Genomic DNA, 227,741 nt, shown 5'->3' with positions numbered 1-227,741 from the left:
TCGCGGCGCTGGCCAGTAGCGCCTGCTCGAGTTCGCCATTGCACAGCACTGTCTCGGCACCACTGAGCAGGTCGGTGGTGACGATATGCAGGGGCAGTTTCGCATCCTCGATGCGATGGATCGGCAGCGCCTTGCCAAGCAATCGGTGCAAGGCCGCTGGCTGCAGAAGGAAACCACGCCGTTTGAGCAGGCCTCGGCAGGTATCGAGCCAGGACAAGGGGAAGATGTCGGTTCTGCTCAGGCCTCGCCAGAATTCGGCGAGTGTCTCGACACCCTGAGCATTGGGCCTTGCTGCAAAGTAGGCACCGTTGATGGCGCCTACCGAGGCGCCAACCACCATGTCGAACTGGACTTCGGCTTCGACCAGGGCCCGCAGCATCCCCACCTGAACCGCACCCAGACTGCCGCCGCCAGCGAACACGATTGCGGTTTGCGTAGGCATGATTACTGTCTCTGCGCAGACGTGTGTCGACTGAGTGTAGTTGGCCAGGTGCCGGCGGGGTTGGTTGCGGCGGCTGCTGTGCACGTCTCATTTCTTGCCCGGCAATACCGAACCGAGAACTTGCCTGGCCGTCTGCACGATGACCCCAGCCTGGTCCGGGTCGCCCTTGAGCAGGCTGCTGGCGAACTTCTTCGCCTGTTCAAGCTTGATGTGCGGCGGCAAGGGAGGTACGTCCGGATCGGTCTTGAACTCGATCAACACCGGCCGGTCAGCCGCCAGGGCTCGCTCCCAGGCGTCGGCAATGTCTTCTTCGCGTTCCACATAGATGCCTTGCAAACCGATGGAGATGGCGAACAGATGGTAGGGCACATCAGGAATCGCCTGTGAGGCCTCGAACTTGGGGTCGCCCTCCATTACCCGTTGTTCCCAGGTCACCTGGTTGAGGTCTTCGTTGTTGAACACCGCGCAGATCCACTGTGGGTTTTCCCACAGGCGCCAGTACTTGGCGACGGTGATCAGCTCGGCCAGATTGTTCATCTGCATCGCCCCGTCACCCACCAATGCCACCACGCTGCGCTGCGGATGGGCGAACTTGGCGGCGATGGCATAGGGTACCGCCGCGCCCATGCTGGCCAGGCCTCCGGACAACGAGCACTGCATGCCCTGGCGTATCTGCAGGTCGCGGGCAAACCAGTTGGCGCAGGACCCGGAGTCGCTGGTGACGATGGCGTGGTCGGGCAGGCGAGGGGAGAGTTCGTGCACCACGCGCTGGGGGTTGATCGGGTCAGCCTTGAGCAAGGCGCGTTTCTGCAGGGTCTTGTCCCAGTCTGCGCGCCAGCCTTCGACCTTGTCGCGCCAACGGCGCTCGGTCTTGTGTTCGAGCAATGGCAGCAGTGCCCGCAGCGTTTCGCTGGCGTCGCCGACCAGGTTGACCTCCATGGGGTAGCGCAGGCTGAGCATGTCTGGCTGCAAATCGATCTGCACGCCACGGGCCTGGCCTTCCTCAGGCAGGAATTCGGCGTAGGGGAAACCAGAGCCGATCATCAGCAAGGTGTCGCATTCGTTCATCAACCGATAACTCGGTTCGGTACCTAGCAGCCCGATGGCGCCGGTGACCCATGGCAGGTCGTCTGGCACTACGGCCTTGCCCAGCAGCGCCTTGGCCACGCCTGCACCAAGCGTTTCAGCTACCGCGATCACCTGCTCGGTGGCTTGCAGTGCACCGGCACCGACCAGGATCGCCACTTTTCGTCCGGCGTTGAGTACCTCGGCGGCACGTTGCAGGTCCTGCTCGAAAGGCACCACCTTGGGCCTGCTGTAGCCGATGCCGGAATGCACCGTGCCATGGGCTTTCGGTGGTTCGTGGTAGGGCAGGTCCTGCAGGTCGTTGGGCAGGATGATTGCGGTGACCCGGCGTTCGCCGACGGCGGTACGTACAGCGCGATCGAGCAAGTGGCGCACCTGTTCCGGAGTCGAAGCCTGCTGGACGAAGGCACCTGCGACGTCCTTGAACATCGACAGCAGGTCCAGCTCCTGCTGGTAATGCCCGCCAAGCGCTGCTCGCGCCTGCTGACCGACGATGGCCAGCACTGGCTGGTGATCCATGCGCGCGTCATACAGGCCGGTAAGCAGATGTGAAGCGCCGGGGCCGGAGGTGGCAATGCACACGCCCAATTCGCCGGTGAACTTGGCATGGGCGCTGGCCATGAAGGCCGCCATTTCCTCGTGGCGTGCCTGGATGAACTGGATCTTGCCCTCGGCCCGGCTCAACGCCCCGAATACCCCGTTGATGCCGTCGCCGGGGTAGCCGAAGATGCGCCGCACCCCCCATTGATACAAGCGCTCCACCAGAAAGTCGCCTACCGTGCTGGTCATTGCCTTCTCCCGTCCTGTGACCGATAGGGGTCTGGACTTGGCTCGGATCGGGAAAGTTTCAAGCGTGTGCGCACTGGTCTACCGACTGGAACCTTGCATGAGCCATCGGGTTCGCAAGTGAACGGACAACAGGATCAGGATGCTCGACATGAATGCGACAGACACTGCGGGTGCCACCGTGCAGACCTTGTATTTCAAGGACGACGGTGCAACGCCGAACAGCCGTTTTCCGGTATTGCTGTACCGCTTGCAACTCAACCCGTCGCAAGACTGCGCCAGTGCCTTCGAGGCGCTGTTCACCGCACACCAGTGGGTGCCGCTGTGGCGCGGTGGGATCTTCGATTACCATCACTTCCACCCCAATGCTCATGAAGTTCTTGGCGTCGCATGCGGCAGGGCGCGGGTGACGCTGGGCGGCGAAGCGGGGCAGACCATAAGCGTGAAGTGCGGCGACGTACTGGTACTGCCGGCAGGAACTGGCCATCGCTGCGTCGAGAGCAGCGACGATTTTCTGGTGGTCGGCGCCTATCCCAAGGGGCAGGAAAACTACGATATCCAGCGCCCAGAAAGCGCAGCGCACCAGCAGGCGCTGGCGCGAATCGCTTCCGTGCCCGACCCCGCACAAGACCCGGTCAACGGCACGCGTGGCGCCCTGATGACGGCCTGGCGCTGAGTTCCTGAGCCGGTCGTCGTCGCTGCTGAACGGCTGCATTCAAGCCAGGATCAATCGAGCTGAGTCGCCTGATTTCACTCAGCCAGCAGGAGTTACAGCGATGGCCAAGTACCTGTACCTGATCAGCTACATCCTCGACAACCAACCCGGCACCTGCGAGTTGCGCAGCGACCAGGAGGACCTGAGCCGCGAAGCGGCGCGCGATTACCTGCAAGGCATGCACCGCAACGAAGCGTCATCTTTCACTGACGTGCAGGTGCAGCGTCTGGAGCACGACCATGAGCCAGGCACATCGCCGGGGCATTATCAGCAGCCATGAAAAGGTGAGGGCTGGCAGATGAAACGAAGAGGTGAAACCTACAGACGGTGGTGCGACCCGATCCTGCACCATCAGACCCATGAGGAAACGCTCGGCACCGGCACCTGCCTGGAGGTGCAGACGCGCTTGTCACGCACAGGCGCCACGCAGTTGTTCATCGGGGTCTATCGCACCGACGGTTCGGTGCTATACGAACGGATCTACGACCAGCGCGCAGGGGAAACCATGAGGCGGGCGCTGCTGTGGGGTGTTGGGTATGCCCGGCGCGTCGCGGGTGAGTGCGAGGCGTTGCGTAGCGAACCAGCAGGTAGTTGAATGATTCATCTGGGTTGCGCTGGCTGGAGCCTGTCGAGCCGTTACGCCGAGGCATTTGCGCAGCCCGGTAGCCACCTGCAACGCTACGCCAGCCGCTTCAATGCGGTGGAAATCAACAGTTCCTTCTACCGACCCCATCGCCCCGAAACCTACGCCCGTTGGGCTGCGTCCGTGCCTGAGCATTTCCGCTTTGCGGTGAAGGTGCCCAAGGCCATCAGCCATGAGCAGCGGCTCTGCGGGTGCGAGGATGCGCTGGACAGGTTTCTTGCTCAATGCGGGCAGTTGGGCGACCGCCTGGGTTGCCTGCTGGTACAACTGCCGCCATCGCTTGGCCATGACCCCGAGCATGCGCGACGTTTCTTCGAAAGCCTGCGGCAACGGTATGACGGGCCGGTAGCGCTGGAGCCCAGGCACGCCAGCTGGCAATCGGCGCAGCCGATGCTGGTCGATTTGCGCATCGCCCAGGTTGCCGCGAGCCCGTCGCGTTTCGTTACCGATGCGCAACCGGCTGGTTGGCCAGGGCTGGTCTACTGGCGCCTGCATGGCGAACCGAGGATCTACCACAGCGAGTATCCCGACGAATATCTGCAGCGTCTGGCTGAACGCTTGCAGCACAGCCTTGCCGCTGGAGTGCCCACCTGGTGCATTTTCGACAACACCGCCTCCGGTGCTGCGATAGCCGATGCACTGGCTCTGGAGCGGCATTTGCACTGAGGACGTGATGGAAACATGGCGATGGAAAAGACCGATGACCAACCAGTCAAAATTAATGAATCTTTTTACACGTTGCTCGCTCCATTAGTCTGAATTGGTGGAGGAGAGTGCAATGGCTGGACAGCAGTTGTATGTGATCGAGTACGAGCTTCATGGGGAATTTCGCACCTTCATCATCCGGCTTGAGCGTATGGACAACGCCGAAGCCTGGCACTGGGCAAGTTGCGATGCTGGCGTGGGTATCATTCCACGGTTCGGCCAGCACAAGATCAAGAAGGTCAGCCGGCCGATGGCTGAGCGCTACGGCATCAACAATGTGCGCTGGCGGGTATCGGGCGACGGGCCGGAGTTCGTCGCACCGACCATTGATGTAAAGAAATTCTCCAATAGCGGTACCGGCGGTACCTGAAGCTTGTCGTGACCAGGACCTGCCTGAAATCTTCAGGCAGGCCTTCATTCATGGGTTCACTTCTCAAGTTTCGAGGCACCATCATTCTCATTTTCAGGAGCCAGTACGTGCCGCAAATCATCACTCCAGGCACCCCTGAACACGAGATCAGCGAGCGGAACGCCCGTATGTTCGGTTCGCCAAAAGAGCGCCTTGATTTCTACCGCCGTGAAATCCAGTACGAGACCAGCATCCTCGCCAACCGCACTGACGCCTATCTTGCCGCACAGTCGTTTCTGGTGATCGCCTTCGTATCGTCGATGGGTAACCTCAACCAGAGCTGGGGCGAGATGTTCACGCTGGTGGTTCCGCCGTTTCTCGCATTGCTGGGGGTGTTGAGTTCACTCAATGCCTGGCCGGGCATTCGCGCGGCCTACAAGATCATCGAGCACTGGCAATTGAAACAGAGCCACCTTCTGCGCAGCGAGCCACTGATGGGTCTGGCATATGACGAATCGCCACTGTTCAGCGAGGCGGAAACCTCCCTGGCCGGGCACCGCAAGTCGTTGTTGTTTTCGCTGCGTACACCTTGGATATTCCTGGTCTTCTGGATGATTCTCGGTATTTACGCGGTCTTCATCCAGCTGGCCTGAGCAGCTCGGCTGCCCCCGAGACAACGCGGTGCTCCAATCGTTGTCGACGCTGATTACCGCCACCTTCAAAGCCTTTGCTCCGGTACCAATAACCAGGGTTGATTGCGCCATTTTCTCTGGGTCTCCAAGCAAATGTCATAGATCACAAACGCTGAACTCCTGCCGCCTCACCTGCGTCCCTCGAATGAATGCCTCAGTAAAGACGGCATCCACCCAACAATCAGCTTCGAGGGCGAAACGATGGACAAGACCAATCAAAGCTCGACCTCTCCACCCGGCAGCACCCAGGAACATGCCTTGATCGATGACGCCGGTGCGCTGCTTGGCGAGGCCAGGCACAGAGGCAGCGAGCAGTTCGAACACTACCGCGATAACGCAGCCGATCAGCTTGATTCGCTTGAGGAGGGGGCGCGCTCGGCTGCTGCTGCGCTGCAAGGCAACGACAGTCTCGGGCTGTCGCAGTACCTGAACCAGGCAGCAGAGTGCGTGGGTGAGTTTGCCGAGCAGGTACGCCATGAAAGTGCCGAAAGCCTGCTGCAGCGTGGTGCTCAGTTGGCCAGGAGCAACCCGGCGCTCTTCCTGGCCGGTAGCGTCGCCATCGGGTTTGCCGTATCGCGTTTCATGCGAGCCAGCACCAGCCATGAGTCCACTACCCCTGCGTCGTCCGCTGATTGGCGCCAGTCCCGCCCCGCGCAGCCCGTGCCTGATCGTGGTAGCGACGTATCCAACCGTGAACCTTTCACCCCCGTCGACCCAGTCGGCCCTGGTGCAGGCACGCCGGTCAGTGGCAGCCCGTTCGAGCGCGATCCACTCAAAGGAGGTGAATGATGAACAAAGACCCCTTGCATACCACCCCAGGCTTGCACACGGTGGAAGACGACGCCGTCGGTGTTGGCGGTTTGTTGCGCCAGCTGATGCGGGAAGTACCGGACCTGTTTACCAAAGAGCTGGCGCTGGCCAAGGCAGAGCTTCAGCAGAACCTCACCGCCCTCAAGGCCGGTACGGCTGCGGTGGCGGCGGGCGCGATCGTGATGCTGGCGGGCTTCGTCATCCTGTTGCTGGCGGCAGTCTACGCCCTGGCGATGGTGGTCGAGCCTTGGCTGGCAGCCTTGATCGTGGGCGCGGTCACCTTGGTGATCGGGTTCATCATGTTGCAGTCGGGCAAGAAACAGTTCGAACCCACGCACCTGGCCCCTGACCGCACCTTGCATGCCATGCAGCAGGACAAGGACACGCTGAAGAGGAAACTGCCATGACCACTTCCTTCGAACATGAAGCGCACAAAGACCCTGACTTGCTCGAGCAGGAAATCAACGCCAAGCGCGAGCACATCAGCGATCTGGTGGACGCCCTCGAACAGCGCCTGAGCCCGGGCCAGATAGTCGACCGAGTCCTGGCCTATGCCAAAGGCAATGGCGGCGAGTTCTTCCAGAACCTGGGCACCACCCTCAAGAACAACCCCGTACCCGCTACCCTGACGGTACTGGGCCTGGCTTGGCTGGGCCTGAACCAGAACCGCCCCTTCAACCCCGGGCCTGCGCACCAGGGCCCGGGGTTGGGCGAAAAGCTCGGCGACGCGGTGGACACGGTGAAGGGCGCTTTCGCGCAGGCGGGGGAGGCCGTGCACGACGCCAGCCAGAAGGTGCGCATGAAAGCCCATGACATGCGCGATCGGGCCAGCGAGCTTGGCAGCGGCGCCCGCGACTCCGTGGGGGCTTCTGCAGATACCCTGCGCCATTCGGCACACAAGGCCGCAGACCAGGCCACGGCTCTGAAAGGCCAGTTCGATCATCTGCTTCAGGAGCAACCGCTGGTATTGGCCGCTTTGGGGATAGCACTGGGTGCGGCATTGGGGGCGGCGCTACCCAGTACCCGCAAGGAAGACCAGCTGATGGGCGCCAGCAGCGATCGCTTGACCGACACACTCAAGGCCAAGGGTCGCGAGGTGAAGGCGTCGGTCGAAGAGTCGCTCGATCAGGCGGGTGGTAAAGCGTCGACACAGGCAGAGCGCAGGCCTGGAGACGCCGACCTTTCCTCGGGGTTGGGCTTCAATTCCTGATCCTGCGGCATCTTCGTCGTCGGCCCAACTGCCCCGGCAGAGGGCCGGCGGCTATCTGTGTGCAGGACAATCGCTTGCAGCTTGAATAAGGGAGGCTCTGCTGTGAAGATCGACGCGTTGTTGACCGAACTCCTCAATGCCCGTGGCCCCGGAGGGCAAGAGGATGAGGTGCGGGCTATTTGCCTTCGAGAGCTCGGCAGTTATTGCGATGACACGCACACCGATGCCGCCGGCAACGTGGTGGGGGTCATTCGCGCCGGGCTTGCATGCAATCCACAGACAGCCATACGTGTAATGGCCCATCTCGATGAGATCGCGATGATCGTCAAGAATGTCCACGAGAACGGCACCCTGGAGGTGCTGGCCCTCGGGGGAGCGCAACCGATCAGCTTTGGTGTCTGCCCCGTCGATATCTTGGGTGATGAGCAAATCCTGCCTGGCGTGCTGTCCATTGGCTCGATGCACAGTAGCGGTCGGACTGCCAACGGAAGAGATGTGCTGGCGGGAAACGTTCAGTGGAAGGACGTCCACGTGGTCACACGCAAGACCCGGCAGGACCTCCAGGAATTGGGGGTTCGGCCGGGTACCCGGGTCGTGCTCAGCCAGCACTGGCGTCAGCCATTCAAAGTACAGGACTGTATTGCTGCCCACTTTCTCGATGACCGTGCTCCCATCAGTGCTGTCATCCTCTGTGCGAAGCTGCTGAGTGAAAGGCGGGAGGCGTTGCAGCGGGATGTCTGGTTCGTGCTCACCACGCTGGAGGAGGAATCGAATGCCGGTGCCATGTACGCCGCGTCCCGGTTGCCCGGCGATACCACCATTGCCGTCGAGGTCGGCCCGGTGCTTGATGAGTATGGTACGGAGCTATCAGTCAACCCGATCATCAATACCGGTGACCAGAAGGGCTACTACAGTCGCACCGTGGTGCAAGGCCTGATCGCAGCTGGCCGCAAGGCAGGTTATGAGCCGCAGGCGGCATTGCTCGTCGACTTCGCGTCAGATGCGAGTACGGTATTGAGCGCGGGGATCGATGCCCGGGCGGGCTGTATCGCGATCCCGACAGAGAATACCCATGGCTTTGAGATGGTGCTCCTGGACGGCATTTCAGCCTGTGCTGAAACCTTGGCTGAACTTCTGCTGGGCTGCCAGGACGAACAGCACGCAACGAACGACCATAATTGACCTCTAGCGCTGCAGGTTGTCCCGAGCGGCATCGTTTGCCTGCTGCTCGCGAGGCGACTGTGGGGCCGTTTCGCAGTTTCGGCCCATCGCCTGATACTCCTTGCGAAGTTGATGGATCTCTCGGTTGTCGAGAGATTCGAGACCTAGTACCGATTGCTCTGCGGACTTTGTAGCGCGGATCAGTTCGTCGAGCTTCACGTGGATGATGTCGTTGTCACGGTTCTGGGTGTTCTGAATCAGAAACACCATCAGGAAAGTGATGATGGTCGTCGATGTGTTGACGATCAGTTGCCAGGTGTCGTTGTAGTGAAACCAGGGCCCGGACGCAGCCCACAGGGTGATGAGCACCACGGCGATGAGGAAGGTACTTGGTTTACCAGCGTGCTTGGCGAGCCATTGGCAGAACAGCGCGAATTTCATGGTGTTATCTCCACTGCTATCTACAGCGCAAGCTTGCCCTGTGGGCGTACGCTTGCGTGCAAGCTGGTGCCGGAACACTTTCCGCGTTTCGCTGATAATCGGGTACCCCTACACAGGGAGCAGGTGCTCTCGTTCAAGCAGCTGGATGTTGGACGGCTTGACCTGCACTTCGTGAAGTTCAGGCGCTGTAAACCAGCGACACTCCACGATCTCGTGATCTGCGGTAGGTTTTGCGCCAGGCTCGACAGGCAGCTGATAGAGGTAGTGTTCCTCGCCTGCGAGCACGTAATGGTTGAGGAATCGAGCACCATTGAAGGGTAGGCAAGTCTCCTCCATCAGCTCGCGCTGCGCGGCGTCCAGATGATGCTCGCCTGGATCTATTTTCCCGCCTGGCAACGACCATTCAGCGCTTTGCTTGCGCACGAAAAGGATGCGTCCTGCTTGCAGGCAAATGACCGTCGAATGTCGTTCTCTGGAGTTGTTCATCAGGAGCCTCCTGTACGATGGAGGTGGCATCAGGGCAGATATCACCCTGATGCCCGCCGCTGCTGATCAGCGATCTTTATCCCACTGCGGATCATCTGCCTGGTTTTGCTGGCCGCCCATGCGGTCCTTGTCTGTCAGGTTCTGGTTCTGCTTGTCGGTCGTACGTTGGCCGCCTTGGCTCCCTGTGTCACGGGAACGTTCCCAGTCCTTGTTCATCTTGTCCTCAGGTTTCTGGCCGGACTGGCTGCCACCTTGCTGCTGTTGGCCGGGCATCCGGCCGCCCGAACCCTGGCCGCCTTGCTGGCCGGTGCCGGCAGTGTTGTTACCCATGCCGGTGTCAGCATTGCCTTGGTTGCCACCCTTGTCTTGATTGTTTGCCATGATCGCTTACCTCAGGTCAGACACAGGAAGGTCTGTGTGTACTGTTATGACCGAAGCCCGTTCCCGCGGTGTGCAAGGAATATTTGGCAAGCTGACTAAACGCATTAATTTCAAGGGTGCGAAATTTTGGTGTGTGGCCAGGCACCTACCTGAAGGGCAAAGCGCGATAGGCGAATCCCTGTTCGGGGCGATCGGTGATCGCCCCTTTGCTGTTCAGGGTCGGTCCTTGAGGGTTTCGAAGGCTTTGATGCTTTTGATCAGGCTTTTGTTGCTGGCGGAACCGGCACTGTTGAACAGGAAGGAGAAGTCCGAGGCCAACGAAGGGCTGCCGGCAATCGTCGCGTACTGATGGCACTGGTTGCAGTCGTCACCCTGCACGTAGGTCTCCATGGTGGTGTTGGCCACCGGCACATTGCCCTGGCTGATGAACGGCCCGTACGACAGCGGCACCTGCGCGTTGGCGCCCGGTTCCGGGCTGGGCGGATTGGGGGCGAGGGTCCACAGTACGTTGACCAGCTTGTAGTACTGGAACACCGACTTGCCTTGGCTGTGCTGCGCGAAGTTGGCTTGCACCGCGCTGTTGAGGGCTTGCAGGTCGCCGGGCACGGGGTGTTCGCGGGTGGTCTGTACCGGCTGGTCGCGTGGGAAGAGATCGGTGCAGTCCTTGTCGGGATGCGTTTGCTTGCACTGGATACGGGCTTGGTTTGGTGTGCACTCGGGGCCGTTGCCACAGTCAGGGTTGTTGAAGGCAAACCCGTTTGGCGGGGTTTGTTGCGGCGGGACCTGGGCCGGTTCGGGCACGTTGTCCACCTGCTCGAAGGTGGTCCAGATGAAGTTGGGCGAAGCCTGGGTCTTGTTGATGATATGCAGGCCCACCAGCCCCACCACCTCCTGGGTACACTCCAGCGTGTCGGGGCGTTTGAGCCAGGCGACGGTAGTCAGGTAGCGCCCGAACAGCTCGGGTTTTCCGGTCAGCACCCGCCAGGCGGCCTTGAGCTCGATCGCGCCCAGTTGCTCCTGTGGCACTGGGGAGGTCGGCAGTGAGCGCATCGGTTCGCCGATTGGCAGCGACAGGCCCTCCGGTGTCTGGCCGTCGAGGTTTTGCGCGACCTTCAACTGGTTGGCGGCGTCGTAGAGCCCCTTGTCGACGATGTAGTCGAACTCGGCCTTGCCCACCTTGCGTTCAAAAAACACCAGTTTGCCCGCCTGGTCCGTCAGCCAGCCGCCGGACGCTTCCATGACCGGGTCGGGAATGGACGCAAGTGTCCCGGTCGACAGGTGGAAACCGTGCAAGGCATTGATCGCGCCTTCGGAGGTGGCGTTCATGAACTTGCGTGCGCCGACCTTGAGTGCCTTGAGGCTACCCTGGGTACTGCAGCCGGACGGTACCAGGGTTTGCACGCCCCAACCGGTGGGCGTGGGGGCACCGGGCAGGAAGATGTCGTTGGCGTCCTTGTAGCTGGCCCATACCGGGGCCACGCTCATGGGCTGACCCGGTGCGGAGGGGACCCCGAACTGCGCCAGCGTGCTTTGCATGTCGGGTTCGCCCGCCAGGCTGGCGGTGGCCGGCCAACCGGGGTTCACCGGCCAGTTCAAGGCAATGAACAGCTGCCAGCCAAAGCAGTTCATGAACGCCTGGCTGGTGGCATTGAAGTTGTTGACCGGCAGGAATCCCCCGCTGGCCGGGTTGAATACCAATTGCTGCTGCACACAGGTATCGGCGTCCGACAGCGTGGCCGCCGTGGCGGGTTGCAGCGTCGACAGGCACAGCAGAATGCCGCACAGCAGCGACAGAAGACTCAAGCGTGACCTGGACATCATTGCGCTCCTTGCAAGCTGTGAAGCCGCACCCGAAGGTGCGGCGGTAGAGGGGCGTAAGTGGCGTGACTGGCGTGGCTCAGGCGCCAGGCACCAGCGCCAGGCCGGACTCCCAAGGGTGGTCTGTCGCGCTCACGTTCACGTCTTCACCCGGGTTGAGGGCACGCACTGTCACCAGGCCGGGTGCTGCGGAGGGGCTGACCGTGATGGTCAGAATGTAGGCCTGGGTGCCGCCCGAGTTGGTCTGGCCGGGAATGGCCGACGCGTCGGGCAGGTACTGGGTGACCTGCGCCGTCACCCCAGGGTTGGAGAATTGCACCCTTGCATTCTGCGCCGTGGTAGTCGGGTCGGCGCCTTGCACCACCAGCACGAACTGGTTGCTGCTACCCGGTGCAAGCCAGGCGGGCAGGTCGGTTGGGGATTGCCCGTAGAACAGGTCCAGCGGCAGCAGTTGCACTGGCCAGGGTTGCAGGCCGGCCACCCGGTCCTGCACGCATGGGAATGCTTGAGGCGTGGCGCTGAGCGGCTTGACGGTGACGCTCAGGCCGACCAGCAGTTGTTGGGCGATGACCCACACATAGTTGACCTTCTGGTTGTTGATGGTGATGTCATTGATCGAGAAGCCGGCGCTTTCCGGCACTTCGAACACCGCCTGCAGGATCTGGTCGGAACCATTGGCAGCCGACTTGGCCGTACCGCGCGTGATGCGCCAGTACTGGCTCACGTCCTGGCCTTGCGGGCCCTTCCAGGCGCTGAAATCGGTGGGCTGTTGCAAGTACAGGCCAATGGGGTTGGTCAGCGACAGTCGGTTGTTCACCGCCGTGGTATTGGCCATGAAACCGATGTGCGGATCAGAGTTGCGATAGTTCTGCCCGTACTGCGCGCAGCAGATCAACGACTGGGCGTTCTGGCTGCTGCTCACCGGGCGCAGGATGGTGGCGGCGGCGGCCAGGTACACCTCGGCGCTGAGGGTATTGGGGCCGGAGGTCAGGTGCATCGCACCGCCGAACTGGCCGGGCACACAGGCCGTTCCGGCGTTCCATTTGTTGACGGTGTCGTAGGCCGGCTTGCCGGTGGTGGGGTCGATGACCGGGTCGCCGGCCTTGCCGGTCGGGCCGTCGGTGGTGTAGCGCAGGTACAGGTCTTCGAGTTGCACGTTCGGGTCGACGTAGTCGCGGTACAGGCCCAGTACTGCGTTCGGGTCGATACGCCACATGGTCAGGAAGTACGCGGGGTTTTCGCAGGTGAAGGTGATCTTGCGCATGTTGCCGTTGGCATCGCGCACGATCGACCACTCGCAGTACTCGTCGAGCCAGCCCCGTGGGCCGGAAGGCGAGAACGCCGTGTACTTGCCGTTCCAGTCGATGCTCGGGCAGCGCTTGGCCGGCAGTTGCAGCACGGTACCTTGTTTGTTGGGGTCGTAGAGCATGTAGAGGGTGTTGTCGAGGGTGATCTGGCCGTGGTCGGTCAACTCCATCACTTGGTCCAGGGTCATGGCCTTGCCACCCAACTGGGGAATGACCGCCGCACCGTTGTTGTAGAAGAAGGTCCAGAGCCGGTTGGGGAAGGGCGCCCAGGTGATCGCCGGGGCGGTCACGTCGCCGAAGCCTTCCACCAGCGGGTTGTAGTAACCCGAGCGGGGGGCGTCGTTCAGGCCCGACCAGGGGTTGCCGATGATGGACGATTCGGTCCAGCCGGTGAGGTTGTTGTTCCAGTCGGTTTCAAACTGCGGCAACTGGTCTTCCAGGCCCAGCTTGTTGTAGTCCTTGGGGGCTTGGCCGGCGGGAGAGGTGAACTGCTTGAAGGGCGTGCTCATGTCGGTTCTCCTGATGTGCGTGAGGTGGAAGCAGAGCAGCAGCCGGCGACCGGGGGCGGGCCGGCGAGGGTCTGGCGCGGGTCGTCCCACACCAGTTGGGCGATGAAACCGGGCAGGGTCGTGTATTCGTCAGGCGTCAGCACGCGGCCGCTGTCGAGGTGAGTCACCACCAGCGACAACTGCACCGCATCGCCGCGGGCAAGGCCCAGCGCAGCGGCGTTGCGGGCCGCATTCAGTGCGCGGGACACGCCGTGGGTGATGCACCGGCCCTTGTCGTCCACCAGCCCCATGCCGATACGGCTGAAGCGCCCCACGTAATGGGGGTTGTCGGCGCTGACGTGCTGCGTGGCAGCGTCGGGCTGGTCGAGAAAGACATCGATCAGATAGGTGTCATGGGTGCAGCGCACATGATCGAACACCACCCACGGCCCGGGCCCTGCGGCGTTGCCCGCGGCAGGCCCGGCTTTCGCGCTGTGCTTGCAGCAGGCGCCGGTGGCCGCCTTGGGCGCGCCGAACTGTGGGGCCACCGGCACGCCGTAGTCGTAGCCGATGTGCCGGCTGTCCTGGGCCATGTCGCCGATGGTGGTGTAGCGCCAGGCGTCGGCGCTGGTGAAGGTGAGCTGCGTGGCGTCGTGGCCGGAGAACGGCTGGAGAAGGCACTGCGTGGTGTATTGCGCCCCGGGGTTGGCCCTGATCCAGACCTCGAGCATGCGGTCGATGTTGGCGTGGTAGGAGCAGAACACCGGGTCGAAGGCGGTGTAGGCGTTGTCGGCCATGTCGCCGCCGATCCAGCCGTGATAGTTGTCGTGGGGTTGCTCGTACAGGCCGTCGAAGTTGAGGGCACGATTGGGGTACAGGCTGTCCTTCTGGGGCGGGTCGAACACCGGGATGTTGGCCCACGGATAACCGGGCACACCCTGTGGTTGGCTGAAGGTGGTGAACTTCAGGGCATCCACCACCTGTTGCTGGAAAATCCGGCTCATGCCGTACAAACGGGCGCGATCCGAGCGCGAGTCGTCACCGTGGGTGTAGAACAACCGGTCGCGTTGCACATACCGGCAGTCCACCCCCTTGGCCGCGCCGCTGGCGCACACCTTGGAACAACCGTCCTTGGCGGCCGCGTAGCGCAGGGGATTGGGCCGGGTTTCGCCGGTGTGCGGGTGCACATAGGTTTCATCGAGAAACGCCTGGGGCAGGCCGGCCTGCGGGCTGCCGTCGACGCTGGCATCTTCGGCCATCCAGTCCCAGTAGGGAATGGCACAGTCGATCAGTTGTTCCAGGTACAACAGGTAGGCCCGGTGCCAGAGGGCAAACGCCTCCTGGTAATGCAGGCACCAGTTGGTGTGGATGTAGGCGTAACGTTGCCAAGGCGAGCCACTGTCGGGGTCGCCCACCTGCATCACGTCGTCCAGGCGGGCGCGGTACAGGTTCAGTTCCTCAAGGCTCAGGGCGCGGATGTCCTTTCTCACCCGCCTGACCGATTGGGGCAGGTCTGGTGGCGGGATGCGTTCGGCCAGATCGAAGGGAGAATCGGCGTCCAGGCGCCAGCCCTGGTTGACCCACAACCTGAAGGTTTCCAGGGCATCGATCGGCCAGAACTGTTGCTGGTCGAGGGTCAGCGGCATGTTGCGCGAGGCCAGGTGCTGGTAGATGGTTTCTGACCAGGTTTTGACCGAGTCCGGGTCGTCCAGGTAGACGAAATAGGCGTTCATGCACCCGGTCCAGGAGGCTGCCACGGCCGCGCGCTGCGCAGCGGGGATCCAGTAGGGAGCGGTAAAAAGGCCGTGGATGTCCGCGGTCCATGTCGGTTTCGCGATGATCATAAGGTCCTTCTCATGCGCCCCGCAGGCGGGCTGCTAAGCTCAGTTGATGGTAAAGAGCTGGCGCGCAGGGAATCGTGCAAATTGGCGCGTCCTTGCGGCGGATTCATTGCAGTTTTTCAAGGAAGACACGTGAAAAATGACAGACGCCATGGATCTGAAGATTCTGGGAAAGCTGCAAAAGGATTGCAGCCAGAATCTGGAGTTGCTGAGCGACAGCGTCGGGCTGTCTTCCACCAGTTGCTACCGGCGTATCAGGCGCCTGGAGAGCGCAGGCATCATCAAGGCCAAGGTCGCGATACTGGACGAACGCAAGCTTGGCATTCAGGTGACGGCCTTCTTTCTGGTGAAGCTGGACCGCGACAGCAACGACATTGACCGCAAGATGCAGCACATCCTGGCCAGCCACCCGGAAATTCAGGACTGCTACCTGATGACGGGCGAGTTCGACTTCGTGATGGTTGCCAAGTTTCGCGATGCCACCGAGTACACCGACTATATCTACCGGTTTCTCGACACTTACCGGGATATTCCGATTCGCACTTATTCCTCGACGTTGGTGGTGCGTACGGTGAAGAAATCGTATGAATTGCCGCTGGGAGGAGGGCTGCAGCAGGCTGTCGATGCCTGACAGAAAGCCATGGCAGCGCAACGCGGTCAGCTGTTGTAGGAGCGGCCTTGTGTCGCGAAAGGGCTGCAAGGCAGCCCCGGCAATTTGTGCATCTGCGCTGAAACCCTGGGGGCTGCTTCGCAGCCCTTTCGCGACACAAGGCCGCTCCTACAAGGACCCGTGCAGGCCAGAAGATTGTTGCAAGACATGCGCGGTCTCTGTGGGAGCGGGCATGCCCGCGAAGAAGCCAACGCGCTGTGTATCCCAAGGCACCAGACGGTCGCTATTTCGTAGTCAAAGGCCAAGGAAGGCAGTCGCCCTGTTCCATTCTTTCTGCACCCAGGCGTAACTCCGAGATATCGCGTTTCGGCGGCGTACCGAACTGCCGCCCATATTCGCGACTGAACTGCGAAGGGCTTTCATAGCCGACCTTGAAGGCTGCCGTGGCAGCATCCAGGTGTTCATTGAGCATCAGCCGTTTTGCCTCGTTCAACCTCAACCACTTCTGATACTGCAGCGGGCTCATCGCGGTGAGCTGGCGGAAGTGCTGATGGAAGGTTGAAAGCCCCATCTGCACCCGAGAGGCCAATTCATCTACCCGCAACGGCGCGGCGTAGTTCAGCTTCAGCCAGTCGATGGCCTTGGCGATTCGATGCCCCTTGCTGCCGACCGAGGCGATGTAGCGGAGCAGGGGGGCCTGGTCGCTCTGTAGCAACCGGTAGTGGATTTCTCGCTGAATCAGCGGCCAGAGCACGGGTATCGCATCAGGCTCTTCCAAAAGCCCGATCAGTCGGCTGAAGCTCTCCAGCAGCTTCGGGCTTAGCAAACCCACGCCGGCGCTTGCGTGAACAGACTGGCTGCCCGCCGGCAGGCGGCCATCTTGCGCGATCAACTCTGCCAGTGTACGCAGGTCGAGCTTGAACACCAGGCCCAGGCAAGGTGCGCCTTCGCTGGCCATCGTCACTGCCGAATGGGCGGGGATGTTCAGCGAGGTGACCAGGAACCGGGTCGAGTCATAAGGGAACACGTCGCCGCCGATGACCATTTCCTTGGCGCCCTGCACGACCAGCACGATGCTTGGCTCGACGATACAGGTGACCGGTGGGGCCGGTGCGTTGCGTCGGTAGACGCTGAGGTCCGCGATGCGTGTCGCGAAATCGCCAGCCGTTGGCGCGTGGGCGCCGATGACCTTGCACAGCGTGGCCATCGGGTGCGCGTGTGAGGTCGGTTGTGTGGTGGCGGACATAGGAAGCCTCAGGTCATCTCTTGGAAAGACACTACTCGCGCGTCACTTCCGCTGTCCATGCCCCGTCGACAGGGTCTGGAGAATCAGGCAAGAAAACTGGTCGTTTGATCTACTGATACGCCGTTTTTCGCGAGGAAGATGGGCGGCAGGCAATGTTGCCAAAGTGCTCGAGTAACGCGAGGGCACCCGCTTTTCATAACCTGCTGCACGAGAACCACCATGACCAGCTCAGCGATCCCCCTTCAACATTCCAGCAGACAGGTCTGGGGCGCCGTGCTGGCAATGTCACTCTGCGCCTTTGCCCTGGTAGCGTCCGAATTTCTGCCGGTGAGCCTGCTTACACCACTTGCCACTGATTTGTCGCTTACCGAAGGCCAGGCCGGCCAAGCCATTTCGATCTCGGGTTTCTTCGCCGTAGTCACCAGTTTGTTGCTGTCCACCCTGACGCAGGGTATTGATCGAAAACCTGTCCTGTTGGCCACCACGGCGCTAATGCTGGTTTCCGGTGCAATGGTGGCGTTTGCCCCGAACTACCCGACCTTGATGTTGGGGCGGGCCGTGCTTGGGATCGCCATTGGTGGATATTGGTCGATGTCCACCGCAGTGATGATGCGTATCGCGCCTGAAGCCCTCGTTCCCAAGGCCATTGCCGTGATGCAGGGCGGTACTGCGCTGGCTACGGCAATCGCGGCCCCGGTCGGTAGTTACCTGGGCGGCCTGATCGGCTGGAGAGGGGCCTTCTTCTGCGTCGTACCTTTGGCCGCCATTGCGTTGATCTGGCAGGCCTTCACGCTGCCGGCGATGCCTGGCGAGCGCGGTACGGCTTCGGCGACCGCATCCCTGCGTTTGCTGCTAGACAGCAAGGTTGCGCTTGGCATGGCTGCAGTTGCATTGCTCTTCATGGGGCAGTTCACGCTGTTCACCTACCTTCGCCCGTTCCTGGAAACCGTGACACAGGTGGACGTGCCCACGTTGTCGCTGCTTCTGCTGATCATCGGCGTCGCGGGGCTGGTGGGAACGATGATGGTAGGTTCGCTCGTAGGCCGGCATCTGTTCAGAGTGCTGCCCGGTATTCCACTGCTCATGGCCGTCATCGCATTCGCTGTGATTTCGACAGGTTCCTGGGTCGTCCCGACGGCGGTGCTGCTTGGTGGCTGGGGCTTGATTGCCACTTGTGCGCCAGTGGGCTGGTTCACCTGGCTGGCCAGGATGCTGCCCGAGGACGCCGAGGCCGGGGGAGGCCTGATGGTCGCGGTGATACAACTGGCGATCACCGTAGGTGCGACCTTAGGTGGGGTGCTTTATGACGGCGTTGGGTACCAGGCGACCTTCATCGCCAGTGGGATGATGCTCTTGGTAGCGACTGCCTTGACCATGAGGGTAGGGCGGCATCGATAGAGTACAAATGTGCTCCCTAATTGAGCAAAGGCTCAGCCAGCATAGACGCCTGTCGCTGCCAAGCCTGCGGCGACATCCCCTCGGCCTTCACGAATGTGCGACAAAAGTGGGACTGATCGCAGAAACCGCACTCCAGTGCGATCTCAGCGAGCATCATTCCCGAGCCCCCCAGTAGTTCCTTGCTTTTGCGCAACCGTTGTTCACGCATCCACTGCTGCGGGGGCACATGCAGGGTATCCCTGAACATTCGTGTGAAATGGCTACGCGACAGCGAGCAGGCTTGGGCGAGTTCCGTAACAGTTATGCCGGTGTCCAGGTTCTCCAGCATCAACCTCTTGGCAGTCGTGACCTGCCAGGGCTTGAGGAGCCCGGTCGTTTTCAGTGCGACAGTCGCCAGCACAGTGCAGTGATCGCTGTTCATACAAATCCATTAATCAATGAAGTGGGCACGCACGTTTCGAGTGGGCAGAGCAGGCCACTGCAGCCTCGGGCGGGCTACAGACGATAACGCTCGATTCGATGGCCTGGCTCAGCCAGCCGGCGTACCCATCAGCGGGTCAATGAACAGCCCCTGGAGGCAGGGGCTGGCAATGGTCAGACAGCGGCAGCAACCGGGGCCAGGGTTGGGCCGTGCTGAACGCGCTCTGGTGCTTTGTGCACCATGGTGTAGGCATAGTCGACACCCATGCCGTAGGCGCCGGAGTGTTCTTTCACCAGTTCCATGACGGCATCGTAGGTGTCGCGGTTTTTCCAGTCGCGCTGCCACTCCAGCAGCACTTGTTGCCAGGTCACCGGAATCACGCCTGCCTGAATCATGCGCTGCATGGCGTAGTCGTGGGCTTCCTTGGTGGTGCCACCGGAGGCGTCGGCAACCATGTAGATTTCATAGCCGGCATCGTTCATCGCCGACAGTGCGAAGGTGGTGTTGCACACCTCCGTCCACAGGCCGGAAACGATGATCTTGTTGCGCCCGTTTTTCTTGAGCGCGTCACGCACCTTCTGGTCATCCCAGGAGTTCATGGAGGTTCGCTCCAGCAGCGGAGCGTCGGGGAAGACGGCGAGCAGCTCGGGGTAGGTGTGCCCAGAGAAGCTTTCAGTCTCGACCGTCGTGATGGTGGTGGGCACATTGAAGATCCTGGCTGCCTTGGCCAGGCCTACGGTGTTGTTTTTCAGGGTCTGGCGGTCGATGCTCTGAACGCCGAAGGCCATCTGTGGCTGCTGATCGATGAAGATCAGTTGGCTGTTGAATGGGGTCAGTACTTCAGTTTTCGGATTGTTCATTTGTGTTCCCTGTCAGCTGGATGATGGTCATCGCACAAGTCACGGCGCCTGCTTTGTGCAGACTGTGCTGAGGCACTGGATGACCTCCTCAGTGATGCCCGTTGCTTGAGTCCGAGCACAAGATAGCGAATCGCAGAGCGAAGCGGTGGCGCACTTTTGCGCTCTCAGGAGCGCATCAATGCGCCATTTGCTTGCTCATCCTGCTGCTAGGATTCGCACGCAAACGCGGATCTACCTGATCCGGTTTACGCCAGGAGAAAGCGATGGCAGCTTCACAACCACTCAACAAACAAACCGCCTATTGGGGCGTTCCGTGGGAGAATTCTTACGGGTATCCGCAGGCACGGCGGGTAGGGAACGAGATCTACGTATCGGGCCAGTTCAATCATGACGAAGAAGGCAACCTGGTCGCGCCGGCACCCCTGGATCGTGACGGCAGGCCCTGTGATTTCTCTTCGATGGGGGATCAGATGCGCGCCGCCTACGACAATATCGCCAAGCTGCTCGCGCTGTATGGCGCGACGCTTGAAGATGTCGTGGAAGAGACGCTCTACGTACTGGACATGGACGCGGCCTTTGCCGTGGTCGGCAAGGTGCGCAAGGCCGCCTACGGCACGGAACGGCCTCAATGCGCCAGCAACATCATCGGCGTCTCGAGGCTTGCCCAGCGCCCACAGCTGATCGAAATCGCCTGCAAAGCGGTACTTGGCTCACACGCTGAGTGACCCGCACTCCCGGTTTCGCTCTACGTGACCGGGAGTACCAGTTGGCCCTCGATCAACGGCTTCTGGTTGGCAACGGCAGCTGCACAGAACGTCATGAATGCTTTGACCCGCCACGATTTGCGGATGTCCTGGTGCGTCAGCAGCCACAGCTCATCCTGCAGCTCCGGCACCACAGGGCCGACGCGTTCAAGCCCAGGCGTGATATCACCCAGCATGCAGGGCAAGAAACCCACCCCCAGGCCCGCCGCGATTGCAGCACTTGCCGCCGCAACCGAATCGGTGCGGTACGAGATGCACTCGGCAGCGACCCTGTTTTCGACATAGCTCGTTGCCTTGAGCCCGCGTAGCGCCGCGGAATAGGAAACCCATGCCTGGCCTTCCGTGAACAGAGGAGTAGGCGACGTGTGGTTGCTGCGGCCGTAGGGAGCCCAGGCGATTGTGGCCAGTTTGCGGCCCACCAGGCTTTCGGCGGGTTTCCTGGTCGCCCGAACCGCAATATCCGACTCGTCTCGCGCAAGGCTCAGTGATTCGTTGCCCACCAGCACCTCAATCGTGATTCCTTCATTGAGGGCCTTGAAGTCCGCGATGATGGGGGTGAGGAAGTAAAGCAGCAGTGAGTCGCTGGTGGTGATACGAAGCTTTCCGAGTGGCCCCTGGCCGGCACGTGAGACACGCCGCGTCACGCTGACAATGTCCAGCTCCACGCGCTCGGCGAGGGCACGCAATTCCGCGCCCTCGATGGTGAGCAGATAGCCTGATTTGCGGTGATCGAACAAGGCTACGCCAAGTGTTTTTTCAACCTGGGAGACCCTGCGGGAGACGGTGGACACGTTGATGCCGAGCTTCTTGGCTGTGGCAGCGCGACTGCCACACTCACTGAGCGTTTTGATGATCCGCAGGTCGTCCCAAGAGAGCTGGTTGGCAGCCTCGCCCACCTCCCATTTCACGTCCTTGGGGGCAACCGGGGTAATTGGGACATTTCCAGGTAACGACTTCACGAAATCCGTTCCAGATCAGATTGCGACGATCATACGAGAAGGGGCTGCGTGAACCAAGTATCAGCATGAAGGCGAAGGAGGGGGCTTCGGTCGTCCCTTCATGCGCACATCGACACTTGTCGGCGTTATCCTGAATAGTGAGCCCAGGAGCCTTTGGGGAACTACCCATGCGCAAGTTGACACTGTTGTTCGCGATCGCTGCATTTGCGGGTTGCCAGGCGCCGATGCCCACTGCCAACCCACAGATGGCTTGGGTCGATCTCTCGACGCCATTCCCGAATGACCGTGTGCTGTTGGCCGAACGCCTGGATAAACAACGCCTGCGCGACGGGCGCTTCTTTGAGGTCAGCCCCGGCAGCCATGAATTGGTCGTCAGGTTCGACTACGAAGTAAATGGTGGCGGTGGCATCAGCCTGATGGGAGGTACCACGGTAAGGCAATGCTACCTGACCCTCGACTACGAGCATTTCAAGGCTGGGCAGCGCTACGTGCTCGAGGCCCGCTCCATGGCCATGACGCCAGAGGCGAGGCTTTATGACGCGAAGGGAGAGATTGTGGCAGAGGTTAGGGAATTCTATTGCCTGATGTGATGATGAATCGTTCGTTGTTCATTGATTACAACTAGCCTCGAAAAATCAGATTTTTTCGCTTTCTTGTAGGGCATTTCCCAAAGATACTGTTGCCGCCTATTTTCCGTTGCGGGTGCCCTGGCAGGGCTCTAGTCTGGGCCTGTCGCTGCTCATCAGTGACACGGCTTTGACAGGCCGTAACGGTTTAAGCATTCGGCTTTCTTTATGGTGGCTGTGCGTGGGGCACGCTTGCGTGCGCCGGAACTTGCTTATTCCGCCGGTCTGTCAACCTACGTACAGCTGCCACCCTTCTGTTTGACAGCAGTCAGGTGGCGCACTCATAAAGGTAATAAGCAACTGACTACTGACGAATCGAACGAGAAAACCACCGTAGGCAAGACCACGTTCTACCAAGGTGAAAACCAGACCCATCCGTTGTTTCGCATCGAAGCCGGCATTCCTTGCAAGAGCGCTCGGGAGCAGTCTTCGGAATTGATGGGGTACGTGCGGGAACTGACGATTGTCGGGTTGATGGATGAAAAGCCGATGATGATCTGGGCTGCGCATTACCTGAGCGCATTGGCCAAGGCGCTTATGGATGATGCCGAACTGGGTATGATGCGCTGAGTTCACTCCACCCGTGGCGGTCCGCGAAACGCGGCCGCCTTCACATCAGTGTATGTCTTACGTCCGCCCCGGATGTAGGCATACGCTCAAACGGCGATGAGCTTCCGGTTCGGATCTTGCTGCATGAAGAGCAGGATGTCGAAGACCCGACCAGGCTCGAATTGAAGGGCAGGGTGATCGCTCTTCAAAACGGCTTCAGTCAATAGCTCCTTGTTTTGCTCCCAGCATTGACCAAGCGTGAAGGGCAGCCTGCAGAGCTTTTGTCCGGCAGCTTTTTGGGTGTCGCTGGGGAGCAGGTAGCGAGAACTGCTGAATCCTTGAAAACCCGCGTGCTGCAATCCTTTTCTTACCTGGCTATCCAATGCTGGCATGAATCCCGTTATCAGCAGTAATGCTTTCATGGGGTAAGTGACATTGGTGTTATTAACGAACAGAGCCTCGGCCAGCATCTTCAAGACCCCGAGCAGATCTGCATCAAAATGAGCCGCTGACGGATAAAGCGCCTCGGTGGTGAAGATCCGTTCATCTGCGGATGACAGCGCGAATCCACGCAGTTGGTGACTGTCAAAACGGACAAGCTTGGCGTGTAGGTTCGGGTCGCAAAGCCTTGCTGCGGCTTGAGAAGGCAGGTGCAGCATCGGGGCCTTTCTCGCGCCTGCGCCCTAGTTCATCAAAGCACTTCGAAGCGCGTCGGCCAGCGCTGTGGCGTTTTGCGTCGTGAGTGCAGTCAGGTAGGCTGCTGAAATTTTCCTCACCCGAGAAAAGTCTTCATGGTAAGAGGAATTGAATCTGTTGATCGCGGAACGGATGTCTATCTCTTCACCAACCACTCTAAGCATGTTCGATCCATTGGGTAAGGCTAGGCACCCCGGAAGTGAGTATGACCAGCGGCGCCAGAACGTATTAGCGGCCAGAATACCATCAAATGGCCATCTTTGAGCCTCGGTCTCTCGGATCGAACAGACTTCCCGGATTGCTTGGCGAACCTGGATAATGGAGGGGAATCACAAGGGCCATGCCATGCTGACCATCTCTAATAACGTGCATCTGCCAGATGCCGACATCGAACTGACATACATCCGCGCGCAAGGCGCAGGTGGGCAGAATGTCAACAAGGTGTCCAGCGCCGTGCACCTGCGCTTCGACATTCACGCCTCGTCGCTGCCCGAGTTTTACAAGGAGCGGCTGTTGGCGCTGCGTGACAGTCGCATCACCGGCGACGGCGTGTTGATCATCAAGGCACAACAATACCGCACACAAGAGCAGAACCGTGTTGACGCACTGGCGCGTCTTGCCGAGTTGATCATCAATGCAGGCAAGACCGAGAAGAAACGCCGTCCCACCAAGCCGACCCTCGGCTCGAAGACCCGCCGCCTCGAAGGAAAAGCCAGGCGCAGCACTGTCAAGGCGGGTCGGGGCAAGGTGGAGTTCTAGGCTCTGTACCAAAAGAGATGTCGCAAACACCGGAGCGAAGAAGCCGAGCTCAATCAGGATCTGCTTCGATGTAACCTTGTGGCTACAGCCGTCGCGACTCCTGGTCGGCAAGGTCAGCATGATTCAACCGTGGGCACATACAGCCCGTGCCAGGTGGGCGTAACGCGAGCTGTTAGTCCTTCTTGACCGGCCCATTCAAGTAGACCTCGTCGGACACAGGTTCCAACCAGTCGACAGGTTTGCCGTCAAGGTACTCGTTGATAGCCACGTGCTGCATCGCGGTGGTATCGGTGGCTCCGTGCCAGTGACGGCGTCCACAGTTGCACCAAATCAGATCGCCAGCGCGAATCTCAGTCTTGGGCCCGTTCTCACACTGCGTCCAACCCACACCATCTGTCACGAGCAGGGCTTGACCCAGCGGGTGGGTGTGCCAGTTGGTGCGAGCACCTGGTTCAAAATTGACGACCGCTATGCCAACGCGTGCTGGGGCTGGAGCAGTGAAAACGCGGTCAATACGTACGCGACCGGTGAACCAGCCTGCCGGCCCTTCGATTGCTTTGCTGGAGCCTGCGCGATGAATCTGCATGTCTGCGTTGGCGGTGTCGATATCAGTCATGACGCTTACCTCAATGTATGGTTGAGTCAACTGTACCTACTGCGTTTTAATTCGAGTATCAGCAAAATTCAGAAATCGGTTTGAAGCGGAGCTTAATAATGCGGGCGGATAATCTCAGCGATCTGGCGGTCTTCGTCGCTGTTGCGCGCGAAAGCAATTTCACCCGAGCGGCGGCCCACCTGGCGGTTTCACCTTCAGCCGTCAGCCAGACAATACGTCTGCTTGAAGAGCGGCTTGGGGTGCGACTGCTTACCCGTACTACTCGAAGCGTCACACGAACGGAAGCAGGGGAGCGGCTCTTTCAAGAGATAGCGCCGCTTCTGGACAAGATCGAGGAGCACCTTGGCTCTCTGTCGGAATTCGGCCAGCGACCCTCTGGCCTGGTGCGCATCACTGCAGATGAATTCGCAGTGCGCCAGGTTCTTTGGCCGAAGCTGCAGTCGGTGATCGAAAATTACCCTGATGTGACTTTAGAGTTGATGACGGACTACGGCCTGACTGACATCGTCGCTGAGCGGTTTGATGCGGGGGTGCGTCTCGGAGGGATCATTGATGCTGACATGGTTGCCGTACCAATAGGGCCACCTATGCGAATGGTGACCGTGGCTTCACCGGCTTACCTCAAACAGTATGGTGCTCCGAAGCAACCTGAGGACTTGATGACTCACCGCTGCATCAACCTTAGACTGCCGACACATGGCGGCCTCTATTCATGGGAATTTACCAGCGACGGCGCCGAGTTTCGTGTCCGTGTGCAGGGGCCACTGATCATGAATAGCGTGGTTCAGATCCTGGATGCCTGCCTGGCAGGCGTAGGGTTGGCGCAGTTGCCCGATGCCCATGTGCAGGAACACATCACCAGCGGCGCGCTCAAGGAAGTGCTTGGTAAATGGTCAGAGCCGTTCCCAGGCTATCACCTCTATTACCCTACACGCCGGCAGCAAACGGCTGCCTTCAGGGTGGTACTGGAAGCGCTCCGGAGCGATCAGCTCCAGACCTGCCTCAAGCAAGCACGCCGCCGCTTCATTGGCCGGAAAATTTAATGCGTACCTTGTGGATTCCTAACATCTGAGCCAGGCCATCGGGATTATCAATCCTCCCAATTGGCGTGTAGGAGCAGGGTGTCTGGAACGTCTTGTAGAAGACCACCAGTGGTTGATTTACCTAAAACCCTTCATCATTAGTCCCTGCATGACGAAAGTGCTGATGGAGAAGTTCATGACCCGCCTCGAGCCTTCGCGCGACTACGCCGAAACAACCCTGTCAGGCTTGGCCGCTCTGATTGCCAAACATGTTCCTGGTACGGGTGACTTAGTGACTCGTTTGCCCGCGCTGAGCCTGCATCGCAGGGCCTCGCCGACTGACCCCATGCCCTGCATCTATGGCTTGGGCCTTGGCGTTGTTGCGCAGGGGAGCAAGCAGGTCATGCAGCAGGAAGCGGTGCTGCATTACCAAGCGGGTCAGGGCATGTTGACCAGTATCGACCAACCGGTGGTGTCCCACGTTTCAGTGGCTTCAGTCGCAAAACCGTTTCTGGGCTTGATGCTGACGCTTGACCCCAACCAGGTCATGCGAACTGTCTCTGACCTGCAACTGCCGCCACCGCCAAAGGAAAGCACGCACCAAGCGATCGTCATCGCCGAGCTCGACAGTGATGTAGTGCGAGCACTTGAGCGCCTGTTGAAACTGCTGGATGAACCCGTACTGTTTGATCATCTTGCTCCGTTGGTCCTACAGGAAATCATCGTCCGATTGCTCGTCGGTCAGCACGGCATAGCGCTGCGGCACCTGGTCGCCGCAGGCTCTCCAATGCAGCAGATTTCCAAAGTCGTTGCCTGGTTGAAGCAGAATCTGGCGGAACCCATGCGAATCGACGACCTGGCTGAACGTGTGCATATGAGTCCGTCGACCTTCCGTCAACATTTCCGCACGCTGACCGGCGTAAGTCCTTTGCAATTTCACAAGCAACTGCGGCTGCAGGAGGCCAGGCAACTGATGCTGAACCAGCATCTGGATGCAGGGCAGGCGGCTGGAATGGTTGGCTACGAAAGCGCCTCACAGTTCAGTCGCGAATACAGCAGGGCGTTTGGTGCTCCCCCGCAACGAGACGTTCGACGTATGCGCAGCATGACTTGAGTTCAGTGCAATAGGCAATCACTGCACTGCCGTTCATTAACCCAAACATCGCTGTCGCTGAGCTTTTGGCCAGCAATAGCATGCGTTCAGCCTGAATCATGCATTTTCACACGACTGTGCAATCTCCTTGGAACGTGCAAGCAAGCCGACCGATTAGGCAAAAATCCGAGTCTGCCCGTTCCTATACTTGTCTCCAACGAAGGGCAGAAGCGCTGCCCACTTGGAGGCAACACCATGCAAGACATCCAGTTCAACAACCGCAACATCGTGATGGCAGGCAACCTCTACCTGCCGCCAGCATTCTCTGAAAGCCAAAAATATCCCGCGATCATCACCGTTCACCCGGGCGGCGGTGTAAAGGAGCAAACCGCAGGCACCTATGCACGCTTGCTGGCCGAGCAAGGTTTCGTAACCCTGGCGTTCGATGCCTCCTACCAAGGAGCGAGCGGCGGCGAACCGCACTTCCTGGACGAGCCGATGAATCGCGTCGCTGATGTCTACAGCGCTGTTGATTACCTGGCCACCCTTGGCTTCGTCGATGCCCAGCGCATCGGTGTGCTGGGCATTTGTGCCGGTGGTGGTTTTGCCGCCAAGGCGGCCTCGGTCGATCGCCGCATCAAAGCGCTGGCTACCGCCAGTGCGGTCAACGTAGGTACGGCCACGCGCAAAGGCTGGGAGGGCAAAGGGTCCATCAACGACTTGTTGCCGGTGCTCGACGCACTGGCAGGTCAGCGCTCGGCCGAAGCAGCTGGCGCAGAACCGGTGTATGCACCTTATGTTCCGCAATTAGGTGATACCAGTGCCCCGCGTGACCTGCAGGAAGCGGCCGACTACTACCTGACGCCCCGCGCCCAGCATCCCAATGCACAGAACAAGATGCTGATGAACGGCCTCGGCGCCTGGGTCGCCTTCGATGCGTTCGACCTGATCGACCAATTGCTGACCCAGCCCACGCTGGTTATTGCGGGCAGCGAAGCCGGCTCCCTATGGCACAGCCAGGAGCTGCATGCCAAGGCGCTGGGGCAAAAGGAACTGGTGGTGCTTGACGGTCTGGCGCACATGGACCTGTACGACGGCCCAGGGGTCGATACGGCCATGACGCACCTGACGCCGTTCTTCCAGGCCAACCTCTGATTGTGCCGGGCGGCGCCGGACCAGGCGCCGCCAACTACCCCATACAGATTTCAGGATCGACAGATGACAAACGTACTGGTAATCGGTGCCTCCGGGCAGATTGCGCGCTGGGTCGTTGCCATGCTGGCCGGGCGCGAGGACGTAAAGCTAACCCTCTATGTGCGTGACGCCAGCAAACTGCAAGATCCCATTGCGGCCAATGCCTCCGTCATTGAAGGTGACGCGCTGGACTCACGCGCCCTGGTTCGCGCCATGGTTGGGCAAGACATCGTCTACGCCAACCTTGCTGGTGAAATCGATGAGCAGACCGATCGCATCATTGCCGCCATGCACGCGGCAGGCCCCAGCCGTCTGGTCTTTGTCAACTCTCTGGGCATCTATGACGAGATTCCCGGCAAGTTCGGCGAGTGGAACCATCGTGAGATCGGCCAATACCTTGGCCCATACCGGCGATCTGCCGATCTGATCGAGGCCAGCGATCTGGACTACACCATTCTACGTGCCGCCTGGCTCACCGAACACGATGAAGTGGATTACGAGACCACTGGCCGACATGAGCCTTTCCAGGGCACCGAGGTGTCGCGCAAGAGTGTCGCGGCGCTGATCGTACGGATCATCGAGACGCCCAACTGGCTGTCGCGTGACAACGTGGGCGTCAACAAACCCGGCAGTGACGGCGACAAGCCGGCGTTCATGTAACCCACTGCTCCCTGTGTATACGACCTAATTGGAGAATCCCATGAGCGATATCACTGTCAAGCACGTCAAATACCAGAACCTGGGCTGGGAAACTGCAGCGGATCTGTATCTGCCGCCAGGCTTCGATCCCTCCAAGCAATACCCGGCGATTATCAGCACCCACCCGATCGGGAGCTGCAAGGAACAGACCGCCGGCAACGTTTACGGCGCTGGCCTGGCACGAGAGGGCTTCGTGGTCGTCGTATTTGATGCCAGCTTCCAGGGTGCCAGCGGTGGCGAGCCTCGCTTCATGGAGGATCCGTCGATTCGCGTGTCCGACATCCGCTATGCCATCGACTACCTGGTGACGTTGCCCTACGTCGATCCGGCGCGCATTGGTGCCCTTGGCATCTGTGGCGGTGGCGCCTACACGGTGCATGCCGCCATAACTGACCACCGCATCAAAGCGCTGGTATCGATCACCGGGGTCAACTTCGGCCGCCTGATTCGTGAGGGCTTCAGTAACTTCCAGCCGGTAGCAGCGCTGCAGGCCATGGCCGCTCAACGGACGGCTGAAGCTCAAGGTGGCGCTCGGCATGTGATCAACTACCTTCCAGGATCAGTGGAGGAGGGTCGTTCAGCCGGGATTACCGATATCGATGTGCTTGAGGCGACCGACTATTACAAGACTGCACGTGGGCAACAGCCCAATGGCGCCACCAGCGGTCTGTTCTCGTTCAACAGCGCAGCGTTTGGTTGGGATGCTTTCCTGCATGCCGAATCGCTGTTGACCCAGCCATTGCTGGTGGTCATTGGTGACAAGCCAGGCGGTTTCGGGGCCTACCGCGATGGTTGGGAAATCTATGGGCGGGCCGCGTCTTCCGATAAGCAGATTTATGTCGCTGAAGGCTGGTCGCATTACGACCTGTACGACAAACCGGAGCCCGTGGCGCTGGCTATGGCTCAGGCGGTCTCCTTCTTGCGCAAACATCTGTAACAGTGCTGGTGGGCCAGTGTGTCATGCACTGGCCCGCTCAAGCCGAATCTGCCGATTTAGGCAAAATTTTTCATCCCCGCCTTTAGCACGACTTCAAAGCATCCTAGACAAGCCTGGATTTTGAAGGGATAGCTTGCCAAAAATTCAAACAGATCGAGCAAGTCTACCGTTGGAATAGGCAAAGTCGGCTTGACCTTCGTCCTTATACTGGCTTCAACATTTTCAACGTCTGGCAGTTACCGCCAGAGGAGCAAACCACGATGAACGATCAACGCCTACAACGTCGTGTGGTGCTATTCAACACTTACAACAGTCATTTCGCCCCCGAGTACATCGCGGCGTTTCGTGATCGCGTCATGGCACAAGGCGCCAGCAGTTTCGAGCACCGTTCGGTGCTACGCGGGCGCATGACTCGGCAGCTCACTCGCGAACAGATGTTGCGACGCATCGATCAGGACTGGTTGCCCGCGAACGCGACGCCAACCCCCACCCACTGACCTGCCAACGTTTACCGAGGTAGCCCATGAACGCGCCTTTCGAACCCTCGCGGCCGTCTGTTACTAACAGTCGCGCCCTGGCCGCGGCAATTGCCCGCATCGCGCCATCCGACGGCGACTACGAGACGGCCATCCCCGGCCTGACCTTGCACCGGCGCCGCGCGGTGACCCAGCCGATGCACTGTATCTATGGCCTGGGGCTGGGGATTACTGCCCAGGGCGAGAAGCAGGTGGTGTTGGGTGACCAGGTCCTGCATTTCGGGCCGGGGCAATCGTTGCTGACGGCCGTCGATCTGCCGGTGGTATCCACTGTGGTCCAAGGCAGCCACGCAGAGCCGTTCCTCGGCCTGATGTTGCACCTGGCCCCCCAGGACATCCTGCAACTGGCTACCGAACTGCGTCTGCCGTCACCCACCCGCGATTGTGGCTTCTGCTCGATGGCGGTGGAGCCATTGACCGATGGGCTGCTGGATGCAGTGCTGCGCCTGGTGCAGTTGCTGTCGGACCCTGTGCTGTTTCCCTACCTGGCGCCATTGATTCAGCGTGAGATCGCTTACCGTCTGCTGACCGGCCCCCATGGTGCCCAGCTGCGCCACCTGATCAACCAGGGTGCGCCCAGCCAGCAGATCGCCGGTGCCATCAACTGGCTGAAGCGCCATTTCGCCGAACCGCTGAAGATCGAGCAACTGGCCGCCAGTTGCCACATGAGCGCTTCGACTTTCCGCCAGCACTTTCGCACGATAACCGGCTTGAGCCCGCTGCAGTACCAGAAGCAATTACGCCTGCAGGAGGCCCGCCAATTGATGCTCACGCAGAACCTGGATGCAAGCGTGACTGCCGCGCGGGTCGGCTATGAAAGTGCATCGCAGTTCAGCCGTGAGTATGCCCGGCTGTTCGGCGAACCGCCCCAGCGCGACATCCGTCGATTGCGCCTGAACTGAAGTCCCCCGTTGTCATTTGCTGGCACCGCCACGCCAACTCTTTCTGGAACGCACCATGAAACCGAACTACCCCGGCGTCTTTCGTCCTCTGCATTTCGCCAATGGCCTGAGCGTCGACAATCGCCTGGCCATGGCACCCATGACCACTTGGTCCGCCAATCCCGACGCGAGCACCTCCGAACAGGAACTGGCTTACTATCGCCGCCGCGTGCAAGGCGTGGGCCTGGTAATCACTGGCTGCACCCATGTGAGCGTCGAGGGCATCGGCTTCGATAATGAGTTCGCCGCATGGGACGATCATTTTTTGCCTAGCTTGCGGCGCCTTGCCCAGGCCGCGAAAAGTGGCGGGGCGCCCGCAGTGCTGCAAATCTTCCACCCGGGCAGCAAGGCCATAGCGGAACAAGCGCCAGATGGCGAAATCGTCAGTGCCAGTGCTGTCAGGGCGCCCGCGGGGCCGTTCAACAGCGGTGATGTAACACCGCGGGCGCTGACGCAAGCGCAGATCCTCGGTTTGGTAGAGGCGTTTGCCCAAACTACCCGGCGCGCCATAGAGGCAGGTTTCGATGGTGTGGATTTGCATGGAGCACACGGCTTTCTGATTCAGAACTTCTTGTCGCCGGCCTTGAACCAACTAAACGACCAGTGGGGAGGCTCGCTCGATACCCGTACCGAGCTGAGCTTGTCGAAGCTGAGCTTGCCGTCCGGTTTCGGGTACTCGATTTTCTGCGAGTCGGCCGCCAGCTTCAGGCAGGCGTAGTCTGGCTTGGTGTCGTGCAGGGTGAACGGCAGCTTGCCGCCGAACCAGTTCTGGTCCACATAGTTGAACGCGCCACCGAGCAACTGCCCCATCAATGCAGCCTTGAAACAATCCTCGGCTGTAGCGCCTTCAGGCAGTGCATCCATGCAGCGGTTGATATGCCGTACCGCACGTGGCCATCCTGACCACACGGGCCGAGTTGGGTCCATACGCGGCGGTGGATTGTGGTGGCTTCATCAGCGCCTTCCTGCTTGCAGCCCAGGCCCACGGTGTGGCCACCGCGCCACAAGCGGCATTGGCACGGCATGCCCGGTTCATTCGTGACTACTTTGGGACAGCCGAGGATTGTCCCATGGTCTGCGGCATCTCTTTCGGCTACGCCGATAGCGAGCACCCCGTGAACAGCTTCCGCACCAGCCGCGCTGCACTGAGCGAAGTGCTGCGGATCGTCTGAGTGGTAACGGGCGGGCATGATCGTTAACTGGCCAGTGGAATGAAAACCTGATCCGGCGCTTCACTCGCCAGCTGAATGCCCAGTTGGGCAAGCTCCAAATGCAGTGCCTCGCCATGGGCGCGCACATCCCACTGGGTGTCTGGCGCCTGCGAGCTGCTCTGGTGGGCTATCGCTAGGCGCAGCTGTTCGTTGGTTGGAAAGAACACCGTGAATCCATTGCCTTTCCAGGCCGTGGTGGTGAAACCAAGGTGGCGGCAGATATTGACCTTGGCCAGCGCATCTTCGCGGTCGGCCTGCCGCGAGGCGTCGATCAACTGAAGCAAGGCGGGTGGTGGCAGCCCATCCGAAGCGATCAAGGGCTCCCCATCCATCTGTGACCATGCCGTTGTCGGGCACTCCTTGGTTGCCGGGTTCAGTACGATGAACGGATTGACCTCCATCGGATAGATTCGGCATACCAGTGGTCGCTCGGTGTAGATCCCGCATCGGGTATCGGCGAGTTGGTTGGGGCAGCCCTGCAGATTGGCCGCCGCGAACACCGCAATGACCTGAATGTCCGCCGAACCGGAGCGCGCCGCCGCTGAGCGAGCGTGGTTATGCCGGTATTCTGGAGATTGCTCGTTGGCACCCAGGGTGGAAAATGCCTCCAGGAGCACGACCACATCATCGCCACGGGCCAGCCAGGCTTCGGTTTCCGCGAGGGTCAGGGGTACGAAGCGTCCCTTGCAGCAAGCGCCGCAGCCGGCAATGCAGTCGAAATGTACAGGGGAGTTCATGGCGCGTTTTCCGAGGCAGTTGGACAACTGCATGCTACGAAGCCGGCCATGGCTTTCCTTGCCCGATTCCACGAGCTTCTTGCACAAATGAAACGAGTGCGATAGTGGGCAGCAGGATCAGGCATGCAGCTCGTTGAATTGGGCAAACCCGTTTGAGTGACCGTTTTTATACTGTCTGCTCAACCACTGCGCCCGCACGAGGTCTGCAACTTGAAACGCCCTTCACTGATGCGCACACCGATTCTCGAATACGGCGACTCTCCCCAATCTCGCGAGGGGCGCTTTCACAATCTGTCACCGCGCCCTGCAGACATGCCTGAACCCGACGCCAGGACGATCTGGAACGCGCTGTTCAACAAGCCAACGTTCACGGTGCCGCGTGCGCCGGTGCCGGTGCTGCAGTTGACCCGTGCACAGCTCGATGCTGCGCCGCACGCCAGCTTGTTCCGCCTGGGGCATTCCACGGTCCTGTTCAAGCTGGGCGAGGGCTGGTGGCTGACGGACCCGGTGTTTTCCAAACGTGCCTCGCCATTCACGTTTGCGGGCCCGAAGCGGTTCCATGCACCTCCTTTGTCCCTGGATGAGCTGCCACCGATTCGAGGCGTTATCCTTTCCCACGACCACTACGATCACCTGGACCGGGCGACGATCAAGGCACTGGCGCCCAAGGTGGAGTGCTTTCTCACGCCGCTGGGTGTTGGCGACCGGCTGCTGGCCTGGGGTGTGCCGGCAGCCAAGATTCATCAGTTCGACTGGTGGCAAGGCATCGAGGTGGGTGGCTTGCGCCTGACGGCGACACCCGCGCAGCATTTCTCCGGCAGGGGGCTGCGAGATGGCAACCGCACGCTGTGGTGCTCGTGGGTGATCCAGGCAGCGGAGTTGCAGATGTTCTTCAGTGGCGACACTGGCTATTTCGATGGCTTTGCCGAAATAGGGCGGCGTTTCGGGCCGTTCGATGTGACGCTCATGGAAACGGGCGCCTACGATGAGCACTGGCCCTATGTGCACATGCATCCTCGGCAGACCGTACAGGCCCACCTGGACCTAGATGGAGGCTGGTTGCTGCCGATCCACAACGGCACGTTCGACCTTGCACTGCATGCTTGGTACGAACCCTTTGAGCAAGTGCTGGAGTGGGCAGGGCAGCAAGGCGTTCCTGTGGCTACCCCCAGAATGGGTGAGCGGGTCGACCTGCGCTCGCCGCGTGCGGCTGAGCGCTGGTGGCGCGAAGTGGTGAATAAAGAGGAGCAGCCCAAGGCACGCGGATGCCGAATGCGCTGGGCGAACCAATACGGCTGCTGACTAGGCGAGGGCCCTGCGGGCGCGGGGAACCTGCCCCCGCAAAGCCTAGGCACGTGCTTAGGGGACCAACGGGTCGATCAGCACAGGCACCACATTATCGAAACGCTCGAGTTGCAGTATGTCGTGAGTCATCCTATCCACCACCGCATCGGGCAATGGCAGCACAGAGTAGGGGACGCACAAGCGGAACTTGTCGATGAAGTCTTGCTCGCTGAAGGGGTTGAGTGGATGGCCCTTCAAATAGGTATAGGCATTTTCCAGCACTCTCCCGTCCCTAAGAAAAGTCGTCAAGTGGGCCCCCACTACTTGGATGCCAAGGTGCGCACCTGGCTGGATTTCCTCAAGGAGCAACTACCGTTGTTGTTTGCCGAGCACCAGCGGGTGGTGGATGATCACCGGTATTGGCGTTGAGGATAATTGCCTGAACAGGTTAGGTGCCTGACTTGATCTTGGTCCAGAGACGGGTCCGCACGCGTTCGAGCCGCAGAGGCAAGGTCTCCAAAGGGTACAAGGTATCCATGACCGCCTTGGTCGGGTACAACGTCGGATTATCACGCAATTTGGCATCGATCAGGGTATTGGAGTCTTTGCTGCCATTCGGGTAACCGACATAGTTGGAATTCCGGGCGGTGATCTGCGGCTCCAGGATATAGTTCATCAGCACGTATCCTTGTTGCGGGTGTGGCGCGTCCTTGAGCAACACCATATTGTTCATCCATATCGGTGCGCCTTCCCGCGGTATGTTTTAGGCGATCTTGATACCATTTCCTGCCCGCTCGGCCGTCTGTACTGCGCTGTACACTGAACCACTCCAACCAATCACCGCGCAGATTTCGCCGTTGGCCAGGTCGGTGGGGAACTTCGAAGAATCGAAGTAGCGAACATAGGGCCGGACTTCACGTAGTAACGCTTCGGCCTTGTCGTAATCGGCCGGGTTCTTGCTGTTGGGCGAAAGACCCAGGTAGTGCAAGGCAATGGGGATGATTTCCACTGGTGCATCGAGCATTGCCACGCCACATTGGCTGAGCTTACTGATATTTTCCTTTTTGAAGAGCAGATCCCAGGAGTCCACGGGGGCATTCACGCCCAGGGCCTTGGACACCTTGTCCACGTTGTAACCGATACCTGTGGTACCCCACATATAGGGGACGGCATAACGATTGCCAGGGTCGTTCACTTGCAGCTTTTGCAGAACTTCGGGTGCCAGGTGTGACCAGTTGGGTAATTGCGAGCGGTCCAGCGGTTGTAGCACACCTGCCTTGACGAAGTTTGGCAGGAGGTCGTCCGGCACCATGACCACGTCATAGCCGCTACGCCCGGCCATCAGCTTGCTTTCCATCACCTCTGCGTTGTCGAAGACATCTTGAACCAGGCGGGTACCGGTGGTTGTTTCGAGTTCATTGGCCGTTTCAGGCGCAAGGAAATCCGACCAGTTGTACAAGTGCACGGTGGCAGGCTCTGCCCAGGCGACAAGAGCCTGGATATTCAGTAATGAGACTGTGCCAAATTTGATGAGGCGTGAAAGTAGCATAAGGGGCTCCAGGCTGATCATTGCGTCTGGTGGCACAGGGCCGATTCGAGAAGCCCCATTGGTGCGTACTGACACCAGAACATTATGTTTTTATTGCACAACGCGCAGTCAGTATGCGTTTTGCCTGGCAATTTCCTATCCCATCGAAGGGGTAACCCTGGGGGTAGTTACGAATGAAAGACTCGCGTTTCCAGTGCCGTTCACCCGAGGTGAAAGGAGGGCAGCCAGGCGCCCCTGGCTGCGACGCCGATCAGATATCCGTCGCGCAGCAACTGGCGACTGGCACCCGCAGGCAGTCGCCCAGATCGTCATGAAGTAGTAACTGAAGTAACTCGCTGATCAGCGTGGTGGTTGGCCAGCTATTACGCGGATGTGGGTGTGCTCTAACGGGTACTTCAAGACTCAACCTCCACCAGTCCCGGTGTTGGTTTGCAAAAACCCGCTGTCAGCCATGTGAGGTACAACCCACCGCACACCAACCAGGCCACCCCGGCCAATATCACCATTGTGCTCAACAGTGACAGCAGATAGAGGTTAACCCCAATAGCCAGCACCGGAAGCACCACAAACCCTACACTGCTCAGTCGCTGCCTGTGCCGTTCACGCAGGTAATAGGTGATCACACAGGTATTCACCGCTGCGAACGCGAGAAAAGCACCGAAATTAATCAATGATGCGCCTGAACTCACATCCGCGCAGATTCCTATCAGCCCTAGCCCGGCGATCAACAGCAGGTTGAACACTGGTGTGCGCGCCTTGCCTTGCAGTCGAGCGAAGTAGCGTGCAGGTAGCACACCTTCGCGCCCCATGAAATACAGCAACCGGCTGGCGCTGACTTGCACCGCCAGGCAGGAGGCGAACCCGCCGACAATGCCGCCGAGGTTGATGAAGTCAGCGAAAAATTGGCCTCCGACTTCAAGCGACAGTGCATAAGTCGCTGTCTCAGGGTCGGCGAACTGTCCGCCGGGGTGGCTCAGTTGCATCAGGTAAGCCACCGCCGTGAACAACAGCCCGCCCAGACAGATCACTAACAGCACCGCCCGGGGAATATCGCGCTTGGGCTGCTCTGCCTCCTCGGCCAAGGTGGTCACGGCGTCGAAGCCGAGAAATGAATAAGCCGCGATCGCGGCAGCGGCGGTGAGGCCAGTCAGTGTGCTGTGATCGTTCCACGCAGCGTGGGTGAAGCCGATTTGAGGCAGGCCGGCTACATAGCGCAGGCAGTAACCGATAAACAGCAGTACCAAGGCCACGCTCAGGGATGTCAGCAGTTTGTTCAGGCGGTCGGTCAAGGCCATGCCGCTGACGGTCACTGCCGTGGTCAGGCCAATGTTAATCAGCAGCCAAGCCCAGGTGGGGATTTGTGGAAACTGGGCATTGAGGAACACTGACTGTAACAGCCACGCGACCATGGGCATGAACAGATAAGCCAGCAGCACCGCCCAGCCGACCACGAAGCCACAGCCTGGGCCGAGCAGGCGTTTTGCGTAGTAGTAAGCTGAACCGGACACTGGAAACAGGCGTGACAGCTTGGCGTAACTCAGGGCCGACAGCAGCATGGCTCCGGTGGCCAGCAAGAAGGCGCTCGGGGCGATACCGCCGCTACGGTCGGAGATGACGCCGAAGATGACCATGGCCAGGCTTGGGCACATGTAGGCCAGGCCGAAGGCCGTCAGGGATGTCAGAGAAAGTTTAGTGGGCGTAGCATCAGGCATGGGCGACCTCTTGCTGCGCAGTGGTTATGCCACGGACCGGGCTTTGAACGAAATGAGCCATGCTTCATCCTCTTTTGTGTTTTTTCTAGGAGGCTGAATTGGAACTCCAAGGCCAGGAGCCGGGGAGTGGTGGGGGCAGGTGAGCGCTTGTGAGCTACTGCCGGTCTAGTATGCGGGGACCGGCAAGTATTTCTATAACGACGAATGATTAACCCGGGGTAATGGCTCGCGGTGGCTGGGGCGCAGGGTTCAGGTTGGCCAAGTCATCACCGGCGAGGAACAGCAGCGAGAACAGCTCGCTTTGGGAGTTCACATTCAGCTTGCGATAGACGTTGCGCCGATGGACCTTCACCGTCTCGGCGGACAACTTAAGCTTGTTCGCCGTCTCCTTGTTGGAGTGCCCCGAAAGAATCAGCCTTACCACATCCAGTTCCCGAGCCGTGAGGGCCGACTCTAGCTTGCGGCATGCATCGTCCTGCCTTTGGGCGAGGCGAGGCCCGGGTTTTGCCGGTGTGCGTTCGGGCAACTGCTCGAAGTGCAGGCGCTGGCGAAGCAGGCCGATAAGCCAGGGGCGCACCAACTCCAGTTGAGCGATGGCCTGGGTGTCGAAGCGTGAGCGCCCACCCAGTGACAGGCACAGCGTGCGTCCATCGCCGAGTGCCAGGTTGAACTGGACTTCGTCGGCGACCACGTTGTGAGTGAAGTACAAGCGGTAATAGTCGGTCTGTTGAAACTGCTCCGGCGCAACGTCGGCTAGGCGCACAAGGCCAGTCAATGCTTGCTCACGGCTGTTGATATAGAAAGGGTCAAGCAGGTACAGGCGATTGGCGTATTCACTCACCAGTGGGTCGATACCCTCGTGTTTGTAGGGGCTTTGGGCAAAGATCTGCGGCTTGTCGTGGCTGAATAGCAGCGCCACCCAGGTGTCCACCTCTACGAAGTCGGCGAGCACTGTGGCCAAGGTGTGCCAGAAGCTCGGCCGGTCCAGGTGCTCGACGCATTGGCCCACGCCTTGGTGCCACGAAAGATCCTGCAAGTTGAAGCTCATGCCTACCCCCGGGTTAACCCGTCGAAGTGATTGTTTTGTGGGCGATTATTTTCATACTTGCATCACCCTTCGCGAATGTCACCTAGCCCGCGGAAGGGTCGGGCGCAGCGAGATGGACTACCCATGAAGATCGAAGTGGTACAGACGAAAACCCGCGACGGCGACACCGCCCACAATCTCAAAGGCATTCTCAAGGCCATGGCCCGGTGTGAGTCGGACACCGATATTCTGATGTTTCCCGAATCGCATCTGACCGGATTCCTTACCGCAGATGATGTGGATTCGCTGTCCGAAGCCATTGACGGCGACGCGGTGCAGGCCGTAGTCGTTGAGGCACGCCAGCGCAATGTAGCGGTAGTGTTGGGCCTGTATGAGAATGCCAATGGCACCTTCTACAACACGACTCTTTTCATTGCCCCTGAAGGCATCTTGCTTACCTACCGTAAGACTCACCTGTGGGTGCCGGAACACGGCATCGTGGTACCGGGCGACCGCTTTGCCACCGTTGAATGGCGCGGTGTGCGTCTGGGACTGTTGATCTGTTATGACAGCGAGTTCCCCGAAACCGCGCGCGGATTGAAGGCCCTCGGGGCACAGTTGATGTTGATCACCGACGGCCTGGCAGAGCCTGAGGATCATGTGCATCGCGTGTCGGTAATGGCCCGGGCGATGGAGAACCAGGTATTCGCAGTGGCAGCCAACCGGGTCGGTGACGGGCAGGATGGCAGTGTGTTCGTGGGGGCTAGTCTAGCGGTAGATCCGTATGGCCGAACGCTGTTCGAGGCTGGGCGCGGCGAGTCGCGGCACGGCGTGACCTTGGACTTGTCATTGATCGACAAGGCGAGGGCGTTTCATGACTATGGCGTCAATCAGCGCATGGTTATGTTGGGGGAGCAGATCGAGCATGCCAATGGCGTACGTGAGTTGATCATTGGCAATACAGTCAACCGCTGGCCTTGATCGGGATTGCCAGCAAGAAGGGGACCATCAAATCCCCATCTGTGGAGGGGCTGGCATCAGGACATCAGTTGTCGGTCAGCTACTTTCCGAATCAATCCTAAGCAGCACCGCCGAGCTGGCCTAGTGCACGCGGATGCAGTTGCCTTCAATGCGAAAATGCATTCGTATTTGCGAGGGAGAAGATGGCGCCTAGGTTAACTGTCGAAACCTTTGGGCGGCGGACAACGACTGAGGCATGGAGCGCTGGCAACTGGCTGGGCAAGGTAGAGCGCCTCGGCGCTCCTAAGCCTCTGCACCTCGGGCACGATATTTGAACCTTGTATCGCAACACCCGGCCCGCAGCTTTTCCATCAATTGAGCAATCTACTCGGCTACTCGCCAGCAGCCCCGCCCTGCATCGTCAAACCAGCCCACAAGCGGCGCGCGCATAGGTTGTCGGAGCGGCGAAGCATGAACCTGCAAGCAACCCTTCATATAGCAAGCGCCACTCAGCTCAAGTGGGCCGCTTTTCCACTACTTACAGTCCATTACCTACAACCCGAGCCAGAAACTCGGTCATCGGTTGAAGTTGGCTGACGACGTTTCCAACGTTCTTCAATCTGACGCGGCCGCTAGTCGCTCAGCACAAGATATGGAGATGCCGTGCCCAGTGCTGCGACGGTTTATCGTTGACACCCTCGCCCTCTAGACTAAGCGTCTTCTGACGGGCTCACTCGCGAGCCGGCTACGTCGTTACCGATGACCGTTAAGCGTTCGTTCAGACCTGCCCCGTCTCGTCTACAAACACGCCCTCGCAGCTTCTTCCCACCGTTCTGCCCGGCCCTGCGCCGTCGGCAAGAAGACTTCGACGCGGATCCCCGGTGTCTGTTCATGGATCACGGCCAATGCAATGGGGCCGATATGCAAAGCGGACACTTCCAGTGTGTAGCCGGTAGGCGTCTTGGTTTTCGAAAGCGAGGTGGCCGGTGCTTGCCACTTGGGCTCCAGGCACTGCACGTACGCCTGTGCGGTCTTTTCACTGTCGCCAGTGAAACCTGTGGAGTGGGATTCCAAAAATCCCCTTGAGCAACCTACTAGTGCCATGGCTGCGAGGAGGGCTGCGAGTGTTTTCATGGTGTGCGTCCTGTCGGGAAAAGGTTACATGTTGGGATAGTTGGGGCCGCCGGTGCCTTCTGGGGCGACCCAGGTGATGTTCTGGGCGGGGTCCTTGATATCGCAGGTTTTGCAGTGCAGGCAGTTCTGCGCATTGATCTGCAGGCGTTTGTCGCCACCTTCGGCCGCGACTATTTCATAGACGCCCGCAGGGCAATAACGTTGGGCAGGCTCATCGAAAAGGGGCAGGTTGTTGCTGATAGGCAGGTTCGGATCGGCAAGCCTGAGGTGAACCGGCTGGTCTTCCTCGTGGTTGGTGCTGGAAAGAAACACCGAGGAGAGCTTGTCGAAACTCAGCTTGCCATCAGGTTTTGGATACTCGATCCGCGGTGCGTCGCTGGCCGGCTTGAGGCAACTGTGGTCAGGGCGGGTATCGCGAAGGGTGAACGGGAGTTTGCCGCCGAACAGATTCTGGTCGATGAAATTGAAGGCGCCGCCTGCGATCGCCCCAAACTTGTGAAGGGCGGCGCCGAAGTTACGACTGCGCAGTAATTCGTCATGCAGCCAACTGGCCTTGAACCCTTCGACATACTCGAACAGTTCGTCTCCGCTACGTCCTGCCTGTAGTGCTTGCACGAGGGCCTCTGCCGCAAGCATGCCCGACTTCATCGCGGTATGGCTGCCCTTGATCTTGGCGAAGTTCAAGGTACCCAGGTCACAGCCGATCAGCGCGCCGCCGGGGAACACCATCTTGGGCAATGCGTTCAGACCGCCCTTGCAGATTGCCCGGGCGCCATAACTGACCCGCTTGCCGCCTTCCAGGTACTGGCTGATCACCGGGTGGTGCTTGTAGCGCTGGAACTCGTCAAACGGTGACAGGTGCGGGTTGCTGTAGGACAGGTCGACGATCAGTCCGACCACCACCTGGTTGTTTTCCAGGTGGTAGAGGAACGAGCCGCCGGGGTTCTCGTCATTCAGCGGCCAGCCTGCGGTGTGCACCACCAGGCCAGGCTCGTGTCGCGCCGGGTCGATGTCCCAGATTTCCTTGATGCCAAGGCCGTAGTGCTGCGCATCGGCCTCACTGTCGAGGTCGAAGTGCTTGATCAGTTGCTTGCCGATATGCCCACGGCAACCCTCCGCGAACAGCGTGTATTTGCCGCGCAGTTCCATGCCGGGAGTGTAATAGCCGGCCTTGGGTTGGCCTTCACGGTCCACGCCCAGATCGCCTGTGACGATGCCGCAAACCCGGCCATCTTCATCGAGCAGCGCTTCTTGAGCGGAGAACCCAGGGTAGATTTCCACACCCAAGGCTTCAGCCTGTTGTGCCAGCCAGCGGCACAGGTTACCCAGCGAAATGATGAAGTTGCCTTCGTTGTGCATGGTACGAGGAACGAAGAAACCAGGGACTCTGCTGGCCCGTTCAGCGTCCCGGAGAAAGTAGATATCGTCGCGTTTCACCGGTGTGATCAACGGGGCGCCGAGTGCTTGCCAATCCGGGAAAAGCTCGTCCAATGCACGGGGCTCGAAGATGGCACCGGACAGGATATGGGCGCCGACTTCCGAGCCTTTCTCGACCACGCAGACACTGATCTGCTGGCCCGTTTCCAACGCCTTCTGCTTCAGTCGGCAAGCCGCGGCCAGGCCCGATGGGCCGGCTCCGACGATGACGACATCGAACTCCATTGATTCCCGTTCCACTGCTCGACCTCTCTGTAGCGATGTAGCGATTCGATATCCACCCAGGCATGCCCAGGCACGGCTTATTGAGTTGAATGATTCGGCAGGCAATACGGGAATTCAATTTATGAAACGCCAAGTGGCACTTCCGATTCGTTGAACAGAATCAATGCCGATGCCAGGTCAACAGCGGGCTATGCGTGGCCCTGACGATCGATGAATTGCAATGCGGTTTCACCGAGGAGGCACTTTCGAATTCGTAAATTGAATTGGAAGTTCGCTTGCTGAAACATCCCCTCAAGTCATGAACAGCGACAAGAACAAGGGGATGGCACCATGCCCATCGAGATTGAAAAGCTGCTTGATTATCCGATCCCTGTGGTCCGCCAAACCCTGACCCGACAACAGACGGCGTTCTATGCACTGTCCGTCGGGATGGGTTGCGACCCGTTGGATGATCGGCAGTTGGGCTATGTCGACTTCCGCCGCGACCTGCACGCCATGCCTTCGATGGCACTGGTACTCGGGCACCCTGGCTTCTGGCTGGGCGACCCGCGCTCGGGGGTGGACCCCAAGTGTGTGGTGCATGGCGAGCAGGAAATTACCCTGCATGCCCCGCTTCCTGTGGAAGGGGAAGTGATCGGCGCGACCAGGATCCTTGGCGTGGCTGATAAGGGGGCGGGACAGGGAGCCTTGCTCTACACGCAAAAAGAAGTGCGTAACGCGCAGAGTGGGCAGTTGCTGGCGAGCACGTTGAGCACGACCTTTCTGCGTGGTGGCGGAGGCTTTGGGGGTGACAGCACGCCACTGCGTGGCAGCCACCAGGTGCCGGACACCGAGCCCGACTTCTGCGTGGACCTGCCCACCCGCCCGGAGCAGGCCCTTTACTACCGAATCAATGGTGACGACAACCCGTTGCACGCAGACCCGGCCGTGGCCCGTGCGGCGGGCTTCAGCCGGCCGATCCTACACGGTCTGTGCACCTTTGGCGTGGTCTGCCACGCCCTACTCAAGACCCTTGGCGACTATGACGCCGGCGCCCTGCGCAGCATGGCGCTGCGTTTTTCCGCACCGGTGCTGCCGGGGGAAACCATTCGCAGCGAGATCTGGCGCGACGGCTCCTTCCGTGCGCGTGTCCTGGAACGTGACGCCCTGGTGGTGAGCAACGGCCTGGCGACATTTGCCCCGACCTCCACCCAGAACTGAATTCATTACCAGGCTATCAGGAGACCGAGATGCATTCGTCTGAAGAACGTTTGGAAAACATCCGCATGATCCGCGACAGCGCAGTGGCGTTCGCCCCGGCCAGTGAGCTGGCTCGGGTGCGCGGCCTGCGCTACCAGGTGCCGGGGTTCGACGGTGCGGTATGGCGCGAGATGGCCGATAACGGCTGGCTGGGCCTGTCGTTACCCGAGGCCCAGGGCGGTATTGGCCTGGGCATGGCTGAGTACTGCGCCTTGCTGGAAGTGTTCGGCGCCGCCTTGCTGCCCGAGCCCTTCGTGCCGGCGGTGCTGGCGGCGCGCCTGCTCGATGGCGAGCAACGGGCTGCGCAGCTGAGCGGCGAGCGCCTGCTGCTGCCGGCCTTGCAAGAGCAGGTCGACAACCTGGAGGCTACCGAAGGCGGCACCCGCCTGCACAACGGCAAGGTCCGGGGGCGCAAGCTGTGCATTCCCATGGCCGCTGGTGCCGACGGCTTCCTGGTCAGCACCCCCGATGGCCTGGCCCTGGTGGACGCCAAGGCGCCCGGTGTGGAGCTGGAAATCATCACCACCCAGGACGGTGGCCATTTCGGCCACCTGCACCTGAACAACGCCCCCGCTGAAACCCTGCCCCTGCAGGCCCAGGCCTTGTCCGACGCCCTGGACGAAGCCGCCCTGGGCACTGCCGCCTACCTGCTGGGCGCTGCCGAACAGGCGTTCACTCTGACCTTGGACTACCTGCGCACCCGCAAGCAGTTCGGCCAGACCATCGGCAACTTCCAGGCCCTGCAGCACCGCGCCGTGGACCTCAAGCTGCAACTGGCTTTGTGGCGGGCCAGCCTGGAAGCGGCGGCAGCGACCTGCGATGCCGGCGCACCCGCCACCCAACGTCGTGCGGCCGTTTCCCGAGCCAAGGCCCGTGCCGCCGACGCCGCGTTGCTGGTCACCCGCCAGGCGGTGCAGCTGCATGGCGCCATTGGTTACACCGACGAATGCGACGTCGGCCTGTACCTGCGCAAGGCCATGACCCTGGCCAACCTGTATGGCTCATCCGACCAGCACCGCCGCCGTTACGACGCCTGCATGCCACGCCTGGCCAGCGCCTGAGGACACGATCATGAGCGAACAAGTAACACTGCCCGACTTCAACGCCCTGAGCGACAGCGCATTCCGTGAGACGGTCCGCGAATTCCTGCATGCGCACTTCCCGGATGAATTGCGCGACCTGCCCAAGCGCCTGCACTGGGAGGAAGTCAAGGACTGGTACATGACCCTTTCCGCGCACGGTTGGCTGTGCCCGGGCTGGCCCCGCGAATTCGGCGGCATGGGCCTGTCGGCGGCCAAGCAGCTGATCTACACCGAGGAGTTCGAGAACTACGGCGTGGCCCGTACCCCGGACCACGGCATCATGCTGCTCGGCCCGCTGCTGATCCGCTACGGCTCGCCCGAACAGCAGCAGTATTTCCTGCCGCGCATCCTGAGTGGCGAGCATATCTGGTGCCAGGGCTACAGCGAGCCGAACGCCGGCTCCGACCTGGCCAGCCTGCGTACCGAGGCGGTACTCGACGGCGACGAATGGGTGATCAATGGCCAGAAGATCTGGACCACGCTGGCCACCGACGCCGATTGGATCTTCATGCTGGTACGCACCGACAAGACGGCGAAGAAACAGGAGGGCATCAGTTTCGTGCTGGTGCCGATGGACAGCCCCGGGGTGACCGTGCGGCCAATCCTGAACCTCGACCTGCACGACGAGCTGTGCGAGGTGTTCTTCGATGACGTGCGCGTGCCCAAGGCCAACCTGGTCGGCGAAATGAACGCCGGCTGGACCATGGCCAAAGCGCTGCTGGGCTTCGAGCGGATCTTCCTCGGCTCGCCCAAGCAGTCGGCCAATGCCCTGACCCGCCTGGAAGTCCTCGGTGAGCACCTGGGCCTTCACGACGAGCCGGGTTTCCGCGACCGCCTGACCCGCCTGCGCCTGGACCTGGACGACCACAAGCTGCTGTTCGAGACCTTCGCCGAGCGCCTGCGCCGTGGCGAGAATCTGGGTGCCGACGTGTCGTTGCTCAAGGTGCACCAGACCGAGCTGTTCCAGCGCATCACCGACTACATGCTGGAGATCAGCGGCGAGTACGCGGCGTACCTGGAGCCAATCGAAGGCAACGGCAACCTCAATCCTACCGGCCTGTTCCTTCAGGCGCGTCCCGCGACCATCTACGGCGGCAGCTCGGAGATCCAGCGCAACATCCTGGCCAAGGCGATGCTCGGCCTGTAACCGAACGACGGAGAGAACGACATGCTCGACAACAAAGTAGTGGTAGTCACTGGTGCCGGTGGCGGCATCGGCCGGGCCATCGCCGTGGAGATGGCACGTGCCGGCGCCTCGGTGGTGATCAATGACGTGGGCGTGTCGCTGGGCGGCGAGGGCGGCTCATCCACCCCGGCCCAGGAAACGCTGAAACTTATCGAAGGCTTCGGTGGCCGCGCAGTGATCAACACCGACAGCGTCGCCGACTGGAGCGGCGCGCAGAACATCATCACCTGCGCCATGGACAGCTTCGGCCGCATCGATGGCGTGGTGAACAACGCCGGGATCATTCGTGACGTGATCTTCCACAAGATGAGCGTGGAGGACTGGCAGTCGGTGATCAACGTGCACCTGAACGGCAGCTTCTACGTCAGCCGTGCTGCCGCCGAACGCTTCCGTGCACAGAACAGCGGCGCCTTCGTGCACATGGTCAGCACCTCGGCGCTGATCGGCAACGTCGGCCAGGCCAACTACTCGGCGGCCAAGCTGGGGATGGTGGCGCTGAGCAAGTCCATCGCCCTGGACATGCAGCGTTTCAACGTGCGCTCCAATTGCCTGGCGCCATTCGCCTGGAGCCGGATGACCAGCGCGATCCCCGACAGCACCCCGGAAGAAAAGGCCCGGGTCGAGCGCCTGAAGCAGATGACCCCGGAAAAGAACGCCCCGCTGGCGGTGTACCTGCTGTCGGACCAGGCCAAGGACGTGAACGGCCAGGTGTTCACCGTACGTCGCAACGAAATCTTCCTGATGAGCCAGAACCGCCCGGTGCGCTCGGTGCAGCAGGGGGAAGGCTGGACCGCCCAGGCCATCGCCGAGCACGGTATGCCGGCATTGTCAGGCTCTTTCACTCCGCTGCAGGTCAGCGCTGACGTGTTCTGCTGGGATCCGGTTTAACGAATTTCATGAGGTCGAGTTTTATGAATGCCACACACGCCCAAGAGCGCTACCAGGACATTCGAGAGGGTGTTCGTGCCCTGTGCGCGGAATACCCAACTGAATACTGGCGCAAGATCGACGAGGAAAAAGGCTTCCCGGAGGCGTTCGTCAAGGCCATGACCGAGGCGGGCTGGTTGTCCGCGATGATCCCGGAGGAATACGGCGGCTCGGGCCTTGGCCTGGCCGAAGCCTCGGTGATTCTGGAGGAGGTCAACCACTGCGGTGGCAACTCCGGCACCATCCATGGACAGATGTACAACATGTTCACCCTGCTGCGTAACGGCAGCGAGGAGCAGAAGCGCTATTACCTGCCCAAGCTGGCCAGCGGCGAACTGCGTTTGCAATCGATGGGCGTGACCGAGCCAACCACCGGTACCGACACCACCAAGATCAAGACCACCGCTGTGCGGCAGGGCGACAAGTACGTCATCAATGGGCAGAAGGTGTGGATCTCCCGGGTGCAGCATTCGGACCTGATGATCTTGCTGGCCCGTACCACGCCGTTGGCGGAGGTCAAGAAGAAGGTCGATGGCATGTCGATCTTCTTGGTCGACCTGCGTGAGGCCATTGGCAATGGCTTGACCGTGCAGCCCATCGCCAACCTGGTCAATCATGAAACCAACGAGCTGTTCTTCGACAATCTGGAGATACCTGCCAGCAGCCTGATCGGCGAAGAGGACAAGGGCTTCCGCTACATCCTCGACGGCTTGAATGCCGAGCGCACGCTGATCGCCGCCGAATGCATCGGTGACGGTCGCTGGTTCGTCGAGAAGGCCAGCCAGTATGCTCGCGACCGTGTGGTGTTCGGTCGTCCCATCGGCCAGAACCAGGGCGTGCAGTTCCCGATTGCCGAGGCCCATATCGAAATCGAGGCGGCCGACCTGATGCGTTGGCGTGCCTGCGAAGAGTATGACAGCGGCCGCAATGCCGGCGCCGCCGCCAACATGGCCAAGTACCTGGCGGCCAAGGCCAGCTGGGAAGCCGCCAACGCCTGCCTGCAAACCCATGGTGGTTTTGGTTTCGCCAACGAATACGACGTGGAGCGCAAGTTCCGCGAAACCCGCCTCTATCAGGTGGCGCCGATCTCTACCAACCTGATTCTCAGCTACGTCGCCGAGCACTTGCTGGGCATGCCGCGTTCCTATTGAGGCCATGATCATGAGCGATAACGATCTGGGCCAACTCCAGGACTGGCTGGGGCGTCAGGAGCGCTGCGAGGCGATCATCACGCCGCAGATGCTCGACGCCTATCGGGCTACGTTGGCACCGCACTTGTGGGAGTCCGAGGGTGCTGCACCGCCAGGCTTGCACTGGTGCCTGGCGCCGAGCCCGGCAACAGCGAGCATGGCGGAGCTGGGTGAAGATGGTCATCCACGCCGTGGTGGCTTCCTGCCCCCTATATTGCTGCCACGGCGTATGTGGGCCGGTGGTGAGGTGGAAACCTTGGCGCCATTGCCCATCGGCAAGCCGATCCAGCGGCTGTCGACCATTCGCGACATCCGTTTCAAGGAGGGCCGCAGCGGCAAACTGTGCTTCGTCACCGTCGAGCATGAATTGTCCTGCGAAGGCGTGCTGGCCATCCGCGAGCGGCAGGACATCGTCTACCGTGCGCCGGCCGAGCCGGGCGCCGCGCCTGCGGGCGGACCAGAGCGCGTGGGCGAACTGGAGCACTGGGTCGAGACCCCGCCGACTTTGCTGATGCGCTACTCGGCACTGACTTTCAATGCCCACCGCATCCATTACGACTTGCCCTACGCCACCGAAGTGGAGGGCTATCAGGGCTTGGTGGTGCACGGGCCATTGCAGGCCAGCCTGTTGTTCAACCTGGCAGCCCGGCACGCAGGCCGAGTGCCTGCCCGCTTTGCCTATCGCGGGCAGGTACCGCTGATCGCCGGGAAGGTATTCCGCGCGGCGGTGTCCTGGAAAGAGCAGGGCGATAGCCTGCAGGCCTGGACCCAAGATGCTGATGCCAACCTGAATATGGAGGCAAGCGCATCATGTTGAGTGAATACAGAGCCCCGATAGCCCCATTGTTCGTCCCGGGCGACCGTCCTGAACGTTTTGCAAAGGCGGCTAACAGCGGCGCTGATGCAGTGATCCTGGACCTGGAAGATGCCGTCGCGCCACAGTCCCGAGAACTGGCTCGAGAGGCTGTAGCCAACCATGGCATTGACAATGTACCGGTCATCATCCGGATCAACGCAACAGCCAGCGCACATTTCAAGGCCGACGTGGCCGCGCTTCGCGACACACATTTCGATGCACTGATGTTGGCCAAGGCTGAAACCCCAGCAGATGTCCGTCTGGTGCATGCGTTGTTTGGTCGTCAGGTGCCGGTAATTGCGCTTGTAGAAACTGCCGCAGCCTATGAACACCTGACTTGGCTGATGCTTGAGCCTGGCGTTGTGCAAGCGGCCTTCGGTTCACTAGACCTGGCCCTCGATCTGGGTTGCCAGCCAAGCCGTGAAGCATTGGCGTATTTCCGTGGTGCATTGCTGCTGAAATCTTGCCTTGCTGGTTTGCCTTCGCCGATTGATGGAGTCACTACTGGTTTTGACGATCCAGCGTTGGTTCACCAAGAAGCTCAGATCGCTGCCGACTTGGGTTTTGGCGGCAAGTTGGCAATCCACCCCCGGCAAGTAGCACCGATTCTGGAAGCCTTTCAACCGAATGCCCAGGCAATCAACTGGGCATGTCGAGTGCTTGAGGCCGCCGAAAATGGCGGCGCCGTTCAAGTCGACGGTGCGATGGTTGATCGCCCTCTGCTCGAACGCGCCCGTCGAATCCTTTCCCGTTCCAGCCCTGTTGGAGAATCCCAAGCATGAAAGTCCTCGTTGCAGTCAAGCGCGTGGTCGATTTCAACGTCAAGGTCCGCGTCAAGGCAGACCAGTCCGGCGTTGAACTGGCCAGCGTGAAAATGGCCCTGAACCCCTTCTGCGAAATTGCTGTGGAAGAGGCGGTAAGGCTGAAGGAACAGGGCATCGCAACAGAAGTGGTGGTGGTGACAGTAGGGTCGAACGCGGCGCAGGAACAACTGCGCACCGCCCTGGCTCTTGGAGCCGATCGCGCCATTCTGGTCGAGGCGACTGATGATTTGAGCTCGCTGACGATCGCCAAGGCCCTCAAGGCTGTGGTCGACAAGGAACAGCCGCGGTTGGTGATTCTTGGCAAGCAGGCCATCGATAGCGACAACAACCAGACTGGCCAGATGCTGGCCGCGCTGAGCGGTTATGCCCAAGGCACCTTCGCCTCCAAGGTCGAAGTGGTGGGTGACAAGCTGAATGTCACGCGTGAAATCGACGGCGGTTTGCAATCCCTTGAGCTCAGCCTGCCAGCGATCGTCACCACCGACCTGCGCCTTAACGAGCCGCGTTATGCATCGCTGCCGAACATCATGAAAGCCAAGAAGAAACCCCTCGAGACGCTGACTCCATCGGCACTCGGCGTCGCTACGACTTCGACGATCAAAACTCTGAAAGTCGAGGCCCCCGCAGTGCGCAGCGCCGGTATCAAGGTGAAAACCGTGGCCGAATTGATCGAAAAACTGAAGAACGAAGCGAAGGTGATCTGATGGCTGTCCTGGTAATCGCTGAACACAGCAATGGCGTCCTGGGCGCCGCTACATTGAACACCGTGGCCGCAGCCCGGAAAATCGACGACAGCATTGCCGTACTGGTGGCGGGTCAACAGGTCGACCAAGTCGCTCAGACGGCGGCGCGCATCGATGGGGTCACCAAAGTGTTGGTCGCCGATAACACGGCCTATGCAAATCTGCTGGCAGAGAATGTGGCGCCGTTGGTGGCGTCGCTGGGTAAAGGCTTCAGCCATGTGCTGGCGCCGGCCACCACCAATGGCAAGAACTACCTGCCACGGGTTGCTGCCTTGCTCGATGTGGACCAGATCTCCGAGATCATCGAGGTGGTCAGTCCGGATACTTTCAAGCGGCCAATTTATGCTGGCAACGCCATCGCCACCGTGCAGTCCTCTGCTGCAGTCAAGGTGATCAGCGTACGCGCCACCGGCTTCGACCCAGTGTCAGCCGAAGGCGGCAACGCAATCATCGAAGTGATTGACGCCACATTCCAGCAAGGCCGGTCCCGATTCGTGGGCGAGCAACTGGCCAAGTCGGATCGCCCAGAGTTGACAGGCGCCAAGATCGTGGTGTCCGGTGGCCGCGGCATGCAAAGCGGCGACAACTTCAGTCTGCTGTACAACCTGGCGGACAAACTAGGGGCAGCAGTGGGCGCCTCGCGCGCCGCGGTCGATGCCGGTTATGCCCCTAACGACATGCAGGTCGGTCAGACCGGCAAGATCGTCGCCCCGCAGTTGTACATAGCGGTCGGTATCTCCGGCGCCATCCAGCACCTGGCGGGCATGAAAGATTCCAAGGTGATCGTGGCGATCAACAAGGACGAAGAAGCACCGATTTTCCAGGTGGCCGACTATGGCCTGGTGGGCGACCTGTTCGAGTTGGTTCCGCAATTGCAAGACGCGCTCTGAGGAGAGACGACGATGAGAAGAGCAGCGATCGTGGCACCGCGCCGAACCCCGGTAGGGGCATTCGGCGGCAGCCTGCGCGGCATACCGGTGGAGCGCCTGGGTGCCGAGGTGGTCAAGGCCATCCTGGCGCAAACCAAGCTGGACCCTGAGCGTATCGATGATGTGGTGTTCGCCCAGTCCTATGCCAACTCCGAAACCCCCTGCGTGGGCCGCTGGATAGCCCTGGAGGCGGGGCTGCCGGTGAGCGTGCCGGGCATGCAACTGGACCGCCGTTGCGGCGGCGGCCTGCAGGCTCTGGTCAATGCGGCGATGATGGTGCAGACCGGCGCTGCCGACGTGGTGCTGGCCGGTGGCGTGGAGAGCATGAGCAACATCGAGTACTACAGCACCGACATGCGCTGGGGCTCCAAGGCCGGGTCCGTGACTCTGCACGACCGCCTGGACCGGGGCCGTGAGCGCTCGCAGCCGGAGCACCGCTTCGGCCGTATCTCGGGGATGATCGAGACCGCCGAGAACCTGGCCCGCGAATACGGTATCAGCCGTGAAGCCTCTGATGCCTTCGCCGCGCGCAGCCAACAGCGCGCCGCTGCAGCCTGGGAGGCCGGGCGCTTCGATGACGAGATCGTACCGATCAGTGTGCCGCAGAAGCGTGGTGAGCCGCTGTTGGTGACCCGTGATGAGGGCGTGCGTGGCGACACCACGCTGGAAAAGCTGGCCGGCCTGCGCACGCTGAGCAAGGGCGGCACGGTCACCGCCGGCAACGCCTCACAGCAGAACGATGCCGCGGCAGCCTGCCTGGTGGTGGCCGAGGATAAGCTGGACGAGCTGGGCCTGGAGCCGATCGGCTACCTGCACAGCTGGGCGGCGGCCGGCTGCGAGCCGGCGACCATGGGCATCGGCCCGGTGCCGGCGGTGAACAAGCTGTTCGACCGCACCGGCCTTGGCTTCGAGCAGATGGACTTGGTGGAGGTCAACGAGGCCTTTGCCTGCCAGGTACTGGCGGTGCTCAAGGGCTGGGGCTGGAACGACCCAGACCGACTTAACGTAAACGGTTCGGGCATCTCCCTGGGCCATCCGGTGGGCGCCACGGGCATGCGCATCATGACCTCGGTGTTGCATGAGTTGCAGCGTCGCCAGGGGCGTTATGCCCTGGAGACCATGTGTATCGGCGGTGGCCAGGGCTTGGCCGCTATCTTCGAGCGCGTGGAGCGATAGGCCGAGCACCTGTCGCGATTCACGAAGAACGGTTTGCCACGTGGATGGGCCGATCCTCTGGTCGATACCCATCGAACAACAAAAACAATTACCTGAAATGTCGGGCCCGGTCCTCCTTGTCCTGTGCGGTCAAGGTCGGCCGTGCCTGGCCGGAGGCAAGCGCAATGAGGCAAGAAAAGGCTTCACCCCGTAGTGGGCTGTTCGTGGTCATCTTGTGTTTTCTGACGATCGTGGCGGACGGCTACGACCTGATCATTTACGGGGCGACTGTCCCTAGCCTGATGGAAGAACCCGGCTGGAACATGACACCGGCGGTAGCAGGGATGATCGGAGGCTGGACGCTGGCCGGTCTGATGGTGGGCTTTCTCTTGACGGGGTGGCTGACCGACCGGCTCGGCCGTCGCAACCTGCTCATGATTGGTGTGCTCTGGTTCTCGGTGGGCTCGGCCTTGTGCGCCACCGCGCAGTCGCCGCAGATGCTGGGCGTCTTCCGTTTTTTGTGTGGCATTGGCCTTGGCGGTGTGGTGCCGTGCGCGGTGGCCTTGACGATCGAATACGCCCCACGGCAACGGCGCCAGTTGTACAACGGCATCATGCTGAGCGGTTACGCGGTGGGCGGCATCGTTTCGGCGCTGGCCGCACTCGCCCTGTTACCGGAGCACAGTTGGCGCACGTTGTATGCCTTGGGTGGTTTGTACATCGTGATTCTGCCGGTGATGTACTTCTTGCTGCCTGAGTCGGTGAACTTCCTGGTTGGCCGAGGTCGTCTCGATGAGGCGAAAGAGCTGGCACACCGTTACGGGATGGATTTCGACCAGGTGCTGCAGGAGCAGGCTTTCCAGCGCAAGGTACAACCCGCCTCTGAGGGAAAAATTGGCTACAGGTTGCTATTTTCCAGCGGCTTTCGTGGTGTTGCCGTGCTGTTCATCTGCGGGATGTTCTGCACCCAACTGATCATTTACGGGCTCAATACCTGGTTGCCGCACCTGATGCGTGCTGCGGGCTATGCACTTGGGTCGTCGTTGCAGTTTCTGCTGGTGCTGCAACTGGGTGCGGTCGTCGGCAACCTGGCTGGCGCCATGTTCGCCGACCGCGTCGGCTCGAAGAAAGTCGTGGTGCCGTACTACCTGATTGGCGCGCTATCGCTATTGGCGTTGAGCCAGAAGCTCGATGCGTTCTGGCTGATGTGCGCGGTGTTTGGCGCAGGCCTTGGCACCATCGGCTCGACCACCTTGCTGTATGGGTTCCTCGGGGCCTATTTCCCGACCTCATGTCGCGGTGCGGCGGTGGGGGCTGTATTGGGCATCGGGCGAGCGGGGGCGATCCTGGGACCGATGATCGGTGGCTGGATCGTGGGCGCCAACCTTGACCATCAATGGAATTTCTATGCCTTCGCGTTGCCAGCAGTGATTGCGGCGGTAGTCGTGTCCTTTATTCCTAACCCGGTTTCCAGGTTTGAAACGGCAGACGCAGCGGGCAAGGACTGCCAGGAAGCCTGACCGCTTTCTGCAACGCCCAATACGTTGTCCCGAGGATTTATAGTTCTTCGCGGAACCGGGGATGGCAATCGAGCGCCGCCCGCGCTGCGCTCGATTGCCAGTGCATTGGCCGAACCCTGCTCGTCCTGGACAAGGTTGTAGTGAGTGCACTCAGGACCCGGCTTGCGGGCCAAACCATTGCTCATCAATGGCCTGCAGCATCTGCTCGGACGTGAGTTGCTGCGTCATGCGCCCGCGCAGCACACGCTTATGCTCGAAAGACCGGGCGCCACGCTTCATCACCTTTGCCTTGAGCTTGACGATGTAGTCATCACCGATGTGGCTGTTGAAGGTGTTGAAAAGCACCACGCGTTGGCCGTCGAAGCGGTTGTGCTCGACAAACGCCCAGATCGGCGGTGCGGGGCTATAGAGCCAAACGGGCGAGCCAAGCCAGACCGTATCGAACGGTTTCAGGTCGATGGTGCGCGGGGTGATGTCCGGCAGTACCTCGGGCTTCGATCTGCGTGTGTTCGCGTCCATGACGGCATGCGCCAAGCCACCCATACCTAACCGGTAGTCGGGCGCATCCAGAGGAAACAGTGTCGCATTGAGTCGTTGGGTTACATGGCGCGCGACCAATGCAGTGTTCCCCGAGCGCGAGAAATACACCACCGCCGTTCGTGAGGTGGGCGCGATGTCCGCGGTGACCGATGCGTTGGAGTGCTTGCTTTCCAATTGCCGAGCCTGGCGGCTTTCGATCCAGGTCACAGCATAGAGGTAGGCGAACACCGACAGCAGCGCGAGCGCCAGCGCGCTAAGAATCCAGTGCAGTACAGACATGGGCTTTCTCATGCAGTGATAATTGATGAATAGATCCACCGATGGCCCGATTTGCTGGCTCGGGCTAATGCCCGAGCCGAAGCAGTCGCGTGGTCGATCGCGTCGAGAAGAACGGCTCGCTTACACGAAGGCGGGCTTGTCGCCGTCTGTGTTGGGCTTGTTCACGCCCACGTTGGCACGCACCAGTAGGCCGGGGCTCATCACCAACTTGGTCACTAGTGCGGCCACACTCTTGCGCGATACTTCGGTGCCCTTGAAGGGTTCATCGCGGCTGGTGATCTCGTAGTTCACTTCGTCCTCGTCCTGCAGCCAAGCGGCGCGCAGGATGGTGTAGTCAGTGTCCGAGGCCTCGATCAGATCCGCGGATGCACGGTACGGCGGCAGGTATTGTCCAATCTCATTGCGGTTCCATTCGCCAAACTTGCCAGGCACTTCGTCGTAGATGCCCAGCGAGTTAACGAAGATCAAACGTTTGACGCCCTTGGCCTTCATCACCGCCAGGATGTGCGCGGTCTGCTGGTCCACATCGCCCGCCAGGTTGGCATAAACCACGTCCTGCCCCTCCATGAGCTGGGGCAGCAGCTTGTTGTCCATCACATCGCCGATCGCGATCGTGGCATTTGCGGGTTCGGTACTAGTCAGCTTCTTGGGATCGCGCACGAGCAGCGTCTGCTTGACATTCTGGTGCTCGCCCAGCATCTGCACAGCATGGCGGGCAATCTGGCCGCTGGCGCCCAGGATCAATACTTTGGTCATTTCAGTCACTCCTTCATTCATGGGCGTGTCGTTCACTTGTCGATTGTCCTTGCCAGTTGATCGACATAAGCCTGCCTGCCCAGCTTCTGATATTCGGCAAAATGCCGGTTCACATCTTCACCGGCGATGTATCGGAGTTGATTTTTCCCATCCGTGGCTGCCTCATACACGACATCGGCAATCATTTCCGGAGTGGAGAAGTAACTCTGGAAATCAAAATGCGCCATTGATCGTTCAAAGGCTTGCTTGTACTCATCCGCGACAGACCAAATCGCGTTCTCTCCAAACTGCGATTGGATGATGCCGGGCGCAACGGTTTTGATCCTGATGCCAAACAGCCCAAGTTCCTGCACCATGCCTTCCGTCCAACCCTCAATGGCGAACTTTGAAGCGTTGTAGATCGTGTTGAAGGGAACCGCCATCAATCCCGCCATCGAGGTGGTGGAGATGAATAGCCCTTGCCCGCGCTGCTTGAAATGAGGGATGAATGCCTTGGTGACCCGAATCGTCCCCATCATGTTCGTATCGAACAGGCGCACGATTTGCGCGTCCGTCAGATTTTCCAGCGGACCGCCCAGGCCATAGCCGGCATTGTTGAACACGACATCTACCGGGCCGATCTCCAACGCACTGGCAACGGCTTTTTCGATCTGTGCCGGATCGGTGACATCCAGTGGCAGTACGGATACGTTGTCCAGTTTTGCCAGATCGGCGCCTTTTTCGACATCGCGCATCGTGGCGATGACTCTCCAGCCTCGGCGTTGAAATAAAAGGGCGGTGGCCTTGCCCAAGCCGGTGGAGGCGCCGGTGATAAAGATGGTTTTCATCCTGCTGCTCTCGCTTAGAGGTTTTGCTGATAGAACGGGATCAGCTTGGCCAGTGCTTGGCCGACAGGGGCCGGCTGATCATACAAGTCGTAGTGCGAAGTATCCTCGACGACGACCAGTTCCTTGACCTTCGACGCAGCGCGCGCGTAAATCTCCAGCCCGTCGCGATAGGCGCCGAAACCGCCCGGCTTGTCGCCGACCACCACCATCATCGGTGTCGTCAGCAGCGTCTCGGCCAGATGGAAGGCATCCCAGCCGGCGGAGGCAGCGCGGCGCGAGAACAGCCCGCGCGTGCCGGCGTTGTCGTTGACGCAGCGGTTGCGGTAGTAGTCCGTGGCACCGAGAACATCGATGTCCGTGATACCCGCCTGGGCGACCGCATCCATGGAGGGCGGAACGAACAGGTCAACCTTGAGCGCCTCGCCCCGGGCTTCGGCGGTGCGTTGCTGGGCCACCGCTTCCATCTGGCCAATCGGGTCGAAGCCGCTGAAGCCTTCGCGGCACAGGCGGCCGTAGTTGACACCGGTGATGCTGACCAGGGCCTTGATGCGCCGCTCGATCATGGTTGCATTGATGGCATAGCCACCGCCGCCACAGATGCCCAGCACGCCAATGCGGTCGGCATCCACGTACGGCAAGGTGACCAGGTAGTCCATGACCCGGCTGAAGTCTTCCACGGCCATGGCCGGGTCTTCAGTGTAGCGGGGCTCGCCGCCGCTCTGGCCTTGCGTGCTGCGGTCGAAGGCGATGACGACAAACCCGGCTTCTGCCAGTGCCTTGCCATAAACGTTTCCAGCGGTCTGCTCCTTGCAACTGCCGATGGGGTGGGCGCTGATGATCGCTGGGTGTTTCTTCTTCTCGTCGAAGTTAGGCGGAAAATGCAGGTCTGCTGCGATGTCCCAGTAGGTGGTCTTGATCTTGACGCTTTGCATGATGGACTCCTTGTAGCCGTTGATAGGCCGTTGAGTGGAAATTGCCGGGTCGCGTTCTTCAAAATGGCGTGCGGCCAAGCAGCGGTGGAGCCACTTTAGGCTGGATGATTGATTCGTCATAGCCATCAATCTGTACTACAGTTGTATTTTCAAATTTACAATGAGTGCCGCATGGATCCGTCATTACTTCCTTCCTTGGCCTGGTTCGCGCACGTCGCCCACCACCGTAGCTTCACCAAGGCCGCGGCGGAAATGGGCGTCTCGCGGGCCAATCTGTCGCAGAACGTGAAGGCGCTGGAGCGGCGCCTGAACGTCAAGCTGCTGTACCGCACGACGCGGGACATGTCGCTGACCGAGGAAGGCCAACGGCTCTATGACGTGTGGTATCCGGCGCTGATTGCGGTGGAGCGCACAGTGCGCACCATGCATGACGCACGTGATGAGCCTTCGGGCCTGGTGCGGGTGAATACCTCCCGCGTGGCGGCCAAAACCCTGCTGGAGCCGCATCTGGAGGAATTCTGCTCCCGCTACCCCAAACTCCAACTGGAGCTGGTTGCCGACGATGCGCTAGCCAACATCGTGGCCGACGGCTGCGATGCGGGCATCCGCGTGGGCGAGAGCCTGGCCGAGCACATGGTGGCCGTGCCGATCACGCCGGCGCTGGAGATGGCGGTGGTGGGCACACCCGCCTATTTCATGCGCCATGGACAACCGTCCACCCCCGCCGATCTTGCGCAGCACAACTGCCTGCGGTTTCGGACCCCGGGTGGGGCGATCCTGCCATGGGAGTTCACTGCGCCGGGAGAAGACGGGCACGCCTTCACAGTAGAGCCGCAGGGCAGTGTCATCACGAACGACGATGACGGCATGATCTGCGCCGCATTGCAGAACGTGGGCCTTATCCAGCACATCGACATTGCCGTGCAGCGACATTTGGAATCGGGCGCGCTGGTACGTGTGCTGCAGCCCTGGTGCAAGCCCTTCGCGGGTTTCTACATCTATGCGCCGACCCGCGCGCAGATGCCCGCCAAGGTGCGTGCCTTGATTGACTTTCTGGTCGAGAAGCGCGAGGGCATGGCAGCCCTGCGACAGCCGCTTTCCAAGAAGAAACGGGTGCGCTGAGCGGCGTTCTTGCGCCTCATTGTCAATCTGGACTGAATACTGTTGTGTAGATTGGAAATCTTGGCATGCGGCCGCTTTAGCCTCAAATTGGAGTTCTTGTGACTTTCTCTTAGGGCGCCTGCGTTGCGCCAAGGTTTCTAAATGACTTCTGAACTCACCACCCTGTTCCAACCTTTCGCCCTCCATAGCGGCTTGACGCTGCGCAACCGTGTAGTGATGGCGCCCATGACCACTTGGTCTGCCAACCCTGATGGCACCCTCTCGGATGCGGAGGTGGACTACTACCGCCGCCGCGCCCAAGGCGTGGGCATGGTCATCACGGGGTGCACGCATGTGACGGAAAACGGCATCGGTTTCACCGACGAGTTCGCCGCCTACGACGACCGCTTCATTCCCAGCTTGCAACGGCTGGCAGAGGCCGCGAAGAGTGGCGGCGCTGCGGCGGTCCTGCAAATCTTCCATGCGGGCAACAAGGCAGTGGTAGAGGCAGTACCAGGAGGTGAACTGGTGAGTGCCAGTGCCGTCAATGCACTGGCCGGCCCCTTCAACCGGGGCGATGTGACCCCCCGAGCTTTATCACGTGACGAGATTTTTGAGATGGTGCATGCCTTCGGCGAAGCTACCCGCCGGGCCATCGAAGCCGGGTTCGATGGGATAGAGCTGCATGGTGCGCATGGTTTCTTGCTGCAGAACTTCTTCTCGCCACGCTATAACCTGCGCGATGACGAATGGGGTGGCTCACCGGAAAATCGCATGCGCTTCGCGCTGGCTGTGGTGCGAGAGGCGAAGCGGGTGATTGCCGCGCACGCCAAGGGGCCGTTTGTATTGGGCTACCGCATCTCACCCGAGGAACGCGAGGATGGTGGCTATCGAGTGCCGGACATCTGCGCGCTGGTGGATGGGCTGATTGCCGAAGGCATCGACTATTTGCATGTCTCGCTCAATGACGTTCTGGGCGCGCGCCCGCTGGGAGCGGACTCCCGCCTCACCGTGGAGCAGGTCATTGCTCACGTCGACAAGCGCGTGCCGATACTTGCGGCAGGCATGCTGCGCACACCCAAGCAGGCCCAGGCCGCGCTTGACCTGGGGCTGTCGCTTGCAGGTGTAGGCAAGGGGCTGGTAATGAACGCTGACTGGGTGGGATTGGCACAGTCGGGCTGCGGTGCGCAAATCTGCCAGGAACTGGATCTGGAAAAGCGCGCGGTGTTATCTATTCCCGCTGGCTTGTTGCGAGCTGTGGAGGCGGCGCCAGGGTGGATTCCAGTGCGTAAGAAGGTTGAGACCGTTGCTTGATCGGCGTTGTCGTTCGCGCCTTCGCCATGCAGATAGGCGTATGGCGTCATACCTCTGAAGCAGGAACGATGGCGTTACGTTCTCGAATCAGTTGAGTTGGCAGCCCCTCGCGGGTAAACCCGCTCCTGCAGTGGCGGCGTATGTCGTGGCTAACACCTGGCCTGCAGGAGCGGGTTTACCCGCGAAGGGCCGCACGGCGGCCCAGGTAGGTTTGACTAGAGCACGGCGCCTGCCGTGCGTAGGCACTGTTGCTCCTGCGCCGAGAAGCCCCAGTCGGCCAGCACTGCGTCTGCATCCTGGCCAGGGTGTGGTGGTGGGTTCTGGATAGCGCCGGGGGTACGGCTAAAGCGTGGTGCCGGTGCAGGCTGGAGCACACCATCAACTTCCACGAAGCTGCCGCGTTGCTGTACGTGGGTGTGCTGCGGGGCTTCGGCCAGTGACAGCACCGGCACGATGCAGGACTGGGTACCCGCGGCCAGCGCCGTCCATTCATCACGCGTACGGGTCTTGAATACCTCGGCGAAGCGCTGCTTCATCAGCGGCCAGCCGGCCTGGTCGTGCTGCGCTGGCAGATCCTGTTCCTTCAGGCCCAGCACGCCCAGGGCTTCGCGGTAGAAGCGCCCTTCGTTGGCGGCGATGCTGACGTGCTTGCCATCCTGGGTTTCATAGACGTTGTACCAGGGGGCGCCGGAGTCGAGCCGGTTGGTGCCTCGCTCATCCTTCCAGTACCCCGCGGCATGGAAGCCATAGACCAGGGTCATCAACGAAGCGGCGCCATCAACCATGGCCGCATCCACCACCTGGCCCTGGCCTGAGGTCCGCGCCTCGAGCAGAGCACTGAGGATGCCCAATGCAAGGTAGAGCGAGCCACCGCCGAAGTCGCCCACCAGGTTCAGCGGAATCGCCGGCGCCTCGCCAGCGCGACCCATGGCGTGCAGGGCACCGGTCAGCGAGATGTAGTTGACGTCATGCCCCGGCGCCTGGGCCAGCGGGCCGTCCTGGCCCCAGCCGGTCATGCGGCCGTAGACCAGGCGAGGGTTGGCACTCAGGCAGACCTCGGGGCCCAGCCCCAGGCGCTCCATCACACCAGGGCGAAAGCCTTCGACCAGCACGTCGGCCTGTTCCACCATGCGCAGCACCGCGGCCACTGCCTCGGGCTGCTTGAGGTTCATCTGCACGCTGCGCCGGCTACGATTGAGTAGGTCGAAACGGGCATCGATAGGGGCGCCGCCATCATGGCCCGCAGGCCGGTCGATGCGCACTACCTCCGCGCCCAGGTCGGCCAGCAGCATGCAGCAGAACGGGGCCGGGCCGATGCCACCTACTTCGACGATCTTGACACCCTTCAACGGGCCTTGAGCTTGCTTGTTCATGAATCTATCCAATGAGGAATGAAGGTGCACGGGTGCCCGCGTTGATCAGGCATCTTGCAGCAACTGGTGGAGGCGTGCGTTGTCCTGGCCGATTTCGGGGGCCGAGGCCAGGGCGGGTGGACGCTGACGGTCGAACGAAAGGGGCACGCCCACCAACTCGATCTCGTCCTCGCTCGTTCTGCCCAGGATACCCAAGGCACGGGTTTGCTCATGAGCGTAGAGTTCTTCGGTGGTTTGCACCGACGCGCAGGGCAGACCGAGGGCATCGAAGTGTTTCTGCCAGTGATCGCGAGTGTGCTGTTTCATGCGCTCGCCGATCAGCCCGTCGATCGCGTTGCGGTTGGCGATGCGCCCAGCATTGGTGGCGAACCTGGGGTCGGTGGCCCATTCGGGATGACCCAGGGCATCGCACAGGCGGGCAAACAGCGTGTCGTTGGCCGCACTGATGATGGCATGGCCGTCTGCCGCCTCGTAGGCACGGTGCGGCACGATGAAGGCCACGCCCGAACCATGTCGGCCACCGGGGTTGCCATCGGCGGCGTAGTTGGCGATGCCAATGGACATCCAGGCGATCGCGGTTTCCAGCAGCGAACTGTTGACGGTCGCGCCGATCTGCTTGCGCTCACGACGCACAAGGGCTGCGGCGATACCGATCACGGCCCACATGCCGGTGCCGAAATCGCAGATGGAGACACCGGCGCGCACAGGCGCCTGGCCGTCCTCGCCGGTGAGCGTCATGATGCCGGAAAACGCTTGCATCAACGGGTCGTACCCGGGCAGCTTGCTCAAAGGGCCCAGATGCCCGTAGGCACCGACTTCGCACACCACCAGTTCAGGCTTGCGCTGGCGCAGGTTCGCGGGGTCTAGGTGGTACTGCTCGGCGCTGCCTGGGCGCAGGTTGTGCAGGAAGACATCGGCATGGCCCTCGATGAGGTCATGCAGCGTGGCCAGTTGCACCGGATCCTTTATGTCCAGGCAGATGGAACGCTTGCCGCGGTTGATGGCGTGGAACGCGGCGCCGCTGCCTTTCCATTGGCTGGGGCCCCAACCCCGAGAGGAATCGCCGGCCGGGCGCTCCACCTTCCAGACCTGCGCGCCCAAGCCAGCAAGGATGTGGCCGGCGAATGGAGCAGAAGCGCTGTCACCCAGTTCGACCACGGTAATGCCAGCCAGGGGCAGGTCTGCTCGGGAATCATTTTGCATGGGAGGCTCCTTGCTCACGCGCTGGCCGTGTCGATGGAGGCTTGCACGGCACCACCGGACAGCACCACTTGCTGGGCCTGTTCTGTCGTCAGGCCATACTCGGTCAGCAATTGCACCGTGTGCTCGCCCAGGCGCGGAGCGGGGTAGCGCTGCTCGGGTTGGCTCTCGCTCCACTGTTGAGGGATACCCAGCATACGCAACATGCCTTCGCTCGGATGTTGTTGCACCTGGAAGAAGTTGACGGCTTCCATGTGCGGGTCATGCAGCAGTGTTTCGGGGGTGTTCATCTCGATAACGGGAATGTCGGCTTCAGTCAGGATGCTCAGCCACTGGGCCGTTGTCTTGGTTTCGAAGGTGTCGGCGAGGAATTTGTAGAGATAGCCGATGTTCTCGGTGCGGCCGAAGATCGTGCCGTAGCGAGGGTCGTCAGCCATGTCGGGGCGACCGACGGCGAGGAAGAAGCGCTGCCAGTGGCGGTCGGTGTAGATGTTCACGCCCAGGTAGCCGTCCTGCGTCTGATAAGGACGCCGTTCGGCGCTCATCATGCGGGCGTAGCCCCAGTCGCCAATCGGCGGCTCAAAGGTATGGCCGTACAGATGGTCGCCCATCACGAAGTGCGCGAAGGTTTCGAACATCGGCACTTCCACCGATTGCCCATGCCCGGTCTTTTCGCGGTAATACAGCGCCATCGCCACCGCGTTGCAGGTTGCCATGCCGACGATTCGGTCAGCGATGGCGGTGGCGACGTAGGAGGGGGGGCCAGCTTTGCGTGCTTGAAGTACGGGCATGCCCACGGCTGCCTGGATAAGGTCGTCGTAGGCAGGGCGGTCAGCATATGGGCCATTCTGTCCAAAGCCAAAGGCGCCACAGTAAATGATGCGTGGGTTGATCTTCCTGACATCGTCGTAGGTCAGCCCGAGTTTGGCCATGGCCTTGGGACGCAGGCTGTGTAACACCACGTCGGCCGATGCCAGCATCTGCTGGAGTGCCTGCGCCGCCTGCGGGTGCTTGAGGTCCAGCACAGCACTGCGCTTGTTGCGGTTCAGGTGCAGGAAGATCGCGCTCATGCCCGAGTTGCGGCAGGGCCCGACGCCTCGCGTAGGATCACCACCGGGCGCCTCAATCTTGCAGATGTCCGCGCCCATGTCTGCCATTAGCAGCGAGGCATAGGGGCCCATGAAGTTCGAGGTCAGGTCAAGTACCCGTACCCCGGCAAGTGGTCCTGCCATGTCGCTTACTCCGATTGTTGTTATTGGATATCAAAGCGTTAGCCGTAGCCCTGAGACCGGGCGCGACCCGATGGCCGGGCCCGGTCGGGCATCGTCAGGTACGCCGGTACATCGTCACTACGCAGGCGCCACCCAGACCGATGTTGTGCTGCAGGGCGATGCGAGCGTTCTCCACTTGACGGCTACCTGCCTGGCCACGCAGGTGCCAGACCAGTTCGGTGCATTGGGCCAAGCCCGTCGCGCCGAGTGGGTGGCCCTTGGACATCAAGCCGCCGGACGGGTTGATGACGTACTTGCCGCCATAGGTGTTGTCGCCATCGACGATGAACCGCTCAGCGCCGCCCTCCGGGCACAAGCCCAGCCCTTCGTAGCTGATGACCTCATTGGGCGTAAAGCAGTCGTGCAACTCCACGACGTTGACGTCCTCTGGCCCGATACCGGCTGACTCGTAAACTTGTTGGGCAGCTCGGCGGGTCATGTCAGCCCCCACCAGGTTCAGCAGGTCAAGTTTGGTGGCCTCGGTATCGGTGGTCATCGATTGCGCCACGATCTCGACAGCGTTGGTTATGCCATGCCTGGCCGCGAACGCTTCGCTGCATACGATGGCTGCCGCGGCACCACAGGTCGGTGGGCAGGCCATCAGGCGGGTCATATAAGGATACATCGGTGTCGCTTCCATCACCTCCTCGACGGTCAACGGCTTGTTGAACAGCGAGTAGGGGTTGTTGATCGCATGGTTACGCGATTTCACGGCCACCTTGGCAAAGATGTCCGGATTGGCTCCAAAGCGATTGATGTATTCCCACCCGGCCGCGCCGAAGGCCTTGATGGCGCGAGGTGGCTCTTCTGGCAGTTGCGGCGCCAATTGTTCCCGACGCTCATGGATCCAGCCTACGGGGGATGTGCGATCAGTGAAGGCGCTGCCCAGCGCACCGGGCTTCATCTCTTCGAAACCGAAGGCCAGCGCGCAGTCGACAATGCCGGCCTCAACCGCTTGTCGCGCCAGGAACAGCGCCGAGGAACCCGAGGCGCAGTAGTTGTTCAGGTTGAACACTGGGATGCCGGTCATGCCCACGCCGTAGGCCACACGCTGGCCGCAGGTGCTGTCGCCATAGACGTAGCCGGCGAAGGCCTGCTGCACCTGATCGTAGCGGATGCCGGCGTCTTCCAGTGCGCCCTGAATGGCCTTGGCGCCCATGATCTCGTAGGGCTCATGCGCCCCAGGCTTGGCGAACTTGACCATGTTCACGCCAATGATTCTGGCTTTATTGCCCATGTCGGTTCTCCTTCAGTGCATCAGGTGCAGGTCGCTTTCATCGACATCCAGGACGATGCGCAGGATAGCCTGGCACATGGTCTTGCCGGTGAAGTCGATGCGCAGACTGCGCGTGGCGCCGCCGCCGAGCGAATTGCGCAGCACGAAGTTCATCGCGTGCAGGGTGCGCACTTCATAGCGCTCCACGGGGCCCTTGGACATTTCACCGAAGAAGGCCTTGACCCGTTCTGCAGTGAGGTGCTTTTGCAGCAAGGGGTAGAAGCGCGGCTCCTTGGCGATGACGGCGATGTTGCTGATGTCGCCCTTGTCGCCGGAGCGGGCATATACCAGATCTTTCAGTTGCAACTTGGCCATGTCAAAGCTCCCGAATCTCGACGTTCTGCACGACTTGTTCGCGTGCGATCAGCGTGGGCCAAAGGGCGAACACCTCGCGCGGGGCGGGCGTGTTCAGCTGGCCGGTGGAACCGATAGGGCCAGTGCCCATCAGCATCACGCACTCACGGGCGACTTTGCTGGCTTCGGCGCGGTTGGCGCACTTGGCAGCCACGCGGATGCGCACTTCGTTGATGTCCTCATCAGGCTCAGGAGAGGCCGACCAGTGGCAGGAGTCGACGCCGATCATGTCGAAGCGCACTTCCTCGGCCTTGAGGTCGACCATCTCGAAGCGCTTCTTGATGATCTCGAACGAGCGCCGTGCCTTGGCCACGGCGTCGGGCCAGGTCACGGAAGACTCCACCTCGCCGATGTAGCCGTCGGTGTAGGCAATACCCGCCTTGAGCGTGGCCGGCGCAGGCTTGCCGCGGGCGCCCCAGACCTTCACGCGGTCCTTGGCGACTTCTTCCATCTGCACGTTGGTGAAGTCGGTGACGACTTCGGGCATCAGGTAGTTGCCTGGGTCGTGCACTTCGTAGAGCAGGTGCTCGGTGAGCGTGACCTTGTTGACCAGGCCGCCGGTACCGTCCACCTTGGTGATGAACAACTCGCCTTCTTCGTTGACCTCGGCGATGGGGTAGCCGATGTTCCAAGGCTCGGGCACTTCTTTCCAGAGGCTGGTGATACCACCAGAGCAGGCTGCGCCGCACTCGATCAGGTGGCCGGCAGTGATGCCGATGGCCAGCCTGTCCCAGTCGTCCCATTTCCAGCCGAACTCGTGGACCAACGGCGCCAGGATGGCGGCATCATCCGTCGCACGGTCGGAGATGATGATGTCGCAACCTGCTTGCAGCGCTTCCACGTAGCCATAGGCTCCGGAGTACACGTACGAGCCGACGATGCGTTCGCGAACCTGGCCCAAGTCATTGTCGCCCGTATCCAGGTTGGTGAAGCGCACGCCCTTGTCGAGCAGTTCCTCAACCTTGTGCTGGATGTCGTTGGTGGTAACGATACCCACTTTGAGTCGGGTGATGCCCACCTCTCTGGCTGCGGCCAGGATGGTGTCGGCGCAGGCCTGGGGGTTGGCCGCGCCGGCATTGGTGAGGATTTTGATGCCTTTGTCCAGGCAGATCGGCAGCACACCGCGCACAACGGCGCGGATGGCCGGCACGAAGCCGTGTTCCGGGTTCTTCTGGCGCATCTTCTGCAGCAGCGGAATGGTCGGCTCGCCGAGGAAATCGTAGGCCAGGTACTGCACGTTACCGTGCTTGGCGATCTCGATCGCGGGGTCGAGGTTGTCACCCCAGAACCCGCTTCCGGAGCCGATACGAATGGTCTTCATGGCAATCAGCCCTTCGGTGCTGGCAGAGTGGAGGCGACCAGTGCGTCGAGGTCTTCGCGTTTGCGCAACATCAGCAGGCTCCATTCGCCCTGTTGGACGACATCGCCGTCCTGGTTCAGCACCTGCATCAGGAATTTGATCACACCGTACTTGTCATCCTTGACCTTCTTGCCGATCACGGTGGCGCGAGCGTAGACGGTGTCATCGATCAGCACTGGCTTGAGGAAGCGCATGTTGTCGATGCCGTAGTTGGCCTGGAAGCCCAGGCCGAACTGCACCAGGCCGGTGGCGATGGAATAGGTGAGGGCACCTTGCACCAGGCGCTTGCCGAAACGGGTCTTGGACGAATAGACGGTGTTGGAATGGATCGCGATCCAGTTGCCGGTCAGTGCACAGTAGTTCACCACATCGGTTTCGGTGATGGTGCGGCCACCGGAGGCGAACACCTGGCCTTCTTCCAGTTCGTCGAAGGTCTGGTTGATCTGGTTGTTGATCAGACTCATGGCTGTTTCCTTGGTTGGTGACTGACTACGGCGTTAGTTCAGGCGCATGGACTTGGCGATGATGGTTCGCTGGATCTGCGAGGTGCCGCCACCGATGGTGCATTGCACGCTTTCGCGCAGGTAGCGCTCCATGTCCGCTTCGGGCAGGTTGGCGAAACCGCCGAGAATCTGCATGCCGTCGAGTGCGCACTGCTTGAGGGTTTCGGAGGCGTACAGCTTGGCCATGGAGGTCTCTTTCGGCGCGGGCAGGCCCTCGGACTTGAGCGCAGCAGCGCGGTAGACCAGCAGGCGGGCCGCATCGACGCGGGTCTGGTTCTCGGCCAGCATGTGCTTGAGCACCTGGAAGTTGAAGATCGGCTGGCCGAACTGGGTGCGCTGGTGTGCGTAGCGGTTGGCGTTGTTCACCGCTTCCTGCGCGTTGCCGGTGTAGGCGCCGGCAACGGCACACCGCTCAAGCTCCAGGTGATTGAGGATGATCTCGTGTCCCTGGCCTTCGACACCCAGAATCGCATCCCCGGGGACGATGACGTCATCGAGGAAAATCTCGGTAGTGCCGGTCGCATGGCGAGACAGGGTAGGCAGCTTGTTGATAACCATGCCTGGGGTGTCGTTCGGGATGAGCAGCATGGTCAGGCCGCCGTGTTTGTCTTTCATGTCAGTGCGCACGAGCATTGCGATGACGGTGTTGTCGGCCTGTGCACCGGAGCAGAACATCTTCGCGCCGTTGATGACCCAGTCGCCGTTGTCGTTACGGCGCGCGTGGGTCTTGGTGGCGAACACGTCCGAACCTGCGTCGGGCTCGGTCATCGACACCGAGAAGCGGATCTTGCCTTCGATGAAGGGCTGGATGTATTTGTCTCGCTGCGCCTGGGTGCCATATTTGGCGATGTTCATCGCGGTGAAAGTCGGTACCAGGATGGCGGCGGCGAAGTCGAAGCCGTATTTACCGAGACCTTCGGACATCAGCACGTAGTCGAAGATGCTGCCGCCAGCGCCGCCTTCCTCTTCGGAGAACAGCAGACCCAGCCAGCCCTGCTGGGCAATCTTCTCGTAGGCCTCATAAGGGTAGTCGCGGTTCTGGTCGCATTTGCGGATGTATTCGACGGTGATTTCGTTGTCCATGAAACGGTTCACGCTGTCGAGCCACATCTGTTGCGATTGGTCGAGGAAGTTGGCCATGGCCGGGGTCCTTTTATGTTGTTGAGTAGACACCCCGTAAGCTAGGCCGCAGGGCCTGGCAAACCAAGTTGCGAATTTTGAAGTCGGATTTCGAGAAGATTGAAGTGGCGCTCGCCATGCAAAGCGAAGAGTGGCCTGTCGCCCCGTGGGCGGGGCGAAAGAGCCTGTACGGAGGGAGTCAAGACGCAGGTTGGTCGAGCACCACGGCCTTGGATTCCAGGAACGCTTCGAGCCCGCGTTCACCGCCTTCGCGGCCTAGGCCCGACTGCTTGAAACCGCCGAAACCGATCGCGAAGTCATAACGTGATGCATTGTGGCCGACCGTACCCGCGCGCAGCTGCCGTGCCACGCGCATGGCCCGCTCAGAATCTTGAGTGAACACCGTGGCATTTAGGCCGAAGATGGTGTCGTTGGCCATGTCGATTGCGTGCTGCTCGTTGTCGGCTGCAATGACCGACAGAACCGGCCCGAAGAATTCATGTCGGGCCGCGAAGGAGCGATTATCGACATGAGCGAACACTGTGGGCTCGAAAAAAAATCCACGTCGCAGATGCTTCGGTCTGATGCCGCCGGTCGCCAGTTTGGCTCCGTCGGCAATGCTCTGGGCCACCATGCGCTCCACGCTGTTGCGCTGGCGCGAAGAGGCCAAGGGCCCCATGGTGGTACCAGCGTCGAACGGATCGCCTGGCACGGCTTCACGCGCGGCGGTCACGAGCGCTTCAACCATCGCGTCGTGCTTGCTGCGTGGCACGATGATCCGAGTCAGACTCGCGCACACCTGTCCTGTCAGGTAGCTGAAATACGGCGTACCCAGTGCCTTGGCGGCTGTCTCGATGTCGTAGTCGTCAAGCACCAGGGCGGGCGATTTACCGCCCAGTTCCAGAGTGACCCGCGCCACGCGCTCGGATGCTACCGCGCCGATGCGCCGGCCAGCAGCGGTGGAGCCTGTGAAGGTGATCTTGTCCACGCCGGGATTGCTGACCAGTGTCTCCGACACGTCACGGTCGGCCGTCACCATATTTACCACTCCAGGTGGTAGGCCGACTTCCTGACAAACCTGCGCGAACAAGTAGCCGGAGCAGGGGGCCTCAGGGGAATTCTTGATGATGACCGTGCAACCGGCCAGCAACGCGGGCGCAACCTTGTAAGCGATCAGCCCCGCCGGGCCGTTCCACGGCACGATGGCCAGCGCTACCCCCACGGGCTCCTGCACGGCATAACCCCGGTGACCGCTGGTGGAGGTGATTGGCTTGATGAACGGGTAGGTGTCGGCCATTGCCGCATACTGACGGAAAGCACCACTGAGGTATTGGCCTACGCGAGGTTGGGCGATGCGGTAGAGGATGCCGGACTCGACCGTCCAAATACGTGCGAACTCGTCATTTAGTGTCTCCAGGCGCTGGGCGATCTTTTCCAGGTAGCCGGCACGTTCGGCGGGGCTCATGCGCGGCCAGGGGCCGTGGTCGAATGCCTGGCGGGCAGCCTGCACGGCGGCGGCTACGTCGGCCTCCTGGGCCTTGGCCACATGGGCGACGGTTTCTTCGGTGGCGCAGTTGAGCACAGCGAAGGTGTCCACTGTGGCGGGTTTGACCCATTGCCCTCCGATGAACAGGCAATCGGCATGGGGGATGTTAAGGGTCTGACCTGGGTTCGTCATGGCGAGGGGTCCTTGAAGTGTCAGGCTGCCAAAGTACGGGCGGTGAGCGCGTCGGCGCGGATCATGTCCGCACCCTTTTCGCCGATCATGATGCAGGGGGCATTGTGTTTCCCGTGGGAATGACCGGCATGATCGAGGCATCGATCACCCGTAGCCGGCGAAGGCCGTTCACCCGTAGCTGGGCGTCGACCACGGCATCGCTGTCGTTGCCCATCTTGCAGGTGCCTACCGGGTGCCAGCCTGTGCCGCCGAAGCGTTTGAGGTAGTCGAAAAGTGCATCGTCGCTCGTGCAATGCGAGCCGGGTTTTGTCTCCTCGACCACACGTTGTGCCAGCGGAGGCGTCTGCAGGATCTCGCGCAGCTGCCGCAGCCCGGCGATGTGCCGGCGTATGTCGCTTTCGTCGCTGAAGTAGTTGGGGTGAAGAAGGGGAGCGTCCAACGGGTTGGCGCTCGCCAGTTCGAGATAGCCGCGTGACCGAGGTGAGAGCAGCACCACCGAGGCGGACAGGCCTGGATAGCGGTCGGCAGCGACTTCGCCCGACGCGGTAGCCGAGAAGCTCATGGGATTGAGAGAAAGCTGCAGGTCCACCCGGGCGCCGGGCTCGCTTCTGGCATACGCCGTCACGGGGGCGGCGCCCAGGGCAAGGTAGCCACTGTGTGTGAGCACGTAGCGCGCGCCCTCCAGGTACTTGCGCAGGCCGCTCAGACGGTGATTGACCGAACTGCCAGGCGTGCAGCGCCAGGCAAGCGAGGCATACCAATGGTCCTGGAGATTACGTCCCACTCCCGGCAGGTGCCGTCGCACAGCGATTCCGTGGCGCTGTAACTGCGCCGCGTCACCGATCCCCGAGAGCATGAGCAATTGGGGGGAGGCGAGGGCGCCGGCGCACAGGATCACCTCGCGCGTAGCCCCGATGGCTCGACGTTGAGTGTCAAGCACGACTTCAACACCCGAGGCCTCGTCGCCGTCGAACAGCACCTGGGTGACCAGCGCGTTGGTCAGGGTTTCGAGGTTGGGGCGATGGAGCACGGGTTCGAGAAAAGCCTTGTATGCCGAGTGGCGTTGACCTTTTCTGATCGTGTACTGGCGAACCCCGACGGCAGGGTATGGCGGGGCGTTCAGGTCGTTGGAGCGTTGGATGCCTGTATTGACGCAGGCGGTGATGAAGTCGTGCGCCGCTGGGTGAATCTCGACCGGGTCTGTCACGCACAATGGACCTTGGTCGCCATGAAAGGCGTTGGCGCCGCGTACGTTGTTTTCCGAGCGCTTGAAGTAGGGCAGCACATCGTCCCAGCCCCAGCCCTGATTGCCCAGTTGCGCCCAATGATCGTAGTCCTCGGGCTGGCCGCGCATGTAGATCATGCCGTTGATGGCGCTGCTGCCACCTAGGCCTTTGCCCCGATCCCATTGCACCTGGCGCCCGTCGAGGGTGGGCACGGGTGCGGTCTTGAAGCGCCAGTTGAAACGCTCGCTGCCAAAGAGCTTGGCCATGCCCGCAGGTGTATTGACCCAGAAGTCGTCCATGCTGCCACCCGCTTCTATCAATAGAACGCGGGCGTGCGGGTCCTCGCTGAGACGGCTCGCCACCACGCAACCCGAGGAGCCGGCACCGACGACGATATAGTCATAGTTTTCCATCGCACGCCTCTGTCTGCGGGGCGGTCAGATGGACATGCAATTTCGCGAACGGAATCATGTCCCCTCCGTGGTTTTTGTTGTGCTTATTGAATCTGCACCCTATCAAACCTGGTTCAGGCGTCGTAAGCGGCTGGGCTTGACGAATCCTGAAGTGGCGCTTCGAAAATCATGACTTGGAGGTGCCTGGTGGAGTCCTGAAGATGACGGTTCATCGCGATACTGAAGACCGCGACGGGCGTGGGCGCGCGCAAGGTCGCTTGTTGTCGGCAGTACCGTCCACCTGGCGCCTTGTCTTGGTACTTCCTACATGAATCCACGCACCTCGCTTCCCGGTACGCCCCTCCCAATGCACACCTGGACCGGCGCTCATGGCAATCGTCTGTGCGGCGATAGCTGGGGCGACCCTTTGGCACGGCCTGTGGTGCTATTGCACGGGGGCGGGCAGACCAGGCATTCGTGGCGGCACACTGCCCGCAGCTTGGCACGAGCGGGTTTTCATGCGGTGGCCTACGACGCTCGCGGCCATGGCGACTCGAGTTGGGTGGCAGATGGTGATTATGGCGAGGTGGCCATGGCTCAGGATCTTGCCAGCGTGATCCGCACTCTTGCCGGGCGTCCCGTGTTGATCGGCGCCTCGATGGGCGGCATGACCAGCCTGCAGGCTGTAGGCGGTGGTGTGGTGGATGCGGCAGCATTGATATTGGCCGATGTCGCGCATCTTTCGTCCGGAGGTGGTGTTGGGCGGGTGCGTGATTTCATGACGCGCCATGCCGAGGGTTTCGTCTCGCTCGAGGAGGCAGCTGACGCTATCGCGCAATACCGCGGGGACGTGCGGCGTCAGGGCAGCACAGCCGGGTTGGGCAAGAACTTGCGCCGCGCCGCCGATGGCCGCCTCTATTGGCACTGGGATCCGCGTTTTCTCGATGCCCGTGGCAACTTGGCCGAGCGGGCTGCACGGCTTGGCCAATGCGCGCGTCGCCTCGATGTGCCGACGCTGGTGGTGCGTGGCGAGCATTCCGATGTGTTGACGCGTGAGGCGGTCAGCGAATTTCTGGCGCTGTGCCCTCAAGCCCGGAATATTGAAGTGGCTGGCGCGGGGCATATGCTGACGGGTGACGACAACGATGCCTTTGGCCAAGTAGCGATCGATTTCATCTGCCAGATCGAGCGCTGAGCTGATTGGGTTGACACCCTCTCGGTGGGAGCGGCCTTGTGTCGCGAAAGGGCTGCGCAGCAGCCCAAGCAATGGTCATGCCGACCTCAAGACTTAGGGCTGCTGTGCGGCCCTTTCGCGAAGCACGGAATTCAGAACAACGACAAGGTGTAGGTTACCAGCAATCGATTCTGGTCCTGGTTCGGCACCGCCTCGCTGTGCAGCAGAGCATTGAGCCAGACGAATCCCAGTCCTTTGAGCGGGCCGCTCTGGATGATGTAACCCAGTGACAAGTCACGTTCCCACTCCCGCTGGTTACTGCCGCTGGCCGTCTTGATGGAGTCGGAGTCCAGGTACATGATCGACGCGTTCAGGCCAGGCACACCGGCAGCGGCAAAATCATAGGCGTACTGCACGTATCGTGTGGCCTGACCTGCGCGGGTGAAGTTGGAGGCGAGTCGGTCGGTGTAGAGGTAGGTGCTGGAGCCAGCTGCCTCGACGCCATTGCTCAGGCTGGCCTGGTTCGGTTGGACGAAGGCACTGTTGTCTGAGACCTTCTGGTAGCCGGCCAGTAAGCTGTGCCCGTTGACGGTATAGGTGAAGGTAGCGCTCCAGGTATCGTTGTCGATTTCGCCATCGCCGCCTTGGGTGAAGCCCGCCATCTGATAGCCCGCATCACCCGAGGCGTTAGCTCCTTGCGCCCGACTGCGGAAATACCGGAGATCGGTCTTGAGCTTCTGCGTTTCGCCAATGGGTAGCGTATGCACCGCCCCCAGGAAATCCTGGCGGTAATAGTCCTTCAGCGAGGCATGGTAATACTGCAGCAGAAGGTTGCTCCCCAGCGTGTAGTCGGCCCCCGCGAAAGTGAAACTGTCGCTCTGCTCACGTCCGCCGCCAACGGCCAGCCCGGTACGATCGCTCGAGCCGCGCCCCGTTACCTTGTTCAACTTGCCAGCGACCAGGGTTAGCCCATCGAATTCGTTCGAGGTGACCATCGCGCCCTGAAAGAGCTGTTGCAGCAAGCGACCGTCGTTGGCGACCAGGATGGGCAGCTTGGGGTACAGCGAACCGGCCAGCAACTCCGTCTTGGATGCCCTGGCCTTGAAGGTCAGGCCAAGCCTGCTCCATTCGTCCGCCGGGTGATCGCCGTCCGAAGGAATCATGGAACTGCCCTGGTGGCGCCCTCTACCGCTGTCGAGCGTCACACCCAGCAGACCGAGGGCATTGACGCCCACACCAATCGGGCCATCTGTATAGCCGGACTGGTAGTCGAGCTTGAAGCCTTGTGCCAATTCAGCGGTCTTGGATGGGCCACTGGTGTTATCGCGAAAATCATTATTGTAATAGAGCGTTCGAAAGCCCAGGTTCAGCCTGCTGTCAGCCACGAAGTCGGCACGGGCGGTCATCGGGACGATTGGGCTCAACGCCATGATCAGGACGAGCGGATACAACTTTGATTCGGCCACACTACAACCCTCTTCTTATTTTTTTAGGTGAACGCGTACCCGCGTCGGCAATGACTTTGCCGACGACGATCAGCGGGCTTCTCGAATAACGGACATGGCGCTCTTGGCCAGGCGCATGCACGCCGGGGCCGGTCCGTGGAGTAACTATTGAAGGGCTGGGATGGTCGCTCAAGTGACCATTCCTGAAGCGCTGATTCAGCGTGGCTGAAGCGGTCTAAAAGCCGCGTGGTCAGGGGCTTGGCGAAGGAAGGGGCGGGTTTGCATGGAGCAGTAATAGGCAAGCGATATAACGAGCGAAGGGGTATAGTCAGTCGTAGCGTGAAGCAGTGCAGGAGGACGGCTGGACGACAGGTTCCAGCCGTCGCCGATCAATAAAGACAAGACGACACAGACACCTTCAGAGCGCCTATGACTTTCAACAAGATGCACCTCATCCGCCAGGTAGATCTGTTTACCTTGAAGCTGTTCCTGTCTGCTGTCGAAGAGCAGCAGATCGGGCTTGCGGCGATTCGCGAGAACATCGCGGCCTCGACCGCGACCAAACGCATCCAAGACCTTGAGGAGATCGCTGGCGTAAAGCTTCTGGAGCGCAACCCCAAGGGCGTGCAGCCAAGCCCGGCCGGGGCGGTGCTGGTACGCTACCTGCGCTCGATCTTCGGCCAGTTGGACGACATGCGAGCGGAGATTTCCTCCTTCACCGAAGGGGTTCGTGGCGAGGTCCATGTCGCTTCGGCTCGTTCGATCATTGCGCCATTCCTGGCGCGTGAGCTAGGCAACTATGCCCACGACTATCCCCTGATCGAGCTGCAGCTGAGTGAGGTGGAAAATGCGGAGATCGTGCGTACGGTGGCGCACGGTGAGGCTGATGTGGGCGTCTTTGCAATGGCCCACGAAATCGACCTGAGTGGTGTCGACGTCACCCCTTATCGCAAGGACCGGATGGTAGCCATCGTGCCTCGGGAGCACCCGCTCGCGGGCCGGCAGAGTGTGACCTTCGAAGATCTGGCGCCGGAAAACATCGTCGCGGTGAAAGCCATGATGCCGGCGTTCCGGGTAGCGGCAAAACGGTTGGGCCAGGAGTTCCAGCCCCGTTTCAATGTGCGCAGCACCGGGGTTGCGATCAGCCTGGTGCAGGCGGGGTTTGGCGTGACGGTACAGCCAGAGTGTCATGTCAGCCGGGACATGCTCGATACCATCGCGGTGCTCGACCTCGCTGAGCCCTGGGCCAAGCGCATCATCTCGATTGCGACGCCTCACGGGCGTTTGCCGAGCCCAGCCGCTCGTACGCTGTTGGAGTACCTGGCAGGTACTTCAGGGGCTGTAGAAGGTTGACCTGTCTGGCCGTGGACATTGCTGTCCACGGTCAGTCCTCGTGATTGCTAGCTTAGATTTCCAGCATGTACTTGGCGTTCGAGTGCTTCGCGGTGTTCCGGCGCCGCCACTGCGATGAGCCTGGCTGCCCGCTGGGCGAGTGAGAGTCCACGCAGGTCGGCGACGCCATGCTCGGTGATGATGACGCAGCCATCGCTACGAGGCACCGTGACAGGCCCCGACAGCGCAGTGACGATTCGGCTCTGGCTACCTGCCGTGGAGGGTAGGGCGATGATCGGCACGCCGCCGCGGCTTGACTGGGCTGCGCGAATAAAATCGACGATGCCGCCAACCCCGCCCAGGTACCGACCTCCAGCCACTTCCGAGTTCACCTGGCCGCTGAGGTCGACCTCGATGGCCGAATTGATCGCCACAAACCGGTCGATCTTCCCCAGCACCTGTGGGTTGTGCGTGTAGTCCGTGCCGCGCAGCTCCAACGCACGGTTCAAATGGGCGTAGCGGCGCACCAACTCGCCGCCGATCAGTACACCACCAATGGACACATCGACATCGATGCTCTTGCAACCATTGGTGATAATGCCCGCCATCGCCAACCCAGCGATGCCGTCGCCAATCGCGCCGGAATGCACGCCAAGCTCTCGCCGGTCGTGCAATTGCGCCAGCACAGCATCGGGAATATTGCCTATACCGGTCTGCAAGGTCGCACCGTCTTCGACGAAGCTCGCGACGTGGCGACCGATCGCGACCTCGATGGGGCCAGGGGAGGAGGCTGAGGGGGTGAGTGACTGGACTGCGCAGGGGACCAACAAGTCAAAGTCGTCTTCCTGCAGGTAGGGACCGCCATATGTCCAGGGGATGGACGGGTTGACCTCTGCCAGAACCACTCGCGCCGATTTGAGTGCCGGAACCAGATACTCCCGTGCCATGCCCAGGCTGTAACGGCCCAGCGCATCGGGGGGCGGTACCTGAAGCATCAGGACATCGATCCGCAGTGCCTTCTGTTCGATCAGGCGTGGGAATTGAGAATAGTGGGCGGGGAGAATATCCAACAGACCCGCTTGGGCCAGCTTGCGGTTGGAGCCTGTAGCGCAGTAGGCCAGAAAGTCGATGGCGTCGGCATGCCCAGGTTCGAGCAGGCTGTTCTGCCCGATACCGAGGAATACGCGTACGCGGCCTATCGCGTGGCGCTGATTCACCAACGCCTGGATCAAGGTCAGGGGCTCCGCGTTGGCTTGTCCCCACATGATGGTGTCGCCGGACCGGATCAATGAAGTCAGGTCGGGTGCCTGGGCGTCGAGCGGTGCAAGGTGTGGTGTATTCATAGGGGCGTCGGAATGTCTGGACCTGTCGTCAGCCTGATGTTTGGTCTTGCTGGGGCGTGGAACAAATGAATATTTCGCAAGCGCAGCTTCACCGCCGACGAATTGAACATCGTATCGGCGCAAGAAGGATGGCCTTGGCAGTAGTTCGATCTGATCGAACTGGCGCTTTGAAATTCACGTATTGAATAAAGTGATGGCTACCTCCAGCATCGAGCTCGCCTCCCTCTCCATAAATTGCCTTGCGCACTGGGCTCTCCAGACCAAGGTGGTTTTCACATCGATGTTCAACGGTATGCCCATGCAGTTCCCCAACCCCCCTATTAATGCAGCAGTGCGCAGGTCTTTGCATGACCACGCGGGAGGGGGGTGTTGATGCGCACGATAGACAACGAGCAGTCACCTCTGTTTGAACAGGCCAAGTCGTCCAGGCTTGCAGGGACGTTCCTGGTTTCTGGTTTCATCATGGCGGCGTTGGGGTCGTCCCGCCTGCTCATTCCGCTGATCGCCTTATCATTGGGGGCCAGTAGCCTCTTGATCGGGGTGGCTGCAGCATTGTTCACCGCGGCGCCGATGTTGCTGAGTGTGCCGTTCGGGCGGTGGATGGATCGTACTGGAACCCTGCCGGCTGTCATGCTTTCGGCCACGATGATTGTCCTGGCCGCCTTGCTGTATGGCGTCATGCCAAGCCACTACAGCTTGTTGGCCGTTGCCGGGTTGATCGGGACTGCCGGTGTATTCACGCACATGGCTGCGACACGCGCAGTCGGGCTTGGGGTCGAACATACCGAGCGTGCGAAGTCTCTGGGTTATTTAGTACTCAGCTATTCGCTGTTCAATTTCTTCGGACCCGTGCTCACGACGCACGCCTTCGAGCATTACGGCGCTACCCTGGCCATTGGCGTGCTGGGGCTGTTCGCAGTCCTTTCGATCGTTGGTATCCGTAAGCTGCCTCATTTCTACACGCGCGAAAGGCAAGGTGCCGCCAATGCCAGCGGCTCTCGCAAAACCTACGACCTGCTGGGGATCGGTGACCTGCGCCTGTGGATCGTCATCAGCAGTGTCTTCACCGCGAACCAGACGCTGTTTCCCTTCATCCTTTCTATGCATGCCGCGCAAATCGGTCTCCCCGCTTCGCAGGCAGGCTGGATGCTGGGCGCATTCGCCTTTGGCACCTTGACTTCGAGGTTCTTCACACCGCTGCTGATCAAACGCGTCAGCCCAAATACGATATTGATCCTGGCGTTGATCGCAGCAGCAGGGGTCTATGCCGTCATACCGTTAGCGCATCACACGACTTCCCTGATCACGCTAAGTGGAGTCTTGGGGTTACCCTTGGGCGTTGGCGCACCTGTGTCACTGGCTCTGATCTACGAGGTGGCGCCGGCGAGTAGGGTGAACGAAGCGCTTGGGATCTCGATGTCCGTCAACAACCTCCTGCAGACCGTTTTCCCCATGATCATCGGTGTGGCGGCAATTGGCCTGGGCGTGGCTTCCATGGTGTGGGTATGGGCCTTGATTATCATGGCGAGTGCTGTCTGGATCATGATCGGCTCCATCAGGGATGGCGAATCATGATGCTTCGCTTGCCGAGCCGAGAGGATCTGTGGTTTTCCCTGCGTACGTTCATTGCCTCGATGCTGGCGTTGTACATTGCGCTCGATCTGTCATTGGCCAATCCGATCTGGGCCATGGGTACCGTCTACATCGTCTCGCAACCGCTGCTCGGCGCGATGCGCTCGAAGACGCTCTATCGTATCGGCGGGACCTTGACCGGGGCGGCTGGAGCCCTACTGCTGGTCCCGCCTCTGAGCGCCCAACCGGTGTTGTTGATCTTCGCTGTAGCGCTATGGTCGGGGATGTTCCTGTTCTTTTCGATGCTCGATCGCAGCCCTCGCACGTATCTGTTTCGCCTACCGGCCTATACCTTGCCGCTGATCGTCTTTCCCTCCGTGCATGCACCCCAGTTGGTGTTCGACATCGCGCTGGCCAGGACCGAGGAAATCCTGGTTGGTATCTTTTGCGCCAACCTGGTTGCTGGTGTTGCCCTGGTGCAGCGAGCCAGTCCGGTAATCCGCAATCGTCTTGCGCAGTGGTTCGACCACGTGGCCATGTGGGCACAAGAACTGATGACAGGGCAGGTGGGCTCGGGCAGCCGACATCAGTTGGTAGTGGAGCTGTCGACGCTGGAGCAATTGACTACCCATCTGGCTTTCGATACCCCTCACCGGCACGCTGTACCGCTGATGTTGCAGCTGCGCGCGCGAATGCGTCGCCTACTGCCACTGCTGTCATCGCTGGCGGCGATGCGCCAGGCGCTGCAGCGAGAGGGCGGCCTCGATCCGCTATTGCAGGTGCAGTTCAGCCAAGTGGCTGCGCAATTGACTGGCGCCGCAACCGCAGAGGCTGTCGTCGAGCTTTCCGATGACCCTCCAGGGCAGAGTTGGCCTGGGATCCTGGCGTGGGTAACGCGCCGACGCTTGGCCCACTTCCATGCACTCAACGATGACTGTCAGCAGTTGCGTGACCGTCTGGCCGATGTGAGCCTGGAAGGCAGACCCTTGCTGTATCCCCATGACCGTTTGGCTGGGAGCGCTCATCACCTGGACCATGGCCTGGTGCTGTTCTATGCCAGTTCGGTCGCCCTGGGCATTGTCCTCTGTGGCCTGCTCTGGCTGATCTCTGGCTGGACGGCAGGGGCCAATGCCATGGTGCTGGGTATCGTGGCTTGTGCACTGTTCTGCGCACTGGACGAACCTGCCCCGAGAATGTTGCGTTTTCTCGCCGTGAACTTGGCCAGCAGTGTGCTGGGTGGTCTGCTGTTGTTCGTGGTGTTGCCTCAGGTGGAGACGTTCGAGGCTCTGGTGGCGTGCTTCCTGCTGCCCTGCCTGGCATTCGGGGTACTGATCCTGCGTCCGCAGTTCAGCACCGAAGCGATGCTGATGATTGTCTTTACTGGCAGCACGCTCGGGCTGCACGGCGCATATCAGGCTGATTTCGCTGGGTTCCTGGAGGGGTGCCTGGCCAGTATCGGGGGTGCCCTGGTGGCCTTGTTGTGGACGATGCTGATTCGGCCTTTCGGTCGTGAAATAACCTTGGCACGGCTGCGCCAGTCCACCTTCAGGGCGCTGGCCCAACTGGCACTGCGTGGTGGCTACGACTACCCACGCCTCACCGCGCGCCTGCATGATCGCCAGGAACTGACCTGGCCCCGTCAACCGGGCATCGACGGCATTGCCGAAGTGCGCCTGGGGCTGGCCTTGTTGCACCTGCGCAGCCAACTGCCCTCGATCGACGTCACTGCTCGCAGGGTCGTCGAGGAACTGCTGGACGGACTTGGACGATTTTTCCTTATCTGCGCCGGGAATGGGGAGCTGAGCCCCTTCGACAGTCGCCTGCTGATGCTCATCGATCGGGCCTTGGGCCAAGTGCTGGCGGGCACCGCCATTACGACTCAAGACGCCAGCAGCGCACTGGTGGAACTGCGCCTCATCTGCTATCCCGATGCACCCGCGCCGGATTTCTCAGGAGCGCTCGTCCATGTTAGGTGAGGTCGATCTGTACGGTGTCTATCTGCCCAGCCTGTTGCCAATGCTGGCGATTGCCTATGTCGTGAGTACGTTGTTGCGAGTGGCCTTGGCCCGGTTGGGGCTTTATCGACGACTGTGGCATCCCTTTCTCTTCAACCTGGCCTTGTACGTGATCGTTCTTGGCTTTGCCACTTTCCTGGTATCGGATTGGCCCGTATGACCCGCAAGCTCCGTAAACTGCTTCCCTTCATCCCGTCGTTGCTGCTGGCGGCCATCGCCATCCCGGTGGCGGTCCATTTATGGGACTACTACAGCAACTCACCCTGGACACGCGACGGTCGCGTGCGAGCCGAGGTGGTGCAGGTGGCGCCGGACGTTGCCGGTCTGATCACCCAGGTGGCGGTCGAAGACAACCAATTGGTCAAGCGCGGGCAGTTGCTGTTTAGGATCGATCGCAGCCGTTACGAGGCCCTGGTGAAACAGGCGCAGGCAAACCTGATGCAGGCACGAGCGAACTTGGGCCAGGCTCAACGGCAGGCGCGACGCAACCATGTGGTGTCCGACTTGGTGGCGCGTCAGCAACTGGAAGAGGGCGATACCCGGGTCGAGCGGGCCCAGGCCGCGTTGGCCGCAGCCGAAGCGGTATTGACCCTGGCACAGGTGGACCTGGTCCGCACCGAAGTGCGTAGCCCGGTGGATGGTTATGTCAATGATCAAGTTCCGCGTAGCGGTGACTACATCACCACCGGGCGCCCGGTGCTTTCGATTGTCGATGAACACTCGCTGCATGTGGTTGGCTACTTCGAAGAAACCAAGCTGGAGCGTTTACATATCGGCCAGCCAGTGGAAATACGCCTGATGGGCAGCAATGGTTTGCTGCACGGCCACGTACAGAGCGTGGCTGCTGGTATCGATGACCGTGACCGTAGTTCGGGCGAGGCGCTCTTGCCTAATGTGAACCCGGCTTTCAACTGGGTGCGTTTGGCCCAGCGTGTGCCGGTGCGGGTAGCGCTGGATGACGTACCTGGAGATCTGCGCATGGTGGCCGGGCGCACCGCTACCGTGTCTGTGCGACAGGAGCTGGCCCGATGAAGCCTGAGATCCTTGCCATTGTCGTCGCTGTGGCTCTGGGCGGTTGTAGTCTTGTAGGGCCAGATTACAGGGTGCCCGATACTGCTTTGGTACGCACAGAGGCAGCCAACGGGCCATTCCAGGCGCCAGGGACGCGAGATCAAGCGGTGCCGGAGCATTGGCGGCTTTACGATGATCCCGAAGTCGAGCAGCTGGTGCGCGAGGTATTGGCAGCCAATACCGACCTTCGGGTCGCCACTGCCCATTTGCGCAAAGCCCTGGCGGTGGAAGCCTCGGTGGCTGCTGACAGCCATCCACGCGCCAGCGTCGAAGCCGATGCACGTCGTCACCAGGATGCACTCGAGTCCTCACCGCTTGGCGTGCGCCCAGGTGTGGTGAACGACGCGGGTGTGGGTTTGACGATCAGTTACGACCTGGACCTGTTTGGCAAGCTGGCGCGTGCCGAGCAGGCGGCCCGTGCCGACAGCGACAGTGCCTTGGCGGCGCTGGAGCTGGCGCGCACTGCAGTTGTGGCGCAGACTCTGAGTGCCTATGTTCAGGGCTGCTCGGCGACGCATCAGCTGGCCGTGGCACGGCAGCAGTTGGCGCTGCAGGCGCGTAGTGTGGATGTGGTTGAACGCTTGGCGGCGGTGGGCAGTGGTAGCAAGAGCGATGTTGACCGGGCGCGTACCCAGCTGGCCAGCCTGCGTGCAAACCTGCCGCCGTTCGAGGCAGCCCGTGATGGGGCCGCGTACCGCCTTGCTGCGCTGCAGGGCAAGACCTCAGCACAATTCTCCAATCAGCGGCCAACCTGCTCGCGAGAGCCACGTCTGGCCCAGACTATTCCCGCGGGGGATGGTGCGTCGCTGCTTCGCCGGCGCCCGGATGTTCGCCAGGCCGAGCGCCAGCTGGCTGCCGCTACCGCGCGTATCGGCGTGGCCATGGCAGATTTGTATCCGGACATCCGACTTGGAGCATCGGCGGGGCTGGCCGGGCGATTCGGCGACCTTGCCGAACAGTCGGCATCGCATTTCGCTTTCGGCCCGCTGCTGAGCTGGACGATACCCGACAGTGGCGCTCGTGCCCGCGTCAAGGCCGCTGAAGCTGACAGCGAAGCGGCGCTGGCGAATTTTGACGGTGTGGTGCTGGGTGCATTGCGTGAAACCGAAACAGCGTTGACCAATTACTCGAGGGCGCTGGTTCGCAACGCTGACCTGCAGGATGCGCGCGACCATGCCAAAGGCGCGGCCGTGGACGAAGACCGTCTGTACCGGGCGGGGCAGTCGCCGTACCTGTCCAGTCTCGATGCCAATCGCACGCTGGCGACAGCCGAGGCAGAGCTGGCGGCATCCGATGCACAGGTGGCGCTTGATCAAGTGGATTTGTTCCGAGCCCTGGGTGGGGGATGGCGCGCTGCAGTGTCGGCTTATCCCTCGTCCGTTACTGCGTCTTCGCCGACAGCCGCTCGCGCTTCTCTACGAAAAAATTCAACAACACCCTGATTTTGACAGGCATTTGTGAGCGTAAAGAGAGACGGCACTCTGTGGTGCCGTCTCTCTTTACGCTGATCTGGCTGCCGCGGGCTTGCTGAGTCCGGCACGTGCCTTGCCGATCGCCTCAGGACAAGTGCTCTTTAAAGAAAGGCACCAGCTTGGCCAAGGCTTGGCGCACAGGCTCGGGCTTGTCATAGAGATCGTAGTGCGACCAGCCTGCGACCACCACCAGTTCCTTGGTCTTCGAAGCCGCACGACCGATGATCTCGCAGCCGTCGCGGTAGGCACCGAATGCACCGACCTTGTCACCCACCACCACCATCAGCGGCTGGGTCAGCAACACTTCGGCAAGGTGGAAAGCATCCCAGCCCACTGCATTGCCCTGATGCGAGAGCAGTGAACGGTTCAAACCATTGGGCTTCTGCCCGCGTGGGGTGCGGTAGTACTCGGTGGCTTCGTATACGTCGATTTCAGTCGCGCCCACGCGTTTGGCTTCTTCTGGAGAAGGCGGCAGCAGGTCATCCACCCGGCGTTCGGCGCCACGGGCTTCTGCAGTGCGCTGCTGGGCGATGGATTCGAGTAGGGCGATGGGGTTGAAGCCACTGAATCCTTCACGCATCAGACGGCCATAGTTCACACCGGTGACAGTGGCCACGGCCTTGATGCGCCGTTCGGTCATCGCAGCATTGATCGAGTAGCCGCCTCCGCCACAGAGGCCGAGTACGCCAATGCGTTGCTCGTCCACATAGGTCAGGGTTGTCAGGTAGTCGGCTACCACCCGGAAATCTTCGACACGGTGGCTTGGGTCTTCGATGAAGCGCGGCTCACCGCCGCTGGCGCCCTGGAAGCTGGCGTCGAAGGCAATGACCACGAACCCTTCCTTGGCGAGCGCTGTGCCATAGACGTTGCCGGACGTTTGCTCCTTGCAACTGCCGATGGGGTGGGCACTGATGATGGCGGGATACTTCTTCTTGGCATCGAAGTCAGGCGGGAAGTGGAGGTCGGCGACGATGTTCCAGTTTAGGTTGGGGATTTGCACAGTTTCCATGGTCATTCACCTCGTAGCGTGTGATCAGTGAATACGGCATGAGCTTTCAGTCGGCAGCTGCCAGTGCCCCGCCTGACTCCAATACGGCTGCCACTTCCTCCTGGGCGAAGCCATATTCGTGCAGCAGTTCGGTGGTGTGTTCGCCCAGGCGCGGTGCGGGAAAACGCAGCGCTCCGGGAGTGGCACTCCATTCGTGAGCCAGGCCAATGGTGCGAATGCGTCCTTCGCTTGGATGGTCCTGCTCTTCGAAGAAGTTCACGGCCTTCATGTGCTCATCGTCGAGCAGCGATTCAGGCGTGTTCATCTGCATCACACAGATATCCGCTTCGATCAGCAGTTTTACCCACTCGGCACTAGTTCGGGTCTCGAAGGTGTGCGAAAGGAACTCGTACAGTTCACTCATGTGCAGCGCCCGGCTGTGGACGTCACGATAACGCGCATCCTGGGCCATTTCCGGGCGGCCCACGGCTTCGAACAGCCGTTGCCAGTGGCGATCAGTATAGATCTCCACACTCAGGTAGCCATCCAAGGTGGGGAAGGGGCGCCGCTCGGGGCTGGTCATGCGTGCATAGCCCCAGTCGCCCAGCGCAGGCACGAAAGTATGGCCATACATGTGGTCGCCCATCACGAAGTGGGCGAAGGTTTCGAACATGGGTACCGACACCGACTGGCCCTGGCCCGTTTGCCCTCGGTGGTGCAGGGCCGCCAGGATGGCATTGCTGGTGGCCATGCCAACGATGCGATCCGCGATTGCCGTACCCACATAACTGGGTGGGCCATCGGTCTTGCGGCTTTGTACCATCGGCACGCCAACGGCGGCCTGGATCAGGTTGTCATAGGCCGGACGCTCGGCATAGGGGCCGCGCTGTCCAAAACCGAAGGCACCGCAGTAGATGATCCGCGGGTTGATGGCCTGGACTTGTTCGTAGGAGAGCCCGAGCCGTGCCATCGCATTGGGGCGCAGGCTGAAGAGCAGGACATCCGCCGTGGCGATCATGCGCTTGAGCGCTGCGAGGCCGCTGGGTCTCTTGAGGTTCAGCACCAGGCTGCGCTTGTTGCGGTTCAGGTGCAGGAAGATCGCCGCCATGCCCTTGTTGCGACTGGGGCCGACGTTGCGCGTGGTATCGCCTTCAGGCGCCTCGATCTTGCAGATATCCGCGCCCATATCCCCCAGTAGCAGGGATGCATACGGCCCCATGAAGTTCGAGGTGAGGTCCAGTACCCGTAAACCGCTCAAAGGGCCGACCAGCTTGGTGTGATCGGTCAGGGGGTGATCAGTGACACATTGATTCGACATACCGCATTGCTCCTGTTCTTGTAATTGCGTCAGTCCGCTGCCGGGTGAGCCAGGCGGCTCAATGAATGGTCAGGCCTCCGGTGGGGCTGACCGTGGCACCTGTGAGGTAGGCGGCATCGTCGGAGGCCAGGAAGGCCACGACGCCCCCGATGTCACCAGGTGCCGCGACGCCGAATGGGCTGCTGGCCACGATCTTTTCGTACTGCTTGCGGTGATGTTCGGAAACACCGCCTTCCTGGCCCCAGGCGGCGTCCCACGACGGGGTGTCACGCACCACGGTAACGCACACGCAGTTGACCCGGATCTTGTCCCGGGCGAGCTCTTTTGACAGCACTTTGCTGGCCATGATCAGGCCGCCGGAGAACGTGGAGATGGCGGTCTGCCCAGGGGTAGGCGACCTGCCGCCTTCGGAAGTGACGAATACAATGCTGCCGCCGCCGCGCTGGCGCAGGTAAGGCACCGCGGCCTGCACCACGAGCAGCTTCGCCGCCACGGCTTGCGCCACGAACTGGGTCACCCGTTCGAGGTCGATGTCGGCAAAGGGGCCACGTACTTGTGGTTGCCGGGCCTCATCGTCGTTGCCCCCGGCGTTAGGCACCACGATGTCTATTCCCCCGAAGCGGCGCGCCGCCTCAGCAGCCACGGCCTGCATGTCGCTTTTCGAGCGCACGTCGCCTGCAACGAAGCAGCCTTCGCCGCCCAGGGCGCGGATTTGCTCGAGCACGGCCTGGGCCTTCTTTTCGTCCCGGCCATTGATAACCACTCGGGCACCACGGGCGGCGAGTTGCAACGCCACACCTTTACCAATACCACCCGTGCCACCGGTAACGATGGCGACCTTACCTTCGAGATTGTTCATTGCTCCAAAGCTCCTGACTGCATGGTCGAAACTGGCGGTGCCACGCACCACGCAGGTTTGATGAATATCAAACCCAAGGGTAGGCGCCGACACGGCCCGATCCAACTTGTGCTTTACGAAGCCCTGATTCGGTCGTATTGAAGTTGCGCCTTGGGGTGAAACAGGTGCGGCGAAAGCCTTTCGCCGCACCTGAGCGCTTACATGTTTTGCGGTAGCCAGAGCGTCAGCTGAGGGAAGGCCAGTAGAATCGCGATGGCGACCAACTGGGTGATCACATAAGGGAACGACCCTCTGAATATCTGCGATACCGGTGTCTTCGAGTACTTGGACACGATGAAGCAGTTCAGGCCCACCGGCGGGGTGACCATGCCGATTTCGGCGACGACGATCATGATGATGCCGAACCAGACCAGGTCAAAGCCCAGCGAGGACACCAACGGCGCGACGATGGGCACGGTGAGCACCAGGATGGCCATCTGGTCCATGAAAAAGCCCAGCACCAGGTACAGGAGCACCAGCCCGAGCATGATGGTCCAGGGGGACACGTCCAGTGCGCCCACCCAGGCAATCAGGTCCTGGGTGACGTGGGTTAGTGCGAACACCATGGCGAACAGCTTCGCGCCCAGGATGATGATGGCGAACATGCAGGACGTTCGCGCCGCCCGTCCGACCAGCCCTTGCAGATCGGGCAGGGACGCGCGACCACGGGCGACATACAGCACGCCTGCGAGCAATGCGCCAAGCGCGGAGGCTTCGGTGGGTGTTGCGATGCCGGTGTAGATGACCCCAGTGATCGCGGCGAACAGAAGCAACACTGGCAGGACGCTCTTGAGCAGGCGCAGTTTCTCGGTCAGGGCGACCGGTTCCGACAACGGTGCGCGCGAGGGGTCGAGCTTGACCAGGCTATAGACCGTGATGACGATCGTCAGGGTCACCAGGATGCCGGGCACTACCCCTGCCATCAGCAGCCTACCGATGTTCACGTCGGCAATCAGGCCATAGACCACCATCGCGATGCTGGGAGGGATCAGCATCGCCAGGGTCCCGGAAATCGCCACGCAGCCACCAGCCAGGCGCGGCTCATAGCCGTGCTTGAGCATTGCTGGCAGGGACGTGGCCGACAGGGTCGCCGCAGCCGCGGAAGAAGAGCCGCAGATCGCTCCGAAACCTGCCCCGGAAAAGGCCGTTGCAATACCGAGCCCGCCGGGAATGCGACCGAACCAGGCTGCGCCGACCTTGAACAGGTCGTCGGTCACGCCGGAGCGGAGCACGAACTCAGCCATCAGTAGGAACATGGGTATGGTCACGAACTCGTAGACTACTGCCGATTCGCGTGGCATCGAGCCGAGCATGATGACCAACGCATCCGTACCCCCGGCCCACAGAAGCCCAAGGCCACCCACGATCGCCATGGCAAAGCCGATGGGGGAACCCAGGGAGATCAGCAGCAACAAGGCAATGAAAAAAGCAGCGGCAATCATCTCAGGCTTCCTCGGGTTGTTCGAGAGACGCATCCTGGCCACTGCTCAATAGCAGCGAGCAGTGATGGATCAGGCGCAAAGACAGCAGGGCGCTGCCTGCACTGATGGGCAAGTAGCTCAGCCAGACCGGCCAGTTGACATACCCGGTGAGAAACTCGTCTGCCTGAAACGACTCGATCATGCTGAGGGTGCTGCCAATGGCGATAACCACGAACACGCAGGCCGCCAAGAGCGAGCACGCGGTATCTGAAATCAGCTTTGTGCGCGGGCTCATGCGGTTAAGGAACAGGTCCAGTTGGATATGGTCGCCATGCCGGAATGTATCGGAGATCGCCAGGTAGGAAATAACCACCATGAGGTAATAGCTGATGACGTCCATCGTCCAGGGAATGGGCGAATGGAACATGTAGCGGGCAACCGCGTCGGCGCTGATGAGGAACATGGTGATTAGCAGGCAGATACCCGCGAGCAGCGTGCTGGACTTCTCTAGTACTTGAATTATCGATTTCATGGAAAGGCTCTCAGGTAAGCGGCAGGTTATCGTTCTGAAGCCACGAACAGCTGGTGGTACTCCTCAAGCAGTGCACTGCCGTCGTGATGGGCCGCATCCATGACCTGCGCCCAGCTCTTCTTGACCTGCTGCATGGCAAGCGTCAGCTTGGCCAGATCCTCGGCGGGCAACTGCGTCACTATATGGCCGTTGTCCCTGACGATCAGGTTCTTGATCCTGACGTTTTCCTCGTCCAGCCATTGGCACATCGAGGCCTGGGTGGACTGCGCCGCTTGGTTCATGATGGTTTTCACTTCCGCGGGCAGCGCATTCCACCTTTTGCTGCTGATCGCATACACCACGGCCGTTCCACCCAGGCTTACACCGTCGACGGAGTACTTGAGCTGGTCTTCGAGGGCGTAGGGCGTCAGCGCGTTGTAGGGGTAGACGGCGCCGTCGATGGTGCCGCGCGACAGCGCCTCGTACACCTCCGAAGCGGAGATTTGCACAGGCACCGCGTCCAGAGCCTGTACCGTCTTGGTCATGGCCGCCCCGGCCCCGCGGATCTTCAACCCCTCCATCGCCTCCAGGCTGGCGGTAGGTTGCTTCGAGGTCATGAAGGTATAGGGCGGCATCAGGGTCACGAACAGCACGTGAAGCCCGTGGCGGTTGTACTCGGATTTGCCGATGGTGCCTGTGTCACTGACCATGGTCGCCAGCGTGCGGGTGCCCTGGCATATATTGCTGTACATGTTCGGCAGTTCAGCGACCGTGGACATCGGAAGTTTGTCCGACTCATACGCAGGAATGAAAACAGCTATATCGGCCAACCCCGAGCGGAGCAGGCTGAAATAGTCTTTTCCCAATTGTGCGGCGGGGTAGGTTTCAAACGTCACCCTGCCGTTTGAGGCCTTCTCCACCGCCTGGGTGAATACGCCACCGCCGTGGGTCCAGGCATAGTGTTTCGATGAGAAGCGGTGAGTGAACTTCAGGTTGATCTGGTCTTCTGCCACGGCGGGGAACGCACTGCACAAACCGGCAAGGGTCAGTACCGTCGCGCACTGAAGTACCGAAGGGCGCTGGAGCGCGGGGCGCGACTGAATGGCGGGTGGCCGTGCAGGCGCACGGGTTTTTGACTGTGTCTTCGAACGGAACAACATGGCTGTACCTCTGAAACTGGAATGATCTTGTTGTTGTTTCTATTCCTGTTTGGGTGTCGTCGAGTTGATCGGGCCTGTCAGGTCACTGGGTCACTCCTCTGCGTTGAATCACCGTGTACGCAACGTCCCGGGGCAGTGGTTGTGCGCGGGTGCGATAGCGGGATAACGATGAAGCAGAGCAGCCAATTGCGCCTGCTGTTTCGGCTGAAGAATTCGCAAGCCCCGATTCGCTCCTGGCGAACCCTGAAACTGCTTCGCCCAGAACGAATTGACGCTTCGATTTATCGCGTTTGCCCCACGCCCGAGATGCTCTTAGCCTCAAGCCAGAGGGATATTGCCTGTCCCGGTGCTGGCCATATGCGCGGCGTGTTTCGTTCCCTGGCAACTGCACAGGGATATTCGAGCGCAACGACAGCACCTGACCACCAACAACAATCAAGCAGATGCTGAGGGCGTTGAATGCGAGGCATGATTTTCAAGGGGCAGTGCGAAGTCCAGGTCAAGGACTTCCCGGACCCCACCCCAGGACCGGGCGAGGCCATCATCGAGATGAAGGCCTCCGGCATGTGCGGTACCGACCTGCATTACTACCGGCACGGCATGCACGAGGCACTTGGTATGCTCGGCCTGAAGGAGCGCATGCGCGGCGACGACATCATCGGTGGGCATGAACCCTGTGGGGTAATCGCCGCGGTGGGAGCCGGTGTCGATGCGCGGGCATTCAAGCCCGGCGATCGGGTCATCGTCTTTCATTACAAGGGGTGCAGCCACTGCGAGCATTGCCGCAGCGGCTGGACCCAGTTGTGCGATCACGGCGCCGACATCTATGGCGTACTCAACCACGGCGGGCATGCCACCTACATGAAGGTCCCGGTGTCTTCGCTGATCCATCTACCTCAAGACATTTCGTTCAAGGGCGGTGCCGCCATTGCTTGTGGCACGGGTACGGCCTATGGCGCTTTGCTTCGCCTTGGCGTCACCGCCCGCGACACGCTGGCGATCTATGGCCTGGGGCCCGTCGGGCTTTCCGCCGCGCAGTTGGCGGCGGCCATGGGCGTGGAGGTGATCGGCGTCGATATCAACGCCGAACGCGTGCAGAACGCGAAGGCGTTTGGTGTAGCGCATGCCATCGATGCCAGCCGAGTTGACCCGGTCGAGCAGATTCACAGGCTCACGGCCGGCAAAGGCGCCTCCTGCGCCATGGAGTGTGCCGGTGGTGAGATACCCCGTAGCCAAGCCGTGCGCAGCACCAGTATCTGGGGGCGGATTGCCCTGGTGTCGGTGGGCGGTAACCTGAGCCTTGATGTCATGAAGGACCTAATCGGCAAGCAGCGAACCCTGGTGGGCTCATTCACGGTTTCGGAGGTCGGCATGAGCGACTGTGCGCGCTTCATCGCGGCCCATGGTGTCGAGGTGGACAAGCTGTTTTCCAGCGAGTGGTCCCTTGAGCAGGCCGGTGAGGCCTATGCCGATTTCAACCAGCAGACTGGCGGCAAGGGCGTGATCGTCTTCTGACCGCCCGATGTTCTGGCCAACCCGTTCAGCGGCGCATTGGTGCCCAATGGAGATCATCATGACCGAAAGAGCCATTTCCCTGAAACACCCCGATCGGCTATTCATCGGTGGGCAGTGGGTGGTGCCCGCCACCTCTGAAACCTTCGATGTACTCGACTGCTCGACCGAGGAGGTCGTCGCCACTGTGGCGAAAGCCTCTTCCGAGGATATGCAGCGGGCGATCAACGCGGCGCGTGAGGCCTTTGACGACGGGCCCTGGCCGCGCTTAAGCCCACAGGAGCGTGCCGTCTACCTGGAAAAAATTGCCGAGCGCCTCGAGGCGCTGAATGATGAGTTCGCGCGCATCTGGTCTATCGAAACAGGCATTGTCTACAAGGTCGCTCAACCGCGTATTGGCCTGTTCATCAGTGGCGCGTTTCGGCAATACGCGGCGATGGCCTCGTCCTTTGCTTTCAGCGAGGCGCATCAGTCGGTGACCGGTAACCCTGCCTATCGCGTTTATGAACCGGTCGGTGTAGTGGGGCAGATCATTCCTTGGAATGGCCCTGCGGGGCTGATGGCCTACAAGACCGCGCCGGCGCTGCTAGCCGGGTGCACGATGGTCATCAAATCACCGCCGGAAGCGCCATGTTCGGCGTACCTGCTCGCGCAGATCTGCGAGGAGATCGGGCTGCCTCCAGGCGTCATCAACGTCGTGACGGCGGACAGGGATGTGTCCGAGGAGTTGGTTCGCCATCCGGGCGTGGACAAAATTACCTTCACCGGGTCGACCGGAGCGGGCCGTAGGATCGCCTCTATCGCTGGGGATCGTGTCGCCCGCGTAACGCTTGAGCTGGGAGGCAAGTCGCCGGCCGTGGTGCTTGACGACTATGACATCGAAACGGCCGCCACCACCTTGGGCAACTCCTATTTTGGTTATAACACCGGCCAGATCTGCCATAGCCTGACCAGGGTGATCGTTCCACGGGCGAAGCACGACCAGATGGTCGACGCGCTGGCGAACATCGCGCGCAAGATCGTCATCGGCGACCCGTTTGCCGACGATACGACCTCCGGCCCGCTCGCCAGCGCGCGTCAGCGGGAAACCGTGGAGCGTTATGTAGCAAAAGGTATTGCTGAAGGGGCTACGCTGGTGACGGGAGGGAAGCGTCCTGAAAGCCCGAAAAAAGGGTTCTTCTACGAACCTACGGTCTTTGCCAACGTCGACAATCGCTCCGCCATCGCCCAGGAAGAGATTTTCGGGCCGGTGCTTTGTGTCATTCCCGCCGACAGTGAGGCGGATGCCATTCGCATGGCAAACGACACGCCGTTCGGACTTAATGCCGCAGTCTTTACCAACGACCGTGAAAAGGCGTTGCAAGTGGCACGGCAGCTTCGCTCCGGTACCGTGGGGCACAATGGGCCACGCACTGATTTTTCGATCGGTTTTGGCGGCTTCAAGCAGTCTGGGATTGGTCGTGAGGGCGGGGTAGAGGGCTTGTTGGCCTTCATGGAGTCGAAAACCATCGTACTGGCATGACCCCTTGATCGCCGCACGCCTGACGTTCGAGCGTCAGGCGTGCGCGTGTATTGCCATTGCATGGCGCTAACATTGAACATTGGAAATGGCCCATTGAAGGGGATGTGTCATGGCATTAGAGGTAGTACGTACGCAGATAGGTGCCGCTGAAATCTTTCAGGTCATCGAGTTGGAAATAGGCCCGCAACTGGCTTGGCTCCTGCCTGATACGACGCCTGACAATATTCGGGCAATCGAATGGTTGAAGCCTCCCTATCGTAATACTGACTTTTCATTGAATGCGCTATCTCAATGTTTCATCGTCAGGTTGAATGGGCGCACGCTGGTCGTGGATACCTGCATCGGCAATGACAAAACCGTCACGGAGGTCGCTGAGTGGGAGCATATGGAGACCGGTTTTCTCGAAGCGCTGGAGCGCGCCGGTATCGATCGTGGCCAAGTTACCGATGTCCTGTGTACCCATCTGCATATCGATCATGTAGGTTGGAACACCTATCTACACGAGGGCAGGTGGCTGCCTACCTTCCCCAATGCCAAGTACCATTTTGCCCGCGGTGAATATGAGTATTGGCTAGAGGCTGCTCAGCGGAGCCCGCAAGACATGCATTCTGTCTCGTTTGGCGAGTCCATCCACCCGGTGGTCGAGGCTGGGCTGGTGAATCTCATCGAGGCACCGTGTGAGCTTGGTGACGGCATCTCCATCTTGGCGACCCCTGGACATACCCACTCGCATATCGCCGTCATGATCGATAGCGGCTGTGGTGACATCATCATTGCGGGCGATGCGTTTCACCACCCGTGCCAAGTCGCAAGGCCGCATTGGGCAACCGTGAGTGATCATGACCAGCGTCAGTCCACGATGACAAGAGAGGCGCTGCTCTCGGCTTGCGCTGATACGCAGACATTGCTTGCGGGGATCCATTTCAGCACACCTTCGTTCGGTCAGGTTTGCTCAACTGAAGAGGGCGGGTACCTCTTCAAACCTCTCGTTTCGAAATGAACGGCTTCTTACTTCCTATGCCGCACGCTCCTCGGGGAAGGGCGCGGTATTGCGAGGAGTAAAGGTCGGTTCATTGCTCGAGAAGCGACACTTCATACATTGCCAATTGGATCGCTCGCTGCAATCGCTAACCATCCAACAACAATAACCACGCATCACATGATGTTTGGTCATACCTGACGGGGTTGGGGTGAGGCGAGATGCCACCCCCGTACCAGCGCGTGTGTTGCTGCCTGGTTCGACGGGATTGGAGTGGAGCAAGGTCTTATGGGGCAGATCCAGCAGTATCGACCAGACCGGATGAGCATCCGTGACAGGGTAAATTTCATGGGTACCTTGGCGATCGCGGGGCTGAATATTTCTGCCCTGGGCTCGGCGCGCCTGGTAGTACCCTTGATCGCGCTCTCGCTGGGGGCAAGCGCTACGCTCGTGGGCGTCATTGCCGCAGCGTTCACCGCTGCCCCCATGGTGTTCAGCGTGTCATTCGGGCGCTGGCTGGACCGCGCGGGGACCTTGATGCCGATCATGAGCGCCGCGCTGCTCATCGTTGGCGCAACGACGACGTTCTGGGTATTTCCGAGTCGGTACGCGCTCGTGATCGTCGCAGGTCTCGTGGGGGCGGGTGCAGTATTTACCCATATGGCCGCCACTCGTGCTGTCGGCTCAATCGCGACAGAAGCACAACGCCCTCGCTATCTGGGGTACCTGATCCTTAGTTATTCGCTATTCCAACTGGTGGCTCCAGTGTTGGCGGGGGCGATGTACCAGCATCATGGTTCAAACGCTGCAATCACGTTGCTGGGAGGGTTCTCCGTACTGTCCATTCTCGCAATCGGTCTTCGTCTGCATCATTTCAGGCACGAGCGTCGTGGGCCTTTGGCGAGGTTGGCCCGCCAAGGCATCTATCCGCTGTTACGTGTGCCTGGATTGATGGTCTGGATACTGGTGAGCAGCCTCTTCTTCGCTGCGCAGACCATTTTCCCGTTCGTGATATCACTGCATGCCGTTGCCAATGGCATCTCGCCCATCGAGGCGGGTTGGTTGCTCGGCGCTTTTGCCGGCGGGGCATTCATCTCCCGGTTTTTCACACCCGTCTTGACGCGGTATGCCAGGCCACGACCGACGCTGGTGGTGGCAATGATCATCGGTGCTGTCATTTATGCCGTGATACCGTTCGCCCATCAAGTCGTCACCCTGAGCGTTCTGAGCCTACTCCTAGGGATGCCATTGGGTGTGGGCGTGCCTGTTTCCTTGGCAATGATATATGACGCAGCGCCGGCAGAGCGGGTCAATGAATCGGTGGGATTGTCCATGACCGTTAATAACTGTCTGCAAACCGTTTTTCCGCTGGCACTGGGAGCACTTGTTCATACCTTCGGTATTGCTCCGATGGTACTGGCATTTTCGCTGATCATGATGGGGTGCGCAGCGGTGAGCGTTCGCGGTCCTGAATGATGTTTCGAACCAGAAATTTCGAGAATTACTTCCGGGTACTCGGAGGTGTGAGGGATTGGACAAATATGGTCGGGCGCTTCCAAATACGTCATTTAACATAATACTCATTATGCGCTAGTCTATATTTGGTCACCAGACCACGAGTGAGGCACTTTGGGACCAGGGAAAGCTCTCTGGTCTAGATAATCTGTCCTGATCCATCGCTCGCTTACCATCACAAGCGCCGACCTGGTGCCAGATGCGTTAGCCTTGCCTTTTGGACTGTTGGCTACCGCGACTTGGACATCAGGCCAGCCATTTGCACCTGTACCCTGAGTGCTTGAAAGAAACCTGGTACGGTCACCCTCGACTTTGTTTATCAGGACAAATCCAGCGCATGCATGACCACACTGACGACTAGCGCCTGTCAGCCAGCGCCATTGAGGTTGTCACGCTTCCCATCACCGGCAACCCAACTCCCGGTCGATCGGTTAACGCGGTCAATTGTAGGAGCGGCCTTGTGTCGCGATGGGCTGCAAGGCAGCCCCAACAATTCATGCGTCTGCTTTGAAACCTTGGGGGCTGCTGCGCAGCCCATCGCGACACAAGGCCGCTCCTACAAGGGCCCGCAGGATTGAGAGGACAGTTGTTTACATCTCGCGCAGACCTCAAACCACGAACCATCCCTGTGGGTGCTGACCTGCAAGCGATGTGATCAGTACAAGCGACAAAAGATACATGAGGACCGCGTGACACCTGAGGGCCAGGCATCCCCCCCATTTGCCATGCTGTATATGCAAATTATGTATAACTACACTAAATACTCATTTAGCGTAGTTATATAGAATCCGCCTCTGCACCCAATCCTCAAACAAGCCCGCCAAAACGCCTGTAAAAGCCTTCATTCACATCCGGCAACGGCCCATCAGCCGTCTCCAGCGCTGCATTCAGCCATTCTTCCGCCTTGGCAAACACCAGCCGATAGAGGTTACGGCACAACTGTCGCGCGGCCCTTCCCTCCCAATCCCCAGGCAGCAGCTCGTCCGGCAGTTGCGGGTCGCGCAGCAGCAGCCGGCGGTATTCGTGAATCAGCAGCGTACGTGCCAGGAAGCAATCCTGCGCATCGAGCTGTTGCTGCTCTTTCAAGCCTTGCCATAGCGGCCTGAACAGCTGGATGAACTCGCTGTACTGCTGCCCCAGTTCGTCGATGCGCCAGCTTTCCCGCACCTGGGCGCGCATGGCCTTGGATGCCAGTACTTCCTGGGTGTGGGTTTCGAAGACGATGCTGTCGTCGCTCGCCTCCAGGTCACGCAAGGTGGCGGCCAGGTCGGCGCGGTCTGCCCGTGGGCAGCCCAGCAGGTTCGGCGCCATGGCCCCGAAGCCCTGCCACTCCAACTCTTCACGCAAAGCCTTGCGCTTGCCGGCCTCCAGTTGCGAGAGCAACACCAGCGTCCAGGCGCCGTCCCAGGCTGGTTGGCTGGGGCTGTAGACCCGTTTGAAGGCTTTCTCGAACCGCCGGCGGCCAGTCCCTGTCAGGCTGTAGTAACTGCGGCGGCCAACCTTTTCGGCGGTGAGCCAGCCTTCCTTGGTAAGGCGGAAGATCGATGTGCGGATCAGGCGCTCGTTGATGCCGATCGGCTCCAGCAGGTTGATCAGGCTACCCAGCCAGACGGTTCCGCCGTGGGGCTCGATGGCGTCGCCGTACAAAGTGATGATCAGGGAACTGGCGCGGATCGGCGTCTGTTCCTGGAAGCGGGTGATCAGGTTGTTCAGTGGGGCGAGATTGCTCATGGGCGAACTGTGCGCGGTTAAAGCACCGACTATACCTGCGCGGCGGGCCGCCTGACCATTGCGTGACGCTGCCAGGCTCATGCCGATGCCTGGCCTTTGGGCCTGACGCCAGTGTCTTCCATGCGTGGGCGCTCGGGCTCGACCTCGGTCAGTGGTGGGCATTCGACCATGCTGTTCATGCAGCGTTGCGCCAGGTGCTGGTACTCCGCCGTGCCGCGTTGCTTCCAGGCCAGTTCCTGTTCGGTCAGTGGGCGCTTGACCTGGGCTGGCGAGCCCATCACCAGGCTTTGTGCCGCACATTCGAAGCCCGCCTTGACGAATGCCGTGGCCGCGACGATGCAGCGCGGTGCCACATGGGCACCATCCATCACCACCGCGTTCATGCCGATCAAGGCGTCTTCGCCCACGCGACAGCCGTGCAGCACGGCGCCATGCCCGACATGCCCGTTGCGTTCGACCACCGTATCGCCACCCGGGAAACCATGCATCACGCAGGTGTCCTGCAGGTTGGCGCCCTCCTCCAGCACGATACGGCCGAAATCCCCCCTTAGTGACGCCAGTGGGCCGACGTAGCAACGAGGGCCGACGATTACATCACCGATCAGCACGGCGCTGGGATGCACGTAGGCTGTCGGATGAACCACGGGCGTCAGGCCGTCCAGTCGATAGCAAGGCATGGCAAAGCTCCTGAAATGATTTCAAATGCGCTTTGATCTTGTATCACAATCTTGTGGTGCGTCAATCGGCATGGTCGTGTATCGCTTTTGCTGGGGTCATCGCACTCCAATAAATTCAGCATTATGCGTTGATTGCAAGTAGCTGAAGCGATTCAACCTCATGAAACCCTTTGCTGATGCAGTTGTCACTCCCGCAAAAAGAGATACATGAAACAATTTTGAATGTTGCATTGGTGTATCGCGTAATGCATATACTGGTTCCACCTGGACGTGATCCCCACATCACGCCCCTGCAAACAATTCCAAGAAATGCCGGCCCCACGATGTGCCGTGCGTGCAGCCAGAGGAACCCGACATGCCGCGATATCTTGATGTGCAGGCGCCCGAACACGGCGTCCAGCTCATTACCCTGCAACGGCCCGAGGCGCTCAACGCCCTGTGCACCGAGCTACTGGCAGAGCTGGCCGCTGCGCTGGAAGCGGCCGGGCAAGACGAACAGACCCGCGCGGTGGTGCTCACCGGCAGCCGCAAGGCATTCGCCGCAGGCGCCGATATCCGCGAGATGGCCGAGCGCGACCTGGTCGGCATCCTCAACGACCCCCGGGTGACCCACTGGCAAAGCATCGCCGCCTTCGCCAAGCCACTGATCGCTGCCGTCAACGGCTACGCCCTGGGTGGCGGCTGCGAACTGGTGATGTGTGCCGACATCGTCATCGCCGGCAGCGACGCCCGTTTCGGCCAGCCGGAAATCAACCTCGGCATCATCCCCGGCGCCGGTGGCACCCAGCGCCTGCTGCGGGCAGTAGGCAAGCCGCTGGCCATGCAAATGGTGCTGACCGGCGAAGCCATCACCGCCCGTCATGCCTTGCAGGCCGGGCTGGTCAGCGAAATCACCCAGCCGGAACTCACCGTAGAACGCGCCCTGCACATCGCCCGCAGCATCGCCGCCAAGGCCCCACTGGCGGTGCGCCTGGCCAAGGAAGCGTTGCTCAAGGCCGGCGATACCGACCTGGCCAGCGGCCTGCGCTTCGAACGCCATGCCTTCACCTTGCTGGCCGGCACCGCCGACCGCGACGAAGGCATCCGTGCCTTCCAGGAAAAACGCCAGGCCCGCTTCCAGGGCCGCTGATCATCTTTCCCTCGACTGACGGAGCGAGTCTGTCATGACTTTCCAGCACATCCTGTTTTCCATCGAGGACGGCGTCGCCCTCCTCTCGTTGAATCGCCCCGAGCAACTGAACAGCTTCAATACCGCCATGCACCTGGAAGTGCGCGAGGCACTCAAGCAAGTACGCCAGAGCAGCGAAGCACGGGTGTTGTTGCTGACTGCCGAAGGCCGTGGTTTCTGCGCCGGCCAGGACCTGTCCGATCGCAACGTCGCCCCGGGCGCCGAGATGCCGGACCTCGGCGAATCGATCGACAAGTTCTACAACCCGCTGGTGCGCACCCTGCGCGACCTGCCGCTGCCGGTGGTCTGCGCGGTGAACGGGGTGGCTGCCGGCGCCGGTGCCAACATCCCGCTGGCCTGCGACCTGGTGCTGGCTGCCCGCTCGGCCAGCTTCATCCAGGCCTTCTGCAAGATCGGCCTGGTACCCGACTCCGGCGGCACCTGGCTGCTGCCGCGCCTGGTCGGCATGGCACGGGCCAAGGCCCTGGCCATGCTGGGCGAGCGCCTGTGCGCCGAACAGGCCCAGCAATGGGGGCTGATCCACCGCGTGGTGGACGATGCCGCGCTGCGCGACGAAGCCCTCACCCTCGCCCGCCAGCTCGCCACCCAGCCCACTTACGGCCTGGCCCTGATCAAGCGCAGCCTGAACGCCAGTTTCGACAACGGTTTCGATGAACAGCTGGAGCTGGAGCGCGACCTGCAGCGCCTGGCCGGGCGCAGCGAGGACTATCGCGAAGGCGTGAGTGCCTTCATGAACAAGCGCACGCCGGCATTCAAGGGGCGTTGATCATGAGCGCACTCGCAAGCAATGCCCAGGTGGCGGTGATCGGTGCAGGCGCCATGGGCGCAGGCATCGCCCAGGTTGCGGCCCAGGCCGGCCACCCGGTAAAGCTCTACGACAACCGCCCGGGCGCTGCAGCCCAGGCGGTGGCCGGCATAGACCGGCAACTTGCCCGCCTGGTGGAAAAAGGCAAGTTGCAGGCTGCCGAGCGGGAAGCCATCAGCGCCCGGCTGTGCCCGGTAGACGCCCTTGAAGCCCTGGCCGATGCCCGCCTGGTGATCGAGGCCATCGTCGAGAACCTGCAGGTCAAGCAGGCGCTGTTCAGCCAGCTGGAAGCCTTGTGCGCCACCGACTGCATCCTCGCCAGCAACACTTCGTCGCTGTCCATCACCAGCCTCGCCGCCGGGCTGCAACGCCCGCACCAAGTGGTTGGCATGCACTTCTTCAACCCGGCGCCGCTGATGGCACTGGTGGAAGTGGTGTCGGGCTTGGCCACCGCCCCGGCCGTTGCCGCATGCATTCATGCCACCGCCCAGGCCTGGGGCAAGCAGCCGGTGCACACGCGCTCCACGCCGGGCTTCATCGTCAACCGTGTGGCGCGGCCGTTCTACGCCGAAAGCCTGCGCCTGCTGCAGGAAGGCGCAGCCGATTGCGCCAGCCTCGATGCGCTGCTGCGTGATGCCGGCGGTTTCCGCATGGGCGCGTTCGAACTCACCGACCTGATCGGCCACGATGTCAATTACGCCGTTACCTGTTCGGTCTTCGATGCGTTCTATGGCGACTTCCGCTTCCAGCCTTCGCTGGTGCAAAAAGAACTGGTGGACGCAGGCCGCCTCGGGCGCAAGACCGGCCAAGGCTTCTATAGCTATGCCGAAGACGCCGAACGCCCGCAGCCAGCCGAACTGCACAGCCCCGCCATCGTCGATGCCTGCGTCGTCGAAGGCGACCTTGGGGCGATGCAGCCGCTGGTCGAGCGCCTGCGCCAAAGCGGCGTCGCCGTGACCCAGCGCGCCGGCAGCGGCCTGATCCAGGTGGGCGATGCCACCCTGGCGCTGTCCGATGGCCGCCTGGCCAGCCAGCGCGCCCGGGAAGACGGCCTGCGCAACCTGGTGCTGCTCGACCTGGCCCTGGACTACACCACCGCCACCCGCCTCGCCATCAGCTGGTCGGCCGACACCAGCGACAACGCTCGTGACCAGGCGGTGGCCTTGCTGCGGCGTGCCGGCCTGAAGGTAACGGCGGTCGCCGACCTGCCCGGCCTGGTGGTGCTGCGCACCGTGGCGATGCTCGCCAACGAGGCCGCCGATGCCGTGTTGCAAGGTGTCGGCAGCGCCGCCGACATCGACCTGGCCATGCGTGCCGGCGTCAACTACCCCTGCGGCCCGCTGGCCTGGGCCGCGAACATCGGCATCCCCCACACCCTGCGCGTGCTCGACAACCTGCAGCGCAGCTACGGCGAGAGCCGTTACCGCCCTTCCCTGCTGTTACGCCGCTGCGAAGCCAAAGGAGGCACCCTGCATGACTGAAGTCGAACTGGCACAAGCCTGTGCCGAGGCCATGTACGCCCGCGACCAGGCCACCCAGGGCCTGGGCATCCGCCTGCTGGAGGCCGGTCCGGGCCAGGCATGCCTGCGCATGCCGGTACGCGCCGACATGATCCAGGGGCATGGCACCTGCCATGGCGGCTTCCTGTTCGCCCTGGCCGACTCGGCGTTTGCCTTCGCCTGCAACAGTCACGACCAGGCCACCGTCGCCCTGGGCTGCAGCATCGACTACCTGGCCCCGGCGCTGCGTGATGACGTGCTTACCGCCCGCGCCAGCGAGGTCAGCCGCAAGGGCCGCACCGGCCTGTACCACGTCCGCATCGAGAACCAGCGCGGTGAGCTGGTGGCGATGTTCCATGGCAAATCCTACAAAGTGCGCGGCACCGTGCTGGCGCAGGAGACGCAAGATGACTGAACACACCCTGGCCGATGCCTTGATCATCGACGCCGTGCGCACCCCCATCGGCCGTTATGCCGGCGCCTTGAGCGGCGTGCGCGCCGATGACCTGGCCGCCATCCCGCTCAAGGCCCTGATCCAGCGCCACCCCGAACTGGACTGGAAAGCCATCGACGACGTCATCCTCGGCTGTGCCAACCAGGCTGGCGAGGACAACCGCAACGTCGCGCACATGGCCAGCTTGCTGGCCGGGCTGCCGATCGAAGTGCCGGGCACCACCATCAACCGCCTGTGTGGCTCCGGCCTGGATGCCATCGGCAATGCAGCCCGCGCCCTGCGCTGCGGCGAAGCCGGGCTGATGCTGGCCGGCGGCGTGGAGTCGATGTCACGCGCGCCGTTCGTCATGGGCAAGGCGGAGCAGGCGTTCGGCCGTGCGGCCGAACTGTTCGACACCACCATCGGCTGGCGTTTCGTCAACCCGCTGATGAAGGCAGCCTTCGGCACCGATTCGATGCCGGAAACGGCCGAGAACGTTGCGCAGCAATTTGCTATTTCCCGCGCCGACCAGGACGCCTTTGCCCTGCGCAGCCAGCACAAGGCCGCCGCCGCCCAGGCACTCGGGCGCCTGGCACGGGAAATCGTGCCGGTCGAGATCCCGCAGCGCAAAGGCCCGGCCAAAGTGGTCGAGCACGACGAACATCCCCGCGGCGACACCACCCTGGAGCAACTGGCCAGGCTGGGTACCCCGTTCCGTGAGGGCGGTAGCGTCACCGCTGGCAATGCTTCCGGGGTCAACGATGGTGCCTGCGCCCTGCTGCTCGCCAGCAGCACCGCCGCCCGCCGTCATGGCCTGAAGGCCCGCGGCCGCATCGTCGGCATGGCGGTGGCCGGGGTCGCACCACGGCTGATGGGCATCGGCCCGGTGCCGGCTACCCGCAAGGTGCTGGAGCTTGTCGGGCTGTCGCTGGCCGACATGGACGTCATCGAGCTCAACGAGGCCTTTGCCGCCCAGGGCCTTGCGGTACTGCGCGAGCTCGGCCTGGCTGACGACGACGAGCGGGTCAACCGCAACGGCGGTGCCATCGCCCTCGGCCACCCGTTAGGCATGAGCGGTGCACGCCTGGTCACCACCGCGTTGCACGAGCTGGAAGAAACCGCCGGACGCTACGCCCTGTGCACCATGTGCATCGGCGTTGGCCAAGGCATCGCGATGGTCATCGAACGCCTCTGAGCGGCTCAGACCATCGGCTTGTTACCGAACCGAACGCAGCCGTATATGCTGCTTCCATGACACTCACCGTGCGGCCTGCAACCGGTACCGCGCGGCGTACAAGAACAATTCGAGTGAAGCCATGAACATGTACCATGATGCCGATCGTGCCCTGTTGGACCCGATGGAAACCGCCAGTGTCGACGCCCTGCGCCAGCACCAGCTGGAGCGCCTGCGCTGGAGCCTGAAGCACGCCTACGACAACGTGCCGCTGTACCGCCAGCGCTTTGCCGAGTGCGGCGCCCACCCCGACGACCTCAAGTGCCTGGAAGACCTGGCGAAGTTCCCCTTCACCGGCAAGAACGACCTGCGCGACAACTACCCCTACGGCATGTTCGCCGTGCCCCAGCAAGAGGTGGTGCGCCTGCACGCCTCCAGTGGTACTACCGGCAAGCCGACGGTGGTGGGCTACACCCAGAACGACATCGATACCTGGGCCAACGTGGTCGCCCGCTCGATCCGTGCCGCGGGTGGGCGCAAGGGTGACAAGGTGCATGTCTCCTACGGCTACGGCCTGTTCACCGGCGGGCTCGGCGCGCATTACGGTGCCGAGCGCCTGGGCTGCACGGTGATCCCCATGTCCGGTGGCCAGACCGAGAAGCAGGTGCAGCTGATTCGCGACTTCCAGCCCGACATCATCATGGTCACCCCCTCCTACATGCTCAACCTGGCCGACGAGATCGAGCGCCAGGGCATCGACCCGCAAGACCTCAAGCTGCGCCTGGGCATATTCGGCGCCGAGCCTTGGACCGACGAGCTGCGCCGCTCTATCGAGCAACGGCTGGGCATCGATGCCCTCGACATTTATGGCCTGTCGGAAATCATGGGGCCTGGGGTGGCGATGGAGTGCATCGAAACCAAGGATGGCCCGACCATCTGGGAGGACCATTTCTACCCCGAGATCATCGACCCGGTCACCGGTGCGGTGCTGCCGGACGGCCAACTGGGCGAACTGGTGTTCACCTCGCTGAGCAAGGAAGCGTTGCCCATGGTGCGCTACCGCACCCGCGACCTCACTCGCCTGCTGCCCGGTACTGCCAGGCCGATGCGGCGGATCGGCAAGATCACCGGCCGCAGCGATGACATGCTGATCATTCGCGGGGTCAACGTGTTCCCGACTCAGATCGAGGAGCAGGTACTAAAAATAAAACAGCTTTCTGAGCTTTATGAGATTCATCTGTATCGCAATGGCAACCTGGACAGTGTCGAGGTGCACGTGGAACTGCGTGCGGAGTGCCAGCACCTCGATGAAGGCCAGCGCAAGCTGTTGACCGGGGAGCTGACCAAGCAGATCAAGACCTACATCGGCATCAGCACCCAGGTGCGCCTGCAGCCCTGCGGCACGCTCAAGCGTTCCGAGGGCAAGGCCTGCCACGTGTTCGACAAACGGTTGGCCAGCTGATTCATTCGGCTGCCTTTTCGGCCCCGGCATCGTCCGGGGCTTTTTTTTGCCTGGGAGATTGCTGGGGGCGCTTTGCGCCCCTTTCGCCGGCAAGCCAGCTCCCACAGGAGAGCGGTTGCCCTGGAGATGGACGCTGTCCCTGTGGGAGCTGGCTTGCCGGCGAAAGGGCTGCACAGCAGCCCCCTTGACCAGCAAAGCGATACACAAAACTTATTCGATACACATAAAACTGTTTGACGTTATGTTTTGTATCGCTTACAAATGACTCATGCCTTAGCAGGAGTCGGAACACATGTACGCACAGCTAGTGGAAACCGGAGTCAAGCGCGTCAAGTCGCTGGAAGAGATGTCGCCCGAGGAGCGCAACTTCCAGGAAAAGATCGACGCCGAAATCAAGATCGAAGCCAAGAACTGGATGCCCGAGGCCTATCGCCAGACCCTGATCCGGCAGATCTCCCAGCACGCCCACTCGGAAATCGTCGGCATGCTGCCCGAAGGCAACTGGGTCACCCGTGCCCCCAGCCTCAAGCGCAAGCTGCAGCTGATGGCCAAGATCCAGGACGAAGCCGGCCACGGCCTGTACCTGTACAGCGCCATGGAAACCCTGGGCGCCGACCGTGACGAAGAAATCGCCAAGCTGCACAGCGGCAAGGCCAAGTACTCGAGCATCTTCAACTACCCCACCCTCAGCTGGGCCGACATGGGCGCAGTGGGCTGGCTGGTCGATGGCGCGGCCATCGTCAACCAGGTGGTGCTGCAGCGCACCTCCTACGGCCCGTATTCGCGCGCGATGATCCGTATCTGCAAGGAAGAGAGCTTCCACCAGCGCCAGGGCTACGAAATCCTCCTGACCATGATGCGCCACGGCACCCAGGCCCAGCGCGACATGGTCCAGGACGCGATCGACCGCCTGTGGTGGCCAGCACTGATGATGTTCGGCCCCAGCGACGAGCACTCCCCCAACAGCGCCCAGTCCATGGCCTGGAAGATCAAGCGCCAGACCAACGATGAACTGCGCCAGCGCTTCATCGACCAGACCGTGCCGCAGCTCGAGCTGCTCGGCTGCACCGCCCCCGACCCGGAGCTGAAGTGGAACGCCGAGCGCGGCCACTACGACTTCGGCGAAATCCAATGGGACGAGTTCTACGAAGTGATCAAGGGCAATGGCCCATGCAACCAGGAACGTGTCGCCACACGGCGCAAGGCCATCGAGGACGGCGCCTGGGTACGCGAGGCCGCCGTGGCCTACGCGCGCAAGCAACAGAACAAGAACGCCGCCTGAGCGGCGATTGATGCGGAGATCGAAAATGTCTGTCTGGACCCTCTACGAAGTGTTCGTGCGCAGCAAGCACGGCCTTAACCACAAGCATGTCGGCAGCGTGCACGCCGCCGATGCCGCCATGGCCATCGAAAACGCCCGCGAGCTGTACACCCGCCGCAGCGAAGGCGTGAGCCTGTGGGTGGTGCCCTCGGCACTGATCACCGCTTCTTCCCCGGACGAGAAAGACCCGCTGTTCGCCCCGGCGGACGACAAGGTCTACCGCCATGCCAGCTTCTACGAACTGCCCGACGAAGTCGGACACATGTGAGGTTGGCCATGCACAACGAAACCCTTGTCCCCTACCTGCTGCTGCTCGGCGACAGTGCCCTGGTGCAGGGCCAGCGCCTCTGCGAATGGTGTGGCCGCGCCCCGGCCATCGAAGAAGAACTGGCCCTGATGAACGTCGGCCTCGACCTGGTAGGCCAGGCGCGCAACTGGCTGGAGTACGCCGCCGAGCTGCTCGATGATGGCCGTGACGCCGACGCCCTGGCCTTCCGCCGTGACGAGCGTGCCTATCGCAACCTGTTGCTGGTCGAGCAGCCCAACGGCGATTTCGCCGTGACCATGACCAAACAGTTCTTCTATGACGCCTGGCATTTCGCCGTGCTTCAGGGCCTGGTCGGCTCGAATGACGAGCGTATCGCCGGCATCGCCGCCAAGGCCCTGAAGGAAGTCACCTACCACCTGCGCCGCTCCAGCGAGTGGGTGCAACGCTTGGGCGGTGGCACCGAAGAAAGCCGCCAACGCATGCTCGCGGCCATCCCGGCACTGTGGCGCTTCACCGTCGAACTGGCTGCCGGTAGCGATAACGAAGGGCACCTGGCGCAAGCGGGTATCGCCGCCGACCCCGCTGCCGTCGGCGCGGCCTGGCTCAAGCAGGTTGGCGAGACCTTCGCTTCGGTCGAACTGCCGTTGCCCAAGGCCGCCAGCCACTTCTACCTGGACGGCCGCAAAGGCCTGCACACCGAGCACCTGGGCCTGCTGCTGGCCGAGATGCAGTTCCTGCCAAGGGCGTACCCCGATGCAACCTGGTGAGCTGATTGCCGGCGACCGTGGCGCCCGCGCGCCACGCGGCGACGACCTGGCCCGGGCCTGGGCGGTACTGGCCCAGGTCATGGACCCGGAAGTGCCCGTGGTCAGCGTGGTCGACCTGGGCATCGTGCGCGACCTCGACTGGCGCGCCGGGCACCTGCACCTGGTCGTCACGCCGACCTACTCCGGCTGCCCGGCCACCGAGGTGATCGAAGGGGATATCCGCCAGGCGCTGGAACAGGCCGGTTTCCCCGCCCCGGCTCTGGAGCGCCGGCTGACCCCGGCCTGGAGCACCGACTGGATCAGCGAACTGGGCCGCGAGCGCCTGCGCGCCTACGGCATCGCCCCGCCACAGGGCAGCGCCAGCAAACGCAGCCTGCTCGGCGAGGCGCCGCAGGTGTGCTGCCCGCAGTGCGGCAGCGCCCATACCGAATTGCTCAGCCAGTTCGGTTCCACGGCTTGCAAGGCGCTTTACCGCTGCCGCGAGTGCCTGGAGCCGTTCGACTATTTCAAATGCATTTGAGCCGTGGAGAACGCCATGAGCCAGTTTCACAGCCTGACCATCAAGCAAGTGCGCAACGAGACCCGCGATGCGGTGTCGATTGCCTTCGACGTGCCCGAGCACCTGCAGGCGCAGTTCCGTTTCACCCAGGGCCAGTACCTGGTCATGCGTACCCAGCTGGACAACGAAGAAGTCCGCCGTTCCTACTCCATCTGCAGTGCCGTGCAGGACGGCGAACTGCGTGTGGCGGTAAAGCGCGTGCCTGGCGGGCGCTTCTCGGCATTTGCCAATGACGTGCTCAAGGCCGGCCAGCAACTGGAAGTGATGCCGCCGTCGGGCAGCTTCTTCGTGCCACTGGAACCGGCCCGCCAGGGCAACTACCTGGGCGTGGCTGCCGGCAGCGGCATCACGCCGATCCTGTCGATCATCGCCACTACCCTGGCCAGCGAGCCACACAGCCGCTTCACCCTGCTGTACGGCAACCGCTCCAGCTCTGGCGCGCTGTTCCGCGACAAGCTGGAAGACCTGAAGAACCGTTACCTCGACCGCCTGAACCTGGTTTTCGTGTTCAGCCGCGAGCAGCAGGATGTCGACCTGTACAACGGCCGCATCGATGCCGACAAGTGCGGCCAGCTGTTCTCGCGCTGGATGGACGTTGCCAACCTGGATGCCGCATTCATCTGCGGCCCGCAGGCGATGACCGAGACGGTGCGCGACAGCCTGCGGGCCAATGGCCTGGCCAAGGAACGCATCCATTTCGAGCTGTTCGCCGCAGCCGGCAGCGAAGCCCGTCGTGAAGCCCGCGAGGCGGCGCGCCAGGTGGACTCGGCGCTCAGCCACATCACCGTGATCAGCGACGGCCGCGCCCTCACCTTCGACCTGCCACGCAACACCCAGAACGTGCTGGACGCCGGTAACGCCATCGGCGCCGAGCTGCCGTACTCGTGCAAGGCCGGCGTGTGCTCGACCTGCAAGTGCCGGGTAATCGAGGGCGAAGTGGAGATGGACAGCAACCATGCCCTGGAGGACTACGAAGTGGCGGCCGGGTACGTGCTGTCGTGCCAGACCTACCCGGTGAGCGACAAGGTGGTGCTCGATTTCGACCAGCTCTGAAACCGCGTCGCCTGCTTCGCGGGTGAACCCGCTCCCACAGGGATTGCACAAGACCTGAGAGCAGCGCCCTACCTGTGGGAGCGGGTTCACCCGCGAAGAGGCCTTCAGCAACACCGCAACACCCGCGTGACCTCAACAAAACAATTACAACACCCAGAGATCGCAACCCATGACCCCCGAACGCATCGAAAGCATCGCCAACCACCCCGACTTCCAGCACCTGGTGCAGCGCAAACGCCGCCTCAATGGCAGCCTGACCCTGGCCATGCTGGTGATCTACTACGGCTTCGTCCTGCTGGTGGCGTTTTCCCCCAGCACCCTCGGCCAGTCCCTCAGCGGTGGCGTGACCACCGTTGGCATGCTGGTGGGCGTGCTGATGGTGTTGCTGTCCTTCGCCCTGACCGGTATCTACGTGCACCGCGCCAACAACGTGCTCGACCCGCTCAACGACAAGGTCAAGCAGGAGTGCGCACAATGAACTGGACCGCCATCTCGATGTTCATGGTGTTCGTCTGCTTCACCCTGCTGGTCACCCGCTGGGCTGCCATGCGCACCCGCTCGGCCAGCGACTTCTACACCGCCGGCGGGGGCCTGACCGGCATGCAGAACGGCCTGGCGATCGCCGGCGACATGATCAGCGCCGCGTCGTTCCTGGGCATTTCGGCAATGATGTTCATGAACGGCTACGACGGCCTGCTGTATGCCCTGGGCGTACTGGCCGGCTGGCCGATCATCCTGTTCCTGATCGCCGAACGCCTGCGCAACCTGGGCAAGTACACCTTCGCCGACGTGGTCAGCTACCGCCTGGCGCAAACCCCGGTGCGCCTGACCTCGGCCTTCGGCACCCTGGTGGTGGCGCTGATGTACCTGGTGGCGCAGATGGTCGGTGCCGGCAAGCTGATCGAACTGCTGTTCGGCATCAGCTACCTGTACGCGGTGATGCTGGTCGGCGTGCTGATGGTCGCCTACGTCACCTTCGGCGGCATGCTCGCCACCACCTGGGTACAGATCATCAAGGCGGTGATGCTGCTGTCGGGCACCAGCTTCATGGCCTTCATGGTGCTCAAGCATTTCGGCTTCAGCACCGAGGCGATGTTTGCCAGCGCCGTGGCCGTGCATGCCAAGGGCCAGGCGATCATGGCCCCGGGCGGCTTGCTGTCCAACCCGGTGGACGCCATTTCCCTGGGCCTGGGCATGATGTTCGGTACCGCCGGCCTGCCGCATATCCTGATGCGCTTCTTCACCGTCAGCGATGCCAAGGAAGCGCGCAAGAGCGTGTTCTATGCCACCGGGTTCATCGGCTACTTCTACCTGCTGCTGATCGTCATCGGCTTTGGTGCCATCGTCATGGTCGGCACCGAGCCGTCCTACCGTGACGCCACCGGCGCGATCATCGGCGGCGGCAACATGGTCGCCGTGCACCTTGCCCAGGCCGTGGGTGGCAATCTGTTCCTCGGTTTCATCTCCGCCGTGGCCTTCGCCACCATCCTGGCGGTGGTCGCCGGCCTGGCGCTGTCCGGTGCATCGGCCGTTTCCCACGACCTGTATGCCTGCGTGGTGCGCCAGGGCAAGGCCAGCGAGCAGGAGGAAATGCGCGTGTCGCGTATCGCCACCCTGCTGATCGGCCTGCTGGCGGTCATCCTCGGCCTGATGTTCGAATCGCAGAACATCGCCTTCCTCTCCGGCCTGGTGCTGGCGGTGGCCGCCTCGGTCAACTTCCCGGTGCTGCTGCTTTCGATGTTCTGGAAAGGCCTGACCACCCGCGGCGCGGTGTGCGGCAGCATGGCCGGCCTGGTTTCGGCTGTGCTGCTGGTGGTGCTGGGCCCGGCGGTGTGGGTCAACGTGCTGCATCACGAAAAGGCGCTGTTCCCCTACAGCAACCCGGCGCTGTTCTCCATGAGCCTGGCCTTCCTCGGCGCCTGGGTGTTCTCGGTCACTGACAGTTCCGAACGCGCCAGCCAGGAACGTGGCCGCTACCTGGCCCAGTTCATCCGTTCCATGACCGGAATCGGCGCTGCCGGCGCCAGCAAGCACTGACTCTCAGGGAAGAATAACCATGTCGGGTAAAACAACAACAATGAACCGCACGCACTTCATTTCGGCCGCCTGGCTGGCGACCCTCGCCCTGCCGATGCCGGCGATGGCAGACTTCATCGGCGACAGCCACGCCCGGCTGGAGCTGCGCAACCACTACCTGAACCGCGACTTCCGCCAGAGCAACGCACCGCAGGCCAAGGCCGAGGAATGGGGCCAGGGCTTTACCGCCAAGCTGGAGTCGGGGTTCACCGAAGGCCCGATCGGCTTTGGTGTCGACGCCATGGGCCAACTGGGCATCAAGCTCGACTCCAGCCGTGACCGCCGCAATACCGGCCTGCTGCCTTTCGGCCCGAACAGCCATGAACCGGTCGATGACTACAGCGAACTGGGCCTCACCGGCAAGGTGCGGGTGGCCAAGAGCACCCTGCGCCTGGGGACCTTGCAACCGATCCTGCCGGTGGTGGTGTACAACGACACCCGCCTGCTGGCCTCCACCTTCCAGGGTGGCCTGCTCACCAGCCAGGACCTGGCCGGCCTGACCTTCAACGCCGGCCGCCTGACCAAGGCCAACCTGCGTGATTCCTCGGGCCGCGACGACATCGGCTACGGCGCCGCCAGCAGCGACCACCTGGACTTCGGCGGCGGCAGCTACGCCATCACCCCGCAAACCAGCGTCAGCTACTACTACGCCAAGCTCGAGGACATCTACCGCCAGCAGTTCGTCGGCCTGATCGATACCCGCCCGCTGGGCGAAGGCCTGAGCCTGCGCACCGACCTGCGCTACTTCGACAGCCGCAACGACGGCGCCGAGCGTGCCGGCAACATCGACAACCGCAACTTCAACGCCATGGTCACCCTCGGCGTACGGGCCCACAAGTTCACTGCCGCCTGGCAGCAGATGTCCGGCGACAGTGCCTTCCCGTTCGTGAACGGCGGCGACCCGTTCACCGTCAACCTGGTCACCTACAACACCTTCACCCGCGCCGGGCTGGACTCGTGGCAGGTGCGCTACGACTACGACTTCGTCGCCATGGGTATCCCCGGCCTGAGCTTCATGACCCGCTACACCGATGGCCGCCACGCCGAGACCGCCACCGTCAGCAATGGCCGTGAGCGTGAGCGCGACACCGACATCACCTATGTCATCCAGAGCGGCCCGTTCAAGGACGTCAGCCTGCGCTGGCGCAACGTCACCTTCCGGTCCGGCAATGGCCTGACCAACGCCGTGGACGAAAACCGCCTGATCATCGGCTACACCGTGGCGCTGTGGTAACAGCGCCCCCCTCTACATTGGAGAACAGCATGTCTGCCGCCCCTACCCTGCAAAGCTTCATCGCCGGCCGCTGGCTTGGCCAGCACGGCGCCCAGGCCCTGCGTAGCGCCCTGGATGGCCACGTCTTGGCCTACAGCCACGAAGAGCGCCCGGACTTCGCCGAAGCCGTGGACTTTGCCCGCGCCCGCGGCCTGGCCGCGCTGATGGCCATGGACTTCCAGCAACGCGCTGCCCGCCTGAAGGCGCTGGCCCTGTACCTGGCCGAGCGCAAGGAGCAGCTCTATGCCCTGTCCCACCACAGCGGCGCCACCCGTGCCGACAGCTGGATCGACATCGAAGGCGGCAACGCCACGCTGTTCTCCTATGCGGGCATCGGCAGCCGTGAACTGCCGTCGGGCAACCTGGTGCACGAAGGCCCGGCCATCCCGCTGGGCAAGCAAGGCCATTTCGCCGGCAGCCACATCCTGGTGCCGCGCGCCGGCGTGGCAGTGCACATCAACGCCTTCAACTTCCCCATCTGGGGCATGCTGGAGAAGTTCGCCCCGACCTTCCTGGCCGGCATGCCATGCATCGTCAAGCCGGCGACCTCGACCAGCTACCTGACCGAGGCCGTGGTGCGGCTGATGAATGCATCCGGCCTGTTGCCCGAAGGCAGCCTGCAACTGGTGATCGGCAGCACCGGCGACCTGCTCGACCGCCTGCAAGGCCAGGACGTGGTGACCTTCACAGGTTCCGCCGACACCGCCGCCAAGTTGCGCGTCACACCGAACCTGGTACGCAACTCGGTGCCGTTCACCGCCGAAGCCGATTCGCTGAACTGCGCCATCCTCGGCCCGGACGTGACCCCGGACAGCGAAGAGTTCGACCTGTACATCAAGGAGGTGGTCCGCGAAATGACCACCAAGGCCGGGCAGAAATGCACCGCCATCCGCCGCGCCATCGTACCGGCCAGGCACATCGACGCCGTTGCCACGCGCCTGCGTGAGCGGCTGGCCAAGGTGGTGGTCGGTAACCCGTCGCTGGAAGGCGTGCGCATGGGCGCCCTGGCCTCCCACGACCAGCAGCACGATGTGGCCGAGCGGGTGCGCAGCCTGCTGCAGAGCTGCGACCAGCTGTTCGGCGCCAGCGATGGCTTTGCACCGCGTGGCGAGGGTGTGGCCGAGGGCGCGTTCTTCGCCCCTACCTTGCTTCAGGCCCGTGACCCGCATGCCGAAGGCGGTGCCCACGATATCGAAGCGTTCGGCCCGGTCAGCACGCTGATGGCCTATGACGACCTCGATGAAGCCCTGGCGCTGGCCGCGCGGGGCAAAGGCAGCCTGGTGGCGACCCTGGTCACCGCCGACCGCAGCGTGGCAGCCAAGGCCATCCCGGTGGCTGCCGCCTGGCATGGCCGCCTGCTGGTACTCGACAGCGAGGCAGCCAAGGAATCCACGGGCCATGGCTCGCCATTGCCGCAGCTCAAGCATGGCGGCCCGGGCCGCGCTGGTGGTGGTGAAGAGCTGGGTGGCCTGCGTGCCGTCAAGCACTACCTGCAACGTGCCGCTGTACAGGGTTCGCCGAGCATGCTCACGGCGGTAACCGGCGAATACGTGCGCGGTGGCGAAGTGATCGAAACCGAAGTGCACCCGTTCCGCCGCTATTTCGAGCAGTTGCGCATCGGCGAGTCGCTGCTCACCCACCGGCGTACCGTGACCGAAGCCGACCTGGTCAACTTCGGCTGCCTGTCGGGTGACCATTTCTACATGCACTTCGACGAGATCGCCGCCAAGCAATCGCAGTTCGGCAAGCGCATCGCCCACGGCTATTTCGTGTTGTCGGCAGCGGCCGGGCTGTTCGTCTCCCCGGGTGCAGGCCCGGTACTGGCCAACTACGGCCTGGATACCCTGCGCTTCATCAACCCGGTGGGCATCGGCGACACCATCCAGGCGCGCCTGACCTGCAAGCGCAAGATCGACCAGGGCAAGACCAGCCCGCTGGGCCAGCCCCAGGGCGTGGTGGCGTGGGATGTGGAGGTGACCAACCAGCTGGGCGAGCTGGTCGCCAGCTACGACATTCTCACCCTGGTGCTGAAACAGCCCTGACAGTGCCGTTGGTCAGGGGCGGTGGAGATCCAACCGACCTCCCCTGGCTGTTACCGCTCTCATTCAATGAGGGGTGGTCAATGGCTTCGCCTCTCACTCCTGTATTGGGCCCGCCTGATCGCGGGCCTTTTTTTCATCGAGAGCGAGGGTTGCGAGATGAAGGACATGCTTGGCATGGGTGGCGGCAGCGCACAGGATGACTGGCCAGAGCTCGAGCCGGACCGGCGCAATGACCGGGCAGATGACCCGGATGCCGACCCCAATGTGACAGATGACGAAGAAAACCGCCCGGGCGTACCGGCCAGCGACCCCGAGTCCGGTGCCTAGACGGCCTGCGCGTACCTAACGCTGTGCATGGCACCGGCTGTGCCGGTGTTCGCGGGCGCGCCCGCTCCCACAGGTATGGCGCACTCCTTGAGCTGGTGGTGTCCCTGTGGGAGCGGGCATGCCCGCGAAGCAGGCGACGCGGTGCTTTGAGCAAGACAGTTGTTCATACAAGGATTGCGCAAGGTCTTGCAATCGGGAATCACATTGTCGCCGCAGACTGGTTCGGCTTGCCGCCGGATACCCGCCAGCTCACCGCGGTAATGCCATAGCGCTCGGCCATCGGCCTGCTGACTTTCCTGATCTTCTCCCGGCCGAACTTGGGAATGATGCCGATGCCCGCATCGCAACTCGCCCAATGCCAGGCCTCGGCATTGTCCAGCGTCTCCAGACGAATGATGAAACTGCGCGGCTGGCCATGCAGTTGGTAATCGATGATGTACAGCTGTGGGCTAGGCATCGCAGGGGCCTCCTCTTCTCCATGGATGACACCCTGATTGATCGGGGCACGGCCAGAAGATTCAAAAAATTGTCGAACAACAGGTACCAGAGGCTATTGCAGCCTCGTTACGCAGGGCCTGGCCGGCACCCGGTACCTGCGGATACCGGGTGTCCAGCAACCCTTCAACTTACTGCTGGCGGCCCCCGCCGTGGCTGTTCTGGCCGCCCTTTCGACCGGCCTCCGATGCCCGTTGGCGGTCATTGGCGAAGTTGCCGCCAGAAGCCTGCCCGCCTTTGTGCCCCGCACGGGAGGCCCGTTCCCGGTCGTTGGCGAAATTGCCTGGGTTGGTTTCCTTGGTACCGCCGCGCTGGCTGGTGCGCTCTTGATCCTGCGCCATGTGGTTTCTCCTTGCGATGGATGGGTCGCATGGATGCTTGCCATGCCTTGGTTCCGAGCCGCCGATCACACAGTCTGCTCAATGGTTTTGCCGGCAACTGACCAGTGGCACCAAACATGGGTCGGCAAAAGGTTGGCGTGACGGAAGCAGGCGGGTCGCACTTTCCTGTGCCTGCGGAGGTCTCAACAACATGGCGACGGCCTATAATCCCGCCACACACACGCCCGATGATGCTGCTACGGGCGGAACGTTCCGGTCTGCACAAGGCTCCGTCCATGAAGTCGTCCCCCAAGCAACCTGCCTCGCCCCAGAACCCGGCGCTCAGCCCCAGCCACCTGGATTTCCCGGTGGTGGGCATCGGTGCATCGGCAGGCGGCCTGGAAGCGATCTGTACGCTGTTCCGGCAAATGCCCAGCGACTGCGGCATGGCCTTCGTCGTGGTCCTGCACCTGTCCCCCGACCACCAGAGCGTCGCCGACCGCATCATCCAGGAGACCACGCAAATGCCGGTGCGTCAGGTGACCGAGCCGGTGCCCATCGAGCGCAACCACATCTACGTGATTTCACCGGCCAATCGCCTGTCCACCAACGATGGCTACCTGCGCGTGACCCCGGCCAACCGGCGCCGTGGCGACCACGTGGCCATCGACCTGTTCTTCCGTGACCTGGCTGATGTGCACAAGGACCACGCCTTCTGCGTGGTGTTGTCCGGTACCGGTGCCGACGGCGCCGTGGGCCTTTCGCGGATCAAGGAGCAAGGCGGCGTGACCCTGGCGCAAAACCCGGACGACGCCCAGTACGACAGCATGCCCCGCGCCGCCATCGAGACCGGCATGGTCGACCTGGTGCTGCCGGCGGCAGAAATGCCGCAGAAGCTGCTGGAGCTTTGGCGCAATGCGCGCCAGATCCGGCTCCCGGAAATCGAGGACGACACCCTGCCACCGGCCTTGGGCACCCGTGCCGGCGATGCCCAGGCCAGCGAGCCGATGCTCGAGGAGATCCTGCTGCAATTGCGCAGCAATACCGGCCACGACTTCCAGCACTACAAGCGCGCCACGGTGCTGCGGCGCATCGAGCGCCGCCTGCATGTGACCGGCCAGGCAGACCTGGCGGCCTACCTGCATTACCTGGAACAGCACCCCGCGGAATCCCGGGCGTTGCTGGCCGACATGCTGATTGGCGTGACCAATTTCTTCCGCGACCGCGAAGCGTTCGAAGCACTGGAGCGCCATGTGTTGCCACAGCTGGTCTGCGAACGCGACCCGGCCGAGGGCGCCGACGAGATACGCGTGTGGTCGGCCGGCTGCTCCACCGGCGAAGAGGCGTACAGCCTGGCCATGCTGGTTTGCGAGCAGCTGGCACTGGAGCAGCGCTCGCACAAGGTACAGGTGTTCGCCACCGACCTGGACGAACGCGCCATCGGTATCGCGCGCAGTGGTTCCTACCCCGAAGCGATCGTCACCGACGTGCCGCCCAGCCGGCTGCGCCAGTTCTTCCTCAAGGAAGACCAGCATTACCGGGTGCGCAAAGAAGTTCGCGAGAAGGTGCTGTTCGCCCGGCATAACCTGCTGTCGGACCCACCGTTCTCGCAGATCGACCTGATTGTCTGCCGCAACCTGCTTATCTACCTGGACCGCGAAGTGCAGCGTGACATCCTGCAGATGTTCCACTTCGCCCTGCGCCCGGGTGGCTACCTGTTCCTCGGTTCGTCCGAGTCGGCCGACATGGCCAGTGAACTGTTCGCCCCGGTGGACAAGCGCAATCGCATTTTCCGCGCACTCGATGCCAGCAATACCGGCCGCCGTTCCGGCCGTCAGCTGGCCGGCACATCTGCCGCCAGCATGCCCCTGGAAACGCTGGCCAAGGCCAAGCCGGGGCGCAAGCCATCGTTCGCCGACCTGCACTACCGCGCCCTGGCGCGCCGCATGCCGCCCAGCCTGATCGTCGATATCGACGGCAATATCCTGCACATGAGTGAAGGCGTGGGGCGTTTCCTGCAAGTGGCCGGTGGCGAACCGAGCCGCAGCCTGCTCAACCTGGTGCTGCCGCCCCTGCGCCTGGCCCTGCGCAGCACCTTGTTCCAGGCGCGTCAGGGGACCGAGGCGGTGACTTCGCGCCCTGTCGACCTGGCGGAAACCATGGGCAAACTGCAGGTGGAGATCACCGTGCAGCCGTACAAGGACGACCTCAGCGCCAGCGATTGCCTGCTGGTGGTATTCGAGGAACGCGCGCCCGACCCGTCCCTGCCGTTGCCCGGCGTCATCCGCCAGACCGACAGCATGGTGCTGCAAAACCTCGAACGCGAACTGCAGCGCACTCGCCTGCAACTGCAGGAAACCATCGAGCAGTCAGAGGTCTCCAGCGAGGAGCTGACGGCTTCCAACGAAGAGATGCAGGCCATCAACGAGGAGTTGCGTTCGGCCAGCGAAGAACTGGAAACCAGCAAGGAAGAGCTGCAGTCGATCAACGAGGAACTGCTCACGGTCAACTACGAGTTGAAGAACAAAGTCGAGGAAACCGACAAGGTCAACGACTACCTCAGCAACCTGATCGCCTGCACCGAGATCGCCACGGTGTTCGTCGACCGCAACCTGCATATCCGCTGGTTCACCCCGCGCGCCACCGACCTGTTCAACATGTTGCCGGTCGATACCGGCCGTTCCCTGCTCGACATCACCCACCGCCTGGATTACCCGGCGCTGGCCGACGATGCCCGCGCCGTGGCCCAGGGCGAGGCCATCATCGAGCGTGAAATCGGCGGCCAGGGCGATCACTGGTACCTGGCGCGCCTGCTGCCCTACCGCTCCAGCGAGCAGAAAATCGACGGCACGGTGCTGACCTTCATCGACATCAGCAGCAGCCATGCCGCCGAAGAGCGCGTGCGCCTGGGCGAAGAGCGCCTGAGCAAGCAACTGGCCGAGTCGCAGAGCACCAGCCACATGAAGGACGAGTTCTTCGCCGTCATGTCCCATGAACTCAAGCACCCGCTCAACCTGATACAGCTCAATGCCGAAATCCTGCGCCGCCTGCCATCGCTACGGAACATCAGTGCAGCGAGCAAGGCCGTCGGTACCATCTGCGATGCGGTAACCAGCCAGGCGCGGATCATCGACGACCTGCTGGATGTGGCGCGCATTCGCACCGGCAAGCTTAAGCTCAAGACCGAACCTGTGGATCTGCTCGCCCTCCTGCAGGGCATCCACGGTGTGGTGGTGAGCGAGCAACACCCCTGCCCGGTTCGCCTGGAGCTGCCCGCCGACACTCTGCCGGTGATGATCGAAGGTGACGTTACCCGCCTGGAGCAGATCATCTGGAACCTGCTCAACAACGCGCTGAAGTTCAGCCCGGCGGGCAATGAGATACGCCTGGTGCTGAGCCACGACGAGGACCACGCCCGCCTGCAGGTGATCGACCATGGAGTGGGCCTGAGCCACGACAGCCTCGAGCATATCTTCGACCTGTTCAGCCAGGCTACGTCGCAACAGGCCAGCCACAGCCGCGAAGGCCTGGGCATCGGCCTGTCGCTGGTAAGGCAACTGGTCGAGGCACATGGCGGTACCGTCCGCGCCACATCAGCGGGGCTTGGCCTGGGCTGCACCTTCACGGTCACCCTGCCCCTTTGCGAAACGCAGCCCCAGCAGCGTACGCAGGGCTCGGAGCCGCCGAGCGAGGGCCGTCTGAACGGAATTCGCGTATTGCTGGTGGATGACTCCGTAGAGGTGCTGGCGGTAATGCAGGAGCTGCTGGAAATGGAGAGCGCCACTGTCAATGCCTTCAGCAAGCCGCGTGAGGCCCTGGACGCCGCTGCGGGTGAGGAATACGACATCATCCTGTCCGATATCGGCATGCCGGTGATGGACGGCCATGCGTTGATCAAGGCCCTGCGTGGCTACGTGCACCTGCGCCATACCCCGGCCATCGCCCTGACCGGTTATGGCGCCAGCGCCGACCAGTACAAGTCGCGCCAGTCGGGCTTCGACCGGCACCTGAGCAAGCCGGTGGGCTATGACGAGCTGGTGGAGGCCATCGAGGCGCTGAGCGGCTCGGTGCCTTACTGACCGTTGGTCGCTTTAAACGCAACGTTCATTGCTGCCGGGGGCCGAATCTACATGGAATGAGGGATTCGCCCAGGAGCCTGAATGAAGCCAGTCAAGCATCGCGCCACCATCATCTGCCGGCATGGCAAACAAACCCATAAATGGTTGTGGGTGAGAAAGCCCAACGCCGCCTGGACCCTGCCCGGCGGCAAGATAGAGCCCGGCGAGACGCCGGTGCAGGCAGCGGAGCGTGAATTGCTTGAGGAAACCGGGTTGCAGGCAGAATCGCTGACCCTCTTGATGCGTCATGAAACGGCAGAGCGCATGCATTATGTGTTCGAGGCGGAGTTCGCCGACGCCCCGCATCCCAAGGCGCAGCATGAAATTGTCGATTGCCGGTTCGCTCACCCGGACCAGGTGCCCATGCTCAAGGACGAGATCAAGCTGCTGATCCGCTCTTTGCTGGCCTGTGACCGGGCTACGGCGGCGTCAGTGAGGTAGACCTTCTACACCTGTGCCGGCCCTTTCGCGGGCTTGCCCGCTCCCACAGGTTCGGTGGAATGCCTGTGGGAGCGGGCATGCCCGCGAAGAGGCCGGCACAGGAATCCGCTAGGCATGCACGCTCCACTGACACGCCTCCACCTCGATCGGCATTTCGTCTATGGCATGGATCATCCCGTTCGCCAATGCCTCCCGTGGCCCGAGTATCCGCGGGTAGGCCATCAGATACCGCGGTACATCCAGCACCTCGTCCGCCCCTTCAGTCCGCTCGGCGACGATCTGTGCATACAGCCGCAGGTCATAGTCCAGGCTCATCGCGTACTCGGCCATGCGTGAGTGGTCGACCGAGCCATGCAAGGTCCAGTGGAACGGATGGAACAGGAACTTGCTGTAACTGCATGCCGTGCGTCGATCCCCGGCCAGGAACAGGATGTTGCCCATGGATTCCACCGTGCCGAGGTTGTGGGTATGCACCTCGACCGGTAACGCCCGCAGGAAGTTGTACAAGGTAAACCCGTAGCTGCACTCGCCGCCCATGGTGGCGATGTTCAGTTGCAGGACTTCGGCCCCCTGCTGCAACGCCCGCGAACAGGTGTTGATCAGGTTGCCGCAGGTGGATGAATTGATAGGCCCGGTGAAGTGGACGATATGTCTGGCCATGCTTGCCTCCAGGGTTGGCAGGTCATTCCTTGGGTTTCTGCGCATCATCACCCTGCCCGGCCATCTGCCGGTACTGCTTGCGCAGGGCATGCAGCTCGGCCGGGTCCATGTCTTCAAGGTCCAGCAGCGCCTTGTGCGCCTGTTGGGTGGTGCGCAACAGCTCATCGATCTTGATGTGCAGTTCGTCGTTGTCGCGGTTCTGGGTGTTCTGGATCAGGAACACCATGAGGAAGGTGATGATGGTGGTCGAGGTGTTGATCACCAGTTGCCAGGTGTCGTTGAAGCCGAACAACGGCCCGGTCACCGCCCAGATCAGGATCAGCAGGCAGGCGATGCCAAAAGTCAGCGGGCGGCCGGCCCAATTGGCCAGCCATTGGGCGAAACGGTCGAATTTCATCCTGGCGCCCTTCCTCGTAGCAGGTATGCGGTGGAAACGTCGCGGGCCGCAAAGTTCCACGCGGCATCAGCCTTTTCCGTTGGTCAACCGTGCTGAACCCTGGCCGCTGTTGACCGGTCGCACTTTCAGAGTGACCGAACAAGGACCCGGCAATGAGGAAGGCAGCGTGAGCGATATCCGCATCGGCATCTCCGGCTGGCGCTACGGCCCGTGGCGCAAGGATTTCTACCCGAAGGGCCTGCCCCAGGACAACGAACTGGCGTTCGCTTCGCGAGCGGTCAACAGCATTGAAATCAACGGCTCGTTCTACAGCCTGCAAACACCCGAACGCTACCAGGGCTGGCACGACGAAACGCCGCCTGGGTTCGTGTTCGCGGTAAAAGCCCCGCGTTACATCACCCATGTACGGCGGCTCAAGGACATCGAAGAGGCCGTGGCCAATTTCTTCGCCTCCGGGCCGCTGCTGCTCGGCAAGAAGCTGGGCCCGTTCCTGTGGCAGTTTCCGCCGAACATGAAGTTCGACGAGGCCCGCTTCGCCCGTTTTCTCGAACTGCTGCCGCACAGCCGCAAGGATGCCCGCGAATGCGCACAGGGGTGTGCACCGCGCCTGAAGGACAACGGCAGCACCGATATCGAGGGCAACGCACGGCTGCGCCACGCGGTGGAAATCCGCAACGAAAGCTTTTTGTGCGAAGCCTTCATCAAGCTGCTGCGCAAGCACCGTGTTGCGCTGGTAGTGGCCGACAGTGCCGGAAAATGGCCCTATGTCGAGGACCTTACCGCCGACTTCGTGTACATGCGCCTGCATGGCGATGTCGAACTGTACAGCAGTGGTTACACCGCCCAGGCGCTGCGGCGCTGGAAGCAGCGCATCCAGCACTGGAGCCAGGGCCGCCAGGCCGACGATGCCCAGCTGGTGGTGCCAGGGCCGCCACCGCGGCGCGCCACCCGTGACGTCTACTGCTATTTCGACAACGACCAGAAAGTCCATGCGCCTTATGACGCCCGGCGCCTGTTGCAGAAGCTGTCGCTGGACCATGAGCTGATGACCGAGCCTGGCGTGGTGCCGGAGGTGACCCTGTGAACAGGACCCTGCCTGCCCCGCACTGCATCATCGACAAGATCACCGCCGTGCGTCGGCTGAATGTACTGACGTTGAACGTGCACAAGGGCTTCACCTTCTTCAACCGGCGCTTCATCCTGCCCGAGTTGCGCGAAGCCGTGCGCGCCACCGGCGCCGACCTGGTGTTCCTGCAGGAAGTGCACGGCAGCCACCAGCAGCATGCCCTGCGCCACCCGGCCTGGCCGGATACGCCACAGTACGAGTTCCTGGCCGACAGCATGTGGCCGCAGTTCGCCTACGGCCGCAATGCCGTATACCCCCATGGCGACCACGGCAACGCGCTGCTGTCGAAATTCCCCATCAGCCGCTTCGACAACCTGGACGTCTCGGTGCAGGGCAACGAGCAGCGCGGCCTGTTGCATTGCCAGCTGGAAGTGCCTGGCCATGACCAGGTGCATGCGGTGTGCGTGCACCTGGGCTTGCGCGAGGCCCACCGGCAACGCCAGGTGAAGCTGCTGCTGGACCTGCTAAACAGCCTGCCGCCCAAGGCCCCGGTGATCGTTGCCGGCGATTTCAACGATTGGCGGCTGAAGGCCGACGCGGTGCTGTGCGAACACCTGGTGGAAGCGTTCGGCGAGCATTTCGGCACCCCGGCACGCAGTTTCCCGGCGCGCCTGCCGTTGTTGCGCCTGGACCGCATCTACCTGCGCAACGCCATGCCCGGCACGGCCCAGGTGCTGTCCAAGTACCCGTGGTCGCACCTTTCCGACCACGCCCCTCTGGCTTCGGAGATCAAACTGTGAACCGACCCTGGGTAGACGGCAACAGCGTGCAGTTGCTGATCAATGGCGAGCAATACTACCCCCGCGTGTTCGAGGCCATGAGCCAGGCACGGGAGGAAATCCTGCTGGAGACCTTCATCATCTTCGATGACAAGGTTGGCCAGCAATTGCAGCAGGTGCTGATCGATGCCGCCCGCCGCGGCGTGCGTGTCGAAGTGGCCGTGGATGGGTACGGCACGGCCGACCTGCCCGACTCTTTCATTGCGGCCATGACCGATGCCGGAGTCAGTTTCCACGCCTTCGACCCGCAGCCGCGGCTGGTGGGCATGCGCACCAACCTGTTCCGGCGCCTGCACCGCAAGATCGTGGTGGTCGATGGCGAGCGGGCCTTCATTGGTGGCATCAACTACAGCGCCGACCATTTGGGCGACTTTGGCCCCATGGCCAAGCAGGACTATGCCGTGGAGGTCGTCGGCCCGGTGGTGGCACAGGTTCATGCCGCCAGCAAGCGCCTGATGTCACCGGTGCTGCAGCCGCCCAGCGCGGTAAGGCCATTGACCGAGCCTGCCGGTACCTGCACCGCCGTGCTGGTCGAGCGCGACAACAAGGTGCGCAGCACCGATATCGAGGCCCACTACCTGCAGGCGTTTCGCAGTGCCCGGCGGCGCATCGTGGTGGCCAATGCGTATTTCTTCCCGGGCTACCGGCTGATGCGTGAATTGCGCAATGCGTCCCGGCGCGGCGTGGAGGTTCGGCTGATCCTGCAGGGCCAGCCAGACATGCGCTGGGTACGGGCGCTGTCGCGACTGCTGTACAACTACCTGCTGCGCGACGGCGTGGCCATTCACGAGTATTGCCAACGGCCGCTGCACGGCAAGGTGGCGCTGGTGGATGATGAGTGGGCCACGGTCGGCTCCAGCAACCTGGACCCGCTCAGCCTGTCGTTCAACCTTGAAGCCAACCTGTTCATCCGTGACCGCGCCTTCAACCAGCAGCTCAACCAGCACCTGCAGGCGCTGGCCCGCGAACAATGCAAGCCGGTCACCCTGGAACGCATGGTTCGCGGCTACTGGTGGCGGGCACCGCTGATTTTCGTGTGTTTCCACGTGATCCGCCATTTCCCGCGGATTGCCGGTTGGTTCCCGGCGCACCGCCAGCACCTGCGCTCGGTGCAGCCGGAGGCCGAGGCACAGGTTGACTATCACGAGGGCAAGACCTGATGGCGCGAAAACACTGGCAATCCTGGGGCAAGCGGCTGTTCACCCTGGCATTCCTGATCCTGATCCCTGCGCTGCTGTACCTGCTGGCGCGCAACCTGGACTGGAACGAAGTGCGCCAGTCGTTGCTGGCCTACAAGCCTGGCACCTTGGCCATCGGCCTGGTGCTGGCCGGGTGCAGCTACCTGACGTTCGCCAGCTACGACCTGCTGGCCCGGGCCTACACCGGCCACCACCTGCCGGCCCGCCAGGTGTTGCCAGTGGCCTTCGTGTGCTATGCCTTCAACCTCAATTTCACCACCTGGGTGGGTGGCGTTGCCTTGCGCTACCGGCTGTACAGCCGCCTGGGCCTGGACACGCCAACCATCACGCGCATCCTCACCTTGGGCCTGCTGACCAACTGGATGGGCTACATGCTGCTGGCTGGCACGGTGTTCGCCTTGCGCCTGGTCGAGCTGCCCACCAACTGGGCGGTCGGCGCCAGCGGCCTGCAACTGATCGGCCTGGTATTGCTGGCGATTGCCGCAGGCTACCTGCTGGCCTGTGGTTTCGCCAAAAAGCGCACCTGGCGCTGGCGTGACCATGAGGTAACGCTGCCGTCGCTGCGCCTGGCGCTGTGCCAGGTGGTACTGGGTGCCAGCAACTGGGCGCTGATGGCACTGCTGATCTTCTGGTTGCTGCCTGGCGAAGCCTTCTACCCGTCGATACTAGGCATCCTGCTGATCAGTTGCGTGGCTGGTGTGGTCGCGCATATCCCGGCCGGGCTGGGTGTGCTGGAAACGGTGTTCCTGGCCCTGCTGCATGGGCAGCTTGCCCAAGGCACACTGGTGGCGGCCCTGCTGGGTTACCGCACGCTGTACTACCTGGTGCCGCTGTTGCTGGCGGTGCTGACCTACCTGATCCTGGAGAAACGCGCCAAGGCCATGCGCCGGCGCGACAAGCCTGCCTAGACCTATCGAGGGCCACTGGCCCGGGAGGTGGCAAATGCGTGGCGCTGTCTTGAAGCCGATGTTGATACTGATGGTGGCGAGCCTGGTCAGCGGCCAGGCCCTGGCCGAAGCCTGCAATGTGCTCACCCGCTCCTCCAGCGAGGCGGTAACGCCGGTGGAGCGGCACAGCTGCTACAGCTACAGCAACCTGCCCGCCGAAGCGATCAACTGGTCATGCAGCAACGAGAGCAAGGACATGCTCAACAGCGAAAAGCACAAGGTCGCGCGTTGTGCGGATGGCAGCGTCGGCAGTTGCATCGCGCCGTTGACCCAGGAGGCATTGGCCAACCCTAAGGCAGCTGGCGGTGACAAGCCGGCGTTGCCCAAGGATGCGCGGGTGATCACCTACTACTACGACACCCCCAGCCTGGGCCAGGCCCGCACCGATTGCGAGCGTAGCAACGGCATCTGGCAGACTCACTGAACCAACTGTATTGCCTGCTCGGGCCCTATCGCCGGCAAGCCAGCTCCCACAGGGATAGCACAGCCTGAGGTCAATGCGGTCGGCCTGCTCTGGCCCTATCGCCGGCAAGCCGGCTCCCACAGGGACAGCACAGCCCTTGAGGTCAATGCGGTCGGTGTGGGAGCTGGCTTGCCGGCGATAGGGCCAGAACAGGCATCCACGGCAGTTGCATCAAATAATGATGTCCTGGCCGGGAGGCCCCTCAGGCTTCAGGGTGAAATCGGGTCACTCGCCGGGAAGGTCTCGTCTAGCGCATTGTCCACCGCGCTTTCCCCGGTCTTTTCACCACAGTGGCAATCAGGCATCCGGCACGGCTCGCCATTGCGATGCCCGCTGGCACAGGCCTCGCAGCAATACACCTTGCCTTCGAGCTGCAAGGCATTGGCATCCACGGTGCAGGAACAATGCGCACAGGCACAACGTACCTCGTTCATGGCTTGCTCTCCTCGTCATCGATCACATCATCGGCCCAGGGCTCTCCATCCAGCGGCGCGGAGCGGGCCAGTTCGGCTTCGTCCAGGCCTATGCCGCCGCCAATCTCGTTGGCCTCTACCCGCCTCAGGGTCTTGTCTGCAGGGCCGCCGCTGCCACCGGGTTCGTGCGGGTCACGGGCGCCGGTTTCATCCAGCAAGGTGTCCGGGCTCAGGTCGTCGTAAGTGACGTTGTCCTCGTGCAGGCTGTCGCTCAACGCCTCGCCGCCGGTCATGCCGCTTTCGGCCACGCGCCGCGGCGGGAACTCGCGGGCCACGTCCGCGGCCGGTCGCTCGTCACCCACACGCCCCTCGCGTTCATCCAGGCGCTCGTCGAAGTCCAGTTCATGCACGCTGCCCATGCGGTCTTCGGTGTCGTCGATTTCAGTGGGGGTATACGGCTTCGGTTCATCTGCTCGGGCCATGTGCGTTCTCCGTCAGGTGGCTTCATTCGGTCGACTGCACGAGCTGCTGGAAGATTCAGAGTTTTTTTGAACTACCGCCCGGGCCGCTGCCTCCCAGATTAGAGACTGCGAACCGCCCGGAGCCCGCCATGGCCAAGCCCCTGCAGGAATATGCGCGCAAGCGCGACTTCAATGCCACGCCCGAGCCCAGCGGCAAGCGCAGCCGTGGCAAGCGGGCCCACGCGCTGCAGTTCTGCATCCAGAAGCACGATGCCAGCCACCTGCACTACGACTTCCGCCTGGAGCTCGATGGCACGCTGAAAAGCTGGGCCATCCCCAAAGGGCCGTCGCTGGACCCCAAGGTGCGCCGCCTGGCCGTGCACGTGGAGGACCACCCGCTGGACTACGCCGACTTCGAAGGCCATATCCCCGAAGGCCATTACGGCGCGGGCGACGTGATCGTGTGGGACCGGGGCATCTGGGAGCCCGAAGGCGATGCGCGTGAGGCCTATGCCAAGGGCAAGCTGCGTTTTCGCCTGCAAGGCGAAAAGCTCGGCGGTGTATGGAACCTGTTCCGCACCCACCTGGCCGGCAAGAAGGAACAGTGGATGCTGGTCAAGTCGCACGACAGCCAGGCGCGCAGCGAAGCCGACTACAGCATCGTCGACGCCCAGCCCGACAGCGTGCTCAGCGACCGCACGCTGGTGCCGCGCAAGCCGGCAGCAAAAAAGGCCGCCGCGCCACGTCGCAAAACCGCCAGCAAAGGCCGGAAGGTGCCGTTGCCGGCACAGCTGCAGCCACAACTGGCGACCTTGGTCGACTCCCCGCCCAGTGGCGACTGGCGCTACGAGGTCAAGTTCGACGGTTACCGCATCCTTGCCCGCATCGACGGTGATGACGTGCGCCTGTTCACCCGCAATGGCCATGACTGGAGCGGCAAGATGCCCAGGCAGGTTGCTGCCTTGCGTGCGCTGGGCCTCGATTCGGCCTGGCTCGATGGCGAGGTGGTGGTGGCTGGCGAAGACGGCACGGCGGACTTCCAGGCGCTGCAGAACGCTTTCGACACCGAGCATGACGAGCACATCACCTATTACCTGTTCGACCTGCCCTTCCTGGGCGGCCAGGACCTGCGTCAGTTACCGCTGCAGGACCGGCGCAACACCTTGCAGCAGTTGCTGGAACACAACGAATCGGACGTACTCAAGTACTCCGCCGACTTTGACCAGCCCGTCGAATCCCTGCTCGACAGCGCCTGCCGGCTGCAACTTGAAGGCCTGATAGGCAAGCGCGTCGACAGCCCCTACAGTGGCCGCCGCAGCCCCGACTGGATCAAGCTCAAGTGCAAGCAGCGCCAGGAGTTCGTGATCGTCGGCTACACCGACCCCAAAGGCAGCCGCAGCGGTTTCGGCGCCCTGCTGCTGGCCTTGCACGACAACGACAGCGGCGAGTTGCGCTATGCCGGCAAGGTCGGCACCGGCTTCAGTGCAACCACGCTTGCCAGCATCCATGCCCGGCTGAAACCGTTGGAAATCGCCAGGCCGGCCCTGCCCAGCCCGCCCACCGGGGCCGAAGCCCGGGGCGTGCACTGGCTGAAACCGCAACTGCTGGCCGAAGTCGCCTACGCCCAGATGACCCGTGACGGCATCGTGCGCCACTCGGTGTTTCACGGCCTGCGTGATGACAAACCGGCTACCGCCATCGACCTGGAGCGCAGCATGCCCGCCAAGACCCTGCCCAAGCGCAAGCAGGCCAAGGCCCCCGAGGCCTTGGGCGAGCTGCGCCTGACCCACCCCGAGCGAGTGGTCGACGCCACCAGCGGCGTTACCAAGCGCGAGGTCGCCGAGTACTACGCCGCTGTCAGCCAATGGATACTGCCCCAACTCAAGAATCGCCCGGTGGCGCTGGTACGTGCACCGGACGGCCTGGCCGGGGAACTGTTTTTCCAGAAAAACGCCGGCCAGTTGCATCTGCCCAACGTGCTCAGCTATGACAAGGCCGAGGCCGGCCAGGCGGCCATGGTCGTCAACCGCGCCGACACCTTGCTGGGTGCCGTGCAAATGAACATGATCGAGCTGCACACCTGGAACGCCACCGACAAGGACTTCGACAAGCCCGACCGCTTCGTCCTCGACCTCGACCCGGACCCGGCGCTGCCGTGGAAGGCCATGCTCGAAGCCACTCAACTGGCCCTGACGCTGCTGGATGAACTGGGCTTGAAGGTGTTTCTCAAGACCAGTGGCGGCAAAGGCATGCACGTGGTCGTGCCCCTGACCCGGCGGGCCAGCTGGGATGAAGTCAAGGCGTTCAGCCACGGCATCGTCGATTACCTGGCCAGGCTGTTCCCCGACAGGCTCAGTGCCGTGTCCGGGCCCAAGAATCGCATCGGGCGCATCTTCATCGACTACCTGCGCAACGGCAAGGGCGCGACCACCGCCTGCGCCTATACCCTGCGCGCCCGCGAAGGCCTGCCGGTATCCGTGCCAATCTGGCGCGAGGAACTGCCGCAACTCAAGGGCGCCAACCAGTGGAACATCGGCAACGTGCTTGAACGCCTGGGCGAGGTGGACGACCCCTGGGCGGAGTATGGCAAGACAAGGCAATCGATCACCGTGGGCATGCGCAAGCAGCTGGGGCTGGCCTGATGACGGCTTGCCTCCAGCGCTACGCCCGCAGTGCCTCACCAAGGAGCCGAGCCCATGAGCATCGTCCAGGATTTTGACCTGACCAACCTCGATCGCCTGCTGCGAGCTTTCAGCGAGCGGCAGCAACCGCTCAACCTGGATACCCAGTTACCGCAGCTGATTCAGGCACTGCAAGCCGACCACCTCGACCTGCTGCCCCTGCCCGGCCAGGGCAATACGCTACGGCGCTGGCAAACCCTGGCCCGGGTGGCAGGCTGCGACCTGGCCTTGGCCAAGCTGTACGAGGGCCACACCGACGCGTTGGCGATCCTTGCCGAATGCGCTGCGGCACACCACGCTGCCGAGGGTATATGGGGCGTGTGGGCCGCCGAACCGCCGGATGCCCGCGCCTGCATCGTCGCCCGTGATGGCGACCAGGTCCGCCTGGAGGGTCGCAAGGCCTGGTGTTCAGGCGCACTGCAGATCGACCGGGCGCTGATCACGGCCTGGGACCAGCACGACCAGCCCCAGCTGGTGGCCATCGAACTGTCCCATCCCAGCCAGGGCCTTGCCATAGACCGTTGGCAGGCCATCGGCATGGCCACCACCGCCAGTGTCGAAGTCGAATTCAACCACACCCCTGGCATCGCCATCGGCCGCCCTGGGCAATACCTGTCACGCCCCGGGTTCTGGCACGGCGGCGCTGGCATTGCGGCCTGCTGGTACGGCGCCGCCGAAGCCCTGGCAGACTACCTGCGCGAACACTGCCGCAACCCCCGCCCCGACCCACATGCCGATGCTCACCTGGGCGCGGTCGATGCAGCCTTGTACGGCGCCAGGGCGGCACTGCGCGAATGCGCGGCGTGGATCGACCGCCAGCCAGGCGCGGACGCCAGCTTCGAAGTACGCCGCACCCGCGCCCAGGTGGAACAGGCCGTGGAGCAGGTGATCCACCACGTTGGCCGGGCGCTGGGCGCCACGCCTTTCTGCCGCGACAACCACTTTGCCCGGCTGAGCGCCGACTTGCCGGTGTTCCTGCGCCAGAGCCATGCCGAGCGCGACCTGGCGGCGCTCGGCGAGCAGTTGGCACAACGGCCGGCGGGAGTCTGGCAGCTATGAGGCAGAACCTGATCCAGGCGAACAGCGGTACGCCGTGGGCGGCCTGGCAGCAGGGCGCGCACCTGGCCAGGGCCACCTGGATCACCCCGCAGCAGCTGTGCCCGCCAGGCCGCCGCCTGGTACTGCTGGCTCCGCACCCCGATGATGAAATTCTCATGGCCGGCGGGCTGCTGGCGGGCTTTCATGGCCGGGAAGACGACCTTGTGCTGATCTCCGCCACCGATGGTGAAGCCAGCCACCCCGGCTCTACCCACTGGAGCGAACACCGCCTGCGCCGGCAAAGGCCGCTGGAAAGCCGCCATGCGCTGCAACAGCTTGACCTCGACCTCGGCCGCCTGGACTGGCGGCGGCTCCACCTCAAAGACGGCGCGTTGCCACGTGACGAGGCGTTTCTGCTCAACCACCTGAGCCAGTTGCTCAGGCCTGACGACCTGCTGATGGCCACCTGGAGCGGCGATGGCCACTGTGACCACGAGGCAGTGGGCCGGGCCGCGGCGCAGGCGGCCCGGATGCGCAAGGTGCAATGCCTGGAGGTACCCGTGTGGGCCTGGCACTGGGCGCAACCGGACGACCCGCGCCTGCCTTGGCCGCGGGCCCACCGCATTCAGCTGGACGAGGCCAGCCTGGCCCGCAAGCGCAAGGCCCTGGCCGCCCATGTCAGCCAGCTGGAGCCGGATGGCCAGCGCCCGCCCGTACTGCCGCCGAACTTGCTGGATTGTCTGCTGCAACCTTTCGAACTGGTGTTCCTGTAAATGGAGTTGTCATGAGCCTCGACCCACAGTATTTCGCCGACCTGTACGCCACCAGTGAAGACCCTTGGGCCTTTCGCACCCGCTGGTACGAAAAGCGCAAGCGCGAACTGGTCATGGCCAGCCTGCCGCGCCAGTGCTACCAGCGCGTGTTCGAGCCGGCTTGCGCCAATGGCGAGCTCAGCGCCTTGCTGGCCGAGCGTTGTGCCAACCTGTTGTGCCAGGACCTGGACCCTACTGCGGTAGCGCTGGCCGGTGAACGCTTGGCTGGACTGAGCAATGTCTCGGTGGAACTGGCGCGGCTGCCGTCGGACTGGCCGCATGGGCATTTCGACCTGATCGTGCTGAGCGAAGTGGGTTACTACCTCGACCCGACCGACTGGTTGCAGGTGATCGAACAGTCGGTGGCCAGCCTGACCTACGACGGTGGGCTGGTGGCCTGCCACTGGAAGCATCCCATCGCCGGTTGCCCGCAGGACGGGCGTGAAGTGCACCGCATGCTGGCCCGGCACCTTCCGCTGTATCTGCAGTTCCAGCATGACGAGGCGGACTTCGTGCTGGAGTACTGGGCCTCTCAGCCCAGCGTGGTCGACCTCGACGAGACCTGCCCATGATTGCCGTGGTGATCCCGGCCCACAACGAGGCCCGGCGCCTTGGGCGCTGCCTGCGGGCAGTACTGGCTGCCGCCCTGCAGGCGCAGCAGGCGGGGCACCAGGTGGAGGTGCTGGTGGTGCTGGACCGCTGCAGCGATGGCAGCGCTGCCGTGGCAAGGCGTTTCGGTGTACAGGTGCTGACGGTGGATGCCGGCAACGTCGGTATGGCCCGCCGGGTGGGCGCGGCATACATGGTCGAGCGCGGCGCGCAGTGGCTGGCCTGCACCGATGCCGACAGCCGGGTGCCAGCGCACTGGCTGCTGTCGCAACTGGCCTGCGGTGCCGAGGTGGTGTGCGGCACGGTGCATGTCGAGTACTGGCAACCCTGGCAGACAGCGGCCTTGCGCAAGCTGTACCACAGCCGTTACCAGGCACGTGAGGGGCATCGGCATGTGCATGGGGCCAATCTGGGTGTGTGTGCCGACGCCTATGATCGAGTGGGCGGCTTCCAGCCCCTGGCGGCACATGAGGATGTGCAACTGGTCAACGACCTGCAGGCCAGTGGTGCGCAGATCGTATGGACCGCCAGGCATAGCGTGGCCACCAGCAGTCGGCGCGACAGCCGTGCCCGCGAAGGGTTTGGTGATTATCTGGCGGGGTTGCAGACACTGGTCTGATGCTGGCTCGCAAGCGGCGCGTACCCTGTGGCAACTGTCTTGCTCAAATTCTAAAAGTTGGCGCGATCCCTGTGGGAGCGGCCTTGTGTCGCGAAAGGGCTGCAAAGCAGCCCCAGCAATTTCAACTGTTGCGCATCAATCCTGGGGCCGCGTTGCGGCCCTTTCGCGACACAAGGCCGCTCCCACAGGGGGCCGCGTTATGTACAGTTCCATGCGAGCTGGCTTGCGGTGACGATTCCTTTCACGACGCCTTGCGTGTCTTCTTCGCCGGCTTCTTGCCACCGAGGCTGCGCTTGAGCAGTTCGGTGAGGTCGAGGATGTCGGCGCTTTTCCCCGCTTCCGTCGCCTCGCCCTTCTCCACAGTCTCGATCTTGCCCTTGCTGGCCTTCTCTTCCACCAGGTCCATGATGGTCTGGCGGAAGGCATCGTGGTAATCCGCGGGCTTCCAGGGCCCGCTCATGTCTTCCACCAACCGCTTGGCCATGTCCAGTTCGCGCTTGTCCACCTTGGCCTCGGTGACGCTGCTGTCCAGTTCCAGCGTTTCCAGCCCGCGCACTTCTTCGGGCCAGCGCAGGGTGATCATCACCAGCGCATCATCCAGCGGCCGCAACAGCGCCAGGTGCTGGCGGGTGTGCAGCACCACCGTGGCCAGCGCCACCTTGCCGGTTTTTGCCAGGGTTTCGCGCAGCAAGGCGTACACCTTGCCGCCACGGCGGTCGGGGGTAAGGTAGTACGGCGTGTCGAAGTGCTGCAGCGGGATCTCGCCAGCCTCCACGAAGGAAAAGATATCGATCGTCTGGGTCGCCTCGGGCCGGGCCTTGCGGATTTCCTCCTCGCTGATCACCACGTAGCGGCCCTTCTCGAACTCGACGCCCTTGACGATGTTGTTCTTGTCGATTTCCTTGCCGGTAACCTTGTTCACCCGCTTGTAGCCGACCGGTTCCATGCTGCGCTTGTCGAGCCAGTCGAAATCGACCCGCTCGGTGCGCACCGCGGTGTTGAGGGCCACGGGGATGTGCACGAGGCCGAAACTGATGGCGCCTTTCCAGATTGCCCTAGCCATGGAGGTGCTCCCAGGTTGCCTGCCAATACCTGAATCGACTGCAACGGGCGGCGAAGGTTTAGCCGCCCCGCCCTACGGCAGCGGGTTGCCGCCGGTCACGCCGAACACCTCGCCGGTGATGTAGCTGGACTCCTGGCTGGCCAGCAACACATACACCGGCGCACATTCGGCGGGCTGCCCCGGTCGCTTCATCGGTGTATGCGCGCCGAAGTCGGGGATTTTCTCCGGTGGTTGGCCACCGCTGGGCTGCAGCACGGTCCAGATAGGCCCGGGGGCCACGGCGTTGACCCGGATACCGCGCTCGATCACCTGCTTGGCCAAGGCCTTGGTGAAGGCAACGATCGCGGCCTTGGTGGTGGCATAGTCGAGCAAGGTGGCCGAAGGCTGGTAGGACTGGATCGAGGCGGTGTTGATGATGGTCGCCCCCGCCGGCATCAGCGGCACGGCCGCCTGGCACAGCCAGAACAGCGCGTAGACGTTGGTTTTCAGGGTGTGGTCGAACTGCTCGTGGCTGACCTGGCTGATGTCCTTGCGCGCCTCCTGCTTGCCGGCGACGTTGACCAGGATGTCCAGGCCGCCGAGCTGCTCGTGGGCCTGGTCGACCAGTTCCTTGCAGAACTGCTCGTCCTTCAGGTCACCGGCAAGGGCCACCACCTTGCGGCCTTCGGCTTCGATCAGCTTGATGACTTCGCGGGCATCGGGTTGTTCGATGGGCAGGTAATTGAGTGCAATGTCGGCACCTTCGCGGGCGAAGGCAATGGCCACTGCCCGGCCGATGCCCGAGTCTGCGCCGGTGATCAGCGCCTTGCGCCCCGCCAGGCGGCCAAAGCCCTTGTAGGTGGTTTCGCCGTGGTCTGGTTCGGGCTGCATGTTGGCGTCCAGCCCTGGTGCTGGCTGGCCTTGGGCCGGGAACGGAGGGTGCGGGTACTGGGTCAGCGGGTTCTGCATGCTGAACTGGTCGTGCGGTTTGCTGGGCATGGGGCCACTCCTCTGGTGAAACCGGTGTTGGCCCATTCGCGGGCTTGCCCGCTCCCACAGGTATTGAAACTGGTGGTAGTCCTGTGGGAGCGGCAAGCCCGCGAAGGCCGTTCTACCGATTTCGAGGTAAACCGCCATCGATGGTTTTTTCCGACTGGCCCAAACACTGACCAGCGGTCGATACGTCACTCAAAGTGACTAGTTCCGTACCTCAGCTGCGTCGACATCCGGTGCATCTGGCGCGTCTGGAGCATCTGGCGCGTCGTCCACATCCGCCCTTGCAGCGTCTCTGGCTGCATTGGCAGCGACTTTGGCTTCGTCCCTGGCGGCATCTGCCGTAGCCCTGGCAGCATCTCTGGCGGCATCAGCTTCGTCTCTGGCTGCGTCGCGGGCAGCATCTGCCGCGGCCCTGGCAGCGTCTCTGGCTTCATCTGCGCCGGCTAGGCCAGCAGCTTTTGCGGCGTCACGGGCTGCATCCGCCTCGGCTCTGGCAGCGTCTCTGGCGGCATCTGCAGTAGCTTTTGCCGCATCCCGGGCGGCATCTGCTTCAGCCCTTGCAGCGTCTCTGGCTGCATCAGCATCGTCTCGGGCTGCGTCCCTGGCGGCATCTGCCGCATCGTTGTCGTTGTCGTTGTCGTTGTCATGCGCATCGCCTGGGCCTCTGCCGGCCATGCCACCATGGTCACCATCGCCGGCCCCCGGGCCACCATGGCCGGCATGACCGCCACCGCCGTCACCGCCGTGACCACTGCCTCCGCCACCGCTGCCACCACCGTGACCGCCACCGCCTCCAGAGCCACCGCTGCCACCACCGTGACCACCGCCACCTCCAGAGCCACCGCCGCCACTACCGTGACCGCCGCCGCCTCCAGAACCACCGCTGCCACCACCGTGACCGCCGCCACCTCCAGAGCCACCGCCACCGCCGCTGCCGCCGTGGCCACCACCACCGCCGCCGCTGCCACCGTCTTTGGCATACACGCTGGAGAAACTACCTATGTAGTCGGGCACCAGGACGGTCGAGGCCGACAGGACGCCACCTATTGCCAATGCCAACAAACATTTCTTGAGCAACATGATGCACCTCCGCTTGGAGTTGCGTCGTCATCTCCGTATCGAACGCAATGACCAATGAGTTCGCAACCGCCCATGGAGCGGACAGCCAACCGGCGCGGCCATAGATCTGCAGTGTCAGCGAGCAGCTTCGGTTTCGCACGATCCTTCAGAGCCAGTCAGCATCTTTGCGTGGGAAATATTCCCACATATTAAGACTAGTCCGGTTTGCCTGAGTTCCAAACACCGAATATCAGGCCAAGGCACGTGTCGGCGCCTGCCAGCAGTCACGCCTGGCTGAACAGCACCTGCCTGAAAGCCTCAGCCGCCAGGTGTACCTGCACCGCCCAGTCCTGCGCCGCGTCACTGCCGGCATCATCGGAAATGTATTTCAGGCACACGAACGGGATGCCTTCGCCGCGTGCGATCAGCGCCAGCACGTAGGCTTCCATGTCGACCACGTCATAAGGTGCATCGCCATGGTTGATCTCGAAGCTGTCGCCACTGCCGCACGTTTCCAGGGCCAGGCCGGGGATCTGCGTCCCATGCTCCAGCACCACCGGGATGTCCGACAGAGGCGTCTGGTAGCGGGCGAAGCCCAGCGGGGTCACATCCATGTCGCGCTGCACGAAGCGGGTACAGCACACCACCTCGCCCTTGCCATGGCGCTGGCTGCCGGCCGAGCCGAGGTTGACGATCAGCCTGGGCCGGCGCGCGGCAATGGCCTTGGTCAGGGCGATGGCGGCATTGACCTTGCCGATGCCGGTGAACACGGTGTTGACGTCAGCGAATACATCGCCGGCCTCGGCTTCGAGGGCGAAGACAAACAACGTGTCGTCCAGGGAAATGTCGGGGAATTGCTTGATCAGCATCATGGCGCAGGTGGTTCCGAGTGGCTGCGAAAGGCGCGGCCATTTTCGGCAAACCCCGGCTAATTGCAAGCCCCGGCGGCCACCACGGCCCGTAACGCCTGCGCCCTGCCCAGGCCGGCAGCGCTGGCCTGAGCCAGGCATTGCAGTTGCTGGTCGGCATGGGTGCCGTTGCGCAGCAGGCGTTGTGCATGGTGGCAGGCGCGCTCGGCGTCTGCGGTGTCGATCGGCAACTGCTCCTGCAATTGAGCCAACCAACCTTCGGCCGTGACCGGCTGTTGCTCATGCAGGCCAATGAACTCGCCCTGGCGCCCATGACGCATGGCGCGCCAGTAGTTTTCCTGGGTGATCCAGCGCTGTTCGCGGTTGCAGGCCGCCGGGTCATGCCGGTACACGATGCTGTGCTCCACCAGGTGACGAAACAGCGCAGCGATGCACAGCGCGTCCTCCAGCCGCGGGCAGCCATCGCAGATGCGCAGCTCGACCGTGGGGAAGCGCCGCGAAGGCCGGATCGCCCACCAGAAGTCGCCATCCGCGGCCAGCGACCCTGTGCGTTGCAGCAATGCACGGTAGCGCTCGTAGGCGGCCCAATCCGGCAAAGGCTCGGGCAAGCCCATGTGCGGCCACTCCCCGCAAATCACCCGCCGATAGCTCATGTAGCCGGTGCACTGGCCTGCCCACAGCGGGGATGACGCACTCAGCACCAGCAACAGGGGCAACCAGCCCAGTACGCGGTTGATCAATTGCATGCGGTCGCAACCTGGCGGTACGCCCACGTGTACATGCAGGCCGTTGAGCAGGCTGCGCCGCGCCACATGCCGGTAGTCAGCGAACAGTTGCTGGTAGTGCGCCGGGGTAGCAGGTTTCTGCCGCAGCCAGGCTGCATTGGGGTGGCTCGCCGCACCGTACAGGCCCATGCCCTCTTCGGCCAGCGCTGTGTTCAGCTGCTGGCGGCTGTGCTGGAAGAACTCGCGTGCCTCGAACAGGTTGGCGAACACCGGCGAAGCCACCTCGATCTGGCTGCGGAACATTTCCTGGGCAAAGTGCTGGCCCAAGGTCTCCTTGCAACGCTCCAGCACGGCCGGCGAAGGTGTAGCTGGCACCTGTCCTGTGTCCAGGTTCACCAGCAGGTATTCTTCCTCGATGCCGAACGTGCAGGGTCGGGCCATGCTGCCTCAGCTGTTGCGGGTAACTGTGAGCACCACCGCAGCGATGCGCTCGACCTGCTCGTAACCGGGTTCGTTCAGTTGCTCGCCGAACACGTCCGGGTCGATTTCCCGATACACCCAGGACCATGCCGGGCCCGCCAGGCGCAGGCGAATGGCTTCGAGCAAGGCGTCCCGGCCCTCGACGATCGCCACGCCGGTATACAACAGTAGCGAGCCCCCCGAGCCGAGCCGCTCGCAGGCTTGTTCGACGATCCGCAGCGAAAGCTGCGCGCCGAGCGAACCGCCGCCATGCCGATAGGTACGTTCGCTGGCATCGAGCATGTACGGCGGGTTGGCAACGATAAGGTCGAACAGCCCGGTAATGCCGCCGAGCAGGTCACTTGGCTCCACGGACACATTGCTCAGGCCCGCCAATGCCGCGTTGATCGCGGTGTAACGCAGCGCGAGCGGGTTGATATCCACGGCGCTGACCTGGGCATGGGGAGCCGCCCGGGCAATAAGCAAGGCGCCCACACCCGTGCCGCAACCGATATCCACGGCATGCTCGACACGCTTTGGCGTGCGTTGCAGGTGATCATGGATGACCTGGGCGAAACGGTAACTGTCGGGGCCGAAAAACACCGCGTCGGATTGTTGGGTGGGGTACGCAGAGTGCACCAGCAGCAGGTCGTCGAGCGTAGACCAGCGCACCCTGCTGATCAGCAAATCACCGTGCTCCTCGAGTACCTGGGCCTGCCGCATCTGGTCCAGCTCATCGGCAGAAACCAGTGACGAACGGAACGGACGGTTCCAGCCGAACACATCGCGCACTGTCCTGGCCTGCCCGGCTTCCGGGCGCGCATTCACGCGAGCATGGGTTGCCGGGGTGACGCAGGTGAAGCGGTAGCCGTCGGCGCGCAGGCGCCTGCCCAATTGCAGCATTGCCTGGTCAGCCTGGGTCTGTTGCGGATCGAGCAGCATCAGCGGTTCATCTCCTGAACAAGGCCGGTAGCACGCATATAGCGCCGAGTGGCCAGCAAGCCTTCCGGTGTTGCATGGCGGTTACCGGACATCGTGTCGATCAACGTCTCGATATCGGCGTCCGCGGCAGGAGTCGAAAGCGCATCATCCGATTGCACTTGCACCTCCCAGCTGCCAGGCAGCACGCGGCGCCCCCGGGCTTGCCAACCTGCCGCGATCCAGTCGTGCCATAGTTGTTTTTCATACGCTGTGAACACGCCATACATCGGTGCCGAGGGGCCGTCGATGAGCCCCCACCAGCGGCTGTTGGCGGGTGCTTCACCACGGCGGATCCAGCCCTGCGCCTGCAGGGCCTGCAGAAACGCGGGCATGGCGCCGGGTTCGGCCAGCCATTGGTTGACGGTACGCTTTTGCAGGCGGCAATGGTCGGAATGCATGAACTGGCCAAAATTGCGCTTGTACTCCAGTGCCGACAGCAATTCGGATTCAAGATCGAAGCTGCTGATCAGGCTGGGTGTATCAAGCCCCAGGTCGTTCAAGCGGTACCCACTGCGCACCCGCTGGTAGAACTGGCCAGCGTCGTCGGCCGGGCAGAGTTGGCGTAGCGCCTGGATGGACAGATGCGCATGCCCGCTTGCCGCGTTGTCGATGGTCACGTGAAGCTGGAAATAATGGCCATCGATGCCCAGTTCCGCCAGTTCGTAGGTGGTGATCAGCAGATGCAACGGTGGTTGTTCATAGCCCAGGTTGTAGCCGATCAGCTCGGGAAGAAAATCATCGCCGTGGCGCCCCAATGCTAACTGCAAGGCGCCCTGCAGGTAACGCTGGTCGTCCAGTTCTGGCATACCCAGGCAACCCAGCCGGCTCAACAGCCGTTGGTAGATCAGCACATGGTTGCAGCGCGGATCACCGCCGCCCAGTTCTTCCAGGTAGGTGCGAATCAGGCCGTGATAGCGCGGATCGCCCCACTGTCGCAAGGTACTGTGCAGCCATGCCCCGTCCACTGCCTTGGTGGGCGCCACTTGTTGCAGGAACCACAACGCCTGGGCGCGGTTGGCAAAATAGCGCCGCGGCGCGCCTTGGCGGCGTTGCTCGAGGTAACTGGCATAGGCCTCGGCCACCTGTTTTGCATGGCTAGCGCTCCAGGCTTCCAGCTGAGCAGGGTCGGCAGGTAGGTCATCCGGCAAACGCTGCGCGCGTGCCAATTGTTCGCTCAGCCACGCCGCGCTCGTGGTGTCGTGGGCCACGAGCAACTTGTGGTAACGCTCCTTCAGGCTTGGCCCATTTGCCGAAGCCGGTATCACCGCGCCGGTCTTGCGGGTCATTACCGTCATGCCGTAGTCCTTGTCCGCGTTTTATTGGCTGGGTTTCTGGCCAGGCATCGGCTCGGGGTCCGGCGCAGGTTGGGGAGCAGGTTTGTCGTCGGGTTGCTGCATCTGCAGCGAAGGTTTGCTTTGGTCGGCATCCTTTGCCGGGTGGTCGTTGTCCCGGTCGAAACAGCCACCCAGCAAGCCAAGCGTGCCCACCAGCGCTATGAGAGGGATCAATCGCATGGGATTCTCCTCATGTGCAGAATCGCAGTGCCCGATCACCCGGGCACTGCGTAGCCTCACTTACGAACGGCCGCCCTTGCGGCCCGATTCGCTGGTACGGCCACCACCGGATTGTTGGCCGCCCTTGCGCCCAGCTTCGGAGGCTTTTTCGCGGTCATTGGCAAAGTTGCCCGGGTTCTTGTTGCCACCTTGGCTGCCTTGCTGGTTGCCGGTGCGGCTGTTCTCTTTGTTGGCCATGGTCTTAAACCTCGTATGACTTCGGAATGCACGGCATTACCTGCCGTACACCAGTTGGGAGTTCGGTCATTTCGGCGGATTCGGTTTAATGCGAAGCGTTCGGACCAACGGCATTAAATAAGCGGCATCAGCATATTTGGCGCGCCTGTCAGTCGCGCGATGTGGTTTCCAGGCGTGCCTGTCGCCTTCCCAGCAAACCTCCGGTCATCGCCCAGCCCAGGGCAATCAGCGTACCGATCAACATCGCCAGTTGCGGGTACTCGCCCATCACATCCAGCCCCCGCTTGACCCAGCCGCTGAGCGCATCACCGCCGCGGTAGACCACGGTGTCGATGAAGTTCTTGGCCTTGTACTTGTCCTCGGCGGGCAGCACGGTGAACAGCATCTCCCGCCCCGGCCGCACCAGCGCGTACTCACCGGCCCGGCGCACCACCATCACCACCACGAACACGGCGAACACCGGGGCCAGTGCCAGCCACAGGAAGCCCGCAGCCATCACCAGCGGCACCGCCACCAGCAGCACGCCCACCCCCAGGCGGCGGGCCAGGCGCCCGGTGAGGAACACTTGGGTGAGGATGGCCAAGGCCTGTACCACAGTGTCGATCAGGCCGAACACCTGGGTTTGCCGGGTGCGGTCGGTGAAGGTTTCGCTGACGATGCGCGCCTGTTCGAAATACAGGAAGGTGCTGACACTGGCGAGCAATACCACGAACAGGGCAATGCCCAGCAGGTAGGGCGAGCGCAGTACGGCAGTGGCACCGGCAAACGGGTTGCCGCCCAGTGGCCGGGAACCTGCCCGCTCGGCTTGCGCCGGCAGTGGATGCCGCGTTCGCCAGCGTTGCAGGTACAAGGTGGCGCCGATGCTGCCCAGCAGCAACGCCGCGGCCAGCACCAGCAACCCGGCATGGCCCAGCGGTGCCACCAGCAGCGTGCCCAGGATGGGGCCACTGAGCCCACCCAGGCTGGCCCCGGCCGCCAGCAGGCCGAACAGGCGCTTGCCTTGCGCGGAGGAAAACAGGTCGGCGAGCACGCTCCAGGCCAGCGAGATGCTCAGCAGGTTGAACACCGACAACCAGATGTAGAAGGCCCGAGCCGTCCACGAAGCTTCCGGATTGCGGGCAAACAGCACGGCGAACAGCAGCAGGTTGCTGGCGAAGAAGCCGTAGGTCCAGGGCAGGATGTACCGGCGCTGCACCTTGGAGGCCAGCCAGCCAAACAACGGCAGGCACGCCAGGGTGGCGATGAAGGTGCCGGTGAACAGCCATTGCAGGTTGTCCACGCCACCGGCAACGCCCATGGTTTCGCGCACCGGGCGCAGCATGAAATAGCCAGTGAACAACAGGTAGAACAGCAGCAAACCGGCGATCACCGCCGGCCCTTCGCCGGGCTGGATGTTCAGCCCCTGGTCCAGGCGCCGCCGCCAGGCTGCCATGGTGTCAGGCAAACTGCTTGATCAGCGCCTGTTGCTGCGCCTGGGTCAGCAACGGCCCGTGCCCGGCCTTGAGCTGGTCAAGTTGGCGCTCGGGTCGGCTGGTCGCGGGGATGACCGTGGTCACCGCCGGGTGACTGATGGCGAACTTCAGAAACAGCTGCGCCCAGCTGCCGATACCTGCCTCTGCGGCCCAGCCGGGCAAGGCCTGGTCCTTCACCCGGACGAACAGGCGGCCATCGTCGAATGCCCGGTTGATCAGCACGGCGACGCCCTTGTCCTGGCACAGCGGCAGCAGTTCGCGGGCGGCGTCGGGGGCATTGACCGAGTAGTTGATCTGGATGAAGTCCAGCGGTTCGCTGCGCACGATGCGGGCGACCTCGTCCTGGCCACTGTTCAGGTAATGGGTGATGCCGACATAGCGGGTCTTGCCCTGCTGCTTCAACTCGCGGGCATAGGGCAGCTGGGTCTGCCAGTCGCGCAGGTTGTGGATCTGCAGCAAGTCGACCTTGTCGGTGCGCAGGCTCTCGAGGCTGGCGGCCCATTGCGCTTCGGCGTCTGGCCGGCTGTCGGCGGCGATCTTGGTGGCGATGAAACACTGCCGGTGCCAGCCGCCCTCTTCCAGCAGCTGGCCGAGAATGCTGTCGGCGCCGCCGTAGTTGGGCGAGGTGTCGATGACCCGGCCACCGCCTTCGAAGAACGCCTTCAGTACAACTTTCAGCTGCTGGTACTGGGCCGAACCGGCTTGCACTTCGAAACTGCCGGAGGTACCGGCACCGATCACCGGCAGCGCTTCACCGGTGCTCGGCACGTTGCGGGTCAGCAAGCCCGCCGGGGCAGCGGCGTGCAACCAGGGGCTGGCGGCCAGCAAGCCCAAGGTAGCACCCGCACGTAGGACATCACGACGTGCGTACATGGAAAAGCTCCCGTCACGAAGCGGAAACTTTCAAGGCTAGCCGCTGTACCCCGCTGCGTCCGGTGTTTCTGTATCTGGATGTTTAGCGATCAGGCTTGCAGCAGCAGGCTCAGGTCGACACCCGTCTCGCTCATGGGCGGGCACCAGTAGTAACCACCGGTCAGTGGCCGGCTGAAGCGGTACAGGCCGTCGATGATGCCGTCCTCCAGGCCGCTCATGCGCCGCAGCTGCACCTCGAACGCATCGAAGCTGTGGCCCAGGGCCACGAAGGCCAGGCCAGCGCCACGTTGGTCTGCCCAGGCCACCGAACGACGGACGATGAACGCTTCTGGTTCGAAGCTTTCCTGGGCCGTGCGCTTGACGTGGGCGGACTCGGGGGCGTCGTCGAGCTCTTCGTTGTCGCTGAGGCGGCGGCCGATGATGTTGTCCTGGTCGGCCTGGGGCAGCGACTTGAAGTACTCCAGGTCGTGCTTCCACAACTGGAACGCGGCAAAGCTGGAGCCATCGGCGCCAATGGCCGCTTGCACGGCCTCTTCGTCCACCGGGTTTTCGGTGCCGTCCTCATAGCCGGTCAGGTCATGGCCGCCACGGTGCAGGAAGCCGTCGACGCTGTCGGCCAGGCGCAGGGCCGGTGCCAATGCCAGCTCCAGGGCCTGGGCCCGCAGCAGCAAGTCGCCGCGCTCGTTGCCGCGCAGCCACAGCCACAGGGCGTGTTGGGTGCTGGGGTTCTCCACTGCAGCATCCAGCTGCGGGAAGGCGCGCAAGCCAGGTACTTCACGGCCCAGGGCCTTGGCCAGCGGGGCGCCGACACCCAGGATCAGCTGTTCGCCATCGACCTGCGACAGCAAGGCATCCAGGGCGGCAGGCAGGGCCTCTGGCGACTGCAGGGTGAAGAACAGGTGACGGGCGTGGGCCGGCACCGGGGTGGCAAGCAGACCTTGCTGGAACGGCATGACAGGCTAATCCTTGGTAAAAACCGGAATGCTACTGCGCCTGCAGGCCTACTGCAACGCGGCATACAGCCTCGCTGGCCGCTGCGCTTGGTAACAAACGGTTACCAAGGGCTGGCGCTTTGCAATTAGCTATCAATCAGGGCCGACCTACACTGCTCGGGATCCTTCGCCCGAGAGACCGCCCATGACAGCCTCACCTTTGCTCACCGCCTTTCTGCCGCTGGCCCTGGGCATCATCATGCTCGGCCTCGGGTTATCGCTGACCCTGGCCGACTTCGCCCGCGTGGTGAAATACCCCAAGCCGGTGGTGGTAGGCCTGATTTGCCAGATCCTGCTGCTGCCGCTGGTGTGCTTCGTGATTGCCAACGGCTTTGGCCTGGAGTCGGCCCTGGCGGTGGGGTTGATGCTGCTGGCCGCCTCGCCTGGAGGCACCACGGCGAACCTTTTCAGCCACCTGGCCCATGGCGATGTGGCGTTGAATATCACCCTGACGGCGGTCAACTCGCTGATCGCGATCCTGACCATGCCACTGCTGGTGAACCTGTCGCTGAGCTGGTTCATGGCATCGGACCAGGCCATACCGCTGCAATTTGCCAAGGTGATGCAGGTGTTCGCCATCGTCCTGCTACCGGTGGCGCTGGGCATGCTGGTTCGCCGCTTCGCACCCGCTTTTGCCGCGCGCATGGAGAAGCCGATGAAGCTGGTGGCCGCGTTGTTCCTGGCGTTCACCATCGTCCTGGCGCTGGCCAAGGACTGGCAGACCGTGGTTGCGTACGCGCCGGTGGTGGGCCTGGCCGCGCTGCTGTTCAACCTGCTGAGCCTGAGCGTGGGCTACTGGGTGCCGCGCCTGTTGAACATTCCCAAGCGCCAGGCGATTGCCATCGGCATGGAGATCGGCATCCACAATGGCACCTTGGCGATTGCCCTGGCATTGAGCCCTTCGCTGCTGAACAACGCCACCATGGCGGTGCCGGCGGCGCTGTACAGCCTGATCATGTTCTTCACCGCGGCGGCGTTTGGCTGGTGGGTGAGCCGCGGGCATGTGGCGGCGCAGCCCAAGGGTGAAACCGTCAATTGAAGGTGCCGCCTGTGGCCCTATCGCCGGCAAGCCAGCTCCCACAGGTACGGTGCAGGGCTGAAGGCTGGCGCTGTCCTTGTGGGAGCCGGCTTGCCGGCGATAGGGCCGGTACAGGCTTTTACAACTGGCTGCGCTTACGCCGCAACTGCTGTTTCAGCACCTTCAACGGCGGTGCATAGAAGAACCCGAACGACACACTCCCCGTGCGCCCCTTCACCGCGTGATGCAACCGGTGCGCGCGATGCAAACGCTTGAGGTAGCGGTTGACCGGCCGTGGCTTGCGTGGCCAGTGCCGATGAAAGAACCCGTCGTGGGCCACGACATACAGCACGCCATACCCCGCCACCCCGCCACCCACCCACTGCAAGGGCGCATAACCACCCTTGCCCAGGGCCACCAGCAGCGTGGCGATCAGCCCCAGGGCCACCAGGTACAGGTCATTGGTTTCGAGCATGCCCAGTTGCGGCTCATGGTGCGAGCGGTGAAGCCACCAGCCCCAGCCATGCATGATGTACTTGTGAGCCAGCGTGCCAACGCCCTCCATGGCCACCAGGGTGCCGAACAGCACGGCGAGATTGAACAGCATGGAACGGTCCGGGGGATGGCGAGGGAAGGCGCAAGGGTACCGATTGCCGGCGTTTTTTTCCATGCAGGCGTGACCGGTTGACGAAAGGTGTAAGCTCGGTGCGCTGCAATTGCAGCCGCAGGTGCTGGCGGCAGACCAGGACGTACAACTTGAAAAGGACTGATTGATGCGCATCCGCCCTACCCTTGAACGCGATATTCAATGGCTCCCGGACGTCGAGCGCTCGGCGGCCCAGGCCTTTGCCGCCCGGCCGACGCTGGCATGGCTGGCGCAAGGAGATGTGATGGACTGCGGCACCCATCAGGCATTTGTCGAAGCTGGCGGTAGCTGGGTGGCCGAGGGGGCGGATGGGCGCATTCTGGGGTTTGCCTGTGCCCGGCTCGAGGATCAGGCGCTGCATCTTCATGAAATTTCGGTGCGCCGGGAGTCCCAGGGGCAAGGTGTCGGGCGCAAGCTGCTGCAGCAGGTGGTCGATGCGGCGCGCCAGGCGGGGGTGCGGGAGCTGACCTTGACCACCTTTGCCGATGTGCCGTGGAATGCGCCGTTCTATGCGCGGGTGGGGTTCGAGGTGATTGATGAGGGGCTGCTGGATGCACGCTTGCAGCAGATTCTGGCCGACGAGCGTGCCCATGGGCTTGAGGGCCGTTGTGCGATGCGCCTTGGCGTAGATAACTAGACCCCCGGGGGCTGCCTTGCAGCCCATCGCCGGCAAGCCAGCTCCCACAGGTAATGTGCATCTCTTTGGCACTGCGCGGTCCCTGTGGGAGCAACTGTCTTGCTCAAATTCTAAAAGTTGGCGCGATCCCCTGTGGGAGCGGCCTTGTGTCGCGAAAGGGCTGCAAGGCAGCCCCAGCAATTTCAACTATCGCGCATCAATCCTGGGGCCGCGTTGCGGCCCTTTCGCGACACAAGGCCGCTCCCACAGGTACAGCGAAAACCTAGAGATCAACGCTGTACCCGTGGGAGCTGGCTTGCCGGCGATGGGGCCGGTACAGGCAACCCGGGGCCTTCATTCTTCTACACTCACCACCGAACTTTCTGCCACACAATACCCATCCCGCCCCTGGCGCTTGGCCTGGTACAGCGCCGCATCCGCTGCCGCCATCAGGCGCTCGGCCGTCACTCCCTCCCGCGCCAGGTCACCCACGGCAATCCCCGCACTGAACGACACCCGCCCCAGTGGGCTGCCCGCATGCTCCAGCGGCTGCCGACGCAACAGCTGTTGCACTTCCTGCATCAGCAGTTCCGCCCCGCGAACATCGGTATCAGGCAGCAGCAATGTGAACTCCTCGCCGCCATAGCGCACAGCCAGGTCGGCCGGCCGCTTCAGCGCCTGCTGCAGCACCTCGGCAAAGCGCCGCAGGCACTGGTCACCCGCGGGGTGCCCGTAACGGTCGTTGTAGGCCTTGAAGTAATCCAGGTCGAGCATCACCAGCGCCAGCGGATAGCCCTGGCGTCGCGCCCGGCGCAGCTCCGGCTCGAACACTGCATCCAGCCGCCGACGGTTACCCAGGCCGGTCAGGCTGTCGGTCAGTGCCAGGGCCTTCAGGGTCTGGTGTGCCTGGTGCAGCGCCCGCTCGATCACGATTCGCTCGCGCAACTGGCGCAACACCACGCCACCAAAGGCCGCCAACCCCACCAGCAACAGCAGCAAGACCGCCACCGACTTGATCGCATCGTGTCGCCAGGGCGCAACGATCGACTCCCGCGACAAGCCCGCCTCCACTACCAACGGGTAGCTGCCCAGCGCGCGAAAGCCATACAGCCGTGGCGTGCCGTCCACCACGGCGACCGCCTCGGCCACCCCTTCGCTTGCATACGGCAGGTGCTTGCGGAAGATCTCGCTGCTGCTCAGGCTGCGGCCCACCACCTGCTCGACGAACGGCCGCCGTACCAGGATGGTGCCGTCGCGCTTGGCCAGCACCAGCGCGCCACGTTCGTCGATCTTGAAATCGCCGTAGTAGCGCACAAACCACTCCACCTTGATGGTGCCCAACAACACCCCGGCGAAGCTGCCATCGGCATATTGCAGGCGCCGTGAAATGGGGATGATCAGGTCGCCAGTGGAACGGCTGCGCACCACCGAACCGATGTGTACCCCACGGTCGGTATGGTCGCGGTGGTAGATGAAGTAGTCGCGGTCGGCATTGTTGGCATTGGGCGGGACTACCGCCTGGTCGGTCACGATCCAGCTGCCATCCGGGCCATACACGAACAACCCGTGCAACTGCGGCATGATGCTTTTCTGCTGCACCAGCAAGGTATGCAGACGCGGCCGGTCGATGTGCTCGAAGCCGTCGCCTTCCAGGCGCTCGGCCAGCGCCGCGGTAATTGCGTCGACCTGGCGGATGGCGTCTTCGGCATGCTGCGCCGTGGCCCGGGCCAGGTTGGTGACCATGTTTTCGGCGTTGGTGAAGGCGTGCCGATAGTCGCGCCAGATACGCCAGCCTTCCACCACGACGAAGGCCAGCATCACCACCAGCATGAACGCCAGTACCAGGCGGAACAGCGCCACGGCGCGGCCCTCGCCTGTTATCGCGAAGAACCCGTCTTCATCCTGTTTCCTGGCTGCACACATTGAAATCCCTAGCCATACCGCGTTTGCCGCCTTTCACTATAGTTCAGCACCACCTGGGCGCAGCCGGCCAGGAAAAAGATTAAACCTTTCCCGCCCATTCACCCTCAACCGTACGCGACACTGAGGTCGCGCCACGGTTTAAGGAGTGAAGCATGAGCAGTCTCTTCATCAAGCGCGTCGGTTTTTCGATGGTGTTGGGCCTGGCATCGGTACACGCGATGGCAGCGAGTTCCGATGACTTCGTCGAAGCGGCCACCGAGGCCGGTATTGCCGAAGTGGTCACTGGCAAGCTGGCTCTGGAAAAAACTCAGAATGCCGAAATCAAGACCTTCGCCCAGCAGATGGTCACCGACCACACCCAGGCCAATCAGAAACTCGGCGACATCGCTCGCAAGCTCGATATATCCGTACCCGATGAGGCGGCAATAACCGACAAGGTCAAGAAAATGATCCTGGAATGGCGGGAGGAGTCGTTTGACAAGTCTTACGTCAACAACCAGGTCGACGCTCACGAAAAGGCAGTGGAGCTGTTCAAGAAGGAAGCGGCATCTTCTGACAAGGCTGAATTGAAGGCCTTTGCCAGCGAAACCCTGCCCAAGCTAGAACAGCATCTGGAGCATGCCAAGGCGCTTCAGGCCAAACACGCCAAGTGAGGGCCGCCATGAGTAACGATGCATTGAAAGCCGAAGTGCTGACTCGCCTGCTGCACGCTCACCCCCAGGGGCTGGGCAAGCAAGTGCTGGACAACTACCGGGGCGAGAAAGCCGTGGCCGGTATGCTCAAGACGCTGCAGGAGGCCGGTTTGATCCAGGATGGCAGCGTGGCGGTGAGCAGCGACCACCAGATCAGCGTGAACTATCCCATCAAACTCTCGGCTGCGGGCGTGGAGGCAGCCAGGCGGGCAGAGTCCTGAGTCAAGCGAGCGTAGTTTTCCTGGCCAAGGGCTCGAGACAGCCCGCCCCAAGCAGTACCGTGTTGATCGCGGGGGCCGCTGAGCGGCCCCTTTGCGACAAATGCCACCTTCACGGGGATTTTTCGACGTCCCGCGGTGGCTTGGCAGGCCCTTGAGGGTCGACTTGCGGATCGTCCACATCTGGCGAATCGGGGTCGAAACCCAAGTCCTGGCGTTTGTTCGCCTGCTCGGACGAATGGGGCCCTTGGGGATGTTTTTCTGGCTGTTGTGGTTCAGGCATGAGGCTATCTCCGGTGAGTGTCTAGGGAAGAAATCACCGGCCAGGAAAAGTTTGATTAATCTGTATCCACCGCTAGCTGGGCACGGCATTGAACCAACGCTTCATCACGTTGCTTCAGCTGCTCCTCGAGCTGCTGCAGCTGGCGAGCCTGTACCGTGCACAAGTCGCGCCTGGCCTCCAGATTCTGGGCCTGCACATCCAGCTGCCGACGCATTTCCTCGCTGGCACCCTGCGCCTGGGCCAGGATCGTGCGCAAGCCCTGGATCTGTGCATCACGCTGCTCCAGCAATTCATCCTGCGCCCTGCAGGCGCTGGCAGCCTGGCGATGCTCACCCAGCAAGCGCTCGTTGTCGCGGTGCAGGCGGGTCAGTTCGTCCTGCTTGACGATCATGCCCTGCTGCAGTTGGCGTACTTCCACCTGCAACTGTTGCAGTTGCGCTTCGTGGCGGCGCTGTTCCTGTTCACGCTGTTCGCGGCTGGCGTTGCGGTAATGCTCCAGCGCGTCGCGGGCATGACGGTGCTTGTCTTCCAGTGACTTTACCTGCTCGTCCTTGTCGGCCAGGCGCACCTGCAGCTCGCCCAGCGACTGGTTGAGGCTGGCACTGCGCAGCTGTTCGGCCTGCAGGGTGCTTTGGGTGGAGAGCAGTTTCTCCGATTCGGCCGCCAGCGCGGCCGCGTCAATCTGATGCTGCTGATGCGCCGCAGCCAGTGCCTGCTGGGCAATCGCCAGCTGCGCCTCCAGTTGTTCGCGCTGTCGAGTGAAGGCGCTTTCGGCCTGCTCGATCTTCAGGTCGGCCTCGTCCTGCAACTGGGTTGCCAGCTGCCCGACCATTCGGCTCAGCACGTCGCTCAGCGCAATGCCGCCCTCGGAGGCCACAGGCTGCTGGCCATTCAACTCTTTCAAGTAGCGGTGAATCGTGGTCTTGGAGCCGGTGTTGCCCAGTTCGATACGTATGGCATCGATGCTGGGGTTCTCGCCCCGGGCAATCAGCGCCTGACGCGCCTGCTGCACTACAACCTTGTTGATACCGCCCCGGGCCATGCTTGCTCCTACGATTTTGTAACGTGTTATGTACCATGTAATTACGTACCAATTATGGAGACATGCCATTGCCCATGCAAACATTTCCTATGGTGGAATAATCACGGCTTATCGCATGTAAGTGGTTCATGAACGCCGCGCAAGGGAATAAAACAGTACGCCAGACAGCAAAACGCCCCGCTCGGCTTCAAGCCGGCGGGGCGCTGCAAAAGCTGACGCAGGGAGCGTCAGGTGTAGTGTTCGACCCTGGCAGGCGTTCTACGCATCAGCACCTTGCCGTTGCGTACCGACACCAGCGCATGCCCCTGGCTGCGCACCATTTCGTAATCGTCCGGCGCCGACAGCAGCAACAGGTTGGCCGGCCGCCCCACTTCGATACCGTAGCGCTCGCCCAGGTTCAGGGTGCGGGCGCTGTTGTCGGTGATCAGGTCCAGGCAGCGCTGCAGGTCTTCGTAGCCAAGCATGTGGCAGATGTGCAGGCCGGCCTCGAGAATACGCAGGATGTTGCCATTGCCCAGCGGGTACCAAGGGTCGACGATGGAATCCTGGCCAAAGCACACGTTCATCCCGGTCCGGTCAAGCTCGGCCACGCGGGTGACGCCGCGGCGTTTCGGGTAGTTGTCGAAACGCCCTTGCAGGTGAATGCTCTCGGTCGGGCAGGACACGAAATTGATACCCGACTGCTTGAGCAGGCGGAACAGCTTGTAGCAGTAGGCATTGTCGTACGAGCCCATGGCCACGGTATGGCTGGCTGTCACCCGGGCCCCCATGCCGCGCACCCGCGCCTCTTCGGCCAGCACTTCAAGGAAGCGCGACTGCGGGTCGTCGGTCTCGTCGCAATGCACGTCCACCAGGCAGCCGGCACGCTCGGCCAGGTCCATCAGGAACTTGACCGACGATACGCCCTGGTCGCGGGTGTTCTCGAAATGCGGGATGCCGCCAACCACATCGGCACCGATGGCAACCGCTTCGGCCATCAGCGCCCGGCCATTGGCATAAGACTCGATACCCTCCTGGGGGAAGGCGACGATCTGCAGGTCGAGCAGGTGGCGCACTTCGTCACGCACTTCGACCATGGCCTTGAGCGCAGTCAAGGTGGGGTCGGTGACATCGACATGGGTACGCACATGCTGGATGCCATGCTCCACCAGCATGCCGATGGTCTTTTTCGCGCGGTTCTTGATGTCGTCGTGGGTGGTGATCGCCTTGCGCTCGGCCCAGCACTCGATGCCTTCGAACAGGGTGCCGCTCATGTTCCAGCGCGGCTCGCCGGCGGTCAGCGTGGCGTCCAGGTGGATGTGCGGTTCGATGAAGGGCGCTACCACCAGGTTTTGCACGGCATCCAGGTCATCGGCAGCGCGCGTCGCCACCCCTTCGGCCTGGGGCACGATGGCGGCGATGCGTTCGCCGCTGAGCTCGATGCGGAACAGGCCGGGCTTGCCGCGCAGGCGTGCGTTGATGATGTTCATGATGCTTCTCCCTGGGCTTTGCGGGTGGCCCTACCAGCATAGTGGCCCAAGCGTTGTGGTATTTGCTACTGGCCCTATCGCCGGCAAGCCAGCTCCCACAGGTAAACCACAGCCCTGAAGTCTGCGCAGTACCTGTGGGAGCTGGCTTGCCGGCGATAGGGCCGGCGCAGGCAGCAAATCAGGCTCCGTCCAACCCCATCTGCCAGAAGTCCGCCTCCAGGCTGGACGCCTGGCCGAAAATCCCCACCAGTTCAGCAAACCGTTGCTCGGTCATGCTCCGCGCTGCCAGCTCGTCCAGATGCTTGCGCGCCGCGGTGGCGACACCCTGGTAGCCTTCACCGGCATACTCGGCGATCCACTCGCGGTACGGGTGATTGCTCAGATCGCCAATGCGCTCGGACAACGCCCGGCCAATCTCGGCGTAGCCGATCACGCAAGGCGCCAAGGCCACATGCAACTCCAGCAGGTCACCCGCGGCACCGCAGTCCAGCACATAGCGGGTATAGGCAACCGTGGCCTGGTGTTCTGGCGCGGCCTCGATATCAGCCTGGGTCAGGCCCCAGCGTGCGCACAGGCGCAAGTGCAGCTCGGTTTCATCCAGAATCGCCGCCAACCCGGCCTGCGCGGCGCGGATGTCGGCCGGGCGTCGGCTCTTGTAGGCGGCCAGCGCCCAGGCGCGGGCGAACTGGATAAGGAACAGGTAATCCTGTACCAGATAGGTGCGGAAGGCGGCTTCGCTCAGCGTACCCTCGCCCATCTGGCGCACGAATTCGTGGTCGACATAGCTGTTCCACTGCGGCGTGGCGGCAGCCTTGAGGCGGTCGAAGATATCCATGCTCATTTGTCCTCCGGGTAGACGGCATCGAAGAAGGCCAGCTCCAGCGCCACGGTGCGCTGGTAGAAGTCAGCCGCCAGCGCGGCTTCCTGCGGGCCGACGCGGTCGAGTTCGGCTTGCAGGAAGGCAACGAAGTCCTGGAATGCCGGGTTGTCGTGCAGGGTGATCCATTCGGCGTGGACGAAGTTGTCCGGCATCGGCTTTGGCGCCTTCAGCGCCCAGTCCAGGTACAGGCCTTCGGCGACGTTGAGCACCGCCAGCGCGGCCGCATAGGACCGGGTGGCCGCCGCTTCGCGCATGATCGCCTTGAAGCCTGCGGTTGGCACAGTGTCGGCCGGTTCGCTGCGTTGCGCGGGGCTTACCCCCAGGGCCTCGAAGGCGCGCAGGAAGTAGGTGTTCTCGTCACTGGAGATCATCCCGGCAAAGCGCCCGAAGCGCAGGCGCGCCTCGAAGGTGTCGGCGGTGGCGATGGCCGCGCCCAGCAGGGTCAGGAAGCTGTCGAGGAAGCGGTGGTCCTGCACCAGGTAGTCGACCATGATCGGGTCCGGCAGGCTGCCGTCGCACAATTGGGTGACGAAGCGGTGGCCAACGGCCGCCGACCAGGTCGGCTCGCTGCGGCGGCGCAGGGACTGGCTGAAGCGTTCGGTCATGTTGCTGTCCTTGATGGGGGTGACAGCGAGACCGCGATGGTTGGCATGGACGGGCCTCGCAGTGAGGCCGGCAAAAAGGCAGGTTTCAAGTCCCATCCCTTCGCCGGCATGATCCGGATCAGGTTCGAAGGGTCACCGCGCTGCAGCATCCAGCGGTTTCTCAGCCCGATGCCGGGCTCCCCTTGGTGGCGCTCAGGTATACCCCAGGGCGCCGCTGCTGTCACCACCCAATCTGTGGGCAATGGGTGACCCACTAGTGGGGCCCCTCACCCATTTTTGACGCAATGGCATTTAGCGCACATCAGGCGCCACAAGGATTTGTTTAGAAACACATTCCTCGCATTTGGGTTGGCACAGCCGTTGCTCCAGCCCCAGAAACGGGCAAAACGCCACTGATGGCTGAAAGCCATAAGGCCGCGAGCGAGGCATAAGGCAATGAAAACACCTGCCGTGATCCACCCTGCCAGGCATGCATTCCAGCTGTCCACCCTCACCACGCTGATGCTCGGCCTCGGGCTGGTCACGGCTACCGCCGCTCCCCTCGACGACAACAGCATGCCACCGCCGACCGACCCGTCGGCCTACACCGACCAGCCAGCCGACCCGACCCAGGCCTTGCTGGACCTGTTCAACATGCCGCCGGCCAACCAAGGTTCGCTGGAGCTGACCAATGGCGTGTATGGCGACCGCGACACGGTACGCGCCAACAACGTGTTGCCACCGGCCCTGCAAACCGACAACAAATACCCCACCAATGGCAAGCCCAGCCCGCTGTTCGGGGCATTGCCGTTTACCCAGCAGCTACTGCTGTTCGAGGAGTTCGGCACGGAGAAACTCGACCCCACGTTGCCGCAGCCGCCCCTGACCTTCCCGGTGCCCACCCTGGGCGCAGCACCGGCGCAGGACCCCAACGTGGTGGCGCGCAGCGGCCCTAGCGGCACGGCCCTGGAAGCCTTCCTCAAACAGCCGGGCCTGTACCCCTTCCCGACCCAGTATTCCAACGTGCTCGACCGCAACCCGTGGAAGGCGCAGATCGAGATGTTCCTCAACCGCCAGCCGGTCGGCTCCCCGGCGGAAGGCCGGCCACCAGGAAAAGGCTGGTCGCACCAGCGCTGGAACGAGTTCTACCCGCAGGCGGGCTTCAAGACCGCCCAGGCCGGCGCGCGCATCAACCTCGGCCTGCGTGACCGCAAGCAACTGCACAACTATGCAGTTGGCGAGTTCGCCCCGGGCGGCCTGTACTACCAGACCTCTGACATCCCGAACACGCTGGGCACCACCAAGGGCATCGACACCCGCTTCCATCCGAAGATGCCCCTGCAAAACCACAAATCGGTATGGACCTTCGACGGCACCTTCCCACCCAAGTTGCTGATGGTGCGCTATGGCCAGCCGATCCTGATGCGCCATTACAACGCCCTGCCGATCGACCCTGCGGCCAACAACGGCTTTGGCCTGCACACCCTTTCCACTCACGAGCACAACGGCCACTCACCAGCCGAGAGCGACGGCTTCGCCAACGCCTACTTCTTCCCTGGGCAGTACTACGATTACCGCTGGCCGTTGCAACTGGCTGGTTACGACACTATCAACACCCGCGCCCAGGACCCGCGCGCGGCGTTCCCCTGCTCGCCGGGTGAAACCCTGTTCGTCAATGACGCCTCGCCAGGCCTGAAAACCTGCCAGAACGGCAGCATCAAGATCCGTGGTGACTGGCGCGAAACCATGAGCACCCACTGGTTCCACGACCACATGCTGGATTTCACGGCGCAGAACGTCTACAAAGGCAACGCCGTGATGATGAACTACTACAGTGCCCTGGACCGCGGCAACGAGGCCCTGCAGGATGGCGTCAACCTGCGTTTCCCCAGCGGTTCGGGCATGCCGTGGGGCAACCGCGACTACGACGTCAACCTGGTGATCGCCGACAAGGCCTGGGATGCCAACGGCCAGCTGTGGTTCAACCCGTTCAACACCGACGGCTTCCTCGGCGACCAGATACTGGTCAACTGGCAGTACCGGCCCACGCTCAAGGTACGCGCGCGCAGCTACCGCTTCCGTATCCTCAATGGCTCGGTGTCGCGCTACTTCAAGTTCGCCGTGGTGCGTGAAATTGCCGGTACCAGTGGCGAGTTCAAAGGCCCGACCGGCTCCAACCTGTCGTATGCGCGGGTGCCGTTCCACATGATCGCCAACGACGGCAACATCATGGAACACACCGTGCCGTTCGACGGGACGATGGACCTCAACGGTGACGGCAACCTGCAGGACAACAACGGTATCCTGCCGCTGCAAGGCATCGCCGAGCGCTACGACATCATCATCAACTTCGCCAAGAACGGCATCAAGGTCGGCGACAAGCTGTACTTCGTCAACCTTGAGGAACACCAGAGCGGCAAGGGCCCGGAAGGCGCCATCTCGCTGGCCGACGTGCTGTCGGAAAAGTACAAGCCAGTGATCAAGCAGACCAGCAAAGGCCCACGCTGGGAAAACGGCGACCCGGGGATCGGCAAGTTCCTGCAGCTTGTGGTACAGCCCTACAGCGGCCAGGACCTGAGCATGAACCCGGCAGCCTATGAACCGGCCAAACCGGGCAAGGCCGCAGGCATGAAGATGCTGCCGCTGCCGATCGACCGCAACTCTGCCACCGACCAGGCCAAACTCAAGGCTGCCCGCCACCGCGAGTTCATCTTCGGTCGCTCCGACGGCACCGACACCCAGCCCTGGACCATCAAGACCGATGGCGGCTTTGGCTACAGCATGGACCCACGGCGCATCAGCGCGGCGCCACAGCTGGCCCAGCAGTCCACCGATGCCGGCTTCAGCGGCGACGGCACCCTGGAAGTGTGGAAGATCATCAACGGCGGCAATGGCTGGAGCCACCCGGTGCATGTGCACTTCGAGGAAGGTGTGGTGCTCAGCCGCGACGGCAAGGCACCGCCAGAATGGGAAAAATGGGCGCGCAAGGACGTGTATCGCATCGGGCCGGACATCGATTCTTCGGAAGAAGTGGAAGTGGCGATCCGCTTCCGCGAGTTTGCCGGTACCTACATGGAACACTGCCACAACACCCAGCATGAAGACTCGTCGATGCTGCTGCGCTGGGACCTGGAGCACCCAGGCCAGTTCCAGGTGATGCCGACCCCGCTGCCAGGCTGGGATGGCGTGGAGTACGTCGCTTCGGTTGGCCTGCCGACCTTCCGCACCAAAGACCATGACGACGACGACGCGGCCAACAAACCGCCAGTCGCGGCCAACGACAGCGCGGCTACCACGGCCGGCAAGCCGATCACCCTGAACGTGCTGGCCAACGATACCGACCCGGAAGGCAACCTGCCGCTGACCGTCGTCGGCCTCAGCCAGCCGGACTCCGGCCAAGGCAATACCAGCACCGATGGCACCAAGGTGACCTACACCCCGCCGGCCACTGTCACCACGCCGTTCACCGCCAGCTTCAACTACTCGGCGCGTGACGCCAAGGGCGCCGAATCGGTAGCACCGGCCACGGTCAGCATCGCGGTAGGCTCGGCAGCGGTGGTCGACCAGATCCAGGTCACCAGTGCCACGGTACAGGTGCTCAGCAGCAACCGTTTCACCTGGGAAATTGCTGGCACTACCTCGGTGGCCACAGGCAACAGCATCACTGTGACCGCGGCCACTACCGGCGGCCCGGTGAATTTGGGCACCGCCACGATGACCGCCACGGGCAGCGGTGCCAGCTGGCGGTTGGTGGCAACCACCTCCGGCTACGGCCCGGCCACGCCGGCGACGGTGACCGTGAAGTCGGCGCTGGGGCAGAGCGTGACCGCGCCAGTCAGATACAAGTGAGGGTAAAGCGGGGGCCGCCATGCGGCCCATCGCCGGCAAGCCAACTCCCACCTCGACTGCATCGGCTCCAAGCCTTGTGCAGTACCTGTGGGAGCTGGCTTGCCGGCGATAGGGCTGCAGGGCAGCCCCCAATACCGTTATCGACGAGGACCGCATCATGTCCGGCTCATGGCGTTTCCTGCTAGTGCTCTCGCTGTTCGCCGCCAGCATCCCGTTCTGGCCGCTGCAACCGCAGCAACCCGTGGCCGAGGAAGCTGCAACTCCGTGGGGTGCCGACTATTTCCCCAACATCCCGCTGCTCACCCAGGACGGTGAAAAGGTGCATTTCTTCGACGACCTGATCAAGGACAAGGTGGTTGCCATCAACTTCATCTTCACCGGCTGTTCCGATTCCTGCCCGGTGGAAACCGCCCGTCTGCGCCAGGTACAGAAAATCCTCGGTGACCGGGTCGGCAAGGACATCTTCCTCTACTCCATCAGCATCGACCCCTACAACGACACCCCCGCCACCCTCAAGCGCTACGCCGAAAAGTTCGGTATCGGCCCCGGCTGGACGCTGCTCACCGGCGAGCCAGCCGATATCGAACAATTGCGCCGCAGCCTGGGCCTGTACATCGATGGCCTGGAAAACGGCCGCTCAAAAGACCACAACCTCAGCCTGATCATCGGCAACCAGGCCACCGGCCGCTGGATGAAAGCCTCGCCCTTCGAAAGCCCGTACATCCTCGCCGACCGCCTGGGCAACAGCCTGCACAACTGGAAACAGGCCAGCGCCATGGCCAACGACTACGCCCAGGCTCCCGAGGTGCGCGCCCCCAGCAGTGGCGAGCAGCTGTTCCGTACCCGTTGCTCGTCCTGCCACACCCTGGGCAACGCCGAGCCAGGGCAGCCCGGCATCGGCCCCGACCTGCTGGGAGTGACCCGCCAGCGTGATGCCAACTGGCTGACCCGCTGGCTGAAGGAGCCCGACCTGATGCTGGCCCAGAAAGACCCCTTGGCTATGCTGCTGTACGAACAGTACAACCGCGTGGCCATGCCCAACATGCGCCTGGGCGATACCGAAGTCAGCGCGCTGATGAGTTACATGGAGGAAGAAACCGCGCGCCTGCAGACGCCCCTGGCCGATAAGGGTAATCCTTAAAGGCACTTAGCCATCAGTCATTAGGCTGTCATCTTACTGTCGTATTTTTCGACCATCACCCAGGGTCGGGAACTATCAGCAGTGATTCGCCGTTCGCTTTCATCCGCCAGCCTTCTGCGGCTGCTGATCCTGATGCTTTGTGCAGCCACCCTCGCCTTTCTCTGGGGGCTGCACGTTTCGCAGAAGGCCGCCGCCCGCCAGGACGCGCTGTCGGCCAAGGCCGCCGAGCACTTGAACCTGGCCAGTATCGTCGGCGAAAGCCTGCGCCAGCTGGTGGATCGTGCCCAGGCCGTGGGCCGGGTCACCCAGGACGACATGAAGGTGCTGCGCCAGGGCAGCGCCAGCCTGGCGCGGATGCTTGCCGAAGACCCGGTCTTCAAGCGCATGAGCCTGTACGACCGGCAAGGCCGGCTGTTGTCGGCCAGCCATGCCGAAGAAGCCGCCGAACTGCCCGAAGACTGGCTGCGCCAGCTGCAACGGCACGTTGCCCGCTACGGTTTCAAACCGTTCCTGCCCAGCGTGCAGCCCCCCGGCCAACCGGCCACCCTGCCCGACTGGCGGCTGCCCTTCCTGCTGCCTCTGACCAACCTGCCCGGTCGCGAAATCGACAATATCCTGGTGGTGCAGCTGGACATCGGCTACCTGGCGGTGCTGCTACAGCACATCGACCTGGGCAGCAGCGGGCTGGTGCGCCTGTTGCAGGATGACGGCCTGGAGCGGTTGCGCATCGATAGCAGCGGCGTGGTGGTGGCCGGCGACGCCCTGCTGCCCGGGCTGCCGGACAGCGGCAGTGAAGCAGGCATGCTGACCCAGTACGCGGCCGGCGACCCGTACCAGAGCCTGTACCGGCGCGTGCCCGAGCGGGGTTTCAGCGTGGTGGTCAGCCAGCGCCAGGACGAAATCCTTGCGCCTTCGACGCTGGCCTATTCCCGGCAGTTCTGGCTGAACCTGAGCATGACCCTGATGATCCTCGCCAGCCTGCTGTGGACCTTGCGCCTGTTGCGCAAGCGCCAGGAGGCCTTCAGCGCGCTGGAACAGGCGCAGCAGGTCAACCAGCAGTTGATCGGCCGCCTTGAGGACGAACACCGGCGCAGCAGCCATGCCGCGGCCACCGACCACCTCAGCGGCCTGCACAACCGCCGCCAGTTCGTCGAGGTGGCCAGCCAGGCGCTGACCCGGCAACGCGGCAAGCGCCGGCTGATGGCGATCCTGTTCATCGACATGGACCGTTTCAAGTCGATCAACGACTCGCTCGGGCACAAGATCGGCGACCTGCTGCTGCAGGCCGTGGCCGGGCGTATCCAGCGTCTGCTGGAGCCAGGCGACGAGGCTTCGCGCTTTGGTGGCGACGAGTTCGTGGTGCTGTTGGCCGGCGAGCGCAGCGAGGAACAGATCAATGCCTGGGTGCGCGTACTGGTGCAGAAGCTGTCGGCCACCTACGCGCTGGACGGCCAGGAGGTCAACACCAGCCCCAGCGTGGGCGTGAGCATCTGCCCGCGCGATGGCCAGGACATCGACAGCCTGATCCGCAGTGCCGATGCCGCGATGTACTCGGCCAAGCAGGCCGGGCGCGCCCAGTACCGTTTCTTCGACCCGTCGCTGAACCTGGCCGACATCCACGCCTTCACCCTCGAACAGGCCTTCGGCAGCGCCCTGGCCGAGCGCCAGTTCGTGCTGCACTACCAGCCACAGATCCGCCTCGACACCCAGCAGGTGCTGGGCTACGAAGCGCTGGTGCGCTGGGACCACCCCGAGTTCGGCCTGCTGTACCCGGACCGGTTCATTGACCTTGCCGAGCGCAGCGGCTTCATTGTCGAACTGGGCTGGGAGGTGCTGCGCCTGGCCTGCGAGGCCTTGTCGGGTTGGCACGCCCAGGGCCGGGAGACTCGGCTGGCGGTCAATGTATCCGCCCTGCAGCTACGCCAGGCGGACTTCGCTGCACGGCTATTGAGCAAACTGCAGCAGTACGCCATCGCCCCGCAGCAGCTGGAGCTGGAAATCACCGAAACCACCATCCTCGACCCCGAAGGCACGGCGGTGGCGCACCTGCACACCCTGCGCGACGCTGGCCTGGGCATCAGCCTGGACGACTTCGGCCGCGGCTATGCCGGCTTCGCCCACCTGCACTCGCTGCCGCTGAGCAAACTGAAGATCGACCGCTCGCTGATTGCGCCGCTGTCCAACAGCCACGACGACAGCCCGATCGTGTCGTCCACTATCATCCTTGCCAAACGCCTGGGCCTGGAAGTGGTGGCCGAAGGCGTGGAAACCCGCGAACAAGTGGTGTGCCTGAAGCTTGCCGGCTGCGATATCGCCCAGGGCTACCACTTCAGCCGGCCGCTGTCGCCGGCGCAGTTGCGTGACTACCCGCTCTTCAACGGTGTCGAGGACAAGGCCTGCGTGTAACGCAAGCCAGATTGGGGCTGCTTCGCAGCCCATCGCGACACAAGGCCGCTCCCACAGGTACAGCGCTGGACCTGCAGACAGCGCAACCCTGTGGGAGCGGCCTGGTGTCGCGAAAGGGGCGCAAAGCGCCCCCGACAATCCCGCCAGCATCGCAGCCAGGACAGGCAACCCATTTCGGTTTATCGTGTGCCCATCATCCACTCGCACCCGCACCATGACCGACATCGAGCGCTACCTCCGCGCCGCCACCCGTGACAACACCCGGCGCAGCTACCAAGCCGCCATTGAGCATTTCGAAACCCACTGGGGCGGTTTTCTGCCGGCCACGGCCGAGAGCATCGCCCGCTACCTGGCCGAACACGCCGACCAGCATGCCGTCAGCACCCTGCGCCAGCGCCTGGCGGCGCTCAGCCAATGGCACGTCGCCCAAGGTTTCCCCGACCCGACCAAGGCGCCGCTGGTGCGCCAGGTGCTGCGCGGCATCCGCACCTTGCACCCGACACCGCCCAGGCAGGCCGCGCCGCTGTTGCTGCAGCACCTGCAAAGCGCAGTGGAATGTTTCGAAGAAGAAGCCCGCCAGGCCCGGGAACAGCATGACCTGGCCACCCTGCGCCGGGCGCGTCGCGACGCTGCGCTGCTGTTGCTGGGTTTCTGGCGCGGTTTTCGGGGTGATGAACTGGCACGCCTGCGCGTGGAGCACATACAGGCCGAGGCGGGTGTCGGCATCACCCTGTTCCTGCCGCGCAGCAAGGGCGACCGCGAGGCCCTGGGCGTACAACATCGCACCCCGGCCCTCAAGGCCTTGTGCCCGGTCACGGCTTACCTGCAATGGCTGGAAGTCGCCGGCATCGCCCATGGGCCGGTGTTCCGCAAGCTCGACCGCTGGGGCAACCTCGGCGACACCGCGCTCAACAGCAACAGCCTGGTCGGCCTGCTGCGGCGCATGCTGGAACGCGCCGGGGTACCGGCGGCGCTGTATACCGGCCACTCGCTGCGCCGAGGCTTCGCCACCTGGGCCACGGCCAACGGTTGGGAGTTGAAGGCGCTGATGAGCTATGTGGGCTGGAAAGACGCCAAGTCGGCGTTGCGCTACATCGACGCGGCGCAGCGCTTTGGCGAACTGGCCGTGCTACCGGCCAGCCAGGCGCAAAAGCTCATTCCTTGAAGGTGTGCCGGGCGATGCCGCCAATTTCCGGGTTAATGGCATACAGGTCGCCAGCGTCGGGGTAATGGTGCAGGTCTTCGGCACTCATGCCGAAGCGCGCGGTACTGATGAACAAGGTGTTCATCCCCGCCCCGCCGAAGCAGCAACTGGTGGGGCACGGCACTGGCATCAGCACCTGGTCGGTCAGGTGGCCGTTGCTGTCATAGCGCAGCAGGCAACTGCCATGGTACTGGCACACCCACAGGCCGCCTTCGCGGTCCAGCGCAAGGCCGTCCGGGCGCCCCAGTTCGGCAGGGGTTTCGGCAAACAGGGTGACCGCACCAAGCCGGCCTTCGGCCAGGTACCTGGCGCGGTAGATTGAGCGCGCCGCCGAATCGACGAAGTACACCGTGTGGCCGTCCTGCGACCAGGCCAGGCCGGTGGGCAACGCCATGTCGTCGTGGATCACCTGGTCGCTCAACTGCCCGTCAAAGCGGAACAGCGCCCCGGTGTTGCCACTCAGGGCATCGTCCATCAGCCCGGTCACGAAGCGGCCCTGCGGGTCGCAGGCGCCGTCGTTGAAACGGTAGGTCGACCGCGGGTGAACCGACACCGAATGCCGGCGTACCTTGCGCAGCGGCACGTCGAAGATGGCCACGCTGGCATCCTCGGTGAAAATCAGGTTGCCCTGGTCGGTCAACGCCAACGCGCCGATGCGTGCCGCGGATTCGTACAGGCACTCGGCTTCGCCATCGGGCGTCAGGCGGTTGATACGGCCGCCAGAGATATCGACGAAGTACAACGCGCCGCTGCATTCATCCCAGACCAGGCTTTCGCCCAGGTCGGCGCGGGTGTTGGCGACGTTTACTGGCACGTAGCTGCAGGCCTTGAGGCGGGTACGCAGTTCGCCCACCTCCGCCAGCGTCATGGAACAGGCCAGTCCCAGGCCCTGTGCGGCATCGGTGAAGACCGCAACGTTGTCGTGGAAAGGCTCTGTGACGGGCATTTGCTGGCTACCTTCGATTCTCCTTTCTACGATAACAACAAAAAAATCAATGACTTAATATTAAAAGCATGTAACTTTGATATCTCATGGATATCACCGCCGGTTCACCGGGCCGAAGGACCGCAGGATGATCGAAACACGTTTGCTTCGGCAGTTCGTTGCCGTGGCCGAAGAGCTGCACTTCCACAAGGCCGCCGAGCGCCTGCACATGGCGCAACCACCGCTGAGCCAGGCGATCGGTCGCCTCGAGGACAAGCTCGGTTTCAGCCTGTTCCTGCGCAACAAGCGCGGGGTGCGGCTGACTGCTGCGGGCACGGCCTTCCTCGACACCGCCTACCGCACGCTGGCCGAGCTGGAACAGGGCATCGAGTATGCGCGCAATGTGTCCGCCGGCATCTGCGGCAAACTGGACATCACCGCCATTTCCATCGCTTATTACGAGTCGCTGCTCACCACCTTGCGCCGCTTTCGCGAGGCGTACCCGAACGTGCAGCTGACTATCCGCGAGATGCCATCGGCCTCGCAGGCCAAGGCCCTGCTGGCCGGTGAGGCGGATATCGGCTTCATGCGCAGGCTGCCGTTGCCGGCTGGCACCCTCGAGTCACGGCTGCTGCTCGACGAGCAAATCGTCATGGCCCTGCCCGCCCGCCATGCCAAAGCACAGGACGGGGCGGTAGACCTGCGCGAGTTCGCCGATGAGGATTTCGTCTTCACCCCGCAAGCCCTGGGCAGCGGCTACCACGCGCAGTTGACGGCGCTGTGCGAGGCGGCGGGTTTCTACCCCAGGGTGGTGCAGGAAGCGGCACAGGTCCACACCCTGCTCGGCCTGGTGGCCTGTGGATTTGGCGTGGCCCTGGTGCCGGCTTCGTTCATCGGCTCCATACCGCGCGAGCGCGTGCAGTTCCGAGCAATCCTGCCAATCGACGACCAGCCCACCCCGGGCCTGGGCTTGTACATGAAATGGAACGCCCGGAATGCTTCACCGGCGCTGGCCAACTTCATTGCCATGTTCGAGAACCTGGGCGGGGCGGCGTCCCAACTTGCCCGCTCCCAGGAACCGCGCTTTTTCTGAACCTCGCATAAAACCTGTGGGAGCGGGCATGCCCGCGAACACCGGCGAAGCCGGTGCCATGAAACCGCAGTGCCTGTTTCGCGGGCACGCCCGCTCCCACAGGGTTCACCGTCGGTATCTGGATCTCGATCAAGTTCGCGTTGCGCAGCGCCACAGCCGCCCGATATCACAAGCCCGCGCCCGCAGCAGCCCAGCCGCATTGGCACATGCCTGCTCCAGGCTCATCGGTCCGCTGGCCAGGGCAAAGGCAGCATCGACACCATGGGCATACAACTGCTGGTAGCCTTCACCCAAGGTCCCGGCCAGCACCACCACCGGCACCCCGTGGCGCTTGGCAACCCGGGCCACGCCCATCGGCGTCTTGCCACGCAAGGTCTGGGCGTCGAAGCGCCCTTCGCCGGTCACCACCAGGGCTGCGCCCTGCACCAAGGCATCCAGGCCGGCCAGTTCGGCCACCACTTCCACCCCAGGGCGGAACTGCGCGCCCATGAATGCCCGGGCTGCAAACCCCATGCCGCCAGCAGCGCCACAGCCTGGGTAGTCCCGCACATCCTCACCCAGCAGCTGCGCACAATGGTCGGCAAAATGCCCCAGGGCCTGGTCCAGCGCCTGCACCTGCTGTGGGTTGGCGCCCTTCTGCGGGCCGAAGATCGCCGAGGCGCCATTGGCGCCACACAGCGGGTTGTCGACGTCTGCTGCGACTTCGAACTGCACCTCGGCCAGGCGCGGGTCGAGGTCGCTGGCATCGATGCGGGCCAGCTTGGCCAAGGCCAGGCCGCCCTCCTCCAGCGCTTGCCCATCGGCGTCCAGCAGGCGCAGGCCCAGCGCCCGCAACATGCCGCTGCCCGCGTCGTTGGTGGCACTGCCGCCGATGGCCAGCACTACCCGTTGCGCGCCGGCGGCCAGGGCGGCGGCAATCAGCTCGCCGGTGCCCCAGGTGCTGCTGCGGCAGGCATCGCGCTGGCCTGGCGGCACCAACTGCAGGCCACTGGCCTGGGCCATTTCGATGATCGCCGTGCGGCTTTGCGGCAGCCAGCCCCAGCCCGCCTCCACGCTTTGCCCCAGCGGCCCGCGCACGGTCTGACGACGCAGTTCGCCGTGGCTGGCGGCGAGAATCGCATCCATGGTGCCTTCGCCACCGTCGGCCATCGGGCACTCGACCAGTTCAGCCTCCGGCCAGGCCTCGCCCAGGCCCGCCGCGATGGCGCGGGCGACACCGGCAGCGTCGAGGCTGTCCTTGAACGAGTCGGGGGCAATGACGATCTTCATGGGGTTTCTCCTGTCCTGATGAGCGGCATGCTGACAGGTGGCTGCCAAGGAGGCCTCGGTCAAATGCACAAAACGCCGGGCGGGTTGTTTGGGCAGATGCATTTCGCCTGTTTCGCCTGTACTGGCCCTATCGCCGGCAAGCCAGCTCCCACAGGTTCAACACAGGCCTGAGAGCATCATGCATCCTGTGGGAGCTGGCTTGCCGGCGATAGGGCCGGTGCAGGCAGCCCTTCAGTCGGCAGGCAGCAGCTGCAACCCCAGGTACAAGCTAAGCATCCCTTCCATGCGCAGCGGGTCGACCTCGCCCAGCTCGGCAATCCGCTCCAGGCGGTAGCGCAGGCTGTTGCGGTGGATGCCCAGGGCATCGGCACAGGCCTGGCTCTGGCCGTCATGGGCACACCAGGCGCGCAGGGTGGTAAGCAACTGCCCACTGCTGTCCTTGCTGCGAATACGCTGCAACGGCTCCAGCAACTCATCCAGCGCATCATCGTTGCGATGCCGCCACAGCAATGCCGGCAACCGGTAGCGCTGCAGGCTGAGCAGGCGCTCACCGGGCAGTACCTCGCGCCCATAGGCCAACAGGTCGCGCACCCGGCGATAACCCCGGCGCAGTTGCTCCAGGCTTTGCGCGGCACTGCCCAGGGCCAACCGATCCACTTCCCAGCCATGGCGCTGCAGGCGTTCCAGCAGGCGAGGTTCGTCCAGCACCACGCCTGCCGGGCGACACCACAACAACGACTGGCGGGCCGGGCTTACGCACCAACTGTCCGGGTAGCGGCTCATCAACCATGCCGCCAGGGTTTCGGCGGCTGGCCCCGAGGCCAGTTCGAACAGGCACGGTACCCGTGGCAACTGGGGTTTCAGGCCCAGTTGCCGGGCCTCGTCGAGCAACCGCGGAGAATCGCCGCTGCCGCCCAGCAGCAGGGCCAGCAAATCGTCACAGCGCTGCCGTCGCCATTGCTGGTCGGCCTGCAAATGGCGCTGGGCCAGCAGCATTTCGGCGGTCATGCGCACCAGTTCACCATAGGTACGCACTTGCTGCGGGTCACCGGTCAGGCCGAGTACGCCCATCAATCGGCCATCCAGCATCAGCGGCAGGTTCACCCCGGGCTGCACGCCCTTCAGGCATTTGGCCGCGTCGGTATCCAGCTCGACGATGCGGCCGTTGGCCAGCACCAGTTGCGCGCCCTCGTGGCGGGTGTTGATACGCTCCGGTTCGCCACTGCCAAGGATCAACCCCTGGCTGTCCATGACATTGACGTTGCATGGCAGAATGGCCATCGCGCGGTCAACGATATCCTGCGCCAGGTCATGGTCGAGTTCGAACATTGAACGGTCCTTTGGGTGTCAGGTTTTTGGGCTCGGGCACAGCAGCCCGGTGCAAGTGCTGTGCAAAAGCACAAAGACAGGCACGCCGCAGTCCCCGAGACTCGTCAGGGCGAGCGCCGGAACAGGCGACGCGGCGACAACCATAACAACAGAGAACCCGATCATGGCATACAGCCCCGCCCCTGACCAAGGCACGGACACCAACCGCAACGCGCTGTACCGGCGCATCACCCTGCGGCTGATTCCGTTCATTTTCATCTGCTACCTGTTCAACTACCTGGACCGCGTCAACGTCGGCTTTGCCAAGCTGCAGATGCTCGACGCCCTGAAGTTCAGCGAAACGGTGTACGGCCTTGGCGCCGGCATCTTCTTCATCGGCTATGTGCTCTGCGGCCTGCCGAGCAACCTGGCACTCAACCGCTTCGGCCCGCGGCGCTGGATCGCGCTGATGATGATCGCCTGGGGCAGCCTCTCCACCTGCCTGCTGTTCGTCACAACACCCACCGAGTTCTATGCCTTGCGCCTGCTGACCGGCGCCGCCGAAGCCGGCTTCTTCCCGGGCGTGGTGCTGTACCTTTCGCGCTGGTTCCCGGCGGCACGCCGCGGTCGCATCATGGCCCTGTTCATGTCGGCGATCCCGGTTTCGGGCCTGCTCGGCGGGCCGTTCTCCGGCTGGATCCTCCAACACTTCGCCGCCGGCCAGCATGGCCTGGCCGGCTGGCAATGGATGTTCCTGATCCAGGGCCTGCCGACCGTTGCCCTGGGTGTACTGGCGGTGTTCCTGCTCAGTGACGGCTACCAGAAAGCCGCCTGGCTGAGCCCGGCCGAACGTCAGCTGATCGCCACCGACCTGGACGCCGATGCCGCCAGCAAGCCGAGCACCACCGGCGACGGCGTGCTCGCCGTGCTGACCAACCCGCTGATCTGGACCTTCGGCTTTGTCTACTTCTGCATCCAGAGCGGTGTGTACGCGATCAACTTCTGGCTGCCGTCGATCATCAAGAACATGGGCTTCGACAACCCGCTGCTGATCGGCTGGCTCAGCGCCATCCCGTACCTGCTGGCCGGCGTGTTCATGATCCTCTGCGGGCGTTCGGCCGACCTGCGCAACGAGCGCCGCTGGCATCTTGTGGTGCCGATGCTGATGGGCGCCATCGGCCTGCTGATTGCGGTGAACTTCGCCGGCAACCCGGCCATCGCCATCCTTGGCCTGTCGATCGCGACCATGGGCGCGCTCACCGGCCTGCCGATGTTCTGGCCGATGCCCACCGCGCTGCTCAGCGCCGGCGCGGCTGTCGCGGGCCTGGCGATCATCAACTCGGTGGGCCAGATGGCCGGTTTCCTCAGCCCGTACCTGGTCGGTTTCATCAAGGACCAGACCGGCTCGACCGATGCCGCGCTGTATTCGCTGGCGGCGTTGATCGTGTTTGGTAGCCTGGTGGCCTTGCGGGTTACCCGGGCTGGTGCGCTGAGTACTGCAAGGGCCAGTTGAACCCATTCGCGGGCTCGCCCGCTCCCACAGGATCACCACAAGCTCGAACACTGTGGTATCCCTGTGGGAGCGGGCAAGCCCGCGAAGAGGCCAGCCCAGGCCACATAAAATCCACACCCTCCACCGATCGTCAGCTCAACGCATCCCCTCCCCAGCCCAGGCGTCAAATGGTTCCAAAGGTCCCTTTGGAGAACCCCCATGACCCAGCACACCGTGGCCCGCCTGGCACAACTCGACGAACACCGCCCCCTGCGCGTCCAGGCCGGCAACGAGGAGATCATCCTCATCCGCCAGGGCGACCAGGTGCACGCCTACCAGGGCAACTGCCCCCACGAAGGCGCGCCACTCAATGAAGGCGTGGTGTGCGGCGGCCTGCTGGTGTGCCCCTGGCACAAGGCCGCGTTCGCCGTGGACGAGGGTGCGGTCTGCGAGCCGCCGGCCCTGGCCGACCTGCGCCGCTACAAAACCTGGGTCAAGGGCGACGAGGTCTGGGTCGACGACCAACCCCTGCCCAGAACCGAGCCGCCCCGCCACAGCGACGCCCGCTGTTTCGTGGTGGTCGGCGCCGGCGCCGCGGGCAGCGCCGCAGTCGCCACCCTGCTGGCCCATGGCTTTGCCGGCCGCCTGGTCTGGGTCGATCAGGAGCGCCAGCCAGCCTATGATCGTACTTCCCTCAGCAAATTCGTGATCGCCGGGCAGATGCCGCCCGATGAGGTGCCGACCCTGCTCGACGCCGAAGCCCTGCGCAAGGGCCAGCTGGAGCGCAAGCATGGCAAGGTGCGCAACCTGAACACCCAGAAACGCCAGATCACCCTGGCCGACGGCCAGCAGATCGACTATGACGCCTGCCTGCTGGCCACCGGCGGCAAGGCGCTGCGGCCCGATATCCCGGGCGTCGACCTGCCCGGGGTATTTACCCTGCGCTCACGGGAAGATGCCGCACACCTGCTGGACGCTGCCGAGCCCGGCCAGCCGGCAGTGATCGTCGGCGACGGTTTCATCGGCCTTGAGGCCGCCTCGGCCTTGCGCAAGTACGGTGTGCAGGTGCACCTGGTCACCCGCCATGAGGTCCCCCTGGCCCGGCAGCTGGGCGAGCGCATCGGCCGTAGCATCCGCGAATTGCACGAACGCAAGGGGGTCACCTTCCACGGCCCCACCGAGGTCGAGCGGATCGAGGGCCAGGGCAAGGTCGAGGCCGTGCTGCTGGCCAACGGTGAACGGCTACTGACGCCATTGGTGCTGCTGGGCACCGGCGTCAGACCGGCGACCGCTTTCATCCAGGGGGTACTGCTGACCGAAGACAAGTCGGTGCAGGTCGACGCTGAAATGCGTGCTGCAGATAGCCTGTGGGCCGCGGGGGATATCGCCACCTTCCCGCTCAGCGGGCGCCCGGTGCGTATCGAACACTGGCGCCTGGCCCAGCAACATGGGGTGATCGCCGCCGCCAACATGCTTGGCGAGCAGCGCCGCTATGCCGACGTGCCGTTCTTCTGGACCTACCAGCACGGCCGCACCTACGAAGTACTGGGCCACGCCCGGGACTGGAACCGCATCGAGTTCGTCGGCGAGCCGGAAAAAGGCGACTTCATCGCCTTGCAATGCGTGGATGAGCGGGTCGAGGCGGTCATCGCCAAGGGCTATTCCGATGCCATGGCGACGCTGTCGCAACGCTTGAAGCGGCCGTTGAGCCTGCAGGAGGCCTTGGCGCTGATCGGTTGAGGCTGCCTTTCATTGCGCCCCGGTTGTGTGTAAAACAGGAAGATCAGCCTACTGCACAAGGACCCAAGCGCATGATCTACCGCCCCCTCGGCCACAGTGGCCTGCAGGTTTCCGCCCTTACCCTGGGCAGCATGATGTTCGGCGAGCAGACCAGCACCGAGGACGCCCTGCGCATCATCGACAAGGCCTGGGACCAGGGCATCAACTTCATCGACACCGCAGACGTGTACAACGCCGGGCGCGCGGAGGAAATCGTCGGCGAAGCGGTGGCCCGCCATCGCCAGGACTGGATCGTGGCCAGCAAGGTGGGCTTCGGCCCGGCCGATGGCCTGCCCAACCGCAGCGGGCTGTCGCGCAAGCACATCTTCAATGCCCTGGAGGCCACGCTGACGCGCATGGACATGGACTACCTGGACATCTACTACCTGCACCGCGAAGACCACAAGGTGCCGCTGGAAGAAACCGTACAGGCCATCGGCGACTTGCTGCGCCAGGGCAAGATCCGCTACTGGGGCGTGTCCAACTTCCGCGGCTGGCGCATCGCCGAGGCCTGCCACATTGCCGAACGCCTGGGCGTGCCCAGGCCAGTGGTGAGCCAGCCGCTGTACAACATCGTCAACCGCCAGGCCGAGCCGGAACAGCTTACCGCTGCGGCAGCCCATGGCCTGGGCGTGGTGCCGTTCAGCCCGCTCGCGCGGGGCGTGCTCAGCGGCAAGTATGCGCCGGGGGCGGTGCCGGATGCCGGCAGCCGTGCCGGGCGCCAGGACAAGCGCATCATGGAGGTTGAATGGCGCCAGGAGTCGCTGGCCATTGCCCGGCAGATCCAGGCCTATGTGGAGGCCAAGGGCGTGGGTATCGTCGAGTTCGCGATTGCCTGGGTGCTGAACAATCGGCTGGTCAGTTCGGCGATTGTCGGGCCGCGGACGGAAGAACAGTGGGATACCTATGGCGGCGCGCTGGCGGTGAAGATTACCGCGGAGGATGAAGCGTTCATTGATTCGCTGGTCACGCCGGGGCATGCGTCGACACCGGGGTTCAATGATGTGGCGCATTATGTGAGTGGGCGGTTGGCCCGCAGCTGATCGTTCTCCTGTTCTGGCCTCTTCGCGGGCACGCCCGCTCCCACAGGATCACCACAGCCTGGGGAATTGTGGGGTCCCTGTGGGAGCGGGCGTGCCCGCGAAGAGGCCGGAGCAGGCGGTGCAGAAGCATCAGGAACAGCCATTGGGGAGCCCAATGCCGGGCTCCCGGTCCCCCCTTTCCCCAATCACCCCGGTATCGTGCGCACCATTGGTTTTCCACCTCTGGAGCAGCAATGAAACTCTTGCAACCCCTGAAAGTCGGCCCGCTCACCCTGCCCAACCGCGTGTTCATGGCCCCCCTCACCCGCCTGCGCAGCCTCGAGCCGGGTGACGTACCTACCTCGCTGATGGCCGAGTACTACCGCCAACGCGCCAGCGCCGGGCTGATCATCACCGAAGCCACGCAGATTTCCTTCCAGGCCAAGGGCTATTCCGGCTCGCCGGGCATCCACAGCGCCGAGCAGATCGCCGCCTGGAGGCGTGTCAACGAAGGCATCCACGCCGATGGCGGCCATAGCGCCGTGCAGGTGTGGCACACCGGGCGGGTATCGCACACTTCCTTGCAACCCGGCGGCGAAGCACCGGTGGCACCTTCGGCGCTGCCGGCCGCTGCCCGCACTACCCTGCGTGACGAGCACGGCAACCTGATGCGCGTGGAAACCTCTACGCCGCGTGCGCTGAGCGAGGCGGAAATCGCCGGCATCGTTGCCGACTTCGGCCAGGCGGCGGCCAATGCCTGTGAAGCCGGGTTCGACTTCATCGAGCTGCACGCCGCCCACGGCTACCTGCTGCACCAGTTCCTCACCCCCAGCGCCAACCAACGCGAAGACCGCTACGGCGGCAGCGTCGAGAACCGTGCGCGTATCGTGCTTGAAGCAGTGGACGCGGCGATTGCCAACTGGAGCGCCGAGCGCGTGGGCATCCGTGTGTTCCCGCTGGGTGGTTTCAATGGCGTGGACAATGGCGAGGACCAGGAAGCCGCAGGCCTGTACCTGATCCGCGAACTGGCCAAGCGCAACCTTGCCTACCTGCACCTGTCCGAACCGGACTGGGCCGGCGGCAAGCCGCTGCGTGACGAATTCCGCCAGGCGATTCGTGCGGCCTACCCGGGGGTGATCATTGCTGCCGGTGCCTACACCGCCGAGAAAGGTGAAGACCTGATCGGGCGTGGCTTGATCGATGCCGTAGCGTTCGGGCGCAGCTTCATTGCCAACCCGGACCTGGTAGAGCGGCAGCGGGTGCAGGCGCCGTTGAATGCGCACCGGGCGCAGTTCGATTATGCCAATGGGGCTGAGGGGTATACGGATTATCCGTTCCTCAAGCAGGCTTGATGCTGAAAGAGGGAGCTCATGGGCTCCCTTTTTTGTTGCCTGTGCCGGCCTCTTCGCGGGTGAACCCGCTCCCACAAGGATCCCACAAAGTTCAAGTCTGTGGTGATCCTGTGGGAGCGGGTTCACCCGCGAAGAGGCCGGTAGCTTTAACCCAGCTGCGCCAAGGCCTGCGCGGCATAGGCATGCGAACGCTGCCGCGCCAGCGGGTCGTGGATGCGGCAGTCGATCATCAGTTCATCCGCGCCGGTCTGCTCGATCAGCGTGCGCAACCCTTCCCTTACCCGCTCCGGCCCGCCGGCCACGGTGCAGGCCATCACCTGCTCAAGTACCGCGCGCTCATGGCCCGGCAGGCTCTCGACATAACCCTCCTGCGGCTTGGGCAGCAGGCCGAAGCGCCCGACATGCAGGTCCAGCATCCACTTGCGATGGGAGCTGGCCAGGTAATCCGCCTCGGCGTCGCTGTCGGCGGCGAACAGGTTCATGCCCACCATCACATACGGCTTGGCCAATTGTGCCGAAGGCTGGAAGTTGGCCCGGTAGTGGGCAATGGCCTGCAGCAGGTAGCGCGGGGCAAAGTGCGAGGCGAAGGCATAGGGCAGGCCCAGTTTCGCTGCCAGGTCGGCGCCGAACAGGCTGGAGCCGAGGATCCACACTGGGATGTCATGCTTGCCCGGCACACCGCGCACGCGGCGCTGGCCGTTGTCGGCCAGGTAGTCGCGCAGCTCGGCGATGTCCTGGCTGAAGTCGCGCTCTGGCGCAGCACCACGCAAGGCGCGCACGGTCGGCCCGGAGCTGCCTGGCGCACGGCCGAGGCCCAGGTCGATGCGGCCAGGGTGGAGGGTGTCGAGCGTGCCGAACTGCTCGGCCACCACCAGCGGCGCGTGGTTGGGCAGCATGATGCCACCGGCGCCGACGCGTATATGCCGGGTGGCGTTGGCGATTTCGTTGATGACCAGTGACGTGGCGGCCGAGCCGATGCCCGGCATGTCGTGGTGCTCGGCGATCCAGTAGCGGCTGTAGTGCTGTTGCTCGACATGGCGCGCCAGTTGGCGGGACTCTTCGATCGCGTCGGCGAAGGTCTTGCCTTCGCCGATCATGACCAGGTCCAGTACGGACAGTGCAGTCATGGGGTCTCCACAGGGATTATCAGTGACTGCCAGTTTCCCTGCTGCGCAGCCAGTGATAAACCCGGCTTCAGGCCCGGCATAGGGGCCTGCCATTCCCCAATCAGTATTCCCAGGGCACGCCCGGTTCCCAGCTGGCTACCAGCAGGTCGATGAAGCCGCGTACCCGTGGCGACAGGTGGCGCTTGCTTGGGTAGACGATGCGAATCGGGTCCGCTGGCGGCCGATAGGCTTGCAGCACCTCCACCAGGGTGCCGGCGCGCAGGTCGTCGCCGGTAATGTAGGTGGGCAGGTGAATCAGCCCGAAACCCGCCCGCGCGCCGTCTAGCATCGCCTCGGAGCTGTCGATGTTCAGCCGCCCGGGGTCTTCGCACAGGTGCAGCCCCGCTTCGGTATGGAAGCGCCACGGCATGGCCTTTTCGCCAGCCAGGAAGGCGATCTTGTCGTGGCCGTAGAGGTCGCTGGGCACCTGCGGTACGCCGCGTGCGTCCAGGTATGCGGGTGAGGCGCAGGTGACGAACTGCTGCCAGGCCACCGTGCGCGTCAACAGTTGCGAGTCTTCCTTCGGTGCGCCGATACGCACCGCAACGTCGATACCCTCCTCGACCAGGTCGACGAAACGGTCGGTGAAGCGGATATCCGCGCGCAGCTCGGGCCACTGCTTCAGGTAGCGGTCGAGAATCGGCAGCACATGGCGCTGGCCGAACGACAGGGGTGCTGTCAGGCGCAGGGTGCCGGTGGGCTTGCCACGGCGCTGGGCCATGGTGCTTTCCACCTCGTCCAGGTCATCCAGAATCTGCCGCCAGCGCTCGTAGGCCACCAGGCCCTCGTCGGTCAGGCTCAGCTTGCGCGTGGTGCGGTTGAGCAGGCGCACGGCCATGCGCGCCTCCAGGCGAGCGATGCTCTTGCCCACCGCCGAACGCGTCAGGCCCAAGGTGGCGGCGGCGGCGGTAAAACTGCCGGCCTTCGCGGCGCTGACGAAGGCGGCGATGTCGCCGAAGCGGTTGGGTTCCATGGGGGTTCCTGAGTCTGGTGCGGCCGGTTTAGATGGGTATGGATTTGTGAAATGCAAGCAGGACCGTCGAGAGCGATCAAGCGAAAACCTTGATCGCCAATAAATGCACCGGATAGAACAGGTAGCCCCAACGCCCCACTGCTGGCACCCGCCAATCATCATGACGCAGCAACAGCAACCCGACCGGAATCGCCAAGGCTGCAGCAATCAGCGTCAGCACGGTAATGGGCGCCAACAGATGTTCCCGCAACCAACTGTTGGTCAGGTTCCCACCCATGGCCAACAGGCAAGTCAACACCCAGGCCGCCCCTCCCTTGCGGCGGGCCATCAACCAGGCGCCCGGTAGCATCACCCCCGGCAGCCCGTACATCAGCTGTTCGCTGAACAACCACCCTGCAAGCAGACCGGCAACGCCAAGCACGCGCGCCGACCTCGACGGATGATGCACGCCCCAGGCAACCAGCAAGCCCAACACCAGGGTCGGCATCACGCTGAACGTTGGCGAACCACTTTCCAGCCAACGGTATACAGGCTCCGACAGCACCGCGAACACCAGCATCAACCCCAGATAACGCAGGTTGCCGCGGGTATACAGCGCCCCGCCCCTGGCACGCCCCACATTCACTGCAATGGCCAGGCAGAACAGCGGAAACGCCAACCGGCCCAGTACGAACAGGCCATCGGCAGCAGGCCACAGGAAACGCAGGTGGTCGGCAACCATGGTCAGCATCGCCGTCCACTTGACCAGGTCCAGCCCGGCTGATCGCATGCCTCAGCGCCCGGACTCGACTGTGGCGGGCCCCAGGTAGCGGTCGGTCCAGGCAGCCAGCGGCAAAGGTGGCTGCTGCTCGACGATCCGTCGCCAGATCAGCATCAGGTCGTCGCCGTTGAACGCCGCCCCTGGTCCAGCGCCCTTCCACATCGACGGCACATCGGCAATCCAGTGCCCCTGGCTGTCACGGTGGGCCATGTTGAAGCGGAACGTGTAGTTCCCCGGAATGCCCATGCGCAGGTCGCTGACTACCAGCGCATCGCCGACCTGGTCGTAGCGCAGCCAGTCATCGGTGAACCAACGCAAGCGCTGGTGCAAAGGGTGCCCGGCCAGCGCTTGCGCCAGTTGCAGATTACGCGGCAAACGCTGCATTTCTGGCGCTTGCTGGTCGAACCCGCTGCTGATGCCTTCGTAGTAATCGCCATCCGGGGTCTTGGCCAGCACCCGCCAGACGAGGCTGTTGAAGGCTATCGGCACGGCACGTACCTGGCTGACGGCGATACCCTGGCGATCGAGGGCAGCCTGGAAACGCTGCTCGGCCGCCATGCGTCCGGCCAGGCCGAAACCCAGGTAGGCTGCGCTGAATACCAGGGCCAAGGTGAGTAGCTGCGTAGCCTTGCGCGTCAGCCCTTTGATGATTGCGTAGATCACCGCGGCCAGCAGCGGCACGGTGTAGACCGGGTCGATGATGAACACCGCTGCCCAGCTTTCCGGGGTGGCCTGCAAGGGCCAGAACAACTGCGTGCCGTAGACCGTGAAGGCGTCGAGCAACGGGTGGGTGACCAGCACCAGCCAGAACGCCAGGAACAGCCTGGGCAAGGTATAGCCTTTGCCTGGCCAGCACTTGTTGACCAGCCAGGCCAGCAGCAAGGCCAGCCCGGTGAGCACGAACAGGGAATGAGAAAAGCCGCGGTGGTAGGTCATCTGCGACACCGGGTCGGCGTAGCGGATGATCACGTCCAGGTCGGGAAGCGTGCCCAGCGCCGCGCCATACAGCAGCGAGCGGCGGCCCTGGATGCGGCCGAGTACGGTACCTTGCAGGGCCGCGCCGAGTACGGCCTGGGTGATGGAGTCCAAGGGTGGCATTCCTGAAAGGGAGGTTTCCGGAAGCTAACTTCATCCGGGCCCAATGCGCAATTCTTCTTGAAGGTGCATCTGTAACGGGCTACCTGCACTGGCCTCATCGCCGGCAAGCCAGCTCCCACCCCGACCGCGTTGACCTCAAGGTATGCGCTATCCCTGTGGGAGCTGGCTTGCCGGCGATGAGGTCAGTGCAGGCAACATAAGACAGCTGCTCCCACCGGGTTTGCACATGCCTCTATGGATGATTCAGAACAACTGCCAGGTGTACACCAGCGTCAAGCGGTTCTCGTCGATGTCGCTGCGGTAGTTGGACCGGGCCATGGCATTGCGCACCCGGATCCCCAGACCCTTCAGCACCCCGCCCTGCACGGCGTAACCGATGTCCAGGTCGCGCTCGCGGTCGCGCCCTTCATAACCCAGCCCGGTGTCGACATTGTTACCGGTGATGTAGCGCACGGTCGCCGTCAGCCCCGGCACACCCATGGCCGCGAAGTTGTAGTCGTAGCGCACCTGGTACGAGCGTTCGTCGGTGTAGGCGAACTCATAGGTCGGTACTTCGTTACCCAGCGGCGAGATGTTGGCGAACACCCGTGGGAAAGGGCTGTCGCCATAGATGCCCTGGTAGCCGGCATGGAAGCTGTGCCCGCCATGCCGGGCAGTGAACATCGAAAAGAACGCCTGGTTGTCGATGTTGCCGAGCAACGCATCGCCATCCTCGCGCGCAGTGAAATACCCCAGGTTCGCGCTGAGCACCCAGTTGCCTACGGGCTTGCTGTGCTTGAGGCCGACAAAGCCCTGTTCATAGATGTCCTCCAGCTGCCCGTACCACAGGCTGACGCTGCTCTGGTTGGCATTGAACGCATAGTCCCCGCCCAGGTAGTTGAAGGCATCGCTTTCTGCCTGGCGCATCGGCACATGGCCGAGCATGGCGTTCATCTTGCCGTCGCCGCCTTCGTTGCGCAGGTGGGTGCTTTTCAGGTGCCCGGCCTGCACGGTCAGCCCGTCGATTTCCGCCGAGCTCAGGCTTGCGCCCTGGTAGGTCGGCGGCAACAGGCGGATGTCGCTGAAGGTCAGCACCGGCAGGTTGGGTTGCAGTTCGCCGACGCGCAATTCGGTCCTGGACAACCGGGCCTTGAAGGTGGGCGCCAGGCGGCTGTATTCGTCGGCGGCGCGGCCATCGCTGTGCACCGGCAGCAACCCGGTGTTGGTGCGGTCGGGGCTGCTGTCGAGCTTGATGCCCAGCAGGCCCAGGGCGTCAACGCCAAAGCCGACCGTGCCCGGTGTGTAGCCCGACTTGAAGTCGAGGATGAAGCCCTGGGCCCACTCCTCGGCCTTGGATTGCCGGTTGGTCCCGACGATGTCGGAGAAGTCGCGGCTGAAGTAGTAGTTACGGGCACTCAGGGTGGCCTTCGAATCTTCGAAGAAGCCGCCTTCGGCGGCCAGCAACGGTTGGCTGAGCAAAGTCAGGCCCAGGGCGACGCAAGGGGTGTGGTTCATTCCGAAGCTCTCTTGATCTTGTTTTTATGGGTAAAGCGTTGGAAGCACGGCGGTTCATGGGGTACGGCGCAGCACCTCCCGGGCACGTGGCTGGCGCAGCCTGAGCAAACCATGGCTCAGCAGGCCGAACAGCAGGCCCCAGAACGCTGCCGACAGACCCAGGAAGGCCACCCCCGAAGCGGTGACCAGAAAAGTGAACAGCCCGGCATCGCGCTCGGTTGGTTCCGCCAGGCTGCGGGCCAGGGCTTCGCTGATGGCGCCATACAGGGCCAGCCCGGCCAGGGCGGCGATCAGGGCGGCGGGGAATGCTGCGAACAGCGACATCAGCGTGGCCCCGGCGATCCCCAGCAGCAGGTACAGCGCACTGCCAGCCACCGCCGCGACATAGCGCCGCCGTGGGTTTTCATGGGCTTCATGGCCAGTGCACAGGCTGGCGGTGACCGCCGCCAGATTCAGCCCGTGGCAACCGAACGGCGCCAGCGCGGCACCGGCCAGGGCGCTGGCACTGATGATCGGGCTGGCCGGCGTGGGGTAGCCGGCGTTGCGCAGCACCGCCATGCCCGGCATGAACTGCCCGGTCAGGGCCACCAGCACCAGTGGCATTGCCAGGCTGAATACCGCTGCCAGGCTGAACTGCGGGGTGACCCACTGCGGCGACGCCAGCTCCAGCACCAACGCCTCGCTACGAAACGCCCCGCTGGCCACGGTCACCACCGTGCCCACGCACAGCACCGCCGCCACGGCGTAGCGCGGCTGCAGCCGGCGCATCAGCACGTAGGTGACGAACATTGCCAGTACCAGCAGCGGTTGCACCGGCAAGGCGCGGAACACCTCGATGCCGAAGCTGAACAGGATGCCGGCCTGCATGCCGGCGGCGATGGAGCCCGGCAGGCGCGCGATGATGCGGTCGAAGGCCCCGCTGATGCCGATCAGCAGCAGGACCAGGTTGGCAACCAGATAGGCGCCAACGGCCTGTTCCAGGCCCAGTTGCGGCAAGGCGGTGACCAGCAGCGCCGAGCCAGGGATCGACCAGGCGATCACCACCGGCACCCGATACCGCAGGCTGAGCAGCGCGCCGAGCACGGCGCTGCCCATGGACACTGCCCAGACCCAGGAGGACAGTTGCCGATGGGACAGGCCGGCGGCTTCTGCGGCGTGGAAGATGATTACCAGGGGGCCTGCGTAGGAGATCATCGTGGCGATGCAGCCGGCGACGATGGCGGACAGTGAACTGTCCTTGATCAGGGTTTTCATGGCACCTCTCGCATCGGTGATGTATGGCAAGGGCTGCGCCCTTGATCGCCGGCAAGCCAGCTCCCACAGGGATCACACAGGTTTCAGCCCTGTGGTGATCCTGTGGGAGCGGGCAAGCCCGCGAAGAAGCCAACCCGGTGGCTCAGGCCTCTTGCAAAGCCCGCGGCCGCCCACTGCGCTGCTCATCGGCACCGCCGTGGGCCCGCTGCAACTGGAAGTCGAACTTCAGTTCGGCATGCCGCCCCGCCTCGCCCTCGACGAACACCACCTCGCCCACCAGCCCATCCCGCGTGGCATAGGCAAAGTCATCCCACAGGTACTTGTCTCCGGCCAGGTTGATCTGCGTGGTCAGGTGTCGGTACCCCGGTGCCGAGATGAAGAAGTGCACATGCGCCGGACGCTGGCCGTGACGGCCGAGCAGGTCCAGGCACTCCTGGGTCGGCCCCTGTGGATCGCAGCCATACCCGGACGGCACGATGGAGCGTGCGCGGTAGCGCCCTTCGCCATCGGTGATGATGCGCCGGCGCAGGTTGTACTCGGACTGGCTCTGGTCGAAGAACGAATAGGTGCCACGGGTATTGGCATGCCACAGGTCGACCGTGGCCCCAGGCAACGGCCGCCCTTGTGGGTCGAGCACCTGGCCCTCGAGGTACATCGGCGTGGCCACGCCCTCCTCGCTACCGTCATCCATGCGCACTTCACCTTCGGCGATGGGCGCACCGGCCACGTACAGCGGGCCTTCGATGGTGCGCGGGGTGCCGCCGACCAGGCCTGCCTGCCGGTCCTTGGCATCCTGCAGCAGGTCGAGGAAGTGTTCGATGCCCAGCCCCGCCACCAGCAGCCCGGCCTCGCCGCGGCCGCCCAGGCGGTTGAGGTAGTCGACGGCATGCCAGAACTCGTCCTCGCTGATTTCCAGGTCTTCGATCAGCCGCGCGGTGTCTTGCAGCAGGCGCTGCACGATGCGCTTCAGGCGCGGGCTGCCGGCATCGTTGCCAAAGCCTGCGGCCTCTTCGAAGAACTGCTGTACCTCGGCAGTGTGGGAAATTTTCACGGTCATGGTGGGATACCTCATGTTGTTGTTCTGGCGTTACGCCTGCGCCGCAATGGCCTGGGCATGCCGACGGCCGCTGGCCAGGTGCACGGCCATGGCCAGCGCGGCAATTGCGCCGGGGATGGCGAAGGCGATGAAATTGAGTTGCAGGGGCAGGTTGATGCCCATCAGCGCACCACCCAGCAGCGGGCCGACGATGGCGCCGTTGCGGCCGATGCCCGAGGCCCAGCCCAGCCCGGTGGAACGCACCGATAACCCGTACAACTGGGCGGCGCCGGCATACAGCAGGATCTGCGTGCCGATGGTGGTGGCGCCGGCAATGAAGATCAGCAGGTACAGCACCGGCATCGGGCTGTTGACGCCCAGCAGGCTGATCGACAGCGCGGCGGCAATGAAGAACGCCACCTTGACCTTGACCAGGTTGTAGCGGTCGCCCAGCCAGCCGCCGAGGATCGCCCCGGCCATGCCGCCGAAGTTCAGCGCCAGCAGGAACGACAGGCTCGAGCCCAGGCTGTAGCCGGCGTTGGCCATCAGCTTCGGCAGCCAGGAACTGAGCGCGTAGACCATCAGCAGGCAGCAGAAGAACGCCAGCCACAGCGCCAGGGTGCGAATGGCCAGGCCATTGCGGAACAGTTCGACTACAGCGGTGAACTTACCTGCCCTTTCGCGGGACAAGCCCGCTCCCACAGGGGCGACCAGTACATCGTCAGGTTGCAGGTCGCAATCCGGGTCCAGCCGCTTGAGGAGCTTGCGGGCCTCGTCGGTACGGCCCTGGCGTACCAGGAAGCCGATCGATTCCGGGAGGTGGTAGAGGATCACCGGCAACAGCAGCAGTGGCACCGCTGCGGCGAAGAACATCGATTCCCAGCCGAAACGCGGCAGCATGAAGATGCCGACACCCGCCGAGAGCATGCCGCCCAGCGAGTAGCCACTGAACATGATCGCCACCAGCGTGCTGCGCAGGCGCTTGGGCGCGTACTCGTTCATCAGTGCCACGGCGTTGGGCATCAGACCGCCACAACCCAGGCCGGCGATGAAGCGGTAGATGCCGAACTCGCTCGGGCTGCTGGCAAAGCCGTTGAGGATGGTCGCCCCGGAGAACAAGGCGAAGCAGATGGCGATGCCCTTCTTGCGCCCGATGCGATCGGCCAGGCTGCCGAACGCCAGGGCGCCGAACATCATGCCGAACAGCGCATAGCTGCCCAGTGCACCGGCCTGCAACGGGGTCAGGCCCCACTCTTTCATGATGACCGGCAGTACCACGCCGTAGATGAACAGGTCATAGCCGTCGAAGATCAGCAGCAGGCCGCACCAGGCCATGACCATCCAGTGGAACGGGGTAAAGCGCGCGTTATCGATGATCGGGTGTACGTCAAGGGTTCGCATGGCATCTGTCGCTCTTGTTTTTGTTGTGAAAGAAAGCTCTTTGCCTTGTGGGTATCGCTCAGCCGAGGTCGCCGCCCCCTACCGGCAAGGTCACGCCGGTGATGTACGAGGCTTCGTCGGAAGCGAGGAACAGGATCGCGCCGACCTGCTCGTCGATGCTGCCGTAGCGGTGCATCAGGCTGCTGTCGAGGGTCTGGTCGACGATCTGCTGGTACCAGTGCCTTTCCTGTTCGGTCTGCTCGGCACTGTTGCGCGGCACGCGCCGGGGTGGGGCTTCGGTGCCGCCGGGAGCGGTGGCGTTGACCCGGATGCCCCGGCCGGCGGTTTCGAAGGCCAGGCACGCAGTCAGCGCGTTGACGCCGCCCTTGGCCGCGCCATAGGGCACGCGGTTGACGCCACGGGTGGCGATGGACGAGACGTTGACGATGGCGCCGCTGCCGCGTTCGAGCATGTACGGCAGTGCGGCATGGCAGCACCACAAGGTAGGGAACAACGAACGGCGTACTTCGGCTTCGATCTGGTCCACTTCGTAGTGCTCGAAGGGCTTGGCCCAGATGGTGCCGCCGACGTTGTTGACCAGGATGTCGAGGCGGCCGAACGCTTCAACCGCGCTGGCCATGACCCGGGCGCAGTCGGCGTGTTGTTCCAGGTCGGCAGTGAGGGTGAGCATGCCCTCGCCGGCCAGTTCGTGAACCAGTTCGGAGCGGTCTACCGCGACCACTTGCGCGCCTTCGGCCTTGAGCCGCCAGCACACGCCACGGCCGATGCCCTGGGCGGCACCGGTGACCAGGGCGACCTTGCCTTGGAATCGGTTGTTCATCTCGATCTCCTACTCAGTCCAGAATTGCCGGGAGGGCTGCGCCCTCCATCGCGACGCAAGGCCGCTCCTACAAGCACCGCGGTCCCCTGTAGGAGCGGCCTTGTGTCGCGAAAGGGCCGCACCGCGGCCCCAGCAATCTGACAGTCAATTGAATGGAGGCCGCCCGCATCGGCACGAGGCAGGCGGCCCCGGCAATACCTCAGGCCGCCGCCGCGAACTTCTCGTAGTAGAAGTTCGCCGGGGTAATGCCCTGCTCGCGCACGTACTGGCTGACCGCCTCGACCATCGGTGGCGGGCCGCACAGGTACACATCCACATCGCCGTCGTTGAGGTGGCGCGGTTCGATGTGCTGGGTCACGTAGCCCTTCTGCGGGTACTGGCTGTCCGGGTTGGCCACGCAGGCGCTGAAGGTGAAGTTGGGGATGCGCGCCGCCAGCGCCTGCAGGCGGTCAAGCTCGACCAGGTCGAAGTCGTTGGTCACGCCGTAGATCAGGTGCAGCGGGTGCTCGCTGCCCTGCTCGGCGATCTTCTCCAGCATCGCCGTGAACGGCGCCAGGCCGGTGCCACCGGCCAGCAGCAACAGCGGGCGCTGGATCGGCCGCAGGTAGAAGCTGCCCAGCGGCCCGGCCAGGGTCATGCTGTCGCCGGCCTTGGCCAGGTTGGTCAGGAAGCTGCTCATCAGCCCGCCCGGCACGTTGCGAATCAGGAAGCTGACCTCGCCGTCCTTCTGCAGCGAGCTGAACGAATAGGCACGGCTCTGCTCGCTGCCCGGCACCTTGAGGTTGACATACTGCCCCGGCAGGAAGGCCAGGCGGCTGAGGGCCTCGCCCTTGATCGACAGGGCAATGGTGCTGGCCGACAGCTGGCGGACATCGCTGATGGCGGCCTCGAAGCTGGCCTGCTCGGTCTTGCACAACTGCGACGAGGCCGGGATGCGGATGACGCAGTCGCTTTCGGCGCGCATCTGGCAGGTCAGTACGTAGCCTTCGGCGACTTCGTCTTCGCTCAGGGCGTCTTCGATGAAGTTGTCGCCCAGGTCATAACGCCCGGACTCGGCCTTGCACTTGCAGGTACCGCAGGCGCCGTCGCGGCAGTCCAGCGGGATGTTGATGCCCTGGCGGTAGGCGGCATCGGCCACGGTTTCATGGCCGGTGGCCTCGATGAAGCGGGTCACCCCGTCTTCGAAATTCAGTGCGATCTGGTAGCTCATGTTGCACCTCGCGGGCGAGCCGGGCCACGGCACGTCGCAGGACGCACCGGGCAGCGCTCGCAAAACCCTGGATCAGATGTGGTAGATGTCGATGACCTGGCGCACGTAGTCGTTCTTTAGCACCACCTTCTTGGCCTTGATCAGCGGCTGCTCGCCGCGCAGGTCGAGGGTGTAGAAGCTGGTGCCGAAGTAACTGTCGGTGGTCTTGTAGCGGAAGCTCAGGGTGTGCCAGTTGAAGCGCACCTGGCAGCTGCCCTCGCCCTGCTCGACGATCTCGATGTTGCTGATGTTGTGCGAGGTGCGGGTGTCGGGCACGGTCGCACTGGAGCGCTCGGTCTTGATGCGGAACACTCGGTCTTCCAGGCCGCCACGGTTGCCGTACCAGATCAGCGAGATTTCGCTTTGTGGGTCTTCGGTAAGGGTGTCGTCATCGTCCCAGCTCGGCATCCAGAAGCTGGCATCGCTGGCGTACAGCTCCAGCCACTGGTCCCACTGGGCATCGTCCAGGTAGCGCGCTTCGCGGTAGAGGAAGTCGCGCACGGTTTCATAAAGGCTCATTGCACGGCCTCCACGGGGATCAGTTGCTGTTCGTCCTTCAGGGCCTGGATCATGGTGTCCTGCCAGTACTTGTGCTGCAGCACGAACAGGCCTTCGTCCTCGGTGCGTACGCCCGACAGCAGCGGCTTGAGTTCGATTTCCCTGGCCGCCTCGTCGGCGCCCTCCACCCAGTGCGCAGCGCCGCGGGACATGTCGTTCCAGCCGGTGCCGCCGCCGTAGCCGGTCTGGCACGAGCGGAACTCTTCCAGGTCATCCGGGGTGGCCATGCCGCTGACGTTGAAGAAGTCTTCGTACTGGCGGATGCGCTTGGCGCGGGCATCGGCGCTCTCGCCTTTCGGTGCGATGCAGTAGATGGTGATTTCGGTCTTGTTCACCGAAATCGGCCGGGCGATGCGGATCTGCGAGCTGAACTGGTCCATCAGGTACACGTTCGGGTACAGGCACAGGTTGCGCGAGTTCTCGATCATCCAGTCGGCACGGGCCTGGCCGAAGTCGGCGGCCAGCTGGTCACGGCGCTCGTAGGCCGGGCGGTCTTCGGGGTTGGCCCAGCGGGTCCACAGCAGCAGGTGGCCGTGGTCGAAGGAGTAGAAGCCACCGCCCTGCTTGGCCCAGGCGCCGGCACTCATGGTCTTGATCTCTTCACCCGCCTCGCGCTGCTTGCGTTGGTTCTGGGTGGCGGCGTAGTTCCAGTGCACGGAACTGACGTGGTAGCCGTCGGCGCCGTTCTCGGCAGTGAGCTTCCAGTTGCCTTCGTAGATGTACGAGCTGGCACCGCGCAGCACTTCCAGGCCTTCCGGCGACTGGTCGACGATCATGTCGATGATCTTGGCCGACTCGCCCAGATGCTCGACCAGCGGCTTGACGTCGGCATTCAGGCTGCCGAACAGGAAGCCACGGTACGACTCGAAGCGCGCCACCTTGGTCAGGTCGTGGGAGCCGTCGCAGTTGAAGCTGTCGGGGTAGCCGGCGTTGCTTGGGTCTTTGACCTTGAGCAGCTTGCCGCTGTTGTTGAAGGTCCAGCCGTGGAACGGGCAGGTGTAGCTGGAGCGGTTGCCGCGCTTGTGCCGGCAGAGCATGGCGCCGCGGTGGCTGCAGGCGTTGAGGAAGGCATTGAGCTCACCGTCCTTGTTGCGCGCGATGAAGATCGGCTGGCGCCCCATGGTCAGGGTGAGGAAGTCGTTTTTCTCGGGGATCTGGCTTTCATGGGCCAGGTAGATCCAGTTGCCCTCGAAGATGTGTTTCATCTCCAGGTCGAACAGGCGTGGGTCGGTGAACATCTCGCGCTTGCAGCGGTAGATGCCCTTTTCACGGTCGTCCTCGAGCAAGGCATTGAGGTAGTCGAATCCCAGGGACATGGCCAGGGTCTCCCTTGTTATTGTTTAGACCTGGTCAGGTTAGGGATTGGTATTGGGCGGGAATATCCGGTTTGTGCGCGGTGCTATCCGTTTTGTGCAGGCTGGTGTTTCTGCGGGGCCCTGGGGGAGCGGGTTCACCCGCGAAGAGGCCGGTGCGGCTCAGCGACGATTACGCAAGGTTTCCGAGGGCAACTCGCCAAACTGCTGCCGATACACCTCGGAAAACCGCCCCAGGTGCATGAAGCCATAATCCATGGCCAGTTCGGTCACGCTGCGTACCGCGCAACTGGCATCACCCAGGCAGGCATGTACCTGCTCCAGCTTGCGCTGGCGCACATACTGCTTGGGCGTGGTCTGCAGATGCCGGTCGAACAATGCATACAACGAGCGCAGGCTCATGCACGCCTGCTCCGCCAGTGCTTCAGCTGTCAGTTCAAGCTTCAGGTTGCGGTCGATGTGGTCGATGATCCGTTCAAGACTTGCACCCGGCGAACCCAGGCTTTCGCGGCGGATATTGGTGCTCATCAAGGTCAGCAGCTTGCTGGCGACGATCTGGCTGTAGTGGCCCTGCACCCTGGGCAGCGAATCGCTCACCTCTGCCTCCTGGCAGACCATGGCCAGCAGGTTGACGAACCCGTCCAGCTCGTCCAGCCGGTAATGGTTGCGCAAGAACCGCACCCCGCCATCCGGGCGGTGCCAGCGCTGTTCGTCGCAGATCGAGTCCAGTAACCGGGTCGGCACCTTGAGGATGAATTTCTCGCAGTCTTCCGAGTAGGTCAGGTCAACCGGGTCGTCGGGGTTGATCAGCAACAGTTCACCTGGCACCAGATGGTGCTCGCGCTTGTGCCCACGCCACAGGCAGTTGCCGTTGAGCAGCACCTGCAGGTGATAGATGGTCTCCAGTGCCGGCGAGGTAACGCGCACGCTGCCGCCGTAGCTGATGCGGCACAGGTCGAGTTCAGCGAACTTGCGGTGGCTGAGGCTGGCTTGCGGATGAGTGGTGCGGGACAGACCGATGCAATGCTGGCCTACGTGCTGGTTCACATAATCGGACACAGCATAAGGGTCGGCGTGATGAAACACGCTACTGCGCTCGCTCAGCAGGCGGCTTTCCATAGGCAAGGCACTCGGATCGTTATTGTTCTGGTCGCCGCCTCCTACGGCCCGGCGGGGCTGTGGTTGCGGTCGTCACGGTCATTCTATCGAGCCGGCTGCGGGTCGCGGGGGCAGGCGACAACCGGTGGATGGGCACACTTAAGCAAAAAGGCGGGGGTTGGGCAATGCGACCTTGGGAATGGATGGGCGGATAGCGGACGTTCATGGCAGGAGAGATGTTCGGTTATCGAACAGTGTTTTCCTGTGCCGGCCTCTTCGCGGGCTTGCCCGCTCCTACAGGATCGCCGCAGCCCTCTGGGCCTGTGCAAGACTCTGTGGGAGCGGGCGTGCCCGCGAAGAGGCCGGCACAAACAGTAGATAACTCAGTGCACAGCCACATCCTGCCGCCCTGCCCACCCTTGGCTCCTTGCCCGGTACTGCCGCGGGGCAATGGCGAACAGCTCACGGAAGCGCCGGTAGAAATGCGGGAAGCTGACAAACCCGCTGGCCACCGCCACTTCGGTCAATGACTTGCTGGTGTGCTGCAGCAACTGCCGCGCATGGGTCAACCGCAGCTCCAGATAGTAACGCGGCGGCGTGGCCTGTACATGCCGGCGGAACAGGCGCTCCAGATGCCGCCTGGACAAGCCGGCATGCTCGGCGATCTCATCGATGCCGATCGGGTCTTCGATATTGGCGTGCATCAGCTCCAGGGCCAGGCGCACGCCGTTGGGCAGGCTTGGGTCGATTTCCGGCGAGCTGGCAGGTGCATCACTCAGTACCCGCGCCCGGTCGCACGCCAGCATCTGCTCCACGGCGCGGCGCAACGCTACGCCACCGCACTGTTCAAGCAGCGCCAGCATCATGTCCAGCGCGCTACTGGCACCTGCGCAGCTCATGCGCCGGCGGTCCAGCACATGGGCCTGGCGGCTGATGCGCACCTTGGGGAACAGCTCGCTCATCATCGCCCGGCCATCGGGGTGGAAGGCGCAATCATGGTCGTTGAGCAAACCGGCTTCGGCCAGGAAGTAGGCACCGTTCCACAAACCGCCCAGCTGGCAGCCGTGCTGGTCGGCCTGACGCAGCCTGGCGCGCAGCAGCGGTGCGGTTTCCAGGCGCACACGGAAGCCGCCGCACACCAGCAGGCAGTCCAGGCCTTGCACCTCCAGGTCGGCCAGTTGAGTGTTGACCGGCAGGGCGATGCCAAGGTCACTCATCACCTGGGGACCCTCACCCACTACCTGAATCTGGAACAACGGCGTGGCACTCATCAGGTTGGCGGTGACCAGGCTGTCCATGGCGGCGGTGAAGGCCATCATCGAGAAGTGCTCGCGCAGGACGAAGGCGACACGCTGGCATGGCATCGACAGCGAAGTGCGGATGGCCGGGTCCAGGTGGGCCAGGTTGGTGTTCTTGAGGATGCTTTCGAAGTGGCTCATGGCTTTAACTCTACTGCGGAAATCGCGGTGGCTTCTTCGCGGGCTTGCCCGCTCCCACAGGGAAACCACACAACTCAAGCCTGTGGTGATCCTGTGGGAGCGGGCAAGCCCGCGAAGAAGCCAGCACTGATGGAACAGGTTACTTGCTGGCCTGTGCAGCCGCGTCACGCGATGCCTGCAGCCACTGGTCGAACTGCTGGCGGTGCGCCGCTACCCATTCCTTGGCATGGCGGGTGATGTCGGCAGGCTTCTTCTCGCCCTGCTGCATCTTCAGGTTCTGGTTGCTCTCGTCGTCGGTGCTGATCTGCACCAGCGACAGGAACTTCAGCGCTGCCGGGTTCTCTTTGGCAAAGTCCTTGTTCAGCACGGCCACCACTTTGTCGATGGCAAAGCCGAGGTTTTTGCCGTGATACATCGTGTCGACATCATTCTTGCCATCCGGCAGGTCGGTCTTCGGCACTTCCAGCCAGACCACGTCCTTGCCCTCGACCAGCACGCTGGCGATCCACTGTGGCACCCAGGTGAAGTAGAAGATCGGCTTGCCTTCCTTGTAACGGGTGATGGTGTCGGCCATCAGCGCGAAGTACGAGCCCTGGTTGACGGTGATGCTCTTGTCCAGGTCGTAGGCTTTCATGTGGTGGGCAATCACCAGCTCGCAACCCCAGCCCGGGTTGCAACCGGTCATGTCGGCCTTGCCGTCACCATCGGTGTCGAACAGCTTGGCGATCTCTGGCTTTTTGAGGTCGGTGATGTACTTGATGTTGTACTGGTCAGCGGTTTTCTTGTCGATCAGGTAGCCTTGGGCCACGCCCGGCAGAATGTCGCCGGTCTTGACCATCACGTCGTCACCACCGGCCTGCTGGTAAAACTGGTTGTGCAATTTGTCCCACAGGTGCACGGTGAAGTCGGCATCGCCGTTGGCCAGGGCCACCATCATCACGCCGTACTCGGTCTCCTTCGGCTCCTGGACCTTGTAGCCCAGCTCGCGCAGGCCTTCCATGGCCACTTCGCCACGGAAGCGCTCTTCGGCGATGGAGGGGAAGATCGGCGTAACCTTCACGCCCTCCCCCGGTTTTTCGGCCGAGGCGTGCGCGCCCAGCGCGGCTGCCACCAGGGTCAGCGCAGTGGCGCATTTGAGGATGCTGCGGGAGAACTTGGATTCGTGCATCGTCGCTTACCTTCTTCTGATTTTTATCTTCAAGTGCGGCAGATCGAACGTCTCAAAAGCCTTGCAGTGCTCAGGCGGTCTTGCGCCGCCCTTGCGGTTGCGCCACGCCACACAGGCGCATGACCACGCCTACCGGGCCGGTGTGGTACCAGCGCAGGCTCGGGTCGGCGCTGGTGCGGGCGCCCATGGCCTGGGTCAGGCGGTCAAGGAAGATCGCCAGCAGCACCAGCCCTACGCCACCGACCGTGGCCAGGCCCATGTCGAGGCGGCCGATACCGCGCAGGACCATCTGGCCCAGGCCGCCGACGGAAATCATCGAGGCGATCACCACCATCGACAGCGACAGCATCAGGGTCTGGTTGAGGCCGGCCATGATGGTCGAGGTGGCCAGCGGCAGTTGCACGCGGGTCAGCATCTGCCGCGGCGTGCAGCCGAAGGCACGGGCGGCCTCGATCTTGTCTTCCGGCACCTGGCGAATGCCCAGGTTGGTCAGGCGCACCAGTGGCGGCAGGGCGAACACGATGGTCACCAGCACGCCGGGCACGTTGCCGATGCCGAACAGCATCACCACCGGTACCAGATAGACGAAGGCCGGCAGGGTCTGCATGGCGTCGAGCAGCGGGCGGATGATGCGCTCCAGGCGGTCGCTGCGGGCACACAGGATGCCAAGCGGTATGCCGATGACCGCGCAGAAGAATACCGAGGTCAGCACCAGCGCCAGGGTGGTCATCGACTCGGCCCATACGCCGATCAGGCCGAGCAGGGTCAGGGTGACGAAGCACAGCACGGCCATGCGCTTGCCGGCCAGCTGCCAGCCCAGCAGCGACGAGAGAATGATGCCGATGGTGGGTGGGATGCTCTGCAGAGTGAACTCGATGCCATTGAGCACCTGGTCGATCGGCCAGCGGATGGCGCGGAACACCTCGCGGAAGTTGTGCACCAGGAAGTTCAGGGTGGCGGTGACCCAGTCGCCCAAGGGGATGGTGGCCGCCTGGAACGGGTCGAGAATGCTGAATTCGGACATGAGGGTGTACCTCTGGGTATTAGTGGCGGCTCAGGGTCTGCAACAGCTCGTTCTTCGACAGCGTGCCCTTGAAGGCGCCCTGGCGGTCGAGCACCGGTACCGGGTACGGCAGGTCGGCCGCCACCCCGAGCACTTCGTGCAGTGGCGTGTCGGTGTATACCGGGCACTGCTCGTGCAGGCTGTAACGCTCACTGGCGGTAGCGCCATTGGCGTCGGTGTCGACCACGCCCAGCAACTGCCCGCGGTCGTCGACCAGGTAGCCGAACGGCACGCCGGCCTGGAAGCTCGGGGCCTTGCCGTTGACCTTGCACACCACCGCCGGGTCGAACTTGGCCACATCACCGGCCTTGAGCACCCGCGAGCTGTCGAAGCTCTTGAAGAAGGTGCGCACGTAGTCGTTGGCCGGCTGGTTGATCAGCTCCTGCGGGGTACCGATCTGCACCACGCGGCCACCTTCCATGATCGCGATGCGATGGCCGATGCGGATGGCTTCCTCGATGTCGTGGGAAATGAAGATGATGGTGCGCTGCTGCTCGGCCTGCAGGCGGATCAGCTCGCCCTGCATCTCGCTGCGGATCAGCGGGTCGAGCGCGGAGAACGCCTCGTCCATCAGCAGGATCGCCGGGTCGTTGGCCAGGGCCCGGGCCAGGCCTACACGCTGCTGCATGCCGCCAGACAACTGGTGCGGGTAGCTGTTTTCATGGCCGGCCAGGCCAACCTGGCTCAATGCTTCACGGGCGCGGCTGTGGCGTTCGGCCTCCGCTACGCCGGCAATTTCCAGGCCGAACGCGGTGTTTTCCAGCACGCTCATGTGCGGCATCAGTGCAAATGACTGGAACACCATGCCCATTTCCTTGCGGCGCACATCCAGCAGGGCTTTGTCGGAGAGCCCGGTGATTTCCTTGCCGTTGAGGTGAATGCTGCCGGAGGTGGGCTCGATCAGGCGGTTGAACAGCCGCACCATGGTCGACTTGCCCGAACCGGACAGGCCCATGATGACGAAGATTTCGCCACGCTTGACGGAAAAGCTTGCATCGAACACGCCGACGACGTGGCCGGTCTTGCTGAAGATTTCGTTCTTGTCGGCCCCCTTGCGGAGCATCTCCATGGCCATGTTCGGGTTGGGACCGAACACTTTGAAGATGTTTTTTACCGAAAGAATCTCATCGGCATGGCTCATACGACCCTCTTTATTATGCTTATTAACCAATCTTTCAACATCGCACTTTCAATAAGGCGGGTAGCGATCAGTGCGAGTACGCTTGGCAGTCCGTTCAAATTCGAACGTGAGTCAAAACCGGCACGCAGAATGTCCTGCTTCAAAATTGTCCGACTATCGATGTCTCGAATGTCGCGCCGTGTGTTTAACGTTAGGCCTTGAACCAGAGCGGGTCCAACGACATTTGTTTCACGCAAACCATTACCTGAAGTTATCAATCAGGACCTGAGCCCCGAGCCAGAGCCTGGCGCAGTGCGCTTGAATGCAGGCGCAGCCTTGTGCTGCGAAGAGACCGGCTCATACACTTGAGCCTTGGGTGCCTGTAGGGGCCCTTTCGCAGCACAAGGCTGCTCCTACAAAGGACCTGCACCCCACCGACATGGTCAGACACTCCGAACCCGATCAGACGCTGATCAAGATGCCCTCGCTGCGTGCGGTCAAAGTCTTCGTCGCCGCCGCCAAGTACCAGAACTTCACCCGCGCCGCCGAGGCGCTGTGCGTGACCCAGGCAGCGGTCAGCCGGCAAATCCGCGAATTGGAAACCTACCTGGGCGCCGAGTTGTTCACCCGCGTGGGCCGTGCGGTGGAGCTGACGGTGGCCGGCTCGATCTTCTTCGATGCGGTGCAGTTGTCGTTCGTCAACATTTCCCAGGCTGCCGAGCGCATTCGCAGCAACACCAACAGCAAGCAGGTGGTCACCCTGTGCTGTTCGCCGGCCTTCGCCGCCTTGTGGATGGGGCCGCGGATGCCGAGGTTCTTCGATGAGAACCCGGACATCGACATCAACCTGGTGACCACGCAGAACTTCCTGGCCATGGAGCCCGGGGTGCGCCCGGACATCTACATCACCAAACTGGGCAAGGTGCAGGCGGGCTACAGCTCGCACCAGCTCAACCACGACGTGATCTACCCGGTGTGCACGCCGCTGTACCTGGCGCAGCACCCAGAGGTGCGTACCCTGCAGGGGCTGCGCGATGGCACGTTGTTGAACCTCAGCCCTTATGGCCGCTCGCAGGTGGCCGAACACGTGGACTGGAACGTCTGGCTGGCGTTCCATGACATCGACCTGAAAAGCCGCGCCAACACCGGCCCGCACTTCTTCAATGCCAACGATTACAACCTGCTGGTGCAGCTGGCCCTGGGTGGCCAGGGCGTGGCGCTGGGCTGGCACCACCTGGTAGAGCCGCTGGTGGCCCAAGGGCTGCTGGCAAGGCCGGTGGAAGAGGAACTGGTGCTCAAGGATACCTTCCACTTCCTGGCGTTCAACGAAGACAAGGACCATGACTCCAGTTGCTGCCGCTTGCGGGACTGGTTGCTGGCGGAGTTTCAGCCGTTGCTGGAGTCGTTGCGTACCCGCTGAATGTCGGTTGCCTGTGCTGGCCCCTTCGCGGGCACGCCCGCCCCCACAGGTACCTCATCGCCCTTCAGGCTGGTGATATCCCTGTGGGAGCGGGCATGCCCGCGAAGAGGCCGGTACAGGCAACCCGGAACCGCCCATTTCACTGCACCGGCAGGAAGTTCATCAACAACAGGCTTTGCGCATAATTCAAGCCAATCCGCCTGTACCGCTCATCCAGCAACTCCGCCAGCAAGTCCAGCCGTGCCACGATCTTGCCGAACTCAACGGCAAAACTCAGGTTGCTGCCCTCTTCCGAGATTTCGTTGGAGAACAACAGCAGCACGCCATTGGCATCCTGCCGCTGGCTCAACATCCAGGTGGCCTTCTCGATATTGCGCGCCGCGTTGTTGATGAACAGCGGGTCGATGGTATCGGTCATGTAGAACTCGGTACGCCCGCCGTGCGCGGTGATCAGCATGCTGCCGATGGCGTAGATGAACGCACCGACCCGGTCACCGCGAAACTCGGGGCTCAGGGCGTAGCTCAAGGCTGCCAGGTCGCGACGGTTGCCTAGTTGTGGCAAGGGCTGGCGTTGCTCGATGGCGATACGGATCTGCCGCTCGGCAGTTGCAGCATCCACGTAGCCGGACAGCTTCCACTGGTTGGGGTTGCGCAGGTAAAGCTTGTTCATCAGCAGGTACAAGCTCTGCAGGTTGTCGCGCATGGACAGCGTGGCCAGACGGTCGACGCTGGTCTGGAACAGTTCGCTGGGCTTGCCGTTGCCGAGCTGGTTGACCATGTCGCGACCCTGCTGCTGGGTGCAGGCGCACAGGCATGTGAGGGCGCCTGCCAATAGCAGGCGGAGGAAGAATTTTGGCTTGCTTGCAACCATCGGCACCGGGTCGATATTCGGCGGCCGCACCGGGGATCAGTGTGGCCTGGCCAAACATAGAGCCCGGAAATTGGAAAAAGTGCGGTGATCGGGGGGGTTGGATACCTGTGCCGGCCTCTTCGCGGGCTTGCCCGCTCCCACAGGGACCGCACAGCCCGCAGCACCTGTGATGAACCTGTGGGAGCGGGCAAGCCCGCGAAGGGGCCGGCACAAGCAACACATGAATCACATGGCGTGACGCAACATCTCCACCACCTGTGCATGCAGCGCCGGGTCACCACAGGCCACCACGCACCCGCCATTCTGCGCGCTGCTGCCATCCCACGCCGTGATCACCCCGCCCGCCCCTTCGATGATCGGCATCAGCGCCTGCACGTCATACGGCTGCAGGCTTGCCTCGACGATCACGTCGACAAACCCGGAAGCCAGCATGCAGTAGGCATAGCAATCGCCACCGTAGCGCATCAGGCGCGCCTTGCTGGCAACGGCCTCGAACGCAGCCTTGCGCGCGGCGGTATCGAACATGTCCGGGGTGGTGCACATCAGCGTGGCCGAGGCCAGGTCGGCACAGGCGCGGGTCTGCAACGGCGTACCGCTGCGCCAGGCGCCTTCCGGTGTGCCGACAAAGCGTTCGCCGGTGAACGGCTGGTTCATCACCCCTACCACCGGGCGCGTGCCGTCGTTCAGGGCAATCAGCGTGCCCCACAGCGGCAGGCCGGTGATGAAGGCACGGGTACCGTCGATCGGGTCGAGCACCCAGGTCAGCGGGCTGCTGCCGACTGCCACGCCGGCCTCTTCACCGAGGATGCCGTGGTCGGGATAGCGGGCCTGGATCAGCTCGCGCATGGCGTCCTCGGCTGCCTTGTCGGCCACGGTCACCGGGTCGTACAGCCGCCCCCCCTTGTCCTCGACGTCCAGGCTGGCGCGAAAGTATGGCTTGATCGCCACGGCAGCAGCATCGGCCAGCTGCTCGGCGAAGGCGCGGAATTCACCGATCTGTTCAGCACTCAGGGACATGGGGCGGGCCTCGTGAAAATGATGGGGCCCGCATCATACCCGACACACCGTGCCGCGCCAGCCTCCGTCGGCTGCTCATGCGGCCCTGCGCGGTCTAGACTGAACAAGACCAGATCACCGGGGGGCTGCCACACGTGGAGGTGTGAGATGAGCCAGTTCAAGCGTCTGTTCGTCATGCTCGGCCCGCAGATGCGCCACACGCCGGCGCTGCAACGCGCTGCGGCATTGGCGGAATCCAGCGGTGCCTTGCTGGATATCAACGTGTTCGTCGACGATGTCGACACCTTCGGTTTGATGAGCGATAGCCGCGAGCGTGAGCGGCTGCTCAGCGACAACCGCCAATGGCTGGCGGACGAAGCCGAACAACTGGCCAACGCCGGCCTGGATGTGTCTACCGAACTGCTGCTGACCCGCGACCCGCTGGGCAGCGTGCTGGAGCGGGTGGAACGGCTGGGTTGCGACCTGTTGATCAAGGACGTGCAGCACGAACCGGTGCTCAAGCGCCTGCTGGTAACGCCACTGGACTGGCAGTTGCTGAAGGACAGCCCGGTCGCCGTGCACCTGGTCAGCGATATCCGCCTGCCCCTGCCCCGGCAGATTGCCGCCGCGGTGGACCTGAACAGCCATGGCGCCGGCGAGCACCTGGATGAGCAGGTGATCCATTGCGCCCATGCCCTGGCCCTGCAGTGCAATGCCGAACTGCACCTGCTGCATGTGTGTGACGCGGCCAAGACCCACATTGCCGACTTCGGCGCCGGCACAGTGACCATGCCCGGCTTCGATGTCAGCGTGCGCACCGCGCAGCGGGCGGCGTTCAACCGGCTGGGCGACCACCACCAGATCCCGCTGGAGCGCAGGCACTTCCTGGAAGGGGCCGCGATCAAGGTGATTGCCCAGTTCGTCGGGCATAGCCGGGCGGATGTGATCGTGATGGGCAGCCACCGGCATGACGCCATGCAGACGTTCCTGGGCGGGACCACGGCGCATGTGCTGGAGCACCCGCTGTGCAATGTGCTGGCGATCAAGGCGGTTCGTTGAGTGCTGGTATACCTGCACCGGCCTCTTCGCGGGTGAACCCGCTCCCACAGGTATCCCACTGACCTCAGGCCTGGAGCCCCCTGTGGGAGCGGGTTTACCCGCGAAAAGGCCAACACGGATTTCAGTCTTGGTATCTGGTACACCAGTGCCACACAAAAAGAATGCATTTGATAATGATTCGTAGTAGCTTCTCGGCGCTTGCCCACCCTACCCTCAGCGCCCTACTCCAGGATCGTACCGTCGATGCGTCGCACGTTCGTTTCGCTTTGTGTGCTTCATGCTGTCTCCCCGCTGGCCTTTGCCGAGCCTGAACCGCTCAGCGAACCCGCCCAGATCGAACTCCAGGCCCTGAACATCACCAGCAGCGCCGACAGCGAACGTGCCGATGGCCCGGTCGAGGGCTACAAGGCTACCCGCTCGGCCAGCGCCACCCGCACCGACACCGCCCTGCACGAAACCCCGCAATCGGTCAGCGTGGTGCCCAAGGATGTACTGGAAGATACCGGCGCCACGCGCCTGCAGGACGGCCTGGACTACGCCGGCGGTGTCGGCCGCGCCAACAACTTCGGCGGCCAGGGCCTGACCACCTTCACCGTGCGTGGCTTCACCACCGGGGAGTTCTACCGCAACGGTTTCCCGATCAACCGCGGCTACCCCAACGCCCCCGACGCCAACACCGTCGAGCGCCTGGAAGTGATCCGTGGCCCGGCCAGCAGCCTGTACGGCCGTGGCGACCCCGGTGGCACCTTCAACGTGGTCAGCAAGCAGCCGCTGCCAGAGTCGAAAGTTACCCTGGGCAGCCAGTTCGATGACCAAGGCATGCACCGTGCGACCCTGGACGCCACCGGGCCGCTGAACCAGGACGGCTCGCTGGCCTACCGCCTGAACCTGCTGGGCGAAGGCGGCGAAAGCTTCCGTGACGACGTGGAAAGCGAGCGCTATGACGTGGCGCCGGTGCTCAGCTGGCAGGTCAACGACAGCACGAAGATCGTCTTCGAGGGCGACTTCATGCGCAACAACCACCCGCTGGACCGTGGCCTGACCCGCTACGCCACCCAGACTGGCAGCGCCTCGCGCGACACCTATATCTGGGAAAAAGGCAGCGACAACCTTCTGCACAACGACAACAACATGGCTCAGGTGCGTTTCGAACACCTGCTCAACGACAACTGGACGCTGGGTGGAGGCTTCCAATACCTTGACGGCTCGCTCAAAGGCAATGCTGTAGAGGCCACCAGTGCCCCTGCAGATGGCCATACCCTGCAGCGCAACTTCAATTACCGCAAGCTGGAGTGGACCGACCGCGACTGGCAGCTGAACCTCACCGGGCATTTCGATACAGGCGCGTTCAGCCACACCCTGCTGACCGGCGTCGAGTACGAGAACTACCACTACAGTTCGATCATTCGACGTTCCACCGCGCCCTACACGATTGATATCTACAACCCGGTACTAGGCCAGCCGAGGCCGGAGCTGGCAGCGGTACCAACCACCTGGGACAGCGAGAAGCTCGAGACCTGGGCGTATTTCATCCAGGACCAGGTGGCCCTGACTGAGCGCTTGAAGGCACTTGCAGGTGTACGCTTCGAGCGTTTCGAGCATGACTACGACGACAAGCGGTCCGCAAACCGAGATTTCAGCAAAGGCGAGAATGGCGTCACCCCGCGCGTTGGCCTGATCTACGACCTGACCGAAACTGTCGCTGTCTATGCCAACACCGCCCGTTCGTTCAAGCCCAACAGCGGCGCCAGCCTGCAAGGTTCGGGCTTCGACCCGGAGAAAGGCAAATCGTATGAGCTGGGTGTCAAATGGGAAGCGCCGGACCGTCAGCTGAGCGTTGACGCGGCGATCTACCACATCGTCAAGGAAAATGTGCTGACACGCGACCCGGCGGACCCCAACTACAACCTTGCCGCTGGCGAAGTGCGTAGCCGTGGCCTGGATATCAACATCGCCGGCAATGTCACGCCAGAGTGGCGGGTGATCGGTGGCTACGCGTATGTCGACGCTGAGGTGACCAAGGACAACCGCCTGCCCACTGGCACCCGACTGGCGAACATTCCCAAGAACAGCGTCAGCCTGCTCAACACCTACGAATTTCAGGACGGATTGGCCAAGGGCCTTGGGCTGGGTGTCGGGGTGAAGTACGTCGATGACCGCAATGGCCAGACAGAGGCGGTGACTTACAACATGGACCAGTACACCGTTGTCGACCTGCTGGCCTTTTACAAGGTCAACGACAATATTCGCCTGAACCTGGACCTGAAGAACCTGTTCAACAAGGAATACGACGAGGGAGCATTCAACTTCTACGCCTACCCAGGCGCGCCGCGGACGGTGCAAGCTGGGGTTTCGTATACCTTCTGACAGTTATTGGGGCTGCTTTGCAGCCCATCGCCGGCAAGCCAGCTCCCACCTCGACCGCATCGTTTCAGCCATACGCAGTCCCTGTGGGGGCTGGCTTGCCGGCGATGGGCCGCAAAGCGGCCCCCGGGGGGTCAGAACCCTTTGCTGTAGAACAGCGAGTACGACTCGATGCCGTCGTTAGGCTGCTTGAGCCCCGCGTTGGAGTAGTGCATCGCGCGGATCCCCACCTTCTGCTCCCCCGGCAGTTTCAGGCCGAAGCCGATGCGGTCTTCGAAGTTGACCGACGAGCCCAGACGCTGGTCGCCCACGTCGGTCTTGGAAAACGCCGCCAGGCCAATGCCGGCTTCGATGTACGGGGTATAGGTGAAACCGCTGAACTCGTAGGTGAACACCGGGCTGAACGACAGCGAGTGCGCGCCACTGGCCTCACCGCCTTCCCAGTAGGTGTAGGCCGCATCCCAGTACCCGGTCAGATGACCGGTGCTGCTTTCCAGCCATTTCTTGTCCCAGTCGAACGACAGGCCGATACGGTAGGTCATGTCACCTTGGCCAGTGGCGCCGACGGCGCCGGTCACCTGTGCTGCCTGAGCCAGATTCGTTCCGGCAAAGGCCAGCACTGCAGCAGCCAGCGAAGCTGCTAGACGGGTTTTCATCAATGACTTCTCCTGATGGTCTATACGGCAAGTGGGGGCTTGGGCCCCTCGATCTTATGTGGTGACCGGATGCATCCAGACCGGTCACACGAAGTAATACTTTTCTGATTATCGACCAGATAAACACAAAGTTGAAAGTGAATTGCCACCATTGGCTAATACCCTGCGCCAGCATCTGCCATGCCGAACAGCAGCGGTCAGTCGTATTCCGCCTCTTCGTGTTCGCCCAGCAGGCGCCTTTGCCTGGGGGTGGCTTCCTCCAGCACCTGCGGGTTGAAACGCCAGTTCAGGTACGGCGAAAACTTCTGCGCGACCATGCGCCGGCCATAGTGCACTTGCAGCATGTCGCGCTCGCGTGACTGGGTGCAGTTGGCCCCGCCGCTGTGCCAGACATCGCTGCGAAACACCAGCGCGTCCCCTGCCTTGCACAGCACCGGCTGGGCCTCACGGCCCTGCCAGTGTTGCTCGCCAGCCTGCGGTGGCCGCGCCGCGCGGTGGCTGCCGGGCACAATCCAGGTCGGCCCGATGTGATGGTCGATATCGCTCAGGTACAGCTGCGCAGTCAGGATCTGCGGGGGCTGGGTGAAGTCGCCGCGCTCGCTGAGCCAGTCGGGCAACTGCATGGGCAGATGGTCCAGGTGCAGGGCCACGCCGGGGTAGCCCGGGTGGCTGCGCCAGGCGGTCTGGCCGATCACATGGCAGTCGGCGCCCAGTGCCGCTTCGGCCAGGGCAATCAGCGGCGGCAGGTCGAGAAAGGGCAACCACAACGGGTTGCGGTTGAACACGCACTTGTAGTGCTCCAGCAGCCCCTGGTAATCCCAGTGGATGGGCTGCAGGTCATCGATGGCGCAGCGCAGCAAGGCGATACGCAAGGGTTCGAGCACACCGGGGAGCAACACATAGCCCCGCTCGTCCAACATCTCCAGCTGAAGGTCCAGGCTCATGGCGATGCGCTCCTATCAGGCAGGAGCACATCCGTACTCCTGCCCGTTTTTCCATCAACGCCAGTTCAGGTTCACGGTCGCGGGGGTCTTGCCATTCACGGTCACCAATTGCTGCACCGTCTCACCCTGGGCGTTGCCAGTCACTTTGTATTTGCCGGGAGGCAACTGCACATACAGCAGCGGCCCGGCATCCGTAAGGCTGAGCACGGGCTGGCCCTGTGCATTCTGGATGTCGACGGTGACACCGCTCTGGAACTTGCCTTCCGGGCCGGTGGAGAGTTCCACGTGCAGGTCATAGCCCGGGGTCTTGCGCAGGGCGTTGGCTTCATCCTGGCCGATGCCGCCTTGCAGGTAGCGGACGCCGTTCTGCTCCTGCTGTTGCAGTTGCACGGCCTGCATGTCGATAGGGGCATTGAGGTCGGCGGCGGCCGCCAGGGTCCATGGCAGCGCCAGGGTGATCAGCAGCGCCGCGCCGAGGGCATAGTGATGGTTACGCATGGTACGACCCTCCTTTCGAGGATGGCTTACCTATTATCTGATCCTTCGGGCGTAACGGCGTTCGTGCTGATGCATGGTCGTCTTGATGAAATTCGCATCAATGGTGTGAATATTGTGCTGGAACATCAGGTTGCGCGCCCTTCCTCGAGCAGTTTCACGAACATGCTCAAACTGCGCGATACCGTGCCCCGGCGCCACACCAGCCAGGTCTTCAGGTAACGGAAATCCTCCGACATCGGCCAGGCACTGACGGTGCTGCAACCGGGCATGTTGTCGAGCATGCTGCGCGGCATCATCGCCAGGCCGGCGCCGGCGCTGACGCAGGCCAGCATGCCGTGGTACGACTCCATTTCGTGGATCTTGCCCGGCACCGCCTGGTCCTGCACGAACCAGTTCTCGAAGTGGTGGCGGTACGAACAGTTGGCGCGGAAGGCGTAGATGCTTTCGCCGTTGACGTCCTGGGCGCGGGTTACCGGGGCGTGGTTGAGCGGCGCGATGACCATCATTTCTTCCTCGAACACCGGCATGCCTTCCAGCGTCGGGTGCAGCACCGGCCCGTCGACGAACGCCGCCACCAGGCGGCCAGACAACACGCCTTCGAGCATGGTCCCGGACGGCCCGGTGGACAGGTCCAGGTCGACCTTGGGGTAGCGCTGGTTGTAGGCCGCCAGCAAGGCCGGGATGCGCACCGCGGCCGTGCTTTCCAGCGACCCCAGGGCGAAGGTGCCTTGCGGGTCTTCACCGGCCACGGTCAACCGCGCCTCATGCACCAGGTCGAGGATGCGCCGGGTGTATTCGAGGAAGTTCCAGCCTGCGGGGGACAGGCGCAGGCGGCTCTTCTCGCGGATGAACAGCTCCACGCCCAGGTCCTCCTCCAGTTGCTTGATACGCGTGGTCAGGTTCGACGGCACCCGATGGATATGCTGCGCGGCGGCACTGATGCTGCCCTGCTCTGCCACGGCCTTGAAGATCTCCAGTTGCACCAGGTCCACAGCCTTTCTCCAAACGTGAATGTTTCGCTCATTATTATTCAGTTTTCATTAAAGCCATAGCCCACTAGTCTGGCGTCACGGTTCAACAACAACGAGAGTGTCCCGCCATGAGCGCGATCAGCAGCCTGACCCACGCCATCTCCCTCGACCCGTACAGCGGCGAGCAGATCGGCGCCTACCCGTTCGACACCGACGCCGCACTGGAAGCGGCGCTGCAACGCGCCAAGGTTGGCTACCGCCAGTGGCGCCAGGTGTCGCTGGGTCAGCGCAGCGAGTACCTGCTTGCCCTGGCCAGCACCCTCGAAACCAAGGCCGAAGCCTTCGCGCAAATGATCAGCCGCGAAATCGGCAAGCCTGTCGCCCAGGCCCGTGGTGAAGTCAGCAAGTGCGTCGGCCTGTGCCGCTGGTACGCCGAACATGGCCCGGCCATGCTCGCCGCCGAGCCGACCCAGGTCGAGAAAGCCCGCATCGAATACCGCCCGCTGGGCCCGATCCTGGCCGTGATGCCTTGGAACTTCCCGGTCTGGCAGGTACTGCGCGGCGCCGTGCCGGCGATCCTGGCCGGCAACACCTACGTACTCAAGCACGCGCCGAACGTGATGGGCAGCGCCTACCTGCTGGGCGAGCTGTTCAAGGATGCCGGCCTGCCGGAAGGCGTGTTCGAAGTGCTGAACGTGACCCCGGACGGCGTCACCCGCGCCATCAACGACCCGCGCATCGCCGCCGTGACCCTGACCGGCAGCGTGCGTGCCGGCATGGCGATTGGTGCGCAAGCCGGCGCGGCGCTGAAGAAGTGCGTGCTGGAGCTGGGCGGTTCCGACCCGTTCATCGTGCTGGCCGACGCCGACCTGGATGCCGCCGTGAAAGCAGCCGTGATCGGCCGTTACCAGAACACCGGCCAGGTCTGCGCTGCGGCCAAGCGCCTGATCGTCGAGGAAAGCATCGTTGACGAATTCACCCGCAAGTTCGTCGAGGCCACTCGCGAGCTGAAGGTCGGCAACCCGCTGGAAGAAGGTACCTACATCGGCCCGATGGCCCGTTACGACCTGCGCGACGAGCTGGATGGCCAGGTCCAGGCGACCATCGCCGAAGGCGCCACCCTGCTGCTGGGCGGCCACAAGGTCGATGGCGTTGCCAACTTCTACGCGCCGACCGTGTTCGCCAACGTCACCCCCCAGATGACTGCGTTCAAGCAGGAGCTGTTCGGCCCGGTGGCGGCGATCATCAGCGCACGTGATGCGGAGCATGCGGTGGAGCTGGCCAACGACAGCGAGTTCGGCCTGGCCTCGACCATCTACACCGCCGACTACGCGCTGGCCGAGCGCATGACCGCGGCGCTGGATACCGGCGGCGTGTTCATCAACGGCTATTGCGCTTCCGACCCCCGCGTGGCGTTTGGCGGGGTGAAGAAGAGCGGCTTCGGGCGTGAGCTGTCGCACTTTGGTGTGCGTGAGTTCACCAATGCCCAGACTGTGTGGCTGGACCGTAACTGATTCATGCCCCTGGGGCTGCTTTGCAGCCCTGTGGGAGCGGGTTTACCCGCGAATCAGGCGACACGGTGCCCGGCACCGGCTGCGCCGGTGTTCGCGGGTGAACCCGCTCCCACAAGGACTTTGAAGGGCTGAAAAAGCGGCCCCAGGGCTCAATCCCGAACCTGGTCCTTGACCCAGTCCAGCATCCCCCCCGGCACGATCAGTTCATGCCGCGCCCGCGAACAGGCGGTGTACAACCCCGCCAGCATCCGCGCCCGTTCATTGCGGTTCCCGGCCACCTGCGGCGCTACCATCAGCTCCGGCGACACCATCACCCGGGCGAACTCCATGTTCTTCACATCCCGCACCCGCCCCAGGAACAGCTTGGGCGCCTTGTCCCAACGGTAACGGCTCTTGGCCCTGGCGAAGTGCTCTGGCGTGTAACCCTTGCGCAGCATGTTGGCCACGGCGACGAACGCCTTGTCATCACCCTTGTCCTGCTCCAGCGCCTGCCAGCTGGCATAGCGGAACAGCATCGGGTGACGCGGCCGGGTGCCATGGCGGTACAGCTCGATGCAGTCTTCGACGAACAGCTCGAAGTCCTTGCGCGCGCTTTTCAGCAGCACGAACGGCACACCCTGGTGGGTCAGGCGCTGGAACCAGCCAAACAGGCCCCATTCATCGTCGACGATCAATGCCGTGGGCTGTTCCGGCACCGTTACCGCATCGAAGAAGCTGACCCGCGTGTAATGCTCGGCGCTGCCGCTGAAAGCTGCCTGGATCGCCGCCGGGTGGGCCTGGATCAGCGGGTTGAGCACGTTGTCCATCGCCGGCCCGGCCCGCAGCGAGTGGTCGATGTAACGCTGGCGGATGAAGTCGCCATGGTGCGCGCTGAGGCCGTTGAGGTTCTGCAGCTCGTCACCCAGGGCAATGATCGACTGCGGGCTGCGGTCGAGCACGGCAAGCATCGGTGCCGACAGCTCGTGGGCCTCGTCGACGATGACATGGGTGTAGCGGCTGTCGATCACATGACCGGTCAGCGACAGCAGTTTGACCCGGTGGTAGTCGCGCACCGGCAACTGGATTTCCCGTGCCGACGGGCGAATCAGCTCCTGCCAGTACAGCCGTGCCTTTTCCAGCAACACTTCCTGGTCCAGTGGCGTGGTCCCCGGCCCGGCCCAGGGCAGGTGGTGCAACTGCAGCTGGGTGTCGGCGCTGTGGCAGAACGTGCGCACCGCGCGGACGCATAAGGCAACCACATCGCGCGCGGCGAGCGGGCCGATGTCGGGGATGGCCAGCCAACGTACCACCTGCGCATCCTGCGGGCGCCACGAAAGCTTGGTGCGATACGGGTCGCGCAGGCGCCAGCCATTGCTGGTGAGGTCGCGGTTGAGCAGCTCGTCGGCCAGCTGGCCGAAGGTCAGTGCGGTGTAGGCGGCGGCATCCTTGACCCGCGCCTGCAGCGCGCGCAGCTGGCCTTCGGTCAAGGCCAGCAACAGCGTGCGCTGCGGCTCGAGCAAACGGGCGAACTGGTGAATCAGGAAGGTCTTGCCGGTGCCGGCAAAGCCCTGAACCGCCACCGACTCATCGATACCACTGAGGAATTCGCGCAGCAGGCGGTTCTGTTGGTCGCTGAGCATCAGGTCGCTGGCCAGGGAAGGCAGGTACACCGGGTGCAGCGGGGTTGCCCGCTGGCGGTAGCTGTCGGCGAACTGGAAGTTCCACTGGCCCTCGGCGTCCAGCAGTTCGTCGGCCTGGTACTCCACCTCGGTCGACAGCAGTGCGATACCGTTTTCGCCCAGCATGCCCAGGCCCATGGCGAAGGCTTCGCGATCGAAGTGCTGCGCCACCTGGCCCGGGAAGCGCCCCGGCGCGGCGCTTTCGACCTCGTTGGCAATGCGCACTATTTCGGCAAAGCGGCGTTCCTGCGCATCCGCCGAGGCGGTGGCGGGCTGGCGCGGCAGGTTCTGCACGAACAGCACTGCGGCGGCGTCGAGGACGCTGGCGGTGGTGAAGAAGTCGGTGGTGGGCTCGCTGGCGAGGCGGTCGGCCTGGTCGCTGGGCAAAGGCAGGTAGAACATCGGCACCTCGGGTGGAATCAGGGCGGCACGATAGCAATTTTCGCTGTGGAATGCTGGGTTGTGTATTGCCTGGGCCGGCCTTTTCGCGGGCTTGCCCGCTCCCACAGGGACCTCACAACGCCTGGCACTGAGGTGACCCTGTGGGAGCAGCTACACCACCAGAATCAGCCCCTGCCCCGCTTCAAGGTCTCGCTGGGAAACTCCTTGAACAACTGCCGGTAACTCTCTGAAAACCTTCCCAAATGCCAGAACGACCAACGCATTGCCACCTCGGCCACCGTCACTTCACCGCCGTGCAGCAGATCGCGCCGCGCACCGTTCAGCCGGCGCAGGCGCAACCAGTGCGCCGGCGGCATCCCGGTATACGCCTTGAAGGCTTGCTGCAACTGACGCAGGGAAACCCCGGCAACATCCGCCAGCTCCACCAGGTTCAGCGTCTCCTCCGGGCAGTCGGCCGCCCACTCGCTCACCCGGCGCATGATCGCCCGTTCCTCGTCACGCCGGCCCAATGCCACGCCCTGCAGGCGCTGGCAGGCGTTGTCGAGGATGAACAGGCAGTCTTCCAGCAGTTGCTCCGCCAGGGCCTGCCCCTGCAGCGGGCAATCCGCCTGGCCCAGGCGGGTCAGCGTCGCGCTCAGCCAGCTGCCGAACAGCGCGTTCTGGCCGCTGCCCAGCGGCACCATGAACAACCCTTCCAGGCGCTGCGGGTCCAGCCCGTGGCGGGCCAGGAAGGCCTGGTCGAACACGACCGCCACTTCCTGGTAGTTCTCCGGGGTGATCCAGATGTTGCGGCTCTGTTCGTTCAGCAGGTACAGGCTGTTCTCGCTGCGGTCGAAGCAGAACGCCAGCGAACCGCTGGGTGCGCGGAAAAACTGCTCCACCCGGGTGTTCAACCGCTCCTCGTAGACCTCCACCCCGTCCAGCCCCAGGCAACGCAGCTCTCCGCTGAAATGCCCGGGCGACATCTGCCGGTACTGCTGCTGCCACCCAGGGGTGGCACGTACTTGTTCGGTCACGTCGGTGGTGTGGAAAGCCTGGACTTGCAGGGCATTGGCGGTTGTCACGCTCGGTCCTAGTTGCACTCTTTTGGTGCATTCATTGCCGGAGAAAGTGGATAGATCAGCCATGCGGGCTGCGACCAAGATAGTCTCCAGCGCGTCACCTGGGAAGCGGGACGCCTTCGAAACCGTAGAACGGTTTACGCTGGCACGCTTGCTCCCACACTAAAACCCAACCAAGAGGTCTGTATGAACGCCCCCTTCGATCAGCTGTCCACCTGGCTGAAAGAACACCGGATCACCGAAGTCGAATGCGTGATCAGCGACCTGACCGGCATCGCCCGCGGCAAGATCGCGCCCACCGCCAAGTTTCTCCACGAGCGTGGCATGCGCCTGCCCGAGAGCGTGCTGCTGCAGACGGTCACCGGCGACTACGTTGACGATGACATCTACTACAACCTGCTCGATGCCGCCGACATCGACATGGTCTGCCGCCCAGACCCGAGCGCCGTGTACCAGATCCCGTGGGCGATCGAGCCGACCGCGATCGTGATCCACGACACCTTCGACAAGCAAGGCAACCCCATCGAGCTGTCGCCGCGCAACGTGCTGAAGAAAGTGCTCAAGCTGTATGCCGACAAAGGCTGGCAGCCGATCGTGGCACCGGAGATGGAGTTCTACCTGACCCAGCGCTGCGAAGACCCGGACCTGCCACTGCAAGTGCCGCTGGGGCGTTCCGGCCGTGCCGAAAGCGGCCGCCAGTCGTTCTCGATCGATGCCGCCAACGAATTCGACCCGCTGTTCGAAGATGTCTACGACTGGTGCGAGATCCAGGGCCTGGACCTGGACACGCTGATCCATGAAGACGGCCCGGCGCAGATGGAGATCAACTTCCGCCACGGCGACGCCCTGGACCTGGCCGACCAGATCACCGTGTTCAAGCGCACCATGCGTGAAGCCGCGCTCAAGCACAACGTGGCCGCCACCTTCATGGCCAAGCCGATCACCGACGAGCCCGGCAGTGCCATGCACCTGCACCAGAGCGTGGTCGACATCGCAACCGGCAAGCCGATCTTCGCCAATGAAGACGGCAGCATGAGCCAGCTGTTCCTGTACCACATCGGCGGTTTGCAGAAGTACATCCCCAAGCTGCTGCCGATGTTTGCGCCCAACGTCAACTCGTTCCGCCGCTTCCTGCCGGACACCTCGGCACCGGTGAACGTCGAGTGGGGTGAAGAAAACCGCACCGCCGGCCTGCGCGTGCCCACCTCCAGCCCCGAGGCGATGCGCGTGGAAAACCGCCTGCCGGGCGCCGATGCCAACCCGTACCTGGCCATCGCCGCCAGCCTGCTGTGCGGCTACCTGGGCATGATCGAGCGCATCGAGCCCAGCGCACCGGTGCAGGGCCGTGCCTACGAGCGGCGCAACCTGCGCCTGCCGATCACCATCGAGGACGCCCTGCAGCACATGGAAGACTGCGAGACCGTGCAGCAGTACCTGGGCAAGCAGTTCGTCCAGGGTTACGTAGCGGTCAAGCGCGCCGAGCACGAGAACTACAAGCGCGTGATCAGCTCGTGGGAGCGTGAATTCCTGATGCTGAGCGTCTGATCCACCCAAGGGGTGCTTTGCACCCCATCGCCGCGGTTCGTCGCCACGACAAGCCGGCTCCCACAGGTTCTCCATGAACCTGAAGCCTGTGCTGTACCTGTGGGAGCCGGCTTGCCGGCGATGGGCTGCAAAGCAGCCCCAACACACCGAACGCCAAGAACAAGACCAACGAGGTGTCCCCATGCGTCATCTGCAAACCCTGATCCCCACCGCATTCGCCCTGCTGTTCGCCACCACCACCCAGGCCACCCCCTCGGTCAGCGTTTACAACTGGACCGACTACATCGGCGACACCACCGTGGCCGACTTCCAGGCCAGCAGCGGGATCAAGGTGGTCTATGACGTGTTCGACTCCAACGAAACCCTGGAAGGCAAGCTGCTGGCCGGGCGCACCGGCTATGACGTGGTGGTGCCATCCAACCACTTCCTCGCACGCCAGGCCCAGGCCGGTGCCTTCCTGCCGCTGGACCGCAGCAAGCTGCCCAACTGGCAGCACCTGGACCCCAAGCTGCTCAAGCAGCTTGAGCAGAACGACCCTGGCAACCAGTACGCCGTACCCTACCTGTGGGGTACCAACGGCATCGGCTACAACATCGACAAGGTCAAGGCGGCCCTGGGCGTCGACCATATCGATTCATGGGCGGTGCTGTTCGAGCCCGAGAACCTGAAAAAGCTCAAGCAGTGCGGCGTGGCGTTCATGGACTCGCCCGACGAACTGTTCCCGGCCGTGCTCAACTACCTGGGCATGGACCCGCGCAGCGAAAAACCGGCCGACTACGCCAAGGCGGAAGCCCGCCTGCTCGAACTGCGCCCCTACATCACCTACTTCCACTCCTCCAAGTACGTTTCCGACCTGGCCAATGGCGATGTCTGCGTGGCCTTCGGCTACTCCGGCGACGTGTTCCAGGCCGCCAACCGCGCCGTGGAGGCGAAAAACGGCGTGAAAGTCGCCTACAGCATTCCCAAGGAAGGCAGCAACCTGTGGTTCGACCTGCTGGCCATCCCCAAGGACGCCAACAACCCCGAACAGGCCCTGGCGTTCATCAACTACCTGCTCGACCCCAAGGTGATCGCCAAGGTCAGCGCCACGGTCGGATATGCCAACGCCAACCCCGATGCCCAGGCCTACATGGACGCGTCGCTGGTGAAAAACCCCGAGATCTACCCACCCCAGGACGTGCTGGACAAGCTGTACATCTCCAGCACGCCGAGCCCGAAGATCATGCGCGTCATGACCCGTTCCTGGAGCAAGATCAAGTCCAACCGCTGAGTCGAGAACGCCCATGTCTTTCACTACCCAACACACCGCTTCGTACTATGCCGCCACGGCACGCGATGCAGCGCCCTATCCCAGCCTGGACGGCGAACTGAGCGCCGATGTGTGCGTGGTCGGCGGCGGGCTGACCGGGGTCAATACCGCCCTGGAACTGGCCGAACGCGGGCTCTCGGTGGTGCTGCTTGAAGGCCGGCGCATCGGCTGGGGCGCCAGCGGCCGCAACGGCGGCCAGCTGATTCGCGGCATCGGCCATGACGTCAGCGGCTTTGCCCGACATGTCGGCCAGGACGGCGTGCACTACCTGAAACAGGCCGGCATCGATTCGGTAGCGCTGGTGGCCAGCCGCATCGCCCGGTACGGCATTGCCTGCGACCTGCGCTGGGGCTTCTGCGAACTGGCCAATACCCCAGCGCAGTTCGCCGCATTCAAGGACGAACAGGACGACCTGGCCGCACTCGGTTATCGCCCTGAAACCCGCCTGGTCAGTGCCGACCAGCTGCATGAAATCGTCGCCAGCGACCAGTACGCCGGCGGCCTGGTAGACATGGGCTCGGGCCACCTGCACCCGCTTGACCTGGTCCAGGGCGAAGCCCGCGCCGCCCACGGCCTGGGCGTACGCATCTTCGAGCAGAGCCCGGTGCTGCGCATCGAGCACGGCCCCCGCGTGACCCTGCACACAGCCCGTGGCAAGGTGCGGGCAAGCAGCCTGGTGCTGGGCTGCAACGCCCACCTCGATGAACTGGAACCACGCCTGAGCGGCAAGGTGCTGCCGGCCGGCAGCTACGTGGTGGCTACCGAGCCATTGCCCGAGTCACTAGCCAGCAGCCTGATCCCGCAGAACATGGCGCTGTGTGACCAGAAAGTCGGCCTGGACTATTACCGCCTGACGGCAGACCGGCGCCTGCTGTTCGGCGGCGCCTGCCACTATTCCGGCCGCGACCCCAAGGACATCACCGCCTACATGCGGCCCAAGGTGCTGAAGGTGTTCCCGCAGCTGGCCAACGTGCGTATCGACTACCAGTGGGGCGGCATGATCGGCATCACCGCCAACCGCTTCCCCCAGGTCGGACGCCTCAGCCAGCACCCCAACGTTTACTACGCCCAGGGCTATTCCGGGCATGGGCTGAACGTGACGCACTGGACGGCGAAACTGCTGGCCGAAAGCATCGCCCTCGGCCACAGCCAGGGACTGGACGTGTTCAGCGCGGTGCCACACCTGACCTTCCCCGGCGGCAAGGCACTGCGCTCGCCGCTGCTGGCGCTGGGGATGTTGTGGTATCGACTGCGGGAGGTGCTGGGTTGAGTTCGCCACGAGCTTTGCGGCGTCTGTTAGACCGAGCGCCGCCCGCGCGGCGCTCGGTCTAACAGACGCAGAAAAACTCAAGACAAACCCTTCCAACCCCTCCAACTTTCTACCATTTCACAATCGATTGAACCTACCCACTGGCCAACTGCCCCGCACCTGCTAGCGTTGTTCTGGCCGACCTATCATGGATGCATCTTCATCATGAAATCATTGCCCCGCATTACCCTGTTGTGCGCCGCATTGCTTGCCATGGCCGCCTGCTCCAGCAATCGCGTGGACCCAAAGGACTACTCCGGCTTCCTCAAGGATTACAGCCGGCTGCAGGAAACCAAGAGCCCGTCGGGTGACCCGGTGATGCGCTGGATCGACCCCAAGGTCAACGTCAACCAGTACAGCCAGGTGTTCATCGAGCCCAGCCAGTTCTACCCCAGGCCGCAGCCGACGGCGGTCATCTCGGCGCAGACGCTGCAGGAAATCACCCGCTACTTCAACGAAGCGCTGCGCCGTGAAATGGGCAGCGTGGTACCGCTGGCCAAGGGCCCCGGCCCGGGCGTGATCGTGGTGCGCCCGGCCATTACTGCGGTGTCCACCAGCAACGAGGGCCTCAAGCCCTATGAGGTCATCCCAATCGCGCTGATTTCAGCCGGTGTGAACACGGCCATGGGCGGCCGTGACCAGGAGGTGGATGTCGGCGTGGAGGCTGCGTTCCTCGATGGTGCCAGCCAGAAAGTACTGGCCCAGGTCGTGCGCAAGGGCACGGGGCAGGATCTGGAGAACAAGACCACGCAGCTGACCCTGAATGACGTCAAGCCGGTGCTGGATGGCTGGGCCAAGGACATGCGCGCGAGCTTCCTGGAAGCGAAGCAGAAAGCCCGCTAAAGCCTCACTGGTCCATGTAGGAGCGGCCTTGTGTCGCGATGGGGCGCGGAGCGCCCCCAGATCCACGTATTCAAGCTGAAATCGCTGGGGCTGCTTCGCAGCCCTTTCGCGACACAAGGCCGCTCCTACAGGACCGCGTCAGCATTCGACGAAGGCAACGGCCAGGCCGCCGCGCGAAGTCTCCTTGTAGTTGGCATGCATGTCCGCCCCGGTATCACGCATGGTGCGGATCACCCGGTCGAGCGAGATGAAGTGCTCGCCATCCCCCCGCAACGCCATCTGCACGGCGTTGATCGCTTTCACCGCAGCAATCGCGTTGCGCTCGATGCACGGCACCTGCACCAGGCCACCAACTGGGTCGCAGGTCAGCCCAAGGTTGTGTTCCAGGGCAATCTCGGCGGCATTTTCCAATTGCGGCGGCGTAGCGCCCAGCACCTGGGCCAGGCCGGCAGCGGCCATCGAACAGGCTGAGCCCACCTCGCCCTGGCAACCAACCTCAGCCCCGGAAATCGAAGCGTTCTTCTTGCACAGGATGCCGACCGCCGCTGCCGCCAGCAGGAAGTCCACCACGTCCGCGTCGCACGCGCCCGGGTTGAACTTCATGTAGTAGTGCAGCACCGCCGGGATGATGCCAGCCGCACCATTGGTAGGCGCCGTGACCATGCGCCCGCCGGCGGCGTTCTCTTCATTCACCGCCAGGGCGAACAGGTTGACCCATTCCATGGCGCTGAGGGTGGAACCGATCACGTTGGGCTTGCCCAGTTCCTGCAGGCTGCGATGCAGCCGCGCCGCTCGGCGCTTGACGTGCAACCCGCCCGGCAGGATGCCTTCGTTGCGCAGGCCGTTGTCGACGCATTCACGCATGGCGCCCCAAATCCGCAGCAAGCCCTCGCGGACCTCGGCCTCCGGGCGCCAGGCACATTCGTTGGCCATCATCAACTGCGCCACGCTCAACCCATGGGCCTTGCACAAGGCCAGCAACTGCGCGGCACTGTCGAACTCGTACGGCAGCACCAGCGCATTCGCTTCGACAGCTGGCGCATCGATCTCGGCTTGCTCGACGATAAAGCCACCGCCCACTGAATAGTAGGTCTGGCGCAACAGGCTGCCCTGCCCGTCCATGGCTTCCAGGCTCATGGCATTGGGGTGGTACGGCAGGTTCTCGTCGAGCAGCAGCATGTCGCGGCTGTAGTCGAACGCCAGCGGGTGGCTGCCATCGAGCATCAGGCAGTGCTCCTGCATCACCTGGCGAATGCGCGACTCGATGGTGGCCGGGTCGATACGGTCCGGCCACTGCCCCATCAGGCCGAGCAGGCAGGCACGATCGGTGGCGTGACCAACCCCGGTGGCCGACAGCGACCCGTATAGCCGCACCTCGACACGGCTTGCCCGGGCCAGCAGCCCCTGTTCGCGCAGGGCCTGGGCAAAGGTAGCCGCCGCCCGCATCGGGCCGACGGTGTGGGAACTGGACGGCCCGATGCCGATTTTGAAAAGGTCGAAAACACTGATAGCCATGCTAATGCCTGACCGTGCCCGGGTATGAAGCCGCAGCACGGTTATCTGGAGAAATTGAGCGGTATTGCGATTTTGCGCGATACTGCCGCGCTGGCTCATGGATGACCAACGAAACTTCCTAAGCAAGGCTTTAGTGGTACTAAACGATGCGACGACAACTCAACGGCCAGACGTTCGTCTGGCTACACGTGTTCGCCTGTGCGGCCCGGCACTTGTCCTTCACCCGCTGTGCCGAAGAGCTGCACATCACCCCGGGCGCGGTCAGCCAACAGATGCGCCAGCTGGAGGAACGCCTGGGCTATCGGCTGTTCCTGCGCCGGGCGCGCGGTGTGGAACTGAGCGCCGAAGGGCAACGCCTGGCGCAGACGGTGACCGAAGCCTATGGCAGCATCGAAGCCGAACTGCTGCGCCTGGACGCAGGGGAAATCCGCGGCACCTTGCGCCTGCGCTCGATCCCGTCGTTCCTGGCCAAATGGCTCACGCCTCGCCTGCCGCGCTTTCAGCAACGCTACCCGGACATCGAGCTGCGCCTGGTGGCCGAAGACAGTGCCCAGGCGTTGACCCCGGGCGATTTCGACCTGGCCATCGACCTGAACGATGGCAGCTACCCCGGCATGCTCTCGACGCCGCTGCTGGACGAGCAGATATTCCCCGTGTGCTCCCCCACCTTGCTGCGCGGGCGCCCGCCGCTGCACGGGCCGGCAGACCTTGCGCACTACCCGCTGCTGCACGACATCACGGCCTGGCGCGGCAGTTCGGAATATGCCGAATGGGAGTTCTACCTGGAGGGCATCGGCGCCGCCGGCCTGGATGTGCGGCGCGGGCATACCTTCAACCGCAACCACCTGACCATCGAGGCGGCGATTGCCGGCATTGGCGTGGCGATTGCCCGGCGCACGCTGCTCAACGACGAACTGGAGCGCGGGGCGCTGATCGTGCCGTTCGGGGTGCCGATCGCCAATCACAAGCGCTATGTGGTGCATTACCCGCCGGGCGGGCTGAACCAGCCGGGGGCGCGGGCGGTGCATGACTGGCTGGTGGAGGAAGCGCGGGGGTTCAGGGAGTTGCACCCGCTGAACAAGGACTAGGGCGGCCAAGAGCGCTTGCACACTTTCATGGAATTACAAGTGACTCATTGAATTAGCAGGGACCCTGTGGGAGCGGCTTTAGCCGCGAACACCGGCACAGCCGGTGCCATGCACCGGGTTGGATTCTTCGCGGGTAAACCCGCTCCCACAGGGTGCGCAGAGCGCTTGCGAGATTTGTGCGTCAGTAGGCCTGCTTGCCGGTAAACGCATTCAACGTGCGCACCAGAATCACGAAATCCAGCCACAGCGACCAGTTGTTGATGTACTCGATGTCCGAGTCCACCCGCTGGATCATCTGCTCGATATCCCTGGTCTCGCCCCTGAACCCACGCACCTGCGCCAGGCCGGTCATGCCAGGCTTGATATTGTGGCGGGCAAAGTAGTCGACAATGTCCTGCGAATACAGCGTGTCATGCTGCAAGGCATGCGGCCGTGGCCCGACCAGCGACATCTCCCCGGTCAGCACATTGAACAATTGCGGCAGTTCATCCAGGCTGGTGCGGCGGATGAAGGCGCCGACCCGGGTCAGCCGCGGGTCATTCTTCTGCGCCTGCCTGACCACGCCCTCTTCCGGCTGATGGGCATGCATGCTCCTGAACTTCCAGATGCGGAACGCTTCCCCGGTCCAGCCGGTGCGTTCCTGGCGGAAGAACACCGGGCCGCGGCTATCGAGCTTGATGGCCAGCGCAACGGCCAGCAACACCGGCGATGCCAGTAGCAGGATCAGCGCCGCCAACACCCTGTCCTCGAGGTTCTTCAGGAACAGGCTCATGCCCGTCAGCGGTGTTTCCGACAAGGTCAGCACGGGAATGCCGGCAATTTCCCGCACGCTGTGGTTGATCAGGCGCAACGAGAAGATATCCGGCACCCAGTTCACCGCAATGCACTTGTCGAGCAACTTGAAATACACATCATTGATGACCTCGGAACCACCCAGTGGAGTCACCAGGTACACCGTGCGGATGCCGTGACGGGCCACGACATCGTCGAGCTCGGCAACATGCCCGAGTACTGGCATGCGCTGCTTGCCGTCGGCGCTTTCGCGCCCCGGCTCATCGGCGCTGTCGATCAGCACGCAGCCCAGCACACGCTCGCCGAACCAGGGGTTGTTGCTGATTTTCTGGTACAGGAAGTTGGCCAGGTCACCGGCGCCAATGATCAGGGCGTTGTCCAGGCGTGCATGGGCGGTGAAGCGCTTTTGCAATTCACGCACGGCAAAGTGCAGGAACAACTGGGCGATGTAGCCAATGATGAACAACTGCACCACCAGCAGCCGCGAATAGGTTTCGCTCTGCTTGGCCAGGAAGGCCATGACCACCAGGAAGCAAAAGGTTGCCGACCAGGCCTTGAACAGCCGGAAAGCCTTGATGGAAAGGCCAACGTTGGTACGGTAGATCGCATAATGATCGTAGATGACTGCCAGGGCGCCAACCAGCAACAGCAGCATGATCACGTAATCGGAGGTGATGTAGCCAAACTGGTCGTAGATCAGGTACCAGGCAATGCCGGTGACTGCAATTCCATCGAGGCCGGCCTGAATGGCGTTACTTACGCTGCTTCTTCTCTGCAATAAGGAACGACTGCTTCTGGGCTCTAGAACCATTTCAGACCTCATCAATTTGCGCGCAGCAAGTGCCTTCCACAAACCAGCAAGACTTGACAACGGCTCATGCAAAGCCCGTGAAGCGAAATCCTGCAGCCCCAACCCATTGATCTCACTGTAGCAGCCACCCGCCATCAGTGTGCGCGGATTGTGCCGCTCATACGGGGTGTCTGGCCGCCCCTCCGTCGCGGCGGTACAGCAAGGTACGCAGCAGGAACAACGGGTTACCCACCACATAACGCATGAACAAACGCTTCGGCTCGCGCAACAGTCGGTACAGCCACTCCCCGCCCAACCGCCGCAACCACTCGGGCGCCCGGCTGACCTTGCCGCCGAGAAAATCCAGGATCGCGCCGCCGCACACGATCAGGCACGGCCCGCCAGTTGCTGCCAGCCTTGCCGCCACAACCTCCTGCCTGGGCATGCCCATGCCCAGCACGATCAGCTCCGGTTGTTGCTCCCTGGCCAGTTGCAGGTAGGTATCGACGCTGGCAAAGCCATCGTGGACCGACACCGGCACCACCCCGAACACGGCTGCGCTGCGCTGCACGGCCTGGTCCAGGTAAGGTTGCCGGGTGCCCCAGAACGCGACCCGCCGCCCACGGTAGGCGGCCAGGAGCCGAGGAATGAAGTCGGTGCCATTCATGTTGAGCCCCGGTTCAAGCCCCAGCCGGCGATACAGGATCGCCATGCCGGAACCGTCGCGCAGCAGCACGTCGGCCGCCGACAATGCCTGGTGGCAGGCGCCATCGCGCACCACCAGGTTCATTGCATGGGCATTGACGAAGCCCAGCACGGTCGCGGCTTCCGGGGCGCTCAGCCTGTCCAGCAGGCGCTGCGCGGCAGTGGTATCCACCACCACTTCCAGCTTGCCGACAAGGGTGTTCCAACGTTTCTGCCATTCAGCCATCAGTCTTCATCCCGTTTCGAACGTACCCATTCAACCTGGCGCTTGATCAGGAACCCCAGATACAAGGGGACCTTCCTTGCGGCGTAAAACGGCGCGTACAGCAGCACGGAAAACGGGATCAGTTCGCGACAGAAGCGCGCCCAGGCCAGTGCGACGGCAAGGCCGAGCAATGCCAGCGCGCAAAGGGCGATCCAGGCAGGTGCCGCCAGGCCGAACAGCAGGTACGCCAGCCAGGCCACCAGGTTGAGCCCGAGCAGGCTCAGCACCAGCAACGCCAGGGGCGGCACCAGCAGGTCCAGGGTCATGGCCAGCAAGCTGCCGTTACGCTGGGTGACTGCGGCCAGCGCACGCCTGGGCGCATCGGCCAGCATCAGGCTCAGGTGCCCATGCTCCCAGCGGGTGCGCTGGCTACCCAGGCCTTGCTGGCTGGCAGGGAACTGGCTGCTGACCACGGCCTCGGGGCAGAACACTGGCGGCTTGCCCTGCTGGCACAGGTCCAGGCCCAGTTTCACATCCTCCACCAGATGCCCGTTGGCCAGGTCGATCAAGGCCAGGTCACGCCAGCCGAACGCCATGCCGGCGCCCATCAACTGGCAAGGCAGGCCCAGCCGTGCCCAACCACGCGGGCGCACCAGGTTCTTGACCCGCCAGGCGAACTCGGCAACCTGCACTGCCAGCCCGGCCCCTGCCGATGCGTGCATCAGGTACAGCGCCTGCACCGGGCGAGCGACCTCGCGGTAGCGCCGCGCCAGGTGCTCGATCGCCCCCTCATCCACCTGGCAGTCGGCATCCACCACGATCACCACCTCGGGCGGCTGGCTGGCCAGGTGGCGCACGCCAACGTCCAGGGCGTAGCCCTTGCCGCGCAACCGCGCATCGCGGCGCTCCACCACTTCGGCACCGGCCTCGCGCGCCAGTTGCGCGGTGTCGTCAGTGCAGTTGTCCGCCACCACCAGCAAGCGGTCGCCAGGCCGCAACTGCGGGGCAATGCTTGCCAGCGTGGCACGAATCATCGAGGCCTCGTCATGGGCTGGCACCAGCACTGCCACCTGCGGACGAGCGTTGTTGCCCAACGGCTGCGCGCGCGCTGGCAGGCAAGCCATCAGCACCTGCACCAACAGCAGCAGCACCGGCAACAGGGCGATGGCCGCCAGCGTGCCCAGTAACCAAGCCAATACACTCATCATGCGGATGCCTTGAAATAGCTGGCCAGCCTGGCCGCTTCGGTATCGATGTCATGCCGTTGCAGCACACGCTGGCGGGCTGCCTCGCCCATGCGCTGCAGCGCTTCGGCAGGTTGCGCCAGGCAGTCGGCCATGGCCGCCGCCAGCTCGTCCACGGCGCCGGCAGGGAACAACCAGCCGTTCTCGCCCGGCCGCACCAGCTCGGGAATACCTGCCACATAGGTGGTCAGTACTGGCCTGCGCAAGGCCATGGCTTCCATGATCACCACCGGCAACCCCTCGGCAAAGCTGGGCAGCACCAGTGCACGCGCCGCAAGGATTTCCTCGCGCACCTGTGCGCTGCTGATCCAGCCGGTGATGCGCACCTGCTGCTGCAAGCCATGCCGGGCAATCAACGCCTCGATCTGCCCACGCATTTCACCGTCGCCGGCCAGCACCAGCTCGAAGGCGATCGACCGGGCGGCCAGTACCCGCGCGGCCTCGAGCAACAGCAGCTGGCCTTTCTGTTCGCACAGGCGGCCGACGCACACCAGGCGTGGCGCCGTGGGCACGCCGACCGGCGCCACCTCATGGAAGCTGCGCTCGAGGCCGCAATGCACCACCTTCACCTTGGCCCAGTGGTCGTGTGCCACCCAGCGAAACAACTGGCTGCGCCCGTACGAGCTGACCGCCGCGACAAATGCGGCACGCCGCACCTTCTCGCCCATGTGCAGGAACTGCGGTTTGTCGAACTCTTCCGGCCCGTGCACGGTAAAGCTGTAGGCTGGCCCGCCCAGCACGTTGGCCAGCATCACCACCTCGGTGGAGTTGGTGCCGAAATGCGCATGCACATGTTTTGCTTCGCCAGCCTGCAACCACTGCAGTACCTGGCAAGCCTCGGCCAGGTAGACCAGATGGTAGGGCCAGGCGCGGTCGGCCCGCAGGCCAAGGCGCATGGCCAGCCAAAGCGCCTGGAAGAACCGGCGCGGCTGTGCGCGCAGCACTTGCCAGGACGGTGCCAGCAAGCCCTTGACGCCACGTTGCAGCACATAGCGGGTCCTGGCCTGTTCGCTCGAGTCCTCGGCATCCTGCAACTCGGCGTCCCACCCGCGCAGGGCAATACGCTGCACCTCTACCCCCTGGCGCTCCAGCGCCAGGATCTCGCGGCGGATGAAACTGTGGCTGACCTTCGGGTACTGGTTTATGAAATAAGCAATGCGCATAGGAATCCAGATCAAGACCCGCGTAATGAACCTTCAGGCCTGCCGTGGCAGGGCCGGCCGTTACTTCAGGCTGTCGATTACCGGCGGCCGGCGCCCCGCCGATGCCACCTCGTCAGGTGCATCCTCCTGTTTCCCTTGTAGTCCAAGGTTGAGACCGCTGCCTGGCAACGTGGCCTGCAAGCGGGTGAAAACATCGTCGAGCAACGCCTGGCGGCGGCGGTACATCGCCCGTTTCTTCGCCGGGATGTCCTGTTCCGCCCGCTGTACCACGGCCAGCGGGAGGGCGAAGAAATCCGCATGGTTCGACGCAGTAGCGCCGTGCTCCAGCCAGATCACGTCATAATTGGCCGCCAGGTCCTGGCCTTTGTCGTTGCCAAAATACGCGTGCCGATGGTGGCGGCAGGCGTCACTGACGGCATACAGGTGCGCCACGCCCAGGGTCCTGGCCAGGCACTTCAATGCTTCGAGCAGCAGGCTGCGTGGGCGCAACCCTTCGAAGTCCTTGGTCAGGTCGCGGTAGATGGCCAATGAGGTTTCGCTGTCGATCCCCTTGTGGATGCCCTGCACGGCACCGATGAACAGGCAAAGCTCGCCCTGGCTGCGGCACAAGCTGAACGCCAGGGATGCCACCCGCAGGTCGCCCTGGAACAGGTTCAATACCAACTCGCCTTCGCGCTTGAACCAGATCGGCCGGTCCAGCACCAGGCGGCAGCCCGGCGAATGGCTGGACAGCTCGCACAGCGTCAGGCTTTCGTCCCGCCCCAGCAGCAACAGCGCCGGAAACTGCCCCGCAAGCACTTCAAAGTGCGAAGCCAGCACCTCCAGGCGCTGCGGGGCTTCCCAGCATTTGCTGAGGTAGGGCCACTGCACGACACCGATGCAATCCACCCCCAGCCGCTGCAAACCTTGTGGGCCCAGCGTCGCCGTCATGCGCTGCAGGAACGCATTCAGCTCAGGCCATTGCCTGGCAATCTGCAGCGTCAACTTGCGTTTGTTGTTCAGCGCCCGCAACGAGTAGCCCGGTTGCAAGGTAAACACGCTTTTCACGATCATGCCGAGCATCATGGGCCCCTCTCACTTGTACTCGATCAACGTCGATTTGCCGGCCGCGATGCGGTGGCGCAAGAACTTCAGTTGCCCGAGCATTTCCGGGAACTTGCCCAATACCAGGAACACCGCCTGTAGCCAGTTCTCCCGCACCGACTTGCCACCACGCCGGGCCAGGCGTACGGCCTGCAGCGGGTAGACCAGCAGCAACAGCAGGCTCCAGCCGCCCAGCAGCAGGCAGGCCAGCACGATCACCACGGGGATGCCCAGGCCCCACAGCCAGGCCCGGCGCGATTCGCGCAGCCAGTGCCGCTCGGGCGGCTGACCATGCAGGTAGGCCCCTTCGGCATAGGCGTGGCCAGCGCGCAGGCTACGCCGCCACCATTGGCTGAAACGGGTCATGGCGGCGTCGTGCAGGGTCATCTCGGCGTCCAGGCGCCAGACCTTCCAACCCTTTGCCCGCAGGCGCACGCACAGTTCGGGCTCTTCTCCGGCAATCAACTCGGGGCGAAAGCCGCCGACCGCGGCAAAGGCATCTACCCGCATCAGGGCATCGCCACCACACGCCTTGGCCTCGCCGATGGGGGTGTCCCACTCCAGGTCGCACAACAGGTTGTACACCGACCGCTGCGGGAAGCGCTCGCGTCGGCGGCCACACACCACTGCCACGTCGGGATGGTCGTCGAGAAACGCCTGCGCCGCGGGCAGCCAGCCGCTATCCACCTCGCAATCGCCATCGACGAACTGCACCAGTTGCATCGACGGCAGCCGCCGCTGCAAGGCGAAAAAGCCTTCGTTACGGGCGCGTGCGGCAGTAAACGGGGTGCCCAGGTCCAGCGCCAGTACCTCTACCCCCAAGCTGCGGGCCAAGTGCAGTGAACCATCGGTGGAGCCCGAGTCGACGTACATGACCTTGTCCGCCCCCTGCTGCAGCGAAATCAGGCAACGTTCCAGGCGCTGGCCTTCGTTGCGGCCAATCACCACCACACCGATCCCGCTCGCCATGGGCCTCACTCGACGGGCGCCGTGGCGGCCGGTTGCCTGGCCTTGATGATGGCCGGCACCCCCACTGCCAGCGAATTGTCCGGCACATCCACCAGCACCACGGCATTGGCACCGATGATCACGTCGTTGCCGATACGGATGCTACCCAGCACCTTGGCCCCGGTGCCGATATCGACGTTGTTGCCGAACACCGGTGCAATCGGCTCGTTGACGTTCTTCAGGCCCACCACCACACCATTGCGGATACGGCAGTCATCGCCAAAGCGGGCATAGCCGCTGATGACGATGCCGCCGAAATGGTCGATGACGAAGTTGCGGCCGATTACCACTTCGCACGGCAACTCCACACCCGTGATGATCTGCACGAACTTGAACAGGACCTTGTAGATGAGCGAAAACAGCTTGCGCAGCAGTGCCGGGCGCACCCCATAGCGCCAGCGGCCGAAGCGGTACACCAGCAGTACCCAGAAGCCCTGGGCGCCCCAGTCGCCACCATGGGCACGCAGGTCGGCACGTATATTCTCGAACATGGCTCCACCTACCTTGTCGGTTGGCTGGCGTACCGGGTCTTGAACAACAGAGACCAGGTCGCCCGGCAGTGACGCCAGCAGGCCTGTATCGCGCCCCGGCCGCGTCGTTTCAACAGCGCCTTGAGTGCCAGCACCAGGTCGCCCAAGGTGACCAGCAGCATGTGCAGGGCCAGGCCCGCCAGCCCGTGATGCTTGCGGAAGTACAGCAGCTCGCTTTCGATCTGGTATGACGAAATCTGCCGGCTGGCCGCCTCAAGTTCGGCCACCGATCTGGAGCTTTCCCCACCGATGTGCACCACCGTGGTATGCGGGTAGAACACCACCTTCCAGCCGGCCGCCTTCACCCGCTTGCAGTGGTCGACCTCTTCGTAATAAAGAAAGTAGCGCGGGTCGAACAGGCCCACCTGGTCGAGCACTTCGCGGCGCACCAGGTAGAAGCAGCCAGGCAGCCAGTCGCACTCGCGGACCGAGGCGTGGTCCCAGTTCATTTCGTCGACCATCTTCAGGCCGGGGAAAAAGCGCCCCAGCCCGGTACGCCCGACGAACACGTTGAGCGGTGTGGGGAAGTAGCGGCAACTGGGCTGCAGGTCGCCGTCGCGGCCCTCCAGGCGCACCCCCAACACCCCGCACTCCGGGTGGGCTTCCATGTAGTCGAGGGTTTTCTGCAGGGAATCGGCGGCGACGAAGGCGTCGGTGTTCAGCAGCAAGGCGTACTTGCCCTTCAGGTGCTCCAGCAGCTGGTTGTTGGCCCGGCCGAACCCCACGTTCTGCCTGTTGCTCAGCAGCAGCGCCTGCGGGCACACCTCGGCCATGCGCTGCAGCGAGTCATCGACCGAGGCATTGTCCACCACCAGGTAGCTGGCCAGCCGTTCGCTGTCGGCCCGGCGCAGCGCATCGAACATCGGCTGCAGCAGCCTGGCCGTGTTGAAGTTGACCACCATGACGTCCACAGGTTTGCTAGCCATTGTTGCCATCCCTCGAAGAAGTCCCCGCGCCTTTGCAGCATCAGCACAACATTCGTCACACCACGGCTTCCCTGGCCGCGCTCATCCTGGCATCGAGGTGGTCGGCCAGGCGCACCGCAAACTGCAGCAGCGGCATGGTCGGGTTGGAGGCACCGCCCGTGGCAAAGATGCTGCTGCCGGCGATGTAAAGGTTTTCGGTACCGAACACCCTGCAGTTGGTATCGACAACACCGAACTGCGCCGACGACGCCATGCGCGTGGTACCCATGTGGTGGGCATGTGGCGACAGCTTCAGCGGTATCGAGGTGTCATAAACGAAGTCATTGAGCTTGATGAAGCCCAGGTTCATGTCCGCCCACTGCTTGGCCAGTTCGCTGCCAATGCACTTGATGGTGTGCCGGTCATCAGCGCTCAGGGCCCAGTTGACATTGACCTTGGCCACGCCCAGTGCGTCCTTCTCGTCCAGCAGCGAAATGCGGCTGCGCAGGTTGGGGAACTGCTCGATCATGGTGCTGATGACACCGTCACCGGGGCAACTGAACTTGGTCACGAAGGCGATCTTGCCGGCTACCCCCATGTCGCAGGCCAGGTTCTCCAGAAAATGCTTCACCTCGGCAGTACGTCCATAGGTTTGTACATCGGCCAGCAAGGCGGCCCTGACATTGCCTTTACCTGCCTTGTATTCGTCAACGAAGGCATCGGTGGTGTAGTACTCGCGCGGCTCGGGGTCCAGCCCCGACTTGAGGATGAAGGAGCCAAGGTCAATGTTCAGATGCTCCATGAAACACCGGCCGACCAGCCCGTCCTTGCTCACGACCCCCGCCGCCAGCAACGACTCGCTGTTGAGCAGTTGCCGGGCATTCTCGATGGCACCGGTGGCCAGCACGAAGTTTCTCGCAACCAGGCGCTGGCGATTGCACGCGTAATCGGACAGTACGACTGCGGCCAGGTGGCCGGAGGCCTGGTCGAACTCCAGGTTCACGCAATTGCAGTTGATGAACACGTCCAGGCCTTGGGTCTGTTCCAGGGCTGTGGCGTACTTTTGCGCAAAACGCGTGGGCGGGCTGAGCAGAAAGCGGTCTGGCTCGAATTCTCCGCCGTCGAGGCCAGCATTCAACGCGTGAAAATCCGACCCGGGCGGCAGGTCGACGATATCCATTGCAACAGGCAGGTAGCCTGCTATCTCCGAATACGGAATGGGCCAGCCAGGCAGGTCGCCAATAGGGGGAACGGCGAAGTCCGAGGGGCTGAACGGCCGGCAACGGCCGGCCCAATGGTTGGATGTGCCGCCCAGGTAACGCAGGCGAGCCTCCCCGGCGTACAGCTCCAGGCCAGTGGATGCACAGGCGTACAAAGCTTGCGAGTTCGCCGAATATTCACGCCCGCCACCCTCGGCAAGCAGTACGCTCCAGCCCGCGGCGGCCAGGCGCAGGCCCAAGGTGATGCCCGCGGGGCCGGCACCGATGATGCAGACATCGTAACTGTCGCGCAGGGACTTCTGCTGTTGATAATCCTTGATCATGGGTGTTCGTTCCGGAAGTAGCGAGACGGCAATACCCAGCCGTTGATCACCACGAACCCGGGCCTGCCGGCAGGTTGGCTGGCAGCGGCTGGCGAAGCAGCGAACACCAAACCACCAACCCCCAGCAACACGCAACTCTGGAGAAACCCTCTACGACCCGTTTGCGCAGTACAAAAAGTAAGCTTCCCCATGACACAGTGACCTGCACCTTTGAAAGATCTACCCGACAAGCCGCATTACCGCCAGTCCCCGGGGCCAGCTTCACAATCGACGGCATGGCGTCGATCTCTGACCGATTGGCTAAAAGGTCACTATAGTTTCAATCAGCCACGATGCTAGCCGTTGCCCACCGACGCAAAGGTGCACATAGCCAATGCCTGAACATTTTCGTGCGTTGATCGTCATCCTGTTTCTGGCGAGCGTGGTCTTCCTGCTGGCGCGGCGGCCTGCCACCGACCTGATCCCGCTCAGCGACTTCAAGCGCCGGCGCAACCTGTGGTTCCTGCTTACCCTGCTGGCGTTCTTCTCGCACAGCTTCTGGCTGTACCTGGGTGCTGGCGCCGTCATCCTGTACATCGCCGGGCGCCGCGAACACAACCCCATGGCGCTGTTCTACATGCTGCTGTTCCTGGTCCCGCCGGCTTCGGTGCAGGTGCCCGGGTTTGGCGTGGTCAATTACCTGGTCGACCTCAACCATATCCGCCTGCTGACCCTGTGCGTGCTGCTGCCGGCGGCACTGGCCCTGCGCCGGCAGGGCGACACCCTGCGCTTCGGCCGCACCTGGCCCGACAGGCTGTTGGCGGCCGGCCTGCTGCTGATGAGCGTGCTGTACCTGCGCGAAACCACCCTGACCGACACCCTGCGCCAGACGCTGTACCTGTATGTCGACGTGCTACTGCCGTATTACGTGGCCAGCCGTGGCCTGCGCCAGATCAGCGACTTCAAGGACACCCTGCTGGCCTTCGTGCTTGCCTCCTTCGTCCTGGCCCTGATCGGCGTGGCCGAGTACGTGCGCCACTGGCTGCTGTACAGCGCCCTGGTCGACGCCATGGGCGTGCCGTGGAGCATGTCCGGCTACCTGAGCCGTGGCGGTTCGCTGCGCGCCAGCGTCACCACCGGGCAGGCGATTGCCCTGGGCTATGTGATGAGTGTGGCCATCGGCCTGTTCCTGTTCGTCCAGGGTTACGTGCGCCGCCCCCTGCAGCGGGCGCTGGGCGCCCTGCTGCTCGCCGCCGGGCTGTTCGCGCCACTGTCCCGTGGCCCGTGGATCGGCGCCGTGGTCATCGTGGTGGTGTTCATCGCCCTGGGCAAAGGTGCGGTCAGGCGCCTGGCGCTGCTCGCCGCGGCCGGCGTGCTGGCCCTGCCCTTGCTGACCATCGTGCCCGGTGGCGACAAGGTACTGGACATGCTGCCGTTCATTGGCAACCTCGAGAAAGAGAACATCACCTACCGCGCAAGGCTGATGGACAACTCGTGGATCGTCATCCAGCGCAACCCGCTGTTCGGCTCGTTCGACTTCCGCAACACCCCGGAAATGCAATCGATGATCCAGGGTGAAGGCATCATCGACATCGTCAACACCTACATCAACCTGGCGCTGCGGGTAGGGCTGGTCGGGCTTGGCCTGTTCGTGGCGTTCTTCGCCGTCGTACTGCACGGCATCCGCAAGGCCATGCGCAGTTTCCCCGACAAGGACGACGAAAAACGGCAGCTCGGCCGGGCATTGCTGGCGACACTGATCGGCATCCTGGTGATCATCTTCACCGTCAGCAGCATCACCTTCATCCCGGTGGTGTACTGGACTGTCGCCGGGCTGGGCGTGGCCTACATCCAGATGGTCCGCAGGCTGCACAACAGCCAGGCCATCGCGCTGGCCGACCCCGGCCTTCAACCAAGGTGACACTTATGAGCTTGCTCCCCCTGCGCAGCCGGGGTTTTCAAACCCTGCTGCGGGTTTCGGCCATTGCCGGCCTGGCCTTGCTGCCGCTCACCGGCTGGGCATCAGCGTGGCAAGTCAGTGTCGATGAACAGAACGGCCTGCCCATGGTGACCCGCGGCGGTGGGCCGGTGATGAAAGCCAAGTTCGACTTCTGGGCGGCCAACTGGAGCTGGACCGGTTTCTCCACCACGTTCAAGGTCAATGGCCCCTACCACTACACGCTGCAGGGCAAGAACAAGGAGCTGGACTTCGACCTGGCGGCGGATATCCGCAAGGAGCAGGCGCAAACCCTGAGCTGGGCCTTCGACCTCGACGCCCATAGCCGCCAGGCCGGGGTGATGGGCGGCGGCATGGTGTTCGAGTTCGACCCTGCGCAAATTGCCGGCGAGATGGGCGCCCCGCAGCTGCTGCCCGGCAACCGTGGCTGGTCGTGGGGCAAGGCTGACCAGGGCCGGCGCATCGAAATGCGCTTCGATCCACCACTGGCCAAGGTGTATTTCGAGCGCGGCAACCCGTCCGAACTGCGTGCATTCATCTACAGCGACCCGATCAGCGCAGGTCGGCAGCAGATCAAGGCGATGCTGAACATTACCGGCGACATTGAGCTGGGGCCCACGCCCAGCGAACGCTTCGGCCTGGCCGACCCCGCCGGTTGGCCCGACGACCAACTGGACTGGCGCACCTCGCCAGTGGACCTTTCATTCCTCAACGCTGCGGAAAAGCCTGCCGGCAAGCACGGCTTCGTCAAGGCTGTGGGCGAGCAGCTGATGTTCGAAAACAACACCCCGGTGCGCTTCTGGGGCACCAACCTGTCCGCCTATTCGCTGTTCAAGAGCCCCGACGAAGAAATCCGCCAACAGGCCAAACGCCTGTCGGCACTGGGTTTCAACCTGGTGCGTCTGCACCACCACGACTCGCCCTGGGTCAGCCCGAACGTGTTTGGCGACGGCACCCTGGTGCGCGATACCCAGCAGCTCAGTGCCGAATCGCTGCGCAAGCTGGACCTGTGGATCAAGGCGCTCAAGGATGAAGGCATCTATATCTGGCTGGATCTGCACGTGCAGCGGGCGCTTACCGCCAATGACAACATCGATGACTTCAAGGAACTGGCCAAGGGCGAGAACCACGTCGACCTGAAGGGTTACGCCTATGTAAACCGCAGTATCCAACAAGCGATGAAACGCTTTGCCGAGCAGTACCTGACCCATGTGAACGAATACACCGGCCTGGCCTACAAGGACGACCCGGCCATCGCTGCCGTACTGCTCACCAATGAGAACGACCTCACCCAGCATTATGGCAACGCCCTGATGCCGAACAAGGATGTGCCGCACCACAGCGAGCGCTACATGGAAGCGGCCAAAGCCTTCGCCAAACAATACGACCTGCCCACCGACCTCACCTGGCGCGCCTGGGAGCATGGCCCTTCGAAGCTGTTTCTCAACGACCTGGAACAGCGCTTCAACGCCGACATGATCGCCCACCTGCGCGGCCTCGGCGTGAAAGTACCGATTGCCACCACCAGTACCTGGGGCGGCAATGGCCTGAGCGCGCTGCCGGCACTGACCGCAGGCGATGTCATCGATGCCCATGCCTACGGTGCCAATGGGCAACTGGAGAAGAACCCGTTGACCAGCGACGGCATGATCGACTGGCTCGCCGCCGCCCAGGTAGTCGGCAAGCCGCTGACCGTCTCCGAGTGGAACGCCGAACCCTTCCCGCTGCCCGACCGCCACTCGCTGCCGCTGTACATGGCCGGCACCGCCGCCCACCAGGGCTGGGACGCCATGCTGCAGTACGCCTACAGCCAACAGGCCTTCAACCCAGGCTGGCGCACGGCGGACAACTGGCACGCGTACAACGACCCGGCGATGATCGCCACCCTGCCCGCTGCCGCCCTGCTCTATCGCCGCGCGGACGTGAAGCCGGCCACTACCCGCTATGTGTTCGCGCCGACGCCCGCCACCCTGTACAACCAGGAGATCACCCCGCGCACTTCAGCGCTGCTGCGCACGGCCATGGAAAAGGGCCAACTGCAGATCGCCCTGCCACAGACGCCGGAGTTGCCCTGGCTGAAGCCCGCCGCCATCCCTGCCGGTGCGCAGGTACTGCAGGACCCGGGGCAGTCCTTGCTGCCAGCCGACGCCACGCAAGCGCTCAGCGACACGGGCGAGCTCAAGCGCAACTGGCACCAGGGCATCTATACCATCGACACACCGCTGACCCAGGCCGCCACCGGCTGGCTGGGAGGTCGCTCGATCAGCCTGGGCGCAATCCAGGTGCAAGCACGAACGCCGTACGCCAGCGTCGTGGTGCAAAGCCTGGACGGCAAGCCCCTGGGCCAGTCACGCGAACTGCTGCTGTCGCTGGGTACCCGTGCCGTGCCCAAGGCCGATTACAAGACGCCGTTCAACGTCGAGCCGCTTGCCGGCACCTTGAGCATCAAGGCGCCTGCTGGCCTGAAACTGTTCGCCCGGGACGCGCAGGCGCAGTTGAAACCGTTGCCGATGGCTTACCAGGATGGGCGCTACAGCATCACGTTCGATGGCAAGTACATGTCCAACTGGCTGTTCTTGAAATAGGGTATATGGCCATCTACCCTCACCACAGACCTGTAGCTGAAAAGCGCGGCTGTACAACAGCAGAGTCCTGGAGGCATGGATGAAGTTTCTGGTTGTCGGTGGCGCAGGCTACATTGGCTCGCACATGGTCAAGCACTTGCTCGGCGCGGGCCATGAGGTGGTGGTGGCGGACCTGGTCTCGCCCGGCCCCGGCGTCCAGTGGGCGAAACTGGACATCGCCGACGAACCCGCGCTGGATGTGCTGTTCGGGGTTTGCCGTTTCGACGCTGTGTTCCACTTTGCCTCGTTCATCCAGGTGGGCGAGTCGGTCAGCGTGCCCGGCAAGTATTACCAGAACAATGTCTCGGCTACCCTTTCCCTCCTGCAGGCCATGGTGAATGCTGGTATCAGGCACCTGGTTTTTTCTTCCAGTGCAGCCGTTTACGGCAACCCGCAGTATGTGCCGATCGACGAAGCGCATGCCAAGGGGCCGATCAACCCGTATGGGCTGAGCAAATGGATGGTCGAGCAGATTCTCGAGGACTTCGACCGAGCCTACGGCTTGAAGTCGGTATGCCTGCGTTACTTCAACGCAGCCGGCGCAGACCCGGAAGGCCAGCTGGGAGAGCGCCATGACCCGGAAACCCACCTGATTCCGTTGATCCTGCAGGCCGCTTCGGGCCGGCGTGATGCGGTAACGGTATTTGGCCGCGACTACGACACGCCGGATGGTACCTGCATACGCGACTATGTGCATGTGGCCGACCTGGTGGCGGCCCATGCACTGGCGGTGGATTACCTGCTGGCGGGTGGCGAGCGAACCGCGTTCAACCTGGGCAATGGGCTGGGCTTTTCGGTGCAGCAGGTGATCGATATGGCCAGGGCGGTGACTGGCCGGCAGATCCGCACCCTCGACGCGCCCCGCCGCCCCGGCGACCCGCCCCGGTTGGTGGCGGATGCTGGCAAGGCCATGCGCATGCTGGGCTGGCGGCCGGAGTTTGCCGCATTGGAGCCGATTGTGCGGCATGCGTGGCAATGGGAGTTGCAGTATCCCTGGGTTCAGCGCCAAAGCTGAGATTGTGGGGCTCGCTACCCACCAACTGAAGGCAAGCGCCATACCTGTGGGAGCGGGCGCGCCCGCGAACACCGGCGCAGCCGGTGCCAGCCACCGCGTCGCCTGCTTCGCGGGCATGCCCGCTCCCACAAAGCCCCCATCAGCCGAAAGAATGCGCCGTACCTGTGGGAGCGGGCGCGCCCGCGAACACCGGCGCAGCCGGTGCCAGCCACCGCGTCGCCTGCTTCGCGGGTGAACCCGCTCCCACAGGGACCCCATCAGCCGAAAGAATGCGCCATACCTGTAGGAGCGGGCGCGCCCGCGAACACCGGCGTAGCCGGTGCCAGCCACCGCATTGCCTGCTTCGCGGGCATGCTGTTCTGGTCAAGTTTTTCCGGACACCGGTTACGGTGATCAAGCCGCCTGCTGCTCCATAGCTATTGGTGACAGGTAGTCGTTATGGCTGTGGAGCCTGATTCGGTTGTATCGCATGAAGAAGCTGGTCATATCCTGCTTGGCTTCTTCAATTTCCTTGTAGCCCTTGGGCGGCACCCATTCT

General features: G+C 62.8%; 209 protein-coding genes, 6 pseudogenes and 1 riboswitch (1 of these 216 running past the window's edge). Of the genes and pseudogenes, 105 read left to right on the top strand and 110 right to left on the bottom strand.

Annotated elements, in window-relative coordinates:
- Together CAG34_RS10670 and CAG34_RS10665 are read right to left on the bottom strand one after the other, a co-directional pair.
- On the bottom strand, positions 1-442 hold the 5' portion of the coding sequence (locus CAG34_RS10670; RefSeq protein ID WP_015270273.1) for a patatin-like phospholipase family protein. 425 nt of this gene lie to the left of the window's left edge; 442 of the gene's 867 nt are visible here — the first part of the coding sequence; its start codon is at positions 440-442; its stop codon lies off the left edge, out of view.
- A gap of 87 nt (positions 443-529) precedes the next feature.
- Positions 530-2,317, bottom strand: coding sequence for a thiamine pyrophosphate-requiring protein (locus CAG34_RS10665; protein ID WP_085589828.1), 1,788 nt, complete (start codon positions 2,315-2,317; stop codon positions 530-532).
- A 139-nt stretch (positions 2,318-2,456) separates the two neighbouring features.
- On the opposite strand from CAG34_RS10665, the gene CAG34_RS10660 reads away from it, so the two are divergent.
- The 10 genes from CAG34_RS10660 to CAG34_RS10615 all read left to right on the top strand — a co-directional run bounded on the left by CAG34_RS10660 (position 2,457) and on the right by CAG34_RS10615 (position 8,620).
- Complete coding sequence (locus CAG34_RS10660) at positions 2,457-2,990, top strand: cupin domain-containing protein (RefSeq protein ID WP_085589826.1); 534 nt, start codon at positions 2,457-2,459, stop codon at positions 2,988-2,990.
- A 100-nt stretch (positions 2,991-3,090) separates the two neighbouring features.
- Positions 3,091-3,309: a hypothetical protein gene (locus tag CAG34_RS10655; protein WP_003258752.1), complete on the top strand. Its 219-nt coding sequence runs from the start codon at positions 3,091-3,093 to the stop codon at positions 3,307-3,309.
- 18 nt (positions 3,310-3,327) lie between these two features.
- Positions 3,328-3,624: a hypothetical protein gene (locus CAG34_RS10650; protein ID WP_085589824.1), complete on the top strand. Its 297-nt coding sequence runs from the start codon at positions 3,328-3,330 to the stop codon at positions 3,622-3,624.
- Positions 3,625-4,338 carry a DUF72 domain-containing protein gene (locus CAG34_RS10645; protein ID WP_085589822.1) on the top strand — a complete coding sequence of 238 codons (714 nt, stop codon included), beginning with the start codon at positions 3,625-3,627 and terminating at the stop codon, positions 4,336-4,338.
- A 112-nt stretch (positions 4,339-4,450) separates the two neighbouring features.
- On the top strand, positions 4,451-4,747 hold the full coding sequence (locus CAG34_RS28875; protein WP_025339190.1) for a DUF6555 family protein: 297 nt from the start codon (positions 4,451-4,453) through the stop codon (positions 4,745-4,747).
- 107 nt (positions 4,748-4,854) lie between these two features.
- Positions 4,855-5,379, top strand: a complete 525-nt coding sequence (locus tag CAG34_RS10635) for a hypothetical protein (RefSeq protein ID WP_075045260.1) — start codon at positions 4,855-4,857, stop codon at positions 5,377-5,379.
- Between the two features lie 240 nt (positions 5,380-5,619).
- Positions 5,620-6,207 (top strand): hypothetical protein, encoded by a 588-nt coding sequence (locus CAG34_RS10630; protein ID WP_085589820.1) that lies wholly within the window; start codon positions 5,620-5,622, stop codon positions 6,205-6,207.
- Positions 6,207-6,635 carry a phage holin family protein gene (locus CAG34_RS10625; RefSeq protein ID WP_085589818.1) on the top strand — a complete coding sequence of 143 codons (429 nt, stop codon included), beginning with the start codon at positions 6,207-6,209 and terminating at the stop codon, positions 6,633-6,635. Before CAG34_RS10630 ends, CAG34_RS10625 begins: the two co-directional genes overlap by 1 nt.
- On the top strand, positions 6,632-7,438 hold the full coding sequence (locus CAG34_RS10620; protein WP_085589816.1) for a DUF3618 domain-containing protein: 807 nt from the start codon (positions 6,632-6,634) through the stop codon (positions 7,436-7,438). The genes CAG34_RS10625 and CAG34_RS10620 overlap by 4 nt, the downstream gene beginning before the upstream one ends.
- 102 nt (positions 7,439-7,540) lie before the next feature.
- Positions 7,541-8,620: a peptidase M42 gene (locus CAG34_RS10615; protein WP_085589814.1), complete on the top strand. Its 1,080-nt coding sequence runs from the start codon at positions 7,541-7,543 to the stop codon at positions 8,618-8,620.
- A gap of 3 nt (positions 8,621-8,623) precedes the next feature.
- On the opposite strand, the gene CAG34_RS10610 is transcribed toward CAG34_RS10615, so the two are convergent.
- From CAG34_RS10610 to CAG34_RS10585, 6 genes are all read right to left on the bottom strand, one after another.
- On the bottom strand, positions 8,624-9,040 hold the full coding sequence (locus CAG34_RS10610) for a low affinity iron permease family protein (RefSeq protein ID WP_085589812.1): 417 nt from the start codon (positions 9,038-9,040) through the stop codon (positions 8,624-8,626).
- A gap of 108 nt (positions 9,041-9,148) precedes the next feature.
- On the bottom strand, positions 9,149-9,526 hold the full coding sequence (locus CAG34_RS10605; protein ID WP_085589810.1) for an NUDIX domain-containing protein: 378 nt from the start codon (positions 9,524-9,526) through the stop codon (positions 9,149-9,151).
- Positions 9,527-9,592: 66 nt separating this feature from the next.
- Positions 9,593-9,907 (bottom strand): hypothetical protein, encoded by a 315-nt coding sequence (locus CAG34_RS10600; protein ID WP_085589808.1) that lies wholly within the window; start codon positions 9,905-9,907, stop codon positions 9,593-9,595.
- A gap of 213 nt (positions 9,908-10,120) precedes the next feature.
- Positions 10,121-11,725: a hypothetical protein gene (locus CAG34_RS10595; RefSeq protein WP_085589806.1), complete on the bottom strand. Its 1,605-nt coding sequence runs from the start codon at positions 11,723-11,725 to the stop codon at positions 10,121-10,123.
- A 79-nt stretch (positions 11,726-11,804) separates the two neighbouring features.
- Positions 11,805-13,541, bottom strand: a complete 1,737-nt coding sequence (locus CAG34_RS10590) for a hypothetical protein (protein WP_085589804.1) — start codon at positions 13,539-13,541, stop codon at positions 11,805-11,807.
- On the bottom strand, positions 13,538-15,364 hold the full coding sequence (locus CAG34_RS10585) for a tyrosinase family protein (protein WP_170929271.1): 1,827 nt from the start codon (positions 15,362-15,364) through the stop codon (positions 13,538-13,540). The genes CAG34_RS10590 and CAG34_RS10585 overlap by 4 nt, the downstream gene beginning before the upstream one ends.
- A 148-nt stretch (positions 15,365-15,512) precedes the next feature.
- Between CAG34_RS10585 and CAG34_RS10580 the strand changes: the two genes are divergently transcribed.
- Positions 15,513-15,992 (top strand): Lrp/AsnC family transcriptional regulator, encoded by a 480-nt coding sequence (locus CAG34_RS10580; protein WP_003258733.1) that lies wholly within the window; start codon positions 15,513-15,515, stop codon positions 15,990-15,992.
- Between the two features lie 262 nt (positions 15,993-16,254).
- On the opposite strand, the gene CAG34_RS10575 is transcribed toward CAG34_RS10580, so the two are convergent.
- Positions 16,255-17,178 (bottom strand): AraC family transcriptional regulator, encoded by a 924-nt coding sequence (locus tag CAG34_RS10575; protein ID WP_256573545.1) that lies wholly within the window; start codon positions 17,176-17,178, stop codon positions 16,255-16,257.
- 258 nt (positions 17,179-17,436) lie between these two features.
- Between CAG34_RS10575 and CAG34_RS10570 the strand changes: the two genes are divergently transcribed.
- On the top strand, positions 17,437-18,615 hold the full coding sequence (locus CAG34_RS10570; RefSeq protein ID WP_085589797.1) for an MFS transporter: 1,179 nt from the start codon (positions 17,437-17,439) through the stop codon (positions 18,613-18,615).
- A 16-nt stretch (positions 18,616-18,631) separates the two neighbouring features.
- Here the strand turns inward: CAG34_RS10570 and CAG34_RS10565 are convergent, their stop codons facing one another.
- Both CAG34_RS10565 and CAG34_RS10560 read right to left on the bottom strand, forming a co-directional pair.
- Entirely contained in the window at positions 18,632-19,036 is a 405-nt protein-coding gene (locus tag CAG34_RS10565; protein WP_085589795.1) for a helix-turn-helix domain-containing protein, read from the bottom strand.
- A 173-nt stretch (positions 19,037-19,209) separates the two neighbouring features.
- Positions 19,210-19,896, bottom strand: coding sequence for a hydrolase (locus CAG34_RS10560; protein ID WP_003258732.1), 687 nt, complete (start codon positions 19,894-19,896; stop codon positions 19,210-19,212).
- A gap of 263 nt (positions 19,897-20,159) precedes the next feature.
- On the opposite strand from CAG34_RS10560, the gene CAG34_RS10555 reads away from it, so the two are divergent.
- Complete coding sequence (locus CAG34_RS10555) at positions 20,160-20,621, top strand: Rid family hydrolase (protein WP_085589793.1); 462 nt, start codon at positions 20,160-20,162, stop codon at positions 20,619-20,621.
- Positions 20,622-20,641: 20 nt separating this feature from the next.
- Here CAG34_RS10555 and CAG34_RS10550 read toward each other — a convergent pair whose 3' ends face one another.
- Entirely contained in the window at positions 20,642-21,568 is a 927-nt protein-coding gene (locus CAG34_RS10550) for a LysR family transcriptional regulator (RefSeq protein WP_085589791.1), read from the bottom strand.
- A 218-nt stretch (positions 21,569-21,786) separates the two neighbouring features.
- Between CAG34_RS10550 and CAG34_RS10545 the strand changes: the two genes are divergently transcribed.
- Both CAG34_RS10545 and CAG34_RS10540 read left to right on the top strand, forming a co-directional pair.
- Positions 21,787-22,209 (top strand): hypothetical protein, encoded by a 423-nt coding sequence (locus tag CAG34_RS10545; protein WP_025339173.1) that lies wholly within the window; start codon positions 21,787-21,789, stop codon positions 22,207-22,209.
- A gap of 336 nt (positions 22,210-22,545) precedes the next feature.
- The gene (locus tag CAG34_RS10540) at positions 22,546-22,815 is read left to right on the top strand and encodes a DUF3077 domain-containing protein (RefSeq protein WP_025339172.1); all 270 of its coding nucleotides are present in this window, start codon (positions 22,546-22,548) and stop codon (positions 22,813-22,815) included.
- A gap of 86 nt (positions 22,816-22,901) precedes the next feature.
- Here CAG34_RS10540 and CAG34_RS10535 read toward each other — a convergent pair whose 3' ends face one another.
- The gene (locus CAG34_RS10535) at positions 22,902-23,453 is read right to left on the bottom strand and encodes a hypothetical protein (protein WP_085589789.1); all 552 of its coding nucleotides are present in this window, start codon (positions 23,451-23,453) and stop codon (positions 22,902-22,904) included.
- A gap of 382 nt (positions 23,454-23,835) precedes the next feature.
- Here CAG34_RS10535 and arfB point away from each other — a divergent pair, with 382 nt between their 5' ends.
- The gene (arfB, locus tag CAG34_RS10530) at positions 23,836-24,249 is read left to right on the top strand and encodes an alternative ribosome rescue aminoacyl-tRNA hydrolase ArfB (RefSeq protein WP_085589787.1); all 414 of its coding nucleotides are present in this window, start codon (positions 23,836-23,838) and stop codon (positions 24,247-24,249) included.
- A 172-nt stretch (positions 24,250-24,421) separates the two neighbouring features.
- On the opposite strand, the gene CAG34_RS10525 is transcribed toward arfB, so the two are convergent.
- Positions 24,422-24,865, bottom strand: a complete 444-nt coding sequence (locus CAG34_RS10525; RefSeq protein WP_085589785.1) for a cupin domain-containing protein — start codon at positions 24,863-24,865, stop codon at positions 24,422-24,424.
- A gap of 98 nt (positions 24,866-24,963) precedes the next feature.
- On the opposite strand from CAG34_RS10525, the gene CAG34_RS10520 reads away from it, so the two are divergent.
- Positions 24,964-25,908 (top strand): LysR family transcriptional regulator, encoded by a 945-nt coding sequence (locus tag CAG34_RS10520; protein ID WP_085589783.1) that lies wholly within the window; start codon positions 24,964-24,966, stop codon positions 25,906-25,908.
- On the opposite strand, the gene CAG34_RS28870 is transcribed toward CAG34_RS10520, so the two are convergent.
- A complete protein-coding gene (locus CAG34_RS28870) occupies positions 25,889-26,014 on the bottom strand; it encodes a hypothetical protein (RefSeq protein ID WP_256573544.1) in 126 nt (41 codons plus the stop codon). The genes CAG34_RS10520 and CAG34_RS28870 overlap by 20 nt on opposite strands.
- 69 nt (positions 26,015-26,083) lie before the next feature.
- On the opposite strand from CAG34_RS28870, the gene CAG34_RS10515 reads away from it, so the two are divergent.
- The 7 genes and pseudogenes from CAG34_RS10515 to CAG34_RS10485 all read left to right on the top strand — a co-directional run.
- Positions 26,084-27,001, top strand: coding sequence for an AraC family transcriptional regulator (locus CAG34_RS10515; protein WP_085589878.1), 918 nt, complete (start codon positions 26,084-26,086; stop codon positions 26,999-27,001).
- A 234-nt stretch (positions 27,002-27,235) separates the two neighbouring features.
- On the top strand, positions 27,236-28,135 hold the full coding sequence (locus CAG34_RS10510; RefSeq protein WP_085589781.1) for an alpha/beta hydrolase: 900 nt from the start codon (positions 27,236-27,238) through the stop codon (positions 28,133-28,135).
- Positions 28,136-28,198: 63 nt separating this feature from the next.
- Positions 28,199-28,834, top strand: coding sequence for an SDR family oxidoreductase (locus CAG34_RS10505; RefSeq protein WP_085589779.1), 636 nt, complete (start codon positions 28,199-28,201; stop codon positions 28,832-28,834).
- A gap of 40 nt (positions 28,835-28,874) precedes the next feature.
- Positions 28,875-29,810 carry an alpha/beta hydrolase gene (locus CAG34_RS10500; RefSeq protein ID WP_085589777.1) on the top strand — a complete coding sequence of 312 codons (936 nt, stop codon included), beginning with the start codon at positions 28,875-28,877 and terminating at the stop codon, positions 29,808-29,810.
- A gap of 260 nt (positions 29,811-30,070) precedes the next feature.
- On the top strand, positions 30,071-30,307 hold the full coding sequence (locus CAG34_RS10495; protein ID WP_085589775.1) for a hypothetical protein: 237 nt from the start codon (positions 30,071-30,073) through the stop codon (positions 30,305-30,307).
- Between the two features lie 26 nt (positions 30,308-30,333).
- Positions 30,334-31,248, top strand: a complete 915-nt coding sequence (locus CAG34_RS10490) for an AraC family transcriptional regulator (protein WP_085589773.1) — start codon at positions 30,334-30,336, stop codon at positions 31,246-31,248.
- Between the two features lie 55 nt (positions 31,249-31,303).
- Positions 31,304-31,861, top strand: a pseudogene (locus CAG34_RS10485) (hypothetical protein); the annotation flags it as partial.
- Between the two features lie 44 nt (positions 31,862-31,905).
- Here CAG34_RS10485 and CAG34_RS29175 read toward each other — a convergent pair.
- Positions 31,906-32,094 (bottom strand): annotated as a pseudogene (locus CAG34_RS29175) (electron transfer flavoprotein-ubiquinone oxidoreductase); the annotation flags it as partial.
- An 83-nt stretch (positions 32,095-32,177) separates the two neighbouring features.
- Here CAG34_RS29175 and CAG34_RS10480 point away from each other — a divergent pair.
- Complete coding sequence (locus tag CAG34_RS10480; RefSeq protein WP_085589769.1) at positions 32,178-32,459, top strand: nitroreductase family protein; 282 nt, start codon at positions 32,178-32,180, stop codon at positions 32,457-32,459.
- A 23-nt stretch (positions 32,460-32,482) separates the two neighbouring features.
- On the opposite strand, the gene CAG34_RS10475 is transcribed toward CAG34_RS10480, so the two are convergent.
- A complete protein-coding gene (locus CAG34_RS10475) occupies positions 32,483-33,268 on the bottom strand; it encodes a YkgJ family cysteine cluster protein (protein ID WP_085589767.1) in 786 nt (261 codons plus the stop codon).
- Positions 33,269-33,463: 195 nt separating this feature from the next.
- On the opposite strand from CAG34_RS10475, the gene CAG34_RS10470 reads away from it, so the two are divergent.
- Complete coding sequence (locus CAG34_RS10470) at positions 33,464-34,537, top strand: MBL fold metallo-hydrolase (RefSeq protein ID WP_178080877.1); 1,074 nt, start codon at positions 33,464-33,466, stop codon at positions 34,535-34,537.
- Between the two features lie 57 nt (positions 34,538-34,594).
- On the opposite strand, the gene CAG34_RS10465 is transcribed toward CAG34_RS10470, so the two are convergent.
- Positions 34,595-34,801: an MmgE/PrpD family protein gene (locus CAG34_RS10465; protein WP_139833407.1), complete on the bottom strand. Its 207-nt coding sequence runs from the start codon at positions 34,799-34,801 to the stop codon at positions 34,595-34,597.
- Between the two features lie 36 nt (positions 34,802-34,837).
- On the opposite strand from CAG34_RS10465, the pseudogene CAG34_RS27885 reads away from it, so the two are divergent.
- Positions 34,838-34,948 (top strand): annotated as a pseudogene (locus CAG34_RS27885) (LysR family transcriptional regulator); the annotation flags it as partial.
- A 19-nt stretch (positions 34,949-34,967) separates the two neighbouring features.
- On the opposite strand, the pseudogene CAG34_RS10460 reads toward CAG34_RS27885, so the two are convergent.
- The 3 genes and pseudogenes from CAG34_RS10460 to CAG34_RS10450 form a co-directional block, all read right to left on the bottom strand.
- Positions 34,968-36,068, bottom strand: a pseudogene (locus CAG34_RS10460) (polyamine ABC transporter substrate-binding protein).
- Positions 36,069-36,463: 395 nt separating this feature from the next.
- Complete coding sequence (locus tag CAG34_RS10455) at positions 36,464-37,780, bottom strand: APC family permease (RefSeq protein WP_085589761.1); 1,317 nt, start codon at positions 37,778-37,780, stop codon at positions 36,464-36,466.
- A 208-nt stretch (positions 37,781-37,988) separates the two neighbouring features.
- Positions 37,989-38,828: a helix-turn-helix transcriptional regulator gene (locus CAG34_RS10450; protein ID WP_085589759.1), complete on the bottom strand. Its 840-nt coding sequence runs from the start codon at positions 38,826-38,828 to the stop codon at positions 37,989-37,991.
- A gap of 123 nt (positions 38,829-38,951) precedes the next feature.
- Here CAG34_RS10450 and CAG34_RS10445 point away from each other — a divergent pair, with 123 nt between their 5' ends.
- On the top strand, positions 38,952-39,788 hold the full coding sequence (locus CAG34_RS10445) for a carbon-nitrogen hydrolase family protein (RefSeq protein ID WP_085589757.1): 837 nt from the start codon (positions 38,952-38,954) through the stop codon (positions 39,786-39,788).
- A 777-nt stretch (positions 39,789-40,565) separates the two neighbouring features.
- On the opposite strand, the gene CAG34_RS10440 is transcribed toward CAG34_RS10445, so the two are convergent.
- Both CAG34_RS10440 and CAG34_RS10435 read right to left on the bottom strand, forming a co-directional pair.
- Entirely contained in the window at positions 40,566-40,901 is a 336-nt protein-coding gene (locus tag CAG34_RS10440; RefSeq protein WP_085589755.1) for a hypothetical protein, read from the bottom strand.
- Between the two features lie 24 nt (positions 40,902-40,925).
- On the bottom strand, positions 40,926-42,578 hold the full coding sequence (locus CAG34_RS10435; RefSeq protein ID WP_085589753.1) for an electron transfer flavoprotein-ubiquinone oxidoreductase: 1,653 nt from the start codon (positions 42,576-42,578) through the stop codon (positions 40,926-40,928).
- Positions 42,579-42,893: 315 nt separating this feature from the next.
- Here CAG34_RS10435 and CAG34_RS10430 point away from each other — a divergent pair, with 315 nt between their 5' ends.
- The 11 genes from CAG34_RS10430 (at position 42,894) to CAG34_RS10380 (ending at position 54,214) form a co-directional block, all read left to right on the top strand.
- On the top strand, positions 42,894-43,763 hold the full coding sequence (locus CAG34_RS10430) for a MaoC family dehydratase (RefSeq protein WP_085589751.1): 870 nt from the start codon (positions 42,894-42,896) through the stop codon (positions 43,761-43,763).
- Between the two features lie 29 nt (positions 43,764-43,792).
- Positions 43,793-44,863, top strand: coding sequence for an acyl-CoA dehydrogenase family protein (locus CAG34_RS10425; protein WP_025339162.1), 1,071 nt, complete (start codon positions 43,793-43,795; stop codon positions 44,861-44,863).
- 28 nt (positions 44,864-44,891) lie between these two features.
- Entirely contained in the window at positions 44,892-46,031 is a 1,140-nt protein-coding gene (locus tag CAG34_RS10420) for an acyl-CoA dehydrogenase family protein (protein WP_085589876.1), read from the top strand.
- 21 nt (positions 46,032-46,052) lie between these two features.
- Positions 46,053-46,958, top strand: a complete 906-nt coding sequence (locus CAG34_RS10415; RefSeq protein ID WP_085589749.1) for an SDR family oxidoreductase — start codon at positions 46,053-46,055, stop codon at positions 46,956-46,958.
- A gap of 23 nt (positions 46,959-46,981) precedes the next feature.
- Complete coding sequence (locus CAG34_RS10410) at positions 46,982-48,148, top strand: acyl-CoA dehydrogenase family protein (protein ID WP_085589747.1); 1,167 nt, start codon at positions 46,982-46,984, stop codon at positions 48,146-48,148.
- 10 nt (positions 48,149-48,158) lie between these two features.
- Positions 48,159-49,004: a MaoC family dehydratase N-terminal domain-containing protein gene (locus tag CAG34_RS10405; RefSeq protein WP_085589874.1), complete on the top strand. Its 846-nt coding sequence runs from the start codon at positions 48,159-48,161 to the stop codon at positions 49,002-49,004.
- Entirely contained in the window at positions 48,998-49,825 is an 828-nt protein-coding gene (locus CAG34_RS10400; protein ID WP_256573543.1) for a CoA ester lyase, read from the top strand. Before CAG34_RS10405 ends, CAG34_RS10400 begins: the two co-directional genes overlap by 7 nt.
- Positions 49,822-50,571 (top strand): electron transfer flavoprotein subunit beta/FixA family protein, encoded by a 750-nt coding sequence (locus CAG34_RS10395; RefSeq protein ID WP_085589743.1) that lies wholly within the window; start codon positions 49,822-49,824, stop codon positions 50,569-50,571. Before CAG34_RS10400 ends, CAG34_RS10395 begins: the two co-directional genes overlap by 4 nt.
- Entirely contained in the window at positions 50,571-51,500 is a 930-nt protein-coding gene (locus tag CAG34_RS10390) for an electron transfer flavoprotein subunit alpha/FixB family protein (RefSeq protein WP_025339155.1), read from the top strand. The genes CAG34_RS10395 and CAG34_RS10390 overlap by 1 nt, the downstream gene beginning before the upstream one ends.
- 12 nt (positions 51,501-51,512) lie before the next feature.
- On the top strand, positions 51,513-52,715 hold the full coding sequence (locus CAG34_RS10385) for an acetyl-CoA C-acetyltransferase (RefSeq protein ID WP_085589741.1): 1,203 nt from the start codon (positions 51,513-51,515) through the stop codon (positions 52,713-52,715).
- Positions 52,716-52,879: 164 nt separating this feature from the next.
- A complete protein-coding gene (locus CAG34_RS10380) occupies positions 52,880-54,214 on the top strand; it encodes an aromatic acid/H+ symport family MFS transporter (RefSeq protein ID WP_085589739.1) in 1,335 nt (444 codons plus the stop codon).
- A gap of 150 nt (positions 54,215-54,364) precedes the next feature.
- On the opposite strand, the gene CAG34_RS10375 is transcribed toward CAG34_RS10380, so the two are convergent.
- The 4 genes from CAG34_RS10375 to CAG34_RS10360 form a co-directional block, all read right to left on the bottom strand.
- Positions 54,365-55,033 (bottom strand): flavodoxin, encoded by a 669-nt coding sequence (locus tag CAG34_RS10375; protein ID WP_143516446.1) that lies wholly within the window; start codon positions 55,031-55,033, stop codon positions 54,365-54,367.
- A 120-nt stretch (positions 55,034-55,153) separates the two neighbouring features.
- Positions 55,154-55,789, bottom strand: coding sequence for an SDR family oxidoreductase (locus CAG34_RS10370; RefSeq protein WP_085589737.1), 636 nt, complete (start codon positions 55,787-55,789; stop codon positions 55,154-55,156).
- Positions 55,790-55,821: 32 nt separating this feature from the next.
- Positions 55,822-56,616 (bottom strand): SDR family oxidoreductase, encoded by a 795-nt coding sequence (locus CAG34_RS10365; RefSeq protein ID WP_085589735.1) that lies wholly within the window; start codon positions 56,614-56,616, stop codon positions 55,822-55,824.
- A gap of 14 nt (positions 56,617-56,630) precedes the next feature.
- Positions 56,631-57,548: an alpha/beta hydrolase gene (locus tag CAG34_RS10360; protein WP_085589733.1), complete on the bottom strand. Its 918-nt coding sequence runs from the start codon at positions 57,546-57,548 to the stop codon at positions 56,631-56,633.
- A gap of 171 nt (positions 57,549-57,719) precedes the next feature.
- On the opposite strand from CAG34_RS10360, the gene CAG34_RS10355 reads away from it, so the two are divergent.
- Both CAG34_RS10355 and CAG34_RS10350 read left to right on the top strand, forming a co-directional pair.
- A complete protein-coding gene (locus CAG34_RS10355; RefSeq protein WP_085589731.1) occupies positions 57,720-58,670 on the top strand; it encodes a LysR family transcriptional regulator in 951 nt (316 codons plus the stop codon).
- Positions 58,671-58,811: 141 nt separating this feature from the next.
- On the top strand, positions 58,812-59,963 hold the full coding sequence (locus CAG34_RS10350) for an NADH-dependent flavin oxidoreductase (protein WP_085589730.1): 1,152 nt from the start codon (positions 58,812-58,814) through the stop codon (positions 59,961-59,963).
- A gap of 215 nt (positions 59,964-60,178) precedes the next feature.
- Here CAG34_RS10350 and CAG34_RS10345 read toward each other — a convergent pair whose 3' ends face one another.
- The 10 genes from CAG34_RS10345 to CAG34_RS10300 form a co-directional block, all read right to left on the bottom strand.
- Positions 60,179-61,336, bottom strand: coding sequence for a CaiB/BaiF CoA-transferase family protein (locus CAG34_RS10345; protein WP_085589728.1), 1,158 nt, complete (start codon positions 61,334-61,336; stop codon positions 60,179-60,181).
- Between the two features lie 45 nt (positions 61,337-61,381).
- Positions 61,382-62,539: a CaiB/BaiF CoA-transferase family protein gene (locus CAG34_RS10340; RefSeq protein WP_085589726.1), complete on the bottom strand. Its 1,158-nt coding sequence runs from the start codon at positions 62,537-62,539 to the stop codon at positions 61,382-61,384.
- A gap of 14 nt (positions 62,540-62,553) precedes the next feature.
- Positions 62,554-63,768 carry a CaiB/BaiF CoA-transferase family protein gene (locus CAG34_RS10335; protein WP_085589724.1) on the bottom strand — a complete coding sequence of 405 codons (1,215 nt, stop codon included), beginning with the start codon at positions 63,766-63,768 and terminating at the stop codon, positions 62,554-62,556.
- A 94-nt stretch (positions 63,769-63,862) separates the two neighbouring features.
- Positions 63,863-65,044 (bottom strand): lipid-transfer protein, encoded by a 1,182-nt coding sequence (locus CAG34_RS10330; RefSeq protein WP_085589722.1) that lies wholly within the window; start codon positions 65,042-65,044, stop codon positions 63,863-63,865.
- Between the two features lie 12 nt (positions 65,045-65,056).
- On the bottom strand, positions 65,057-65,398 hold the full coding sequence (locus CAG34_RS10325) for a hypothetical protein (RefSeq protein ID WP_025339142.1): 342 nt from the start codon (positions 65,396-65,398) through the stop codon (positions 65,057-65,059).
- Between the two features lies 1 nt (position 65,399).
- On the bottom strand, positions 65,400-66,758 hold the full coding sequence (locus CAG34_RS10320) for an acyclic terpene utilization AtuA family protein (protein ID WP_085589720.1): 1,359 nt from the start codon (positions 66,756-66,758) through the stop codon (positions 65,400-65,402).
- A gap of 5 nt (positions 66,759-66,763) precedes the next feature.
- Entirely contained in the window at positions 66,764-67,261 is a 498-nt protein-coding gene (locus CAG34_RS10315) for a MaoC/PaaZ C-terminal domain-containing protein (protein WP_025339140.1), read from the bottom strand.
- Between the two features lie 33 nt (positions 67,262-67,294).
- Positions 67,295-68,440: an acyl-CoA dehydrogenase family protein gene (locus CAG34_RS10310; protein ID WP_025339139.1), complete on the bottom strand. Its 1,146-nt coding sequence runs from the start codon at positions 68,438-68,440 to the stop codon at positions 67,295-67,297.
- A 178-nt stretch (positions 68,441-68,618) separates the two neighbouring features.
- Entirely contained in the window at positions 68,619-70,097 is a 1,479-nt protein-coding gene (locus CAG34_RS10305; protein WP_085589718.1) for an aldehyde dehydrogenase, read from the bottom strand.
- Between the two features lie 85 nt (positions 70,098-70,182).
- The gene (locus tag CAG34_RS10300; protein WP_218191905.1) at positions 70,183-71,736 is read right to left on the bottom strand and encodes a GMC family oxidoreductase; all 1,554 of its coding nucleotides are present in this window, start codon (positions 71,734-71,736) and stop codon (positions 70,183-70,185) included.
- 307 nt (positions 71,737-72,043) lie between these two features.
- Between CAG34_RS10300 and CAG34_RS10295 the strand changes: the two genes are divergently transcribed.
- Positions 72,044-72,910, top strand: coding sequence for an alpha/beta fold hydrolase (locus CAG34_RS10295; protein WP_085589716.1), 867 nt, complete (start codon positions 72,044-72,046; stop codon positions 72,908-72,910).
- A 131-nt stretch (positions 72,911-73,041) separates the two neighbouring features.
- Here the strand turns inward: CAG34_RS10295 and CAG34_RS10290 are convergent, their stop codons facing one another.
- Positions 73,042-74,319 carry an OprD family outer membrane porin gene (locus CAG34_RS10290; RefSeq protein WP_085589869.1) on the bottom strand — a complete coding sequence of 426 codons (1,278 nt, stop codon included), beginning with the start codon at positions 74,317-74,319 and terminating at the stop codon, positions 73,042-73,044.
- A gap of 444 nt (positions 74,320-74,763) precedes the next feature.
- Between CAG34_RS10290 and CAG34_RS10285 the strand changes: the two genes are divergently transcribed.
- Positions 74,764-75,687, top strand: a complete 924-nt coding sequence (locus CAG34_RS10285) for a LysR family transcriptional regulator (protein ID WP_025339134.1) — start codon at positions 74,764-74,766, stop codon at positions 75,685-75,687.
- A gap of 47 nt (positions 75,688-75,734) precedes the next feature.
- Here CAG34_RS10285 and CAG34_RS10280 read toward each other — a convergent pair whose 3' ends face one another.
- Positions 75,735-77,009 carry an acetyl-CoA hydrolase/transferase family protein gene (locus tag CAG34_RS10280; RefSeq protein ID WP_085589714.1) on the bottom strand — a complete coding sequence of 425 codons (1,275 nt, stop codon included), beginning with the start codon at positions 77,007-77,009 and terminating at the stop codon, positions 75,735-75,737.
- Between the two features lie 372 nt (positions 77,010-77,381).
- On the opposite strand from CAG34_RS10280, the gene CAG34_RS10270 reads away from it, so the two are divergent.
- From CAG34_RS10270 to CAG34_RS10250, 5 genes are read left to right on the top strand one after another with little or no spacing between them, the layout of a single operon-like run.
- Positions 77,382-78,584, top strand: coding sequence for an MFS transporter (locus tag CAG34_RS10270; RefSeq protein WP_085589710.1), 1,203 nt, complete (start codon positions 77,382-77,384; stop codon positions 78,582-78,584).
- Entirely contained in the window at positions 78,581-80,557 is a 1,977-nt protein-coding gene (locus tag CAG34_RS10265; RefSeq protein ID WP_158091095.1) for an FUSC family protein, read from the top strand. Before CAG34_RS10270 ends, CAG34_RS10265 begins: the two co-directional genes overlap by 4 nt.
- The gene (locus CAG34_RS10260; RefSeq protein WP_025339129.1) at positions 80,547-80,756 is read left to right on the top strand and encodes a DUF1656 domain-containing protein; all 210 of its coding nucleotides are present in this window, start codon (positions 80,547-80,549) and stop codon (positions 80,754-80,756) included. The genes CAG34_RS10265 and CAG34_RS10260 overlap by 11 nt, the downstream gene beginning before the upstream one ends.
- Positions 80,753-81,628: an HlyD family secretion protein gene (locus tag CAG34_RS10255; RefSeq protein ID WP_085589706.1), complete on the top strand. Its 876-nt coding sequence runs from the start codon at positions 80,753-80,755 to the stop codon at positions 81,626-81,628. Before CAG34_RS10260 ends, CAG34_RS10255 begins: the two co-directional genes overlap by 4 nt.
- A complete protein-coding gene (locus tag CAG34_RS10250) occupies positions 81,625-83,109 on the top strand; it encodes an efflux transporter outer membrane subunit (protein WP_085589704.1) in 1,485 nt (494 codons plus the stop codon). Before CAG34_RS10255 ends, CAG34_RS10250 begins: the two co-directional genes overlap by 4 nt.
- A 115-nt stretch (positions 83,110-83,224) precedes the next feature.
- On the opposite strand, the gene CAG34_RS10245 is transcribed toward CAG34_RS10250, so the two are convergent.
- The 6 genes from CAG34_RS10245 to dctP form a co-directional block, all read right to left on the bottom strand.
- Positions 83,225-84,148: an alpha/beta hydrolase gene (locus CAG34_RS10245; RefSeq protein WP_085589702.1), complete on the bottom strand. Its 924-nt coding sequence runs from the start codon at positions 84,146-84,148 to the stop codon at positions 83,225-83,227.
- A gap of 46 nt (positions 84,149-84,194) precedes the next feature.
- Entirely contained in the window at positions 84,195-85,445 is a 1,251-nt protein-coding gene (locus tag CAG34_RS10240; protein ID WP_218191903.1) for a CaiB/BaiF CoA-transferase family protein, read from the bottom strand.
- Between the two features lie 58 nt (positions 85,446-85,503).
- A complete protein-coding gene (locus CAG34_RS10235; RefSeq protein ID WP_025339124.1) occupies positions 85,504-86,304 on the bottom strand; it encodes an SDR family NAD(P)-dependent oxidoreductase in 801 nt (266 codons plus the stop codon).
- A gap of 197 nt (positions 86,305-86,501) precedes the next feature.
- Positions 86,502-87,785, bottom strand: a complete 1,284-nt coding sequence (locus CAG34_RS10230; RefSeq protein ID WP_025339123.1) for a TRAP transporter large permease — start codon at positions 87,783-87,785, stop codon at positions 86,502-86,504.
- A 1-nt stretch (position 87,786) separates the two neighbouring features.
- On the bottom strand, positions 87,787-88,296 hold the full coding sequence (locus CAG34_RS10225) for a TRAP transporter small permease (protein ID WP_085589699.1): 510 nt from the start codon (positions 88,294-88,296) through the stop codon (positions 87,787-87,789).
- 26 nt (positions 88,297-88,322) lie between these two features.
- Positions 88,323-89,435 carry a TRAP transporter substrate-binding protein DctP gene (dctP, locus tag CAG34_RS10220; RefSeq protein ID WP_085589697.1) on the bottom strand — a complete coding sequence of 371 codons (1,113 nt, stop codon included), beginning with the start codon at positions 89,433-89,435 and terminating at the stop codon, positions 88,323-88,325.
- Between the two features lie 459 nt (positions 89,436-89,894).
- On the opposite strand from dctP, the gene CAG34_RS10215 reads away from it, so the two are divergent.
- From CAG34_RS10215 to CAG34_RS10200, 4 genes are all read left to right on the top strand, one after another.
- Positions 89,895-90,950, top strand: a complete 1,056-nt coding sequence (locus CAG34_RS10215; RefSeq protein WP_025339120.1) for a zinc-binding dehydrogenase — start codon at positions 89,895-89,897, stop codon at positions 90,948-90,950.
- A 58-nt stretch (positions 90,951-91,008) separates the two neighbouring features.
- Positions 91,009-92,469 (top strand): aldehyde dehydrogenase, encoded by a 1,461-nt coding sequence (locus CAG34_RS10210; RefSeq protein ID WP_085589695.1) that lies wholly within the window; start codon positions 91,009-91,011, stop codon positions 92,467-92,469.
- A 109-nt stretch (positions 92,470-92,578) separates the two neighbouring features.
- Complete coding sequence (locus CAG34_RS10205; protein ID WP_085589693.1) at positions 92,579-93,469, top strand: MBL fold metallo-hydrolase; 891 nt, start codon at positions 92,579-92,581, stop codon at positions 93,467-93,469.
- A gap of 267 nt (positions 93,470-93,736) precedes the next feature.
- Positions 93,737-94,924 carry an MFS transporter gene (locus tag CAG34_RS10200; protein WP_025339117.1) on the top strand — a complete coding sequence of 396 codons (1,188 nt, stop codon included), beginning with the start codon at positions 93,737-93,739 and terminating at the stop codon, positions 94,922-94,924.
- 846 nt (positions 94,925-95,770) lie between these two features.
- On the opposite strand, the gene paaX is transcribed toward CAG34_RS10200, so the two are convergent.
- Both paaX and paaY read right to left on the bottom strand, forming a co-directional pair.
- The gene (gene paaX, locus CAG34_RS10195; protein WP_075045237.1) at positions 95,771-96,694 is read right to left on the bottom strand and encodes a phenylacetic acid degradation operon negative regulatory protein PaaX; all 924 of its coding nucleotides are present in this window, start codon (positions 96,692-96,694) and stop codon (positions 95,771-95,773) included.
- A 77-nt stretch (positions 96,695-96,771) separates the two neighbouring features.
- Positions 96,772-97,371: a phenylacetic acid degradation protein PaaY gene (paaY, locus tag CAG34_RS10190; RefSeq protein WP_038409635.1), complete on the bottom strand. Its 600-nt coding sequence runs from the start codon at positions 97,369-97,371 to the stop codon at positions 96,772-96,774.
- Positions 97,372-97,726: 355 nt separating this feature from the next.
- On the opposite strand from paaY, the gene paaF reads away from it, so the two are divergent.
- The 16 genes and pseudogenes from paaF (at position 97,727) to CAG34_RS28865 (ending at position 113,619) form a co-directional block, all read left to right on the top strand.
- The gene (gene paaF / locus CAG34_RS10185) at positions 97,727-98,500 is read left to right on the top strand and encodes a 2,3-dehydroadipyl-CoA hydratase PaaF (protein WP_085589691.1); all 774 of its coding nucleotides are present in this window, start codon (positions 97,727-97,729) and stop codon (positions 98,498-98,500) included.
- Positions 98,501-98,534: 34 nt separating this feature from the next.
- On the top strand, positions 98,535-99,326 hold the full coding sequence (gene paaG, locus CAG34_RS10180) for a 2-(1,2-epoxy-1,2-dihydrophenyl)acetyl-CoA isomerase PaaG (protein WP_085589689.1): 792 nt from the start codon (positions 98,535-98,537) through the stop codon (positions 99,324-99,326).
- A 2-nt stretch (positions 99,327-99,328) separates the two neighbouring features.
- On the top strand, positions 99,329-100,846 hold the full coding sequence (paaH, locus tag CAG34_RS10175) for a 3-hydroxyacyl-CoA dehydrogenase PaaH (protein ID WP_085589687.1): 1,518 nt from the start codon (positions 99,329-99,331) through the stop codon (positions 100,844-100,846).
- Positions 100,839-101,279, top strand: a complete 441-nt coding sequence (gene paaI, locus CAG34_RS10170; RefSeq protein WP_013972610.1) for a hydroxyphenylacetyl-CoA thioesterase PaaI — start codon at positions 100,839-100,841, stop codon at positions 101,277-101,279. Before paaH ends, paaI begins: the two co-directional genes overlap by 8 nt.
- Positions 101,272-102,492 (top strand): 3-oxoadipyl-CoA thiolase, encoded by a 1,221-nt coding sequence (gene pcaF / locus CAG34_RS10165; RefSeq protein WP_085589685.1) that lies wholly within the window; start codon positions 101,272-101,274, stop codon positions 102,490-102,492. The genes paaI and pcaF overlap by 8 nt, the downstream gene beginning before the upstream one ends.
- A gap of 121 nt (positions 102,493-102,613) precedes the next feature.
- Positions 102,614-103,933: a phenylacetate--CoA ligase PaaK gene (gene paaK / locus CAG34_RS10160; protein ID WP_075045233.1), complete on the top strand. Its 1,320-nt coding sequence runs from the start codon at positions 102,614-102,616 to the stop codon at positions 103,931-103,933.
- A gap of 292 nt (positions 103,934-104,225) precedes the next feature.
- Positions 104,226-105,215, top strand: a complete 990-nt coding sequence (gene paaA, locus CAG34_RS10155; RefSeq protein ID WP_025339109.1) for a 1,2-phenylacetyl-CoA epoxidase subunit PaaA — start codon at positions 104,226-104,228, stop codon at positions 105,213-105,215.
- A gap of 25 nt (positions 105,216-105,240) precedes the next feature.
- On the top strand, positions 105,241-105,522 hold the full coding sequence (gene paaB, locus CAG34_RS10150) for a 1,2-phenylacetyl-CoA epoxidase subunit PaaB (RefSeq protein WP_013972614.1): 282 nt from the start codon (positions 105,241-105,243) through the stop codon (positions 105,520-105,522).
- Between the two features lie 8 nt (positions 105,523-105,530).
- Positions 105,531-106,289, top strand: a complete 759-nt coding sequence (gene paaC, locus CAG34_RS10145; protein ID WP_085589683.1) for a 1,2-phenylacetyl-CoA epoxidase subunit PaaC — start codon at positions 105,531-105,533, stop codon at positions 106,287-106,289.
- On the top strand, positions 106,276-106,809 hold the full coding sequence (paaD, locus tag CAG34_RS10140; protein WP_025339107.1) for a 1,2-phenylacetyl-CoA epoxidase subunit PaaD: 534 nt from the start codon (positions 106,276-106,278) through the stop codon (positions 106,807-106,809). The genes paaC and paaD overlap by 14 nt, the downstream gene beginning before the upstream one ends.
- Positions 106,810-106,824: 15 nt before the next feature.
- Positions 106,825-107,901, top strand: coding sequence for a 1,2-phenylacetyl-CoA epoxidase subunit PaaE (gene paaE / locus CAG34_RS10135; RefSeq protein ID WP_085589681.1), 1,077 nt, complete (start codon positions 106,825-106,827; stop codon positions 107,899-107,901).
- Between the two features lie 169 nt (positions 107,902-108,070).
- Positions 108,071-108,379: a DUF485 domain-containing protein gene (locus CAG34_RS10130; protein WP_004376242.1), complete on the top strand. Its 309-nt coding sequence runs from the start codon at positions 108,071-108,073 to the stop codon at positions 108,377-108,379.
- Positions 108,370-109,938, top strand: a pseudogene (locus CAG34_RS10125) (cation acetate symporter); the annotation flags it as partial. The gene CAG34_RS10130 and the pseudogene CAG34_RS10125, both read left to right, overlap by 10 nt.
- Before the next feature lie 40 nt (positions 109,939-109,978).
- Positions 109,979-111,211: an OprD family porin gene (locus CAG34_RS10120; RefSeq protein WP_085589679.1), complete on the top strand. Its 1,233-nt coding sequence runs from the start codon at positions 109,979-109,981 to the stop codon at positions 111,209-111,211.
- A 29-nt stretch (positions 111,212-111,240) separates the two neighbouring features.
- Entirely contained in the window at positions 111,241-113,292 is a 2,052-nt protein-coding gene (gene paaZ, locus CAG34_RS10115) for a phenylacetic acid degradation bifunctional protein PaaZ (RefSeq protein WP_085589677.1), read from the top strand.
- A 156-nt stretch (positions 113,293-113,448) separates the two neighbouring features.
- The gene (locus CAG34_RS28865; protein WP_155951620.1) at positions 113,449-113,619 is read left to right on the top strand and encodes a hypothetical protein; all 171 of its coding nucleotides are present in this window, start codon (positions 113,449-113,451) and stop codon (positions 113,617-113,619) included.
- Between the two features lie 199 nt (positions 113,620-113,818).
- Here CAG34_RS28865 and CAG34_RS10110 read toward each other — a convergent pair whose 3' ends face one another.
- On the bottom strand, positions 113,819-114,076 hold the full coding sequence (locus CAG34_RS10110; RefSeq protein WP_025339101.1) for a DUF6555 family protein: 258 nt from the start codon (positions 114,074-114,076) through the stop codon (positions 113,819-113,821).
- Positions 114,077-114,245: 169 nt separating this feature from the next.
- Complete coding sequence (locus tag CAG34_RS10105; RefSeq protein ID WP_003259459.1) at positions 114,246-114,455, bottom strand: general stress protein; 210 nt, start codon at positions 114,453-114,455, stop codon at positions 114,246-114,248.
- Positions 114,456-114,730: 275 nt separating this feature from the next.
- Between CAG34_RS10105 and CAG34_RS10100 the strand changes: the two genes are divergently transcribed.
- Entirely contained in the window at positions 114,731-118,513 is a 3,783-nt protein-coding gene (locus CAG34_RS10100) for a CheR family methyltransferase (protein WP_085589675.1), read from the top strand.
- Positions 118,514-118,594: 81 nt separating this feature from the next.
- Positions 118,595-118,993 (top strand): NUDIX hydrolase, encoded by a 399-nt coding sequence (locus CAG34_RS10095; RefSeq protein ID WP_025339099.1) that lies wholly within the window; start codon positions 118,595-118,597, stop codon positions 118,991-118,993.
- A gap of 108 nt (positions 118,994-119,101) precedes the next feature.
- On the opposite strand, the gene CAG34_RS10090 is transcribed toward CAG34_RS10095, so the two are convergent.
- Together CAG34_RS10090 and CAG34_RS10085 are read right to left on the bottom strand one after the other, a co-directional pair.
- Positions 119,102-119,653, bottom strand: a complete 552-nt coding sequence (locus CAG34_RS10090; protein ID WP_084785184.1) for an ATP-dependent Clp protease proteolytic subunit — start codon at positions 119,651-119,653, stop codon at positions 119,102-119,104.
- A gap of 22 nt (positions 119,654-119,675) precedes the next feature.
- Entirely contained in the window at positions 119,676-120,050 is a 375-nt protein-coding gene (locus tag CAG34_RS10085; RefSeq protein WP_025339097.1) for a low affinity iron permease family protein, read from the bottom strand.
- A gap of 166 nt (positions 120,051-120,216) precedes the next feature.
- On the opposite strand from CAG34_RS10085, the gene CAG34_RS10080 reads away from it, so the two are divergent.
- Genes CAG34_RS10080 through CAG34_RS10060 form a run of 5 tightly spaced genes read left to right on the top strand, consistent with a single transcriptional unit; the run spans position 120,217 to position 124,525 of the window.
- Positions 120,217-121,134 (top strand): DUF72 domain-containing protein, encoded by a 918-nt coding sequence (locus tag CAG34_RS10080; RefSeq protein WP_085589673.1) that lies wholly within the window; start codon positions 120,217-120,219, stop codon positions 121,132-121,134.
- On the top strand, positions 121,131-121,916 hold the full coding sequence (locus tag CAG34_RS10075) for an endonuclease/exonuclease/phosphatase family protein (RefSeq protein ID WP_025339095.1): 786 nt from the start codon (positions 121,131-121,133) through the stop codon (positions 121,914-121,916). Before CAG34_RS10080 ends, CAG34_RS10075 begins: the two co-directional genes overlap by 4 nt.
- On the top strand, positions 121,913-123,115 hold the full coding sequence (clsB, locus tag CAG34_RS10070; protein WP_085589671.1) for a cardiolipin synthase ClsB: 1,203 nt from the start codon (positions 121,913-121,915) through the stop codon (positions 123,113-123,115). Before CAG34_RS10075 ends, clsB begins: the two co-directional genes overlap by 4 nt.
- On the top strand, positions 123,115-124,062 hold the full coding sequence (locus CAG34_RS10065; RefSeq protein ID WP_085589669.1) for a lysylphosphatidylglycerol synthase domain-containing protein: 948 nt from the start codon (positions 123,115-123,117) through the stop codon (positions 124,060-124,062). The genes clsB and CAG34_RS10065 overlap by 1 nt, the downstream gene beginning before the upstream one ends.
- A 34-nt stretch (positions 124,063-124,096) precedes the next feature.
- A complete protein-coding gene (locus CAG34_RS10060; protein ID WP_025339092.1) occupies positions 124,097-124,525 on the top strand; it encodes a hypothetical protein in 429 nt (142 codons plus the stop codon).
- 248 nt (positions 124,526-124,773) lie between these two features.
- Here the strand turns inward: CAG34_RS10060 and CAG34_RS10055 are convergent, their stop codons facing one another.
- Together CAG34_RS10055 and CAG34_RS10050 are read right to left on the bottom strand one after the other, a co-directional pair.
- Entirely contained in the window at positions 124,774-124,998 is a 225-nt protein-coding gene (locus CAG34_RS10055) for a metallothionein (protein WP_025339091.1), read from the bottom strand.
- Complete coding sequence (locus CAG34_RS10050) at positions 124,995-125,459, bottom strand: phosphotransferase system, HPr-related protein (RefSeq protein WP_085589667.1); 465 nt, start codon at positions 125,457-125,459, stop codon at positions 124,995-124,997. The genes CAG34_RS10055 and CAG34_RS10050 overlap by 4 nt, the downstream gene beginning before the upstream one ends.
- Positions 125,460-125,587: 128 nt before the next feature.
- On the opposite strand from CAG34_RS10050, the gene ligD reads away from it, so the two are divergent.
- From ligD to CAG34_RS10025, 5 genes are read left to right on the top strand one after another with little or no spacing between them, the layout of a single operon-like run.
- Complete coding sequence (gene ligD / locus CAG34_RS10045; RefSeq protein WP_085589665.1) at positions 125,588-128,080, top strand: DNA ligase D; 2,493 nt, start codon at positions 125,588-125,590, stop codon at positions 128,078-128,080.
- Between the two features lie 54 nt (positions 128,081-128,134).
- The gene (locus tag CAG34_RS10040) at positions 128,135-129,178 is read left to right on the top strand and encodes an acyl-CoA dehydrogenase family protein (RefSeq protein WP_025339088.1); all 1,044 of its coding nucleotides are present in this window, start codon (positions 128,135-128,137) and stop codon (positions 129,176-129,178) included.
- The gene (locus CAG34_RS10035) at positions 129,175-129,930 is read left to right on the top strand and encodes a PIG-L deacetylase family protein (protein WP_085589663.1); all 756 of its coding nucleotides are present in this window, start codon (positions 129,175-129,177) and stop codon (positions 129,928-129,930) included. The genes CAG34_RS10040 and CAG34_RS10035 overlap by 4 nt, the downstream gene beginning before the upstream one ends.
- An 11-nt stretch (positions 129,931-129,941) precedes the next feature.
- Positions 129,942-130,541, top strand: coding sequence for a bifunctional 2-polyprenyl-6-hydroxyphenol methylase/3-demethylubiquinol 3-O-methyltransferase UbiG (locus CAG34_RS10030; RefSeq protein ID WP_085589661.1), 600 nt, complete (start codon positions 129,942-129,944; stop codon positions 130,539-130,541).
- Entirely contained in the window at positions 130,538-131,197 is a 660-nt protein-coding gene (locus CAG34_RS10025) for a glycosyltransferase family 2 protein (protein WP_085589659.1), read from the top strand. The genes CAG34_RS10030 and CAG34_RS10025 overlap by 4 nt, the downstream gene beginning before the upstream one ends.
- Positions 131,198-131,438: 241 nt before the next feature.
- Here the strand turns inward: CAG34_RS10025 and CAG34_RS10020 are convergent, their stop codons facing one another.
- The 12 genes and pseudogenes from CAG34_RS10020 to CAG34_RS09960 all read right to left on the bottom strand — a co-directional run bounded on the left by CAG34_RS10020 (position 131,439) and on the right by CAG34_RS09960 (position 142,377).
- Positions 131,439-132,260, bottom strand: coding sequence for a Ku protein (locus CAG34_RS10020; protein ID WP_085589657.1), 822 nt, complete (start codon positions 132,258-132,260; stop codon positions 131,439-131,441).
- A gap of 72 nt (positions 132,261-132,332) precedes the next feature.
- Positions 132,333-133,238: an SDR family oxidoreductase gene (locus CAG34_RS10015; protein WP_075045213.1), complete on the bottom strand. Its 906-nt coding sequence runs from the start codon at positions 133,236-133,238 to the stop codon at positions 132,333-132,335.
- A gap of 440 nt (positions 133,239-133,678) precedes the next feature.
- Positions 133,679-134,215, bottom strand: a complete 537-nt coding sequence (locus CAG34_RS28975; RefSeq protein ID WP_178080876.1) for a hypothetical protein — start codon at positions 134,213-134,215, stop codon at positions 133,679-133,681.
- A gap of 363 nt (positions 134,216-134,578) precedes the next feature.
- A complete protein-coding gene (locus CAG34_RS10000; protein WP_085589653.1) occupies positions 134,579-135,166 on the bottom strand; it encodes a nucleosidase in 588 nt (195 codons plus the stop codon).
- A gap of 56 nt (positions 135,167-135,222) precedes the next feature.
- Complete coding sequence (locus CAG34_RS09995; RefSeq protein WP_085589650.1) at positions 135,223-136,329, bottom strand: carboxylate-amine ligase; 1,107 nt, start codon at positions 136,327-136,329, stop codon at positions 135,223-135,225.
- A 6-nt stretch (positions 136,330-136,335) separates the two neighbouring features.
- On the bottom strand, positions 136,336-137,289 hold the full coding sequence (locus tag CAG34_RS09990) for a class I SAM-dependent methyltransferase (protein WP_025339078.1): 954 nt from the start codon (positions 137,287-137,289) through the stop codon (positions 136,336-136,338).
- A complete protein-coding gene (locus CAG34_RS09985) occupies positions 137,289-138,623 on the bottom strand; it encodes an iron-containing redox enzyme family protein (protein WP_085589648.1) in 1,335 nt (444 codons plus the stop codon). The genes CAG34_RS09990 and CAG34_RS09985 overlap by 1 nt, the downstream gene beginning before the upstream one ends.
- Positions 138,624-138,644: 21 nt before the next feature.
- Complete coding sequence (locus tag CAG34_RS09980; RefSeq protein WP_085589645.1) at positions 138,645-138,842, bottom strand: hypothetical protein; 198 nt, start codon at positions 138,840-138,842, stop codon at positions 138,645-138,647.
- A gap of 60 nt (positions 138,843-138,902) precedes the next feature.
- Positions 138,903-139,022, bottom strand: a pseudogene (locus CAG34_RS09975) (general stress protein); the annotation flags it as partial.
- 205 nt (positions 139,023-139,227) lie between these two features.
- Positions 139,228-140,511 (bottom strand): NTP/NDP exchange transporter, encoded by a 1,284-nt coding sequence (locus CAG34_RS09970; protein WP_085589643.1) that lies wholly within the window; start codon positions 140,509-140,511, stop codon positions 139,228-139,230.
- A 4-nt stretch (positions 140,512-140,515) separates the two neighbouring features.
- Complete coding sequence (locus CAG34_RS09965) at positions 140,516-141,424, bottom strand: aldo/keto reductase (protein WP_085589641.1); 909 nt, start codon at positions 141,422-141,424, stop codon at positions 140,516-140,518.
- Positions 141,425-141,513: 89 nt separating this feature from the next.
- Positions 141,514-142,377, bottom strand: coding sequence for a Dyp-type peroxidase (locus CAG34_RS09960; RefSeq protein ID WP_085589639.1), 864 nt, complete (start codon positions 142,375-142,377; stop codon positions 141,514-141,516).
- Positions 142,378-142,561: 184 nt separating this feature from the next.
- On the opposite strand from CAG34_RS09960, the gene CAG34_RS09955 reads away from it, so the two are divergent.
- Entirely contained in the window at positions 142,562-143,455 is an 894-nt protein-coding gene (locus CAG34_RS09955) for a bile acid:sodium symporter family protein (protein ID WP_085589637.1), read from the top strand.
- Between the two features lie 118 nt (positions 143,456-143,573).
- On the opposite strand, the gene CAG34_RS09950 is transcribed toward CAG34_RS09955, so the two are convergent.
- Positions 143,574-144,041 carry a sterol desaturase family protein gene (locus CAG34_RS09950; RefSeq protein WP_085589635.1) on the bottom strand — a complete coding sequence of 156 codons (468 nt, stop codon included), beginning with the start codon at positions 144,039-144,041 and terminating at the stop codon, positions 143,574-143,576.
- 166 nt (positions 144,042-144,207) lie between these two features.
- On the opposite strand from CAG34_RS09950, the gene CAG34_RS09945 reads away from it, so the two are divergent.
- Positions 144,208-144,717 (top strand): GNAT family N-acetyltransferase, encoded by a 510-nt coding sequence (locus CAG34_RS09945; RefSeq protein ID WP_085589633.1) that lies wholly within the window; start codon positions 144,208-144,210, stop codon positions 144,715-144,717.
- Positions 144,718-145,050: 333 nt separating this feature from the next.
- Here CAG34_RS09945 and CAG34_RS09935 read toward each other — a convergent pair whose 3' ends face one another.
- Positions 145,051-146,619: a sensor domain-containing diguanylate cyclase gene (locus CAG34_RS09935; protein WP_085589629.1), complete on the bottom strand. Its 1,569-nt coding sequence runs from the start codon at positions 146,617-146,619 to the stop codon at positions 145,051-145,053.
- 152 nt (positions 146,620-146,771) lie between these two features.
- Between CAG34_RS09935 and CAG34_RS09930 the strand changes: the two genes are divergently transcribed.
- Both CAG34_RS09930 and CAG34_RS09925 read left to right on the top strand, forming a co-directional pair.
- The gene (locus CAG34_RS09930) at positions 146,772-147,272 is read left to right on the top strand and encodes a DUF4142 domain-containing protein (protein WP_075045201.1); all 501 of its coding nucleotides are present in this window, start codon (positions 146,772-146,774) and stop codon (positions 147,270-147,272) included.
- Between the two features lie 8 nt (positions 147,273-147,280).
- Entirely contained in the window at positions 147,281-147,532 is a 252-nt protein-coding gene (locus CAG34_RS09925; protein ID WP_085589627.1) for a hypothetical protein, read from the top strand.
- 109 nt (positions 147,533-147,641) lie between these two features.
- Here the strand turns inward: CAG34_RS09925 and CAG34_RS29170 are convergent, their stop codons facing one another.
- The 5 genes from CAG34_RS29170 to CAG34_RS09905 form a co-directional block, all read right to left on the bottom strand.
- Positions 147,642-147,812: a DUF6021 family protein gene (locus CAG34_RS29170; RefSeq protein WP_256573542.1), complete on the bottom strand. Its 171-nt coding sequence runs from the start codon at positions 147,810-147,812 to the stop codon at positions 147,642-147,644.
- Positions 147,813-147,867: 55 nt separating this feature from the next.
- On the bottom strand, positions 147,868-148,854 hold the full coding sequence (locus tag CAG34_RS09920; RefSeq protein WP_025339065.1) for a DNA-binding protein: 987 nt from the start codon (positions 148,852-148,854) through the stop codon (positions 147,868-147,870).
- Between the two features lie 227 nt (positions 148,855-149,081).
- Positions 149,082-150,323 (bottom strand): cytosine deaminase, encoded by a 1,242-nt coding sequence (gene codA, locus CAG34_RS09915; protein ID WP_085589625.1) that lies wholly within the window; start codon positions 150,321-150,323, stop codon positions 149,082-149,084.
- A gap of 178 nt (positions 150,324-150,501) precedes the next feature.
- Complete coding sequence (tenA, locus tag CAG34_RS09910; RefSeq protein ID WP_084785179.1) at positions 150,502-151,164, bottom strand: thiaminase II; 663 nt, start codon at positions 151,162-151,164, stop codon at positions 150,502-150,504.
- Entirely contained in the window at positions 151,161-151,808 is a 648-nt protein-coding gene (locus CAG34_RS09905; RefSeq protein ID WP_085589623.1) for a TenA family protein, read from the bottom strand. Before CAG34_RS09905 ends, tenA begins: the two co-directional genes overlap by 4 nt.
- Before the next feature lie 78 nt (positions 151,809-151,886).
- Positions 151,887-152,001, bottom strand: a riboswitch (TPP riboswitch).
- A gap of 242 nt (positions 152,002-152,243) precedes the next feature.
- Here CAG34_RS09905 and CAG34_RS09900 point away from each other — a divergent pair.
- From CAG34_RS09900 to CAG34_RS09885, 4 genes are all read left to right on the top strand, one after another.
- Positions 152,244-155,636, top strand: a complete 3,393-nt coding sequence (locus CAG34_RS09900; protein WP_085589621.1) for an Ig-like domain-containing protein — start codon at positions 152,244-152,246, stop codon at positions 155,634-155,636.
- Positions 155,637-155,793: 157 nt separating this feature from the next.
- Positions 155,794-156,777, top strand: a complete 984-nt coding sequence (locus tag CAG34_RS09895) for an SCO family protein (RefSeq protein WP_085589619.1) — start codon at positions 155,794-155,796, stop codon at positions 156,775-156,777.
- Between the two features lie 81 nt (positions 156,778-156,858).
- A complete protein-coding gene (locus tag CAG34_RS09890) occupies positions 156,859-159,183 on the top strand; it encodes a bifunctional diguanylate cyclase/phosphodiesterase (RefSeq protein WP_085589617.1) in 2,325 nt (774 codons plus the stop codon).
- Positions 159,184-159,397: 214 nt separating this feature from the next.
- Entirely contained in the window at positions 159,398-160,348 is a 951-nt protein-coding gene (locus tag CAG34_RS09885) for a site-specific integrase (RefSeq protein ID WP_085589615.1), read from the top strand.
- Here the strand turns inward: CAG34_RS09885 and CAG34_RS09880 are convergent.
- Positions 160,338-161,255 carry an SMP-30/gluconolactonase/LRE family protein gene (locus CAG34_RS09880; RefSeq protein WP_256573547.1) on the bottom strand — a complete coding sequence of 306 codons (918 nt, stop codon included), beginning with the start codon at positions 161,253-161,255 and terminating at the stop codon, positions 160,338-160,340. The genes CAG34_RS09885 and CAG34_RS09880 overlap by 11 nt on opposite strands.
- 205 nt (positions 161,256-161,460) lie before the next feature.
- Here CAG34_RS09880 and CAG34_RS09875 point away from each other — a divergent pair, with 205 nt between their 5' ends.
- Positions 161,461-162,405 carry a LysR substrate-binding domain-containing protein gene (locus tag CAG34_RS09875; protein WP_085589611.1) on the top strand — a complete coding sequence of 315 codons (945 nt, stop codon included), beginning with the start codon at positions 161,461-161,463 and terminating at the stop codon, positions 162,403-162,405.
- A gap of 129 nt (positions 162,406-162,534) precedes the next feature.
- On the opposite strand, the gene CAG34_RS09870 is transcribed toward CAG34_RS09875, so the two are convergent.
- Entirely contained in the window at positions 162,535-163,674 is a 1,140-nt protein-coding gene (locus CAG34_RS09870) for a glycerate kinase (protein ID WP_085589609.1), read from the bottom strand.
- A gap of 231 nt (positions 163,675-163,905) precedes the next feature.
- Positions 163,906-165,003 carry a sugar diacid recognition domain-containing protein gene (locus CAG34_RS09865; RefSeq protein WP_085589607.1) on the bottom strand — a complete coding sequence of 366 codons (1,098 nt, stop codon included), beginning with the start codon at positions 165,001-165,003 and terminating at the stop codon, positions 163,906-163,908.
- A 163-nt stretch (positions 165,004-165,166) separates the two neighbouring features.
- Here CAG34_RS09865 and CAG34_RS09860 point away from each other — a divergent pair, with 163 nt between their 5' ends.
- The 4 genes from CAG34_RS09860 (at position 165,167) to CAG34_RS09845 (ending at position 170,627) form a co-directional block, all read left to right on the top strand.
- A complete protein-coding gene (locus CAG34_RS09860) occupies positions 165,167-166,495 on the top strand; it encodes an MFS transporter (protein ID WP_085589605.1) in 1,329 nt (442 codons plus the stop codon).
- A 198-nt stretch (positions 166,496-166,693) separates the two neighbouring features.
- The gene (locus tag CAG34_RS09855) at positions 166,694-168,214 is read left to right on the top strand and encodes an FAD-dependent oxidoreductase (RefSeq protein ID WP_085589603.1); all 1,521 of its coding nucleotides are present in this window, start codon (positions 166,694-166,696) and stop codon (positions 168,212-168,214) included.
- A 71-nt stretch (positions 168,215-168,285) separates the two neighbouring features.
- Positions 168,286-169,296, top strand: coding sequence for an aldo/keto reductase (locus CAG34_RS09850; protein WP_075045189.1), 1,011 nt, complete (start codon positions 168,286-168,288; stop codon positions 169,294-169,296).
- Positions 169,297-169,529: 233 nt separating this feature from the next.
- The gene (locus CAG34_RS09845) at positions 169,530-170,627 is read left to right on the top strand and encodes an alkene reductase (protein WP_085589601.1); all 1,098 of its coding nucleotides are present in this window, start codon (positions 169,530-169,532) and stop codon (positions 170,625-170,627) included.
- Between the two features lie 146 nt (positions 170,628-170,773).
- Here the strand turns inward: CAG34_RS09845 and CAG34_RS09840 are convergent, their stop codons facing one another.
- From CAG34_RS09840 to CAG34_RS09760, 17 genes are all read right to left on the bottom strand, one after another.
- Positions 170,774-171,754, bottom strand: coding sequence for an LLM class flavin-dependent oxidoreductase (locus CAG34_RS09840; protein WP_085589598.1), 981 nt, complete (start codon positions 171,752-171,754; stop codon positions 170,774-170,776).
- 100 nt (positions 171,755-171,854) lie between these two features.
- Complete coding sequence (locus tag CAG34_RS09835) at positions 171,855-172,766, bottom strand: LysR family transcriptional regulator (RefSeq protein WP_025339048.1); 912 nt, start codon at positions 172,764-172,766, stop codon at positions 171,855-171,857.
- 76 nt (positions 172,767-172,842) lie between these two features.
- Positions 172,843-173,535, bottom strand: a complete 693-nt coding sequence (locus tag CAG34_RS09830; protein ID WP_085589596.1) for a TraX family protein — start codon at positions 173,533-173,535, stop codon at positions 172,843-172,845.
- Between the two features lie 3 nt (positions 173,536-173,538).
- On the bottom strand, positions 173,539-174,615 hold the full coding sequence (locus CAG34_RS09825) for a metal-dependent hydrolase (protein WP_085589594.1): 1,077 nt from the start codon (positions 174,613-174,615) through the stop codon (positions 173,539-173,541).
- A gap of 252 nt (positions 174,616-174,867) precedes the next feature.
- The gene (locus tag CAG34_RS09820) at positions 174,868-176,118 is read right to left on the bottom strand and encodes an OprD family porin (RefSeq protein WP_085589591.1); all 1,251 of its coding nucleotides are present in this window, start codon (positions 176,116-176,118) and stop codon (positions 174,868-174,870) included.
- A gap of 54 nt (positions 176,119-176,172) precedes the next feature.
- A complete protein-coding gene (locus tag CAG34_RS09815) occupies positions 176,173-177,372 on the bottom strand; it encodes a benzoate/H(+) symporter BenE family transporter (protein ID WP_085589589.1) in 1,200 nt (399 codons plus the stop codon).
- A gap of 142 nt (positions 177,373-177,514) precedes the next feature.
- Positions 177,515-178,429, bottom strand: coding sequence for a catechol 1,2-dioxygenase (gene catA / locus CAG34_RS09810; RefSeq protein WP_085589587.1), 915 nt, complete (start codon positions 178,427-178,429; stop codon positions 177,515-177,517).
- A 30-nt stretch (positions 178,430-178,459) separates the two neighbouring features.
- Entirely contained in the window at positions 178,460-179,809 is a 1,350-nt protein-coding gene (locus CAG34_RS09805; RefSeq protein ID WP_085589585.1) for an aromatic acid/H+ symport family MFS transporter, read from the bottom strand.
- Between the two features lie 58 nt (positions 179,810-179,867).
- Positions 179,868-180,629, bottom strand: a complete 762-nt coding sequence (locus tag CAG34_RS09800) for a 1,6-dihydroxycyclohexa-2,4-diene-1-carboxylate dehydrogenase (protein WP_075045179.1) — start codon at positions 180,627-180,629, stop codon at positions 179,868-179,870.
- Positions 180,630-180,828: 199 nt separating this feature from the next.
- A complete protein-coding gene (benC, locus tag CAG34_RS09795; RefSeq protein ID WP_025339040.1) occupies positions 180,829-181,839 on the bottom strand; it encodes a benzoate 1,2-dioxygenase electron transfer component BenC in 1,011 nt (336 codons plus the stop codon).
- Positions 181,840-181,911: 72 nt separating this feature from the next.
- Positions 181,912-182,397, bottom strand: coding sequence for a benzoate 1,2-dioxygenase small subunit (gene benB, locus CAG34_RS09790; protein WP_004374327.1), 486 nt, complete (start codon positions 182,395-182,397; stop codon positions 181,912-181,914).
- The gene (benA, locus tag CAG34_RS09785; RefSeq protein WP_046614216.1) at positions 182,394-183,752 is read right to left on the bottom strand and encodes a benzoate 1,2-dioxygenase large subunit; all 1,359 of its coding nucleotides are present in this window, start codon (positions 183,750-183,752) and stop codon (positions 182,394-182,396) included. The genes benB and benA overlap by 4 nt, the downstream gene beginning before the upstream one ends.
- Positions 183,753-183,911: 159 nt before the next feature.
- Complete coding sequence (locus CAG34_RS09780) at positions 183,912-184,868, bottom strand: AraC family transcriptional regulator (RefSeq protein ID WP_075045177.1); 957 nt, start codon at positions 184,866-184,868, stop codon at positions 183,912-183,914.
- A 362-nt stretch (positions 184,869-185,230) separates the two neighbouring features.
- Positions 185,231-186,286 carry a GlxA family transcriptional regulator gene (locus CAG34_RS09775; protein ID WP_085589583.1) on the bottom strand — a complete coding sequence of 352 codons (1,056 nt, stop codon included), beginning with the start codon at positions 186,284-186,286 and terminating at the stop codon, positions 185,231-185,233.
- Positions 186,287-186,425: 139 nt separating this feature from the next.
- The gene (gene proX, locus CAG34_RS09770; protein ID WP_085589581.1) at positions 186,426-187,454 is read right to left on the bottom strand and encodes a glycine betaine/L-proline ABC transporter substrate-binding protein ProX; all 1,029 of its coding nucleotides are present in this window, start codon (positions 187,452-187,454) and stop codon (positions 186,426-186,428) included.
- 70 nt (positions 187,455-187,524) lie between these two features.
- Complete coding sequence (proW, locus tag CAG34_RS09765; RefSeq protein WP_025339034.1) at positions 187,525-188,478, bottom strand: glycine betaine/L-proline ABC transporter permease ProW; 954 nt, start codon at positions 188,476-188,478, stop codon at positions 187,525-187,527.
- A gap of 19 nt (positions 188,479-188,497) precedes the next feature.
- Positions 188,498-189,658: a glycine betaine/L-proline ABC transporter ATP-binding protein gene (locus CAG34_RS09760; RefSeq protein WP_025339033.1), complete on the bottom strand. Its 1,161-nt coding sequence runs from the start codon at positions 189,656-189,658 to the stop codon at positions 188,498-188,500.
- 418 nt (positions 189,659-190,076) lie between these two features.
- Here CAG34_RS09760 and CAG34_RS09755 point away from each other — a divergent pair, with 418 nt between their 5' ends.
- A complete protein-coding gene (locus CAG34_RS09755) occupies positions 190,077-191,057 on the top strand; it encodes a LysR family transcriptional regulator (protein ID WP_025339032.1) in 981 nt (326 codons plus the stop codon).
- A gap of 139 nt (positions 191,058-191,196) precedes the next feature.
- Here CAG34_RS09755 and CAG34_RS09750 read toward each other — a convergent pair whose 3' ends face one another.
- Together CAG34_RS09750 and hisN are read right to left on the bottom strand one after the other, a co-directional pair.
- Positions 191,197-191,928: a hypothetical protein gene (locus CAG34_RS09750; protein ID WP_085589865.1), complete on the bottom strand. Its 732-nt coding sequence runs from the start codon at positions 191,926-191,928 to the stop codon at positions 191,197-191,199.
- Positions 191,929-192,153: 225 nt separating this feature from the next.
- Complete coding sequence (gene hisN, locus CAG34_RS09745) at positions 192,154-192,945, bottom strand: histidinol-phosphatase (RefSeq protein WP_085589579.1); 792 nt, start codon at positions 192,943-192,945, stop codon at positions 192,154-192,156.
- 147 nt (positions 192,946-193,092) lie between these two features.
- On the opposite strand from hisN, the gene CAG34_RS09740 reads away from it, so the two are divergent.
- Entirely contained in the window at positions 193,093-193,983 is an 891-nt protein-coding gene (locus CAG34_RS09740; protein ID WP_025339029.1) for a universal stress protein, read from the top strand.
- A 243-nt stretch (positions 193,984-194,226) separates the two neighbouring features.
- Positions 194,227-196,350, top strand: coding sequence for a TonB-dependent siderophore receptor (locus CAG34_RS09735; protein ID WP_085589577.1), 2,124 nt, complete (start codon positions 194,227-194,229; stop codon positions 196,348-196,350).
- Between the two features lie 131 nt (positions 196,351-196,481).
- Here the strand turns inward: CAG34_RS09735 and CAG34_RS09730 are convergent, their stop codons facing one another.
- From CAG34_RS09730 to CAG34_RS09715, 4 genes are all read right to left on the bottom strand, one after another.
- Positions 196,482-197,003 (bottom strand): acyloxyacyl hydrolase, encoded by a 522-nt coding sequence (locus CAG34_RS09730; RefSeq protein ID WP_046614221.1) that lies wholly within the window; start codon positions 197,001-197,003, stop codon positions 196,482-196,484.
- Between the two features lie 197 nt (positions 197,004-197,200).
- The gene (locus CAG34_RS09725) at positions 197,201-197,947 is read right to left on the bottom strand and encodes a phytanoyl-CoA dioxygenase family protein (protein WP_025339027.1); all 747 of its coding nucleotides are present in this window, start codon (positions 197,945-197,947) and stop codon (positions 197,201-197,203) included.
- Positions 197,948-198,001: 54 nt separating this feature from the next.
- Complete coding sequence (locus CAG34_RS09720) at positions 198,002-198,445, bottom strand: hypothetical protein (RefSeq protein ID WP_085589575.1); 444 nt, start codon at positions 198,443-198,445, stop codon at positions 198,002-198,004.
- A gap of 125 nt (positions 198,446-198,570) precedes the next feature.
- Positions 198,571-199,437 carry a LysR substrate-binding domain-containing protein gene (locus CAG34_RS09715; protein WP_013972688.1) on the bottom strand — a complete coding sequence of 289 codons (867 nt, stop codon included), beginning with the start codon at positions 199,435-199,437 and terminating at the stop codon, positions 198,571-198,573.
- A 107-nt stretch (positions 199,438-199,544) separates the two neighbouring features.
- Between CAG34_RS09715 and CAG34_RS09710 the strand changes: the two genes are divergently transcribed.
- Complete coding sequence (locus CAG34_RS09710; RefSeq protein ID WP_039613622.1) at positions 199,545-200,930, top strand: aldehyde dehydrogenase family protein; 1,386 nt, start codon at positions 199,545-199,547, stop codon at positions 200,928-200,930.
- A 149-nt stretch (positions 200,931-201,079) separates the two neighbouring features.
- On the opposite strand, the gene CAG34_RS09705 is transcribed toward CAG34_RS09710, so the two are convergent.
- Positions 201,080-202,990 carry an AAA family ATPase gene (locus tag CAG34_RS09705; protein ID WP_085589573.1) on the bottom strand — a complete coding sequence of 637 codons (1,911 nt, stop codon included), beginning with the start codon at positions 202,988-202,990 and terminating at the stop codon, positions 201,080-201,082.
- Between the two features lie 164 nt (positions 202,991-203,154).
- Complete coding sequence (locus CAG34_RS09700) at positions 203,155-204,054, bottom strand: helix-turn-helix domain-containing protein (protein WP_085589571.1); 900 nt, start codon at positions 204,052-204,054, stop codon at positions 203,155-203,157.
- A 183-nt stretch (positions 204,055-204,237) separates the two neighbouring features.
- Between CAG34_RS09700 and CAG34_RS09695 the strand changes: the two genes are divergently transcribed.
- The 4 genes from CAG34_RS09695 (at position 204,238) to CAG34_RS09680 (ending at position 209,057) form a co-directional block, all read left to right on the top strand.
- The gene (locus CAG34_RS09695; RefSeq protein WP_085589569.1) at positions 204,238-205,596 is read left to right on the top strand and encodes a glutamine synthetase family protein; all 1,359 of its coding nucleotides are present in this window, start codon (positions 204,238-204,240) and stop codon (positions 205,594-205,596) included.
- 181 nt (positions 205,597-205,777) lie between these two features.
- The gene (locus CAG34_RS09690; protein WP_085589567.1) at positions 205,778-206,866 is read left to right on the top strand and encodes a polyamine ABC transporter substrate-binding protein; all 1,089 of its coding nucleotides are present in this window, start codon (positions 205,778-205,780) and stop codon (positions 206,864-206,866) included.
- Between the two features lie 13 nt (positions 206,867-206,879).
- Positions 206,880-208,175, top strand: a complete 1,296-nt coding sequence (locus CAG34_RS09685) for an FAD-binding oxidoreductase (RefSeq protein ID WP_085589565.1) — start codon at positions 206,880-206,882, stop codon at positions 208,173-208,175.
- A gap of 204 nt (positions 208,176-208,379) precedes the next feature.
- Positions 208,380-209,057, top strand: a complete 678-nt coding sequence (locus CAG34_RS09680) for a DUF3313 domain-containing protein (RefSeq protein WP_085589563.1) — start codon at positions 208,380-208,382, stop codon at positions 209,055-209,057.
- A 138-nt stretch (positions 209,058-209,195) separates the two neighbouring features.
- Here the strand turns inward: CAG34_RS09680 and CAG34_RS09675 are convergent, their stop codons facing one another.
- On the bottom strand, positions 209,196-210,572 hold the full coding sequence (locus CAG34_RS09675; protein WP_085589562.1) for an L-serine ammonia-lyase: 1,377 nt from the start codon (positions 210,570-210,572) through the stop codon (positions 209,196-209,198).
- A gap of 146 nt (positions 210,573-210,718) precedes the next feature.
- On the opposite strand from CAG34_RS09675, the gene CAG34_RS09670 reads away from it, so the two are divergent.
- Entirely contained in the window at positions 210,719-211,660 is a 942-nt protein-coding gene (locus CAG34_RS09670) for a LysR substrate-binding domain-containing protein (RefSeq protein WP_075046970.1), read from the top strand.
- 181 nt (positions 211,661-211,841) lie between these two features.
- On the opposite strand, the gene CAG34_RS09665 is transcribed toward CAG34_RS09670, so the two are convergent.
- The 9 genes from CAG34_RS09665 to CAG34_RS09625 form a co-directional block, all read right to left on the bottom strand.
- Positions 211,842-213,263 carry an undecaprenyl-phosphate glucose phosphotransferase gene (locus CAG34_RS09665; RefSeq protein WP_085589560.1) on the bottom strand — a complete coding sequence of 474 codons (1,422 nt, stop codon included), beginning with the start codon at positions 213,261-213,263 and terminating at the stop codon, positions 211,842-211,844.
- 157 nt (positions 213,264-213,420) lie between these two features.
- Positions 213,421-214,173, bottom strand: a complete 753-nt coding sequence (locus CAG34_RS09660; RefSeq protein ID WP_085589557.1) for a WecB/TagA/CpsF family glycosyltransferase — start codon at positions 214,171-214,173, stop codon at positions 213,421-213,423.
- Positions 214,173-215,360, bottom strand: coding sequence for a glycosyltransferase family 2 protein (locus CAG34_RS09655; protein WP_085589555.1), 1,188 nt, complete (start codon positions 215,358-215,360; stop codon positions 214,173-214,175). The genes CAG34_RS09660 and CAG34_RS09655 overlap by 1 nt, the downstream gene beginning before the upstream one ends.
- Positions 215,357-216,559 (bottom strand): glycosyltransferase, encoded by a 1,203-nt coding sequence (locus tag CAG34_RS09650; protein ID WP_085589553.1) that lies wholly within the window; start codon positions 216,557-216,559, stop codon positions 215,357-215,359. Before CAG34_RS09650 ends, CAG34_RS09655 begins: the two co-directional genes overlap by 4 nt.
- A gap of 60 nt (positions 216,560-216,619) precedes the next feature.
- Positions 216,620-217,624, bottom strand: coding sequence for a VirK/YbjX family protein (locus CAG34_RS09645; protein ID WP_085589551.1), 1,005 nt, complete (start codon positions 217,622-217,624; stop codon positions 216,620-216,622).
- A 9-nt stretch (positions 217,625-217,633) separates the two neighbouring features.
- Positions 217,634-218,611: a glycosyltransferase family 2 protein gene (locus CAG34_RS09640; RefSeq protein WP_085589549.1), complete on the bottom strand. Its 978-nt coding sequence runs from the start codon at positions 218,609-218,611 to the stop codon at positions 217,634-217,636.
- Positions 218,612-218,616: 5 nt separating this feature from the next.
- Positions 218,617-219,141 (bottom strand): serine O-acetyltransferase, encoded by a 525-nt coding sequence (locus CAG34_RS09635; RefSeq protein WP_025339010.1) that lies wholly within the window; start codon positions 219,139-219,141, stop codon positions 218,617-218,619.
- A gap of 8 nt (positions 219,142-219,149) precedes the next feature.
- On the bottom strand, positions 219,150-220,106 hold the full coding sequence (locus CAG34_RS09630) for a glycosyltransferase family 2 protein (RefSeq protein ID WP_085589547.1): 957 nt from the start codon (positions 220,104-220,106) through the stop codon (positions 219,150-219,152).
- A gap of 55 nt (positions 220,107-220,161) precedes the next feature.
- Complete coding sequence (locus CAG34_RS09625) at positions 220,162-221,628, bottom strand: FAD-dependent oxidoreductase (protein ID WP_085589545.1); 1,467 nt, start codon at positions 221,626-221,628, stop codon at positions 220,162-220,164.
- A 373-nt stretch (positions 221,629-222,001) separates the two neighbouring features.
- On the opposite strand from CAG34_RS09625, the gene CAG34_RS09615 reads away from it, so the two are divergent.
- The 3 genes from CAG34_RS09615 to galE all read left to right on the top strand — a co-directional run bounded on the left by CAG34_RS09615 (position 222,002) and on the right by galE (position 227,203).
- Positions 222,002-223,528: an O-antigen ligase family protein gene (locus tag CAG34_RS09615; protein WP_085589540.1), complete on the top strand. Its 1,527-nt coding sequence runs from the start codon at positions 222,002-222,004 to the stop codon at positions 223,526-223,528.
- Between the two features lie 5 nt (positions 223,529-223,533).
- A complete protein-coding gene (locus CAG34_RS09610; RefSeq protein ID WP_085589537.1) occupies positions 223,534-226,149 on the top strand; it encodes a cellulase family glycosylhydrolase in 2,616 nt (871 codons plus the stop codon).
- 79 nt (positions 226,150-226,228) lie between these two features.
- Positions 226,229-227,203: a UDP-glucose 4-epimerase GalE gene (gene galE / locus CAG34_RS09605; protein ID WP_085589534.1), complete on the top strand. Its 975-nt coding sequence runs from the start codon at positions 226,229-226,231 to the stop codon at positions 227,201-227,203.
- The last annotated feature ends 538 nt before the right edge of the window (positions 227,204-227,741 follow it).

It is taken from the genome of Pseudomonas sp. B14(2017) (assembly GCF_002113255.1).
Classification (GTDB): domain Bacteria; phylum Pseudomonadota; class Gammaproteobacteria; order Pseudomonadales; family Pseudomonadaceae; genus Aquipseudomonas; species Aquipseudomonas putida_Z.
The sequence above is the reverse complement of the archived record's forward strand: the minus strand, read 5'-3'. Positions and strand labels throughout refer to the sequence as shown.

Bases quoted from the DNA above. Each gene is read 5' to 3' on its own strand.
- CAG34_RS10665 (WP_085589828.1), bottom strand. From the start codon at position 2,317: ATGACCAGCACGGTAGGCGACTTTCTGGTGGAGCGCTTGTATCAATGG.
- CAG34_RS10660 (WP_085589826.1), top strand. From the start codon at position 2,457: ATGCTCGACATGAATGCGACAGACACTGCGGGTGCCACCGTGCAGACC.
- CAG34_RS10655 (WP_003258752.1), top strand. From the start codon at position 3,091: ATGGCCAAGTACCTGTACCTGATCAGCTACATCCTCGACAACCAACCC.
- CAG34_RS10650 (WP_085589824.1), top strand. From the start codon at position 3,328: ATGAAACGAAGAGGTGAAACCTACAGACGGTGGTGCGACCCGATCCTG.
- CAG34_RS10645 (WP_085589822.1), top strand. From the start codon at position 3,625: ATGATTCATCTGGGTTGCGCTGGCTGGAGCCTGTCGAGCCGTTACGCC.
- CAG34_RS28875 (WP_025339190.1), top strand. From the start codon at position 4,451: ATGGCTGGACAGCAGTTGTATGTGATCGAGTACGAGCTTCATGGGGAA.
- CAG34_RS10630 (WP_085589820.1), top strand. From the start codon at position 5,620: ATGGACAAGACCAATCAAAGCTCGACCTCTCCACCCGGCAGCACCCAG.
- CAG34_RS10625 (WP_085589818.1), top strand. From the start codon at position 6,207: ATGAACAAAGACCCCTTGCATACCACCCCAGGCTTGCACACGGTGGAA.
- CAG34_RS10620 (WP_085589816.1), top strand. From the start codon at position 6,632: ATGACCACTTCCTTCGAACATGAAGCGCACAAAGACCCTGACTTGCTC.
- CAG34_RS10610 (WP_085589812.1), bottom strand. From the start codon at position 9,040: ATGAAATTCGCGCTGTTCTGCCAATGGCTCGCCAAGCACGCTGGTAAA.
- CAG34_RS10605 (WP_085589810.1), bottom strand. From the start codon at position 9,526: ATGAACAACTCCAGAGAACGACATTCGACGGTCATTTGCCTGCAAGCA.
- CAG34_RS10600 (WP_085589808.1), bottom strand. From the start codon at position 9,907: ATGGCAAACAATCAAGACAAGGGTGGCAACCAAGGCAATGCTGACACC.
- CAG34_RS10595 (WP_085589806.1), bottom strand. From the start codon at position 11,725: ATGTCCAGGTCACGCTTGAGTCTTCTGTCGCTGCTGTGCGGCATTCTG.
- CAG34_RS10590 (WP_085589804.1), bottom strand. From the start codon at position 13,541: ATGAGCACGCCCTTCAAGCAGTTCACCTCTCCCGCCGGCCAAGCCCCC.
- CAG34_RS10585 (WP_170929271.1), bottom strand. From the start codon at position 15,364: ATGATCATCGCGAAACCGACATGGACCGCGGACATCCACGGCCTTTTT.
- CAG34_RS10580 (WP_003258733.1), top strand. From the start codon at position 15,513: ATGGATCTGAAGATTCTGGGAAAGCTGCAAAAGGATTGCAGCCAGAAT.
- CAG34_RS10575 (WP_256573545.1), bottom strand. From the start codon at position 17,178: ATGGCCACGCTGTGCAAGGTCATCGGCGCCCACGCGCCAACGGCTGGC.
- CAG34_RS10570 (WP_085589797.1), top strand. From the start codon at position 17,437: ATGACCAGCTCAGCGATCCCCCTTCAACATTCCAGCAGACAGGTCTGG.
- CAG34_RS10565 (WP_085589795.1), bottom strand. From the start codon at position 19,036: ATGAACAGCGATCACTGCACTGTGCTGGCGACTGTCGCACTGAAAACG.
- CAG34_RS10560 (WP_003258732.1), bottom strand. From the start codon at position 19,896: ATGAACAATCCGAAAACTGAAGTACTGACCCCATTCAACAGCCAACTG.
- CAG34_RS10555 (WP_085589793.1), top strand. From the start codon at position 20,160: ATGGCAGCTTCACAACCACTCAACAAACAAACCGCCTATTGGGGCGTT.
- CAG34_RS10545 (WP_025339173.1), top strand. From the start codon at position 21,787: ATGCGCAAGTTGACACTGTTGTTCGCGATCGCTGCATTTGCGGGTTGC.
- CAG34_RS10535 (WP_085589789.1), bottom strand. From the start codon at position 23,453: ATGCTGCACCTGCCTTCTCAAGCCGCAGCAAGGCTTTGCGACCCGAAC.
- arfB (WP_085589787.1), top strand. From the start codon at position 23,836: ATGCTGACCATCTCTAATAACGTGCATCTGCCAGATGCCGACATCGAA.
- CAG34_RS10525 (WP_085589785.1), bottom strand. From the start codon at position 24,865: ATGACTGATATCGACACCGCCAACGCAGACATGCAGATTCATCGCGCA.
- CAG34_RS10520 (WP_085589783.1), top strand. From the start codon at position 24,964: ATGCGGGCGGATAATCTCAGCGATCTGGCGGTCTTCGTCGCTGTTGCG.
- CAG34_RS10515 (WP_085589878.1), top strand. From the start codon at position 26,084: ATGACCCGCCTCGAGCCTTCGCGCGACTACGCCGAAACAACCCTGTCA.
- CAG34_RS10510 (WP_085589781.1), top strand. From the start codon at position 27,236: ATGCAAGACATCCAGTTCAACAACCGCAACATCGTGATGGCAGGCAAC.
- CAG34_RS10505 (WP_085589779.1), top strand. From the start codon at position 28,199: ATGACAAACGTACTGGTAATCGGTGCCTCCGGGCAGATTGCGCGCTGG.
- CAG34_RS10500 (WP_085589777.1), top strand. From the start codon at position 28,875: ATGAGCGATATCACTGTCAAGCACGTCAAATACCAGAACCTGGGCTGG.
- CAG34_RS10495 (WP_085589775.1), top strand. From the start codon at position 30,071: ATGAACGATCAACGCCTACAACGTCGTGTGGTGCTATTCAACACTTAC.
- CAG34_RS10490 (WP_085589773.1), top strand. From the start codon at position 30,334: ATGAACGCGCCTTTCGAACCCTCGCGGCCGTCTGTTACTAACAGTCGC.
- CAG34_RS10475 (WP_085589767.1), bottom strand. From the start codon at position 33,268: ATGCAGTTGTCCAACTGCCTCGGAAAACGCGCCATGAACTCCCCTGTA.
- CAG34_RS10470 (WP_178080877.1), top strand. From the start codon at position 33,464: ATGCGCACACCGATTCTCGAATACGGCGACTCTCCCCAATCTCGCGAG.
- CAG34_RS10455 (WP_085589761.1), bottom strand. From the start codon at position 37,780: ATGCCTGATGCTACGCCCACTAAACTTTCTCTGACATCCCTGACGGCC.
- CAG34_RS10450 (WP_085589759.1), bottom strand. From the start codon at position 38,828: ATGAGCTTCAACTTGCAGGATCTTTCGTGGCACCAAGGCGTGGGCCAA.
- CAG34_RS10445 (WP_085589757.1), top strand. From the start codon at position 38,952: ATGAAGATCGAAGTGGTACAGACGAAAACCCGCGACGGCGACACCGCC.
- CAG34_RS10440 (WP_085589755.1), bottom strand. From the start codon at position 40,901: ATGAAAACACTCGCAGCCCTCCTCGCAGCCATGGCACTAGTAGGTTGC.
- CAG34_RS10430 (WP_085589751.1), top strand. From the start codon at position 42,894: ATGCCCATCGAGATTGAAAAGCTGCTTGATTATCCGATCCCTGTGGTC.
- CAG34_RS10425 (WP_025339162.1), top strand. From the start codon at position 43,793: ATGCATTCGTCTGAAGAACGTTTGGAAAACATCCGCATGATCCGCGAC.
- CAG34_RS10415 (WP_085589749.1), top strand. From the start codon at position 46,053: ATGCTCGACAACAAAGTAGTGGTAGTCACTGGTGCCGGTGGCGGCATC.
- CAG34_RS10410 (WP_085589747.1), top strand. From the start codon at position 46,982: ATGAATGCCACACACGCCCAAGAGCGCTACCAGGACATTCGAGAGGGT.
- CAG34_RS10405 (WP_085589874.1), top strand. From the start codon at position 48,159: ATGAGCGATAACGATCTGGGCCAACTCCAGGACTGGCTGGGGCGTCAG.
- CAG34_RS10400 (WP_256573543.1), top strand. From the start codon at position 48,998: ATGTTGAGTGAATACAGAGCCCCGATAGCCCCATTGTTCGTCCCGGGC.
- CAG34_RS10395 (WP_085589743.1), top strand. From the start codon at position 49,822: ATGAAAGTCCTCGTTGCAGTCAAGCGCGTGGTCGATTTCAACGTCAAG.
- CAG34_RS10390 (WP_025339155.1), top strand. From the start codon at position 50,571: ATGGCTGTCCTGGTAATCGCTGAACACAGCAATGGCGTCCTGGGCGCC.
- CAG34_RS10385 (WP_085589741.1), top strand. From the start codon at position 51,513: ATGAGAAGAGCAGCGATCGTGGCACCGCGCCGAACCCCGGTAGGGGCA.
- CAG34_RS10380 (WP_085589739.1), top strand. From the start codon at position 52,880: ATGAGGCAAGAAAAGGCTTCACCCCGTAGTGGGCTGTTCGTGGTCATC.
- CAG34_RS10375 (WP_143516446.1), bottom strand. From the start codon at position 55,033: ATGTCTGTACTGCACTGGATTCTTAGCGCGCTGGCGCTCGCGCTGCTG.
- CAG34_RS10370 (WP_085589737.1), bottom strand. From the start codon at position 55,789: ATGACCAAAGTATTGATCCTGGGCGCCAGCGGCCAGATTGCCCGCCAT.
- CAG34_RS10365 (WP_085589735.1), bottom strand. From the start codon at position 56,616: ATGAAAACCATCTTTATCACCGGCGCCTCCACCGGCTTGGGCAAGGCC.
- CAG34_RS10360 (WP_085589733.1), bottom strand. From the start codon at position 57,548: ATGCAAAGCGTCAAGATCAAGACCACCTACTGGGACATCGCAGCAGAC.
- CAG34_RS10355 (WP_085589731.1), top strand. From the start codon at position 57,720: ATGGATCCGTCATTACTTCCTTCCTTGGCCTGGTTCGCGCACGTCGCC.
- CAG34_RS10350 (WP_085589730.1), top strand. From the start codon at position 58,812: ATGACTTCTGAACTCACCACCCTGTTCCAACCTTTCGCCCTCCATAGC.
- CAG34_RS10345 (WP_085589728.1), bottom strand. From the start codon at position 61,336: ATGAACAAGCAAGCTCAAGGCCCGTTGAAGGGTGTCAAGATCGTCGAA.
- CAG34_RS10340 (WP_085589726.1), bottom strand. From the start codon at position 62,539: ATGCAAAATGATTCCCGAGCAGACCTGCCCCTGGCTGGCATTACCGTG.
- CAG34_RS10335 (WP_085589724.1), bottom strand. From the start codon at position 63,768: ATGGCAGGACCACTTGCCGGGGTACGGGTACTTGACCTGACCTCGAAC.
- CAG34_RS10330 (WP_085589722.1), bottom strand. From the start codon at position 65,044: ATGGGCAATAAAGCCAGAATCATTGGCGTGAACATGGTCAAGTTCGCC.
- CAG34_RS10325 (WP_025339142.1), bottom strand. From the start codon at position 65,398: ATGGCCAAGTTGCAACTGAAAGATCTGGTATATGCCCGCTCCGGCGAC.
- CAG34_RS10320 (WP_085589720.1), bottom strand. From the start codon at position 66,758: ATGAAGACCATTCGTATCGGCTCCGGAAGCGGGTTCTGGGGTGACAAC.
- CAG34_RS10315 (WP_025339140.1), bottom strand. From the start codon at position 67,261: ATGAGTCTGATCAACAACCAGATCAACCAGACCTTCGACGAACTGGAA.
- CAG34_RS10310 (WP_025339139.1), bottom strand. From the start codon at position 68,440: ATGGCCAACTTCCTCGACCAATCGCAACAGATGTGGCTCGACAGCGTG.
- CAG34_RS10305 (WP_085589718.1), bottom strand. From the start codon at position 70,097: ATGACGAACCCAGGTCAGACCCTTAACATCCCCCATGCCGATTGCCTG.
- CAG34_RS10300 (WP_218191905.1), bottom strand. From the start codon at position 71,736: ATGGAAAACTATGACTATATCGTCGTCGGTGCCGGCTCCTCGGGTTGC.
- CAG34_RS10295 (WP_085589716.1), top strand. From the start codon at position 72,044: ATGAATCCACGCACCTCGCTTCCCGGTACGCCCCTCCCAATGCACACC.
- CAG34_RS10290 (WP_085589869.1), bottom strand. From the start codon at position 74,319: ATGGCGTTGAGCCCAATCGTCCCGATGACCGCCCGTGCCGACTTCGTG.
- CAG34_RS10285 (WP_025339134.1), top strand. From the start codon at position 74,764: ATGACTTTCAACAAGATGCACCTCATCCGCCAGGTAGATCTGTTTACC.
- CAG34_RS10280 (WP_085589714.1), bottom strand. From the start codon at position 77,009: ATGAATACACCACACCTTGCACCGCTCGACGCCCAGGCACCCGACCTG.
- CAG34_RS10270 (WP_085589710.1), top strand. From the start codon at position 77,382: ATGCGCACGATAGACAACGAGCAGTCACCTCTGTTTGAACAGGCCAAG.
- CAG34_RS10265 (WP_158091095.1), top strand. From the start codon at position 78,581: ATGATGCTTCGCTTGCCGAGCCGAGAGGATCTGTGGTTTTCCCTGCGT.
- CAG34_RS10260 (WP_025339129.1), top strand. From the start codon at position 80,547: ATGTTAGGTGAGGTCGATCTGTACGGTGTCTATCTGCCCAGCCTGTTG.
- CAG34_RS10255 (WP_085589706.1), top strand. From the start codon at position 80,753: ATGACCCGCAAGCTCCGTAAACTGCTTCCCTTCATCCCGTCGTTGCTG.
- CAG34_RS10250 (WP_085589704.1), top strand. From the start codon at position 81,625: ATGAAGCCTGAGATCCTTGCCATTGTCGTCGCTGTGGCTCTGGGCGGT.
- CAG34_RS10245 (WP_085589702.1), bottom strand. From the start codon at position 84,148: ATGGAAACTGTGCAAATCCCCAACCTAAACTGGAACATCGTCGCCGAC.
- CAG34_RS10240 (WP_218191903.1), bottom strand. From the start codon at position 85,445: ATGTCGAATCAATGTGTCACTGATCACCCCCTGACCGATCACACCAAG.
- CAG34_RS10235 (WP_025339124.1), bottom strand. From the start codon at position 86,304: ATGAACAATCTCGAAGGTAAGGTCGCCATCGTTACCGGTGGCACGGGT.
- CAG34_RS10230 (WP_025339123.1), bottom strand. From the start codon at position 87,785: ATGATTGCCGCTGCTTTTTTCATTGCCTTGTTGCTGCTGATCTCCCTG.
- CAG34_RS10225 (WP_085589699.1), bottom strand. From the start codon at position 88,296: ATGAAATCGATAATTCAAGTACTAGAGAAGTCCAGCACGCTGCTCGCG.
- dctP (WP_085589697.1), bottom strand. From the start codon at position 89,435: ATGTTGTTCCGTTCGAAGACACAGTCAAAAACCCGTGCGCCTGCACGG.
- CAG34_RS10215 (WP_025339120.1), top strand. From the start codon at position 89,895: ATGCGAGGCATGATTTTCAAGGGGCAGTGCGAAGTCCAGGTCAAGGAC.
- CAG34_RS10210 (WP_085589695.1), top strand. From the start codon at position 91,009: ATGACCGAAAGAGCCATTTCCCTGAAACACCCCGATCGGCTATTCATC.
- CAG34_RS10205 (WP_085589693.1), top strand. From the start codon at position 92,579: ATGGCATTAGAGGTAGTACGTACGCAGATAGGTGCCGCTGAAATCTTT.
- CAG34_RS10200 (WP_025339117.1), top strand. From the start codon at position 93,737: ATGGGGCAGATCCAGCAGTATCGACCAGACCGGATGAGCATCCGTGAC.
- paaX (WP_075045237.1), bottom strand. From the start codon at position 96,694: ATGAGCAATCTCGCCCCACTGAACAACCTGATCACCCGCTTCCAGGAA.
- paaY (WP_038409635.1), bottom strand. From the start codon at position 97,371: ATGCCTTGCTATCGACTGGACGGCCTGACGCCCGTGGTTCATCCGACA.
- paaF (WP_085589691.1), top strand. From the start codon at position 97,727: ATGCCGCGATATCTTGATGTGCAGGCGCCCGAACACGGCGTCCAGCTC.
- paaG (WP_085589689.1), top strand. From the start codon at position 98,535: ATGACTTTCCAGCACATCCTGTTTTCCATCGAGGACGGCGTCGCCCTC.
- paaH (WP_085589687.1), top strand. From the start codon at position 99,329: ATGAGCGCACTCGCAAGCAATGCCCAGGTGGCGGTGATCGGTGCAGGC.
- paaI (WP_013972610.1), top strand. From the start codon at position 100,839: ATGACTGAAGTCGAACTGGCACAAGCCTGTGCCGAGGCCATGTACGCC.
- pcaF (WP_085589685.1), top strand. From the start codon at position 101,272: ATGACTGAACACACCCTGGCCGATGCCTTGATCATCGACGCCGTGCGC.
- paaK (WP_075045233.1), top strand. From the start codon at position 102,614: ATGAACATGTACCATGATGCCGATCGTGCCCTGTTGGACCCGATGGAA.
- paaA (WP_025339109.1), top strand. From the start codon at position 104,226: ATGTACGCACAGCTAGTGGAAACCGGAGTCAAGCGCGTCAAGTCGCTG.
- paaB (WP_013972614.1), top strand. From the start codon at position 105,241: ATGTCTGTCTGGACCCTCTACGAAGTGTTCGTGCGCAGCAAGCACGGC.
- paaC (WP_085589683.1), top strand. From the start codon at position 105,531: ATGCACAACGAAACCCTTGTCCCCTACCTGCTGCTGCTCGGCGACAGT.
- paaD (WP_025339107.1), top strand. From the start codon at position 106,276: ATGCAACCTGGTGAGCTGATTGCCGGCGACCGTGGCGCCCGCGCGCCA.
- paaE (WP_085589681.1), top strand. From the start codon at position 106,825: ATGAGCCAGTTTCACAGCCTGACCATCAAGCAAGTGCGCAACGAGACC.
- CAG34_RS10130 (WP_004376242.1), top strand. From the start codon at position 108,071: ATGACCCCCGAACGCATCGAAAGCATCGCCAACCACCCCGACTTCCAG.
- CAG34_RS10120 (WP_085589679.1), top strand. From the start codon at position 109,979: ATGAACCGCACGCACTTCATTTCGGCCGCCTGGCTGGCGACCCTCGCC.
- paaZ (WP_085589677.1), top strand. From the start codon at position 111,241: ATGTCTGCCGCCCCTACCCTGCAAAGCTTCATCGCCGGCCGCTGGCTT.
- CAG34_RS28865 (WP_155951620.1), top strand. From the start codon at position 113,449: ATGAAGGACATGCTTGGCATGGGTGGCGGCAGCGCACAGGATGACTGG.
- CAG34_RS10110 (WP_025339101.1), bottom strand. From the start codon at position 114,076: ATGCCTAGCCCACAGCTGTACATCATCGATTACCAACTGCATGGCCAG.
- CAG34_RS10105 (WP_003259459.1), bottom strand. From the start codon at position 114,455: ATGGCGCAGGATCAAGAGCGCACCAGCCAGCGCGGCGGTACCAAGGAA.
- CAG34_RS10100 (WP_085589675.1), top strand. From the start codon at position 114,731: ATGAAGTCGTCCCCCAAGCAACCTGCCTCGCCCCAGAACCCGGCGCTC.
- CAG34_RS10095 (WP_025339099.1), top strand. From the start codon at position 118,595: ATGAAGCCAGTCAAGCATCGCGCCACCATCATCTGCCGGCATGGCAAA.
- CAG34_RS10090 (WP_084785184.1), bottom strand. From the start codon at position 119,653: ATGGCCAGACATATCGTCCACTTCACCGGGCCTATCAATTCATCCACC.
- CAG34_RS10085 (WP_025339097.1), bottom strand. From the start codon at position 120,050: ATGAAATTCGACCGTTTCGCCCAATGGCTGGCCAATTGGGCCGGCCGC.
- CAG34_RS10065 (WP_085589669.1), top strand. From the start codon at position 123,115: ATGGCGCGAAAACACTGGCAATCCTGGGGCAAGCGGCTGTTCACCCTG.
- CAG34_RS10060 (WP_025339092.1), top strand. From the start codon at position 124,097: ATGCGTGGCGCTGTCTTGAAGCCGATGTTGATACTGATGGTGGCGAGC.
- CAG34_RS10055 (WP_025339091.1), bottom strand. From the start codon at position 124,998: ATGAACGAGGTACGTTGTGCCTGTGCGCATTGTTCCTGCACCGTGGAT.
- CAG34_RS10050 (WP_085589667.1), bottom strand. From the start codon at position 125,459: ATGGCCCGAGCAGATGAACCGAAGCCGTATACCCCCACTGAAATCGAC.
- ligD (WP_085589665.1), top strand. From the start codon at position 125,588: ATGGCCAAGCCCCTGCAGGAATATGCGCGCAAGCGCGACTTCAATGCC.
- CAG34_RS10040 (WP_025339088.1), top strand. From the start codon at position 128,135: ATGAGCATCGTCCAGGATTTTGACCTGACCAACCTCGATCGCCTGCTG.
- CAG34_RS10035 (WP_085589663.1), top strand. From the start codon at position 129,175: ATGAGGCAGAACCTGATCCAGGCGAACAGCGGTACGCCGTGGGCGGCC.
- CAG34_RS10030 (WP_085589661.1), top strand. From the start codon at position 129,942: ATGAGCCTCGACCCACAGTATTTCGCCGACCTGTACGCCACCAGTGAA.
- CAG34_RS10025 (WP_085589659.1), top strand. From the start codon at position 130,538: ATGATTGCCGTGGTGATCCCGGCCCACAACGAGGCCCGGCGCCTTGGG.
- CAG34_RS10020 (WP_085589657.1), bottom strand. From the start codon at position 132,260: ATGGCTAGGGCAATCTGGAAAGGCGCCATCAGTTTCGGCCTCGTGCAC.
- CAG34_RS10015 (WP_075045213.1), bottom strand. From the start codon at position 133,238: ATGCCCAGCAAACCGCACGACCAGTTCAGCATGCAGAACCCGCTGACC.
- CAG34_RS28975 (WP_178080876.1), bottom strand. From the start codon at position 134,215: ATGCCAAAGACGGTGGCAGCGGCGGCGGTGGTGGTGGCCACGGCGGCA.
- CAG34_RS10000 (WP_085589653.1), bottom strand. From the start codon at position 135,166: ATGATGCTGATCAAGCAATTCCCCGACATTTCCCTGGACGACACGTTG.
- CAG34_RS09995 (WP_085589650.1), bottom strand. From the start codon at position 136,329: ATGGCCCGACCCTGCACGTTCGGCATCGAGGAAGAATACCTGCTGGTG.
- CAG34_RS09990 (WP_025339078.1), bottom strand. From the start codon at position 137,289: ATGCTGCTCGATCCGCAACAGACCCAGGCTGACCAGGCAATGCTGCAA.
- CAG34_RS09985 (WP_085589648.1), bottom strand. From the start codon at position 138,623: ATGACGGTAATGACCCGCAAGACCGGCGCGGTGATACCGGCTTCGGCA.
- CAG34_RS09980 (WP_085589645.1), bottom strand. From the start codon at position 138,842: ATGCGATTGATCCCTCTCATAGCGCTGGTGGGCACGCTTGGCTTGCTG.
- CAG34_RS09970 (WP_085589643.1), bottom strand. From the start codon at position 140,511: ATGGCAGCCTGGCGGCGGCGCCTGGACCAGGGGCTGAACATCCAGCCC.
- CAG34_RS09965 (WP_085589641.1), bottom strand. From the start codon at position 141,424: ATGTACGCACGTCGTGATGTCCTACGTGCGGGTGCTACCTTGGGCTTG.
- CAG34_RS09960 (WP_085589639.1), bottom strand. From the start codon at position 142,377: ATGCCGTTCCAGCAAGGTCTGCTTGCCACCCCGGTGCCGGCCCACGCC.
- CAG34_RS09955 (WP_085589637.1), top strand. From the start codon at position 142,562: ATGACAGCCTCACCTTTGCTCACCGCCTTTCTGCCGCTGGCCCTGGGC.
- CAG34_RS09950 (WP_085589635.1), bottom strand. From the start codon at position 144,041: ATGCTGTTCAATCTCGCCGTGCTGTTCGGCACCCTGGTGGCCATGGAG.
- CAG34_RS09945 (WP_085589633.1), top strand. From the start codon at position 144,208: ATGCGCATCCGCCCTACCCTTGAACGCGATATTCAATGGCTCCCGGAC.
- CAG34_RS09935 (WP_085589629.1), bottom strand. From the start codon at position 146,619: ATGTGTGCAGCCAGGAAACAGGATGAAGACGGGTTCTTCGCGATAACA.
- CAG34_RS09930 (WP_075045201.1), top strand. From the start codon at position 146,772: ATGAGCAGTCTCTTCATCAAGCGCGTCGGTTTTTCGATGGTGTTGGGC.
- CAG34_RS09925 (WP_085589627.1), top strand. From the start codon at position 147,281: ATGAGTAACGATGCATTGAAAGCCGAAGTGCTGACTCGCCTGCTGCAC.
- CAG34_RS29170 (WP_256573542.1), bottom strand. From the start codon at position 147,812: ATGCCTGAACCACAACAGCCAGAAAAACATCCCCAAGGGCCCCATTCG.
- CAG34_RS09920 (WP_025339065.1), bottom strand. From the start codon at position 148,854: ATGGCCCGGGGCGGTATCAACAAGGTTGTAGTGCAGCAGGCGCGTCAG.
- codA (WP_085589625.1), bottom strand. From the start codon at position 150,323: ATGAACATCATCAACGCACGCCTGCGCGGCAAGCCCGGCCTGTTCCGC.
- tenA (WP_084785179.1), bottom strand. From the start codon at position 151,164: ATGAGCATGGATATCTTCGACCGCCTCAAGGCTGCCGCCACGCCGCAG.
- CAG34_RS09905 (WP_085589623.1), bottom strand. From the start codon at position 151,808: ATGACCGAACGCTTCAGCCAGTCCCTGCGCCGCCGCAGCGAGCCGACC.
- CAG34_RS09900 (WP_085589621.1), top strand. From the start codon at position 152,244: ATGAAAACACCTGCCGTGATCCACCCTGCCAGGCATGCATTCCAGCTG.
- CAG34_RS09895 (WP_085589619.1), top strand. From the start codon at position 155,794: ATGTCCGGCTCATGGCGTTTCCTGCTAGTGCTCTCGCTGTTCGCCGCC.
- CAG34_RS09885 (WP_085589615.1), top strand. From the start codon at position 159,398: ATGACCGACATCGAGCGCTACCTCCGCGCCGCCACCCGTGACAACACC.
- CAG34_RS09880 (WP_256573547.1), bottom strand. From the start codon at position 161,255: ATGACGCTGGCGGAGGTGGGCGAACTGCGTACCCGCCTCAAGGCCTGC.
- CAG34_RS09875 (WP_085589611.1), top strand. From the start codon at position 161,461: ATGATCGAAACACGTTTGCTTCGGCAGTTCGTTGCCGTGGCCGAAGAG.
- CAG34_RS09870 (WP_085589609.1), bottom strand. From the start codon at position 163,674: ATGAAGATCGTCATTGCCCCCGACTCGTTCAAGGACAGCCTCGACGCT.
- CAG34_RS09865 (WP_085589607.1), bottom strand. From the start codon at position 165,003: ATGTTCGAACTCGACCATGACCTGGCGCAGGATATCGTTGACCGCGCG.
- CAG34_RS09860 (WP_085589605.1), top strand. From the start codon at position 165,167: ATGGCATACAGCCCCGCCCCTGACCAAGGCACGGACACCAACCGCAAC.
- CAG34_RS09855 (WP_085589603.1), top strand. From the start codon at position 166,694: ATGACCCAGCACACCGTGGCCCGCCTGGCACAACTCGACGAACACCGC.
- CAG34_RS09850 (WP_075045189.1), top strand. From the start codon at position 168,286: ATGATCTACCGCCCCCTCGGCCACAGTGGCCTGCAGGTTTCCGCCCTT.
- CAG34_RS09845 (WP_085589601.1), top strand. From the start codon at position 169,530: ATGAAACTCTTGCAACCCCTGAAAGTCGGCCCGCTCACCCTGCCCAAC.
- CAG34_RS09840 (WP_085589598.1), bottom strand. From the start codon at position 171,754: ATGACTGCACTGTCCGTACTGGACCTGGTCATGATCGGCGAAGGCAAG.
- CAG34_RS09835 (WP_025339048.1), bottom strand. From the start codon at position 172,766: ATGGAACCCAACCGCTTCGGCGACATCGCCGCCTTCGTCAGCGCCGCG.
- CAG34_RS09830 (WP_085589596.1), bottom strand. From the start codon at position 173,535: ATGCGATCAGCCGGGCTGGACCTGGTCAAGTGGACGGCGATGCTGACC.
- CAG34_RS09820 (WP_085589591.1), bottom strand. From the start codon at position 176,118: ATGAACCACACCCCTTGCGTCGCCCTGGGCCTGACTTTGCTCAGCCAA.
- CAG34_RS09815 (WP_085589589.1), bottom strand. From the start codon at position 177,372: ATGAAAACCCTGATCAAGGACAGTTCACTGTCCGCCATCGTCGCCGGC.
- catA (WP_085589587.1), bottom strand. From the start codon at position 178,429: ATGACCGTGAAAATTTCCCACACTGCCGAGGTACAGCAGTTCTTCGAA.
- CAG34_RS09805 (WP_085589585.1), bottom strand. From the start codon at position 179,809: ATGCGAACCCTTGACGTACACCCGATCATCGATAACGCGCGCTTTACC.
- CAG34_RS09800 (WP_075045179.1), bottom strand. From the start codon at position 180,629: ATGAACAACCGATTCCAAGGCAAGGTCGCCCTGGTCACCGGTGCCGCC.
- benC (WP_025339040.1), bottom strand. From the start codon at position 181,839: ATGAGCTACCAGATCGCACTGAATTTCGAAGACGGGGTGACCCGCTTC.
- benB (WP_004374327.1), bottom strand. From the start codon at position 182,397: ATGAGCCTTTATGAAACCGTGCGCGACTTCCTCTACCGCGAAGCGCGC.
- benA (WP_046614216.1), bottom strand. From the start codon at position 183,752: ATGTCCCTGGGATTCGACTACCTCAATGCCTTGCTCGAGGACGACCGT.
- CAG34_RS09780 (WP_075045177.1), bottom strand. From the start codon at position 184,868: ATGGAAAGCCGCCTGCTGAGCGAGCGCAGTAGCGTGTTTCATCACGCC.
- CAG34_RS09775 (WP_085589583.1), bottom strand. From the start codon at position 186,286: ATGAGCCACTTCGAAAGCATCCTCAAGAACACCAACCTGGCCCACCTG.
- proX (WP_085589581.1), bottom strand. From the start codon at position 187,454: ATGCACGAATCCAAGTTCTCCCGCAGCATCCTCAAATGCGCCACTGCG.
- proW (WP_025339034.1), bottom strand. From the start codon at position 188,478: ATGTCCGAATTCAGCATTCTCGACCCGTTCCAGGCGGCCACCATCCCC.
- CAG34_RS09760 (WP_025339033.1), bottom strand. From the start codon at position 189,658: ATGAGCCATGCCGATGAGATTCTTTCGGTAAAAAACATCTTCAAAGTG.
- CAG34_RS09755 (WP_025339032.1), top strand. From the start codon at position 190,077: ATGGTCAGACACTCCGAACCCGATCAGACGCTGATCAAGATGCCCTCG.
- CAG34_RS09750 (WP_085589865.1), bottom strand. From the start codon at position 191,928: ATGGTTGCAAGCAAGCCAAAATTCTTCCTCCGCCTGCTATTGGCAGGC.
- hisN (WP_085589579.1), bottom strand. From the start codon at position 192,945: ATGTCCCTGAGTGCTGAACAGATCGGTGAATTCCGCGCCTTCGCCGAG.
- CAG34_RS09740 (WP_025339029.1), top strand. From the start codon at position 193,093: ATGAGCCAGTTCAAGCGTCTGTTCGTCATGCTCGGCCCGCAGATGCGC.
- CAG34_RS09735 (WP_085589577.1), top strand. From the start codon at position 194,227: ATGCGTCGCACGTTCGTTTCGCTTTGTGTGCTTCATGCTGTCTCCCCG.
- CAG34_RS09730 (WP_046614221.1), bottom strand. From the start codon at position 197,003: ATGAAAACCCGTCTAGCAGCTTCGCTGGCTGCTGCAGTGCTGGCCTTT.
- CAG34_RS09725 (WP_025339027.1), bottom strand. From the start codon at position 197,947: ATGAGCCTGGACCTTCAGCTGGAGATGTTGGACGAGCGGGGCTATGTG.
- CAG34_RS09720 (WP_085589575.1), bottom strand. From the start codon at position 198,445: ATGCGTAACCATCACTATGCCCTCGGCGCGGCGCTGCTGATCACCCTG.
- CAG34_RS09710 (WP_039613622.1), top strand. From the start codon at position 199,545: ATGAGCGCGATCAGCAGCCTGACCCACGCCATCTCCCTCGACCCGTAC.
- CAG34_RS09705 (WP_085589573.1), bottom strand. From the start codon at position 202,990: ATGTTCTACCTGCCTTTGCCCAGCGACCAGGCCGACCGCCTCGCCAGC.
- CAG34_RS09695 (WP_085589569.1), top strand. From the start codon at position 204,238: ATGAACGCCCCCTTCGATCAGCTGTCCACCTGGCTGAAAGAACACCGG.
- CAG34_RS09690 (WP_085589567.1), top strand. From the start codon at position 205,778: ATGCGTCATCTGCAAACCCTGATCCCCACCGCATTCGCCCTGCTGTTC.
- CAG34_RS09685 (WP_085589565.1), top strand. From the start codon at position 206,880: ATGTCTTTCACTACCCAACACACCGCTTCGTACTATGCCGCCACGGCA.
- CAG34_RS09680 (WP_085589563.1), top strand. From the start codon at position 208,380: ATGAAATCATTGCCCCGCATTACCCTGTTGTGCGCCGCATTGCTTGCC.
- CAG34_RS09675 (WP_085589562.1), bottom strand. From the start codon at position 210,572: ATGGCTATCAGTGTTTTCGACCTTTTCAAAATCGGCATCGGGCCGTCC.
- CAG34_RS09670 (WP_075046970.1), top strand. From the start codon at position 210,719: ATGCGACGACAACTCAACGGCCAGACGTTCGTCTGGCTACACGTGTTC.
- CAG34_RS09665 (WP_085589560.1), bottom strand. From the start codon at position 213,263: ATGGTTCTAGAGCCCAGAAGCAGTCGTTCCTTATTGCAGAGAAGAAGC.
- CAG34_RS09660 (WP_085589557.1), bottom strand. From the start codon at position 214,173: ATGGCTGAATGGCAGAAACGTTGGAACACCCTTGTCGGCAAGCTGGAA.
- CAG34_RS09655 (WP_085589555.1), bottom strand. From the start codon at position 215,360: ATGATGAGTGTATTGGCTTGGTTACTGGGCACGCTGGCGGCCATCGCC.
- CAG34_RS09650 (WP_085589553.1), bottom strand. From the start codon at position 216,559: ATGCGCATTGCTTATTTCATAAACCAGTACCCGAAGGTCAGCCACAGT.
- CAG34_RS09645 (WP_085589551.1), bottom strand. From the start codon at position 217,624: ATGATGCTCGGCATGATCGTGAAAAGCGTGTTTACCTTGCAACCGGGC.
- CAG34_RS09640 (WP_085589549.1), bottom strand. From the start codon at position 218,611: ATGGCGAGCGGGATCGGTGTGGTGGTGATTGGCCGCAACGAAGGCCAG.
- CAG34_RS09635 (WP_025339010.1), bottom strand. From the start codon at position 219,141: ATGTTCGAGAATATACGTGCCGACCTGCGTGCCCATGGTGGCGACTGG.
- CAG34_RS09630 (WP_085589547.1), bottom strand. From the start codon at position 220,106: ATGGCTAGCAAACCTGTGGACGTCATGGTGGTCAACTTCAACACGGCC.
- CAG34_RS09625 (WP_085589545.1), bottom strand. From the start codon at position 221,628: ATGATCAAGGATTATCAACAGCAGAAGTCCCTGCGCGACAGTTACGAT.
- CAG34_RS09615 (WP_085589540.1), top strand. From the start codon at position 222,002: ATGCCTGAACATTTTCGTGCGTTGATCGTCATCCTGTTTCTGGCGAGC.
- CAG34_RS09610 (WP_085589537.1), top strand. From the start codon at position 223,534: ATGAGCTTGCTCCCCCTGCGCAGCCGGGGTTTTCAAACCCTGCTGCGG.
- galE (WP_085589534.1), top strand. From the start codon at position 226,229: ATGAAGTTTCTGGTTGTCGGTGGCGCAGGCTACATTGGCTCGCACATG.